General features: G+C 60.4%; 205 protein-coding genes and 4 tRNA genes (2 of these 209 running past the window's edge). 91 read left to right on the top strand and 118 right to left on the bottom strand.

Annotated features, from left to right (window positions below):
• Positions 1-982 carry the 5' portion of an MFS transporter gene (locus SM766_RS01310; protein WP_368946639.1) on the bottom strand. Its footprint begins 239 nt before the window's first position, so 982 of the gene's 1,221 nt are visible here — the first part of the coding sequence; it begins with the start codon at positions 980-982; its stop codon lies beyond the left edge, outside the window.
• Positions 983-1,087: 105 nt separating this feature from the next.
• Between SM766_RS01310 and SM766_RS01305 the strand changes: the two genes are divergently transcribed.
• Entirely contained in the window at positions 1,088-1,762 is a 675-nt protein-coding gene (locus SM766_RS01305) for a DNA-3-methyladenine glycosylase family protein (RefSeq protein WP_368946638.1), read from the top strand.
• Entirely contained in the window at positions 1,759-2,424 is a 666-nt protein-coding gene (locus SM766_RS01300) for an alpha/beta hydrolase (protein WP_065270179.1), read from the top strand. Before SM766_RS01305 ends, SM766_RS01300 begins: the two co-directional genes overlap by 4 nt.
• 27 nt (positions 2,425-2,451) lie before the next feature.
• Here the strand turns inward: SM766_RS01300 and SM766_RS01295 are convergent, their stop codons facing one another.
• The gene (locus tag SM766_RS01295) at positions 2,452-3,141 is read right to left on the bottom strand and encodes an rRNA large subunit pseudouridine synthase E (protein ID WP_368946808.1); all 690 of its coding nucleotides are present in this window, start codon (positions 3,139-3,141) and stop codon (positions 2,452-2,454) included.
• 216 nt (positions 3,142-3,357) lie between these two features.
• Between SM766_RS01295 and SM766_RS01290 the strand changes: the two genes are divergently transcribed.
• Positions 3,358-3,942 (top strand): HNH endonuclease, encoded by a 585-nt coding sequence (locus SM766_RS01290; RefSeq protein ID WP_274832184.1) that lies wholly within the window; start codon positions 3,358-3,360, stop codon positions 3,940-3,942.
• A gap of 8 nt (positions 3,943-3,950) precedes the next feature.
• Here SM766_RS01290 and ocd read toward each other — a convergent pair whose 3' ends face one another.
• Together ocd and rocF are read right to left on the bottom strand one after the other, a co-directional pair.
• Entirely contained in the window at positions 3,951-5,015 is a 1,065-nt protein-coding gene (gene ocd / locus SM766_RS01285) for an ornithine cyclodeaminase (RefSeq protein WP_368946637.1), read from the bottom strand.
• Positions 5,012-5,938, bottom strand: coding sequence for an arginase (gene rocF, locus SM766_RS01280; RefSeq protein WP_368946636.1), 927 nt, complete (start codon positions 5,936-5,938; stop codon positions 5,012-5,014). The genes ocd and rocF overlap by 4 nt, the downstream gene beginning before the upstream one ends.
• 116 nt (positions 5,939-6,054) lie before the next feature.
• Between rocF and SM766_RS01275 the strand changes: the two genes are divergently transcribed.
• Positions 6,055-6,480, top strand: coding sequence for an Lrp/AsnC family transcriptional regulator (locus tag SM766_RS01275; RefSeq protein WP_065273447.1), 426 nt, complete (start codon positions 6,055-6,057; stop codon positions 6,478-6,480).
• A 43-nt stretch (positions 6,481-6,523) separates the two neighbouring features.
• On the opposite strand, the gene SM766_RS01270 is transcribed toward SM766_RS01275, so the two are convergent.
• Both SM766_RS01270 and SM766_RS01265 read right to left on the bottom strand, forming a co-directional pair.
• Positions 6,524-6,988: a disulfide bond formation protein B gene (locus tag SM766_RS01270; RefSeq protein WP_368946635.1), complete on the bottom strand. Its 465-nt coding sequence runs from the start codon at positions 6,986-6,988 to the stop codon at positions 6,524-6,526.
• Positions 6,985-7,563 carry a YqaA family protein gene (locus tag SM766_RS01265; protein WP_274828051.1) on the bottom strand — a complete coding sequence of 193 codons (579 nt, stop codon included), beginning with the start codon at positions 7,561-7,563 and terminating at the stop codon, positions 6,985-6,987. The genes SM766_RS01270 and SM766_RS01265 overlap by 4 nt, the downstream gene beginning before the upstream one ends.
• A 159-nt stretch (positions 7,564-7,722) precedes the next feature.
• On the opposite strand from SM766_RS01265, the gene SM766_RS01260 reads away from it, so the two are divergent.
• Positions 7,723-7,808 (top strand) — tRNA-Leu (locus SM766_RS01260).
• A gap of 186 nt (positions 7,809-7,994) precedes the next feature.
• Here the strand turns inward: SM766_RS01260 and tkt are convergent.
• Positions 7,995-10,016, bottom strand: a complete 2,022-nt coding sequence (tkt, locus tag SM766_RS01255) for a transketolase (RefSeq protein WP_368946634.1) — start codon at positions 10,014-10,016, stop codon at positions 7,995-7,997.
• Positions 10,017-10,295: 279 nt separating this feature from the next.
• Here tkt and SM766_RS01250 point away from each other — a divergent pair, with 279 nt between their 5' ends.
• Together SM766_RS01250 and SM766_RS01245 are read left to right on the top strand one after the other, a co-directional pair.
• Complete coding sequence (locus SM766_RS01250) at positions 10,296-11,093, top strand: coiled-coil domain-containing protein (RefSeq protein WP_368946633.1); 798 nt, start codon at positions 10,296-10,298, stop codon at positions 11,091-11,093.
• On the top strand, positions 11,093-11,494 hold the full coding sequence (locus SM766_RS01245) for a cell division protein ZapA (protein WP_065270187.1): 402 nt from the start codon (positions 11,093-11,095) through the stop codon (positions 11,492-11,494). The genes SM766_RS01250 and SM766_RS01245 overlap by 1 nt, the downstream gene beginning before the upstream one ends.
• A 132-nt stretch (positions 11,495-11,626) precedes the next feature.
• On the opposite strand, the gene grxD is transcribed toward SM766_RS01245, so the two are convergent.
• The 5 genes from grxD to SM766_RS01220 all read right to left on the bottom strand — a co-directional run bounded on the left by grxD (position 11,627) and on the right by SM766_RS01220 (position 16,389).
• On the bottom strand, positions 11,627-11,989 hold the full coding sequence (gene grxD, locus SM766_RS01240) for a Grx4 family monothiol glutaredoxin (protein WP_274828054.1): 363 nt from the start codon (positions 11,987-11,989) through the stop codon (positions 11,627-11,629).
• Positions 11,990-12,099: 110 nt separating this feature from the next.
• The gene (locus SM766_RS01235; protein WP_065270189.1) at positions 12,100-12,330 is read right to left on the bottom strand and encodes a hypothetical protein; all 231 of its coding nucleotides are present in this window, start codon (positions 12,328-12,330) and stop codon (positions 12,100-12,102) included.
• 5 nt (positions 12,331-12,335) lie between these two features.
• Positions 12,336-12,572: a BolA/IbaG family iron-sulfur metabolism protein gene (locus SM766_RS01230; protein WP_065270190.1), complete on the bottom strand. Its 237-nt coding sequence runs from the start codon at positions 12,570-12,572 to the stop codon at positions 12,336-12,338.
• Positions 12,573-12,796: 224 nt separating this feature from the next.
• The gene (gene purL / locus SM766_RS01225; RefSeq protein WP_274828055.1) at positions 12,797-14,962 is read right to left on the bottom strand and encodes a phosphoribosylformylglycinamidine synthase subunit PurL; all 2,166 of its coding nucleotides are present in this window, start codon (positions 14,960-14,962) and stop codon (positions 12,797-12,799) included.
• A 521-nt stretch (positions 14,963-15,483) separates the two neighbouring features.
• Complete coding sequence (locus SM766_RS01220) at positions 15,484-16,389, bottom strand: LysR family transcriptional regulator (protein ID WP_065273448.1); 906 nt, start codon at positions 16,387-16,389, stop codon at positions 15,484-15,486.
• Positions 16,390-16,567: 178 nt separating this feature from the next.
• Between SM766_RS01220 and SM766_RS01215 the strand changes: the two genes are divergently transcribed.
• The 5 genes from SM766_RS01215 (at position 16,568) to ccmE (ending at position 23,621) form a co-directional block, all read left to right on the top strand.
• Positions 16,568-19,993: an indolepyruvate ferredoxin oxidoreductase family protein gene (locus SM766_RS01215; protein ID WP_368946632.1), complete on the top strand. Its 3,426-nt coding sequence runs from the start codon at positions 16,568-16,570 to the stop codon at positions 19,991-19,993.
• Between the two features lie 221 nt (positions 19,994-20,214).
• A complete protein-coding gene (locus SM766_RS01210; protein WP_368946807.1) occupies positions 20,215-21,147 on the top strand; it encodes a lysophospholipid acyltransferase family protein in 933 nt (310 codons plus the stop codon).
• Between the two features lie 24 nt (positions 21,148-21,171).
• Positions 21,172-21,981, top strand: coding sequence for a glutamate racemase (gene murI / locus SM766_RS01205; protein ID WP_274828057.1), 810 nt, complete (start codon positions 21,172-21,174; stop codon positions 21,979-21,981).
• 131 nt (positions 21,982-22,112) lie between these two features.
• A complete protein-coding gene (argC, locus tag SM766_RS01200; RefSeq protein WP_368946631.1) occupies positions 22,113-23,141 on the top strand; it encodes an N-acetyl-gamma-glutamyl-phosphate reductase in 1,029 nt (342 codons plus the stop codon).
• 36 nt (positions 23,142-23,177) lie between these two features.
• On the top strand, positions 23,178-23,621 hold the full coding sequence (ccmE, locus tag SM766_RS01195) for a cytochrome c maturation protein CcmE (protein WP_065270195.1): 444 nt from the start codon (positions 23,178-23,180) through the stop codon (positions 23,619-23,621).
• 87 nt (positions 23,622-23,708) lie between these two features.
• On the opposite strand, the gene speE is transcribed toward ccmE, so the two are convergent.
• The 3 genes from speE to SM766_RS01180 form a co-directional block, all read right to left on the bottom strand.
• Positions 23,709-24,560 carry a polyamine aminopropyltransferase gene (speE, locus tag SM766_RS01190; protein WP_065270196.1) on the bottom strand — a complete coding sequence of 284 codons (852 nt, stop codon included), beginning with the start codon at positions 24,558-24,560 and terminating at the stop codon, positions 23,709-23,711.
• Positions 24,557-25,063 (bottom strand): adenosylmethionine decarboxylase, encoded by a 507-nt coding sequence (gene speD / locus SM766_RS01185; RefSeq protein WP_368946630.1) that lies wholly within the window; start codon positions 25,061-25,063, stop codon positions 24,557-24,559. Before speD ends, speE begins: the two co-directional genes overlap by 4 nt.
• Before the next feature lie 216 nt (positions 25,064-25,279).
• Positions 25,280-25,513: a DUF1127 domain-containing protein gene (locus tag SM766_RS01180; protein ID WP_274828059.1), complete on the bottom strand. Its 234-nt coding sequence runs from the start codon at positions 25,511-25,513 to the stop codon at positions 25,280-25,282.
• Positions 25,514-25,606: 93 nt separating this feature from the next.
• Between SM766_RS01180 and SM766_RS01175 the strand changes: the two genes are divergently transcribed.
• The 3 genes from SM766_RS01175 (at position 25,607) to rpsI (ending at position 28,122) form a co-directional block, all read left to right on the top strand.
• Positions 25,607-27,010 carry an aminotransferase-like domain-containing protein gene (locus SM766_RS01175; RefSeq protein ID WP_368946629.1) on the top strand — a complete coding sequence of 468 codons (1,404 nt, stop codon included), beginning with the start codon at positions 25,607-25,609 and terminating at the stop codon, positions 27,008-27,010.
• Positions 27,011-27,172: 162 nt separating this feature from the next.
• Entirely contained in the window at positions 27,173-27,631 is a 459-nt protein-coding gene (gene rplM / locus SM766_RS01170; RefSeq protein WP_065270200.1) for a 50S ribosomal protein L13, read from the top strand.
• 5 nt (positions 27,632-27,636) lie between these two features.
• Entirely contained in the window at positions 27,637-28,122 is a 486-nt protein-coding gene (rpsI, locus tag SM766_RS01165; protein ID WP_065270201.1) for a 30S ribosomal protein S9, read from the top strand.
• 127 nt (positions 28,123-28,249) lie between these two features.
• Here the strand turns inward: rpsI and SM766_RS01160 are convergent, their stop codons facing one another.
• The 11 genes from SM766_RS01160 to guaA all read right to left on the bottom strand — a co-directional run bounded on the left by SM766_RS01160 (position 28,250) and on the right by guaA (position 39,193).
• Complete coding sequence (locus SM766_RS01160; RefSeq protein ID WP_368946628.1) at positions 28,250-28,867, bottom strand: TetR/AcrR family transcriptional regulator; 618 nt, start codon at positions 28,865-28,867, stop codon at positions 28,250-28,252.
• A complete protein-coding gene (gene ppk2, locus SM766_RS01155; protein WP_368946627.1) occupies positions 28,860-29,729 on the bottom strand; it encodes a polyphosphate kinase 2 in 870 nt (289 codons plus the stop codon). The genes SM766_RS01160 and ppk2 overlap by 8 nt, the downstream gene beginning before the upstream one ends.
• Positions 29,730-29,795: 66 nt before the next feature.
• Positions 29,796-30,743, bottom strand: coding sequence for an alpha/beta fold hydrolase (locus SM766_RS01150; protein ID WP_368946626.1), 948 nt, complete (start codon positions 30,741-30,743; stop codon positions 29,796-29,798).
• Between the two features lie 4 nt (positions 30,744-30,747).
• Entirely contained in the window at positions 30,748-31,665 is a 918-nt protein-coding gene (metA, locus tag SM766_RS01145) for a homoserine O-acetyltransferase MetA (RefSeq protein WP_065270205.1), read from the bottom strand.
• Between the two features lie 50 nt (positions 31,666-31,715).
• Positions 31,716-32,579 carry an ATPase gene (locus SM766_RS01140; RefSeq protein ID WP_368946625.1) on the bottom strand — a complete coding sequence of 288 codons (864 nt, stop codon included), beginning with the start codon at positions 32,577-32,579 and terminating at the stop codon, positions 31,716-31,718.
• Positions 32,580-32,635: 56 nt separating this feature from the next.
• Positions 32,636-33,550, bottom strand: coding sequence for a DMT family transporter (locus SM766_RS01135; protein WP_274828064.1), 915 nt, complete (start codon positions 33,548-33,550; stop codon positions 32,636-32,638).
• Between the two features lie 76 nt (positions 33,551-33,626).
• The gene (locus SM766_RS01130; RefSeq protein WP_274828065.1) at positions 33,627-34,523 is read right to left on the bottom strand and encodes a DMT family transporter; all 897 of its coding nucleotides are present in this window, start codon (positions 34,521-34,523) and stop codon (positions 33,627-33,629) included.
• Positions 34,524-34,577: 54 nt separating this feature from the next.
• Positions 34,578-35,393: a hypothetical protein gene (locus SM766_RS01125; RefSeq protein WP_368946624.1), complete on the bottom strand. Its 816-nt coding sequence runs from the start codon at positions 35,391-35,393 to the stop codon at positions 34,578-34,580.
• Positions 35,386-36,117: a hypothetical protein gene (locus SM766_RS01120; RefSeq protein ID WP_368946623.1), complete on the bottom strand. Its 732-nt coding sequence runs from the start codon at positions 36,115-36,117 to the stop codon at positions 35,386-35,388. The genes SM766_RS01125 and SM766_RS01120 overlap by 8 nt, the downstream gene beginning before the upstream one ends.
• A 400-nt stretch (positions 36,118-36,517) precedes the next feature.
• Positions 36,518-37,069 (bottom strand): dTDP-4-dehydrorhamnose 3,5-epimerase family protein, encoded by a 552-nt coding sequence (locus SM766_RS01115; protein WP_368946622.1) that lies wholly within the window; start codon positions 37,067-37,069, stop codon positions 36,518-36,520.
• A 555-nt stretch (positions 37,070-37,624) separates the two neighbouring features.
• Positions 37,625-39,193: a glutamine-hydrolyzing GMP synthase gene (gene guaA, locus SM766_RS01110; protein ID WP_368946621.1), complete on the bottom strand. Its 1,569-nt coding sequence runs from the start codon at positions 39,191-39,193 to the stop codon at positions 37,625-37,627.
• Between the two features lie 288 nt (positions 39,194-39,481).
• Here guaA and SM766_RS01105 point away from each other — a divergent pair, with 288 nt between their 5' ends.
• Complete coding sequence (locus tag SM766_RS01105; protein WP_065270212.1) at positions 39,482-41,026, top strand: trimethylamine methyltransferase family protein; 1,545 nt, start codon at positions 39,482-39,484, stop codon at positions 41,024-41,026.
• Positions 41,027-41,131: 105 nt separating this feature from the next.
• On the opposite strand, the gene SM766_RS01100 is transcribed toward SM766_RS01105, so the two are convergent.
• The gene (locus tag SM766_RS01100; RefSeq protein ID WP_368946620.1) at positions 41,132-41,422 is read right to left on the bottom strand and encodes a DUF6477 family protein; all 291 of its coding nucleotides are present in this window, start codon (positions 41,420-41,422) and stop codon (positions 41,132-41,134) included.
• Between the two features lie 240 nt (positions 41,423-41,662).
• On the opposite strand from SM766_RS01100, the gene SM766_RS01095 reads away from it, so the two are divergent.
• Complete coding sequence (locus SM766_RS01095; RefSeq protein WP_368946619.1) at positions 41,663-42,721, top strand: DUF6456 domain-containing protein; 1,059 nt, start codon at positions 41,663-41,665, stop codon at positions 42,719-42,721.
• A gap of 44 nt (positions 42,722-42,765) precedes the next feature.
• Positions 42,766-43,734 carry a LysR substrate-binding domain-containing protein gene (locus tag SM766_RS01090; RefSeq protein WP_274828070.1) on the top strand — a complete coding sequence of 323 codons (969 nt, stop codon included), beginning with the start codon at positions 42,766-42,768 and terminating at the stop codon, positions 43,732-43,734.
• Between the two features lie 3 nt (positions 43,735-43,737).
• Here the strand turns inward: SM766_RS01090 and SM766_RS01085 are convergent, their stop codons facing one another.
• Positions 43,738-44,286: a peroxiredoxin gene (locus SM766_RS01085; RefSeq protein ID WP_368946618.1), complete on the bottom strand. Its 549-nt coding sequence runs from the start codon at positions 44,284-44,286 to the stop codon at positions 43,738-43,740.
• 260 nt (positions 44,287-44,546) lie between these two features.
• Here SM766_RS01085 and lipA point away from each other — a divergent pair, with 260 nt between their 5' ends.
• Both lipA and SM766_RS01075 read left to right on the top strand, forming a co-directional pair.
• The gene (gene lipA, locus SM766_RS01080) at positions 44,547-45,500 is read left to right on the top strand and encodes a lipoyl synthase (RefSeq protein WP_274832208.1); all 954 of its coding nucleotides are present in this window, start codon (positions 44,547-44,549) and stop codon (positions 45,498-45,500) included.
• Positions 45,497-46,660: an amidohydrolase gene (locus SM766_RS01075; RefSeq protein WP_368946617.1), complete on the top strand. Its 1,164-nt coding sequence runs from the start codon at positions 45,497-45,499 to the stop codon at positions 46,658-46,660. Before lipA ends, SM766_RS01075 begins: the two co-directional genes overlap by 4 nt.
• Positions 46,661-46,696: 36 nt before the next feature.
• On the opposite strand, the gene hpt is transcribed toward SM766_RS01075, so the two are convergent.
• On the bottom strand, positions 46,697-47,245 hold the full coding sequence (hpt, locus tag SM766_RS01070) for a hypoxanthine phosphoribosyltransferase (protein ID WP_065270218.1): 549 nt from the start codon (positions 47,243-47,245) through the stop codon (positions 46,697-46,699).
• 75 nt (positions 47,246-47,320) lie between these two features.
• On the opposite strand from hpt, the gene SM766_RS01065 reads away from it, so the two are divergent.
• Entirely contained in the window at positions 47,321-47,767 is a 447-nt protein-coding gene (locus tag SM766_RS01065; protein WP_274828154.1) for a type II toxin-antitoxin system RatA family toxin, read from the top strand.
• A 122-nt stretch (positions 47,768-47,889) separates the two neighbouring features.
• On the opposite strand, the gene SM766_RS01060 is transcribed toward SM766_RS01065, so the two are convergent.
• The 4 genes from SM766_RS01060 to SM766_RS01045 all read right to left on the bottom strand — a co-directional run bounded on the left by SM766_RS01060 (position 47,890) and on the right by SM766_RS01045 (position 51,363).
• Positions 47,890-49,071, bottom strand: a complete 1,182-nt coding sequence (locus SM766_RS01060) for an ammonium transporter (protein WP_368946616.1) — start codon at positions 49,069-49,071, stop codon at positions 47,890-47,892.
• A 161-nt stretch (positions 49,072-49,232) separates the two neighbouring features.
• A complete protein-coding gene (locus SM766_RS01055) occupies positions 49,233-49,709 on the bottom strand; it encodes a CinA family protein (RefSeq protein WP_368946615.1) in 477 nt (158 codons plus the stop codon).
• Entirely contained in the window at positions 49,706-50,203 is a 498-nt protein-coding gene (locus tag SM766_RS01050; RefSeq protein ID WP_368946614.1) for a phosphatidylglycerophosphatase A family protein, read from the bottom strand. The genes SM766_RS01055 and SM766_RS01050 overlap by 4 nt, the downstream gene beginning before the upstream one ends.
• Positions 50,200-51,363 carry a bifunctional 2-C-methyl-D-erythritol 4-phosphate cytidylyltransferase/2-C-methyl-D-erythritol 2,4-cyclodiphosphate synthase gene (locus tag SM766_RS01045; protein WP_368946613.1) on the bottom strand — a complete coding sequence of 388 codons (1,164 nt, stop codon included), beginning with the start codon at positions 51,361-51,363 and terminating at the stop codon, positions 50,200-50,202. Before SM766_RS01045 ends, SM766_RS01050 begins: the two co-directional genes overlap by 4 nt.
• Before the next feature lie 181 nt (positions 51,364-51,544).
• Between SM766_RS01045 and dusB the strand changes: the two genes are divergently transcribed.
• From dusB to ntrX, 5 genes are all read left to right on the top strand, one after another.
• Positions 51,545-52,531 carry a tRNA dihydrouridine synthase DusB gene (gene dusB / locus SM766_RS01040; protein ID WP_368946612.1) on the top strand — a complete coding sequence of 329 codons (987 nt, stop codon included), beginning with the start codon at positions 51,545-51,547 and terminating at the stop codon, positions 52,529-52,531.
• On the top strand, positions 52,528-53,607 hold the full coding sequence (locus SM766_RS01035; RefSeq protein ID WP_116560293.1) for a two-component system sensor histidine kinase NtrB: 1,080 nt from the start codon (positions 52,528-52,530) through the stop codon (positions 53,605-53,607). The genes dusB and SM766_RS01035 overlap by 4 nt, the downstream gene beginning before the upstream one ends.
• A 3-nt stretch (positions 53,608-53,610) precedes the next feature.
• Positions 53,611-54,981 (top strand): response regulator, encoded by a 1,371-nt coding sequence (locus SM766_RS01030; RefSeq protein WP_065270223.1) that lies wholly within the window; start codon positions 53,611-53,613, stop codon positions 54,979-54,981.
• A 98-nt stretch (positions 54,982-55,079) separates the two neighbouring features.
• Positions 55,080-57,362: a sensor histidine kinase NtrY-like gene (locus SM766_RS01025; RefSeq protein WP_368946611.1), complete on the top strand. Its 2,283-nt coding sequence runs from the start codon at positions 55,080-55,082 to the stop codon at positions 57,360-57,362.
• Positions 57,359-58,768: a nitrogen assimilation response regulator NtrX gene (ntrX, locus tag SM766_RS01020; RefSeq protein ID WP_274837020.1), complete on the top strand. Its 1,410-nt coding sequence runs from the start codon at positions 57,359-57,361 to the stop codon at positions 58,766-58,768. Before SM766_RS01025 ends, ntrX begins: the two co-directional genes overlap by 4 nt.
• A 106-nt stretch (positions 58,769-58,874) precedes the next feature.
• Here the strand turns inward: ntrX and SM766_RS01015 are convergent, their stop codons facing one another.
• Complete coding sequence (locus SM766_RS01015) at positions 58,875-59,360, bottom strand: hypothetical protein (RefSeq protein WP_368946610.1); 486 nt, start codon at positions 59,358-59,360, stop codon at positions 58,875-58,877.
• 102 nt (positions 59,361-59,462) lie between these two features.
• On the opposite strand from SM766_RS01015, the gene trkA reads away from it, so the two are divergent.
• The 4 genes from trkA to hflX all read left to right on the top strand — a co-directional run bounded on the left by trkA (position 59,463) and on the right by hflX (position 64,019).
• Complete coding sequence (gene trkA, locus SM766_RS01010) at positions 59,463-60,839, top strand: Trk system potassium transporter TrkA (RefSeq protein ID WP_065270227.1); 1,377 nt, start codon at positions 59,463-59,465, stop codon at positions 60,837-60,839.
• A 1-nt stretch (position 60,840) separates the two neighbouring features.
• The gene (locus SM766_RS01005) at positions 60,841-62,376 is read left to right on the top strand and encodes a TrkH family potassium uptake protein (protein WP_274837026.1); all 1,536 of its coding nucleotides are present in this window, start codon (positions 60,841-60,843) and stop codon (positions 62,374-62,376) included.
• A gap of 132 nt (positions 62,377-62,508) precedes the next feature.
• Positions 62,509-62,748, top strand: a complete 240-nt coding sequence (hfq, locus tag SM766_RS01000) for an RNA chaperone Hfq (protein ID WP_008204623.1) — start codon at positions 62,509-62,511, stop codon at positions 62,746-62,748.
• Complete coding sequence (gene hflX, locus SM766_RS00995) at positions 62,748-64,019, top strand: GTPase HflX (protein WP_368946609.1); 1,272 nt, start codon at positions 62,748-62,750, stop codon at positions 64,017-64,019. Before hfq ends, hflX begins: the two co-directional genes overlap by 1 nt.
• A gap of 39 nt (positions 64,020-64,058) precedes the next feature.
• Here the strand turns inward: hflX and SM766_RS00990 are convergent, their stop codons facing one another.
• Together SM766_RS00990 and SM766_RS00985 are read right to left on the bottom strand one after the other, a co-directional pair.
• Complete coding sequence (locus tag SM766_RS00990) at positions 64,059-65,255, bottom strand: cation:proton antiporter (protein WP_368946608.1); 1,197 nt, start codon at positions 65,253-65,255, stop codon at positions 64,059-64,061.
• A gap of 15 nt (positions 65,256-65,270) precedes the next feature.
• Positions 65,271-67,745, bottom strand: coding sequence for a penicillin acylase family protein (locus tag SM766_RS00985; protein ID WP_368946607.1), 2,475 nt, complete (start codon positions 67,743-67,745; stop codon positions 65,271-65,273).
• An 83-nt stretch (positions 67,746-67,828) separates the two neighbouring features.
• Between SM766_RS00985 and SM766_RS00980 the strand changes: the two genes are divergently transcribed.
• Positions 67,829-68,731: an NAD(P)-dependent oxidoreductase gene (locus tag SM766_RS00980; protein ID WP_274832266.1), complete on the top strand. Its 903-nt coding sequence runs from the start codon at positions 67,829-67,831 to the stop codon at positions 68,729-68,731.
• Positions 68,732-68,831: 100 nt separating this feature from the next.
• Here the strand turns inward: SM766_RS00980 and SM766_RS00975 are convergent, their stop codons facing one another.
• Both SM766_RS00975 and hemB read right to left on the bottom strand, forming a co-directional pair.
• Positions 68,832-69,407 (bottom strand): lipid-binding SYLF domain-containing protein, encoded by a 576-nt coding sequence (locus SM766_RS00975; RefSeq protein WP_065270233.1) that lies wholly within the window; start codon positions 69,405-69,407, stop codon positions 68,832-68,834.
• A 186-nt stretch (positions 69,408-69,593) separates the two neighbouring features.
• Positions 69,594-70,592 (bottom strand): porphobilinogen synthase, encoded by a 999-nt coding sequence (gene hemB / locus SM766_RS00970; RefSeq protein ID WP_274839188.1) that lies wholly within the window; start codon positions 70,590-70,592, stop codon positions 69,594-69,596.
• A gap of 169 nt (positions 70,593-70,761) precedes the next feature.
• On the opposite strand from hemB, the gene SM766_RS00965 reads away from it, so the two are divergent.
• The gene (locus SM766_RS00965; RefSeq protein WP_274828083.1) at positions 70,762-71,286 is read left to right on the top strand and encodes a component of SufBCD complex; all 525 of its coding nucleotides are present in this window, start codon (positions 70,762-70,764) and stop codon (positions 71,284-71,286) included.
• 54 nt (positions 71,287-71,340) lie between these two features.
• Positions 71,341-74,802 carry a transcription-repair coupling factor gene (gene mfd, locus SM766_RS00960; protein WP_368946806.1) on the top strand — a complete coding sequence of 1,154 codons (3,462 nt, stop codon included), beginning with the start codon at positions 71,341-71,343 and terminating at the stop codon, positions 74,800-74,802.
• A 27-nt stretch (positions 74,803-74,829) separates the two neighbouring features.
• Here the strand turns inward: mfd and SM766_RS00955 are convergent, their stop codons facing one another.
• The 5 genes from SM766_RS00955 to SM766_RS00935 form a co-directional block, all read right to left on the bottom strand.
• The gene (locus SM766_RS00955; RefSeq protein WP_368946606.1) at positions 74,830-76,500 is read right to left on the bottom strand and encodes a tetratricopeptide repeat protein; all 1,671 of its coding nucleotides are present in this window, start codon (positions 76,498-76,500) and stop codon (positions 74,830-74,832) included.
• A gap of 124 nt (positions 76,501-76,624) precedes the next feature.
• Positions 76,625-77,848 carry an MFS transporter gene (locus tag SM766_RS00950; RefSeq protein ID WP_368946605.1) on the bottom strand — a complete coding sequence of 408 codons (1,224 nt, stop codon included), beginning with the start codon at positions 77,846-77,848 and terminating at the stop codon, positions 76,625-76,627.
• A gap of 155 nt (positions 77,849-78,003) precedes the next feature.
• Complete coding sequence (locus SM766_RS00945; RefSeq protein ID WP_368946604.1) at positions 78,004-78,381, bottom strand: potassium channel family protein; 378 nt, start codon at positions 78,379-78,381, stop codon at positions 78,004-78,006.
• Complete coding sequence (locus SM766_RS00940; protein ID WP_274867471.1) at positions 78,381-79,049, bottom strand: DsbA family oxidoreductase; 669 nt, start codon at positions 79,047-79,049, stop codon at positions 78,381-78,383. Before SM766_RS00940 ends, SM766_RS00945 begins: the two co-directional genes overlap by 1 nt.
• 3 nt (positions 79,050-79,052) lie before the next feature.
• Positions 79,053-80,561 (bottom strand): class I adenylate-forming enzyme family protein, encoded by a 1,509-nt coding sequence (locus SM766_RS00935; protein ID WP_368946603.1) that lies wholly within the window; start codon positions 80,559-80,561, stop codon positions 79,053-79,055.
• A 64-nt stretch (positions 80,562-80,625) separates the two neighbouring features.
• Here SM766_RS00935 and SM766_RS00930 point away from each other — a divergent pair, with 64 nt between their 5' ends.
• Complete coding sequence (locus SM766_RS00930; protein WP_065270242.1) at positions 80,626-81,249, top strand: helix-turn-helix domain-containing protein; 624 nt, start codon at positions 80,626-80,628, stop codon at positions 81,247-81,249.
• 178 nt (positions 81,250-81,427) lie between these two features.
• Here SM766_RS00930 and SM766_RS00925 read toward each other — a convergent pair whose 3' ends face one another.
• Entirely contained in the window at positions 81,428-81,658 is a 231-nt protein-coding gene (locus SM766_RS00925; RefSeq protein ID WP_274828089.1) for a hypothetical protein, read from the bottom strand.
• Positions 81,659-81,800: 142 nt separating this feature from the next.
• Entirely contained in the window at positions 81,801-83,516 is a 1,716-nt protein-coding gene (locus SM766_RS00920; RefSeq protein WP_490363339.1) for an extracellular solute-binding protein, read from the bottom strand.
• Between the two features lie 462 nt (positions 83,517-83,978).
• Here SM766_RS00920 and SM766_RS00915 point away from each other — a divergent pair, with 462 nt between their 5' ends.
• A complete protein-coding gene (locus SM766_RS00915) occupies positions 83,979-84,752 on the top strand; it encodes a 3-hydroxybutyrate dehydrogenase (RefSeq protein WP_368946601.1) in 774 nt (257 codons plus the stop codon).
• A 90-nt stretch (positions 84,753-84,842) separates the two neighbouring features.
• On the opposite strand, the gene SM766_RS00910 is transcribed toward SM766_RS00915, so the two are convergent.
• The 4 genes from SM766_RS00910 to SM766_RS00895 form a co-directional block, all read right to left on the bottom strand.
• Positions 84,843-85,535 (bottom strand): DUF502 domain-containing protein, encoded by a 693-nt coding sequence (locus SM766_RS00910; protein ID WP_065270246.1) that lies wholly within the window; start codon positions 85,533-85,535, stop codon positions 84,843-84,845.
• Positions 85,536-85,616: 81 nt separating this feature from the next.
• Positions 85,617-86,531, bottom strand: a complete 915-nt coding sequence (locus tag SM766_RS00905) for a pseudouridine-5'-phosphate glycosidase (RefSeq protein ID WP_368946600.1) — start codon at positions 86,529-86,531, stop codon at positions 85,617-85,619.
• Positions 86,528-87,454, bottom strand: coding sequence for a PfkB family carbohydrate kinase (locus tag SM766_RS00900; RefSeq protein WP_368946599.1), 927 nt, complete (start codon positions 87,452-87,454; stop codon positions 86,528-86,530). The genes SM766_RS00905 and SM766_RS00900 overlap by 4 nt, the downstream gene beginning before the upstream one ends.
• Positions 87,455-87,502: 48 nt before the next feature.
• On the bottom strand, positions 87,503-88,303 hold the full coding sequence (locus tag SM766_RS00895; protein WP_368946598.1) for a DUF4198 domain-containing protein: 801 nt from the start codon (positions 88,301-88,303) through the stop codon (positions 87,503-87,505).
• On the opposite strand from SM766_RS00895, the gene SM766_RS00890 reads away from it, so the two are divergent.
• Positions 88,302-89,444 (top strand): HupE/UreJ family protein, encoded by a 1,143-nt coding sequence (locus SM766_RS00890; protein ID WP_368946597.1) that lies wholly within the window; start codon positions 88,302-88,304, stop codon positions 89,442-89,444. The two genes, SM766_RS00895 and SM766_RS00890, sit on opposite strands and share 2 nt — an antisense overlap.
• Positions 89,445-89,510: 66 nt before the next feature.
• On the opposite strand, the gene SM766_RS00885 is transcribed toward SM766_RS00890, so the two are convergent.
• Positions 89,511-90,143: a thiamine phosphate synthase gene (locus SM766_RS00885; RefSeq protein WP_368946596.1), complete on the bottom strand. Its 633-nt coding sequence runs from the start codon at positions 90,141-90,143 to the stop codon at positions 89,511-89,513.
• A gap of 167 nt (positions 90,144-90,310) precedes the next feature.
• Between SM766_RS00885 and SM766_RS00880 the strand changes: the two genes are divergently transcribed.
• From SM766_RS00880 to SM766_RS00870, 3 genes are all read left to right on the top strand, one after another.
• On the top strand, positions 90,311-91,063 hold the full coding sequence (locus tag SM766_RS00880; protein WP_065273454.1) for an RNA methyltransferase: 753 nt from the start codon (positions 90,311-90,313) through the stop codon (positions 91,061-91,063).
• 65 nt (positions 91,064-91,128) lie between these two features.
• Positions 91,129-92,277: a heme A synthase gene (gene ctaA, locus SM766_RS00875; RefSeq protein ID WP_274828097.1), complete on the top strand. Its 1,149-nt coding sequence runs from the start codon at positions 91,129-91,131 to the stop codon at positions 92,275-92,277.
• A gap of 4 nt (positions 92,278-92,281) precedes the next feature.
• Positions 92,282-93,751, top strand: a complete 1,470-nt coding sequence (locus tag SM766_RS00870; RefSeq protein WP_368946595.1) for a carboxypeptidase M32 — start codon at positions 92,282-92,284, stop codon at positions 93,749-93,751.
• A gap of 69 nt (positions 93,752-93,820) precedes the next feature.
• On the opposite strand, the gene SM766_RS00865 is transcribed toward SM766_RS00870, so the two are convergent.
• Both SM766_RS00865 and gyrA read right to left on the bottom strand, forming a co-directional pair.
• The gene (locus SM766_RS00865; protein WP_065270254.1) at positions 93,821-94,171 is read right to left on the bottom strand and encodes a DUF6614 family protein; all 351 of its coding nucleotides are present in this window, start codon (positions 94,169-94,171) and stop codon (positions 93,821-93,823) included.
• A gap of 126 nt (positions 94,172-94,297) precedes the next feature.
• Positions 94,298-97,051, bottom strand: coding sequence for a DNA gyrase subunit A (gene gyrA / locus SM766_RS00860; protein ID WP_490363338.1), 2,754 nt, complete (start codon positions 97,049-97,051; stop codon positions 94,298-94,300).
• Between the two features lie 196 nt (positions 97,052-97,247).
• On the opposite strand from gyrA, the gene SM766_RS00855 reads away from it, so the two are divergent.
• Positions 97,248-97,517, top strand: a complete 270-nt coding sequence (locus SM766_RS00855) for an usg protein (protein ID WP_065270255.1) — start codon at positions 97,248-97,250, stop codon at positions 97,515-97,517.
• A gap of 28 nt (positions 97,518-97,545) precedes the next feature.
• Here the strand turns inward: SM766_RS00855 and SM766_RS00850 are convergent, their stop codons facing one another.
• Complete coding sequence (locus tag SM766_RS00850; protein WP_368946594.1) at positions 97,546-98,499, bottom strand: radical SAM protein; 954 nt, start codon at positions 98,497-98,499, stop codon at positions 97,546-97,548.
• A 145-nt stretch (positions 98,500-98,644) separates the two neighbouring features.
• Here SM766_RS00850 and zwf point away from each other — a divergent pair, with 145 nt between their 5' ends.
• Together zwf and pgl are read left to right on the top strand one after the other, a co-directional pair.
• Positions 98,645-100,120, top strand: a complete 1,476-nt coding sequence (zwf, locus tag SM766_RS00845) for a glucose-6-phosphate dehydrogenase (RefSeq protein WP_368946593.1) — start codon at positions 98,645-98,647, stop codon at positions 100,118-100,120.
• Positions 100,117-100,788 (top strand): 6-phosphogluconolactonase, encoded by a 672-nt coding sequence (pgl, locus tag SM766_RS00840; RefSeq protein WP_065270258.1) that lies wholly within the window; start codon positions 100,117-100,119, stop codon positions 100,786-100,788. The genes zwf and pgl overlap by 4 nt, the downstream gene beginning before the upstream one ends.
• Before the next feature lie 9 nt (positions 100,789-100,797).
• Here pgl and SM766_RS00835 read toward each other — a convergent pair whose 3' ends face one another.
• A complete protein-coding gene (locus SM766_RS00835) occupies positions 100,798-101,277 on the bottom strand; it encodes an acyl-CoA thioesterase (protein ID WP_368946592.1) in 480 nt (159 codons plus the stop codon).
• 131 nt (positions 101,278-101,408) lie between these two features.
• Positions 101,409-101,482 (bottom strand) — tRNA-Gly (locus SM766_RS00830).
• A gap of 193 nt (positions 101,483-101,675) precedes the next feature.
• Here SM766_RS00830 and SM766_RS00825 point away from each other — a divergent pair.
• Positions 101,676-101,752, top strand: a tRNA-Arg gene (locus SM766_RS00825).
• 239 nt (positions 101,753-101,991) lie between these two features.
• Here SM766_RS00825 and mepK read toward each other — a convergent pair.
• Entirely contained in the window at positions 101,992-102,561 is a 570-nt protein-coding gene (gene mepK, locus SM766_RS00820; RefSeq protein ID WP_065270260.1) for a peptidoglycan L,D-endopeptidase MepK, read from the bottom strand.
• A 362-nt stretch (positions 102,562-102,923) separates the two neighbouring features.
• On the opposite strand from mepK, the gene SM766_RS00815 reads away from it, so the two are divergent.
• The 4 genes from SM766_RS00815 to SM766_RS00800 are packed head-to-tail and all read left to right on the top strand — an operon-like array spanning position 102,924 to position 107,209.
• Positions 102,924-104,549 carry a L,D-transpeptidase family protein gene (locus SM766_RS00815; RefSeq protein WP_368946591.1) on the top strand — a complete coding sequence of 542 codons (1,626 nt, stop codon included), beginning with the start codon at positions 102,924-102,926 and terminating at the stop codon, positions 104,547-104,549.
• Positions 104,550-104,591: 42 nt separating this feature from the next.
• The gene (lpxD, locus tag SM766_RS00810; protein ID WP_368946590.1) at positions 104,592-105,665 is read left to right on the top strand and encodes a UDP-3-O-(3-hydroxymyristoyl)glucosamine N-acyltransferase; all 1,074 of its coding nucleotides are present in this window, start codon (positions 104,592-104,594) and stop codon (positions 105,663-105,665) included.
• Between the two features lie 48 nt (positions 105,666-105,713).
• Positions 105,714-105,971: an acyl carrier protein gene (locus tag SM766_RS00805; protein ID WP_065270263.1), complete on the top strand. Its 258-nt coding sequence runs from the start codon at positions 105,714-105,716 to the stop codon at positions 105,969-105,971.
• Positions 105,972-106,000: 29 nt separating this feature from the next.
• Complete coding sequence (locus SM766_RS00800; RefSeq protein WP_368946589.1) at positions 106,001-107,209, top strand: beta-ketoacyl-[acyl-carrier-protein] synthase family protein; 1,209 nt, start codon at positions 106,001-106,003, stop codon at positions 107,207-107,209.
• Between the two features lie 104 nt (positions 107,210-107,313).
• Here SM766_RS00800 and SM766_RS00795 read toward each other — a convergent pair whose 3' ends face one another.
• The gene (locus tag SM766_RS00795; protein ID WP_274828105.1) at positions 107,314-107,928 is read right to left on the bottom strand and encodes an invasion associated locus B family protein; all 615 of its coding nucleotides are present in this window, start codon (positions 107,926-107,928) and stop codon (positions 107,314-107,316) included.
• Between the two features lie 544 nt (positions 107,929-108,472).
• On the opposite strand from SM766_RS00795, the gene SM766_RS00790 reads away from it, so the two are divergent.
• Positions 108,473-110,020, top strand: a complete 1,548-nt coding sequence (locus SM766_RS00790; protein WP_368946588.1) for a helicase HerA-like domain-containing protein — start codon at positions 108,473-108,475, stop codon at positions 110,018-110,020.
• Between the two features lie 70 nt (positions 110,021-110,090).
• On the opposite strand, the gene SM766_RS00785 is transcribed toward SM766_RS00790, so the two are convergent.
• The 6 genes from SM766_RS00785 to SM766_RS00760 all read right to left on the bottom strand — a co-directional run bounded on the left by SM766_RS00785 (position 110,091) and on the right by SM766_RS00760 (position 116,637).
• Positions 110,091-111,416 (bottom strand): branched-chain amino acid ABC transporter permease, encoded by a 1,326-nt coding sequence (locus SM766_RS00785; protein ID WP_368946587.1) that lies wholly within the window; start codon positions 111,414-111,416, stop codon positions 110,091-110,093.
• Entirely contained in the window at positions 111,413-112,423 is a 1,011-nt protein-coding gene (locus SM766_RS00780) for a branched-chain amino acid ABC transporter permease (RefSeq protein ID WP_065270268.1), read from the bottom strand. Before SM766_RS00780 ends, SM766_RS00785 begins: the two co-directional genes overlap by 4 nt.
• A 3-nt stretch (positions 112,424-112,426) precedes the next feature.
• A complete protein-coding gene (locus SM766_RS00775) occupies positions 112,427-113,260 on the bottom strand; it encodes an ABC transporter ATP-binding protein (protein ID WP_274834128.1) in 834 nt (277 codons plus the stop codon).
• A complete protein-coding gene (locus SM766_RS00770) occupies positions 113,257-114,045 on the bottom strand; it encodes an ABC transporter ATP-binding protein (protein ID WP_065270269.1) in 789 nt (262 codons plus the stop codon). Before SM766_RS00770 ends, SM766_RS00775 begins: the two co-directional genes overlap by 4 nt.
• 100 nt (positions 114,046-114,145) lie before the next feature.
• Entirely contained in the window at positions 114,146-115,339 is a 1,194-nt protein-coding gene (locus SM766_RS00765; protein ID WP_065270270.1) for an ABC transporter substrate-binding protein, read from the bottom strand.
• A 290-nt stretch (positions 115,340-115,629) separates the two neighbouring features.
• Complete coding sequence (locus SM766_RS00760; RefSeq protein WP_065270271.1) at positions 115,630-116,637, bottom strand: GlxA family transcriptional regulator; 1,008 nt, start codon at positions 116,635-116,637, stop codon at positions 115,630-115,632.
• A 184-nt stretch (positions 116,638-116,821) separates the two neighbouring features.
• Here SM766_RS00760 and SM766_RS00755 point away from each other — a divergent pair, with 184 nt between their 5' ends.
• The gene (locus SM766_RS00755; RefSeq protein ID WP_368946586.1) at positions 116,822-118,204 is read left to right on the top strand and encodes a class II 3-deoxy-7-phosphoheptulonate synthase; all 1,383 of its coding nucleotides are present in this window, start codon (positions 116,822-116,824) and stop codon (positions 118,202-118,204) included.
• Positions 118,205-118,426: 222 nt separating this feature from the next.
• Here SM766_RS00755 and SM766_RS00750 read toward each other — a convergent pair whose 3' ends face one another.
• The gene (locus tag SM766_RS00750; protein WP_368946585.1) at positions 118,427-119,254 is read right to left on the bottom strand and encodes a PAS domain-containing protein; all 828 of its coding nucleotides are present in this window, start codon (positions 119,252-119,254) and stop codon (positions 118,427-118,429) included.
• A 266-nt stretch (positions 119,255-119,520) separates the two neighbouring features.
• Between SM766_RS00750 and SM766_RS00745 the strand changes: the two genes are divergently transcribed.
• The 11 genes from SM766_RS00745 to phoB all read left to right on the top strand — a co-directional run bounded on the left by SM766_RS00745 (position 119,521) and on the right by phoB (position 130,379).
• Positions 119,521-120,417: a YicC/YloC family endoribonuclease gene (locus tag SM766_RS00745; RefSeq protein WP_065270274.1), complete on the top strand. Its 897-nt coding sequence runs from the start codon at positions 119,521-119,523 to the stop codon at positions 120,415-120,417.
• A 31-nt stretch (positions 120,418-120,448) separates the two neighbouring features.
• On the top strand, positions 120,449-121,090 hold the full coding sequence (gene gmk, locus SM766_RS00740; RefSeq protein WP_274828111.1) for a guanylate kinase: 642 nt from the start codon (positions 120,449-120,451) through the stop codon (positions 121,088-121,090).
• A complete protein-coding gene (locus tag SM766_RS00735) occupies positions 121,087-121,611 on the top strand; it encodes a gamma carbonic anhydrase family protein (RefSeq protein ID WP_274828112.1) in 525 nt (174 codons plus the stop codon). Before gmk ends, SM766_RS00735 begins: the two co-directional genes overlap by 4 nt.
• Positions 121,612-122,796, top strand: coding sequence for a trans-sulfuration enzyme family protein (locus SM766_RS00730; protein ID WP_368946584.1), 1,185 nt, complete (start codon positions 121,612-121,614; stop codon positions 122,794-122,796).
• 61 nt (positions 122,797-122,857) lie between these two features.
• The gene (locus SM766_RS00725) at positions 122,858-123,898 is read left to right on the top strand and encodes an ATP-binding protein (protein WP_274832244.1); all 1,041 of its coding nucleotides are present in this window, start codon (positions 122,858-122,860) and stop codon (positions 123,896-123,898) included.
• A 246-nt stretch (positions 123,899-124,144) separates the two neighbouring features.
• Positions 124,145-125,200 carry a substrate-binding domain-containing protein gene (locus tag SM766_RS00720; protein ID WP_274832245.1) on the top strand — a complete coding sequence of 352 codons (1,056 nt, stop codon included), beginning with the start codon at positions 124,145-124,147 and terminating at the stop codon, positions 125,198-125,200.
• 103 nt (positions 125,201-125,303) lie between these two features.
• Complete coding sequence (gene pstC, locus SM766_RS00715; protein ID WP_065270279.1) at positions 125,304-126,782, top strand: phosphate ABC transporter permease subunit PstC; 1,479 nt, start codon at positions 125,304-125,306, stop codon at positions 126,780-126,782.
• The gene (pstA, locus tag SM766_RS00710) at positions 126,782-128,146 is read left to right on the top strand and encodes a phosphate ABC transporter permease PstA (RefSeq protein ID WP_274834132.1); all 1,365 of its coding nucleotides are present in this window, start codon (positions 126,782-126,784) and stop codon (positions 128,144-128,146) included. Before pstC ends, pstA begins: the two co-directional genes overlap by 1 nt.
• A gap of 11 nt (positions 128,147-128,157) precedes the next feature.
• Positions 128,158-128,952 (top strand): phosphate ABC transporter ATP-binding protein PstB, encoded by a 795-nt coding sequence (gene pstB / locus SM766_RS00705; protein WP_065270281.1) that lies wholly within the window; start codon positions 128,158-128,160, stop codon positions 128,950-128,952.
• Between the two features lie 23 nt (positions 128,953-128,975).
• Positions 128,976-129,686: a phosphate signaling complex protein PhoU gene (phoU, locus tag SM766_RS00700; RefSeq protein WP_065270282.1), complete on the top strand. Its 711-nt coding sequence runs from the start codon at positions 128,976-128,978 to the stop codon at positions 129,684-129,686.
• Between the two features lie 3 nt (positions 129,687-129,689).
• Complete coding sequence (gene phoB, locus SM766_RS00695; RefSeq protein ID WP_065270283.1) at positions 129,690-130,379, top strand: phosphate regulon transcriptional regulator PhoB; 690 nt, start codon at positions 129,690-129,692, stop codon at positions 130,377-130,379.
• 131 nt (positions 130,380-130,510) lie between these two features.
• On the opposite strand, the gene SM766_RS00690 is transcribed toward phoB, so the two are convergent.
• A complete protein-coding gene (locus tag SM766_RS00690) occupies positions 130,511-131,422 on the bottom strand; it encodes a LysR family transcriptional regulator (protein ID WP_368946583.1) in 912 nt (303 codons plus the stop codon).
• Positions 131,423-131,527: 105 nt separating this feature from the next.
• Here SM766_RS00690 and SM766_RS00685 point away from each other — a divergent pair, with 105 nt between their 5' ends.
• The 3 genes from SM766_RS00685 to SM766_RS00675 all read left to right on the top strand — a co-directional run bounded on the left by SM766_RS00685 (position 131,528) and on the right by SM766_RS00675 (position 136,233).
• The gene (locus SM766_RS00685) at positions 131,528-132,748 is read left to right on the top strand and encodes an acyl-CoA dehydrogenase (RefSeq protein ID WP_368946582.1); all 1,221 of its coding nucleotides are present in this window, start codon (positions 131,528-131,530) and stop codon (positions 132,746-132,748) included.
• Between the two features lie 766 nt (positions 132,749-133,514).
• Positions 133,515-135,275, top strand: a complete 1,761-nt coding sequence (locus tag SM766_RS00680; protein ID WP_368946581.1) for a SulP family inorganic anion transporter — start codon at positions 133,515-133,517, stop codon at positions 135,273-135,275.
• Between the two features lie 190 nt (positions 135,276-135,465).
• A complete protein-coding gene (locus tag SM766_RS00675) occupies positions 135,466-136,233 on the top strand; it encodes an SDR family oxidoreductase (RefSeq protein WP_368946580.1) in 768 nt (255 codons plus the stop codon).
• Positions 136,234-136,248: 15 nt separating this feature from the next.
• Here the strand turns inward: SM766_RS00675 and SM766_RS00670 are convergent, their stop codons facing one another.
• The 10 genes from SM766_RS00670 to SM766_RS00625 all read right to left on the bottom strand — a co-directional run bounded on the left by SM766_RS00670 (position 136,249) and on the right by SM766_RS00625 (position 147,226).
• Positions 136,249-137,112, bottom strand: coding sequence for an acyl-CoA thioesterase (locus tag SM766_RS00670; protein WP_368946579.1), 864 nt, complete (start codon positions 137,110-137,112; stop codon positions 136,249-136,251).
• 14 nt (positions 137,113-137,126) lie between these two features.
• Entirely contained in the window at positions 137,127-139,097 is a 1,971-nt protein-coding gene (locus SM766_RS00665; protein ID WP_368946578.1) for an acetoacetate--CoA ligase, read from the bottom strand.
• Entirely contained in the window at positions 139,097-140,308 is a 1,212-nt protein-coding gene (locus SM766_RS00660) for a serine hydrolase domain-containing protein (protein ID WP_490363337.1), read from the bottom strand. The genes SM766_RS00665 and SM766_RS00660 overlap by 1 nt, the downstream gene beginning before the upstream one ends.
• Positions 140,309-140,347: 39 nt before the next feature.
• Entirely contained in the window at positions 140,348-141,118 is a 771-nt protein-coding gene (locus tag SM766_RS00655) for an enoyl-CoA hydratase/isomerase family protein (protein WP_274828122.1), read from the bottom strand.
• A 244-nt stretch (positions 141,119-141,362) separates the two neighbouring features.
• Positions 141,363-142,397 carry a phosphotransferase family protein gene (locus SM766_RS00650; RefSeq protein ID WP_368946577.1) on the bottom strand — a complete coding sequence of 345 codons (1,035 nt, stop codon included), beginning with the start codon at positions 142,395-142,397 and terminating at the stop codon, positions 141,363-141,365.
• A gap of 11 nt (positions 142,398-142,408) precedes the next feature.
• On the bottom strand, positions 142,409-143,059 hold the full coding sequence (locus SM766_RS00645) for a histidine phosphatase family protein (RefSeq protein WP_368946576.1): 651 nt from the start codon (positions 143,057-143,059) through the stop codon (positions 142,409-142,411).
• A 3-nt stretch (positions 143,060-143,062) separates the two neighbouring features.
• On the bottom strand, positions 143,063-144,073 hold the full coding sequence (locus SM766_RS00640) for an NAD(P)H-dependent flavin oxidoreductase (protein ID WP_274839172.1): 1,011 nt from the start codon (positions 144,071-144,073) through the stop codon (positions 143,063-143,065).
• A 30-nt stretch (positions 144,074-144,103) separates the two neighbouring features.
• Positions 144,104-144,919 carry an SDR family NAD(P)-dependent oxidoreductase gene (locus SM766_RS00635; protein WP_368946575.1) on the bottom strand — a complete coding sequence of 272 codons (816 nt, stop codon included), beginning with the start codon at positions 144,917-144,919 and terminating at the stop codon, positions 144,104-144,106.
• Between the two features lie 10 nt (positions 144,920-144,929).
• Positions 144,930-146,045: an acyl-CoA dehydrogenase family protein gene (locus tag SM766_RS00630; RefSeq protein WP_368946574.1), complete on the bottom strand. Its 1,116-nt coding sequence runs from the start codon at positions 146,043-146,045 to the stop codon at positions 144,930-144,932.
• A gap of 5 nt (positions 146,046-146,050) precedes the next feature.
• Positions 146,051-147,226 carry an acyl-CoA dehydrogenase family protein gene (locus SM766_RS00625; protein WP_368946573.1) on the bottom strand — a complete coding sequence of 392 codons (1,176 nt, stop codon included), beginning with the start codon at positions 147,224-147,226 and terminating at the stop codon, positions 146,051-146,053.
• 140 nt (positions 147,227-147,366) lie between these two features.
• Between SM766_RS00625 and SM766_RS00620 the strand changes: the two genes are divergently transcribed.
• The 3 genes from SM766_RS00620 to SM766_RS00610 all read left to right on the top strand — a co-directional run bounded on the left by SM766_RS00620 (position 147,367) and on the right by SM766_RS00610 (position 149,734).
• The gene (locus SM766_RS00620) at positions 147,367-148,362 is read left to right on the top strand and encodes an NADPH:quinone oxidoreductase family protein (protein WP_368946572.1); all 996 of its coding nucleotides are present in this window, start codon (positions 147,367-147,369) and stop codon (positions 148,360-148,362) included.
• A 167-nt stretch (positions 148,363-148,529) separates the two neighbouring features.
• The gene (gene aroQ, locus SM766_RS00615) at positions 148,530-148,982 is read left to right on the top strand and encodes a type II 3-dehydroquinate dehydratase (protein ID WP_274834151.1); all 453 of its coding nucleotides are present in this window, start codon (positions 148,530-148,532) and stop codon (positions 148,980-148,982) included.
• Positions 148,979-149,734: an autoinducer binding domain-containing protein gene (locus SM766_RS00610; RefSeq protein WP_274828131.1), complete on the top strand. Its 756-nt coding sequence runs from the start codon at positions 148,979-148,981 to the stop codon at positions 149,732-149,734. Before aroQ ends, SM766_RS00610 begins: the two co-directional genes overlap by 4 nt.
• Before the next feature lie 445 nt (positions 149,735-150,179).
• On the opposite strand, the gene tsf is transcribed toward SM766_RS00610, so the two are convergent.
• The 5 genes from tsf to SM766_RS00585 form a co-directional block, all read right to left on the bottom strand.
• Positions 150,180-151,055 carry a translation elongation factor Ts gene (gene tsf / locus SM766_RS00605; RefSeq protein WP_274828132.1) on the bottom strand — a complete coding sequence of 292 codons (876 nt, stop codon included), beginning with the start codon at positions 151,053-151,055 and terminating at the stop codon, positions 150,180-150,182.
• Positions 151,056-151,133: 78 nt separating this feature from the next.
• A complete protein-coding gene (gene rpsB, locus SM766_RS00600; protein ID WP_065270300.1) occupies positions 151,134-151,901 on the bottom strand; it encodes a 30S ribosomal protein S2 in 768 nt (255 codons plus the stop codon).
• Positions 151,902-152,057: 156 nt separating this feature from the next.
• The gene (gene olsA / locus SM766_RS00595) at positions 152,058-152,897 is read right to left on the bottom strand and encodes a lyso-ornithine lipid O-acyltransferase (protein WP_368946571.1); all 840 of its coding nucleotides are present in this window, start codon (positions 152,895-152,897) and stop codon (positions 152,058-152,060) included.
• A 7-nt stretch (positions 152,898-152,904) separates the two neighbouring features.
• Positions 152,905-153,663 (bottom strand): L-ornithine N(alpha)-acyltransferase, encoded by a 759-nt coding sequence (olsB, locus tag SM766_RS00590; RefSeq protein ID WP_368946570.1) that lies wholly within the window; start codon positions 153,661-153,663, stop codon positions 152,905-152,907.
• 104 nt (positions 153,664-153,767) lie between these two features.
• Positions 153,768-153,950: a DUF3553 domain-containing protein gene (locus SM766_RS00585; RefSeq protein WP_065270303.1), complete on the bottom strand. Its 183-nt coding sequence runs from the start codon at positions 153,948-153,950 to the stop codon at positions 153,768-153,770.
• 29 nt (positions 153,951-153,979) lie between these two features.
• On the opposite strand from SM766_RS00585, the gene SM766_RS00580 reads away from it, so the two are divergent.
• Positions 153,980-154,576 (top strand): histidine phosphotransferase family protein, encoded by a 597-nt coding sequence (locus tag SM766_RS00580; protein WP_065270304.1) that lies wholly within the window; start codon positions 153,980-153,982, stop codon positions 154,574-154,576.
• A gap of 65 nt (positions 154,577-154,641) precedes the next feature.
• Here the strand turns inward: SM766_RS00580 and SM766_RS00575 are convergent, their stop codons facing one another.
• The 7 genes from SM766_RS00575 to SM766_RS00545 form a co-directional block, all read right to left on the bottom strand.
• Complete coding sequence (locus SM766_RS00575; RefSeq protein WP_274837249.1) at positions 154,642-155,907, bottom strand: glutamate-5-semialdehyde dehydrogenase; 1,266 nt, start codon at positions 155,905-155,907, stop codon at positions 154,642-154,644.
• Between the two features lie 73 nt (positions 155,908-155,980).
• Positions 155,981-157,087 (bottom strand): glutamate 5-kinase, encoded by a 1,107-nt coding sequence (proB, locus tag SM766_RS00570; RefSeq protein ID WP_368946569.1) that lies wholly within the window; start codon positions 157,085-157,087, stop codon positions 155,981-155,983.
• Positions 157,075-158,109, bottom strand: coding sequence for a GTPase ObgE (obgE, locus tag SM766_RS00565; protein WP_065270307.1), 1,035 nt, complete (start codon positions 158,107-158,109; stop codon positions 157,075-157,077). The genes proB and obgE overlap by 13 nt, the downstream gene beginning before the upstream one ends.
• Before the next feature lie 122 nt (positions 158,110-158,231).
• The gene (locus SM766_RS00560) at positions 158,232-158,768 is read right to left on the bottom strand and encodes a GNAT family N-acetyltransferase (RefSeq protein WP_065270308.1); all 537 of its coding nucleotides are present in this window, start codon (positions 158,766-158,768) and stop codon (positions 158,232-158,234) included.
• Positions 158,769-159,024: 256 nt separating this feature from the next.
• A complete protein-coding gene (gene rpmA / locus SM766_RS00555) occupies positions 159,025-159,294 on the bottom strand; it encodes a 50S ribosomal protein L27 (protein ID WP_065270309.1) in 270 nt (89 codons plus the stop codon).
• A gap of 11 nt (positions 159,295-159,305) precedes the next feature.
• The gene (locus SM766_RS00550; RefSeq protein ID WP_065270310.1) at positions 159,306-159,902 is read right to left on the bottom strand and encodes a 50S ribosomal protein L21; all 597 of its coding nucleotides are present in this window, start codon (positions 159,900-159,902) and stop codon (positions 159,306-159,308) included.
• A 263-nt stretch (positions 159,903-160,165) separates the two neighbouring features.
• Complete coding sequence (locus SM766_RS00545) at positions 160,166-161,017, bottom strand: DUF2059 domain-containing protein (protein ID WP_368946568.1); 852 nt, start codon at positions 161,015-161,017, stop codon at positions 160,166-160,168.
• 120 nt (positions 161,018-161,137) lie between these two features.
• Here SM766_RS00545 and SM766_RS00540 point away from each other — a divergent pair.
• The 6 genes from SM766_RS00540 to SM766_RS00515 all read left to right on the top strand — a co-directional run bounded on the left by SM766_RS00540 (position 161,138) and on the right by SM766_RS00515 (position 169,677).
• A tRNA-Ser gene (locus SM766_RS00540) sits at positions 161,138-161,227 on the top strand.
• Between the two features lie 343 nt (positions 161,228-161,570).
• Positions 161,571-163,838: a choice-of-anchor F family protein gene (locus SM766_RS00535; protein ID WP_368946567.1), complete on the top strand. Its 2,268-nt coding sequence runs from the start codon at positions 161,571-161,573 to the stop codon at positions 163,836-163,838.
• 616 nt (positions 163,839-164,454) lie between these two features.
• Positions 164,455-166,014: an ABC transporter substrate-binding protein gene (locus tag SM766_RS00530; RefSeq protein WP_274833622.1), complete on the top strand. Its 1,560-nt coding sequence runs from the start codon at positions 164,455-164,457 to the stop codon at positions 166,012-166,014.
• Positions 166,015-166,064: 50 nt separating this feature from the next.
• Positions 166,065-167,033 (top strand): ABC transporter permease, encoded by a 969-nt coding sequence (locus SM766_RS00525; RefSeq protein ID WP_368946566.1) that lies wholly within the window; start codon positions 166,065-166,067, stop codon positions 167,031-167,033.
• A complete protein-coding gene (locus tag SM766_RS00520) occupies positions 167,033-167,968 on the top strand; it encodes an ABC transporter permease (RefSeq protein WP_065270315.1) in 936 nt (311 codons plus the stop codon). Before SM766_RS00525 ends, SM766_RS00520 begins: the two co-directional genes overlap by 1 nt.
• Positions 167,965-169,677 carry a dipeptide ABC transporter ATP-binding protein gene (locus SM766_RS00515; protein WP_368946565.1) on the top strand — a complete coding sequence of 571 codons (1,713 nt, stop codon included), beginning with the start codon at positions 167,965-167,967 and terminating at the stop codon, positions 169,675-169,677. The genes SM766_RS00520 and SM766_RS00515 overlap by 4 nt, the downstream gene beginning before the upstream one ends.
• Positions 169,678-169,726: 49 nt before the next feature.
• Here SM766_RS00515 and SM766_RS00510 read toward each other — a convergent pair whose 3' ends face one another.
• The 9 genes from SM766_RS00510 to iscR form a co-directional block, all read right to left on the bottom strand.
• Positions 169,727-170,947: a cysteine desulfurase gene (locus SM766_RS00510; RefSeq protein ID WP_368946564.1), complete on the bottom strand. Its 1,221-nt coding sequence runs from the start codon at positions 170,945-170,947 to the stop codon at positions 169,727-169,729.
• Positions 170,940-171,524 (bottom strand): YIP1 family protein, encoded by a 585-nt coding sequence (locus SM766_RS00505; RefSeq protein ID WP_368946563.1) that lies wholly within the window; start codon positions 171,522-171,524, stop codon positions 170,940-170,942. The genes SM766_RS00510 and SM766_RS00505 overlap by 8 nt, the downstream gene beginning before the upstream one ends.
• Positions 171,521-172,006 (bottom strand): YIP1 family protein, encoded by a 486-nt coding sequence (locus SM766_RS00500; RefSeq protein ID WP_274866524.1) that lies wholly within the window; start codon positions 172,004-172,006, stop codon positions 171,521-171,523. The genes SM766_RS00505 and SM766_RS00500 overlap by 4 nt, the downstream gene beginning before the upstream one ends.
• Positions 172,006-173,286, bottom strand: coding sequence for a SufB/SufD family protein (locus SM766_RS00495; protein WP_368946562.1), 1,281 nt, complete (start codon positions 173,284-173,286; stop codon positions 172,006-172,008). The genes SM766_RS00500 and SM766_RS00495 overlap by 1 nt, the downstream gene beginning before the upstream one ends.
• The gene (gene sufC, locus SM766_RS00490; RefSeq protein ID WP_065270321.1) at positions 173,287-174,042 is read right to left on the bottom strand and encodes a Fe-S cluster assembly ATPase SufC; all 756 of its coding nucleotides are present in this window, start codon (positions 174,040-174,042) and stop codon (positions 173,287-173,289) included.
• Between the two features lie 14 nt (positions 174,043-174,056).
• Positions 174,057-174,935 carry a polysaccharide pyruvyl transferase family protein gene (locus SM766_RS00485; RefSeq protein WP_368946561.1) on the bottom strand — a complete coding sequence of 293 codons (879 nt, stop codon included), beginning with the start codon at positions 174,933-174,935 and terminating at the stop codon, positions 174,057-174,059.
• 253 nt (positions 174,936-175,188) lie between these two features.
• Positions 175,189-176,709, bottom strand: a complete 1,521-nt coding sequence (gene sufB, locus SM766_RS00480; RefSeq protein ID WP_368946560.1) for a Fe-S cluster assembly protein SufB — start codon at positions 176,707-176,709, stop codon at positions 175,189-175,191.
• A gap of 15 nt (positions 176,710-176,724) precedes the next feature.
• Positions 176,725-177,768 (bottom strand): cysteine desulfurase family protein, encoded by a 1,044-nt coding sequence (locus SM766_RS00475; RefSeq protein WP_368946559.1) that lies wholly within the window; start codon positions 177,766-177,768, stop codon positions 176,725-176,727.
• 61 nt (positions 177,769-177,829) lie between these two features.
• Complete coding sequence (gene iscR, locus SM766_RS00470) at positions 177,830-178,297, bottom strand: Fe-S cluster assembly transcriptional regulator IscR (protein WP_065270325.1); 468 nt, start codon at positions 178,295-178,297, stop codon at positions 177,830-177,832.
• A 193-nt stretch (positions 178,298-178,490) separates the two neighbouring features.
• Between iscR and SM766_RS00465 the strand changes: the two genes are divergently transcribed.
• From SM766_RS00465 to SM766_RS00455, 3 genes are read left to right on the top strand one after another with little or no spacing between them, the layout of a single operon-like run.
• Positions 178,491-179,144 carry an alpha/beta hydrolase gene (locus SM766_RS00465; RefSeq protein ID WP_065270326.1) on the top strand — a complete coding sequence of 218 codons (654 nt, stop codon included), beginning with the start codon at positions 178,491-178,493 and terminating at the stop codon, positions 179,142-179,144.
• Positions 179,144-179,401 (top strand): hypothetical protein, encoded by a 258-nt coding sequence (locus SM766_RS00460; protein ID WP_274829296.1) that lies wholly within the window; start codon positions 179,144-179,146, stop codon positions 179,399-179,401. Before SM766_RS00465 ends, SM766_RS00460 begins: the two co-directional genes overlap by 1 nt.
• The gene (locus SM766_RS00455; RefSeq protein WP_368946558.1) at positions 179,398-180,567 is read left to right on the top strand and encodes an HD domain-containing protein; all 1,170 of its coding nucleotides are present in this window, start codon (positions 179,398-179,400) and stop codon (positions 180,565-180,567) included. The genes SM766_RS00460 and SM766_RS00455 overlap by 4 nt, the downstream gene beginning before the upstream one ends.
• 150 nt (positions 180,568-180,717) lie before the next feature.
• On the opposite strand, the gene SM766_RS00450 is transcribed toward SM766_RS00455, so the two are convergent.
• Both SM766_RS00450 and SM766_RS00445 read right to left on the bottom strand, forming a co-directional pair.
• Positions 180,718-182,304 carry a methyl-accepting chemotaxis protein gene (locus tag SM766_RS00450; protein ID WP_368946557.1) on the bottom strand — a complete coding sequence of 529 codons (1,587 nt, stop codon included), beginning with the start codon at positions 182,302-182,304 and terminating at the stop codon, positions 180,718-180,720.
• A 19-nt stretch (positions 182,305-182,323) separates the two neighbouring features.
• Complete coding sequence (locus tag SM766_RS00445) at positions 182,324-182,623, bottom strand: hypothetical protein (protein ID WP_274833643.1); 300 nt, start codon at positions 182,621-182,623, stop codon at positions 182,324-182,326.
• A gap of 251 nt (positions 182,624-182,874) precedes the next feature.
• On the opposite strand from SM766_RS00445, the gene SM766_RS00440 reads away from it, so the two are divergent.
• The 3 genes from SM766_RS00440 (at position 182,875) to SM766_RS00430 (ending at position 185,824) form a co-directional block, all read left to right on the top strand.
• Positions 182,875-183,210: a DMT family transporter gene (locus SM766_RS00440; RefSeq protein ID WP_274833646.1), complete on the top strand. Its 336-nt coding sequence runs from the start codon at positions 182,875-182,877 to the stop codon at positions 183,208-183,210.
• A gap of 126 nt (positions 183,211-183,336) precedes the next feature.
• A complete protein-coding gene (gene typA, locus SM766_RS00435) occupies positions 183,337-185,157 on the top strand; it encodes a translational GTPase TypA (RefSeq protein WP_065270331.1) in 1,821 nt (606 codons plus the stop codon).
• 85 nt (positions 185,158-185,242) lie between these two features.
• A complete protein-coding gene (locus tag SM766_RS00430; RefSeq protein WP_065270332.1) occupies positions 185,243-185,824 on the top strand; it encodes a VOC family protein in 582 nt (193 codons plus the stop codon).
• Positions 185,825-185,924: 100 nt separating this feature from the next.
• Here SM766_RS00430 and SM766_RS00425 read toward each other — a convergent pair whose 3' ends face one another.
• The 8 genes from SM766_RS00425 to SM766_RS00390 form a co-directional block, all read right to left on the bottom strand.
• Positions 185,925-186,212: a DUF1330 domain-containing protein gene (locus SM766_RS00425; protein ID WP_368946556.1), complete on the bottom strand. Its 288-nt coding sequence runs from the start codon at positions 186,210-186,212 to the stop codon at positions 185,925-185,927.
• Positions 186,213-186,214: 2 nt separating this feature from the next.
• Positions 186,215-188,866, bottom strand: a complete 2,652-nt coding sequence (alaS, locus tag SM766_RS00420) for an alanine--tRNA ligase (protein WP_368946555.1) — start codon at positions 188,864-188,866, stop codon at positions 186,215-186,217.
• A 146-nt stretch (positions 188,867-189,012) separates the two neighbouring features.
• The gene (gene recA, locus SM766_RS00415; RefSeq protein WP_065270335.1) at positions 189,013-190,080 is read right to left on the bottom strand and encodes a recombinase RecA; all 1,068 of its coding nucleotides are present in this window, start codon (positions 190,078-190,080) and stop codon (positions 189,013-189,015) included.
• Positions 190,081-190,425: 345 nt separating this feature from the next.
• Complete coding sequence (locus SM766_RS00410) at positions 190,426-192,525, bottom strand: NAD-dependent epimerase/dehydratase family protein (RefSeq protein WP_368946803.1); 2,100 nt, start codon at positions 192,523-192,525, stop codon at positions 190,426-190,428.
• Between the two features lie 11 nt (positions 192,526-192,536).
• Positions 192,537-193,496: a glycosyltransferase family 2 protein gene (locus SM766_RS00405; protein ID WP_368946554.1), complete on the bottom strand. Its 960-nt coding sequence runs from the start codon at positions 193,494-193,496 to the stop codon at positions 192,537-192,539.
• On the bottom strand, positions 193,493-194,707 hold the full coding sequence (locus SM766_RS00400) for a glycosyltransferase family 4 protein (RefSeq protein WP_368946553.1): 1,215 nt from the start codon (positions 194,705-194,707) through the stop codon (positions 193,493-193,495). The genes SM766_RS00405 and SM766_RS00400 overlap by 4 nt, the downstream gene beginning before the upstream one ends.
• On the bottom strand, positions 194,704-195,675 hold the full coding sequence (locus tag SM766_RS00395; protein WP_368946552.1) for an NAD-dependent epimerase/dehydratase family protein: 972 nt from the start codon (positions 195,673-195,675) through the stop codon (positions 194,704-194,706). The genes SM766_RS00400 and SM766_RS00395 overlap by 4 nt, the downstream gene beginning before the upstream one ends.
• Positions 195,663-196,787, bottom strand: a complete 1,125-nt coding sequence (locus SM766_RS00390; RefSeq protein WP_368946551.1) for a Gfo/Idh/MocA family protein — start codon at positions 196,785-196,787, stop codon at positions 195,663-195,665. The genes SM766_RS00395 and SM766_RS00390 overlap by 13 nt, the downstream gene beginning before the upstream one ends.
• A gap of 431 nt (positions 196,788-197,218) precedes the next feature.
• Between SM766_RS00390 and SM766_RS00385 the strand changes: the two genes are divergently transcribed.
• Positions 197,219-197,815, top strand: coding sequence for a gamma-glutamyl kinase (locus tag SM766_RS00385; RefSeq protein ID WP_368946550.1), 597 nt, complete (start codon positions 197,219-197,221; stop codon positions 197,813-197,815).
• A gap of 60 nt (positions 197,816-197,875) precedes the next feature.
• Here the strand turns inward: SM766_RS00385 and SM766_RS00380 are convergent, their stop codons facing one another.
• From SM766_RS00380 to guaB, 3 genes are all read right to left on the bottom strand, one after another.
• Positions 197,876-200,188, bottom strand: a complete 2,313-nt coding sequence (locus tag SM766_RS00380; RefSeq protein ID WP_274829284.1) for a hybrid sensor histidine kinase/response regulator — start codon at positions 200,186-200,188, stop codon at positions 197,876-197,878.
• Positions 200,189-200,282: 94 nt separating this feature from the next.
• Positions 200,283-201,458, bottom strand: coding sequence for an RsmB/NOP family class I SAM-dependent RNA methyltransferase (locus tag SM766_RS00375; protein ID WP_368946549.1), 1,176 nt, complete (start codon positions 201,456-201,458; stop codon positions 200,283-200,285).
• A gap of 49 nt (positions 201,459-201,507) precedes the next feature.
• The gene (gene guaB / locus SM766_RS00370; RefSeq protein ID WP_065270343.1) at positions 201,508-202,956 is read right to left on the bottom strand and encodes an IMP dehydrogenase; all 1,449 of its coding nucleotides are present in this window, start codon (positions 202,954-202,956) and stop codon (positions 201,508-201,510) included.
• A gap of 268 nt (positions 202,957-203,224) precedes the next feature.
• Between guaB and SM766_RS00365 the strand changes: the two genes are divergently transcribed.
• Complete coding sequence (locus tag SM766_RS00365; protein WP_368946548.1) at positions 203,225-205,273, top strand: ASKHA domain-containing protein; 2,049 nt, start codon at positions 203,225-203,227, stop codon at positions 205,271-205,273.
• 233 nt (positions 205,274-205,506) lie between these two features.
• Here SM766_RS00365 and SM766_RS00360 read toward each other — a convergent pair whose 3' ends face one another.
• From SM766_RS00360 to SM766_RS00345, 4 genes are all read right to left on the bottom strand, one after another.
• A complete protein-coding gene (locus SM766_RS00360) occupies positions 205,507-207,114 on the bottom strand; it encodes a PAS domain-containing sensor histidine kinase (protein WP_368946547.1) in 1,608 nt (535 codons plus the stop codon).
• Between the two features lie 280 nt (positions 207,115-207,394).
• A complete protein-coding gene (locus tag SM766_RS00355) occupies positions 207,395-208,456 on the bottom strand; it encodes a methyltetrahydrofolate cobalamin methyltransferase (protein ID WP_065270345.1) in 1,062 nt (353 codons plus the stop codon).
• Between the two features lie 3 nt (positions 208,457-208,459).
• Positions 208,460-209,392: a methylenetetrahydrofolate reductase gene (locus tag SM766_RS00350; RefSeq protein ID WP_065273465.1), complete on the bottom strand. Its 933-nt coding sequence runs from the start codon at positions 209,390-209,392 to the stop codon at positions 208,460-208,462.
• 26 nt (positions 209,393-209,418) lie between these two features.
• Positions 209,419-209,715, bottom strand: a complete 297-nt coding sequence (locus SM766_RS00345) for a virulence factor (RefSeq protein ID WP_274829279.1) — start codon at positions 209,713-209,715, stop codon at positions 209,419-209,421.
• A 355-nt stretch (positions 209,716-210,070) separates the two neighbouring features.
• Here SM766_RS00345 and SM766_RS00340 point away from each other — a divergent pair, with 355 nt between their 5' ends.
• Together SM766_RS00340 and SM766_RS00335 are read left to right on the top strand one after the other, a co-directional pair.
• Entirely contained in the window at positions 210,071-211,183 is a 1,113-nt protein-coding gene (locus SM766_RS00340) for a Ppx/GppA phosphatase family protein (RefSeq protein WP_274833666.1), read from the top strand.
• 111 nt (positions 211,184-211,294) lie between these two features.
• Positions 211,295-212,026: an RlmE family RNA methyltransferase gene (locus SM766_RS00335; RefSeq protein ID WP_274829278.1), complete on the top strand. Its 732-nt coding sequence runs from the start codon at positions 211,295-211,297 to the stop codon at positions 212,024-212,026.
• Between the two features lie 29 nt (positions 212,027-212,055).
• On the opposite strand, the gene SM766_RS00330 is transcribed toward SM766_RS00335, so the two are convergent.
• Together SM766_RS00330 and SM766_RS00325 are read right to left on the bottom strand one after the other, a co-directional pair.
• On the bottom strand, positions 212,056-212,223 hold the full coding sequence (locus tag SM766_RS00330) for a hypothetical protein (protein WP_274839152.1): 168 nt from the start codon (positions 212,221-212,223) through the stop codon (positions 212,056-212,058).
• Between the two features lie 153 nt (positions 212,224-212,376).
• Positions 212,377-213,273: a YihY/virulence factor BrkB family protein gene (locus SM766_RS00325; RefSeq protein ID WP_368946546.1), complete on the bottom strand. Its 897-nt coding sequence runs from the start codon at positions 213,271-213,273 to the stop codon at positions 212,377-212,379.
• Positions 213,274-213,461: 188 nt separating this feature from the next.
• On the opposite strand from SM766_RS00325, the gene cls reads away from it, so the two are divergent.
• From cls to SM766_RS00305, 4 genes are all read left to right on the top strand, one after another.
• Positions 213,462-214,883 (top strand): cardiolipin synthase, encoded by a 1,422-nt coding sequence (gene cls, locus SM766_RS00320; protein ID WP_368946545.1) that lies wholly within the window; start codon positions 213,462-213,464, stop codon positions 214,881-214,883.
• A 135-nt stretch (positions 214,884-215,018) separates the two neighbouring features.
• Entirely contained in the window at positions 215,019-215,675 is a 657-nt protein-coding gene (locus SM766_RS00315; RefSeq protein ID WP_368946544.1) for an ABC transporter ATP-binding protein, read from the top strand.
• Positions 215,672-218,098, top strand: a complete 2,427-nt coding sequence (locus SM766_RS00310; RefSeq protein WP_368946543.1) for an ABC transporter permease — start codon at positions 215,672-215,674, stop codon at positions 218,096-218,098. The genes SM766_RS00315 and SM766_RS00310 overlap by 4 nt, the downstream gene beginning before the upstream one ends.
• A complete protein-coding gene (locus SM766_RS00305; RefSeq protein WP_368946542.1) occupies positions 218,088-219,167 on the top strand; it encodes a lipocalin-like domain-containing protein in 1,080 nt (359 codons plus the stop codon). The genes SM766_RS00310 and SM766_RS00305 overlap by 11 nt, the downstream gene beginning before the upstream one ends.
• Positions 219,168-219,240: 73 nt before the next feature.
• On the opposite strand, the gene SM766_RS00300 is transcribed toward SM766_RS00305, so the two are convergent.
• From SM766_RS00300 to SM766_RS00290, 3 genes are all read right to left on the bottom strand, one after another.
• A complete protein-coding gene (locus SM766_RS00300; RefSeq protein WP_368946541.1) occupies positions 219,241-219,672 on the bottom strand; it encodes a universal stress protein in 432 nt (143 codons plus the stop codon).
• Entirely contained in the window at positions 219,669-222,656 is a 2,988-nt protein-coding gene (locus tag SM766_RS00295; RefSeq protein ID WP_368946540.1) for a TRAP transporter permease, read from the bottom strand. Before SM766_RS00295 ends, SM766_RS00300 begins: the two co-directional genes overlap by 4 nt.
• A gap of 128 nt (positions 222,657-222,784) precedes the next feature.
• A complete protein-coding gene (locus tag SM766_RS00290) occupies positions 222,785-223,750 on the bottom strand; it encodes a TAXI family TRAP transporter solute-binding subunit (RefSeq protein WP_368946539.1) in 966 nt (321 codons plus the stop codon).
• 450 nt (positions 223,751-224,200) lie between these two features.
• On the opposite strand from SM766_RS00290, the gene mtnA reads away from it, so the two are divergent.
• From mtnA to SM766_RS00270, 4 genes are all read left to right on the top strand, one after another.
• Complete coding sequence (mtnA, locus tag SM766_RS00285) at positions 224,201-225,310, top strand: S-methyl-5-thioribose-1-phosphate isomerase (protein WP_368946538.1); 1,110 nt, start codon at positions 224,201-224,203, stop codon at positions 225,308-225,310.
• Positions 225,307-225,972: a class II aldolase/adducin family protein gene (locus SM766_RS00280; protein WP_368946537.1), complete on the top strand. Its 666-nt coding sequence runs from the start codon at positions 225,307-225,309 to the stop codon at positions 225,970-225,972. The genes mtnA and SM766_RS00280 overlap by 4 nt, the downstream gene beginning before the upstream one ends.
• Before the next feature lie 109 nt (positions 225,973-226,081).
• Entirely contained in the window at positions 226,082-227,143 is a 1,062-nt protein-coding gene (locus SM766_RS00275) for a dipeptidase (protein ID WP_368946536.1), read from the top strand.
• A gap of 53 nt (positions 227,144-227,196) precedes the next feature.
• On the top strand, positions 227,197-227,631 hold the 5' end (the start) of the coding sequence (locus SM766_RS00270; RefSeq protein WP_368946535.1) for an ABC transporter substrate-binding protein. Its footprint extends 1,161 nt past the window's final position; 435 of the gene's 1,596 nt are visible here — the first part of the coding sequence; the start codon lies at positions 227,197-227,199; the stop codon falls past the right edge of the window.

Genomic DNA, 227,631 nt, shown 5'->3' with positions numbered 1-227,631 from the left:
CGCCGATAAAGCCGAAGTTCCAGCCAACACCAAGCAGGACAAGCGCGATGAAGAAGTTGCCGAGGTCGACGCCTTGCAGCGCCACGGCGCCCGCGCCGGCCAGAATGACCAGACCCGCAGCAACGATCTTTTCCACGCCGAACCGCGCGATCAGGTGACCGGTAAAGAAGGAGGGCACATACATCGCCAGGACGTGAGAGGTCACCACATCGGCGGCGTTGCCTTCGGTATAGCCGCAGCCGACCACGGCCAGCGGGGTCGAGGTCATCACGAGGTTCATCAGCGCGTAGGAAACCATGGCGCAGATCACCGCCACCGCGATCACCGGGGTTTTCAGCAGCTCGATACGGCGGCGGCCCTTGGGGGCGTCATGGCTGGGGACCGGCGGTTTCGGGATGTTCAGGAACAGAAACAGTGCCGCGCCCACAACGTTGACCGCTATCACCGCCATATAGGTGCCGAAGAAGGGGATGACGAAGGCCTGGCTGGTCGCCTTGACCAGCTGTGGGCCGATGATGGCCGACAAAAGCCCGCCCGCCATCACGTAGGAAATCGCCTTGGGACGGAACTCTTCGGACGCGGTATCGGCGGCGGCAAAGCGGTAGAAACCATGCGCGCTCATGTAGACGCCGGTCAGAAGGCTGCCGAGCAGGAACACAGGGAATGAGCCGAGATAGAGACCATAGGCGCCAACGATGCCGCCGAGCGCTCCGAACAGCGCCCCGGTAAAGAAACCCGCGCGGCGGCCCCAGCGCTGCATGATCGCCGAAATCGGCGTGGCTGCCATCATCGAACCGGCGACGATCAGTGAGATCGGCAAGGTGGCGAAACAGGGGTTGGCGGCCAGCGACTGCCCCGCGAGGCCGCCAATGGTAAAGATCATCGGCATTTGAGCGCCGAGGAAGGCCTGCGCCATCACGAGAATGGCAACATTCTTCTTGGCGACTCTGTCGTCGGTGGGGGTGGTCATGGTCTGTGTCATGTGGGATGCGTAACCCTGAATGTGAGCGGGAACAAGACGCCAGGCGCGCCTCATCGGGCGTCCGTCGGCAGTTTTGTGAAAATTAACAGATGAAGGAAACGTGACGTGGCGTCACACACAGATACAGAGAGCCGTGTAGTCACGGATAACGGGGTTGGACGGATCATTCACAGCGATGCATGCGTTACCGAGGGCGCGGAATGGCTGGCGGCGCGGCACCCACGCTTTGCCGATGCGTTGGCCCAGATCGAAACTTTGCCACTGCGGCGCCATCCTGATGGTTTTGCCGAGTTGTTGAATGCGATCGTGGGGCAGCAGCTCAGCATTGCTTCGGCGGCCTCGATCTGGACCCGGATGTCCAATGCCGGGCTGACCGAACCGGATGCGATCATCGCGGCCAGCGACGAGGAAATGCGCGCAGCCGGGCTTAGCCGTCAAAAGGTCCGCTATGCGCGGGCTTTGGCGGAGGCCTCTATCGATTTCAATGCCTTGCGGAGTAAACCGAATGCGGAAGTTGTGGCGATCCTGACCGAAGTTTCCGGCATCGGGGTCTGGACTGCGGAAATCTATGCAATGTTTGCGCTGGGGCGGGCGGATGTCTTCGCGCCCGGCGATCTGGCCTTGCAGGAGGGCGCGCGGCTGTTGTTCGATCTGCCGGAACGCCCCAAGGAACGCGCCTTGCGCAAAATGGCCGAAGACTGGTCGCCCTGGCGCGCGGTTGCGGCACGGGTGCTCTGGGCCTATTACCATGTGAAGAAGGACAGGGAAGGGATCCGATGACTCGTGTATTGACTGCTGGCCGCAAAGAGCCGCTTTCCGGCTCAACCCGCTCGGTTGTGGTGTTTCTGCATGGCTATGGCGCCAATGGAGCCGACCTGCTGGGGCTGGCTGATCCGCTGGCCGAGCACCTGCCGGATACGCTGTTCGTGGCGCCTGATGCGCCCGAAAACTGCGCCGGGGCGCCGATGGGCTATCAGTGGTTCCCGATCCCCTGGATCGATGGGTCCTCCGAAGAAGAAAGCATGCGCGGCATGCAGGCCGCCGTCGAGGATCTGAATGCCTTCCTCGACGCGCTGATGGTGGATGAGGACGTACTGCCCGAGCAGGTGGTGCTGTTCGGCTTCTCGCAAGGCACCATGATGAGCCTGCACGTAGCACCGCGCCGCGAGGATCCGGTGGCCGGGATCGTTGCCTTCTCTGGCCGCCTGTTGAGCCCGGACACCTTCAAGGACGAGGTGGTCAGCCGGATGCCAGTGCTGCTGGTGCATGGCGATGCGGATGACGTGGTGCCGGTTCAATCCCTGCCCGAAGCCGCCGAGGCCCTGCAAGAAGCCGGATTTCAGGACGTCTTTGCCCATATTCAGAAGGGCACCGGCCATGGCATTGCCCCCGACGGGCTGAGCGTCGCGCTCGCCTTCATGCGGGACAAGCTGAGCCTCTGACCGGCGCGGACGCCGAACAGGAAGAATTCAGGACGGGCGGCGAGGCTTTCGGGCCTTGCCGCCCGTTTTCTTTTGCTCGGTGTCTTTGGCTTTTTCCTTGGCCCGTCTCGCCTGCGCCCGGCGGTTTGGCAGCTGCGCCGGTTTTGGTCGTCCCGGGACCTTTGGCGGTTCCAGATCTTCCCATTTTGCCTGCGCCAGCCCATCCAGGGTCCAGGCGCCAATGGCATAACGGATTAGCCGCAATGTGGGGTGGCCGACCGCAGCGGTCATCCGGCGGACCTGCCGATTGCGCCCCTCGGTAATGGTGAGCTCGATCCATGTATCGGGCACCGATTTGCGGACCCGGATCGGGGGAGTGCGCGCCCATAGACCGGCAGGTTCATCAATCCGCCGCGCCTTGGCGGGGTTGGTCAACCCGTCTTTCAACTCCACGCCCTGCCGCAGGGCCTGCAGCGCGGCCTCATCCGGCGTGCCTTCGACCTGCACCCAATAGGTCTTTGCCATCTTGTTGCGCGGATCGCTGATCCGGGCCTGAAGGCGGCCATTGTCGGTCAGCAGAATCAATCCCTCGCTGTCGCGATCCAGACGGCCAGCGGGGTAAACGCCGGGGCAATCTATGAAATCGCTCAGCGTCTTGCGTGGGTCGCCTTCTGTGCTGCGGTCGGTGAACTGGGGCAGAACGTCAAAGGGTTTGTTAAAGCGGATAAGCCGGGTCATGGCGCCGCAATAGGCCTCGCGTTTGAAAGGCGCAAGTTTCTTGAGCAGGCCCGTCACCTGCCTGTCACGGAATCGGCCTATGCCTGCCTTCGAGATGTTGTAGCGCGCAAGGGGCTTGCCAGCTTTCTACCGCGATATATAGTTAATCCCAGACTGGGGCGGGTTCCCCGCTCTGGTGTCAGGTAACGGGCAGGCAGGGCGAGGAAGACGTTTAGAATGGACGGCGATTTCAGAACAGACTTTGTACGGGACCCCGGGGCGCTGAAACAGCACCCGGCCTTGGTACTGAATGCGGACTATAGGCCACTTTCCTATTATCCGCTGTCATTGTGGCCGTGGCAGGATGCGGTCAAGGCAGCCTGGCTGGACCGGGTGGCGATCGTTGCGGAATATGACACCGTCGTGCATAGCCCCAGCACCGAGATCCGAATACCGTCGGTTGTCGTCCTCAAAGATTATGTCAAACCTCAAAAGCGCGTGGCCTTCACGCGCTTTAATTTATTTCTGCGGGACGAATTCTGCTGTCAGTACTGCGGCGCAAGGGGCGATCTGACATTCGATCACGTGGTGCCCCGCGCTGCTGGCGGCGTGACCAGCTGGGAAAACGTCGTCGCGGCCTGTTCCAGGTGCAACCTGCGCAAGGGGTCAAAATCGCTGCACCGGGCCGGGATGCACTTGCGCAAGGCGCCCAAACGCCCCGGCGCCGAGGAGCTGCGCAATATCGGGCGCAAGTTCCCACCCAACCATCTGCACGACAGCTGGATGGACTTCCTATATTGGGATTCCGAACTCGAAGCCTGAGCTGCCGTTTATGCGGGGTGCGCGGTTCCGGCCCGTTGCAGCATGCCGAACAGATCGCGCGGATCGTCCGGGTCCGCCAGCATGTCGAGTTCGATGAAGAATTCGCTGCCTTTGATCTGGTCGCGGATATACCGCAGGGCACTGAAATCCTCGATTGCGAAACCGACGCTGTCGAACAGGGTAATCTGCCGGTCGTCTCGGCGTCCTTTCTTCTGGCCGGTGATCACCTGCCACATTTCGGTGACTTCGAAATCCACCGGCATCTGCTGGATCTCGCCTTCGATGCGGGTTTGCGGTGGGAATTCCACAAAGACATCCGACCGGGACAGGATACCAGCCGCCAGTTCCGTCTTGCCGGGGCAGTCACCGCCGATGGCGTTGATGTGTACGCCGGGGCCGACCATATTGTCGCTGAGGATGGTAGCGTATTGTTTGTCCGCGGTGCAGGTGGTGAGGATCTGCGCGCCTTCGATGGCCTCTTCGGGGGTTTTGCATTTCACCACTTCAAGACCGCAGCCCGCCAGATTACGGGCGCATTTTTCGGTGGCATTGGGATCCTGATCATAAAGGCGCACGGATTTCAGACCGCAAATCGCCTTCATCGCCAGGGTCTGGAATTCCGACTGGGCGCCATTGCCGATCATCGCCATGGTGTGAGCGTCCTTTGGTGCCAGGTATTTCGCCACCATGGCCGAGGTCGCCGCCGTGCGCAGTGCCGTCAGCATCGTCATTTCCGTCAGCAGCACCGGATAGCCGGTGTAGACATCCGCCAAGAGGCCAAAGGCGGTCACGGTCTGCAGCCCCTCCGAGGTGTTCTTGGGGTGGCCATTGACGTATTTGAACCCGTATGCCTCCCCATCCGAGGTGGGCATCAGTTCGATCACGCCGACATCAGAATGGCTTGCCACGCGCGGGGTCTTGTCGAACAGCTCCCAGCGGCGGAAGTCCTCTTCGACATAGGCAGCAAGGTCGCGCAGCATGGTTTCCACGCCGGTGTGATGGATCAGGCGCATCATGTTGTCGACGCTGACAAATGGCACCATGGCCTTAGCTGAGGGATTGAGGTTGGTCATTGGTAGCTCCGTGTGGGGCGGTCAAAGACGCGACGGCCCAGGGCCGAGGCGCAGAGATCGACCATCAGATGCGCGGTGCGGCCGCGTTCATCGAGGAAGGGGTTGAGTTCGACAAGGTCGAGCGAGGTCATCAACCCGGAATCATGCAGCATTTCGCAGATGAGATGCGCTTCGCGCACCGTGGCGCCGCCGGGCACCGTGGTGCCCACCGCCGGGGCGACAGAGGGGTCGAGGAAATCCACATCCAGCGACACGTGCAGCATGCCGTTCTGGGCTGCCACATGGTCCAGAAACGCGGCCAAGGGGCCAGTGATACCGTTTTCGTCAATGTCGCGCATATCGTGGCGACGGATCCGGCTGCCCTCCAAAGCCTGCCGCTCCGGCGTATCAACAGACCGCAGGCCGAACATGCAGACGTTCTCCTCAGGCACCGGATCCGTCACGGCGGGAAACCCGTCAAAGCCTTCGCGACCGGTGAAATAGCCAACCGGCGTGCCGTGCAGATTGCCACTGTCGGTGGTTTGCGGCGTGTGGAAGTCGGTATGTGCATCCAGCCACAGCACGAATTGGGGCCGGTTCTGCCGGGCGGCGTAATTGGCCACACCGATGACCGAGCCAAGGGACAGCGCGTGATCACCGCCAAGGAAAATTGGCAAGCCTTGCTCCATTGCGGATGCAGCAGCATCGCGGACCGCGCTGGTCCAACCGATGGTCTGGTTCAGCGAGAACAGCCGCGAGTTCGCCTCGTCCGGCGGGTGCGCTGCGGGTGTCACCGTGCCAAGGTCCGTCACCTGATGGCCCAGATCGGTCAAAGCCTTGGACAATCCGGCAGTGCGGTAGGCATCGGGTCCCATCAGGCAGCCGGCGCGACGTTTTCCACTGTCGACCGGCGCGCCGATCAGAATGCAGTTCTGTGTGCTCACGGGGGAAGGATCTCCATCACGATTGTGTCGAGCCTTCAGGGAAGCTCCAATTCGGGGTGGATTAAAGTCAATATTTTGGTCATAATGCGCAGCAATTTCACGTAATGGAGGTGGATTTGGACAAAACGGATGAAAGGCTGATCGCGGCACTGCGCCACAATGCACGGGCGTCCCTGTCCGATCTGGCGCTGGAGCTGAACCTGTCACGCACCACGGTGCGGGCGCGCATCGAACGGCTCCAGGCGCGGGGTGACATCCTGGGATTTACGGTGGTCCTGAAGGAGGACGTTCTCCGGGATCCTGTGCGCGGCTTGATGATGATCGGGATCGAGGGACGCGGTGCCAGCCGGATCACGCGGCAATTACATGGTCTGCCAGAGGTGCGTGCAATCCACACCACAAACGGCCGCTGGGACCTGATCGTGGAACTCGGCACGGAAACGCTGGAGACGCTCGATTCTGCGCTTGCGAAGATCCGTAACTTTGATGGGGTGTCGACCAGCGAAACCAATCTGTTGCTGGCCACCAAGAAAGAGACCTGAGCGGGGCAGGGCGGGGGCACCGCCCGTTGCCGTTTCGTCGTGTTCAGCGACGCTGCCGCGCGGCCGCAATCCAGATCAGCATCAGTCCGGCAGAAATCACCGCGTTCCAGCCCGCCATCGACAGGCCAAACATTTCCCACGGGATTTCATCGCAGCGTACCATCGGCGCGGCCATGATCTGCTCCATCAACTGATCAGGTGTCAGCCCGGTAATCGATCCCGAGGTGCAGGCGCTCGGTCCTTCCCACCAGCCCTGTTCGACACCGGCGTGATAGGCCCCGATGGTTGAGGTCGCCAGCGCTGCCAACGCGCCGAGGTAGGGAAACACCGCGACCGGTATCAGGATCGCCAGCGCCCCGATGCCAACGGCGGCGGCGTGGGGATAGCGTTGCCAGTAGCACATTTTACACGGCGGCATCTCGCCGATGTACTGAAAGCCAAAGGCCCCCAGCAAAAGGGCAGCGGATCCGCCTGCTGCAATCAGGATCAGGAAGGTTCTGAACGTCATAGGTATCTCACCACAAGAAAGCCGCCGAAAAGAAGCACGACAAAGGCCGTGAAAACAAGACCGAGCCGCCGCTCGATAAAGGCGCGTACCGGCGCGCCGAACAGGCGCAGCAGCGCCGCAACCGCGAAAAACCGCAGCGATCGCGCGAGGATAGAGGTTGCAACGAAGGTCACCAGCGGCATGCCGGTCCAGCCGGACATGATGGTGATCACCTTGAACGGGAATGGCGTGATGCCGGCGCCCAGAACCGCCCAGAAGCCAAAGTCGTTGAAGCGGGTGTTAAAGGCCTCCATGGCATCCGCCTTACCCATCGCCTGAAGAATGGGCTGACCGATGCCTTCATAGAAGAAGGCGCCGATGGCATAGCCCAGAAGCCCGCCCAGAACTGAAGAGACCAGCGCCACCAGGGCAATCAGCCAGGCCCGCGAGGGGCGCGCCAGAATCATCGGGATCATCAGCACGTCGGGCGGGATCGGAAAGACCGAGCTTTCGGCGAAGGAGACGATGGCCAGCCACCACAGCGCGCGGGGATGGTCCGCCAGCGCCATCGTGCGATCGTATAGCCTGCGTAACATCAACTACCCGCCCTTAACCTCAGCTGCGCCGAGGTTGCACGCAGGCGCGGCGAGGTCAACATCCGGGCGGGAACTGAGAGGTGTTTGCACAGATTTATGCCATGGGGCCACGTTTGGCTCTGGACCTCATCTGCGGCCTTGGGTAACAACAGCTCCGAGGCCCAAGTGGCGGAATGGTAGACGCAGGGGATTCAAAATCCCCCGCCTTAACGGGCGTGCCGGTTCGAGTCCGGCCTTGGGTACCAGCCTCAACCCCATCCAAATTTATGAATTCCCAAGTGTTGCCACATCGGGGCCATCCGGTGCTTTTGATATTGTGACGTGGCCTCAACAGCTTGACGTCTGTTCTTGCTTCACACTTCACGGGTCGGAAATGAAAAGAGGCGCCCGGTTGGGGCGCCTCTGGTCTCATTGATCGGATGGTCCGCAGATCACCCAAGCAGCTCTTTTGCCTTTGCAACGGTGGCCTCTGCGGTGATGCCGAATTTCTCGAACAGCTCACCTGCAGGTGCGGAGGCTCCGAAGCGGTCCATGCCCACGAATGCGGCTTTCTTCTCCTGGCCGCGCTCGCCAAGCAGCCAGCGGTCCCAGCCGCCGTCGCGGACGGCGGCCTCGATACCGACACGCACCGGGCCTGCGGGCAGGACCTTGCGGCGGTAGGCTTCGTCCTGCGCTGCGAACAGCTCCATGCAGGGCATGGAGACGACGCGGGTGCCGATACCTTCGGCTTCCAGCTTGGCCTTGGCTTCCATCGCCAGCGAAACCTCAGAACCGGTGGCGATCAGGATCACCTGACGCTTGCCTTCGGCCTCGGCCAGGACATAGGCGCCCTTTTCGGTGAGGTTGCTCAGCTTGTGCTCGGTGCGCACGGTGGGCAGGTTCTGACGGGTCAGCACCATGACCGAGGGCGTTTCCTTGGCGGTAACGGCGATTTCCCAGGCTTCTGCAGCCTCCACCGTATCGGCGGGACGGAACACATAGGTGTTCGGGGTTGCGCGGCAGATCGCCAGATGTTCGACCGGCTGGTGGGTCGGGCCATCTTCGCCAACACCGATGGAATCATGGGTCATGACAAAGACGGTCGGGGTCTTCATCAGCGCCGCCAGACGCATCGATGGACGCGCGTAATCGGTGAAGCAGAAGAAGGTGCCGCCATAGGGGCGCATGCCGCCGTGCAGCGTCATGCCGTTCATCGCAGCGGCCATGCCGTGCTCACGGATGCCCCAATAGACGTAGCGGCCCTTGCGGTTGTCGGCGTCAAAGACACCGAGGTCGCCGGTCTTGGTGTTGTTGGAGCCGGTGAGGTCGGCCGAGCCGCCCACGGTTTCCGGCATCAAGGGGTTGATCACCGCCAGAGCCATTTCGCTGGCTTTACGCGTCGCGACCTTGGGCTGCTCTTCGCTAATCTGCTTTTTCAGGGCTTTGATTGCAGCAGAGAGCTTTTTCGGCGCTTCCAGCGCGTAGGCGCGGTTGAAACGCTCCTGTTTCTGCTTGGACAGCTCGGCAAAGCGCGCCTCCCAGGCCGCGCGGTCAGCGGCGCCACGGGTGCCGATGGCTTCCCACTGGGCTTTGACGTCGGCGGGGACCTCAAAGGCGCCGAGCGGAGCGCCATAGGCCTCTTTGGCGGCTTTCAGCTGCTCGGCATCGGTCAGCGCGCCGTGACCCTTGGAGGTGTCCTGCGCGGCGTGGCCAAGGGCAATATGCGTCTTGCAGGCGATCATCGAGGGTTTCTGTGCCTTCTTCGCGGCGGTGATGGCCGCGTCGATGGCTTCGGGATCGTGACCATCGATTTCCTGCACGTGCCAGCCGGAGGCCTTGAAGCGCTGGATCTGGTTGGTGCGGTCAGAGAGTTCAACCGAGCCGTCGATGGTGATGTTGTTGTTGTCCCACAGCACGATCAGCTTGCCCAGTTTCTGACGACCGGCAATGCCGATGGCCTCCTGGCTGATGCCTTCCATCAGGCAGCCGTCGCCTGCGATTACATAGGTGTTGTGATCGACGACCTTCTTGCCGTAATGGGCGCGCTGCATTTCTTCGGCCATGGCAAAGCCGACGGCGTTGGCGATGCCCTGACCCAGCGGACCAGTGGTGGTTTCCACCGCATCGATCAGGAAGTTTTCCGGATGGCCCGCGGTCAGCGCGCCCATCTGACGGAAGTTCTTGATCTGATCCAGCGTTACCTGCTCATCGCCCATGAGATAGAGAAGCGAATAGATCAGCATGGAGCCGTGGCCTGCCGACAGGATGAACCGGTCACGGTCGGCCCATTTTGGGGCCTTTACGTCGAATTTTAGATGCTTTTCAAACAGGACGGTGGCCACATCGGCCATGCCGATCGGCATGCCGGAGTGGCCGGAGTTTGCGGCAGCGACGGCATCAAGGGTCAGGGCGCGAATGGCGGCGGCCTTGTTCCAATGCTCGGGATTTGCGGTGCGCAGGGCTGTCAGATCCACTGAACTGTTCCTTTAGGTTGGCAGGCTGATGAGCCGCTGAATACCAGTGATGGGGCAAAGATCAAGCGTTGGCAGGCGTTTCTGTGTTTCGAACGCGAAGGACCGCTTGCAAGTGCTTGAAAGCAAAGAGGCGGTGTTTTACTCCTGCAAGGGTGAAGCTGCGCGTATGATCGGCAGGCATGTGCGATTCGCACAGCGGTGCAAAGCAGAGGTGCAAACCGGCACGGCAGGAGGCAGCGCGAAGATCGCGCCAGCGAGATGGACGGGTGAGGGACAGGCATGAAGCAGATTGAAGACTTGCAGGGCCGGATCCTGGCCGCAATGGACCGGATCGGGACGGGTGTCGGCGCACTTGAACAAGCGCGCAGCTCAGCCGAGGCCAAGGCCGTTGCGGCGGCCGATACCAGCGCGCTGGAACAGGCGCTGGACGAAGAACGGGTCGCCAATGCCCAGTTGACCGAACGGGTCAAGGTCCTGCGCGGGCGGTTGAAAGAGCTGGAAGAGCAGGCACCGGCGGCGTCCGCGGCAGATGCCTCGGGTGATATCGCTGCAATGCAGGCCGAGCTTGAGCTTTTGCGGAATGAGGCTGCAAATGCCCCGCAGGCCGAAGCCTTGAAACAGGAAGTGGCGCGGCTGAAGGCGCAGATGGAAGGCGCAGCCAATTCGGCGGCCACCGAGAAAGAAAGCCTTGAGGACCGGATTGAACAGCTCGAGGCCGCCAATGCGGAACTCACAGCTCAGCTGTCTGAAGCCGGATCCGTTCAGGAAACGTCCGCTTCCGAAACTGCGGATGGTGAAAACGGCGGCACTGACGAGGAGGTGCTGCAGCGATTGGACACGGAATTGCAGCAATTGCGCCTGGCCAACGAACAGCTCCGCACATCCAACGCTGCCCTGCGCGAAGCCAATGCCGAAGGGCTGGGTGATGCCGGGCTGATCAATGCGGCGATGGCCGCCGAGATCGACGGTCTGCGCGCGGCGCAGGCGAGTGACAAGGCGCAGGTGAACGCGGTTCTGGCCCGGCTTGAACCGCTGCTGGCGGCAGCGCCCAACCTGCCCGAAGGAGAGGAAATTTGATGCCCGAAGTGACCATTCATATTGGCGGCCGCGGTTTCGAGGTCTCCTGCCAGGAAGGCGAGGAGAGTTATCTGCATTCTGCCGCCAAGATGCTGGATGATGAGGCGCAGGTGCTGTCCGACCAGATTGGCCGTATGCCCGAAGCGCGCATGCTGCTGATGGCGGGGCTGATGCTGGCGGACAAGACTGCAGCCGTAGAGGACCGGATCAAGGAAGTCGAGGCGGTCCTGGCTGAGCGCGAGGCGGAACTGGCCGCGCTGAAGGCACAGCCCGCGCCGGAGCCGGAGCGGATTGAAGTACCTGTCGTGCCCCCTCAGGTGGCTGAAACCCTGGCCGAACTGGCCGCCCGCGCCGAAGCCATGGCGCAGGAGATCGAAGAAAAAGCCTCTGCCGCGCAATAGGCGGCGGGGCGCTGCGCTGTCGGGGGCGATCGGTTTTCGATGTCGCTCGCCGAATGTGCGAATCCGAAACGTAAATAAGGCCTGTCACGCGTGCTGCGGACAGGCCTTTTTCATGTTGTCTGGTCGTGCGGCTTAACCGTTGGCTTCGCGGATCTTATCTGCTGCGGCCTTGTCAAAGCTGACGCCGTTCTGTTCGAACATGCCGTCGAGTTCACCGGACAGGGTCATTTCGGTGATGATGTCGCAGCCGCCGACGAATTCACCTTTGACATAAAGCTGCGGAATGGTAGGCCAGTCCGAGTAATCCTTGATCCCGGCGCGGATCTCTTCGTCGGCCAGCACGTTGACGTCGGTGTAGTCAACGCCGATGTAGTTCAGAACACCGGCCACGCGGGAAGAGAAGCCGCACTGCGGCATGTCCTTGGTGCCTTTCATGTAAAGCACCACGTCGTTGGATTTGACGGTTTCGTCGATGCGGGTTTTTGCGTCGCTCATGTTGCGTTTCCTTCTGGCGGATGTGCCGTTGTTCTGCTGCCCGAGATATAGGGAATAATGTGGAGAATTCCAATCCGGGCCGGGGAACGGATGTGTGAGGCTCTGCGCGCTCAGCTCTTGTCTTTGGGAACAAAGAGGCGGGCATATTCCTGCGGGTCCTTGGGGACCTTCCAGGTCCTGACAGATCCGCCGCCCATGCCGGACTGATAGTCCGAGCGCAGCGTGTGATAGTCCGGGTCGCTGTCGTCCTCTTCCGTTGGTGCGCGTCGTTGACCGATGACGGCAACAACTGCCGTCATCACAATAACGCCGACCACCAGAAAGGACATGAACAGCGACATGTGTGCTACTCGGGCGCTTTGGTGGTCAGGGCAAGGGCGTGCAACTCACCATTGGCGCCGTCCATTTTGCCTTTGAGGGCCGCGTAAACGGCGCGCTGCTGCTGCACACGGTTCTTGCCGCGAAAGCTTTCATCGACGACCATCGCGGACATATGCACGCCGTCGGTGCCACCGACCTGGATTTGGGCATCGGGAAAGGATGCGCGCAGAAGCTCTTCGATTTCATGGGCCTGCATGGGCATTGCGTGGGATCCTCGTGGTTCTGTTCGCTGAAAATGTAGGCCCGACGGAGAGGCAGTTCAAGCAGGGAGATGCTCCCGCCGCGCAAGACCTGATTGAAAATCAGACCGTGCGAGTTGGGCCCGGCAGCGCGCGATGCGCGCTGCCGGGCCCAAGGCCGTAAAGGGGGGCTTGCCATAGGCAAGGGCACCTGCGGGCGCGGGAGGGCTCCCGTTTGTGTTTGATATCAGGCGACGGCCTCGGCAAAGCTGCTGCGGAAAATCTGCGAAAGCTCTTCCAGCGGCGCTTCGCTGCCACCGATTTTTACCGTGTCACCGGTGAAACGGCCCACGGTGGTGACGCTGACACCGGCCTGACCGGCTGCCAGCATCAGACCTTCGGCCTGATCAAAGTTGCAGGCGACCAGATAACGGGCCTGATCTTCGCCAAACAGGGTCGGGGTGTCACCGGCATCGATCTGCACGCCAACGCCAGCGCCCTCGGCCAGTTCAAAGGCCGCCAGCGCCAGACCGCCATCCGCCAGATCGGTGCAGGCCTTGATCAGCTCGCGGTTGGCGCGGATGAATTCGCCGTTACGCTTTTCCGCCTCCAGATCCACCGTCGGCGCATCTCCGTCCTCGCGGTTGAAGACTTCCGCCAGAAGGGCCGACTGGCCCAGGTGGCCAGTGGTTTCACCGATCAGCAGGGCGATATGGCCTTCGCGCACTTCACCGGTGATCGCCTCTTCGCCCTCGGCGATCAGACCCACGGCACCGATGGTCGGGGTGGGCAGGATGCCCTGTCCGTCGGTCTCGTTATAAAGCGAGACGTTGCCCGAAACGATCGGCATGTTGAGCGCTGCAACAGCTTCGCCGATGCCTTTGATGGCGCCGACGAATTGGCCCATGATCTCGGGCTTTTCCGGGTTGCCGAAGTTGAGGTTATCGGTCGTCGCCAGAGGCAGGGCGCCCACGGCAGAGAGGTTACGATAGGCCTCGGCTACTGCCTGTTTGCCACCCTCAAAGGGGTTCGCTTTGACGTAGCGCGGCGTCACATCGCTGGTAAAGGCCAACTGTTTGCCGGTGCCATGCACCCGGACGATGCCGGAGCCCGCGCCGGGGCGGCGGGCGGTGTCGCCCATCACGGTGGTGTCGTACTGTTCATAGACCCACTGTTTCCCGGCGTAGTTCGGTGAGGCGATCAGCGCCTTCAGGCCGTCGATCGGATCGATAGTGGGCACATCCGCGTCGGTCAGCGGTTCTGCGGCGGGCGTTTCGACCCAGGGACGGTCGTATTCAGGCGCAGAGGACGCCAGTTTCGACAGCGGCAGGTCGGCCATCACCACGTTGTTGTGCTGGATAAGGAAACGGTCCTCGGCGATTGTTTCGCCGACGATGGCGAAATCGAGGTCCCATTTTTCGAACACTGCCTTGGCTTCGGCCTCTTTCTCGGGCTTCAGCACCATCAGCATCCGCTCCTGGGATTCCGACAGCATCATTTCATAGGCGGTCATGCCTTCTTCGCGTTGGGGCACGTCTTCGAGGTTCAGCTTGATGCCAAGCTCACCCTTGTCGCCCATTTCCACCGCCGAACAAGTGAGGCCGGCCGCGCCCATGTCCTGGATCGAGATCACCGCGCCGGTCTGCATTAGCTCCAGCGTTGCTTCCATCAGGCGTTTTTCGGTGAAGGGGTCGCCAACCTGAACGGTGGGGCGCTTTTCCTCGATGGTGTCGTCGAATTCGGCCGAGGCCATGGTGGCGCCGCCGACGCCGTCACGTCCGGTCTTGGCGCCCAGATACACCACCGGCATGCCGACACCGGATGCGGCGGAGTAGAAGATGCTGTCGGTTTTTGCGAGACCCGCAGCGAATGCATTCACTAGGCAGTTGCCGTTGTAGGCAGAGTGGAAGCGGACCTCGCCGCCTGCGCAGGGCACACCGAAACAGTTGCCGTAGCCGCCGATGCCTTCGACCACACCGTTGACCAGTTGCCGGGTCTTGGGGTGGGACGGCTCACCAAAGGACAGCGAGTTCATCGAGGCGATTGGCCGCGCTCCCATGGTAAAGACGTCCCGCAGGATGCCGCCAACCCCGGTTGCCGCGCCCTGATAGGGTTCGATGTAAGAGGGGTGGTTGTGGCTTTCCATCTTGAAGACCACCGCATCGCCATCGCCGATATCGACGATACCGGCATTTTCACCCGGGCCGCAGATGACCTGGGGCCCCTCGGTGGGCAGGGTGCGGAGCCATTTCTTGGACGACTTGTAAGAGCAGTGCTCGTTCCACATCGCCGAGAAGATGCCCAGCTCGGTAAAGGTGGGTTCCCGTCCGATGATTTCGAGGATCAGTTGATATTCCTCGGAGTTCAGTCCGTGGTTTTCAATCAGTTCGGGCGTGATTGCTGGTTCCTGCATCCGTGTCGTATCCCCAGTGGCTGCGGTTGCGCGCCTTTTAGGGCAAGGAAGCGCACGGGGGAAGGGCAAAGCGTATGTATCATTGAAGGCAGGGCGTTTCGTCGCTGCGAGAAGGTCCGGCTTGAGGAGGGGTGTCATGCTCGAATTGCCTGAAAAATGTGCAGACCGTCATTGGGGGCCGGAAAATGCCGTCATTATCCGTGCACGTGAGAAAACTGGGCAATGATCACCGGGGAAAGGGTTGCAGCTGGCGGTGTGGATGCGAGACGTTGAATGTGTCCGGCGCTTCCGAGTGGCTTGAGACCTGATTGAAAGCCTCAGGAGCCGGACCAAATGGCCAAAAAAAAGGCCGAGCACTAAGCTCGGCCGAAGTCCAACAGGGAGGTATGAAGTGCGCCTTGGCGCCGTCTTCATGAGGGTCATTTAGGGATAGAGCTTCTCTGCTTCAAGAATTTTCCGTCTCAAATTGCGTCATTTCTGGTATGCATGTTATGCATAGCTTAACGCCTGCTGACCTAAGGTCAGAGTTTCCCCATCTCTTTCATATGTTTGCGGTGCGCCATGATCTCGGTTTGCACGAAATCACGGAAAGCTGACACCCGCTGCGAGTGACGCAATTCTTCCGGATAGGCCAGGTAGACAGGCACACCACTGGTGTCCTCATGCGGCAGAACCTGTACCAGATCGGGGAAATCCTCGGTGACATAGTCAGGCAGGATGCCGATTCCCAGATCGTGAAGCACGCCCTGCAGGACCCCGAAGTAGTTGTTGACCGACAGCATCGAGCCGGGACCGTGGGTGATCAGCTTCTGGACCAGCACAGCTGCAGAACCGACTTGGGCCGAATTTTGGTTCTGGCAGATCAGACGGTGGTTCTTGATATCTTCGGCGGTCTGCGGCGTGCCGTTGCGGTCCAGATATGCGCGAGACGCATAAAGTCGCATCTGAACCGTCATCAGTCGCTTGCGCACCAGGTCCGCCTGGCTCGGCTCTTTCATTCGGATCGCAACGTCGGCTTCGCGCATGGGCAAGTCCAGAACCCGCTCTTCCAGCATCAGGTCGATTTTCAGATTGGGATATTGCTCAAAGAGTTTCGTCAGCCTGGGTGCCAGCCACAGGGTGCCAAATCCGAATGTCGTGGTGACGCGCAATTCGCCGAACACTTCGTCTTCGCTGTCGCGGATCCGGGCCGAAGCCGCTTCGAGCCGTTTGGACATGGATTTGGTCGCGTCAAACAGCAGCTCGCCCTGTTCGGTCAGGATCAGCCCGCGCGCGTGACGGTGAAACAACGTCGCGTTCAGGCTTTCCTCAAGCGCACGAATCTGGCGGCTGACCGCGGATTGCGACAGGTTAAGCTTGTCCCCGGCGTGGGTCAGGCTGCCGACATCTGCCACGGCGTGAAAAATTCTAAGCTTGTCCCAGTCCATATCCGTTACTTTCGTTGTGCCCATATCAGCCTATATGAAACCTGACACTTGGATCAATTTCCGAATGCAGAAGCGCGCTTCCGGAGGGGGATATTGACAACAGTGGGTATACAGGTCAGTATTTGTGACCTAATATCGATGGAAATTATTGCAAGCCAGTTGTGGTTGGGAGGACCGGATGAGCACGCAAAAGATCTCGTTGAATGACAAATATGATCTGAGCAAATCGCCTGTCATGCTGAACGGCACGCAGGCGCTTGTGCGCCTGATGCTGATGCAGAAGGCGCGGGACACGGCAGCCGGTCTCAACACTGCTGGGCTTGTCACCGGCTATCGCGGATCGCCGCTTGGCGCTGTCGACATGCAGATGAGCCGGGCCGAAAAGCAGCTGAAAGAGGCCGATGTCACCTTTCAGTACGGTTTGAACGAGGATCTGGCCGTCACCGCCCTATGGGGCGCGCAACAGGCCGAAATCCGTGGTGAAGGCAAATTCGACGGCGTATTCGGCCTTTGGTATGGCAAGGGGCCGGGCGTTGACCGCGCCGGCGATGCCTTCCGCCACGCCAATATGGCCGGCAGCTCCAAAAATGGCGGCGTGCTGGTGGCGATGGGCGACGACCACACCGGCGAAAGCTCCACCGTGCTGCACCAGTCCGAATGGGCGCTGATGGATGCCTACCTCCCGATCCTCAGCCCCGCTGGTGTGCAAGAAATCCTGGATTTCGGGCTTTATGGCTACGCGCTCAGCCGGTTTTCCGGTCTCTGGGTCGGCCTCAAGACGATGAAGGACACCATCGAGGTAACCTCGGTCGTGGATGCGAGCCCGGATCGGGTGAAACTGGTTACCCCCGATTTCGCCATGCCGCAGGATGGGCTGAATATCCGCTTGGTGGATGATCGTTTCCAGCAGGAAGACCGGATCATCGACCAGAAACGCTTTGCTGCCGAGGCATTCAGCCACGCCAACAAGATGGACAAACGCATCTGGGGCAAACCCGGTGCCAAGATCGGTTTCGTGGCCGCGGGCAAGAACTGGCTGGATCTGGTCCATGCCATGTCTCTGTTGAATATCGACGAGGCCATGGCCGAACGTCTGGGCATCACCACATACAAGGTCGGTCAGGTCTGGCCGCTGGACATGAAGGGCTTCCACGACTGGGCCGAAGGTCTGGATCTGATCGTCGTGGTTGAGGAAAAGCGCAAGCTGATCGAGGTGCAGATCAAGGAGGCGATCTTTGACGACCGACGTGGTCGCCGGGTTTACGGCTGGCACAAGGGCGGCGGAGCTGGCTCCATGCACGGGCCGGAACTCTTCCCGACGCGCTATGCGCTCGACCCCATCATGATCGCCGAGAAGCTGGGCGAGATTCTGATCGAAGAGGGCCGCGACACCGAAGCAATCCGCGCCGGGCTGGCCAGCCTGGACGAGGCGCGCCGCGCCGACAACGCCGAAGAAATCGCCGCGCGCCTGCCTTACTTCTGCTCGGGTTGTCCGCACAATTCTTCGACCAAGATCCCTGAGGGCAGCCGTGCCTATGCCGGGATCGGCTGTCACTTCATGGTGCAGTGGATGGACCGCGAGACCATGGGCTTCACCCATATGGGCGGCGAAGGCGCCAACTGGATCGGCGAGGCGCCGTTCTCCAAGCGCAAGCATGTGTTCCAGAACCTTGGCGATGGCACCTATAACCACTCCGGCGTGCAGGCGATCCGTGCCGCACTGGCCGAAGGCACCAATATTACCTACAAGATCCTCTATAACGATGCGGTGGCCATGACTGGCGGTCAGGGTAACGAAGGTGGTCTCAGCGCTTATCGCATCGCGCATGAGCTGAAGGCCATGGGGGTGGAGCATCTCGCCATCGTTTATGACGAGAAAGAAGAGATCGATTTCAAGCAGTTCCCAGCCGGGGTTCCCACCCATGAACGGGCCGAGCTGATGAACGTGCAAAAGCAGATGGAAGAGGTCGAAGGCGTTTCTGCCATCATCTATGTCCAGACCTGCGCCGCCGAGAAACGCCGCCGTCGCAAGCGGGGCCTGTTCCCCGATCCTGATCAGCGCGTGTTCATCAACTCGGACGTCTGCGAAGGATGCGGCGATTGCGGGGTGCAATCCAACTGCGTCTCTATCGTTCCCAAGGAAACCGAACTGGGACGCAAGCGGGCGATTGATCAGTCCTCCTGTAACAAGGATTTCTCCTGTCTCAACGGATTCTGTCCGTCCTTCCTGACCATCGAAGGCGCCAAAATCCGGAAGGAGGCCACGGCCGAGTTGAAGCTGCCCGATCTGCCGATGCCCGACCTGCCCAAGATCGAAGGCACCCATAACGTGGTGATCACTGGCGTTGGTGGCACTGGCGTTGTGACCATCGGCGCGGTTCTGGCGCAGGCCGCGCAGATCGACGGCAAAGGTGCCGGCATGATGGAGATGGCCGGTCTCGCGCAAAAGGGCGGCGCGGTGCATATCCACTGCCGCATTGCCGAAAGCCCTGATGACATCAGCGCCATCCGCGTCGCCACCGGCGAAGCGCACGCGCTGATCGGCGGTGATCTGGTGGTGAGTGCAGGCGCCAAGACCATTGGGTTGATGCGCACAGGTCAGACCGGCGGTGTGGTGAATAGCCACGAGATCATCACCGGCGATTTCACTCGCGACACTAATTTCCAGCTGCCCACTGACCGGCTTGAGGTGGCGCTGGAGGCACGCCTGCGCGAGCGGCTCGATATGTTCGACGCATCGCAGCTGGCGCAGGCCACCATGGGAGATTCGATCTTCTCCAACATGATGGTCTTTGGCGGGGCTTTCCAACGCGGTCTGATCCCAGTCGGCCTTGAGGCAATCACCCAGGCGATCGAGCTGAACGGCGCTGCGGTGGAAAAGAACCTGCGTGCCTTTGAAATCGGTCGCTGGGCGGTGCTGCACCCCGAAGAGGTGGCCAAGCTGATCAAGCCTGCCAATGTGGTGGAACTGCCCAAGACGCTGGATGAAAAGATCGCCTACCGGCAGGATCATCTGACGGCCTATCAGGGCAAGGGGCTGGCCAAACGCTATATGAAGCTGCTGGATGGCATCGACGATGCGCGCCTGAAGGAAGCCGTCGCCAAGGGCTATCACAAGCTGCTGGCCTATAAGGACGAATACGAGGTGGCGCGTCTGTTGTTGAGCAGTCGCGAAAAGGCCGAGGCGCAGTTTGAGGGCGATCTGAAGATCTCTTACAATCTGGCGCCGCCGATCCTGGGCGGGGTCGACGCCAACGGACGCCCGAAAAAGCGCCGTTTCGGCCCAAGCATGGAGCGCGGTCTGAAGCTGCTGGCGAAGTTCAAAGGTCTGCGCGGCACGCCGCTCGATATCTTTGGCTATACCGCCGAGCGCAAGATGGAACGGGCGCTGATCAAGCAATACGAGCGCGACATGAAGGAATGGCTGGCTAAAGCCTCGCCTGAGATCATGGACCCGCTGGTCGCTCTGGCCGAATTGCCGCTGCAGATCCGTGGCTTTGGTCCGGTGAAGATGGAAAGCGAGCAGAAGGCGGCGAAACGACGCGAAGAACTGCTGGCGGTTCTGCGTCAGGGCGGTGCTCCGATGAAGAAAGCGGCCGAATAAGCCGCAGGGGTGTTCTCCCGCCCGGCAGGTGACAGCCGGACGGCTGCCTCTTGCCCGTTGGGCCCGGCGCCGCGCATTTGCGCGGCGCTGCTGCGTTCTGGGTCAGGGCGCGGGATCCTGCCGTAGACCGGTCATGAGTCTGTTACGGGGATCTGAGATGCTGTTATGCCTAACCGGTCACCTTGGTGATTCCGTCCAGAAAGACCCAGCCCATGTCCGAGATGCAGCAACTGTCCGGCAATACCCAATCAAGAAAATCCCGGCCTGGAAAAATCCGGTCCAGCGCGCGCCAGATCGCGCGGGAGATCTCTTATGCGCATTCGGCGCAGACCCGTTCGGGGCGTCTGGTGATCCGAATGATGGAGAATACCACGGGCCGTCTGAAGCTGATCCGACGCGCACGGGGGTATGAACAGGAGGTCGCGGGCGGCCGCAGTTTCTGGAGCGTCATCGCCGACCGCTATGGTCTGTCGCTGGAGGTGATCGGCGGCGCGCTGTCCAATATCCCGCGCGACAAGCCGGTCGTTCTGATCGCCAATCATCCCTATGGGATCCTTGATGGGCTGATGATGGGGCACATCCTTGCCGAAACGCGCGGGGATTTTCGTATTCTGGCGCATCAGGTGTTCGGCAAGTCGGAAGACCTGAACCGTATCATCTTGCCGATCGATTTTGCCGAAACCAAGGAGGCGCTGCGGACCAACCTTGAGACCCGCAAAACGGCGCTCAGCTATCTGGGGCAGGGCGGCGCCATCGGGATCTTTCCGGGCGGCACGGTTTCCACGGGAGCAACGCCCTTTGCCCGGCCGATGGATCCGGGCTGGCGCAGCTTTACCGCGCGGATGATTGCCAAATCCGATGCGGTTGTGGTGCCGGTCTATTTTGACGGCCACACTTCGCGCTTGTTTCAGATCGCCAGCCATCTGCACGCTACGTTGCGCATGGGGCTCTTGATCAAGGAGTTTCACAAGCGGGTCGATACGCCGGTGCGGGTGGTGATCGGCGAGGCGATCGGGCGCGACAAACTTGACCCTTTGACCGGGGATGCCAAAGGAATGATGGATTTCCTGCGCAAAGCGACGTATGAGCTGTCTCCGACTCCTCTCGATCCGGGCTTGCGCGGGTTCGAGTTTGAAGAGAAACATCGCGCCTGAACGTGGCATCCGCGAAAGAAGAACATGGCAGTAGGCATTTTTGATTCTGGTCTGGGCGGTCTGACCGTGCTCGACGCTGTGCAGCGGCGTCTGCCGGAGGTTGACCTTATCTATTACGGCGACAGTGCTCACGCCCCCTATGGCGTGCGCGATGCCGAGGATGTCTATCAGCTGACCAAGGCCGCTGTGGAAGACATGTGGGACAAGGGCTGCGATCTGGTGATCCTGGCCTGTAACACTGCCTCGGCGGCGGCGCTGCGGCGCATGCAGGAGGGCGGGCTGCCCAAGGGCAAGCGCGTGCTTGGCGTCTTTGTGCCGCTGATCGAAGCACTGACCGAGCGCCAGTGGGGCGATAATTCGCCGCCGCGCGAGGTTGCGGTGAAGCATGTGGCGCTGTTCGCAACGCCTGCAACAGTATCCAGTCGGGCGTTCCAGCGGGAACTGGCCTTTCGCGCCATCGGTGTCGATGTGGAAGCGCAGGCCTGTGGCGGTGTTGTCGACGCCATCGAAGAAGGCGACATGATCCTGGCTGAGGCGCTGGTGCGCAGCCATGTGGATGCGCTCTTGCGCAAGATGCCGCATCCCGAGGCGGCCATTCTGGGCTGCACCCATTATCCCCTGATGGAAAAGACCTTTCAGGAGGCGCTTGGCCCCAATGTAAAGGTGTTCAGCCAGGGCGATCTGGTCGCCGACAGTCTGGCCGACTACCTTGAGCGGCACCCGGATATGTACGGTACCGGCAAGGCGGGGTTCTACACCACTGGCGATCCGGCGCGGGTCAGCACCCATGCGACCCAGTTCTTGCGACGACAAATCACCTTTGAAGCGGCCTGATCCGGCGCTTCCACGGGGACGGCTTTCTGTCGTCCCCCGGGCGGATCGCCTGTCGGCTGCGGCAGTTTTCCCTATTCCCACCGCCTGTTGCTGCGGTACAAATCACGTAAATTCAAAAGACGAGGTCTGACATGGCCCACAAAGTGGCTATCCTTGGCGCCAGCGGTTACACCGGCGCGGAACTGGTGCGGCTGATTTCCCAGCACCCGAGCATTGAAATCGCGGCGCTCGCAGCAGAGCGCAAGGCGGGGCTGTCCATGGCCGAGGTGTTTCCGCACCTGCGGCATCTGGACCTGCCGACCCTGTGCAAGATCAGCGAGATCGACTTTTCCAAGATCGACCTGTGTTTCTGCGCCCTGCCGCATAAAACCAGCCAGGAAGTGATCGCAGCCCTGCCGAAGGATCTGAAGATCGTCGATCTGTCGGCGGATTTCCGGCTGCGCGATCCGGCGGAATACGAGAAATGGTACGGCAACCCCCATGCTGCGCTGGAGCAGCAGAAAGAGGCTGTTTACGGCCTTACCGAATTCTACCGGGATGAGATCCGGGGCGCGCGGCTGGTGGCGGGTACCGGCTGCAACGCGGCCACCGGGCAGTTCGCGCTGCGGCCGCTGATCACCTCGGGCCTGATTGATCTAGATGAAATCATCCTCGATCTGAAATGCGCCGTCTCTGGTGCGGGTCGGGCCCTGAAGGAAAACCTGCTGCATGCGGAGCTGAGCGAGGGTTACAATGCCTATGCCATCGGTGGCACGCACCGGCATTTGGGTGAATTCGATCAGGAATTCTCGAAACTGGCCGGGCGTCCGGTCAAGGTACAGTTCACCCCGCATCTGGTTCCCGCCAACCGGGGTATTCTGGCGACGACCTATGTCAAAGGCGACGCCGAGGCGATCCACGCGGCATTCGTTTCTGCCTATGCCGATGAACCCTTTATCGAGGTTCTGCCCTTTGGCACCGCGCCAAGCACCCACCACGTGCGCGGCTCCAACTTCTGTCATATCGGCGTGACCGCTGACCGGATCGAAGGGCGGGCCATTGTCATTGCGGCGCTGGATAACCTGACAAAAGGTAGCAGCGGACAGGCCTTGCAGAACGCCAATCTGATGTTAGGTGAAGACGAAACTGCGGGTCTGATGATGGCGCCGCTGTTCCCCTAGGGCGCCAGACCCTGACGAGCACAGGACGGTAACGATATGAAAAACCTCAAAAAGCAGCGCCGCATTCAGGTGATCGCATTGGCGACCGTTGCCTTGATCGTGTCGACGGCTTTGATCGGTTACGCGATGCGGGACGGGATCAACTACTTCCGTTCGCCTAGTCAGGTGATGGCCGAGCCGCCGGTGCCGACAGAGGTTTTCCGTATTGGTGGTCTGGTCGAAGATGGCAGTCTGGTGCGCGGTCAGGGCGAAACCGTGCGGTTCTCTGTGACCGATGGCGGCGCAACCGTGCCGGTGACTTACGCGGGTGTGCTGCCGGACCTGTTCGAGGAAAATCAAGGCATGGTCGGCACAGGCCGTTACGTCAACGGTGTGTTCGAAGCCTCTGAAATTCTGGCGAAACATGACGAGACCTACATGCCCAAGGAAGTCGTGGACGCGCTGAAAGAACAGGGCGTCTACCAGGAGCCGGACGCCTGAGGTTCGGAACATTCCAAAACAGTACCAAATGAAAACGGGGGCCCTTGGCCCCCGTTTTGTTTCAGCAGATCCTGCGCGGTGCAGGTCTTATGGGAAGAGTTTCTTCACATAGCCGGGCAGGGCGAAAGCCGCCTTGTGCACCTCGGGCGTGTAGTAATCGGTTTCAATCCCGGCAGCGGCAAAGCGTTTTTCCAGATCGGCCAGCGACACGGTACGCGCGGATTTGGAGTGGCTGCCCCAGCCAAAGGCCATCGGACCACCCGCATAGGTCGGGATTGTCGCCAGATAGCAGCTGTGATCGGCAAACAGCGTCTTGAAGGCGCGCATGGTGCCGGTCAGCTCGTCCCCTTGCATGAAGGGCACGCCGTTCTGGGTGACGATGATACCGTCATCGGTCAGCGCGCGGGCGGCGTGGCCGTAGAAGGTATTGGTGAACAGCACCTCGCCCGGGCCGATCGGATCGGTGGAATCGACCACGATCACGTCGAATTTCTGATCTGTTTCACGCATGAAGGCCGCGCCATCGTTGATCACCAGATTGAGCCGCGGATCGTCAAAGGCGCCCTGGCTCAGCATCGGCAGGTATTCCTTTGAGAAATCCACCACACCGGCGTCGATCTCGACCATGGTGACATGTTCGACCGAGGCGTGGCGCAGCGCCTCGCGGGCCATGCCGCCGTCGCCGCCGCCGATGATCAGCACACGTTTTGCGGCCCCATGCGCCAGGATCGGCACATGGGTCAGCATCTCGTGGTAGATGAAATTGTCGCCTTCGGTGGTCTGCACCACGTCATCCAGCGTCAGGATGCGGCCGAACGTACCGTTCTGAAAGACCTTCAGGCGCTGATGCTCGGTCTTGCTGTCATAAAGCATCTCATCCACGCGCAGGCTCTGCGCGTAGTGATCGTGCAGGCGTTCGGTGATCCAGGTCTCGCTCATGCCGCGACCTCCTTGGCGATCAGCTCCTCCCCGCGCAGAAGTTCCCGGACCTCCACGTGATCGGTGGAAAAGGCCTCTTTCAGCACGCCGACAGCGCGCCAGGGTTCGGCATCGCCGCACATGAAGACGTCAAAGGCGCCATAGCCGATTTCCGGCCAGGTGTGCACCGAGATGTGGCTTTCGGCCAGCACGGCCACGCCCGACACGCCCTGGGGCGAGAATTTATGGGTGTGGATGTGCAGCAGCGTGGCGCCGCAGACCTCGACACATTTGCGGAATGCGTTCTGAATGCGGGTCTCGCAATCCAGACCGGTGCCGTTCATGACTTCGATGATCAGGTGGGTGCCGGCGAACACTTTTCCATCCCGGCGGATGAAGTGATCTTCGCGGTCGCTGTCCACAACGGTTTCAATCATCGCAGCGGGTACACTGCGGGTGGTATCTTCCTCTTGGGCGCCTGTCTCCAGACCGATCCCCAGTTGGAAGAGGTTGGCGTCTTTCATGACACTCCCCTTCGTTCCAGTAGATGACAATCCAGCCGGCCCTTAGCGCCCCCCCGGATAAGGGTCCGGGGTTGGGATCGGTGCCGAAAGTGAGGCGCGTCTAGGCCCCATGGCAGATTCGATCAAGGAAAAATTTACCAGGGGCTTTGAAATGATTGAAAAGAAAAAAGGCCGGGGAACTGGCCCCGGCCGTCAGGTGGTTCCGGTACCCGGGGATCAGGGGCGCCAGAACGGAAGAGTGGCTTCATAATGGGCGTCCTCGCGGGAGAGCCCGATGTCTTGCAATTGTTCCGGGGTCAGGTGGCGGAGCTGTTTACGGCTGCGCTGTCGGACGGACCATTTCGTCATCAGAACCGCGAACGTCACCGCGACCTGAGCCAGCACCGGCAGGGTGGGCTGATTGGTCAGAAAGGTGATGCTGGAATGTGCAGGGGTCGCGTGCTGTGTCATGGTCAGATCCTTTATTGTATTGATACAATCCTGTGTTGTTGGTACGGTTATTTGATACAAAGTTCCGACTCAGCTGTCTAAGGAAGCATTGTAATGGGTACAATTTGGGCGCCGAGCCTTGGTGATAAGCCTGGACCGAAGTATCAACGGGTGGCCGATACAATCCGCGCGGCGGTGGAAAACGATACATTGCGTGTTGGTACAAAGTTGCCGCCGGTGCGCGATCTGGCCTATCAACTGGGCATCACCCCCGGCACGGTGGCGCGGGCCTATTCCACCCTCACGGACGAAGGACTTCTGCAGGCGGAGGTCGGGCGCGGCACATTTGTCGCTGAGCGGCAGACCATGGTCATGGATGATGTCTGGTCCCGCGAATTGCACCTTCGGGAGGAAAGCGATCCCAACCATGTCAGCCTGTTCAGCCCGCGTCTTGCCGATGTGGGGCAGGTGGCTGCGATCCGGGAGGCGATGAAGAAGGTCGCGGGCGCCGATCCGCTGATGTTCCTGAACTACCCGACCCGTGACGCCTACCGCCCGGTGCGCGAAGCGGTGGTGGAGTGGCTGTCAGATCAGCCGCTGGGGCCGCTGGATGAAAGCCAGGTGGTCCTGACCCATGGCGGTCAGAACGGCATCCTCACGGTGCTGCAGGCCGTCCTGAAGGACGCGCAGCCCACGCTGTTGGTCGAGGATCTTTCTTATGCCGGCTTTCGTCGTGCGTCTGAACTGCTCCGGGCCAAGGTTGTCGGGGTGGGGATGGACGAACACGGGATTCGTCCGGATTCGCTGGAGCTTGCCATCCGCAAGACGGGCGCGACGGTTCTCTGTACCAGCCCCGAGGTGCACAATCCGACCGGTCTGTTTACGCCGCAAAAACGGCGCGAGGAGATCATCAAGGTCGCGCGGCGGCATGAGCTGCAGATCGTCGAGGATGATTGCTATCGCATGGGAGAGGCCGGTGCGCCCAGCTATCGCGCTCTGGCGCCCGATATCACCTGGCACGTCTGTTCGATCTCCAAGGTTTTGACGCCGGCGCTGCGCGTCGGTTTTGCCCTCGCGCCCAAAGGCCACGAACAGGATCTGCGCCGGTCGGCGGAATACAGCTTTTTTGGCCTGTCGCAGCCGCTGGCCGAGCTGATCCGCGTCTTGCTTTCGGACCCGCGCAGCAAGGAGCTGGCCAAAGAGGTGCGCAAGGAAATGGCCAAATATGTGCGTGTGGCGGTGAATGCCCTTGGTGCGTTTGAGTTGACATGGAAAGACGAGGTCCCGTTCCTCTGGCTGAAACTGCCTGCAGGCTGGCGCTCCGCTGCCTTTACTCGCGCGGCAGAAGCTGCAGGTGTGCAGATCAGGTCAGCCGATGAATTCGCCCTGAGGGATGGCCGCGCGCCCAATGCCGTGCGCATCACCATCAACGGGCAGGTTTCTTTGGCTAAGTTCGAAGACGCGATGCTGCGTTTGCGCAGCCTTTTGGACAACCCGCCCGAGCAAATCAGCGTCTAGGGGTGGGGTATTTTGATACCTATTTTTTAACACGCTGATTTTGCGTAATAAATTGTTGTTTTGCTGTGTTGACGCAGTGCGGAGATCCCCGTAAACCCCGTCCATCGAATTCAGGTGAGTTGTATTCCGGCTCATCTTCACGACAAACAGGATAGACCTGCCATGAAAACCTTCTCTGCTACTCCGGCAGATATCGAGAAGAACTGGATCCTGATCGACGCCGAAGGCGTTGTTCTGGGCCGTCTTGCCTCGATCGTTGCCATGCGCCTGCGCGGTAAGCACAAAGCGTCGTTCACGCCGAACATGGACATGGGCGACAACGTCATCATCATCAACGCCGACAAGGTACAGATGACCGGCAAGAAGCGCGACGAGCACTTCTACTGGCACACTGGCCACCCGGGCGGCATCAAGTCCCGCACCAAGCAACAGATCCTGGAAGGCGCGCACCCCGAGCGTGTTGTCTATCAGGCTGTGAAGCGCATGCTGCCGGGCAACCGTCTGGCGCGCCAGCAGATGAGCAACCTGCGTATCTATGCTGGTGCCGCGCACCCGCATGAGGCCCAGGCCCCCGAGGTTCTGGATGTCAAATCCATGAACAAGAAAAACACGCGGAGCTGAGACCGATGGCTGATCAGATCAACACTCTCGAAGAGCTGGGCGCCGTTGCAGGCGTTGAAGCTGTCGCTGAAGAAACCATTTCCCGTGAGCCCGTCCGTGACGAGCTGGGTCGTGCCTATGCAACCGGTAAGCGGAAAGACGCAGTCGCACGCGTCTGGATCAAGCCGGGTTCCGGCAAGGTCGAAGTGAACGGCAAAGAGCTGAACAAATACTTCGCCCGTCCGGTGCTGCAGATGATCCTGCGCCAGCCGTTCACCGTTGCCGGTGTCGAAGACCAGTTTGACGTCTACGCAACCGTTAAAGGCGGTGGCCTTTCCGGTCAGGCCGGTGCGGTCAAGCACGGCATCTCCAAAGCTCTGCAGCTTTATGATCCCGCCCTGCGCGGCGCTCTGAAAGCTGCTGGCTTCCTGACCCGTGACAGCCGTGTTGTTGAACGTAAGAAATTCGGCCGCCGCAAAGCGCGTCGTTCGTTCCAGTTCTCCAAGCGTTAATCGCTGGACAGCAGAACAGAGAAAGGCCGCAGAGAAATCTGCGGCCTTTTTTCGTAGTTTGTCTGTGTGGCTGAAACGGGGGATTGGACCGCCCTGGAACCTGCGTACAAAGGCGCAGCCGCGGTGCCTATTTGTCGGGTTCAATCAGGCCCAGACCGCGCAGATAGATCATGATCCCGCTTTCGAGCAGATCCTCGGGCGAGAAGGGCGAGGTGGCACCGGGCGTGTTGCGGGCATAAAGCTCGACGACCCCGTGGCTCAGCGCCATGATATGGGCGGAAAACATCGCTGCGGGCGGGCGTTTTTCGGCCGGGATGTGCTGGCTCAGATCCGCAGCAGCCTTTTCCAGGATGCCCCGTGCGCGGGCAGCGGCATCTGCCAGTTCGGGCGTACGGTTGACGGAAATACCGCTTTCGAACATCGCGATGTAATGGCCGGGATGTTTGCGGGCAAAGGCGAGATAGGCCCGTCCCGTTGCCTCAAATGCCGCTAGGGCCGAGGGCTGATATTTTTCAAAGGCGTGCTGCATCAGATCGGCGAACATCGCAAAACCCTGTTTTGCGGCCTCTGCGATCAGATCCTCGCGGCCTTCGAAATGGCGATAGACTGCCGCCGGGGTGACGCCCGCCTGTTTTGCCGCCTCGGACAGGGTAAAGCCGGTCGGGCCTTTTGCCTCGATCAGACCCAGCGCAGATTCCACAAGGGCCTGACGCAGGTTGCCGTGATGATAGCCGCGTTTACGCATTCCAGATGTCCGGTCCGCCACAGATGAGGGGATCTACGTCCCCGAGTGCCTCGGCGTTTTTGTTGTCATAATCCAGTCCATGTAGGACCGAACGGATGGCAGCCAGCCGCGCGCGACGCTTGTCGTCCGAGCGGACGACGGTCCAGGGGGCCACCTTGGTGTGGCTGCGGCGGAAGGTTTCGCCGATGGCATCGGTATAGGCGTCCCAGCGTTCCAGCCCTTTTACGTCGATGGTGCTGAGCTTCCAATGCTTCAGCGGATCAGATTCGCGCGCTAGAAACCGATCGAGCTGCTCGGCGCGGCCAACATTCAGCCAGATCTTGAACAGGTGAATGCCGTCCTCGACCAGAGCCTCCTCGAACCCTGTAACCTGATGGAAGAAGCGCTCGCGCTGCGTGTCGGTGCAAAAGCCAAAGACCTTTTCGACGACGCCGCGATTGTACCAGCTGCGGTCGAAAAATACGATTTCACCGCCCGAGGGCAAATGGTCGATATAGCGCTGGAAATACCATTGGGTCTGCTCAGCCTCGGTTGGTTTCTGCAGTGCCACAACCCGCGCGCCGCGGGGGTTAAGGTTTTCGCGGAAGCGTTTGATTGTGCCACCTTTTCCTGCGGTATCTCGACCTTCGAACACCACGGCGACACGGGCGCCAGAGGCTTTGACCCAGGATTGCAGTTTCACCAACTCGATCTGCAACGCGTCCATGGATTGCTCATAGGACTTTTTCTTCATCCGCGTGGCATGCGGATAGTCCGAATCCAATATCGCTTTCTTTCCCCCATCGGCGATAGCCTTGCGGATGTCAGAAGGCGCGCCGGTCTCGAAATAGCGGCTGATGGCGCCGTCAAATGGCAATGTCATGGGCAAAACCTTCCTGTCCTCAACTCTTTATAGGGCATTGCGCAGTGCAATGTGACTCCGATTTACCTAAAGCCCGGCGCGGGCGGCGGCGCGGTCCACGGCGTCTGTCACATTCCCGGTGGCCACATGGTGTGGCATGTGGCCAATCCCGTCGAGTAGTGTCAGCCGGGCCTGCGGCACGTCCTTGACCAGTCTTGCGGCGTGCAGATGAACCCCAACGGTGGTGTCGGCGTCGCCATGCACAAGCTCGACCGGTACCTTGATGCGGTCATACTGCGGTGCCTGCGCTTTGATATCGCGCAGAAGGTTGGCCCGGTGCAGGGCATTGGCCCGGAGCGATCTGCGCCTGAGGGTCAGTCCGGGACCAAAATGCTCGGCGTATCCTTCTGGCACTGGTTGGGGGGCAAAGACATCCTCCAGCGCGCGGGTCACGGTCCGTTCCGGCACATAGGAGGTGATCAGCGGCACCACCAGACGGCTACCCAGCGGCGAGGCTGTCACTTTGTAGAATGGATCGAGCGAGCCATCCCAAGGGTGCGATACGCCAGAGACCGAGACCAGCGCCGAGAGATCATCCGGATGGTAGACAGCCCAGGCGAGCGCCACGGCCCCGCCATAGCTTTGCCCCAGCACGATGGGACGTTCGGCGCCAAGGCTGGCCGCGGCCTGTTGCAGCAGGGCCGCCTGATCCCGCAGCGTTGCATTGCCAGCCTTTGGGGCTGCGGTATAGCCGAGACCGGGGCGATCGAACATCAGTACGCGGAAACGGTCGGCCAACGCAGGGGCGAGGCGAAAGCTCATATCGCGGGTGCTGCCGTTGGAGCCGTGGATCAGCACCAGATCTGGCGCCGAGCCCTGCGGCTGGCCCATCTCGACCGCGTGCACACGGGCATCACCCACCTCAATGAACCGGCCTTCAGGCGGGTGGCTGGCCCTGGCGCGGGCCTCCCTTCGGGATCCTTGCAGGGCGGTGATGCCGACGCCTGCAGCCATGGCAAAGGCAAGCGATAACAATGCGCTATTGACCGATGTTGTTCAGATCGAAGGGCGTGCTTTGGTAGATTTGGTTGATCCAGTTGCCATAAAGCAGATGCGCATGGCTGCGCCAGCGGTTCTGCGGCGTGCGGCTGGGGTCATCATCCGGGTAGTAGTTGATCGGCACGTTGATCTCGGTGCCATTGGCAACGTCGCGGTCGTATTCTTGCTTCAGCGTATCACTGTCATATTCGAAGTGATTGAAGATATAGAGCGCGCGATGGTTCGGATCCTCGACCAGACAGGGGCCAACCTCATCACTTCCCAGAAGGGTGATGAGCTCTGGGTGGCTGTCGATTTCATCCTGTTTCATCTCGGTCCAGCGCGAGACGGGAATGACGCAATCGTCTGAAAACCCGCGTAGGTAGGGCGAGGCAGGCGCGAGGTTCTTATGTCGGAAGCAGCCGAAGGCCTTGTGATCCAGCATGTGTTTCTTGACGCCGTGGAAATAGTTGATCATCGCCATGCCGCCCCAACAGACGCCAAAGGTGGAGTGCACATTGGTCTGCGTCCATTCAAACACCTCGCGCAGCTCATCCCAATAGGTGACGTTGTCGAAATTCAGATGTTCGATTGGGGCGCCGGTGATGATCAACCCGTCAAAGCGCTCGTCCTTCACCTCCTGAAAGGGGCGATAGAATTCGGCCATATGCTCGGCCGCGGTGTTGCGGGTCTGGTGCTCGGTCATCCGGATCAGAGACAGTTCGATCTGGAGCGGCGTCGCGCCGATCAGCCTGGCGAACTGGTTCTCCGTCTGGATCTTCTTCGGCATCAGATTGAGCAGACCGATGCGCAGCGGGCGAATATCCTGACGCGCCGCCTGATCCGGCGACATGACCATCACGCCTTCGTTCGTCAGAACGTCATAGGCGGGCAGGTCAGAAGGGATCTTGATAGGCATGTCAGGTCCTTGCGGTTCATGTGTTAGGCTGAGGGCAAGAGATAAGCTGCCTAGGCGGCACTCTCAAGTGCGCTGGCGATCAAGTCCTCGAAACCAGCCTCGTCGCGCACGGCGCTGATCTGGTCAGCGGTGACGGTCACACCCCAGTTCTGCGCCATCGCCTCATAGCGCGGCTGACGGTGCGCCAGCGCCTGCGCATAGGTCCAGCGAATGAAGGCATCGGGGTCAACATCCGCCTCTGATACATTGTTTTTGCTAAGATAGTCTTCCCAGACCCTGCTCAGGAACTCCGGCTGATAGGACATCGGTTTGGGCGCGCGATCAAAGCGGCGAATCAACTCTTCGGTATGGGCCTCGTCACCTTTGATCCAGACCATCAGCGTGTGTTTGGACAGTTCGGTCAGGACCGGATCGTTCGGATCCTCGGCATCCACCCATTCACAGATCGATCCACCAGTGTCGCAGATGAAATGCGGATAGCCATAAAGCCGCTCGGCCCGGTCGATGAAATATTCGGTATCCAGCAGGGCGTGGATTTCGGCCAGGCGGAACTGTTCCTGACGGCGACGGTATTCGCACATCGGGAGGCCGCCCTTGGCCGTGCTGCCCGGTTTGCCGAGGTAGGAGGAGACCGGTGTCAGGTTGTCGAAGGTAATATTCGATCCGATGTAGATCGAATCTGACAGCAGCAGATCACGCAGGAAGGGGACCTTCATCGCCTCGGCCTTGGCGTTGTCGGCGATGTATTCGCCCATGTAGCGAGTGCCGATGCGGTAATCGATCGAGTAGTGGAACCAGCCCCCCGCGCCGCGCAGGATGTTGCTGATGTAGGTCTTGCCGAGTCCCGACATGCCAAAGAACAGCACGCGTTTGCTGGGGGCGTCGCGCCACGCCTGAGCGGAAGAATAAAGCATTGGCATTCCAGATCCTTGATCACCTAGCGCCTTGCTAGCCAGTGTCTGCGGTCGGGTCAATTCCGCCGAAGGCGTCGGGGCAGGGGAATGCGGCCCTGAATGATCAGCAGGCCAAGCGCCAGAAGCGCAAATCCGGGGTAGGCATGGGGCGGCAGGGCCTCGCCCAGCACCACGGCGCCCAGAAGGATGGCAACGGGCGGGATCATCAGCGTCACCAGCATCAGGTTGCCGCTGCCGGCCATCGCCAGCACCCGGTAATACAGAAGATATGCCCCCGCCGTAGCAAAGACCGCATAGTAGAAAATCGCGAGCCAGGTGACTGGCATCAGATCAATGTGCGGCACCCCATCCACAACCAGCGTGAGGGGCAGCAGGATCAGGGCGGAGCCTGTCAACATTCCCGCAGCGGCCACCTGCGGCTTCAGGCCCGCGAGGTTCTGTTTTGCCCAGACCGCTGCAAACGCGTAGGAGAGCGTGCCGGTCAAAACTGCCAGCTGCGCCGCGCTGCGCGGATCGAAATCTGCAAAACTGCTGAGGCCAATGGCCGTCGATACCCCCAGAAACCCCAAGGCGACTCCGACGGCCCGCCGCGCCGTGATCCTTTCATCGGCAAAGAACAGCGCCGCCACCAGAACTCCGAATATTGCCGTTGTGGCATTCAGGATCGAGGTCAGCCCGGTTTCGATATGGAGCTGTCCCCAGGCCATCAGCACGAAGGGGATCACGTTGTTGAGCAGCCCCATCACCAGAAAACTCCCCCAAACCCGGGGCGCGCGCGGCAGCGGCAGACGCAGGAGGAGTACCGCGGCCCAAAGGACCACGGCGCCGCCCGCGCAACGGTAGAATACCGAGGTCAGTACCGGCACTTCGTTGAGTGTGATGCGGATCGACAGAAAGGAAGCGCCCCAGAGGCAGGCCAATAGGCTCAGCTCGACCCAAGCGCGGGGGGATATGGAATGCTGTGTTGTCATGCCGCTTTTCTGCGCCGAAAGGGATGCTGCCGCGACCCGTTTCCTGCGGCTTCATCTGCCGTTTGGGCAGAAAGCCCTAGCCGATGCGCGCACCGCGCGGGCGCAGCCTGCCGGACGCATCCAGAATGTTGATGTAGTTCGCAGCGAAAATCACCACAGCGCCGAGCAGGGTCCAGATCACCACCTCTTCGCCGTAAAGGATCATCGCCAGAATCGCGATGGCGGGCAGACGGGTGAAATCGATCGGCATCACCACGGTGGCCGGGGCCAGCGACAGGGCGTTGGTCAGGCAAAAATGCGCGGTAAGGCCAGCAAGGCCAATCAGTACCAGCCAGGGCAGGGTGGCAGCATCCGGCACCGCTACATCGCCATCCCAGCCTGCCATGGCAAAGCCGAACACAAGTTGCATGGAGGTGAGCCAGAACAGGATAGAGGCGATGCTTTCGTGGCGGGTCAGGCGCTTGGTGAAAATCGCCGTCAGGGCAAAGAAAATCGCGCAGCCAGCCGCCGCCAGAACACCGGCGTTTATCGTTTCCGGCGTGGGGCGCGCGACGATCAGAATGCCGATGAAGCCCAGCATTGCCGCGCCCGCCCGGACCCGCGTCATGCGCTCGCCCAGCATCAGGGGTGACAGGATGATCACCCAGATGGGGGAGGTGAATTCAAGAGAGAAGACCTGAGCCAGCGGAATGACCGTTACGGCGAAGAACCATAGGTTCTGGCCGGTAAAATGCGCCAGATTGCGCACCAGGTGCAGCCCCATGCGCTCGCGGCTGACCTGATGCCATTTGCCGGTCAGTGTCAGGATCGCCACCACCACGATCACGCCCACCACGCTGCGGTAGGCCATGATCTCAAAGGTATCGAGCGTCAGCCCCGCCTCGCGCCCGGCGATGGCCATGGAGGAGAACGAGACGATCGAGCCGGTCATCCACAGTGCCGCCTTCGCGATCTGTATTGGCTGCTCTTGCATTGTGTCGTCCCCCGCATGGCTTGGGCAGCAACAAGGCCCAATTGCATGGAAGGGTCAAGAGGAGGCAGCGACCTGTGGCTGTTTCTTGTGTGACTGATCCAGGCTAAACCCCGCATCCAGGTACTGGGCCACCAGCGCTTGGGCGTCGAAACCGGTTTTCGACAGAAAAGTGTCGATCTCATCGATCAGCCCAACGTCATGAGGCGCCACATTCGCATTGGCCTTTGGAGGAAGCGTTGCGGCCTGGTCTCGGCCAAGATCCGCAAGCAGCTTGCGGGCGCCCTCAGGCGTGATGACGTCTTCCAGCTGAGCATGCACAAATCTGACGCGGTCGCCGTAAACTTGTTCATAATACTGCTGACGGCATTCCATTTCGAGCGTGTACCAAAGCGCGGTCCCGACGACGCCCATTTTCAGGAAGGACTCGGGTTTCAGGATGACATTGCGATAATTGGGGGCCAGGTACCATTGCCACAATAGCGTCATGTTCCCGCAATCATTGCGCTGGATGTAGCTGGCGCATTGTTTGGCTAGGTTCCGACGCAGGATGATGACTGTCGTATCGTCGCAGCGCGGATGATCGATCAGAGTTTCGATCAGACCACATTTGCCGAGCGTGTGGTTGGTTTCCGCATAGGGCTTGTCTTTTGGCAGGCTTGCCATCTTTCGGCCCCAGAACCCGCGGGCCACGTCATCCATCCCGCGCATATTGAAGGAGCGCATGGTGCGAATATCCGGCATGGTATTGCCAAAATCGTCAATGCCGAACGGTTCGTGCACGGTTGGAAAGCCTAGGTTCGCTTCCAAAAACTTGGCAAGCCAGGCGCTGCCAGACCGGCCTGCTGCGAGGGAGAATATGAGCTCAGACATGGATTTTGTCCTTTGTTTGTGCTGCTTGGGGGGGCGAATGTGACAATGGATTCTGATAGCCAAAAAAGGCGATTTCTTCCTTGCACTCTTCTGCGATGATCTCTGCCGCGGCAGGGAACATGGAATATGTCTCCGCGACAGATGTGCCCCATTTGGGGCGGATATTGCTCTTGGCGTTCAACGCCTGGAACAGCTCTTTCAGGCCGGGCACCTGAAGCGACTCCATGTCATCCGCAAGGCATTCATACCGCAGATAGCTGTCGAGAGCGGCTTCTCCTGTAAGCGGTGCGATCCGGGCATTGTCGTGCAGAAAGCTCCGGTGACGGTCGATAAACTCGTCAAAATGCATCCCGGTTGCGGTGCCGCCCACCCAGAAATAGCGCGAAATGGCCACATCGAAGGGATCACGCCAGATGGTAATCTTGCGATATCCGTCCCAGACGTCGGGTGGAATAAGGGCCTTAGCCCTTGGGGCCGGGATGTGGTTGACGAAATCTCCTGAACTTCTCCAGTATTCTTCGCCATCAGCGTTGCGCCAGATCGGAGCGATATAATTCTGCGGGCCGGGAATCCCCAGCCTGCGGCGCAAAGCCTCGTCATCCAGAGCAATGGGGGTGATGACGCTGTCGCCATCGCACAGACTCGACAGGGCGATCTCGAACGACGTTCCCCCGACCTTCATCGTCTTGATGAAAATGAGCCTGAGAGGGTGGCAAATGATCACGGGTCAGCCTTTGCGTACTGGAGCAACGCCGAGCAAACTAGGAAGGATGTGTTAAAAATATGTATTCTTAAGTTGAAAAAAAGGGAGGTTCGAACCCGGTCGGAAATCTTCGTAAGTGTCAGACCAAAAATTATCCGGTCGTTAAAGTACTCAAGGCGGACGGGATAGCTATCGAAAATCGGCAACGCCGTATTGCTAGATTGTATTGCCTCAGCGCATCACTGTTGCGTACAGGAGTGAATTTAAAATGTATCCCGTCGCCGTTTGTTAAATGAATAATGCGGTGTGGAGCGGATGTTTAAGGAGCCGTTTGAATTATTTTCATAGCAACCATCAATACTCCGTTTTTAACCATATTTTGATCCAAAAAGGTCTCAGGTCGAATAATCTTTTGAGTGCATCAAAGAACCTCGTTCAACCCCGGAAGCGCTGCGTCTTTTTCGCTGATAATAGGGCTTTGTGCCGGCCATTGAAATCCAAATGAATCAAAATGAATTCCGGTGTCAGAAGCCGCGTCAAAATGATTTGTCTGATGATAAACAACTACGGCCTCTTCGCTAAGAACCAGAAAGCCGTGCGCGTATCCATCCGGAATAAATAGGCTTTTCCGGTTTCTGTCGGATAGGTTAACGGAGAAAAATTTGCCTTTGTTTCGTTCGTTTGACGCTCCGCCGACTCCAACAATAACGTCAATGATCTCGCCTTTGACAACGCTTACAATTTTTGCGCAGCCATACGGGGCGGTCTGGTAATGCATTCCGCGTATAACGTTCTTTTTCGAAATACTGCATAGAGATTCTCGGATTTCAATGGATTCCCCTAGGTTTAACTCATCGAACATCTTGGAGTTATATGTTTTGGTAAATATCCCGCGTTCGTCGGCGTGTGTGAAACGTTTTAGGACAAAGACATCATCCAGCGTAGTGGGGATTTTTTCGAACTGATTAGCCATTGTTTTTGTCTCGTTTCGAATTTTCATAATGCCATAGGTTTTGTAGTCGGGGGGTGGGGCGTAGTCAAGATTTGGTGCGGTGTTTGCGCGGAACTCTCTCTTTTCTGGGAAAGAAACGAGTGCCGGTGTGTGCAGGAAATGTACGAGGTTTTAGTCACCGAAATTGGTGACGTTTTTCCCGTGCAGAAGAGACAGTCCGTAGGTGCGCCTGCTGGGGCAGTGCCTATTTGTTTCTACGGGAGAGCGCAAACCACAGCATGGTTTGGCGCGGTCAGGGCTTCGTTGCCGAGATGGTGAGGGGGGCGTTGATTGGCCAGTTGTTACGGCAGAGTTGCACGCCATCCGTACCAGCCGAGGCACGCGTTTCAAAAAGACGTCGCAAGACAATGGGATGCGGGACGTCATCACTCGAAATCCGCGCCGCACTCGCCACTCTCTGGGGCGAAGGTATGAACCTCGGAAAAACAATGTTTGGTCTAAGCGCCGAGAGAATAAGCGCCCAGAGAAAATGTGTAAGTCGCCAATCTATAGTATCAACGACTTACACGCGAGGGATCACTCCCACTCGATCGTGCCCGGAGGCTTCGAGGTGATGTCATAGGTACAGCGGTTGATGCCCTTGACCTCGTTGATAATTCGGGTCGCCGTCTCGCCGAGGAACTCGTGGGTGAAGGGGTAGTAATCCGCAGTCATACCATCGACCGAAGTCACAGCGCGCAGGGCGCAGGCATAGTCATAGGTGCGGCCATCTCCCATTACGCCGACGGTACGCACCGGCAGAATCGCGACAAATGCCTGCCAGATCTCGTCGTAAAGGCCATGCTTGCGGATCTGGTCGATATAGACCGCGTCGGCCTCGCGCAGGATGTCCAGCTTTTCGCGGGTAATTTCGCCGGGGCAACGGATGGCAAGACCCGGTCCGGGGAAGGGGTGACGACCGATAAAGCTCTGCGGCAGGCCCAGCTCGCGGCCCAGCGCTCGGACCTCGTCCTTGAACAACTCGCGCAGGGGTTCGACCAGTTTCAGACCCATCTTCTCAGGCAGGCCGCCCACGTTGTGGTGGGATTTGATCGTGACCGAAGGTCCGCCCGAGAAGGACACGGACTCAATTACATCAGGGTAGAGCGTACCCTGAGCGAGGAATTCGGCGCCTTCGATGGTGTCGGCGTGTTTCTGGAACACGTCGATGAACAGCTTGCCGATGATCTTGCGCTTGGTTTCCGGGTCGGACTGGCCTTCCAGTTCCCCCAGAAACAGGTCCTGCTCGTCCGCGTGGATCAGGCGCATGTTGTAATTGTCGCGGAACATGGTGACGACCTCTTCGGCCTCACCTTTGCGCAGTAGACCGTGGTCAACAAAGACGCAGGTCAGCTGATCGCCGATCGCCTCGTGGATCAGCACGGCCGCAACCGAGCTGTCGACGCCGCCGGACAGACCGCAGATCACCTGCTTGTCGCCGACCTGATCGCGGATCGCCTGGATTGCCTGTTCGCGGTATGCGCCCATGGTCCAGTCGCCGCTGAACCCGGCCAGCTTGACGAAGTTCTCATAGAGTTTGGCGCCGTTCGGCGTGTGATGCACTTCGGGGTGGAATTGCACCGCGTAGAAATTGCGCGAGACATCTGCGGTGATTGCAAAGGGGGCGTTGGGCGATGTTCCGTAGACCTTGAATCCCGGTGCGATTTCACTGACGTGGTCGCCGTGAGACATCCAGACCTGCTCGCGGTCGCTGTCGTCCTGGAACCACCCGTTTAGTAGAGGCAGGGAGTCGACGGTCGGGGTCACATAGGCGCGGCCGAATTCGGCGGTGCCGTGGCCCGACAGCACCTTGCCGCCTAGCTGGTGCATCATCACCTGCTGGCCGTAGCAGATGCCAAGGATCGGCACGCCATAGTCAAAAATCTCTTGCGGCACGCGGGGGGATCCCTCGCGGGTCACACTGTCCGGCCCCCCGGAGAAGATCACGGCCCTGGGCGCCATTTCGCGCACAAAGTCCATCGTGACATTCTGATAGGGGTGGATTTCGCAATAGACGTTCAGCTCGCGCAGGCGACGCGCAATAAGCTGCGTGACCTGGCTGCCAAAGTCGATAATCAGGAGGCGGTCATGGGATGTCTGGCTCATGTCTGGCTCATAGGGGCAGACAGGGCGGCTGGCAAGAGGGCAGATGGCCTGAAACCTGTCTCTGCAAGGATTTGCGCCTCTAAGGTGCGGCTTTGATGGCTAATCAGAGATGCAAGGCCCAGCTGAACGACATCGTCATCGCAGACGGCGCAATACTGTACAGAAGTGCCCAGAAATTTTGCCGCGAATATGTCGGTTTTCAACCTGATTGGCCGTTATCCTTCGGCGCCGCGCCGGGGCAAGGGCGTAGACACGAGGTCAATGACACGGCTTTGGTGAGGAAAAACAATGACTGAAGCAGCACCGCGTCGGCGCAGCCGGGGGGGCGGAGGCGCCGCCCGTCGCGCCGAACGTTCGAGCATCAAGATCGAAACCGCCAAGTACATTGAGCGGAACATTCCGAACTTTGAAGTTCTGACTGAGGAAGCCATAGAGATTATCGAGACCAACGCCGAGACCATCCTCGAAGAGGTCGGCGTCAACTTCGTCGATAATCCTGCAGCACTGGAGCGCTGGAAGGCCGCTGGTGCGGATGTTCAGGGCGAACGGGTCCGTATTCCCCGTGGTCTGGCCCGCAAACTATGCGAAACCGCGCCCAGCACCTTCACCCAGCACGCGCGCAACCCGGAGAAAAGCGTCGAAATCGGCGGCAAGAATCTGGTGCTGGCGCCGATCTACGGCCCGCCCTTCGTGCGCGATGCCAAAGGTGGCCGTCGTTATGCGACGCTGGAGGATTTCCAGAAGTTCGTGAAGTTGGGCTATATGTCCAAATGGTTGCACCATTCCGGTGGCACCGTGTGTGAACCGACCGATGTGCCGGTCAACAAGCGTCACCTCGACATGCTGCTGGCGCATATGACGCTGAGCGACAAACCCTTCATGGGATCGGTCACTGAACCGAGCCGCGCGCAGGATTCGGTTGATATGTGCGGCGTCTTGTTCGGCAAGGAGTTCGTGCAGGACAACACCGTGATGACCTCGCTCATCAACATCAACTCGCCGATGACATTCGATGATGTGATGATGGGTGCGCTGGAAGTCTATGCCAAGAACAACCAGGCCTGCATTATTTCGCCCTTTATCGTTGGCGGTGCCATGGCGCCGGTGTCGGTGGCGGGCACCTTGACGCAGGTTCTGGCCGAGGTTCTGGCTGGTGTGGCGTATAGTCAGTTGATCCGTCCGGGCGCTCCGGTCATTTTCGGCGCCTTCGTGTCTTCCATCGATATGAACTCCGGCGCACCGACCTTTGGCACGCCCGAAGCCTCGCTGGTGACCTATGGTGCGGGCCAACTGGCGCGCCGTCTGGGGCTGCCGTTCCGTTCGGCCGGGTCGTTCTGCGGCTCGAAACTGCCCGATGCGCAAGCCGCCTATGAAACGGCAAACTCGCTCAATATGGGGCTGATGTCTGGCGTCAACTTCATGCTGCACTCCTGTGGCTGGCTCGAAGGTGGTCTGGTGGCCGATTTCGAAAAATTCGTGATGGATGCAGATCAGCTGGGCGTGCTGCATGGGTTGGCCAAGGGCGTCACCGTCAGCGAAGACGATCAGGCGATGGATGCCATCCGCGAAGTAGGTCCCGGCGGCCATTATCTGGGCTGCGCCCATACGCAGGCGAACTTTAAAACGGCGTTCTGGAAATCCGATCTACTGGATTACAAGCCCTTTGAAACCTGGGAAGAGGAAGGCGCACGCGACACCTATGCGCTTGCCTCTGCGCGGGTTGATCACCTGCTGGCGACCTATCAGCCGCCTGCGCTGGACCCGGCGATCAAGGATGCATTGGAAGCCTACGTGGCCGAGAAAAAAGCATCGATGCCGGATTCCTTCCTGTAAGCCTCGAAAAACTGTGGGCTGTCCGGCATGGGCGGCCCTGTAAGGCGGTGGCCATGCGGCTGCCGCCTTTTTCTGTTCTGTCGAATGAGTAACGCCCCAAGAGGATCATGTTTCCTTACTGCTCCGCAGGAGATTTGCCTCTCCCATCAGCGCGATCAGCACTTCGATATGGCGGCGCAGGTCATACCCCGCATCGCGCAGCACGCGGCATGCGTTGAGCTCATACTCCATGTCCAACAGTCTCAGGATCGCTGCCGACGGGCTGGGCCGGGCGCCATATCCCAGCAATCGGTTCAGGCTCTTCTCCCGCAGGTAGCTGCTGGCGCCAATTCTGGCGGTGCGGACAAGAAGGCGGGGTCGGTGCAACGCCGCTAGGCGGCTAAGAGCATCTTGCATCGCGCGGGTCCTTTCTGTGACGACGGGCGGCGATGTCATAGCACAACCAAAACGGGTGTTGCGGCGCGGGGAATACTAGCGCGCGCTGTATTGTCGGTTGATTGATGTAAATTTGAAATGAATGATGGTCGGACGCGAAGTTTTGTTTAAAAACAGGTGAGTAGGACGCGATCCCCTTGTGGGTAACCATGGGGGTGCCCCGTGGATTATTCCCTGAACAACAGTCGGGGATCTGATATCATGGGTACACTATCTGTTTCGAAGCTGCCGGACTGGCTTCCCGAGGATGCGCAAAGGTATCTGCAGCATACGGAAACAGGGCAATCGATCCGGCAACTGGCCCGTCAGGCGGGCTGTCACCCGTCTACGGTGCTGCGGCAGGTGCGCCGGATTGAGACCCGGCGCGACGACCCGTTAATCGATAGCATTCTGACTGCGCTGGCGTGTTGCCATTCTGGGGCTGAGGAAAGCGGGGCGCTGCCGCCTTCGCAAACTGCCCTGCTTGAAGCCCGTTCTGTTGAAATCCTCACGCGTCTTGCGCAACCCGGCGCTGTTCTGGCGGTGGCCGAGGGTATGGAAACCGCTGTGGTGGTCCGGCAGGGCGATCCGGTCGAGGCGAAGCTGTCGGTGAGCCGCGGGCTGGCCGGGGCGATGGCGCTTTTGACCTGGATTGATTGCACCCGGTCCGGACGGCTCAGCCGCTACCAGATCACCAGTAACGGTCGTAACCTTCTGACCCGGCTGGTCGCCGAGCGTGAGAACAAGGCACGCAACCGTGCCGAAAACGGAATCGCGGCCCTTGCCGGGGGCCCCAGCAGCCACAAAGGACAATCGCCACGCCCCAGGCGCACGCGTTATGGCGGCGGGGAGACACCGATGGACATGTTGGCGCGGCTTATCGACAAGAACGGTGAGCCCTTCCTGCCGCCCGACCTGGTTCAGGTCGGCAAACGTCTGCGCGAGGATTTCGAAGTGGCCCAGATCGGCAATCACCTGATGCAGGAGGCGGCTTATTTCGGCGGTGAGTCCTGTGCCAGACCTGAACCAACCCCGATGCCAAGCGCAACAGCCCGGGCGGCCCGGAACCGGGCGCGGCGGGCGCTGGCGGCCCTTGGCGCCGGGCTCAGCGATATCGCCCTGCGCTGTTGTTGCTACCTTGAAGGGCTTGAGGCGGCAGAGCGGCAGCTTGGCTGGTCGGCGCGATCTGGAAAGATCGTGCTGCGCATCGCCCTGCAGCAGCTGCAATCCCACTACGAATCCTGCGGACAGGAGGGAGAGAAGGAAAGACTGATCAGCTGATAACTATGGCTTGTGGTTTTGATTGGCCGGGATAAATAGAGGCTATGAACTTTACACTGCGACAACTGACCTATTTTCAGGCGCTATGCGCCCACAGGAACTTTGGCCGTGCGGCCGAGGCCTGCCATGTCTCCCAACCGGCGCTGTCGGTTCAGATCCGCGCGCTTGAGGACGTGATGGGTGGCCCGCTGGTGGAACGCCGTGCGCGCGATGTGGTTCTGACCCCGCTGGGGCGGCAGGTCCTGGCGCAGGCCGACGCGGTGCTTCAGGCGGCCGAGACCCTGGCGCGCACGGCCCGGGATCAAAGCAGTGGACGACGTAGTCTTGTCCTTGGGGTGATTCCCACCGTTGCGCCCTATCTACTACCCGGAACGCTGGCGCAGCTGCGCGCGGTTGATTTGCAGTTGGCGATTCAAGTGCGCGAGGCCACGACAGAGCGGCTGCTGGCACTGTTACAGGCCGGGGAGCTGGATGCAGCGGTGCTGGCCTTGCCCAGTGGCGGTAATGGTCTGGTCGAGGTTGAATTGTTTCGCGACCGGTTCCTGCTGGCGGGCTCCTGCAACCGTCTGGAGCAGATCAATGCCCATGGTCCCGGCATTCGCCCGCAGGATCTGCGATCGGAGCAGCTGATGCTGCTAGAGGATGGCCATTGCCTGACCGATCAGGCGCTCGATATCTGCGGGATGCAACGTACCGCGCCGGAAATCAATATGGGGGCGGGATCGCTGGCCACCCTGTCACGACTGGTTGCGGCAGGATTCGGCCTGACCCTGATGCCGGAAATTGCCGCGCAGGCAGAATGCGGCGGTGCAGAAGGATTGCGTGTTCAGAGGTTCCCCGAGCCACAGCCATATAGGCGTATCGGGCTGGTGCGGCGCGATTCAACCGACGGCGAAGGCTGGTTCGAACAACTGGCCGAGGTCGTCAGATCGGTGGGGGAAGGGATTGTCAGCCAGTGCAGGCAGGACAGCGGGCACGCGCCGGGCGCGCCCGCTGAAGATCATGAGACCTGAAGATCAGGCTGCAACTTCCGCCTTGGCGGTTTTCAGGTAGTTCAGCACGGTTTCGGGCGAGGAGACGCCATAGGGATCTTCGGCGTGGTTGTCCGACAGGCCGGGCTCTTCGAACCAGGCTTCGACGACACCGTCCTTGACGATGGCGGCATAACGCCAGCTGCGCGCGCCAAAGCCGAGGTTGTCCTTGGCCACCAGCATGCCCATCTTGCGGGTGAACTCGCCGGAACCGTCCGGGATAACCTGAACGTTTTCAAGGTTCTGCGATTCCGCCCATTTGTTCATCACAAAGCTGTCGTTGACCGACATGCAGTAGATCGCATCGATACCTTCGGCTTTGAAATCGGCAAAGCCGTTTTCGAAACCGGGCAGCTGGTAGGTGGAGCATGTCGGGGTGAAGGCGCCCGGCAGCGAGAACAGCACAACGCGCTTGCCCGCGAAATAGTCGGCGGTGGTTTTGTCTTCCCAGCGGAACGGGTTCGGGCCTTCGATCGCTTCGTCGCGAATGCGGGTGTGGAAGGTTACCTCGGGCAGTTTGACGCCAGCTTTCATGTCGGTCTCCATATGGTGAAAATCGGTTCTGGGCGCTGGCTTAATAAACTTGCGCAAACGCTGCAATGGGGAATGCTGCACAAGCAATGTTCAGCGCCGCATTGCAGAGATGGATGATCACAAGACTGGCACGATGCCGCTGAAGGCGCGGTTCGGCGGCGGTTGCGAAAGGGTGAAACCAGGGTTGCAGAAATGGCCGTGTCATTGCTCTGCGGCTGTGATACATCAGCGGATGAACAGTTGCCGCAAGGGAAAAACCCGTGAGAGACCTGAAAATCCCCGCGCAGCGCCACCCGGAAAAGGCGCACCGCCCCGATAACGAACAGCCGAAGAAACCCAGCTGGATTCGCGTGAAGGCGCCCGGTGGAAAAGGCTATGCCGACACCCACAAGATCATGCGGGAAAACAATCTTGTGACCGTCTGTGAAGAGGCCGGCTGCCCCAATGTGGGCGAATGCTGGAGCCAGGGCCACGCCACCATGATGATCATGGGCGAGGTCTGCACCCGGGCCTGCACCTTCTGCAACATTGCCACCGGCAAGCCGCCCGAGGAACTGGACGCCTTTGAGCCGGGCCGGGTCGCCCATGCGGTGGAAAAACTGGGTCTCAACCACGTTGTGATCACATCCGTTGACCGCGACGACATTGAGGACGGCGGCGCCGAGCATTTTGCCCAGACGATCCGGGCCGTCCGCCACCGCAGCCCGAAGACCACGATCGAAATCCTGACCCCGGATTTCATCAAATGCGCGCCGGAAGTGCTGGAAACCGTGGTCGAGGCTCGTCCGGATGTGTTCAACCACAATCTGGAAACGGTGCCGGGTCTGTACCCCGAGGTACGTCCGGGCGCGCGGTATTTCCATTCGCTGCGCCTTTTGCAGCGGGTGAAGGAGCTGGATCCGTCGATGTTTACCAAATCGGGTATCATGGTTGGCCTCGGCGAGGACGCGCAGGCGGTGAAGCAGGTGATGGACGATATGCGCGCTGCGGATATCGATTTCCTGACCATCGGCCAGTATCTGCAGCCGACCCCGAAACACCACGCAGTGGATCGTTTTGTGACACCCGAGGAATTCGCCTCTTACGAAAAGGCGGCCTACGGCAAGGGCTTCCTGATGGTCTCGGCCACGCCGCTGACCCGGTCGTCCTATCACGCAGGAGATGACTTTGCCCGGCTGCGCGAGGCCCGGAATGCAAGGCTGGGGCGGGCATGACGCCTGAGCGTCTGGCGCAGCTGACCGCGCTGCGCCACAGGCTTCACAAAATCCCGGAAGTCTCTGGCAATGAAGAAAAAACTGCCGATGTGGTTGCGGGGTATCTACGCCAACACGCGCCGGATGAATTGTTGACCGGGCTGGGCGGACACGGCGTTGCGGCCGTCTATCGTGGCGCTGCCGAGGGGCCGACGGTGCTGATCCGCTGTGAGCTGGATGGGCTGCCGATCGAGGAAGTGTCGGGGGCCGACTATCGCTCGACCCATGCGGGGCGCGGGCATCTTTGCGGTCATGACGGCCATATGGTGATGGTTGCCGCCCTAGCGGAGGATCTGGCGCGCACCCGTCCGCAAACGGGCCGGGTGGTGCTGCTGTTCCAACCCGCCGAGGAAACCGGTAAGGGCGCTGCGGCTGTTATTGCAGATCCGCAATTTGAACGCATCCAACCGGACTATGCCTTTGCACTTCACAACTATCCGGGTCTCGCCGCCGGTGCGGTGGCCCTGTGTCAAGGACCCGCAAATTGCGCGTCGCGCGGCATGCGGATCCGGCTCATGGGCAAGACCTCCCATGCAGCGGCGCCGCAGGACGGGGTATCCCCAGCCGGGGCATTGACCAAGCTGATGCCGGGACTGGTGGCACTGGGGCCGGGCGGAGAGATGTCCGCCGATTTCGCCCGCGTAACCCTGACCCACGCCTGGCTGGGGGAGCCGACATTCGGCATCGCGCCGGGAGAGGCGGAAATCTGGGTCACCCTGCGGACCGTGACCGATTCCCGGATGGAGCAGTTGACGGAGGAGGCCAACGCGGTTCTTGCAGAGGTCTGCGCGGCAGAGGGGCTGGAATACACCGTTTCCTATGACGATGTCTTTGATGCGTGCGCCAACCACCCTGAGGCAACCGAGATCTTGTCTTTTGTCGCAGAAACAGCGGGTTACCCAGCGCAGTTGTGGCAGGTGCCACAGCCGTGGTCAGAGGATTTTGGTCAATTCTCCAAGGTGGCCAAATCCGCTATGTTCTGGCTCGGCGCAGGCGAGACCATGCCGCAGCTTCACAATCCGGATTATGATTTCCCGGATGAGCTTATTCCCATTGGGTCCGCGATCTTTGCCGCTGCAATCGACGCTGTTCTGAACCGGGCGCCAGGTGGCAACCACTGAACGAGGTTACCGCCGACGCCAGACTATGGCGGGGGATCAGGCGCCGTCGTCAGTAAAGCGGACTTTGCCGATATGGGGCAGGTTGCGGTTGCGCTGCGCAAAATCGATGCCGTAGCCGACGACGAATTCATCGGGGATTTCAAAGCCGATCCAGTCGGCGCGGAAATCCACCTCTCGCCGGGAGGGTTTGTCGAGCAGCGCGATGGATTTGAGCCGGGCGGGCTTGCGGCTGTTCAAAAGGCCGATCACGTGGTTCAGCGTGTGACCGGTGTCGACGATATCCTCCACGACCAGCACGTCGCGACCTTCAATGGCGCCGCGCAAGTCCTTGAGAATGCGCACTTCCCGGCTGCTCTCCATACCGTCACCGTAGGAGGACGCCTCAAGGAAATCGACCTCGATAGGCAGGTCCAGCTCGCGGACAAGATCGGCGATAAAGACGAAACTGCCGCGCAACAGGCCGACGACGACCAGCTTGTCGGTGTCCCCGAACTCGGCGTGGATGTCGCCGCAAAGCTCTTCGATCCGTGCGGCGATGGCCTTGGCTGAAATCATCACATCGATGACATATGGACGCTGTGACATGGCTGACCCCTTGAAATTCCCGCGCGTTCATAGGACATGACGCGGCACGATCATAGCAGGAAATTCGACGAAACCATGCCCACCCATTCGGAAACCCGCCAGCTGCCTTATTCAGCACAGCAGATGTACGATCTGGTGGCGGATGTGGCGCAATATCCCAAATTCCTGCCGTGGTGCGCCGCAGCCCGGATCCGCAGCGTGACGCCACAGGGCGATGCTGAGGTTATGGAGGCCGATCTGGTGATCTCCTTCAAAGTGTTCCGCGAGCGCTTTGGCAGCCGGGTGACCCTGTTTCCTGTGGCGCGCAAGATCGATACCGAATACCTCGACGGTCCGTTCCGCTACATGAAATCCAACTGGTCTTTTGAAGATCGTCCCGATGGCGGCTGCAATGTCGATTTCTTTGTCGATTTCGAGTTCAAGAACGCGGTGCTTCAGGGCATCATCGGTGTGGTATTCAACGAGGCAATGCAGCGCATCGTGCGCGCATTCGAACGGCGGGCGGCGGAACTTTACGGCTAGTCTCCTGCCTTGGTGGCCGGGGCAACCTTGCCACTCGCGGCGCAGTGACACCGGCTGACACAAAACAGGCCCCTTCAAAAAAGGGGCCTGTCTCAGGAATTTCAATTCTCTAAGTTGTTGTCTTAACTGGACAGATCGTAGGCCCGTTCACCATGGGCCGAGATATCCAGACCGTTGGTTTCGGCTTCTGCATCGACGCGCAGGTCGGTGACAGCAGCCACCACTTTGACCAGAACCACAGTGACAACCGTTGTGAAGATCCCGACGACCGCCAGACCACCCAGTTGCGCAGCCCAGCTGCCTGCACCAAAGACGGCAATCATGATGGTACCGAAGATGCCGCCAACGCCGTGCACGGCAAAGACATCCAGCGTGTCGTCGATCTTCAGCACATTGCGCACCAGATTGACCGCTTCCTGGCACAGGATACCCGCGATGGCGCCGATGATCAGGGCCTCAACCGGGCCGACAAACCCGCTGGCCGGCGTGATCGAGGCAAGGCCTGCGATGGTGCCGGTGACGATGCCGACAACCGAGGCTTTGCCGTATTTGATCTTTTCCCACAGCGCCCAGGTCAGCGATGCGGTGGCGGCGGAAATATGCGTTACGGTCAGCGCCATGGCTGCGCCGCCGTCTGCTGCCAGTTGCGAGCCGCCGTTGAAGCCGAACCAACCAACCCAGAGCATGGCTGCACCGATGACCACGAAGCCGGGATTGTGCGGCGGGGTGGTGCTGTTTTTGCGCGGCCCAAGGAAGACGGCAATGATGATCGCGGCAAGGCCTGCGGTTTCATGCACCACGATACCGCCGGCAAAATCACGCACGCCAATGTCGCCAAAGATACCGCCATCGGACAGCATGCCGCCGCCCCAGATCCAATGCACCACAGGCGCATAGCAGAGGAGCATCCACAGCCCGGAGAAGGTCAGCACAAAGCCAAACCCAACCCGCTCCACGTAGGCGCCGACGATCAGCGCTGGTGTGATGATGGCAAATGTCATCTGGAAGGCAAAGAACAGCACTTCGGGCAGGGTGCCTGCCAGGCTGTCTGCATCAACGCCGCTCAGGAACAGCTTGTCCAGCCCGCCCCAGTAACCGCTGGTGCCGCCGCCGAATGCGATGGAGTATCCCGCGACCAGCCACAGAACGCTCATCAAGCAGGCAATTGCGTAGCAATGCATGAAGACGCTGAGCACATTTCGGGCACGTACCAGCCCGCCGTAAAACAACGCGAGACCGGGGAGCGTCATAAAGAGCACCAAAGCCGTCGCCACAATGATCCAGGCTGTATCAGCTCCGTTCATTTTGGGTTCCTTCCATCAAGATTGAGTGGTTGGAGGCCGACAAAACGCAAGAGCGATGCTAAAAGAAGCACCATACGGCGCCTGGGTGCTGTTTTTTGCAGCTTTTAGCGAAGCGATTAAATATTGGGCAAGAAATGCGCTCGTTTGCCCGCTTTGTGGACTTAATGTGAAGTGGCCCGTTCCAGCAGGGAAAGGGCATGATCCCGGCTGGCGGCGCGAACCTGCGGGCGGCCTAGGGCGCCAAATTCGATGGTCTCCACATGAGTTTCCCGCCCTTCGGCAGAGAGGCCAAAGCAGACCCGGCCTTCGGGCTTGAACTCGGACCCGCCCGGTCCGGCAATCCCGGTGATCGACACGGCCAGGGTGGTTCCGGCGCGGGCGCGGGCACCTTCGGCCATTTCCCGCGCGACTTCCTCGCTCACCGCGCCGAATGCGTCCAACGTTTCCGGGCGCACGCCGATCATCTGGGTTTTGGCGGTGTTGGAATAGGTCACATAGCCACGATCCAGCACCGCCGATGAGCCCGGAATATCGGTCAGGGCCGCTGCGACCATACCGCCGGTGCAGCTTTCGGCGGTGGCGATGGTCACGCCTGCCTTGGCTGCGCGGGCGATCAGATCCGCGACATCAACACTCACAGCCCCAGCACCCCATGCGACAGGCCAGCCAGCAGAGCAACGCCGATGGCGGCAAAGATCCCGGCGATCACATCGTCCATCATCACTCCGAGCGCGCCTTTCTTGCGGTCGGCCCAGCCGACGGGGCCGGGTTTCAGGATATCGAACAGGCGGAACAGCACAAAGGCCGTGACCCAGCCCGGCCATAGGGCGGTGATGTCGATGCCATGCGCCCAGGATGGATAGGAAATCGCCCAGAGCGCCAGGAACTGACCGGCCAGTTCATCCATAACGAATTCTGACGGGTCGAGGTCTTCCTTGCCGCGCGTCATCTCGGCTGCAGCCCAGAGACCCGCGGCGGTGCAGAGGAGGGTCATCGCAGCAAGCAGGGGAAAGCCGCCAACCAGATGCAAGCCATAGGCCAGCGGTAGCGCCACCAAGGATCCCCAGGTGCCGGGGGCCGGGCGCAGATAACCGACGCCCAGAACGGTTCCGATTGCTGTTGCGATATTCATGATTTCACCAATGCCGCGGTGGCCAGCGCCGCGATCCCTTCGCTGCGCCCGGTAAAGCCGAGCCGTTCGGATGTTGTCGCCTTGACCGAGACCCGATCTGCATCAATGCCAAGGATCGATGCCATTTGTGCCTGCATCTTTGCGGAATGCGGGGTGATCTTGGGGTATTCACAAACCAGCGTGCAGTCGACGTTGGAGATTTGGAAGCCTTTGTTGCGCGTCAGCTCGACGGCGTGACGCAGGAAGATGTCGCTCGCCGCGCCTTTCCACTGCGGATCAGACGGCGGGAAGTGGCGGCCGATATCGCCCTCGGCCAGCGCGCCATAAATCGCATCAGTGACCGCATGCATGCCGACATCTGCATCAGAATGACCCTGCAACCCCTTGTCATGCGGGATTTTCACGCCGCACAGAACGACATGGTCGCCCGCGCCAAATCTGTGAACGTCGTAGCCATTGCCCAGTCTGATATCCATCCTGTCCTCTTTTGACCTGTCGCTGTCTGCTCTGCCCAAAATTAACTCGGCCCGGGCAAAATCCGCAGGGCCGGTTATTTTGATATTGTCTGGATTTCCCGGAACGATGGCAACGTCAAGCCCGGCCGCGCGGGCCACGGCGACATCGTCTGCTGCCTCGCCCGGATGGGCGCGATGCGCGGCAAGGATCTCGGCATAGCGAAAGCCCTGCGGTGTCTGCGCCGCAAATAGCCCGTCGCGGTCGCGGGTGCCGGTGACCTTGTCGTCCTGCCCGGTCCACAGCGCATCGGTGACTGCCAGCGCCGGGGCCGCCGCTACGCTTGTGCTCAACGCCTCCTCAACCGCATGAATCAAATCGGGCGAAATGCAGGGGCGGGCCGCGTCGTGGATCAGCACTTGGGCGATGTCCTGCGCCTCGATCGCCTCCAGCCCGTTCAGCACCGAGCGGGAGCGTGTATCGCCCCCAGGGGCCAGAACAATCCCCGGCTGCCCCTGAAATTCGGCCCATGCTTTGCTGTCGTCGGGCGAAAGGACCAGGGCGATCTTCTCGATCCCCGCCTGCCGAAAGGCGGCAAGGGTCCAGTCGATGACGCGGCGCCCTTTCAGGGGGCGCCATTGCTTGGGAAGACCGCCGCCTGCGCGGGTTCCGCGACCGGCGGCAACGATAAGTGCGGCAGTGGTCAAAAGGCAGCCTCCGGCTTTTGCTTGGCTGTTTAGGACCTGCCGGTTACAGAGGCAATCACCCATGGGTTCGCGCTTAAAAAATAGGCAGTCGATCTGGAATATTGGATCATTCGGGGCCATTTCATTGTCTCTCCCCGGCGCTCCCGGTTAGAAAAGTCTCAGTTGCACAAGGATTAGGCAGTTGCCCTTCAGCCTCGGAACCACCTCTATGACACCGCCGATCGCACTCGCGCCGATGGCCGGAATCACGGACCGCCCGTTTCGGGATCTGGTCCGCTCCTTTGGCGTTGGGCTGACGGTCAGCGAAATGGTGGCCAGCCAGGAAATGGTGCAGGCCAAGCCCGGTGTGCGTGAGCGGGCTGAGCTGAGCGCGGATGTGGAGAATACGGCGGTTCAGCTGGCCGGACGCGAAGCCCATTGGATGGCAGAGGCCGCCCGGCAGGTTGCGGACCGGGGCGCGCGGGTTATCGATATCAACATGGGCTGCCCGGCCAAGAAGGTGACCAATGGCTATTCCGGCTCGGCGCTGTTGAAGACGCCCGATCACGCCCTGTCGCTGATCGAGGCCGTCGTGGCGGCGGTCGATATCCCGGTGACGCTGAAAACGCGCCTTGGTTGGGATGAGGGGAGTCTCAACGCCGCCTCGGTGGCGCGGCGGGCCGAAGATGCGGGCATTAAGATGGTGACCATCCATGGTCGCACCCGCTGCCAGTTCTACAAGGGGTCCGCCGATTGGGCAGCGATCCGAGCCATCAAAGACGCGGTGGATATACCGGTTCTGGCCAATGGCGACATTACTGGCACGGGCGCGGCCCATCAGGCGCTGGACCAATCCGGCGCTGATGGGGTGATGATCGGCCGCGGCGCCCAGGGCAGGCCCTGGCTATTGGCCGAAGTGGCGCATGATTTGTGGCAGACGCCCAAGCCGGATGTCCCCGAAGGGAAACAGCTTTTTGACATGGTTTCAGAACATTATCAGGCAATGCTCTCTTTCTACGGCATCGATCTGGGCACCCGCGTCGCACGCAAACATCTGGGCTGGTACATGGATGCCGCAGGTAGTGGCCCCGTTCTGCGCCGCGCAGTTCTGACTGAGCGCGATCCGGATCAGGTTCTGGTTCTTCTTGAGGCAGCTTTGAGTGAGCAAACAGACGAGGTAGCAGCGTGATTGACGATGGTGCGCTATGGGCTTCGCTTCCGGTCCCGGCTTTTCTGATTGATGCGGAAGACTTGATCGCGGATGCAAATTCTGCGGCGGAGGGTTTCCTCAACACCTCGCGCAAGGCGTTGATGGGGAAACCGGTCTGGAGCCAGATCTATATCGATGCGCCGATCACGGATGCCTTTGCGCGCAGCCGCAGTTCGGGCACGCCCCTGTTCGTGAATGACATTGACGTCGGCGCCAGCAGCCGTGCGCCACTGCAATGCGGGGTGCAGATTTCCCCGGTGAGCGGCCACGAGGGGATGATGCTGCTGATGCTGTCCCCGCGTGAACTCGCCGGGCGGATGACGCAGAACCATTCTGCTAAATCGGCGGCGCAATCTGCCATCGGGATGGCGGAAATGCTGGCCCATGAAATCAAGAACCCGCTGGCCGGGATCACCGGCGCGGCGCAGCTGCTGAGCATGAACCTGTCGGCCGAAGATCTGGAGCTGACCGATCTGATCGTCAGCGAAAGCCGCCGGATCGTGAAACTGCTGGAGCAGGTGGAGCAATTCGGCAACCTCTCGGAGCCGGATTTCAAACCGGTGAACCTGCACGATGTTCTGGACCGGGCCCGGCGCTCTGCGCTGTTGGGGTTCGGCGCCAATATGACGATCACAGAAGAATACGATCCGTCCTTGCCCTCGGCCTGGGGCGATGCAGATCAGCTGCTCCAGGTGATCCTGAACCTGTTGAAGAACGCCTCCGAAGCTGCTGGCAAAAAAGGCGGAAAAATTCGGATCCGTACCTTTTACGAGCATTCCTTCCGGCTGCGCCGCAGCGATGGAACCGGGAAACTGTTACCGCTTCAGATCGAGATCATCGACGATGGACCGGGGCTGCCGGACACCATCAGGGAGGACATTTTTGATCCCTTTGTCTCGGGGCGCGAAAACGGCACCGGGTTGGGGCTCGCATTGGTCAGCAAGATCATTGCTGACCATGACGGCTGGATTTCTGTCAGCTCCGAACCGGGGCACACAGTTTTCAGGCTTTCTTTGTCGCGCGTTCCGCGCGACGTCCAATCGCAGGAGAGTTGATCGATGGATGGCACCGTTCTGGTCGCAGACGACGACCGCACCATTCGCACGGTTCTGACACAGGCGCTGACGCGGGCCGGATGCAAGGTTCATGCGACCTCATCCCTGACCACGCTGATGCGTTGGGTGGCCGAGGGTAAGGGTGATGTGGTGATTTCCGACGTGATGATGCCGGACGGAAACGGGTTGGAAATGCTGCCCAAGATTGCCGAGGACCGTCCCGGACTGCCGGTGATCGTCATTTCGGCCCAAAACACCATCATGACCGCGATCAAGGCGGCCGAGGCGGATGCCTATGACTACCTGCCGAAACCCTTTGACTTGCCGGAGCTGATGAAGCGCACGGCCAAGGCGTTGTCGGAGAAACGGACCACCGCGACCACGGCCCGTTCGGAAGAAGAAGGCGACCGCCCCGAGGAACTGCCTCTCGTTGGTCGTACCGAGGTGATGCAGGGCCTGTACCGCCTGATCGCGCGGGTGATGAATACCGATATGCCGCTTTTGGTTACGGGTGAAAGTGGTACGGGCAAGTCATTGATTGCGCGTGCTATTCACGATTTCTCCGACCGGCGTACCTTGCCCTATGTTACCGCCACTGCCGCCGAGCTGATCGAGCTCGAAGGTCCTGCACGGCTTTTGTCGCAGGTCAAGGGCGGCACGCTGCTGATTGATGAGCTTCTGGATCTGCCGGATGAGGCGCAGGCCCGGCTGGTGCGCATGATGGATGCGACCAGTGATCATTCTCCGCGTTTCATGGCGACGAGCCAGAAAGACCTGGCTCCGGCGATGGAGGCCGGGGAGCTGCGCGCCGATCTGTATTACCGGCTCTGCGGGACGGAACTGCACGTGCCCGCGCTACGCGAACGGGTCGAGGATATAGCGCTCTTGGCGGAGCACTTCCTGATCCGGGCGGAGAACGAAGGCGCGCCGCACCGCACGCTAAGCGAGGAAGGACGCGAGCTGTTGCGCCATTTCGCCTGGCCCGGGAACGTGCGCCAGCTGGAAAACGTGGTTCGCCGACTGGCGCTGACCGCGCGGAGCGAGGAAATCGGTAAATCCGATGTTGCGGCGGCGCTGGGGCCGCAGACCGGGGCCGAACCCATGGTCAGTGGCGCAGTCAACGAAAAGCTATCCGAATCCGTGGCGCGCCACCTGCAACGCTATTTTGATCTGCATGGCGACATGTTGCCGCCGCCGGGGCTTTACGGACGGCTGCTGCGCGAAGTAGAGACGCCCCTGATCGAGATTGCGCTGGCTGCAACCGGCGGAAATCAGGCGAAATGCGCCGAATTGCTGGGCATCAACCGCAATACCCTGAGAAAGAAAATTACGGACCTTGATATTGAGGTGACACGGCGGCGCAAACTGATGTAATATCGCCACAGAAACGTGGCCGACCGGCACAGCCGTCGGTGAGGTCACGACATGTGGCGGTTGGCCTAGAAGGCCATACATCAGAATGAGGGCAGCCAGTGGCGCAGAAGTCACATCTTCGCGGGGGATTCAGAACGCTCGCGGCGTTTGACCGGTGGCGGAAAACCCGGAAGGCGCGCAATATCGGCACCCTTGGCCTTGTCCTGCTGGGGCCGATTCTGGCTCTGGTGACGTTTCTGATCTTTGGTCCTTTGGGGCACGGCGCATCCTCTATGTCGTTGCGCCTGATTCTGCTGGCGGACATGGTCTACATCATGGCGATTGCCGCCTTGGTGCTGACCCAGATTGTGCGTCTGTTCGCGGCGCGCCGTTCCAAATCGGCTGGCTCCAGACTGCACCTGCGGCTAATCGGAGCCTTTGGGTTTTTGGCGCTGGTGCCCACGGTTATCGTCGCGATCTTTGCAGTATTGACGGTGAATGTTGGGCTTGAGGGCTGGTTTTCCCAGCGTGTCCGTCAGGTCATCGGCTCGTCGCTTGCGGCTGCCGAGGCCTATCAGGTGGAACAACGGCGCGACCTTTCCGAAGATGGCGAGGCGCTTGCGCGTTACCTAGATACCAGCCGCTCGCGTAGTTTTTTCATGAACGATGCAGAGCTGCGGCAGGTTCTGTCGCAGGGACAGCTGCAGATCCAGCGTGGCCTGCGCGAGGCCTATGTCATCGATGGCGTTGGCGATATCCGGGCGCGGGGTGAACGTTCCTACGAATTTGATTTCGAACATCCCGATCCCGAACAGATCACCGAGGCGGCTGAGCAGGGGATGAGCATCATCCAGGACTGGGACAATAACGAGTTCAGGGCCATTGTGCGCCTGAACGCCTTTGTCGACCGGTTCCTGTACATCAGCCGCGATGTGGATGGTGAATTGCTGAACCTTCTGGATGAAACCCAGCAGACCGCGAACCTCTATCAACAGCTTGAGAAAGAGCGCGGTCGGGTGCTGTTCGAATTCGGCCTTTTGTACATCGGGTTTGCATTGATCCTGATCCTGGCGGCCATGTGGTTGGGCATGTGGTTTGCGGAACGTTTGTCCGGTCCTGTCGGTCGCCTGACCGTGGCCGCGCGCCGGGTCGGTGGCGGTGACCTTGACGTGCAGGTGCCCGAAGAGAACGGCGGTGACGAGATTTCCCAACTTGGCCAGTATTTCAACAGGATGACGCGGGAACTGAAACAACAGCGCAAGACCTTGCTGGAAAACACCGACCAGATTGAGCGCCGTCGCAGGCTGTTCGATTCGGTTCTCTCCTCGGTTACCTCGGGTGTCGTGGGGCTGGATGCCGAAGGCCGGGTCGCCTTTGTGAATCGGTCCGGGGAACGTCTGCTGGATTGGCACGGGGACCGGCAATCGCTGGCGCTCGCCGTTGCGGTGCCGGAATTCGGCCCGCTGTTCGAAACCCTGACCAAGGATGGCGCGGAAACCGCGCAGGATGAGATCAAGGTGACGCGGCATGGCCGGTTGGAAAACCTGCTGGTGCGGATGTCGCAGCGCCGGTCCGATGATGGCAACCTCGAAGGCTATGTGGTGGCTTTTGACGATGTGACTGACCTTGTCAGCGCCCAGCGGATGGCCGCCTGGGGCGATGTCGCCCGCCGGATCGCTCATGAGATCAAGAACCCGCTGACCCCGATCCAGCTGAGCGCGGAGCGGATCAAGCGTAAGTTCGCGCCCAAGCTAGGCGAGGAAAACAGCGATCAACTGCAAGCCATGACCGATGTGATCGTGCGCCAGACCAACGATCTGCGCCGGATTGTCGATGAGTTTTCAAAATTCGCGCGCATGCCGGAACCGGAACGCCATGAAGAAGATCTGGCCAAGCTGGTGCAGGACGCGGTGGTGCTGCAACGCACCGGCCAGCCGGATGTGACGATTACGGCGGATTTGCCCAATACCGTGTGCTGTGCAGATCTGGATGCGACGATGATCGGACAGGCGCTGACCAACCTGATCAAAAATGCCGGTGAAGCGATTGAAAGCCTGAAGAAAAAAGGTGCGCCCGAGGATCTGGATCCGCAAATTCGCGTGGCGCTGCGCCGGGCCGATAAAGGGGGGTATGAGGTAACGATTGCCGATAATGGCATCGGCTTGCCAGAGGACCGCGCGCGGTTGTTTGAACCCTATGTAACCACCCGGAACGAAGGCACCGGGCTGGGATTGCCAATTGTGAAGAAGATTATCGAAGAACACGGCGGCACCCTGACGCTTGAGGATGCGCCGGTGTTCGAAGGACAGAACCATTTTGGAGCCATGGCGGTGATCCGCCTGCCAGACGCCGTACGTACGGCTGAGGCTAACAGAAATACAGTGAAGGTAGGTCTGACATGAGTGACATTCTGATCGTTGACGATGAGCGCGACATTCGCGAATTGATTTCCGATATCCTGGAAGATGAGGGGTTTGCCACGCGCAAGGCGGCGAACTCCGAGGAATGCATGGCCGAGATCGGGCAGGAGCCTCCGGCGCTGCTGATCCTCGATATCTGGCTCAAGGACAGCCAGATGGACGGCATCGACATCCTGAAAACCGTGAAGCGGGACAATCCCGAAGTACCGGTGGTGATCATCTCAGGCCACGGGAATATCGAGATTGCGGTCGCGGCGATCAAACAGGGCGCCTATGACTTCATCGAAAAGCCCTTCAATATCGATCAGCTGATGGTGGTGATCCGGCGTGCGATGGAGACTTCACGCTTGCGCCGTGAGAACACCGATCTGCGCCGCAAGGAAACCGGAGCTGCCGAGATGATCGGCAATTCCGCAGCCTTCCGGGCGCTGGTGGCACAGCTCGACAAGGTCACCAAATCCAATGGCCGGGTGATGCTGACGGGACCTGCCGGCGTGGGCAAGGATATCGCCGCGCGCTATATCCATTCCAATTCCGCCCGTGCCTCGGCTCCCTTCGTGACGGTGAACTGCGCCAGCATCGAGCCGGAACGGATGGAAGAGGTGCTGTTTGGCCGTGAAACCACGGACCGCGGGGTTGAGCCGGGATTGCTGGAACAGGCACATGGCGGCGTGGTGTTCTTTGACGAGGTCGCGGACATGCCGCTCGGCACCCAGTCAAAGATCCTGCGGGTGCTGGTTGATCAGCAGTTCCAGCGGGTTGGTGGATCCGAGAACGTGCGGGTCGATCTGCGGGTGATTTCTTCCACAAACAAGGCCTTGGAGGCAGAAATTGAAGCGGATCGTTTCCGGCAGGAGCTCTATCATCGGCTGAACGTGGTGCCGATTGCGGTGCCGACGCTCGCAGATCGGCGCGAGGATATTCCTGTTCTGGCCGAACACTTCATCCGTAGCTTTAATGAGGCGCAGGGCCTGCCACTGCGTGAACTGACGGATGAGGCGGTTGCACTGATGCAGACCATGATGTGGCCCGGCAACGTCCGCCAGCTGAAAAACCTAGTGGAGCGGATCCTGATCCTTGGCGATGGCAATGGCCCGATCGAGGCGCGCGACCTGCCGCGTGAAGAGGAAAAGGTCGAAGACGAGGGTCGCGTCGTCCTGTCCGGGGCCTTGGCGACGCTGCCGCTCCGCGAGGCCCGCGAGGCCTTTGAACGCGAATATCTGCTGACCCAGATCAACCGGTTCGGTGGCAATATCAGCCGCACGGCTTCGTTTGTGGGCATGGAACGCTCGGCCTTGCACCGCAAACTGAAATCGCTTGGCGTTGTCACCTCGAACAAGGCTGGCGCGCGCGTCGCCCATGTGGAGCAGGAAGAAGATATGGTCTGACCGCTGCGGGCGGATGACGGGGCGCGTAGGCACGGTCTGCGCGCCTGCTGCCATTGTGTTTGCGAAACCTGAAGAAACCCGGTGTTCTGGGCGGCAGTGTAGCCGACTACGGCGTCAGGACATGCAGGGTGTTGTCAGGGCCTTTCCAGACGCAGGCATCGCCAGTCAGCGGCGGCAGGCGGCTCGATTGTCCGGCCAGACGCTGCCCGACTTCGGCGGTGGTGCAGCGCCTCAGGGGTACCTCTTGATACCCTTTCTTGGCCATACAGCTTTGCTCTAACCGCCTGCGCAAACCTTGGTTCACATCAACCGTATAGATGCCACCATCAACCCAGTATCCGGGGCGGCTCCAGCAGTTGCCGTCCCTGCAATATTGCCCGCCGGGATAATAGACGGGCGGGCGCTGACGAATTTCATTGGCCACGGGCGCCTTTTCCAGCGCGCTGACCTGACAGGAAAGCGTATCTGCCTGAAGCCTCTGCACATCAGCGCCTTCGCGGTAATAGACCGGCACTGGGCCACATCCGGCAAGGACGGCGCCCAAAACGGGCACGGCGAACAGGGATCGGAAGCGGCGGTGAGCACGGGTCATGCTGCCAGAATGCCCCGCGATGACGGTCAGTACAATTGATTTGACCCCTCTGGCGGCTTCTGTCATTCAAAACTGGCAAGATCGCGCCCAAGGGAAAAGATCATGAAGGTTATCATCTGTGGCGCCGGCCAGGTTGGCTGGCAGATCGCGCGGCACCTGTCCGGCGAGCACAACGATGTGACAGTTGTCGACAACAACCCGGATCTGGTGCGCCGCGCGACAGATACGCTGGATGTTCAGGGGATTGCTGGCTTTGCCTCATACCCGGATGTTCTGGAGCGGGCAGGGGCGCGGGATGCGGATATGATCATCGCCGCAACCCACTCGGATGAGGTCAACATGGTGACCTGTCAGGTTGCCCATTCGGTATTCTCGATCCAGCGCAAGATTGCCCGGCTGCGGGCGCGCAGCTACCTGAATGCGATCTATTCCGACCTGTACCGGCGTGACCATCTGCCCATCGATGTGGTGATCAGCCCCGAACGCGAGGTCGCCGCCGCCGCCATTCAGCGGCTTCTGGCACCGGCCGCGTTTGACACGGAAACCTTCATGGGTGGCAAGGCGCAGCTCCTCGGCATTCAGATCGACGAGGATTGCCCGGTGGTCAACACGCCGCTGCGGCAGCTGACGGATCTGTTTTCCACCCTGCGGGCTATCGTTGTGGGTGTGCGGCGTGATGGCAGCCTGTTTGCACCGGAACCGGGCGATCAGCTGTTCGTCGGCGACAGCGCCTATGTGTTTTGCCACACGGACGACGTGAGCAGAACCATCGAAGTCTTTGGCAAGAAAGAAAAACGCCAGGATCGGGTGGTGATCGTGGGCGGCGGTAATGTGGGCCTTGAAGTGGCAAAGGCGCTTGAGAACCGCACCGGACGGATCCGCGCTAAGATCATTGAGAAAAGCCGCAAATGCGCCGAGCGGGCGGCTGAAACACTCGAGAGGACCATCGTTCTGAACGGTGACGGGCTGGACCGGTCTCTGATGATTGAAGGCGGTATTGATCGCGCCGATGCCATGCTTGCTGTCACCGACGATGACAAGACCAACATGCTGGCGGCCGTGCGCGCCAAATCCGAAGGCTGCCCTTTCGTGGTGGCCCTGATCAATGATCCGACCTTGCTGCCGCTGATGGCGCCTCTCGGGATCGACGCCTTTATCAACCCGCGCTCCACCACGGTGAGTTCGATCCTGCAGCACATCCGCTATGGCCGCGTTCGACAGGTCTATTCCATTGGCGATGCCGAAGCCGAGGTGATCGAGGCTGAGGTTCTGGGAACCTCTCCGATGGCGGGACAAGCGGTTCGCGATATTCCCTTCCCCGAAGGCGTACTGATCGGCGCCGTGCGCAAGGGAGGCGAGGTCCTGCGACCCAGCGGCGAAATGCGCATCGAAGAGGGTGATGTCATCGCGATCTTTGCGATGGCCGCCGATGTTCCAGAGGTCGAGCGCCTGATGCAGGTTTCGATCGACTACTTCTAGGATGGCGGCACGCAATCATACCGCGGGCGGGCTGTTGCGTCTGCCCTTGTTCCTGCTGATCTGGGGTGTGGCTTGCCTGGCCATGTGGGTGCCGGCTACCCATGCGGTGATCCTGAACGACCACCCGACATCGCAAAGTTTCTTTTTCTCCGGCCTCTTGGGGCTTTTTGTGATCGCTGTGATTGCCTTGTCGCTAGGCAATAAGGTGCCCCGCTATGGCATGCCGGGGCAGTTGCTGTCGCTGCTGGCAACCTTTGCAGTATTGCCGCTGTTTCTCGCGCTTCCCGTGCAGGATGCGTTGAAAAACACAAGCTTCCTCAACGCATATTTCGACATGGTCAGCGCCGTCACCACAACGGGCGCCGATATCTTTGCCGATCCGGGGCGGCTGCCGCCCAGCGTGCATCTGTGGCGGGCGATTGTTGGCTGGCTTGGCGGCCTTTTGATGTGGATCGCCGCCTCGGCGGTTCTGGCGCCGATGTTCCTGGGCGGCTTCGAAGTCACCGCCAAGGGGGAGCCGGGCGGCGGTGGCGCGACACCTGTTCTGATGCAAAAGGCGGATCCTCGGCGCCAATTGATCACGGTCGCACGCACCCTGACGCCGGTCTATTTCGCGCTGACGCTGGTTCTCTGGACGCTTTTGATGATGACTGGCAGCAAATCGTTGGCCGGGCTGACCCATGCGATGTCGGTGATGGCGACCTCGGGGATTTCATCGGTCGGGGGCACCGAGGCGGCAAACAGCGGTATGGCTGGGGAAATGGTCATGTTCCTGTTCATGTTCTTTGCCCTGTCGCGGCTGACATTTTCCTCCGATACGGTTAGCACCGGTGATGGGCGGCTGGATCGTGACCCGGAGTTCCGTTCCGGCCTGCTGATTGTGCTGGGAGTTCCGACGCTCTTGTTCCTGCGCCACTGGCTGGCAACGTTTGAGGTCAACAGCGCCGAGGATGGCATGCAGGCGCTGCGCGCCTTCTGGGGGGCGCTGTTCACGGTTATGTCCTTCCTGTCCACCACCGGATTTGAAAGCGCCGACTGGGAGGCCGCCGGGCAATGGTCGGGGTTGGAAACCCCGGGTATGATTCTTCTGGGCCTGTCGCTGATTGGCGGCGGGGTGGCCACCACAGCGGGCGGCGTCAAATTGCTGCGGGTCTATGCGCTTTATCTAAACGGGCTTGGCGAAATGGAACGGCTGGTGCATCCGTCATCGGTCAGCGGTGAGGGGGCTGGCAACCGGCGGCTGCAAAAGAACGGTGCCTTTGTGGCCTGGATCTTTTTCATGCTCTTTGCCTTGTCTCTGGCGTTGATCAGCACGGTGCTTGCCGCACTTGGTACGGATTTTGAAACCTCGCTGATCCTGGCGGTATCGGCCCTGTCGACAACTGGCCCGTTGACCGAAGTCGCGGCGAGCGAGCCGATCATGCTGTGGCAGCTTGTGCCCTCGGCCAAACTGGTGCTGTGCTTTGCGATGGTGCTCGGGCGGCTGGAAACTCTGGCGATCATCGCGCTTTTGTCGCCTAATCTCTGGCGCAGTTAAGAAAACCTCGTTACGCTGCTCTGGCATTTGATGTTTTTCGGGTGGAAACCCAATCGGTCTCCGTCCATAGTTGGTTGTAACGAGGCGCGTTGGTCCGCAGCGCGTAGCAAGAAAAAAGGCGAGATAATAATAATGGCTTCGGACAGACAGAATCTTCAGGATGCCTTCCTGAATCACGTTCGCAAAACCAAGGTTCCCGTTACAATTTTTCTGATCAACGGGGTCAAATTGCAGGGGGTTATTACCTGGTTTGATAATTTCTGTGTCCTGCTGCGCCGCGACGGACAGTCGCAGCTGGTCTACAAACACGCAATTTCCACGATCATGCCCGCACAGCCGATCAGCCTTTATGAAGGTGAAGACGCCTCTTGATGGAGCATGACCGGAAGCGCACCCGGGCCTGGGTGCTGCATCCCGAGATCAAGTCGGATCAACACCGGCGCGATCCCGAACCCGCCCTTGCAGAGGCTGTGGCGCTGGCGCAGGCGCTGCCCGATCTCGACGTTGTCGGATCGGATGTGGTACGTTTGCCGAAGGCTCATGCGGGGATGTTGTTCGGCTCGGGTAAGATCGAAGAACTGGCGCAGAAGCTGAAATCCGAAGAGGTGGAACTGGTCCTTATTGACGGTCCGGTCTCTCCGGTGCAGCAGCGAAATCTGGAAAAGGCCTGGAAGGTCAAGATCCTCGACCGCACCGGGCTGATCCTCGAGATCTTCTCGGATCGGGCGCGCACCCGAGAAGGTGTGCTGCAGGTGGAGATGGCCGCGCTCAGCTATCAGCGGACCCGGCTGGTGCGGGCCTGGACCCACCTGGAACGGCAGCGGGGCGGATTGGGTTTCGTTGGTGGTCCCGGTGAAACCCAGATCGAGGCGGACCGTCGTGCAATTGACGATCAGCTGGTGCGCCTACGCCGCCAGCTCGACAAGGTGGTGAAAACCCGCACGCTGCATCGCGCCGCGCGGGCCAAGGTGCCTTATCCGATTGTCGCGCTTGTCGGCTATACCAACGCCGGTAAATCGACCCTGTTCAATCGCCTGACCGGGGCTGAGGTGATGGCCGAGGATATGCTGTTCGCCACTCTGGACCCAACCATGCGCCGGGTGCTGTTGCCTGATGGTCCGGAGGTGATCCTGTCGGACACGGTGGGCTTTATCTCGGATCTGCCGACCGAGTTGGTCGCGGCCTTCCGCGCGACGCTGGAAGAGGTGCTGGCCGCCGATGTGATCCTGCACGTGCGTGACATCAGCCACGATGAAACCGAGCATCAGGCCCGCGATGTGGCCGCGATCCTGACGTCGCTTGGGGTGGATGAAAACCGCACCCAGATCGAGGTCTGGAACAAGCTCGACAATCTCAGCGAGGAAGAAGCCGACGCCCGCCGCCAGCGCGCCGCCCGCGAGGAAGGAATCCACGCGATTTCAGCCCTGACCGGCGAAGGCATCGACGGGCTCTTGGCGGATATCGCGGAAAAACTGCAAGGCACAAAGCATCAAGAGATGCTCAGCCTTGATTTTTCGCAAGGCAAGCAACGTGCCTGGCTGTTCGCGCAGGATGTTGTCGTCTCCGAAGAGCAGACCGAGAGCGGTTTTGATATCACCGTGCTTTGGACTGCGAAACAACGGGCGCAGTACGACGGGCTATGATCCGTCGTGCTGTACGTCCTTGAAACTCCGAAGTACCTGCTAGTGAGAATCCGGCGGCGTTGCACCGCTACGCGGTCGTGATTGCAGTGTGAGCGTGGCTGTAGCGACGATTGGTCCGATCAGCTCAAACCCCACCGTGGTTCCAATTGCCAGCGCCATGATCGACGGGGCGAATTCGGGGAACCGCTCGGCTGCGACCAGCGCCATGCCGATTGCCACCCCGGCTTGCGGCAGCATCGCGGCGCCGTAATAGGGCCGTTCGGTCGCCGGGGCGTGGGCCAGCATACCGCCGATCCACCCCCCAAAGATGCGCCCCAACACCCGGAGAACTGAGTAGCCAAGGCCCGCCATACCCAGCGTCGCCAGCGCCTCGGGGTCCAACGTTGCGCCGGCGAGTACGAAAAAGATGATCATGAAGGGCCATTCGAAATTGTGGATCTCGTGAAAGGCCCGAGTGTGGTGGCGGGCCAGATTTACGATCACTGCGCCGGCGGTCATGCCTGCAATCAGATAGGACAGCTCCAGCATCAGCGACAGTCCGGCGGTCAGGAAGATCAGGCCAAGCGCCTCGATCCGCAGCGGCTCCCCATCTGACAGCCGTCCGGTCAGCAGCGCACCAGGAATGCCGATGGCGATCCCCAGTCCTATCGATCCGACAACCTCCTGCGTGGCGATGATCAGCGTATCAACACCGTCACCAATACCGCTGATGAGATCAATCATCAGCAATGCGAGGCTGAAGGCGAACAGCCCCCAAGCATCATCAATGGCGACCAAGCCTTTGAGAGTTTGGGTAAATCCGGTATTCAGCCCGGATTGATCGATCACGTCATAGGTGGCTGCGGGATCGGTCGCCGTGGCCAGCGCGCCCAGCAGGATGGCCAGCGTCAGCGGCAGGCCCATGGCCCAAAGCCCGGTTGTGACGGCGACCTGACTGACGATAACGATGGACAGTGACACGACGACAACCACGCGGCCATGCTGGCGCAGGTTGGACATGGACAAGGCGCTGCCCAAGAGAACCGCAACCGCGCTGAGCGCCACCACAGCAATCACTGGGTACAGTTCCGTGATGCTGTCCGGCAGCAAACCAAACCCGGAGTGACCGATCAGCAAGCCGCAGCCCAGAAGCAGGGTTACACGGGGCAGGCGCAACCGTCGCCCGATCCGGTCGGCCGCCAACCCGGCAAAGAACAGAAGACCAAAGATGATCAGAGTGACGGCTTGATCTTCCATCCAGGGGCTCTCTGTCTAGTTCCGGGGCAGGATACGGGTCACCCCGACTGCCGCCGCGCGGGCAAGATCCTCGTCCAGAGACATCGGGATATATTCACCCCGGCGCCACAACTGGGCCATGTCGTCATAGTGGCGCGAGAGGAAATGTCCCGACTGGCCGGTGGAGGTAACAAAGACCGAACTGTCCGGATCGGCGAAATCATAGACGCCGCGGAACCCGGCGGCATGGACATTCTGAAACGGCATCGGGCCTTCGCCAGAGGTGCGCCCGCGCTGCAGGGTGTTGTCGCCGCCGCTGGTGGACTGGCGGATGTTCACAAAGAACCGCAGCACTGGCACCTCGCCCAGAACCTCGTGGTCGTGGGTGGCTTGGTGGGCATCGCCCCAACGCAGCGATTCCAGCGCGGTGCCATAGCGTTCCTCGATCCAGATCAGCGCATCGTCCAGCGCCAGCCGTGCCATGTCGGTACAGGTTTCCTGCGGCGCGCTTTGCCGGACATCGCACCAGGCGGCAGCACCATCGATGTCGCGGTAGACCCGTTCGATGAACAGCGGATCCACGTGTTTGTACTCTTCGGTCAGCGGTCCCAGATCATCGGTGATCAGCCGCGCTTGCAGCGCCCGGAGCCAGGCCGCATAGATCAGCGGCTCCGGCAGGTGCTCATTCATTTCGCCGTTCCATTCAGACAGCAGGGTCAGCGCGGTGTGACGCTGGCGTTCGCGGCTACCTTCGGGGGCGGCCTCGCCGGTGAACCACAGGTCTGCCCCGATCAGCGGCAGCAGGGCCCGGGCAGAGTAGGATACCGTATCAAGCTGCGCCTCAATGAAGCTGTCGCGCGTATGCACTTCGCGGTTCTGCATCAAGCGGCGCCAGCGGTTGATCCGCTGGGTGTCGCCCCAGTCGAAGGAGACATGGTTTGGAAAGGGGCGGTCCAGCAGCTTGTTATTGGTATTGCCCAGGATCCCGCCACGGGGACTGATGAATTCCGGGTTGGCAGCATAGGGCGCGCGGCCTTTCCAAATGTTTTCCCGGCGCCAGCCCTGGCTTGGCAGGCGGCCCTTGCTTTGATGGCGTGCATCGCGCTGGGGAATGGCGCCGATGGTCTTGAGGGCAATCGTTTCCTTATCCGCCAGCGTCAGGTTCTGCGAAGGTGCAATATAATCTTCGGCGACGCGGATCGCTTCCCGGGCCGAGGCGCTTCGCATCAAAGCGATGGCGGCGCTGACCGAGGTATCTTCGCCCGATAGAGCTGTCCAGCCAAGGCTGACCACGTGACCCGGCGGGGTGATGGTGGCCAGAGAGAACATGGACCCCGGAAGAACCGGCCCGTTCTCGGTCCAGCGCAGGGTCAAGGTGACTGGCGGCGCGTCCTTGATGTTGATGATGGACCGGCGGGTAACGAAAGGCGTGTAACCCGTTGGACTTAAATATTCTTCGGGATTTTCGGCATTGATCTTTTCGATGAAGAGATCCTGATCATCCATGTAGGAAGAGGTGATCCCCCAGCCCAAGTCGTTTGAGCGTCCGGTGAGCACGGCAGGCAGCCCTGGTATGGTTCCGCCAATCACGCCGCCGGTCGCCAACTCCATCCGCGCCAGATACCAGATCCCGGGCGCGCTGAGGCCCAGATGTGGATCATTGGCCAGTAGGGTGCCGCCCGTGGCGGATCGACTGGGATCGGCAGCCCAGGCATTGGACGCCCCGCCAAGGCCGCGCGGCGCGAGCGGAAACAGGCGACTTTCCGGTTCGGGCGAAGAGGCGGCGATGCGCGGTGCATCTGGGAACAGGCTCGCATATTCCGGCAGCGCGGCCGTGCCGGATCCCGGCGCATCGGGCAGGATATCAAACAGGCGTTCCGGATCGGCGAGCGCCAGAGAGGTGCGTGCCCGCAGGATTTCCTCGCGCATATGGCCGGACAGTTTCAGCGCCATCAGTTTCATGATCGCGATACTGTCGGCAGGCTGCCATGGGGCCAGCGGCATATTAAACAGGAACATCTCCGGCGCGCCGCGCCCCAGCGCCTCTTCGTTGATCTCCTGCAGGCGGGCATTCACACCAGCGGAATAGGCGGTCAACGCGGCCATGGCTTCGGGTGTCTGAACCGCGACCGATTGTTGTGCCAGCCGGTAAAGATCAAGCCGCCGCACGAAAGTATCGACCTCAATGGTGCGGGTACCAAAGATCTCAGACAGACGTCCCTGCGCGGTGCGCCGCATTACAGCCATCTGCCACAAGCGGTCCTGCGCATGGGCATAGCCGAGGCCAAAAAACACGTCCTCGTCACTGGCGCCGATGCTGCTGAAGATATGCGGCACATTGGCGTTGTCGCGGACAATCTCGACCGGGGCCGTGGGGCCGGGCAGGGCAATCGTCTTGTCATAGTCGGGCAGAGACTGTGAGGCGAAATAGTAGGCCAGGACAACCGCAGCGAGCGACAGCAGAATCAAGGTGGCGGTCAGTCGCATCAGCCAGCGGAACAGGAGTGCCATATAAAGGTTTTTCCCTTTGTTTTCTGTGTTCAGCGGCCTGGCACGATTGCACCCCGCGCCGCCAGTGCTAGGGTAGCGTCAACATATGCCAAGAAAGCACAGGGGAAAAGCACATGGCAAAAGCTGCATTTCTGGGGTTGGGAGTTATGGGCTATCCGATGGCCGGGCACCTGCAATCGGCGGGTCACGAGGTGACGGTCTACAACCGCACCGCCGCCAAGGCCGAGGCCTGGGTCAAGGAGCACGGCGGTGCCAGCGCGCCAACTCCGCGCGAGGCGGCTGCGGGCGCGGAATTCGTGATGTCCTGTGTGGGCAACGATGATGACCTGCGCTCGGTCTGCCTGGGGCCGGATGGCGCCTTTGCCGGGATGGCCAAGGGCGGCGTTTTTGTCGATCACACCACGGTTTCTGCCAGCGTCACGCGGGAGTTGTTCGAGGCGGCTGCCGAGCTGGGCATTTCCTTCGTCGATGCGCCGATTTCTGGCGGTCAGGCGGGCGCCGAGAATGGGGTTCTATCGGTGATGTGCGGCGGTGAAGCGGAGGCCTATGCCCGCGCGGAGCCAATCATTGACGCTTATGCTCGCATCTGCCGCCGGATTGGCGACAGCGGCGCCGGTCAGATGACCAAGATGTGCAACCAGATCGCAATCGCCGGTTTGGTGCAGGGCTTGGCGGAATCGCTGCATTTTGCAGAAAAGGCGGGGCTGGATGGCCGCGCCGTGGTCGAGGTGATCAGCCAGGGAGCGGCAGGCAGCTGGCAGATGGCGAACCGTTATGAGACCATGCTGGACGATCATTTCGAACATGGCTTTGCGGTGGACTGGATGCGCAAGGATCTGGGGATCTGTCTGGATGCCGCAGACGAAACCGGAGCCAGCCTGCCGGTGACCGCGTTGGTCGATCAGTTCTACAAGGATGTGCAGAAGATGGGCGGCGGGCGCTGGGATACCTCGTCGCTGTTCAAACGCCTGAAGTCAGCAGGTTAAACAGAGCCCGCAACCATCTGAAATAAAAGGCGCGCCCGGAATGTGGCGCGCCTTTTTTCGTCTGCTGCTTCAGCGGAAAATTCTGCTGAGCCGTGTCCGATCAGGGAATGATGCGGGTGTATTTGGTGCCTTCCAGGGTGGCGCCAACACGCAGACCGGCCTGCGCGAAAACGGCCGCCAGGATCGGAGAGGTCAGGGTATTGGTATCGGCCGCGACAGAGTTGCCATCGTCTTTGATCACATATTCAAGATCAGCGCCGGCTGCCCAACCCGAAGAGCGTCGGAACCCGGCCAGGGCATCGTCGGTCATGAAGAACAGCACATGGGCGTATTGCTGGGCGCCGATTTGCAACCCGGCGTTGCCCTTGACCGTGGAATAGTAATCGACCGTTACGCCATTGATGCGCAGTGCGCCGCGCCCATAAGCGCCGCCAATCAGGAAACCAGCTTCGGTGACCAGCGGCATCACCAGCATGCCAGTCGATTTCTCGGCCAGCGTGATGGTGTTGGGGTATCGGCTGTACATCTGGTTGAGGGTGGCATCGACTCGGGCGTCGATGGTGGCGGCATTGTTGTTGCCAACGCCATTGCCACAGGCCGCAACCGCTCCGGTCCCGGCAAGAATGCCAAGAGTGAAGCCGCGGCGCGTCAAGCGGGGGGAAATATGTCTGCTCATGTGAAGTATTGCCTGTCACGTTATGGATAAAGGCCGGTTGTTCGGCTCTGAGCAGGATCATAGGCGGAAAAAAGCCCGCTGTCATCTACGACAACAGCGCCGCAGCCCGCCTGAGCGGCTTCCCGCAGGGCGTTGCTGTGGGGCTGGTAGTGTCCGTCGCCGGAATTGATCCCGGACAGCGGTGGGTCAGCCGTTCAGGATCCGTGCGGTTTCAGGCGCGAAATAGGTCAGAATACCGTCACAGCCTGCGCGTTTGAACGCAAGAAGGCTTTCCAGCATGACCTGCTCGCCATTGATCCAGCCATTCTGGGCGGCAGCCTGGATCATCGCGTATTCGCCTGAAACCTGATAGGCGAAGGTGGGCGTGCCAAAGGTGGTTTTCACACGGTGGCAGATGTCCAGATAGGCAATGCCGGGTTTGACCATGACCATATCTGCGCCTTCCTGCAGGTCACGTTCGACCAGCCGCAGCGCCTCGTCCGAGTTGCCGGGGTCCATCTGATAGGTCTTCTTATCGCCTTTGAGCGCGCCAGAGGCACCGACCGCATCGCGGAACGGGCCGTAAAAGCCAGAGGCGTATTTGGCCGAATAGGACAGGATCGATACGTTGCGATGGCCGCCCTGTTCCAGGCCGCTGCGCATGGCGGCGATCCGACCGTCCATCATGTCCGATGGACCGATGATGTCCGCACCGGCCTCGGCTTGCGCGAGGGTCATCTTCACCAGCGCCTCGACAGTTTCATCGTTGAGGATCTCACCATCGACGACAAAACCATCGTGACCGTTGATATTATAGGGATCGAGCGCCACATCTGTCATTACCGCGATGTCCGGCGCGACGGCCTTGATCGCGCGGATGGCGCGGTTGCACAGGTTGTCGGGGTTCCAGGCCTCGGCGCAGTCTTCGGTCTTGAGCGCCGGATCGGTATAGGGAAAGAGGCAAATCGCCGGAATGCCAAGGGCCTGTGCCTCGACCGCCGCCTCGGCGATCTTGTCGACCGACCGGCGCACCACCCCGGGCATGGAGACGACAGGCTCCACGATCCCTTCACCATCGCGCACGAAAACCGGCCAGATCAGATCATCCGTGGTCAGCGTGTTCTCGCGGACCAACCCGCGAATGGCGGGGCTGACACGGGTGCGGCGCAGACGGGCAGCGGGAAAGGGGGCGACGGTCGGCTTCATCGTGGTCTCTCATCTCTCTGTGGCACGCCTGTGGGTCGCATGGAACCGCGCTGTCATGCAAGTGGCACAATCGCCGCGCTTGTGCGCCCTTTGTCTGCGGGGCTTGTGCCGGGGGCTTTGGCGGTGGATATAAGGCGGCGAATGCGAACAGACGGAAGAGGGCACGGGATTGGATCTGTTTCAGACACTGACCGAAATGATCGACCTGCGGTCCTTTTCCAACCTGTGGTACTGGATCGCGCTGGCAGTGATGTGGTCCACGGCCAGCCACTGGATCCTTGGGGTGCCCTTTGACATGGTGCACCGGGCGCGCAAGAACGGCGGCCAGAGCGCCGAGGATCTGGAGGATCTGGTGCGGATCAACGTAAACCGCATGCTCTATGTGGTTCAAATGGCGGGACTTTGGATCCTTGCGATCGCTTGCTTCGTGCTGTCGTCCTTGGCGACCTTGGGCTTTGGCCTTGACGTGGAATTCGCACAGGCGGTGTTCCTGCTGCTGTTCCCGATGGCTACGGTGAGTTTGGTCAATCTGGCGACGGCGCGGTCGATCCGGATGAATGAGCCGCAGGGCGATGCGCTCTACCGCAGACTTGCCACCTGCCGCTTTGCGATCCAGATCATCGGCATGATCTCCATTTTTGTCACGGCGATGTGGGGCATGTACCAGAATCTGCGGTTGGGCGTCTTTGGCTGAGCATCACCAGGAACCCAGAGCTGAAGAAACACAATGAAGAGGGAGACGCGCAGCATGGCGCAGCCTGCGATAACCATGGGCGGCGCGCCGGAAGGGTTCGATGCCCGGCTGGTGCTGAAAGAGGTCGAAACGTCCGGCGGTCCGGTTCTTCATGTGGCCCGCGATGACAAGCGGATGGAGGCTATGCGCGCCGCGCTGGCCTTCTTTGCGCCGGACATGCCGGTCATTGTCTTCCCCGGCTGGGACTGTCTGCCCTATGACCGCGTTTCGCCCAACGCCGATATCTCCGCCGCGCGGATGGCGACGCTGGCGGCGCTGGTCCACCAGATGCCATCGCAGTTCGTCCTGCTGACCACGCTCAACGCCGCCAGTCAGCGGGTGCCTGCGCGCGAGGTCCTGCGCGAGGCGGCCTTTAGCGCTCGGGTCGATCACCGGATCGACGAAACGGCGCTGCGTCAGTTCCTGGTCCGCATGGGGTTCACGCAAAGCCCAACGGTCATGGAGCCGGGCGACTACGCAATCCGGGGCGGGATCATCGATATCTTCCCGCCGGGCGACACCGGGCCGGTGCGGCTCGATCTGTTCGGTGACGTGCTGGATGGCGCGCGCCGGTTTGACCCGGTGACCCAGCGGACCACCGAAAAACTGGACCTGATTGAGCTGGCGCCGGTGTCCGAGGTGATCCTGGACGAGGCTGCCGTCACCCGGTTCCGGCAGAACTACCGGATTGAATTCGGCGCGGCGGGCACTGACGATCCGCTGTACGAGGCGGTCAGCGCGGGCCGCAAGCATCAAGGGATCGAACACTGGCTACCGTTCTTTCACGAGAAGCTGGAAACCCTGTTTGACTACCTGCCGCAGGCCTCGGTCACGCTGGACGATCAGGTCACCGCATCCCGGCTGGCGCGCTGGGACAGTATCGTGGACCAGTATGAAACCCGCAAACTGGCGATGGCGCAAAAGGGACGGCTGGACACGGTTTACAAACCCACGCCGCCAGGGCTGCTCTATCTCGACGACAGCGCCTGGGAGGACGCAACCAGTGCACATCGTACCATCCAGCTGCATCCGCTGGCGCAGGCCTCTGGCCCCGGTGTGGTGGATGCAGGCGGGCGGATCGGGCGGGATTTCGCGCCCGAGCGTCAGTTGGAAAACGTCAGTCTTTTTGGTGCCTTGGCCGCCCATATTCAGGAGCGGATGCAAAAAGGTCCGGTCGTGGTTGCCTCATACTCCGAAGGTGCGCGGGAACGTCTGACCGGGCTGATCGAAGACGAAGGTCTGGCCGAGGCAATCCCGGTCATGGATGGCACACGGATTGGAAAATCCGGGCTGCATCTCGCGGTCTGGGCGCTGGAACACGGGTTCGAAGCGCCGGACATGACGGTAATCTCGGAGCAGGACGTTCTGGGCGACAGGCTGATCCGCTCACCCAAGAAACGCCGCAAGGCTGAGAATTTCCTGACCGAGGCGCAATCGCTGTCGCCGGGGGATCTGGTGGTGCATGTGGACCACGGCATTGGCCGCTATCAGGGCATGGAGGTCATTACTGCTGCCGGTGCGGCCCACGAATGCCTGCTGCTGGAATATGCCGAAGAGGCCAAGCTGTACCTGCCTGTCGAGAATATCGAACTGCTGAGCAAATATGGCCATGATGAGGGGCTTCTGGACCGGCTGGGCGGCGGTGCTTGGCAGGCGAAGAAGGCCAAGCTGAAAGAGCGCATTCGGGAGATGGCCGACCGGCTGATCCGGATTGCGGCCGAACGGGCGCTGCGCAAGGCACCGATCATGGATCCGCCGCCGCACGCCTGGGAGGAATTCTCGGCACGTTTTCCCTATCAGGAAACCGACGATCAGCTGCGCGCCATCGAGGACGTGATGGCGGATATGACCTCGGGCCAGCCGATGGACCGGTTGATTTGCGGCGATGTCGGCTTTGGCAAGACGGAGGTCGCGATGCGCGCGGCCTTTGTCGCGGCAATGTCCGGCGTGCAGGTGGCTGTCATCGCGCCGACAACCCTGCTGGCGCGACAGCACGCGGCCTCGTTCGCAGAACGGTTCCGGGGTTTCCCCTTGGAAGTCAGGCAGTTGTCGCGTTTTGTTACAGCAAAGGACGCTGCCAAAACGCGCGAAGGTATGGCCAAGGGAACGGTCGATATCGTGATCGGCACCCATGCGCTTTTGGCCAAGGGGATCAAGTTCCAGAACCTTGGCCTGCTGATCATCGACGAAGAGCAGCATTTCGGCGTCGGCCACAAGGAACGCCTGAAGCAGCTCCGCAGTGACATTCACGTGCTGACCCTGACCGCAACGCCGATCCCGCGGACCCTGCAGCTGAGCCTGACGGGCGTGCGGGATCTGTCGATTATCGGCACCCCGCCGGTGGACCGGCTTGCGATCCGCACCTATGTCAGCGAATTCGACGCTGTCACCATCCGCGAAGGGTTGCTGCGGGAACATTATCGCGGCGGGCAAAGCTTTTACGTGGTGCCGCGGATTTCAGACCTCGCCGAGGTCGAGGAATTCCTCAAGGAGCAACTGCCCGAGCTGACCTATGTGGTTGCGCATGGTCAGATGGCGGCCGGTGAGCTTGATGACCGGATGAATGCCTTCTACGACGGCAAATTCGACATCCTTCTGGCGACAACCATCGTGGAATCCGGGCTCGATATTCCGACGGCAAACACCATGGTGGTGCACCGGGCCGATATGTTCGGTCTGGCGCAGCTCTACCAGATCCGGGGCCGGGTGGGCCGCTCGAAAACCCGTGCCTATGCTTACCTTACCACCAAGCCGCGCGTGCGCCTGACCGCGACGGCTGAAAAACGGCTCAAGGTGCTCGGTTCGCTCGACACTCTGGGCGCCGGATTTACCCTTGCCAGTCAGGATCTTGATATCCGCGGCGCTGGGAACCTGCTGGGCGAGGAACAATCGGGCCAGATGCGCGATGTGGGCTATGAGCTGTACCAATCCATGCTGGAAGAGGCGATTGCCAAGATCAAGGCCGGGGAGTTGGAGGGCCTTTCCGAGGGCGACGATCAATGGGCGCCGCAGATCAATCTGGGCGTGCCGGTGCTGATCCCGGAGGATTACGTGCCCGATCTGGATGTGCGCCTTGGCCTCTATCGCCGCCTCTCGGGCCTCACGACCAAGGTAGAGCTGGAAGGGTTCGCGGCAGAACTGATCGACCGGTTTGGTAAACTGCCGAAAGAGGTCAATACGCTGATGCTGGTGGTGCGGATCAAGGCGATGTGCAAACGCGCAGGCATCGCCAAGCTGGACGCCGGTCCCAAGGGCGCAACCCTGCAGTTCCACAATGACAAATTCGCCTCCCCTCAGGGGCTGGTCGAATTCATCGAGGATCAGAAGGGCCTGGCCAAGGTCAAGGACAACAAGATCGTCGTGCGGCGCGACTGGAAGAAGGACAGCGACAAGATCAAGGGCGCCTTTGCCATCGCCCGCGACCTGGCCGAAAAGGTGGTCGCGGAGAAGAAAAAAGCCAAGGCAAAGCAGGGCTAGGCCTTCAGCGCGCAGGGATGGTGCGGGTCAGGCGCAACAGTCCTGCGGCGCCATCGCCACCTGCGCGCAGCCGCAGGAGGCCATGATCCCGTCCGAACGCGCCTGCGCCAGATCCAGCTTCTGGCGAATGTGGTGGATTTCCACGGTTTCCTCACGCGCCGCGAGGCAATCGTGCAGCCCTTTGAGGCTCCAGACGTTGTCGGGATGGATCGACGCCCGCGACAGGGTGCCATCCAGCCCCAGATCGGCGCGATAGACGGCCTCGGCCTCGGTCACATGGCCTTGCTCCAGCAGCAGTGCCCCCAGCGCGTGGCGGGTCGGCTGCATCCAACCCCAGGGTTCGTCGTAAGGCAGGTTATCATCAAGATCGACCGAGCGGCGTAGATGGCCATAGGCGATATCAAAGTTGCCCTTGCGATACTCAATCTCGCCGCGCAGCATTTCCCGCGCGATTTCAAGAAGATCCACAACGCGGTTGTTGTGCATCAGACGGGTCTCCGGCACCCGGTCCTTGGCCGCAATGAACAGCGCTTCCTCGGCCTCTGCCTCAGCCACGCGGCCCGTCGCAGCATAGCCAAGGGCGCGGGCATAATGGGTAGTGGCTGTCAGAGTGCGGAACAACTCCTGGTCCTCTGGCAGTTCCAGCGCAATCGCCTCGTCCCAGCGGCCAAACCGGATCAGGATATGGGGATGCATGGCCATGTAGCTTTCGAAGTAATCTGCCATCGGCGGGCTTTCGATCCGTAGCATTTCAATAGGTGTGGTGTCCCACAGCCCCTGATTGGCGCGTAGGGCTGGCTCGATTTGTCCAAGGAAAAGAGCACCATAGATCACGAAGTGATAGTCGTGCTGCCGATAGCCGGTGTAGATATTATAGGCGCCTTCGCGCTCGTAGTATTTCAGGTCTGCTTCGATCGCCTTCTGGTTCCAATAGACCACATCCTGATAATTGCCACAGAGGACGTCGATATGGGTGGGCATATGCACCAGATGCCCGGCATCCGGCACCAGATCGCGCAGCACATCACCCGCCTTCAGCGCCTTTTCCGGGGTCGGCGACATTTCCATCAGGTGCACATAAAGATGCAGCAGGCCGGGATGGGTCATGGCGCCGGGCAGGCTGTCAAAGGCGTCTTCCAGAACCTGTTGCGCTTCTGTCGTCGCCGCGCCTTCTGCCGGAAGGCCGGTTTTCAGATCCCACATGTTCCAGGGTGTGAGGTTCAAGAGGCTTTCGACATAGACGCAGCGCAGGTCCAGATTGTCGGGCACCTTGGCAAAGGCCGCACGCATGCTGTCGGCAAAATCATGGTCCCAGGCGTGCATGTCGTCGGCGGGCGTGCGCTGCGGATAGCGGGCGGTCAGCGCTGCGATCAGGGCGCGCTCGGCCGGGGTGCAGCCCTCTGCATGGGCCAGAGCGGACTGCGTCGCATCATAGGCTGTCGCCAGCACCTCGGCCCGGGTCGCGGGGTCGTGCAATTCCCACGGCATGTTATAGTTGGGGCCGGATGCATAGGCGAGACCCCAATGCGCCATGGCGCAACCCGGATCCTCGGACAGCGCGCGGCGAAAACAGGTGGCTGCCTCCTGATGGTTATAGCCATAGGTCCAGATCAAACCGCGATCAAACCACAGCTGCGCCTTGGCGCTGCCGGTGGTCACGGGACAGGAATAGGTCCCGAGATCATAATAGAAATCCATGAAAACACCCCTTCAAGCTTATGAAGAGGTTAGGGTTTTCAGGCTTGCCGGGCAAGCGGCGTGTCCCCGGCGCGACGCGGCAGCAGTGCAGTTGCGCAATCTGATGGCAGGCGGCGGTGCGGGGTTAAACCGCAGGCAGGCGTGCTTCTACTCGCGCCATATGCAGCATGACGAGAAACCCGAGGAAAGCCATGATCAGAATGCCTGCGGTCAGCGGCAGCAGCGATCCGTCGAACAACAGCCCGACCGGTGCGGCGATGGCTGCGGCAACTACTGTGGAGATTGCCCCCATGACCGAGGCAGCCATACCCGCGATATGGCCCATCGGCTCCATCCCCATGGCGTTGAGATTACCAAGAGTAACGCCGGCCATGAAGAACACGCTGGTCTGCCAGGTCACAAACAGGCCAAAGGCAACGGAGTTGTCCAGCGGCATGCTTTCCAGAACCAGCATGGCCGATGCCAGACCGATCTGGGAGGCCAGCGCCCAGGTCACCATGCGGCGCATCCCCAGACGCACCACCAGTACGGCATTCAGGAGGCTGCCCGTCCCGGCAACCAGCGCAACGCCGAAGAACCAGTAAGGGAAGCTTTCGGCGCGGTCAAAGACCACATCATAGGCCGGTTGAACCAGGGTGATCATGGTGAACAGCATGCCAAGGCACAGGCATTGGGCGATGATCGACAGGCGGACGGTGGGGTGGGTCACCATCTCCTTCAGTGCTGCAGCCATCAGCGCCGGGCGCACCGGGCGGCGGTCTTGCCGCTCCAGCGTCTCGGGCAGGCGCACGCCCATCCAAAGTGCGATGATGAGAGCAAAGGCCGCAAAGGCAGCAAAGATGCCGCGCCAGCTGGAAAAGGCGATGATGACCGAGCCCAGCATCGGCGCAACGGCCGGAACAAGCGTGAAGATCATCATGGCGATGGAGACCACCCGCGCCATTTCACGGCCCGAGTAGAGATCCCGGACGACAGCCATGGCGACAACGCGCGGCCCGGCAGCGCCAAGCCCCATGGTGACCCGCGCCAAAAGGGCGAGTTCCAGCGATTGCGCGGCCCAGGCCGCAGCGGCCGAGATGATATAAAGGATAACGCCGCCAAAGATCACCGGCTTGCGGCCAAAGGCATCCGAGATCGGACCGGTAAAGAAGGTGCCGATGCCCATGCCCAGAACAAACGAGGTGATAATCAGCTGCGCCCGGTTCACGTTGTCGGGGCTCAGCGTTTCACCAATTTCCGGCAGGGCCGGCAGCATGGCGTCGATGGAAAAGGCGATGGTGGCAAACATCATCGCGATCAAGGCGATAAATTCACCTTTCGACATCGGGTTTGAAACGGATTTTGACATAGATAACCTCATGCGGTGCTTCAGAAGGAACCGGAAATCGGATCCAATCCGGGCGCCGCTGCAAGGCCGCTACCATGATTTTAAAAAAGGCACCAGTAGATCGCCTGCACAGGACTCTGTGCATCAATGCGATGGTCTGAATTGCGGTAGGGTCGTCACTGGCGCGCAGGTGACTTGGGCGGGTCGGGACACTCATCCTCGTTGGCCGCAGTGGTCGGATCTTCGCGATGGTGGCGGCCGAAATGGGCAATTAGCCACTCGCTGTGTTCTTCGCGTTTTTGGATCTGGTAGAGCGCGAATTCCCGGATCGCCAGGGCAAAGACCCCAAGGCCGCTGAAGATCAGGATGATCGTGCCGATCTTCCCGGCCGCCGTCACGGGAACAAAGTTCCCGTAACCCACGGTGGAAATGGTCACGACCGTAAAGAACAGGCTGTCCAGCCAGTTCCACCCCTCGGCGTAATGAAAAAACACTGTACTGAAAACGACGATACCGATGAGGGTGGCAAAGATACTGGACCGCTTAATCTGCATTATTCATCCTTTGGTCCGGCTTCCAACTGGGACATGATGTCGGCGATCACCTGCTTCCACAGTTCGGGCGGCTGGGCACCGGGTACGGCGTGCTGGTTGGCTACCACGAAGGTCGGGACCGAGTTCACGCCCATCTTGCGCGAATGCGCATCGCGGGACTGGATCGCCTCGATGTCGTTCTCGGTCTCCAGCAGTTTCAGCATGACATCGCGTTCCATGCCAATCTCTTGGGCAATGTCAGCGAGGATTTCGGGATCACCAATATCGAGGCCTTTGACGAAATAGGCCTCGAACAGGGCATCCACGGCCGCGGTCTGTTTACCTTCGGTGCCGGCCCAATGGATCAGCCGATGCGCGTTGAGCGTATTGGGCGTGCGTTTCATGCCTTCGAAATCGATCGACAGTCCGGCCTGTTCAGCATGTTCCACGATGGGGGCATAGGCCCGCACCGCGCCTTCCTTGCCGCCAAACTTCGCCTCAAGATAGGCGCGCCGGTCCATACCTTCGCGGGGCATGTCGGGGTTCAGCTGGAAGGGGTGCCATTCGATCACAAAAGGATGGTCGGGAATCTCGGCCAAGGCTTTGTCCAGATGCGTCTTACCGATATAGCACCAGGGGCAGATCGGGTCCGAAAGAATGTCGAGCTTGACCGAAGGAAGGCTGGTCATGGGTTATCCTTTGAAATAGGCCGGCAGGGCGCGCCTCAGTAGTTTTCCGTTTGCGCCAGTCGGCAGGGCCTCAAGATACACATAGGCGCGCGGTTGTTTGTAACGCGCCAGGCGGTCCGTGGCAAAATCCCGAAGGTCGGCTTCGGGGATCTCTTGCGGGCCGGTGTAGAAGGCCACGATAATATGTGTGTCTTCCTTGACTTCAACCGATGTCACCCCGACTTGCACAATCCCGTGATGAGCGGCAAGCGTGGTCTCGACCTCGATGGGCGAGACGCGGAAACCACCAGCGTTCATCATGTCATCGGCGCGCCCCAGATAGGTGATCTGGCCGTCGGCCGCCATGGCGCCCTGATCGCCGGTCAGGAACCAGTCTCCCTGTATGCGCGCCTCGGTTTCATCGGGGGCGTTCAGATAGCCCAGCATCAGACCGGGGTCCGACCGGTGCACGGCGATGGTACCTTCGGCGCCGCGCGGTACTGGCCCGTCTGGACCAAGGATCGCAACCCGGCGTCCTTCCTGCGGCTGGCCAAGCGCATCGCCGCGCGCCGGGTGTGCCGGGCTGGAAGAAATGAAGGTCGAACATTCGGACATGCCGTAGGCCTCAAAAAGGGCCCGGCCGGTTCGATCGCTCCAAAGCTCGGAGAGGTGGCGCGAGAGCTTTTCACCGGCACAAAGGCCGTGGCGCAGATCCGGCAGGTCAAGAGTGCGATTTGAGTTGAGGATTTTTCGATAAACACCTGGTGCAGCAGCAAAAATGCTGGCGTGATGGTCGCGCAGCAGTGCCGGGATTGCCTCGGGCGGTGTGTCGGGATCAGGGATCAGCGCGGTTGCGCCAATGCTCCACGGATCCATCAATCCGGTGCCCAAGGTGAAGGTCCAGTTGAAGGCGCCGGCGTGCAGCAGGCGGTCGTGTTCTGAAAGGTCGTACCAGTCCCGCACCATCATTTGCCGCGCCCATATCGCGCGGTGGGCATGAGCGACGGCGCGGGGTGATCCGCTGGTGCCGGAGGTATAGACCACATAGGCCAGACGGTCGGGATCCCCCATGTCATACTCGCAGGGAGGAAGGTCGCGCATCGCGGTCAGTTCAGGCAGGATGATTTCGCGCGGGTGATCGGCGCAGGCGACCGACGGATCGCGCAGAACTGCGGCCACGTCGAGTTCCGCAATCATCTTGGCGGTTTCCGGTGCGGTCAGCTGCGAGGAGGTCGGGACGGGTACCAGACCAGCCGCAATCGCGCCAAGATAGGCAAGCGGGAAATCGACCGTATTGCCAAGCCGCATCATCACAATGTCGCCAGGGCGCAGACCCGCCGCCAACAGCCCCGTGCCGGTCCCGCGCACCGCGGCCTCCAGCTGGGCATAGGTCCATTTCTGGCTTTGATCGCGGCCAAGGACCTCCAGCGCAGGTTTTTCAGGGCGGTCGGGTGCGAAACGCAGAACATGGGCGGCCATGTTGAACGGCGCCGGGCAGGGGGCAAAGGGCCCATTGTCGAAAACTGATATCATGGATCTTCGCTAGCGTGACACGTGCCGCGTTGCAAGCTGCCGTGCTGCGGCCTATAGAAACAGCATGACTGGCCGCGACCCCAAAACCCTTATCACCATTGCCCGCTCTGGCGGCGAAGACACGCAGGCAGAACCGCTGGACCTTGGCGCCCGCGTGCGGGAATTGCGCAAGGCGCGGGACTGGACGCTGGAACACGCGGCCAATCAAGCGGGGCTGGCCCGTTCGACCCTTTCGAAGATCGAAAACGGCCAGATGTCCCCGACATATGACGCCCTGAAAAAGCTGGCCGTCGGGCTGGAAATTTCAGTACCGCAGCTGTTCACCCCGCCGCAGCGCGATCAGGTGAACGGGCGGATGACGGTGACAAAATCCGGTGAAGGATCGCATCAGGCGACGGCCACCTATGAGCACGAACTGCTCGCCGATGGTTTGACCCGCAAGCAGATGCTGCCGTACCGGGCCCGGGTCCGGGCGCGCTCGATGGATGAGTTTGACGGCTGGGTACGGCACGACGGCGAGGAATTCCTCTATGTGCTGACCGGGGTGATCATGCTTTATACCGAGTTTTACGAGCCGGTTGAAATGCGCCGGGGCGACAGCGCCTATTACGATGGTGCCATGGGGCACAACGTGATCTCGCTCAGCCCGGATGATGCGACCATTCTGTGGGTCACGTCCCTGGTCTGAAGGCCGCAGTGAAGTACTGCTGACAACTCCCTGAATTTTTATGATTTTGTTTTTTGAGGGATGGCGCCCAGGAATTCTCGCGCATCACCGTATGACCCGCGCTACGGGCATTTCAGCCCACAGCGGTCACAGCGGCTGTAGTCCGCACCCCAATGCGATGACCAAAGGAACACGGCGCTCAGATCGCATCGCGTTCCAGCTCTTCATGCAGCCTTTCCCAAAACAGGAAGTCGTCGGCCTCTTCCTGCGCCTCGGTGAGCGTCAGGTGGTGCGACTGGGCCAGGTAAGCAACGAACCCGTCCTTGTCGCCGATCGGACAGGGAGCATACCGGCGTTGAAGATACGGAAACCGCTGTTTGGCGCGGGGAAAGCGGACCGCCCAGCTGGCCGAAGCAGAGAAACATGACATTTCGAGTACCCCGTGAAAACAACAACAATACGGTATGATGGTAGCAAATATGTCAAAAAAGAAAACAATTGGATCATGAAGATCTTCACGATCACGCGAAACCGCTGTGATCAACGCCTAGTGGTTGCGGCGCCGTGCCCAGTTACTCTGGTTGATGCCACCAAACGTCGGGGAAGAAGCCGGTGCGATCACCATATATTGGAAGGCTCTCGGGATGGGCCAGTTGCCGCTTATGGGCAATGCGCCCTTTGTCGTATTGCCAGATCGGGATCACATAGCGCCCCGCCGTCAGCACACGGTCCAGTGCCCGTACCGCAGCGGTGAAGTCATCCGTGCTCTTTGAGGTCAGGAGCTGGTCAATCATCGCTTCGGCGGCGGGGCTGTCGATGCCCATCAGGTTGCGGCTGCCGGGTTGGTTGACCCCGGCGCGCCCCCAATAGAGTTTCTGTTCGTTGCCGGGACTGAGCGACAGATCGCGGCGGAACCGGGTCAGGTCGAAATCGAACTCGGACTGGCGCGCCACATATTGCGCATTATCAACAAGCTCTGGCGTGATAGTGATGCCCAGACGATCCAGTGCGCGGGCGTAGATTTCGACGATGGTTTTCATCTCTGCATCGCCCTGGCGTAAGAGAACCGACAGCGTCAGCACCTGTCCGTCAGGATTCTTCAGCACGCCGTCCTGCACGGTCCATCCTGCCTCGGCCAGCAGGGCGACTGCACGGCGCAGATTCCTGCGGTTGCGTTTGGTGCCATCGCTGGTGGGCAGGGCATAGCCTTCCAACGTGCCGGGCAGCAGGCTGTCGGCATAGGGCTGGAGCAGTGCGCGCACCTCATCAGGCGCGGGACCGTCCCGCATGCCAAGGGTGGAGTTGGAGAAATAAGAGGTGATCCGCGGCTGGATACCGCCGGTGACGGTGCCGTTGATATATTCGAAATTGAAGGCAAGGATCAGCGCCTCTCGCACGCGCCAGTCACCCAGCGGTGCGCGGCGTGTGTTCATCGCCAGTCCGGTCATGCCGGATGGGCGCTGATGCGGGATCTCGCTTTTGACCACGTCGCCGTCGGTCACAGCCGGGAAGTCATAGGCGCTTTTCCATTTGTCGGCGTTGAATTCGCGATAGGCGCTCAGCTCTCCGGCCTTGAAGGCCTCGAACAGCACCGTCTGATCGCCAAAGAAATCTATGCGGAGCTCGTCAAAGTTATGCATGCCCCGGCGCAGCGGTAGATCCGCGCCCCAGTAGTCGGGATTGCGGCTGAGGGTTACAAACCGGCCCGGCTCGAAATCGGACACCACATAGGCGCCGGTGCCGATGGGCGCCTCGCTGAGGCCAGAGGCCGCGAAATCCTTGCCTTCCCATTGCGCCTTTTTAAGGATCGGGCGCATACCGGCGATCAGCGCCAGCTCCCGGTCTTCGGTATTGAAGGTAATCTTCAGGCTGCGTGGACCGGTCTGTTCAATCCCGGCGACCTTGGACCAGAACCCGCGATAGCGCAGGTGACCTTCGGTGCCGAGCGTTTCATAGGACCAAAGCACATCCTCGACCGTGACAGAGCTGCCATCGGAAAACCGCGCCTCGGGGCGCAACGTGAACTCGACCCAGGAGCGGTCCTCGGGCACGTTGATCGATTCGGCCAGCAAGCCATAAAGGGTAAAGGGTTCATCCCAGGAGCGGCCCATCAGGCTTTCGTATCCCCAGAAGCGGAGCTGCCAGGGCGGGGTGCCTTTCTGGGCAAATGGGTTCAGCGTATCAAAGCCGCCGGTGTTGCCGACAACCAGCCTGCCGCCCTTTGGCGCCTCGGGGTTGGCATAGGGAAGCGCGGTGAAGCCAGGGTCGAGCGCCGGTTCGCCATACATTGCAATACCATGGGCTGATTCTGCGGCTGCAAAACTGGCGTTGAGACAAAGCCCGATTCCCATCACAAGCGATCTGGCGGCGGAGAAATATTCTGACCTCACTTTGGCAACAATCCCATTCTGCCCTTATTTACTTGAGCCTTCACGGTAGAGGCGCGTCTTTGTCTTTTCAAACTTTTAGCTTGGATGAAAGCACGAAATTGCGTATAAAGGGGTCACTGCTCGATAGGTTTCTTGCCTGTATGAAACCTGCCTCAATAACTTAACGCCCGCTTCGTGCGGGCGTTTTTTTTGGTGAAATCGTGTGGTTTTCGATGGCAAATAGCTTGGGAGAGTACGGCGGAAGCGCTGTGTATTTCGGCTATCCTGGATGAACAAGTCAGTAGTCCTACGCGTTTTCTTTGCCCCGGTCACGTGGCAGAATGCCGCGCAACTCAACTCAGCTCAAAGGACACCTGAGATATGACACTGAAGGGCAAAACGGCGGTGATTACCGGATCGAATTCGGGCATCGGCCTTGGCGTTGCGCGCGAGATGGCGCGCGCCGGTGCGGATGTGGTTCTGAACTCGCTCACCGACAGGGACGAAGACCACGCGCTGGCCGAAGAAATCGCCAAGGAGTTCTCGGTCAATGCCCGCTACATTCAAGCGGATATGTCCAAAGGTGAAGACTGCCGCGGCCTGATCGACAAGGCGGGTAGCTGCGATATTCTGATCAACAATGCCGGGATCCAGCACGTCGCCCCGATTGATGAGTTCCCGCTGGACAAATGGGATGCGATCATCGCGATCAATCTCAACTCGGCTTTTCACACCACCGCAGCGGCGCTGCCCAAAATGCGCGCAGCGGGCTGGGGCCGGGTGGTCAATATCGCCTCTGCCCATGGTCTGACCGCATCGCCCTATAAATCGGCTTATGTGGCGGCCAAGCACGGCGTGGTCGGTATGACCAAGACCGTGGCGCTGGAAACCGCTGAAGAGCCGATCACCGCCAATGCGATCTGCCCGGGGTACGTGCTGACACCGCTGGTCGAGGCGCAGATCCCGGACACCATGGAGAAATACAACATGGGCCGCGAGGAGGTGATCAAGAAGGTCATGCTGGAGCGTCAGCCCTCGCGCGAATTCGCCACGGTTGAGCAACTTGGCGGTACGGCTGTCTTCCTTTGCTCGGATGCGGCTGCGCAGATCACCGGGACCACGATCAGCGTCGATGGTGGCTGGACCGCTCTGTAAGCGGTATGGGAAAAGGAATGGAGTGGCAGCGAGATAGCTGCCGCTCTTAATGCCGACATTGCAGGCTAAAGGACGAAAAAGCCTAAGTCGTCAGCCTTTGGCCCCGTCGGCGGGCGGCTGCGTCGGATCCTTGGGGTTCGGGTAGACCAGTCCGGCGGAAATCACCAGTTTCGCTGCATCCTCGACCGACATGTCGAGAACGGTCACATCCTCTTCTGGCACAAACAACAGGAACCCGGAGGTCGGGTTGGGTGTTGTCGGGATGAAGACGCTCATCAACCCGCCGGATGTTTCGGCCCGCTGGGCAATTTCACCCTTTGCCTTGGTCGAGACAAAAGCGATCGCCCAAACGCCCTTGCGCGGATACTGGATCAGGCAGGCGGTATCAAAGCTGCTTTCCGACTGAGCGAATACGGTTTCCGAGATCTGCTTGATTCCGGAATAAACCGAGCGGATCACAGGCATCCGGTCCACCAGGTTCTCTGCGAACCCGATCAGCGAACGGCCGATGATGCCTTTTGCAATCCAGCCGACGATGATGGTGAACAACAGGAAGATGATCAGCCCGACGCCGCGCAGGTTGATGCCGATATATTGCTCGGGCCGCATGGTATGCGGCACCAGGGGCAGAACCACACCGTCAATCCAACCCATCACGGTCCAGAGCAGCCAGAGTGTCAGCCCCACCGGCGCGATCACGACGATCCCGGTTAGAAAGGAAGAGCGCAGCCGCGCGAACAGGCCGGGACGGCGGTGGGGTTCTTGATCAAATGGAGTGGTCATGGGCGCATTCACGATGACAGATGCGGGGAACCTAGGCACTGTTCAGCAGAACGGCAATGGCCGCGCTGCCGAATTACCATATCAGCCCGCGATTGCGTTCAATTCCTGAGCAATAGCCGCGGCAAGACGGGCGTTGTTGCGCACAAGCGCGATATTGGCCACCAGCGAGCGTCCTTCGGTCAGATCAAAGATGCGCTGCAGCAGGAAGGGTGTCACTCCTTTGCCGGAGATACCCTGTGCATCGGCCTCGGATTGGGCCAGTGCGATGATCGGAGCCAGTTCCTCGGCCGGGATCTGTGCCTCGGTCGGGATCGGGTTCGCGACCAACTGCCCGCCGGTGAGCCCCATGGCCTGGCGCATGGCATGGGCGCTGGCGATCTCCTTGGCCGTGTCCATACGGAGCGGGGCATTGAGATCGGATTGCCCCGACCAGAAGGCGGGGAAGCTGTCCTGACCATAAGAAATCACCGGAACCCCTTGGGTTTCCAGAACTTCCAGCGTTTTCGGAATGTCCAGAATCGCCTTGGCGCCAGCCGCAACGACAGTCACCGGGGTTTGCGCCAGCTCCATCAGGTCGGCGGAGATGTCAAAACTGGTTTCGGCGCCCTTGTGCACACCACCGATGCCGCCGGTGGCAAAGACGGAAATCCCCGCCAGCCGGGCAGCGATCATGGTGGCGGCCACGGTGGTCGCTCCGGTGCCGCCACTGGCGATGCAGGCAGCGATATCCGCGCGCGACACCTTGGCGACGTTCTTGGCCTGACCGAGTGCCTGCAGCTCATCCGCTTCTAGGCCTACGTACAGCTTGCCGTTCATCACCGCCATGGTGGCCGGAACCGCGCCCGCATCGCGAATGTCCTGTTCGACCTGCGCGGCGGTTTCCACGTTTTGCGGATAAGGCATGCCGTGGGTGATGATGGTGCTTTCAAGCGCGACAATGGCGCGACCGGCAGCGCGGGCCTCGGCCACTTCTTGGGAATATTTGATGGGGATCACAGCGGAGGCTCTCCTGAAACATATGTGGCTGCGGCGGCCAAGGCCGATGTCAGCGCCTTTTTGGGCGGCTCGCCGCGGGTCTCGGCGGCGATATGCGCCGCCATGAAAGTGTCGCCAGCGCCGGTGACGCGGGCCACGGTGACCTGCGGCGGCTCCAGCGTAAAGGTATTGTGCGCGTCCGCCTTGGTGGCCGACCGGCTGCCGTCGGTGACAAGAACCCGTGCGGCGCCGCGCTCCAGCAGGGCGGTTGCGGCGGTTTCGCTATCGGCAAAGGTGTCCTGGCAAAGCAAACCGGCCTCTTCGAGGTTGACGTAAAGCGTGCCACGGCTGCGCATCAGGAAAGGCCGCAACCGTTCTGCCTTGCCCGGAGAGGCAGGCGCCACCCGCAGGTCGGCATTGGCAAAGGCGGGGCTGGCGGCGATGTCGTCCAGCAGGGACAGGGTCAGGTTGCCATCAAGCGCAATCGGCCCGGCATAGGGCGCGGTTTCCGAGCCAAGGGTGCCATCCAGCAACGGGCGCAGGATTTTCGCCCCTGCGGCCTCAAGCGAATGAGCATCGGCAATCGCTGCGATCAGCCCGTTGGCGCCTTCGACCGCCATATACTGGTCAGTCGGTAGATCTTCGGAGCGGTAGACGTGCGCTGTATCAAGCCCGAGGTGACCACAGGCGGCGATCAGCTCATCCCCTTCGGCATCCTGACCAATCGCGCTCAGCAGCGCGGGTTTCAGGCCAAAGCGGGCGAGGGTCATGGCGATGTTCATGGCAACGCCGCCGGGCAGGCGGGTGATCCGCCCCGGCATGTCAGATCCGCGCTGCATGTCAGAGGAGCAGCGGCCAATCACGTCCCACAGCACCGATCCGATGCAGAGAATCTGGGCGGGAGCAGGTTGGGCCATGGGAGTATCGGAACGGGGCGATGTCATGGCTCTCTCTTGCCGCCTTTCACGCGCCCCCGCAAGCGGCTTTGCAACCTATGGCACCGCAAAGGTCAGCGCAGCCCAAAGCGTTTCCCATACCGCGCCGGTTTCCGGATCGGACGGGCGCAGCACAACAGCGTCCAGAAGATAGGTATGGCCGGGCTTCACCGGGATCTCGGCGCGTCCCTCTGTATCTGTCTGGGTCAGGGTGATGGTCACGCTGTCATCGGGCGCGCGTTCGAAGATTTCGACCTGTGCCGCCGAGCGCGGTTTTTGCCGGTAGAACAGCTGAACCGGTAGCGTGTCACCCTTGAACGTATAGGGGTTTTCCAGTGCAACAAACTCTGTCTCCATGCCGCTTTCCCGGTCCGACCCGGCGCCGCTGCCGACGGAAATCAGGGATTTCGCGTGCCTGCTGTAGCGTTCGGTGAATCCATCCACGGGCAGGCCGCGCCCCTCGTGCCGGGCACGGATATCGGCAAATCCCTTATGCTCGGCGAAGGCGTCAAATTTTTCCCAAGTCTCATAGATCAGCGTTTCCGGCATGGTTTCATGGACCAGAGTCAGTAACCCGTCCTGTTCGGCGGTCACGGTCAGGGCCGGCAGATCGCCCATGCGCCCCGCGTAAGCTGTGCTGGTGTCGCCGCTGATCACTTCGAACCGTTTGGTGCGGGTTTCAAAGTATGGCAGCCGAAACCCCTTGAACTCTTGCCCATTCAGCAGTTGCGCAGAGAGGTCTTCTCCGGATTCAACTTGATAATTCTGCGGTTCGATCCAAAACTCATGAGACAGGGCCGGGTCCGCCAGCCTGAAAGAGAATGCAAAAACGAGTAGACAGGCCAGGTGATTTTTCATGACGAATTCTTTGTTGCTGCGTGGGATGAAGGTGGCATGCCTCTGCCTGCTGTCAAGTCTGGGCTTTTGGGGCGCCGAGCGCGCCCTAGCCCATGAGGTGACACCAGCCATTGGCGATTTCACGATTGAGGACAACACGTTACATCTATCTCTTCGCCTGAATGCAGAAGCATTTGTCGCCGGTATTGATCTGGACACACATCAGGACACCGAAACGGCGGACCAGGCGGGCGACTACGATCTGTTGCGCGCCATGCCACCTGGGGAACTGGGGCCGATGCTGCGGCTGTTTGCAGAGGACTGGCTGAAAACCCTTGAAGTCGAGGCAGGTCGCCCGGTACCGCTGCTGGTGGATGAGGTACGCGTTGCACCGGCTGGTGACGTCGAACTGCCCCGCGAGAGTGTTCTGTCCCTTTCGGGGGAGTTGCCGCCGCTGGCCACGGCGCTGACGATCCGTTGGCCGGAAGGGGCAGGCGCCGTGGTGCTGCGCCAGAACGGGGTCGAGGAGCCGTTTACCGGATATATTCAGGGCGGTGAGAGCACCGGACCCATCGCGATCGGGGGCGGATCGGCCTTGTCCCCGGCAAAGGCTTTTACCAGCTATATCCCGGTAGGTTTTGACCACATCCTGCCAAAAGGTTTGGATCACATCCTGTTTGTCCTGGGGCTTTTCTTCCTCAGCACTCGTATAAAGCCGCTTTTGTGGCAGGTCAGCGCCTTTACTGTCGCCCACACCATCACGCTGGCCTGTGGTGCGCTGGGGCTGGTGACTGTGAACCCGGCGGTGGTGGAGCCGCTGATTGCGGCCTCGATTGTCTTTGTCGCGGTTGAGAACATCTTTGCCCGGCGGCTGCACAGCTGGCGGACGGTGGTGATCTTTGGTTTTGGCCTGTTGCACGGGCTGGGCTTTGCCAGCGTATTGGGGGAATTTGGCCTGCCGCAGGCGCAATTCATTCCGGCGCTGATTGGGTTCAATGTCGGGGTTGAACTGGGGCAGCTGACGGTGATCGCACTGGCCTATCTGCTGGTCGGCTACTGGTTTGGCGGCCATCCGAAATACCGCGGCCGCGTCGCCATTCCAGCCTCCGTCACGATTGCGCTGATCGGCAGCTACTGGTTCGTGGAACGCGTCTGGCTCTGATCGTGTTTCCATCGCCCCGCAGCTATAACACCGGGGCGATGGCGTACCTTCTGGGAGAGCTGAGGCTCAGCCCATCGCCTTGATAAATGTCTGAAGCGCCGCAACGGGATCTTCGCTGCGCCAGATTTCCTCGCCAATGCCAAAGAAATCCGTGTAAGGAGAAAGGCTTCTGACCAATTCCTCAGTCAGCCCGCCTTCGGCCACAACCGGCACTTCGACCACTTCGGACCACCACTGGAACAGCTCCTGCTCGGCCACGGCTCCGTCACCCAGACCGGAAGTGCCGACGGGGCCAAAGCTGATGTAATCGGCGCCGGCTTCGCCTGCGGTCAGCCCGTCGTGGCGCGAAGCACCGCAAAAGCTGCCGACAATGGCATCGGCGCTAAGCGCCTTGCGGGCGCTGCGCACGGATTTGGAGGCATCCGTCAGGTGCACACCATCAAGGCCCAGCCGCTCGGCCAGGATCTGATGATCGGAAATCACGATGGCCACATCGCGGGCGAGGCAGACCTCGCGCAGAGCGTCACCGGCCCGGCTCAGCGTGTCTTCATCGCGGCTTGCCAGATCCAGGCGCACGCAGGCAATCTCGGTGCTGTCGAGCACCTTGGCCAGTTGATCGGGAAACCGGCCCAGTTCGAAACTGGGCGGCGAAATCAGATAGATCTGGGGCTTTTCCACTGTATCCGCGGCGGTATCCATCAAGGGCGCTCCTGTTGCTTGCTGGCAGGTGTTTAACGCATCTGCCACAGGACGCAAGGATCCTGCGCCGCCCTGCGACGCCGGGACCAGCAGTGGATGCCCTTGCCGTTCGCAGCCCCTGCGATTACAGCAGGGGAAAATGCCCTTTGGGCGCTATGGAGACAGACATGCCCAGCGATATGCCACAGCCCGCCTTTGTTCTGGTGCGCCCCCAGATGGGCGAAAACATTGGCGCTGCCGCCCGTGCGATGTGGAACTTCGGGCTGGACCGGATGCGCATCGTCGCGCCGCGCGACGGCTGGCCGAACCCAAAATCGGTTGCCATGGCCTCGGGCGCGGGGCGGCTGCTGGACGAGGCACTCCTGGCACCCGATGTGCCTGGTGCGCTGGAGGACTGTTCCTTTGTCTTTGCCACCACTGCGCGTCCGCGTGAGCTGACCAAACCGGTCTACAGCCCCGAAGCTGCAATGAAGCTGGCGATTGAGAAAATCCGTGGCGGCGAGAAGGTCGCGGTGATGTTCGGCCCGGAACGCGCTGGCCTTGAGAATGACGATATCGCCCGTGCCAATGCCATCATCACGGTGCCGGTCAATCCGGAGTTTGCTTCACTCAACCTTGGTCAATGCGTGCTGCTGGCTGCCTATGAATGGCGCCGTCAGGCGGCGGAGGTCGAGCATGAGGTTTTCGAAATCGGCAAATCCGACTGGGCAACCGGCGTTGAGGTGGAGGCGCTGGTGACCCATTACGAGGACCGGCTTGAGGAAGCCGGCTATTTCTTCCCGCCGGAAAAGGCGCCGGGGATGAAAGTAGTCTTCCGCAACCTGTTCAGCCGCATGCGCCTGACGCGGGCCGATGTGCAGATGCTGCATGGGGTGATGCGGCAGATGGTCCGCTGGAAGAAAATGTCGGACGATAGCTGAGCGTTAGCACTGGACGATCCGGACCGCCAACCCTAGCTTCACCGCGAAACCGAAGAGGGACGAGCATGAGCAGCAAGCGCAGTATCTTCCAAGAGGTCAGTGAACCCGAGGCCAAGCCGCAGACCGCCGCAACCGGCATGATCGACCGGGGCCGGGGCGGCGCCCGCAAGGCGATCCGGGCCTGGCTCTTTGTGCTGTTTGCGCTGGTGGTGGCGATGATCGTGGTCGGCGGGTTGACCCGTCTGACCGATTCCGGCCTGTCGATCACCGAATGGCGCCCCGTCACCGGGGCCATTCCGCCGATGAACGAGGCAGAATGGCAGCAGGAGTTCGACAAATACAAGCAGATCGACCAGTGGCAGATCCATAACCAGTGGATGGAGCTTGCTGATTTCAAATCGATCTACTGGTGGGAATGGGGCCATCGCCAACTGGGCCGTGTCATCGGGCTGGTCTGGGCGGTTGGCTTTTTTGGCTTTCTGCTGGCCCGCAAGATCCCGACCGGCTGGACCGGGCGGCTGATCCTGCCGGGGGCTTTGGGCGGGGCTCAGGGTGCAATCGGCTGGTGGATGGTCTCCTCGGGCGTAACCCAGGGCGAGGGCATGACCTCGGTTGCCTCCTATCGGCTGGCGACGCACCTTGGCCTGGCCTTTGTCATCCTCGGGCTGATCGCCTGGTATGGCTTCCTTCTGGGGCGGCAGGAACGGGACCTGATGCAGGCGCGCCGGGCCAAGGAAGCAAAGATCTTCGGCCTCTCGACCGGGCTCTTGCACTTTGCGTTCCTGCAAATCCTGCTGGGCGCACTGGTGGCAGGCATTGACGCTGGGCGGTCCTATACCGATTGGCCGCTGATGGGCGGACAGGTGATCCCGCCCAATCCGTTGATGATCGAGCCGATGTGGAAGAACTTCTTTGAAAACCCAGGCTTGGTGCAGTTTGTTCACCGGATCTGTGGCTATCTTCTGTTTGCCTTTGGGGTGGTTGTCTGGCTGCGCGGCCGCGCCAGTGCCCATGGCGCGACCCGGTTCGCCTTCAACGCCGTCTTTGCAGGTTTGATCGTACAGATTGCCCTTGGTGTGATCACCGTTCTTTACGCTGCGCCCTGGCAGGCAGCGATCCTGCACCAGCTGATGGCTGTGGTTCTGTGGGTCCTGATCCTGCGCGCCCGCTTCCTGGCAGGCTATCCGATTGCAACTTCCATCAAGGACCATTGAGAATATGACCGCATTTGAACAGCTGATGGCCTATGAGCGTGACACGCAGGCTTTGGGGCAGATCGCTGGCCGTCTGGGCTGGGATCAGGAAACCATGATGCCGCGCGGGGCCACCGGGCAGCGCGGCGCGGAGATGGCCGCGATCGAATCCGTGCTGCACGCCCGCCGCAGCGCGCCGCAGGTGGCGGAATGGCTGGAGCAGGCCGAAGCCCCGGATGAGGTGGGCGCTGCGCATCTGCGCGAAATCCGCCGCAGCTACGACCGTACCATCAAGGTGCCCGCGGATCTGGCCAAGAAACTGGCACAGGTCACCTCAGAAGCGCAGGGAAAATGGGCCGAGGCCCGCGCCAATGAAGACGTGGCGGCCTTCCTGCCTGTGCTGGAGGAAGTGGTCGCACTGAAGCGTGAGGAAGGTCAGGCACTGGCGGCGGGTGGTGATCTGTATGATGCGCTGGTCGCGGATTACGAACACGGCACAACCTCTTCTGAAATCGCAAAAATCTTTGATGCGATGCGTCCCGGTCTGGTGGACCTGCGCGCCCGGGTTCTGGATAAGCCAGCGCCGCAGGGCCTGTCGGGGCGGTTTGATGAAAAAGCCCAGATGCAGCTGGCGCGCACGTTGGCGCGCACCTTTGGATATGACATGGCGCATGGCCGGGTCGATAAGGCGGTGCACCCGTTCAGCTCTGGCTCAGGGCTGGATGTGCGGATTACCACCCGGACCAGCGAAACAGATCCGTTCAACTGCTTCTATTCGACCATTCACGAGGTTGGCCACGGCGCCTATGAGCAGAACATCAGCCGCGATTACCTGCTGACGCCGCTGGGGCGCGGTGTGTCGATGGGCGTGCACGAAAGCCAGAGCCGGATTTATGAAAACCAGATCGGCCGCAGCCGCGCCTTTACTGGATGGTTGTTCGAACAGATGCGGGACAGCTTTGACGACATTGGCGTGTCCGATGCCGATGCCTTCTACGCGGCGGTCAACAAGGTTCATAACGGTTATATCCGGACCGAAGCAGATGAGCTGCAATATAACCTGCACATCATGCTCCGTTTCGATCTCGAACGGGCATTGATGCAAGGCGATCTGGAGGTTGCGGACCTAGAGGCGGCCTGGAATGACCGGTTTGAGGCCGATTTTGGCTATGCCGTCGACAAGCCTTCAAACGGTTGTCTGCAGGACGTGCATTGGTCGGTTGGTCTCTTTGGTTATTTCCCGACTTATTCGCTGGGCAATGTCTACGCCGGCTGCCTGCACGAGGCGCTGCGCCGGGATGTGCCGCAGCTGGATACGGATCTGGCGCAAGGCGATACTTCGGCCGCAACCGGCTGGCTGGGCGAGAAGTTGCAGCAGCACGGTGGCTTGCGCAGCCCGCGGGATACCATCGCCCATGCGGCGGGAATGGAGCCGGACCACGCGCCGCTCATGAACTATCTCGAACAGAAATTCGGCGCGCTCTACGATCTGTAAGCCGCCTGGCGGGAACAACAGAAAAGGCCGGGCGCTGTGCCCGGCCTTTTTGTATAAACTACAGCGGAATCAGACCAGAGCCATGCGCTCCGCCCGTTCCGGATCCGGAAATGGCCGGTAGAGCCCAAAGTCGGAATTTGCGATCAACGCAGAGACATTCGCGTAGAGTTTTTCAATCTCTTCGTCTTTTTCACCCAACACCCGAAAGGCCTGGTCCAGCTGGGTCATGTTCTCGAATTCGATCTCAAGCAGGAAATCACGGCAGGAATCGCTGGCAAGGTTCAGCTTGCGACGCAGCAGGCGCCAGCCGTTGATCACCTTGCGTTCTTGCAGGTAGGACATCCATTGATCGACGGCGCTGGAAAACGCGAGCGCTTTGGCTTCGTGATGAAGGTCGATGTAGCAGTGGTACATGTTCATCGGGTGGCTCCTCCCACGCAAATGTTTCCCATCAGCATGGCAGAAATTGTTTACCCATCGGTAAAAACGAAACGCCGCCCCGGGCCGGGACGGCGTCTTTTGTTGCTTTGGTTTGGGGAGTGGGCGTCAGGCTTCGCCGCCCTCAACCTCAGCCTCATCATCGTCACCGCTGTCGGCAATCCAGGCGACCGAAACCACCTCTTCACCCTTGCCAGTGTTGAAGACACGGACGCCGCCGGCCGAGCGGGACCGGAAGGAAATTCCATCCACCGGCACCCGGATCGATTGACCCTTAGAGGTCGCCAGCATGATCTGGTCTTCAACCTCAACCGGGAAAGACGCCACAAGTTCGCCGCCGCGCATCGCCTTGTCCATGGCGGTAACGCCCATACCGCCACGGCCCCGAACCGGGTAATCGTGGCTGGAGCTCAGCTTACCCTGACCGCCCTTGGTAATGGTGAGGATCAGGTTTTCGGCCGCTGACATTTCTGCATAAAGCTCGGTCGAGAAGTTGGGATCTGCCACGCTATCCTCATCCGAGGGTTCCGCGTCATCTGCGATCCCGGCCATGGCCCGGCGCATCTTAAGATACGCCGTCCGCTGTTCGGGCGTGTATTTCGAATGGCGGATCACCGACATCGATACGACCTCGTCGCCTTCATTCAGCTTGATCCCGCGTACACCAACGGAATTGCGGCTGTTGAACACCCGGACCTCGGTCGAGGGGAAGCGGATCGCGCGGCCGGTGTTGGTGACCAGCATGATGTCGTCATCTTCGGAGCAGATCCGAGCATTGATCAGTTTGGTGTCCGCGTGATCGTCCTCGAACTTCATCGCAATCTTACCGTTGCGCATGACATTTGTGAAATCTGACAAACGGTTACGCCGCACAGTTCCAGCAGATGTCGCGAACATGATCTGCAGATCGTCCCATTCGTCCTCGGCCCGGTCGACCGGCATGATGGCCGCGATGGAGACGCCTGTCGGGATCGGCAGGATGTTGACGATCGCCTTGCCTTTCGAGGTGCGTCCGCCCTGCGGCAAGCGCCAGGTCTTCAGCTTGTAGACCATGCCATCCGTGGTGAAGAACAACAGCTGTGTATGGGTATTCGCAACAAAGAGGGTGGTGACAACATCCTCTTCCTTGGTCTGCATCCCCGACAACCCCTTGCCGCCGCGTTTCTGAGCGCGGAAATCGACCAGCGGGGTGCGTTTGATGTAGCCGCCAGAGGTCACGGTGACCACCATGTCCTCGCGCTCGATCAGGTCCTCATCGTCCATATCACCGGACCAATCAACGATTTCGGTGCGGCGCGGCACGGCGAAATTCTCGCGAACCTCGCGCAGCTCGTCAGCGATGATGCCCATGATCCGGTCACGCGAGCCCAGAATCTCAAGGTATTCCTTGATCTTGGAGGCCAGTTCTTCCAACTCGTCGGTGACTTCCTTGACCCCGATCTGGGTCAGGCGCTGCAGGCGCAGTTCCAGAATGGCGCGGGCCTGGGTTTCTGACAGGTTGTAGGTCCCGTCTTCGTTCGCGGTATGGGTCGGATCATCGATCAGCGCGATATATTCCAGGATCGGCTGCGCCGGCCAGCGGCGGGTCATCAGCTTTTCACGCGCTTCGGCCGCATCCGCGGATTGGCGGATCGTCGTGACGATCTCGTCGATATTGGTAACGGCAACCGCCAGACCACAAAGGATATGGCTGCGTTCCCGCGCCTTGCGCAGCAGATAAGCGGTCCGACGTGCGACCACATCTTCGCGGAAATCGATAAAGGAGGTCAGGAACCGGCGCAGGGTCAGCTGCTCGGGTCTGCCACCGTTAAGCGCCAGCATGTTGCAGCCGAAATGCGTCTGCATCGGCGTGAACCGATAAAGCTGGTTGAGCACCACCTCGGCAGTGGCGTCACGCTTCAGCTCAACCACCACGCGCACACCGTTGCGGTCGGATTCATCCTGAACGTGGGAAACGCCTTCGATCTTTTTGTCGCGCACCTGTTCGGCGATCTTTTCGATCATCGAGGCCTTGTTCACCTGATAGGGAATTTCATCCACGATAATGGCGTAGCGATCCTTGCGGATCTCCTCGACCCGGGTCTTGGCGCGGATGATGACGCTTCCGCGTCCCTCAAGATAGGCCTTGCGCGCGCCGGAGCGGCCCAGCAACACGCCGCCAGTCGGGAAGTCGGGGCCGGGCACATAATCGATCAGCTGCTCGCTGGTCAGATCCGGCTCGTCGATCAGGGCCAGGGTCGCATCAACAACTTCGCCCAGATTGTGCGGCGGGATATTGGTGGCCATGCCGACCGCGATACCGCCAGCGCCGTTGACCAGCATGTTGGGGAAACGCGCGGGCAGAACCGTCGGTTCCTGGTCCTTGCCATCGTAGTTGTCCTGGAAATCGACGGTATCCTTGTCGATATCCGCCAGCATAAAGGCCGAAGGCTTGTCCATGCGCACTTCGGTGTAACGCATGGCGGCGGGGTTATCGCCGTCCATCGAGCCAAAGTTGCCCTGACCATCCAAAAGCGGCAGCGACATCGAGAAGTCCTGCGCCATGCGCACCAAGGCGTCATAGATCGCGCTGTCGCCGTGCGGGTGGTATTTACCCATCACGTCGCCGACCGGACGGGCCGATTTGCGATAGGATTTGTCGTGGGTATTACCGGTCTCATGCATCGCATAAAGAATCCGGCGGTGAACGGGTTTCAGCCCGTCGCGCAGGTCGGGAATGGCCCGGCTGACGATGACCGACATGGCATAGTCCAGATAGGACGTGCGCATCTCGGATTCAATTGAGACCGTCGGCCCCTCGTATACCGGCCCTTGGGGCGGTGTTTCGTCCATGTTTTCAGGAGTATCCGGCGTATCGCTCACGTTTGCTGCCCGTTCTGTATTATGGGTCTCTATTGTGTCAGGACACCCTATCAGACACCCCATATGGGGCGCAAGCTGGCTGATGGGCAGACCGGCACGCCGCCCGACCGCGCGCGGAGCAGGCAGCGTGGTTTCAAAACTGTTAACCAATCCGTGGCTAGGATTTCACGGGGGGCTTCGTTGCAGGAGACCACAAATGGAGATCAGCGAAACGGAACTGATGCTCAAGGGCTATGGGCTGACCACGGCCGAATTCATTTATCACATGCCGGACCATCCTCATGTTCTGAATACATTTCTGTGGCAGGAGTACGATCTGGCTCCAGACCATGATCGGATGTTTCAGTTCATCGAATTCTGGCAGCGCGAGATCGAGGGACCGCTGCATTCGGTCCGCTTTACCCACCGCAAGATGATTGGCGCCGGGGAATGGCGGCACGTGAAGGGCGAATTCAAGATCCACTAAACAGCAGGTGCCGGGCCATGAATGGAGGTCAGGCCGAACAGCTGGCCCCGCCCAAGACGCAGAACTTGGCGCAATGGGGGTGGTTCAGGGATACCGGCTTCTCTGCCTCGGCCAAGGTGGTGCCAAGCTCGAATTCCGGTGCATAGGGCAGCAGGGTACAGGCCAGAACTGCCGGTTTTTCGGCACCCTTGCGTTTGACCACCATACGAGAAGAGGCGCACATCACATCCTCTGGCGCCTTGTTTAAGATGCCCCAGCAAGCGGTTGTAATTTCGGGTACTTCCACCGCCTCGTCCATCTCAGGGAACAGCACCGTCTGACCGGGGTTGGCGGAATCGATATCAAACCCCTGCGCGGCAAACAGATCGGCAAAACCTTGGCGCGCTTCCGACTCGCTTTCGGCAAAGGTGATGCGGCCGGCAACCGCCATCTGGAACCCGTTGTCCCGCAGCCAGGCCATACCTTCCAGCGTTTTGGCATAGCTGCCTTCGCCGCGCTCGGTGTCGTGAATATCTGCGGAGTGGTGGTCCAGCGAGATGCGCAGCGTCATCTTGCCCGGGTGTTTTTCATTCAGCACCAGCAGATCCTGCCGCACGGTCTTGCGCATCATTGGCCGCATGGCGTTGGTGAGGATCAGCACTTCATACCCCCGCTCCAGCGCGGCGCCTGCCATGGCGCACATCTCGGGGTTCATGAAGGGCTCGCCGCCGGTAAAGGCGATTTCACGTACCCGCCAGTTCCGCTCTTCGAGTTGATCCAGATAAACCTCGACCTCGGCTGCGGTGAGGTAGACAAGGGCATCATTGCGGGGCGAGCTGAGGATATAGCAGTTCGCGCATTCAATATTGCAAAGCGTTCCGGTGTTGAACCATAGGGTTTCCGGGTTCGACAAGGCCACGGACGCCCGGGTGCTGCCGTCGGCTGTCACCAGGCTGTCTTGAAATTTACCTAGGTTTGCGTTGGGGTTAGGCAGATCTTTCACGGGGATGTCCTCATGGGCCGTTCCTTTCCGACAAGGCTACCCTATACTGCCCCCAAAGTGAAAGCCGCCGGAGGCCGCCTGACAGGGATGTGAAGTTGTTTCGCCTCTGCCTTGGGCATCCGGTCACAGCGAAATGGAATGAACAATGGCTCCACGCGTGATTCCGGTCGATCCCTTCGACCTGGTGATCTTTGGCGGTACTGGCGATCTGGCGCAGCGCAAAATCCTGCCGGCGCTTTACCGGCGGTTTTGTGGTGGCCATTTTCCCGAGGAAGTCCGCATCATCGGTGCCGCCCGGGCCGATATCAGCACCGAAGACTACCGGCGGCTGGTGGCGGAGGGGATTAAGGCAACGCTGAATGAACACGGGCCAGGCACTGCGGGAATCCCGGAGTTTCTGCGCCGTGTCACTTATGTGTCGCTGGATGCCCGCGAGGATCGCGGTTGGGAGCCGCTGGCCGCGCAACTGGCCGAAGTTGAGCCACGGCCGATCCGAGTCTTCTACTTCTCGGTGGGGCCGGGCCTGTTCGGACCGTTGGCCGAACGTCTGCACCGGCACGGATTGTCGGATGAAGACAGCCGGATCGTGGTGGAAAAACCCTTTGGACACGATCTGCAGTCTGCCAAAGCGCTGAACGCGACACTGGCCGCGCATTTCACCGAGAACCAGATTTACCGGATCGATCATTATCTGGGCAAGGAAACGGTGCAGAACCTGATGGCGATCCGGTTCGGCAATATGCTGTTCGAACCCCTATGGAACAGCCAATACGTCGATCATATCCAGATCACCGTGGCGGAAACCGTCGGGGTTGCCGGGCGCGAGGAGTATTACGACCGCGCCGGCGCAATGCGCGACATGATGCAGAACCACCTGATGCAGCTTCTGTGCCTGATCGCGATGGAACCACCTGCAAAATTTGACCCCGACGCGGTGCGCGATGAAAAAGTGAAGGTGATCCGGGCGCTGGATCCGGTGGAGCCTTACCACATCGTCCGGGGGCAGTATAACGCGGCTGCCGGGGGTGAAGGACCCGACCTAACCTACCGGGAAACCGTCGGAAATCCGCGCTCCAGCACCGAAAGCTATATCGCGCTCAAGACCCATATCAGCAATTGGCGATGGGCGGGCACACCGTTTTACCTGCGCACCGGGAAACGGCTGGTGGCACGGTCTTCGGTGATCAACGTGCTGTTCAAGGACGCGCCGCACTCGATATTCGGCGAGGAGGCCGGCCGTCACGCCAACCATCTGAAGATCCGCCTGCAACCCAACGAAGGCATCACACTGAGCGTGACCATCAAGGAGCCGGGTCCGGGCGGCATGCGGCTGGTTGACGTTCCGCTGGATATGAGCTTTGCCACGGCCCTCGGGGCGGATGGCAAAAATCCCCCGGACGCTTACGAGCGTCTGATCACCGATATGATCCGGGGTAACCAGACGTTGTTCATGCGCGGGGACGAGGTGACCGCCGCCTGGGCTTGGACCGACCCGATCATCGCGGGCTGGCAGGCGCGCGGGGATGTGCCAAAACCCTATGACATGGGCAGCACTGGGCCCGGCGATGCGGACTTGCTGATGCGCCGTGATGGACGTGAATGGAGAGGAATAAATCCATGAAATTCAATGAATATCCAGATCAGGAAATGCTGGCGATAGAGGTTGCGCAGCGCATTGCCGGGGATCTGGAAACACATCTGCTACATCACGACACCGCCTCGCTTGCGGTGGCAGGCGGCAGCACGCCCGCGCCTATCTTTGATGATCTCTGCGCAGCGTCAATCGACTGGGAGCGGGTCCGGGTGATGGCGACGGATGAACGCTGGGTGCCCTCCGACAGTGACCGCTCCAATGCGCGAATGATCCGCGAGCGGCTGATGACAGGCCCCGCTGCCGCCGCGCGTTTTTTGCCATTCTACGTTCCCGACCGCGCCCCCGAAGATGTGTTGGCCGAGGTCGAATCCCTAGTTTCCCCGGAATTACCGATTTCAGTGGCGCTTCTGGGGATGGGCGAAGACATGCACACGGCCTCCTTGTTTCCGGGGGTGAAGGGGCTTGAGGCGGCGCTGGCCGGCTCGGCGCCGACTTTGGCAGTGATGCGCCCGGACAGCCAACCTGAAGGCCGCATCAGTCTGACAGCGCCGGTGTTAAACGGAGCGATGGCGAAACATCTGGTGATCTTTGGTGAGGCCAAACGCAAGGCGCTGGATCGGGCGATATCGCTGCCGCCCGAAGAAGCCCCGGTTCAGGCCATTTTGTCAGGCACTCAAGTGCATTGGGCACCTTAAGCCTCAGCCTTATTGGCTGAGGTCGGTGGCGCCATCGAGATCCAGAAATTGCTGTTTCAAACTGTCCGGAATCGGCTGTCCCGCGCTGCCATCGGCGGTACGCAGAACCATCACGGCTTCAAGCCGGGTGCGCAGGTCGCCAGACCAGATCTGCTGCTCCATCACATATGACGTGTTGCGGAAGGACAGCACCCGTGCGGTGGAGATGTAGCTTTCGCCAAGCAGCATTTCCTTGAGGTAGTGCACGTTGGAATTGCGCATCACCGTGCGCGGCATCGGCCCGCCGGAGAAATGTCTGGCGCAATGTGTATCGAAATAGGTGACGCGGGTGGCTTCGAACCAGCCCAGGTAGGCCTTGTTGTTCACATGGTTCAAAAGGTCGAGTTCGGAAAAGCGAACCTTATCGGCAATGGCAACGGGGCAGGGGCGGTCGATCCCCTGAGCCAACTGAGTCTCTGCATCGAGCGGGGTAAGGTAAAGGAGTGTCATCCCGTTGGACTAAGGCGCGGTATTTGAAGTTTCAACAAAAACCCTCCGGCACATCGTCTTGACCGCGACAGCCGCGAAAACATCAGTCCAAGCGTCGCGAGGTTGTGTCATTCAAAATGGGAAGGGAGATTTGGAGCGGGTGAAGGGAATCGAACCCTCGTCACTTGCTTGGGAAGCAAATGCTCTACCATTGAGCTACACCCGCAGTGGGATTTGGGTAGCACCGCGCCGTGGGCGCTTCAAGTTGATTTCGCTGTGGATGGCGGATTTTGCAAATCCAGCGCCGAGCGGGACCGCAGTACTCCCGGCACAGGGCTGGCGGTCCGCAAACAAAAGAATCCAGAGGCAATTTTGCCATTGCAGCGTCATGGAACGGAAGGTATACGGCTCCACATCAGGCACCTGTAGCTCAGCTGGATAGAGCGCTGCCCTCCGAAGGCAGAGGCCATAGGTTCGAATCCTATCAGGTGCGCCACTTCTCCCCGAACTAATCTCTCGAACCAGTGTCCGGACCAATTCGGATTTGGGCTGTATTGTTATTTCGACGCCAATTCCAGCTGCAGCAGAAGCAAATTCCAGCTGCAGCAGAAGCAAAAATCCGGCGCACCCATCGGGGCACACCGGACATTAGTGGTTCGTATTGGTGTAATGCAGAACGCCTGAATGACGACATGCGGACCGGGCTTCTATAGAACGCCTGGTCGGGTTTCCGTATCAGCCGCGCCAGTCACGGACGACGCCGCAGTCCATGTGAACAAAGTTGGAGCGATAATAGGTGCCAACACCGCCGGCACGGCAAGCCTTGGCCGCTTTCGCCATCTGCGTAACCGAGCGAGACGCAAGGCGCAGGTCTGCGGCCTGTCCGCGCATGTGAAGAGAGTTCTTGGCAACGCCACGCGAACGGCTGCGCAGCATGGCGTTGGTCTTCGGGCTGCGATATCCCGAAAGCATCATATACGGTTCGTTTACTTCCAGCAGGTTATGAGAGGCGGCCATGATATCGATTGTGCGCAGGTCGATCTCTTTTACGTCGTCGGTGCGCCAGTCGCGCATGAAGTGATTGATCTCGCGCACTGCGTCTTTGATGTACTTGCCTTCGATCCAGTAGACCATGTCCAGCCGTTCACCGGTGCGGCCCGAGTACATGCGGATGCGGCGGATATCGCCGCCACCACGCAAAAAGCCTGCTGCATTGGAGAATGTTGGGGCTGCGGTTACTGCTGTTGCCGCAAATGCACCCAGAAGGGCCCGACGGGTGAGCCCCGAGTTCGATGTTTCTGCCATGTTTACCGCACCATCCCGAACGATTTGTGTGTCCTGCCGATGCCCGATGTTACGGGCCTGCCGTATTTCCCGGCACGTGACTTCTATGACACAGGGAGAATCACGATCCAAGTTTCGATTGGTCTCATCCCTGTTTTCTTCGGATTTTCGGCAATTTTTTGCGCAAAAGGGGACGTTCCGTTAAGATTTCCCCATCAAAAAGCACCAAAATCACTGGTCACAAGTTCGAGAACCGCCGAAAATAGGCTCTCAACTATTGGTTTACGATGTGTAAATGGGGGCTGCGTCTTGCTTCTTTTTACTAAAGATTCATGTAGTAGAGGGAAGATTTAATGGCATCGTCATCAGGGGGTCGCGCGTCAATGAAAACAGCACTTTATAGCAGCGTTCTGCCGCAGGTCCGGTCCGGCGTTTTCGCTCTGGCCCTACTCGGTGCCACAGTCGCCTTTGCGCCTAGTGGTGCCTCGGCGCAGGTCACGGCCTTCAAGCAATCGGTTGCTGAGTTCGCAGCGGGCGAAGCCGCAGTTGCCAAATTCTACCGCGAATCCGCTTACACTCCGATCTGGACGGCGCCGGGCGAAGAATCGATGCAGCGCCGGGCCGCGCTACTGCGTGCGCTGGAAGAGGCCTCGGCCCACGGGTTGCCGGACCAGTCTGCCCTGGCGGCGTCGCTGAAGGAGCAGATGCGCAATGCACGGTCGGCCCGCGATCTGGGGCAGATCGAAGCGGCGCTGAGCACGGCTTACGTGAATTATGCCACTGACCTGCAGACCGGCCTTCTCGATCCCGGCTCGATCGACGACGGGATCGTTCGCAAGAAACATACCACCGATCCGGTGACCTATCTGGAAGGCATCCGGGACAATCAGCCGATGGCCTATATGCGCTCGCTGGTGCCCGCTTCGCCGCAATACCGCGCCTTGCTGCGGGAGAAATTCCGTCTTGAGCAGCTGGTCGCCAAAGGCGGCTGGGGCACCACGGTTCCGAAGGGCAAGCTTGAGCCGGGTGACACCGGACCTGCTGTGATCGCGCTGCGCGACCGGCTGGTAGCCATGGGATATCTGCCCCGCAGCGCCACCGCCGCGTTTGATATGGATGTGGAACAGGCGGTACAGAAGTTCCAGTCGGACCATGGGCTAGAGGTCGACGGCGTTGCCGGGGACGGCACCATTGCCGAGCTCAACAAACCGGTTACCGAACGGCTGAAATCCGTGGTGGTGGCGATGGAGCGGGAGCGCTGGCTGTCACCCGAACGCGGTGAGCGTCATATCCTGGTGAACCAGACCGATTTCACCGCCAAGATCGTCGACCGTGGCGACGTGACCTTTGAAACCCGGTCCGTGATCGGCAAGAACCAGCACGACCGCAGGTCGCCGGAATTCTCGGATGTCATGGAACACATGATCATCAACCCGAGCTGGCACGTGCCGCGCTCGATCATTACCAAGGAATACCTGCCGAAACTGCGCAACAACCCGAATGCAGTCCGTCACATTCTGATTACCGACCGTCAGGGCCGTGTCGTCGACCGCAACTCAGCGGACTTCTCTCAGTACACCAGAAGCAACTTTCCATACTCGATGCGCCAGCCGCCGAGCCGCAGCAATGCGCTGGGGCTGGTGAAGTTCATGTTCCCAAACAAATACAACATCTACCTGCACGACACGCCGCAAAAGAGCCTGTTCAGCCGCGAAGTCCGGGCCTTCTCTCACGGCTGTATCCGCCTGGCGCAGCCCTTTGAGTTTGCTTATGCGCTGCTGGCGCGGCAGACCGAAGATCCCAAGGCATTCTTTCAGCGGATCCTAAGCTCCGGAAAAGAAACCAAAGTGGAGCTGGAACAGAAGGTGCCTGTTCACATTATCTACCGGACGGCTTATGTCTCGGGCAAAGGACGGGCCGAGTTCCGGCGGGATGTCTATGGACGCGACGCCAAGGTATGGGACGCCTTGCAGCGGGCAGGGGTCGCCTTGCCGGGCGTGCAGGGCTGATCTCCGGGGCCCGTCTTCAACAGACGTGAGGAAGGGCCCCATATGTATACTGTCCGTCAGATTGCTGATGCATTAGGTGCTGCCTGCGAAGGCGATGTTTCTATCGAAGTGGCGCGTACGGCCGAACCGCAAGACGCAGGTCCCGGCGATCTGGCGCTTGCAACCTCCCCGAAATATGCCGAGGCGCTGGCCGAGGGCGCAGCCCAGGTTGCCATGCTCTGGGAAGGCGCCGACTGGCAGTCCATGGGCTTGAAGGCGGCTATTTTCGCAGCCCGGCCGCGTATGGCCATGGCCGGTCTCACCAGTATGATGGATCCGGGCCAGGGCTTTGGCTCCGGCATTCACCCCTCAGCCGTCATTGATCCCAGCGCGGAGCTGGGAGAGGGTGTCAGCGTCGGCCCCTTCTGTGTGATTGGTGCGAGGGCTAAAATCGGAGACAATTCCATCATCGGTCCGCAGTGCCATATCGGCGTAGATGTCACGATGGGGAACGGAGCACAGCTGCGCGAGATGGTCTCCATCGGCGCCCGCGTCACAATTGGGGAGCGGTTCCGGGCCCAGCCCGGCGCGCGCATCGGTGGCGATGGGTTTTCCTATGTAACGCCCGAGGTGTCAGGCGCGGAAACCGTGCGCAAGACGCTGGGTGATCAGGGCGATGCCAAACCCCAAAGCTGGCTGCGCATTCACTCCCTTGGCTCGGTCACCATCGGCGACGATGTAGAAGTGGGCGCCAATTGCACCGTCGACAACGGCACCATCCGCGACACGGTGATCGGCGACGGCACAAAGCTCGACAACCTTGTACACGTTGGCCACAACACCCGGGTTGGGCGCGATTGCCTCCTGTGCGGACAGACCGGCACCTCCGGCTCGGTTGATATCGGCAACAACGTGGTTCTTGGTGGGCAATGCGGCGTGGTCGATAATATCTTTATCGGCGACGGAGTGATTGCCGGCGGCGGGACAAAGATCCTTTCGAACGTGCCCGCAGGCCGTGTGATGATGGGCTATCCCGCTGTCAAAATGGAGACACATACCGAGGTCTATAAGGCACAACGCAGGCTGCCCCGACTGATGCGCGATATCGAAGTGCTGAAAAAGGCAGTTTTAAAATAACGGCACAGAGATTACATCTGCGCCAGCCTTAAGGATCAAGGACCCGGTATGAGCATCAAGGACAAGGTAATCGAAATCATCGCAGAGCAGGCAGTCCTGGAACCGTCTGATGTGACACTCGACAGCACGCTTGAGGATCTGGGCATTGATAGTCTCGGCCTCGTTGAAAGCATCTTTGCTATCGAGGAAGAGTTCGACATCACCATTCCGTTCAATGCCAATGCGCCGGAAGAGAGTGATTTCGATATCACCAATGTTGCGGCCATCATCGCGGGTATCGAAAAGCTGACGGCTGCAAAGCAGTGAGGCCTGCCTCGGGATCAAGGATGATCTGAATGAGACGCGTAGTAATCACCGGCGCCGGCACCATCAACGCTCTTGGCCATTCTGTATCCGCCACCATGGAGGCGATGCGCGAGGGGCGTTGTGGCATCGGCGCGCTGGAGTTTCGCGATGTGGAGCGTCTGTCGATTCAGATCGGTGGCCAAGTCAGGGGCTTTGAGGCCGAAGGCCGCTTTAACCGGCAACAGATGAGCCTTTATGACCGGTTCACCCAGTTCACTCTGACCGCCGCCAAAGAGGCGATTGCCCAGTCCGGAATCGAATTCCACGGCGATCTCTCCGCGAAATCCGGTGTGGTTCTGGGCACCGCCGGCGGCGGCGTATCAACGTGGGATGACAATTACCGCTCGGTCTATGAGGACGGTAAGAACCGCGTCCATCCCTTCGTGGTGCCGAAGCTGATGAACAACGCAGCCGCCAGCCATGTGTCGATGGAATTCAACCTCAAAGGGCCGAGTTTCACCGTTTCCACCGCCTGCGCCTCCTCCAATCATGCGATGGCCCAGGCGTTTCAGATGGTGCGCAGCGGCATGGCGCCTGCGATGGTCACAGGCGGATCGGAATCGATGCTGTGCTTTGGCGGGGTCAAGGCCTGGGAAGGGTTGCGGGTCATGTCCCGGGATGCCTGCCGCCCATTCAGCGCCAACCGCAACGGCATGGTGCAGGGTGAAGGCGCCGGCGTGTTTGTCTTTGAAGACTACGAACACGCCCGCGCTCGCGGTGCGGAGATCCTCTGCGAGGTGGTGGGCTACGCCATGTCCTCGGACGCGGCGGATATCGTCATGCCGAGCAAACAGGGCGCGGCCCGCGCAATCGCTGGCGCCCTGCAGGATGCCGGAGTGGTGCCTGAAAGCGTTGGCTATATCAATGCCCATGGGACCGGCACTGCAGCGAATGACAAAACCGAATGCGCCGCGGTGGCGGATGTCTTTGGTCCGCACGCGGACCGGCTGATGATCTCCTCGACAAAATCCATGCATGGTCACCTGATCGGCGGCACCGGTGCGGTCGAACTTCTGGCCTGTATCATGGCCGTGCGCGATGGGGTGATTGCCCCCACCATCGGCTATGAGGAACCAGACCCGGAATGCGCTCTGGATGTGGTGCCCAATGAGGCGCGCGAGGCAAAGGTGGATGTGGCGCTGAGCAACGCCTTTGCCTTTGGTGGATTGAACGCGGTTCTGGCGCTGAAAAAGATCTGAACGGAGCGCTGCTCGAAAAGAAAAGCCACCGTCAGCAGTCGCTGCGGTGGCTTTTATCGTTGTCTGATCACGCCCACCGGATGGCGGGAGCGTGAAATTTCAGCTTATTGGGAGACCACGTCGACGACATTATAGCCGGCGGTGAACCCTTTCAGCGACATTTTCAGTTCGATCAGCTGGTCCGGCGCCGGGGCAGGGCGCAGGGACAGGGTGGCCTCGGTACCCTTTTTGAAGGCGTCGATATCGCCTTGGGTAAAGCCGATCTGCGCCACGCAGCCCAGTGGGTTGCAGAACGAATAGTTGTAGCGCTTGCTCGGGGCGCCATCGACCGAAATGGTCAGGGCCGCAGGCAGCAGCGTTTCCAGCGGTACGATTACGGTTGCCCCAGCAACAGCCTGTCCGCCGGTCTGATCGATGCGGAACAGCGAAACCTCGGCCATCGGGTTGCCATCAGGCGCAGTCAGGATCTGTAGCAGCGAACAGGGGTCGGTTTCTGTTTCGGTCTTGATGCAAGCCAGATCCCAGTCGCCGTGGGTTTCTTTTGCATAGCGATCCCCAATCGCCGGAGTGCCGTCATCGACGGGCTGCCCCAGGTCCAGCATTTGATCCGCAGAGGGCGCAGCCGTCTCGCCGCCGGAGTTCTGCGTTTCCTGCGCATGCAAAGGCGCAGTTGTTGCGATCATCGCAGCCAGGGCGATCGGTGTCAGGGACTTGATCATGAGTGCCTCTTTTATGTCAGGACGTCCGATACGGGATCTAGCACGATGCACATGTGGTGTCAGGTCATTATCGGCCTATCGGCGGGGAAATGCACGGCAGGATGATCAGAGCGAAGATTTTGGAAACAAAGAAAAAAGGGAACCTAACGGGTTCCCTTTTGTTTTTTTCTCCCCGTCGGACTGGCCGACTTAGTTATTGGTAGGGACGTTACGAAAGCCCCGGCCTGTGGTCAACATGGAATGACAAAAAAATTACAGCAAGGCACCCCTGAAAGGGGTTTGACCGATTTGCGAACTTTTAACCATGATTTTGAGGGTATCCATCACCTGTCGGTGCACAAAAAAAGGCCGTGCTCGGTGGCACGGCCAGTCTGACAGGGAGGAAATGACCGCCCTCACATCCGTATTTGCGTGGGCGGGCAGTTCTAAGTATTCAGTATAAAGGTTAATTAACTGTGTGGGCGTTCGGATGACGATCAGCGGGGCCGGAACATCGGGGTTCGCAGCCACCGCATCCTCGAACGCAGGCGAGTAGGAAACAGGCATGAGCGACAAGATCTTCCTGGGCGGCGGCGGCGAGGGTTATGGCATCCCGCAGGAGATGGCCCTGAAATACGCCAACCGACATGGGCTGATCGCGGGCGCCACTGGCACTGGCAAGACCGTGACGCTGCAGATCCTGGCCGAGAGTTTTTCCAACGCAGGCGTTCCCGTCATCCTTGCCGATGTCAAAGGCGACCTTTCGGGCCTCGCCAAAAGCGGAACGGTGAGCCACAAGCTGCACGAGGCCTTTACCAGCCGGGCGCAGACCATCGGATTTGACACCTATCACTATCACGCCTGCCCGGTGACCTTCTGGGACCTTTACGGCCAGCAGGGCCACCCGGTGCGAACCACCGTGGCCGAAATGGGGCCGTTGCTACTGTCGAGGCTTTTGGAGCTCAGCGAAGCACAGGAAGGCATACTGAACATCGCCTTCCGCCTTGCGGATGAAGAAGGTCTGCCGCTGCTGGATCTGAAGGACCTTCAGGCGCTGTTGGTCTGGACGGGGGAGAACCGGGCCGATCTGTCCTTGCGCTATGGCAATGTCTCGACCGCCTCGATCGGGGCCATTCAGCGGCGATTGCTGGTGCTGGAAAATCAGGGCGGCGGGCAGTTCTTTGGCGAACCGGCGCTGGAACTGTCGGACCTGATGCGCTGCGATGCAGAGGGGCGCGGCGTGATCAACATTCTGGCCGCGGACAAGCTGATGGCCGCACCAGGGCTTTATGCCACTTTCCTGTTGTGGCTGCTGAGCGAATTGTTTGAAGAGCTGCCCGAGGTGGGCGATCCCGACAAACCCCGGCTGGTGTTCTTCTTTGATGAGGCGCATCTACTGTTCGACGACGCCCCCAAGGCGCTGATCGACAAGGTAGAGCAGGTGGCGCGCCTTATCCGGTCCAAGGGCGTGGGGATCTATTTCATTACCCAGAACCCCGCCGATGTGCCTGAGGATATCCTTGGTCAGCTCGGCAACCGGATCCAGCACGCCCTGCGCGCCTTTACCGCGCGGGATCGCAAAAACCTGAAACTGGCGGCTGAAACCTACCGGGAAAACCCGCGCTTTTCGACCGAGGACGCAATTCGCGAGGTTGGCGTCGGGGAGGCGGTGACATCCATGCTACAAAAGAAGGGCGTGCCCGGCGTGGTGGAACGCACCCTGATCCGGCCGCCCTCGTCCCAACTGGGACCAATAACGGATGAGGAGCGCAAGGCCGCCCTGCAAGCGTCGGGAATGGCCGGGAAATACGACCAGACGCTGGATCGTCATTCAGCCTATGAAATCCTGGCACAGCGGGCAGCAGAGGCCGCCACCGAAGCCGAGGTGGCCGAGGAGCAGGCCGAAGCGGCGCCAGAGCCGATGGCGCGAGAGTTCAACGCCGCGCGGCGCTATTCGGGCAGCCGCGTCAGCCGATCGACCTCGCGTAGCTATGGCAGGCCCAAGGAAACCTTTGGTTCGGCCCTCTCCGAAGCAGTGATCAAAGAGTTGAAAGGCACCACCGGCCGCCGCATCGTGCGCGGGATCCTGGGCGGGTTGTTCAAAGGGCGCTGACCCGGCTAGCTCCTTTACCAATAGAAAACGCCGCCCCGGATCTTCGGGGCGGCGCTTTTTGTCTTCAGGCTTATTTCTCAGGTATCAATCCGCGTGGACTGAACCTCAGCACCAGCAGCAGAATCAGGCCCATGGTGAAGAGCCGCATGTGCGATGCGCTTTCCATCAGGTGATCCTTCAGCCAGTTGCCATCGGCCATCCCGGCGGTGATCAGCTTGATCAGCTCGATACCCATCGGCTCCACCTTGATCCAGAAGAACCAGATCAGCATGCCGCCCAGAACCGCGCCAAAGTTGTTGCCGGAGCCACCAACGATCACCATCACCCAGATCAGGAAGGTAAAGCGCAGCGGGTTATAGGTGCCCGGCGTCAACTGACTGTCGAGCGTGGTCATCATCGCGCCGGCAATGCCGCAGATGGCCGAGCCCAGTACGAAGATCTGCAAGTGACGGCGGGTGACGTCCTTACCCATGGCTTCGGCTGCGACCTCATTGTCGCGGATCGCGCGCATCATCCGGCCCCAGGGGCTTTTGAGCGCCATCTGAGCCATCCACAAAAGCGCCAGCAGCACCACGGTGAAGAGCACGGAATAGCCCAGCTTCACAAAGATGGTGGAGCCTTCGACCGCATCCAGACCCCAGCTCGCCGCGCGCTCCACAAAGGCGGGATCGTTCTGCAAATCCACCTCGTAAGGCACCGGGCGGGGCAGGCCGACGACGTTCTTGACGCCGCGGGACAGCCAGTCTTCGTTCTTCAGGACCGCGATGATGATTTCCGCAATGCCAAGCGTGGCAATCGCCAGATAGTCAGAACGCAGACCCAGGGCCGTCTTACCAATCAGCCAGGCCGCCCCGGCGGCCAGCAGGCCACCGGCAGGCCAGGCCAGCAGCACCGGCAGGCCAAGACCACCGATATTGCCTTCCAGCGCGGGGTTGATCGCCTCGACCGCCTCGACCGAGGGGTCAAACAGCGCGCGGTAGACGAAGAAGCCGACGATCAGCACTGCCAGCAGGGTCAGGGTGCGGGCGATGCCCGGCGCCATGAACCGGTAGACGGCAACCGCGCCGACGACTGTCAGCGCGCCCATCACCAGCGCCATCAGGATACCCATACCACCAGCGGTGAAGGCCCCCGGTGTGGGCGCGGTAGAGACCAGCACCACAGCCAGACCGCCAAGCGCGGTAAAACCCATGATGCCGACGTTGAACAGACCGGCAAAACCCCATTGCAGGTTCACCCCCAGCGCCATGATGGCCGAGATCAGCCCCATGTTGAGGATCACAAGGGCCGAGTTCCACGAGCCGGAGAAGACGTTGAGGAAGGTGGTAGAGCCTTCCAGCAGGATCAGAACGCCGACAAAGACGAACAGCAGCGTGTGTTTCACTGTATCGCTCATACCGATTTTCCTTTGAAGATGCCCGTGGGTTTGAACAACAGGACGATGATCAGGATCGCGAAGGAAACCGCGAATTTGTAATCCGTGCTGAGAAGCTGCATCAGCCCGTCAGGCGCCATGCTTTCCGGCAGCACGTAGGTTGCGACCTTTTTCCAGGCATAGGTGATCGTCACCTCGGAGAAGGCGATGATGAAGCCACCCGCGATGGCACCGATCGGGCTGCCAAGACCACCGACGATGGCAGAGGCAAAGATCGGCAGCAGCAGCTGGAAATAAGTGAAGGGTTTGAATGACTTATCAAGGCCATAAAGAACCCCTGCAATGGTCGCGAGCGTGGCCACGATGAGCCAAGTGTACATCACCACCCGCTCCGGGTTGATGCCGGACAGAAGCGCCAGATCCTCGTTATCGGAATAGGCGCGCATGCTTTTGCCGGTGCGCGTCTTGTTGAGGAACCAGAACAGCAGCGCCACGACGATCACGGCGGTGATCACGGTGATGCCTTGGCTGGTCTTGATGGCGAGGCCCTCGTCCAGACCGGTCATCTTCTTGAAGGCACGTGCCTTGATGATGAAACGCTCCCCATCGGCGAACCGCTGGTCGCCGGGGCCGATGATGAAGCGGACGATGCCGTTCATCATGAACATGACACCAAGCGAGACCATGACGAAGACAACCGGTTTCGCCTTCTGCTCGCGGTAGAAGCGGTAGACGGTGCGGTCGGTGACCAGCATCAGGCCCATGGTCAGCACGATACCAAAGGGCAGCGCGAGCAGGGCGGTGGGCAGCGGGCCAAAACTGATGCCCATCGACTGGAACCACCAGGTGAACAGGATCGTCACCATGGTCCCGAATGCCATGGTGTCGCCATGTGCAAAGTTCGAGAACCGCAGGACGGAGTAAACCAGCGTCACCCCCAGCGCGCCAATGGCGAGCTGACTGCCATAGGCGATGGCGGGTACGCCAACGAAGTTCGTGAATGCCACAAGGGCGTTGAGAAGTTCCATGCCTCAGCCCCCCAGGAAAGATTTGCGCACTTCGGGATCGGCCAGCAGTTCCTGACCGGTGCCCGTATATGCGTTGCGGCCCTGGACCAGGACATAACCTTTGTCCGCGATCTCAAGGGCTTGTTTGGCGTTCTGTTCCACCATCAGGATCGGCAACCCGGTGCGGGCAACCTCGATGATGCGGTCGAACAGCTCGTCCATGACGATGGGCGACACGCCAGCGGTGGGCTCGTCCAGCATGAGAACCTTGGGCTGAGTCATCAGCGCGCGGCCCACGGCCACCTGCTGACGCTGACCACCCGAGAGCTCGCCTGCCGGTTGGTTGCGCTTTTCCTTCAGGATCGGGAACAGGTGATAGACCTGCTCCATCGTGTCGCTGAAATCATCGGTACGGATGAAGGCGCCCATTTCCAGGTTTTCCTCCACCGTCATCGAGGTGAAGATATTGCTGGTCTGGGGCACAAAGCCCATCCCCTTGACCACGCGGTCCTGCGGCGAAAGCTGGGTGATATCCTCACCATCCAGACGCACCGCGCCGGAGCGCACGTTCAGCATGCCGAAAACCGCCTTCATCGCGGTGGATTTGCCGGCGCCATTGGGGCCAACGATCACGGCGATCTCGCCCGGGTTCACGGCGATGGTGCAGTCATGCAGGATGTCCGGTCCCTTGCCGTATCCGCCGGTCATGCTATCGCCGATCAGGAAGGGGCTGTCGCCCTCAACCTTGGTGGTGGGGCCGCTCTTGCGGTGGGCAGGCTGCATCGTGCCCGCGCCATGGGTGTTGGTGATCGTGGAATCCTTGTTGCCACGATCGTCCTGATACGGGTTGCCGCTCATGCGTCTGCCCCTATTTTGTCTTTGTTTTTCAGACCGGTGCCCAGGTAAGCTTCGATCACCTGTTCGTTGGCCTTGATCTCGTCCAACGTACCTTCGGCAAGCTTCTTGCCCTCGGCCATGCAGATCACCGGATCGCAGAGGCGGCCGATGAACTCCATGTCGTGTTCGATCACGACGAAGGTATACCCGCGTTCCTCATTAAGGCGCTTGATCGCATCGGCGATGGTGTAAAGCAGGGTCCGGTTCACGCCGGCGCCGACCTCGTCGAGGAAGACGATCTTGGCGTCCACCATCATGGTGCGGCCCAGTTCCAGCAGCTTCTTCTGCCCGCCGGAGACCTCGCCCGCCTTTAGATCGGCGATATGGCTGATCGTCAGGAACTCCAGCACCTCGTCCGCCTTTGCACGCAGGGCGCGTTCCTCGTTGGCGATGCGCTTGCGGCCAAACCAGGTGTTCCACAGGCTCTCACCCGACTGGCTGCCCGGAACCATCATCAGGTTCTCGCGGCAGGTCATCGAGGAAAACTCATGCGCGATCTGGAAGGTGCGCAGCAATCCCTTGTGGAACAGCTCATGTGGGGGCAGGCCGGTGATATCCTCACCATCCATGGTGACCCGCCCGGATGTGGGTTCAAGAACACCCGCAATCACGTTGAAAAGAGTGGTTTTTCCCGCGCCATTTGGCCCGATCAAACCGGTTATGGAGCCCTTTGCGATTTCAAGCGAAGCGCCATCAACCGCGTGGAACCCGCCGAAGTGCTTGTGCAAGTCCTCGACGACGATCATGTCATTTCATCCCCTAACTGCTTGTTTTTTGCAGTCTTTAAATTTGGAACAGCCCGGACGATGCCGGGCTGATCTCTCGTTTGCGTTATCCTGTTCAGGATTAACGGAATTTCACGGTGGTGTTTGCACCGTCCTTGACTTCGATCTCACGGTAGGAGCCTGCGCTCTCACCGGGGCCGATCAGCTCAACGCCGGTCGCACCCTGGAAGTCGACGTCGCCGCCAGCGGCCAGGATTTCCAGCGCCTTGCCAAGTTCACCGGGGTTGATCGGCTCACCCGGAGCGTTAGCAACTTCCATGATCTTGGGACCGTATTCCGCCGGATCGGTGGAGCCTGCAGCCTGCATGGCCAGCAGGAACAGCGCCGCTGCGTCATAGGATTCCGGTGCATAGGCCGATGTGCCGTCAAAGCCTTCCGCCTTGGCCATCTCGGCAAAGACTTCCGCGCCTTTGGAGTCGGAACCGGCGATCTGGCCAAAGGAGCCATCAAGGTCGGAACCCACGTTCTTGGGCAGGCTGTCACCGATCATGCCACCGGGCAGACCGAAGGTGTCATAGGCGCCGCTGTCCAGCGCGGACTGGATGATGCCCAGGCCGCCTTGGTCCAGATACCCGGCAACCACCAGGATGTCGCCGCCGGCAGAAGCCAGCGAGGCAACCTCGGCGGAATAGTCGCCTTTGCCGTCTTCGTGCGCTGCCACGATGGTGACTTCACCGCCGACCTTTTCAAAAGAGGTCTTGATCGCGTCCGCCAGACCCTTGCCGTAGTCGTTGTTGGTGTAGGTCAGGGCGATCGAGCTGATGTCACGCTCCTGCAGGATCTCGGCCATCACTTCGCCTTCACGGGCGTCGGAGGGCGAGGTGCGGAAGAACAGGTCGTTGTCTTCCATGGTGGTCAGGCCGGGCGAGGTCGCCGAAGGGGAGATCATCACCATGCCGTTCGGAATCGCAACGTTCTGCAGGATCGCGCCGGTCACGCCCGAGCAGTCACCGCCGATGATGCCGTTGACGCCTTCAGCGACCAGTTTTTCACCGTTGGCAACAGCCAGACCGTTGTCGATGCAGCCGGTATCTGCGCGTACAGAGGTCACCGAAGCGCCGTCCAGCAGTTTGCCGGATGCGGTGGCTTCTGCCATTGCCATTTCGGCGCCGGCACCCATGGCTGCGGTTAGCGATTCAATCGGGCCGGTAAAGCCAAGCAGAACGCCCAGTTTCACTTCCTTGGCGTGGCCACCAGCAAATGCGGTGCCCGCGGTCAGTGCAACGGCCGTTGTGGCCAGCAGTAGTTTTTTCATTTGAAAACTCCCTTGTTGGAACAAATCTGTTCACATTGGACCCTAGGCAAGGCGTTTGAAAAAAGAAAGTCCATTTGGACCTCGCTTCGCACTCGGCTTGCTTTGGGGCCGATTCCTCCATCATCAGGCATGGTTTTTATCTATAAACCCGACTGGGACGTGCCTTTACAGCGTTCCTCCGCAAAGGAAAAGAACACAATCACGCGACTGCGTTGCCAAAATTGGCCGCCAAATGCTCTCCGTGAGAGTAATCCGGGATCGGCCGATCAGGGCCGCGTGCAACGACGCACTCAGCGCGGGGCGGCCTGTGTCGATTTACTGCCGCGTTCACGATAAGGTGTGGTGTCATAATGCGCTCGGTAGCATTTCGAAAAATGCGAAGGTGAGGCAAAGCCACAGGCCAGCGCCACGTTGATGACACTCATGTCGGTCTGCATCAGCAGATTGCGCGCCTTCTGCAGACGGAGCTCCATATAATACCGCTTGGGGCTGCGGTTCAGGTAGCGGCGAAACAGTCGCTCCAGCTGGCGCGTCGACATGCCGACATCCTGGGCCAGGATCGATGGGCTGATCGGCTCTTCGATATTGCTTTCCATCATCTGGATGACCATCGACAGTTTCGGATGGCGCACGCCGATCCGGGTCGGGATCGAAAGGCGCTGGGTGTCCTGATCGGTCCGGATCGACGAATAGATCAGCTGATCGGCCACCGCATTGGCCAGCTCTTCACCGTGGTCATTGGCAATGAGTTTCAGCATCAAATCAATCGAAGAGGTCCCGCCAGCCGTAGACAGCCGGTTCCCATCGATGACGAACACCGACTTTGTCAGCTCAACCTCTTCAAACTCCTCGGAAAAACTATCCGCATTTTCCCAGTGAATGGTTGCGCGTTTTCCGTCCAGAAGCCCGGCCTTGGCCAGTGCGTAGGATGCTGTACACAGCCCGCCCACCTTCAATCCCTTGCGGGCCTCGCGCCGCAGCCAGGACAGCAGCTTCTTGCTTGTGGCACCCTGAACATCGATCCCAGCGCACAAAAGGATGGTGTCATCGCGCTGCAGTTCGCTGAGGTCACCATCAAGCTGAAAGGTGGTTCCGGCTGAGCAGGTAACCGTCTCTCCGCCTTCTGCGAGCAGCGACCATGAATAAAGCTCGCGCCCACTCATCCGATTGGCAATGCGCAAACATTCAACGGCTGAGGCAAAGGAAAGCATGGAGAACCGTTCGAGCAATACAAAAACGAACCGTTTGGTCGGACCGACGGATTCGGAAAGTTCAACTCGTTTACGTTGGTTCTGCATGGTGCGGGCCCCTGACTGTTGTGGATAATGCGCAGAGAGTCGGGCTCGTTCTGGCTGTCTTTGACCGTGCTCACAGGAATGCCGCCGGGTCAAGATGTTCAAATTCTGAACTGGCCAGTGGCCACGGGGTTTTGTATACGTGGGGCCCGAAAATACCCAAAGACCTCTTGAGCGGAGAAAAGCTATGAGTGAGTGGCAAAAATCGACCTGGCGCCAGAAACCGCGGGTTCAGATGCCCGACTATACCGACGCGGCGGCCCTTGCGGCCGTCGAGGCGCAGCTTTCCAAGTATCCGCCGCTGGTTTTTGCGGGCGAAGCACGGCGTCTGAAACAGCACCTGGCAGCCGCCGGGCGCGGCGAGGCCTTCCTGCTTCAGGGGGGCGATTGCGCCGAAAGCTTTGAACAGTTCAGCGCCGATGCAATCCGCGACACCTTCAAGGTGATGCTGCAAATGGCGATGGTTCTGACCTACGGCGCCAAAGTGCCGGTGGTGAAGGTGGGCCGGATGGCCGGGCAATTCGCCAAACCGCGCAGTGCCCCGACCGAAGTGGTGGATGGTGTTGAGCTGCCCAGCTACCGCGGCGATATCATCAACGATCTGGCCTTCAACGAGGCCTCGCGGGTGCCGGATCCGAACCGGATGCTGCAGGCCTATACTCAGGCGGCTGCAACGCTGAACCTGCTGCGCGCGTTTTCGACCGGCGGTTACGCGGATGTGAATCAGGTGCACGCCTGGACGCTCGGTTTCACCGAAAGCGAGAAGGCAGAGACCTATCGCGAGATGGCGAACCGGATCACCGACACGCTGGATTTCATGAAAGCAGCCGGGGTCAACAACGACACCGCGCATACGCTGCAGACGGTTGAGTTCTACACTAGCCACGAAGGTCTGCTGCTGGAATATGAAGAGGCGCTGACCCGTCTTGATTCGACCTCCGGCAAATGGCTGGCCGGTTCCGGCCACATGATCTGGATCGGTGACCGCACCCGCCAGCCCGACGGCGCGCATGTGGAGTTCTGCCGCGGTGTTCTGAACCCGATCGGATTGAAGTGCGGCCCGACCACCACCGCCGAGGACCTCAAGGAGTTGATGGCCAAGCTGAATCCCGAGAACGAAGAGGGCCGTCTGACGCTGATCGCCCGCTTCGGCGCCGGGAAGGCCGCGGATCATCTGCCGCGCCTTATCAAGGCGGTGAAGGAAGAGGGCGCCAATGTCACCTGGGTCTGCGACCCGATGCATGGCAATACCATCAAGTCCACCAGCGGTTACAAGACCCGGCCCTTTGACAGCGTTCTGCGCGAGGTGCGCGATTTCTTCGCAGTTCACACCAGCGAGGGCACCATTCCCGGCGGCGTGCATTTCGAGATGACCGGTCAGGATGTCACCGAATGCACCGGCGGCGTACGGGCTGTCACCGATGAGAACCTCAGAGACCGCTACCATACGGCCTGTGATCCGCGCCTTAACGCCAGCCAATCTCTGGAACTGGCGTTCCTGGTAGCGGAAGAGCTGTCCACCCTGCGCGGTCAACGCGGTGGCGCCGCTGCGACAGCCGAGGCTGGCTGAAGCGAGGGGTGTTTGCCTTAGGGGCTGCTCCTAGGGGGCTGATAACAAAAGAAAAGCCGCTCCATTCGGGGCGGCTTTTTGCTGTGAGCGGCATAGCGGACTTGAAAACGGTGAAGCCTGGCAGAAAAGGGAACGCCCCGGGAGTTCTTCCGCGGGGCGTATTTTCCGGTGCTATGACCTTGGACCGGAATCTCGGCCGGATTGTTCCGGCTATGTCTGTGTTTAGTCGCGACTGACCACCAGGCGCAGATGTGATCCACGTTTGGGCGCCTTCTGGCTGGCACCGCCGTCTGCGGTTTCACCCGGTTTTTCTGCATCCGGCGTGGCCTTCAGGGTGCCGCGATCGGCAAGGGCGCGCGCCTCGTCCAGAATGGACTTTTCGGTCGTGAACCGCTCCTGTGTTTCTGCAAAGCCGGGGTTCGGCGTATTAACATCTTGCTTTTCGTCGCGCGGCTTGGCCTTGAATTCGCCATCGGTGCTGCCCTGCGAGATGGTCCGCATCTCGATCGAGGACACCGTGAAGCGCTGCGATGTTCCCGTCGGGTTGCCTTCCGAGACGAAAACGCCCAGCGCCCGGCTGACATCGCCAAGATCACTGCGCAGCGGCAGCAACAACATCCGTGCCTCACGTCGGCCCCGCAGGCGCGAGGGTTCGGTTTGCAGCTCCAGCTCAACGATAGCGGGGGCTTCGAACATATGCTCCAATGCGGCGCTCAGCTGTTTGCGGGCATCGGGGGTGAAGAACGCCGTGATCGGCATTCCACGCACTTCCATGCCTGCCATCTCGTTGACCTTCTGGCCCGCAAGGCGGAACCGGGCGATGCCAGGGGCCACGCGTTCGAGAATGAAGGTCTGGGACAGGATGTTCTCCAGGCCACGCGGGTCAATCTGCGAGCGGCTGGGAATATCGTCGCCCCGACGCAGGGCTGTCCAGTAGGCTTCTGCCTGGCGCATCGCCGACACGGGGGTGTGGCTGCGGAAGTTGTCCATCGGAACCACCTTGTCGTGACCCTTGTTCTGTCCAGAGCTTTTGCGACCGCCGAAAAACATGTCCGTGTCCTTTTGCTTGCCGGGAGAATCCCGACTGTCTGCGGCGGCAGGTTAAGCTTTCTTAAGACTGCTTAACAATATCCGCCCAAATCCTTACTGCTTCATTAATATGGCACAATATGATTCAAATTATGACTATTTCTTCAAGCAATGGTTAACGGGATCCGGATAGGCCTTCTATACCAAAGAATAAGGCCTGCATCCGTTGTGCTTATCGGCGCCTTTGTGGCAATGTCGCGCGCAGAAAACGACAAAGGGCTGAGTGTATGACTGTGAACAGCATGACAGGATTCGCATCCGCGCAAGGGGGCCTTGATGCGCATAGCTGGGGTTGGGAAATCCGGTCGGTCAACGCCAAGGGGCTGGACCTGCGCCTGCGCATTCCCGATTGGCTGGAAGGTCTGGAACCCTTTGTCAGATCAACACTTTCCAAATCTCTATCGCGCGGGAATATCTCGCTGACCCTGCGTTTGACGCGCCGGGAAGAGGGGGGCGGGCCACTGCAACTGAACCCGGCGGCACTCACGTCGGTGTTGGAGGCACTGGCGCAGACCGAAGCAGCCGCGCAGGCGGCGGGAGTGGACCTGAAACCATCGTCGGCATCGGACATTCTAGCCCTGCGCGGGGTGATGGAACACGCGGTGACAGAGGACGACCCGGCGCCGCTGGTGGCCGCGCTGAAGGACGAATTCTTAACCCTTTTGGCGGGCCTCACCGAAATGCGGCGGACCGAAGGCGCCCAATTGCTTAATGTATTGAAGCGTCAACTGGACCAAGTGGAGGCCCTCAGCGCTTCAGCGGCGGCTCTGGCAGAAGAGCGCAAGCCCAGAATCGCGGAAACTCTTAAGACCAATCTTGAACGGGTTCTGGCGAATTCCGATGGCATGGACCCCGACCGTCTGGCGCAGGAACTGGCCCTGATCGCGGTCAAGGCAGACGTGACCGAGGAAATCGACCGTCTTGCCGCCCATGTGCGTGCGGCGCGTGAGCTGTTAGAGGCCGGTGGCCCGATCGGTCGCAAGCTGGATTTCCTGATGCAGGAGTTCAACCGCGAGGCCAATACCCTGTGCTCCAAGGCGCAAAGCAGCGATCTGACCGCTGTCGGGCTTGAGCTGAAGGCGATAATAGATCAGATGCGCGAGCAAGTGCAGAACATCGAATGACCCAGACCATAGAATTTGAGGAGAGCAGCTGATGGCTGATCGGCGAGGCCTATTGATCATCCTGTCGTCGCCGTCCGGCGCAGGCAAATCCACACTGGCGAAACGGCTGCGGAGCTGGGACGACAGCATCCGGTTCTCGGTCTCTGCCACCACCCGTGCCCCGCGCGAGGGTGAGGTCGACGGTCAGGATTACCACTTCAGCACGGTGGATGAATTCAAAGCTGCCGTCACCGAAGGCGAGATGCTGGAACACGCGCATGTCTTCGGCAACTTCTACGGCTCTCCCAAGGGGCCGGTGCGGGCGGCGATCAACGCGGGTCAGGATGTGCTGTTTGACATCGACTGGCAGGGTGCGCAGCAGATCCGCAATTCGGACCTTGGCCAGCACACACTGTCGATCTTCCTCTTGCCGCCCTCGATCCACGAGCTGCGCCGCCGACTGGAAAGCCGCGGTCAGGACGATGCCGACACCATCAAGAGGCGGATGGAGAAAAGCTGGGACGAAATCAGCCACTGGGGCAGCTATGACCATGTGCTGATCAACGACGATCTGGACACCACCGAGGAAGCCCTGCGCACCATCATCACCGCGACCCGCCTGCGCCGGATTCAGCAACCGCACCTGGTGGATCACGTGCGCGGTCTGCAAGCAGAGTTTGAGGAAATGTCATGACCCTTTACGCCCTTGGAACAGACAAGCCCGAGATCCACGAAGATACCTGGGTTGCCCCCGATGCCAACCTGGTCGGCAAGGTGGTGATGGAGGCCGGATCTTCGGTCTGGTTCGGCTGCACCATCCGCGCCGACCACGAAGAGATCCGCATCGGCGAAGGATCAAATGTGCAGGAGAACGTCGTCATGCATATTGACGCTGGGTTCCCATTGAGCATCGGCAAGAATTGCACCATCGGTCACAAGGTAATGCTGCATGGCTGCACCATCGGCGAAAACTCCCTGATCGGGATGGGCGCGACCGTGTTGAACGGCGCCAAGATCGGCAAGAACTGCCTGATCGGGGCAGGCGCGCTGATCACCGAGAACAAGGAAATTCCCGATGGCTCCCTGGTCATGGGCGCTCCGGGCAAGGTTGTGCGTCAGGTAGATGAAGCAACAATCGAAAAGCTGAAGTGGAGCGCGCTCCATTACCAGGACAACATGCGCCGCTTTCGTGAAGAACTGCAAAAGGTCGACTAAATGAGAAATTCCAAAGGCTCGCTGATGCGGCCCGATCCGCTTCCCCATAGTGCAAGCCACCCGGTCGTGACGCCGCTCAGCCCCTCGGTGGTTTACGCCAGCGAAACCCCTGATGCGCTGGATGACCAATATGAAGGCCGCGTGCACGGCTATACCTACTCCCGCGAGGGACATCCGAACGCGGATGTGGTGGCCAAACGTCTGGATGCGATGGAAGGCATGTCGGGCGGGGTTGTCACCGGTTCGGGCATGGCAGCGGTTTCTGCGGTTCTGCTGGGGCTGACAAAGACCGGCGATCACGTGATCGGCGGCAACCAGCTTTATGGCCGCTCGCTGCGCCTGATGAAGGAAGACCTGCCGCGTCTGGGGATCGAAACCAGCCTTGCCGATCCGGCGGATATTGCGGCCGTGCGGGCTGCGATCCGTCCCGAGACCAAGATGATCCTGGTCGAAACCGTGTCGAACCCGACACTGGCGGTGGCGGATATCGACGGGTTGTCGGCGCTGTGCAAGGAGACCGGCATTCTGCTGGTGGTGGACAATACCTTTACCACTCCGCGCGGGTTTCAGCCGTTCGACCACGGCGCCGATATCGTCATCCATTCGATCACCAAACTGCTGGCCGGCCACTCCGATGTGATGCTGGGTTATGTGGTGGCACGCGATCCGGCGCTGAATGAGCGGCTGAGCGTGTTTTCCGTCACCACCGGCATGACGCCCAGCCCGTTTGATTGCTGGCTGGCCGAGCGCGGCATGCTGTCCTTTGAGCTGCGGTTCGAGCGCAGCCAGGCCACGGCAGCGGCGCTGGCCGATCATCTGGCCGGGATGCCGGGTGTCAAGCGCGTGATCTACCCGACGCGCAAAGATCACCCGGATCATGACCGCGCCATGGATCTGCTCAAGGGGCAGGGCTGCAATATGGTCAGCTTTGAACTCGAAGGCGGCCGGGCCGCGGCCAACGCATTTACCCGCGCGGCGGACGGGCTGAACTTTGCCCCGACGCTGGGTGATGTGGGCACCACCCTGTCGCATCCGGCCTCCTCGTCGCACCGGGCGCTGACGCCAGAAGAACGCGCGGGCCTCGGCCTCAGCGAAGGGTTCTTCCGGGTGTCGGTTGGTCTGGAGGACCCGGCGGCGCTACTGGCGGTGTTCTCCGACGCGGTCGCGGCGGCCGCAGCGTCATAATAAAACCGTTACATTGGAAAGGTACACGGGCCGAACCGCCATCCAAAGGGGCCAAAGTGCCATGACGCAAGAGCTGATCGAAGGGTTTCTCGAAGCCATCCCGCTGCCTGCGGTGCTGGTGGATCAGACCGAACGCTTCATCGGTGCCAATGCGGCCGGCACCACCCTTTTGGGGCAGCAACTGAAGGGGCGGCACTTCGCCACCATTCTGCGCCAGCCCGGCGTCACCGCTGCAATCGAAGCCTGTCTGCAGGACAAATCTGCGCGCACCGCCCGACATCTGTCCAATGACGGCGCGCAGGACACCACATTCGAGGTGAGCCTGCGCTACGTCCCCGGCATCGGCGCCGTCAATGGCGGCGCCGTACTGTTGTGTTTCACCGACGTGACCGAGCGCGAACAGGCTGGCCAGATGCGCCGCGATTTCGTCGCCAACGTCAGCCATGAATTGCGCACGCCGTTGACCGCGCTGATGGGGTTTATCGAAACCCTGCGCGGCGCCGCCCGCGACGATCCGGCAGCCCGTGATCGCTTCCTGGCGATCATGGAAGGGGAAGCCAGCCGGATGAACCGTCTGGTCGGCGATCTTCTGTCCCTTAACCGCGTCGAGAGCGCGGAGCGGGTGCGGCCAAAAGAAAAACTGGACCTTACGGCGCATCTGACATCCACCCTAAAATCCATGCAGCCGCTGGCTGAGGCCGGCAATGTCGCCCTGTCGCTTGAGGCGCCCGACGAGCCGGTGCATGTCACCGGCGATTCCGATCAGCTGCAACAGGTCTTCACCAACCTGATCGAAAACGCCATCAAATACGGTGGCGATGAGGTGCGCGTGGTGCTGACGCCGATGGAGCGGGATCCGGCCCTGCGCGCTCCGGCGGCCCGCATCCAGGTGATCGACAATGGTCCGGGCATTGATCCGGTACATCTGCCACGCCTGACCGAGCGTTTCTACCGCGCCGACAGCCATCGCTCGCGCGAGCTGGGCGGTACCGGTCTGGGTCTGGCAATCGTCAAACACATCATCAACCGGCACCGGGGCCGACTGAGGGTTGAAAGCGATCTTGGGGCAGGGGCATCCTTCACCGTGATCCTGCCGCAGTAACCTTCCTGCGCCACCATCCGCTTCCGAAAAACGAAGGGTATGAACGCCTCCTTGCGGATTGCACAGGGGCGTATGGGCGCCGTGAACCAGTAGGATAAGGTTTTTGTCACAATTTCCGTCACAATCCGGCGATTGTCATATGCCTGTTACATACCTGTCACAAAAGCCACATGACCGCCCTTTAGCAGGAGGCCAAGATCATCGTGGGGGTGATCGTGAACCTTCTAACACCTCATGGAGACTGAAATGTCCTTTGTGAAACTTTCCGCATCCGCCCTGGCAATCGCTGCCGTTTCGGCCACCGCTGCCGCCGCACGTGATCAGGTGCAGGTTGCCGGCTCCTCGACCGTGCTGCCCTATGCCTCGATCGTTGCCGAAGCCTTTGGCGAAAACTTCGACTTCCCGACACCGGTTGTTGAATCCGGCGGTTCTTCGGCCGGTCTCAAGCGTTTCTGCGAAGGTGTTGGCGAAAACACCATCGACGTTGCGAACGCATCGCGCAAAATCAAAGACAAAGAAATCAAAGCCTGTGCCGAAGCTGGTGTCACCGACATCATCGAAGTCCGTATCGGTTATGACGGCATTGTCTTTGCCTCCGACATCAACGGCAACGGTTTCGAATTCACCCCGACCGACTGGTACCTGGCTCTGTCCGACGAAATCATGGTCGACGGCAAAATGGTCGCCAACCCGAACAAAACCTGGGCCGACGTGAACCCGGCCTTCCCGGCGCAGCCGATCCAGGCCTTCATCCCCGGCACCAAGCACGGCACCCGCGAAGTCTTCGAAGACAAGGTGATCCTGGCAGGCTGCGAAGCCACCGGCGCATTCGAGCACATCCTGGCCGGCGCCGAAGGTGACAGCGACAAAGCCAAGAAGAAAGCAGCCGAGAAAGCCTGTATCTCCCTGCGCACCGACGGCGTCTCCGTGGACATCGACGGTGACTACACCGAGACTCTGGCCCGCATCGAGAGCAACAAAGACGGCATCGGCGTCTTTGGTCTGGCCTTCTACGAGAACAACACCGACAAACTGCAGGTCGCAACCATGTCCGGTATCGTTCCCTCCACCGAAAGCATCGCAACCGGCGAATACCCGGTCTCGCGCCCGCTGTTCTTCTACGTGAAGAAAGCCCACATCGGCGTGATCCCCGGCCTGAAAGAATATGCTGAATTCTTCATCGCCGACGAAGTTGCAGGCCCCGATGGCCCGCTGGCCGAATACGGTCTGGTTGCAGACCCGGAACTGGCGAAAACCCAGGAAGCGGTTGCAAACGAAGACGTAATGGGTGGAAACTCCTAATCATTCCCCCGCTGATCTGATTTGGCCGGGGGACGTTCCCCCGGCCATTTCTCTGTCCAATCGGACACTCTGAATTTTAATCCGCCACCAAACGGAGCCTTTGATGCCGACGTTCTGGCTTGTTGTTCTACTCTGTGTCATCGCGGCCGCCGGATATGTTCTGGGCCGTCGCCGCGCGCTTGCTTCGGCCGGTGGTGACCCCCGCCTGCTGCATTCCCTGCCGAGCTACTACGGCTCTCATGTGGGGTTGAGCGCACTGATCCCGTCTTTGGCGGCTCTGGTGATCTGGCTATTGGCCCAGCCCATGCTGATCGAAAACCGGGTGTCCTCCATGATCCCCGCGGATCTGGTGCCGGAAAACGCCTCGCTCAGCCTCGTGATGAGCGATGTGCGCCGGGTGGCCGAAGGGCTGGATCTGGCGGTTGAGCAGGGCGCGCTGAGCGCCCGTGAAGTGCGCGAATTTGACAGCGAGACCGGCGACCTGCGGGGCATTCTGGGGGAGGTTGGCGTCGCGCTTGGCGCTGATGTGCGTCCCGAAGTTCTGGACGCCGCGCGCGCCTACCGGGGGCTGTCGCACACAGGCCGCACGGCAATGACCGTCGCGGTCCTCTTGCTGGCGCTTGGCGGCTTTGGGTTGGCATATCGCAAGTCGGACAAGGATTTCCGCGCCCGCAACGTGGTGGAGCGGGTTGTCATGGCGCTGCTGATCCTAGCGGCCTCTCTGGCGATCCTGACCACGATCGGCATCGTTCTGTCGATGCTGTTTGAAACCAAGAATTTCTTTGGGCTGCATTCCTGGACCGACTTCTTCTTTGGCACCACCTGGGCGCCGAATTTTCGCGGTGACAGCGAATTGTCGATCCTGCCGCTGCTCTGGGGCACGCTCTATATTTCCTTCATCGCGCTGCTGGTGGCAGTGCCCGTGGGGTTGTTCGCAGCGATCTACCTCTCCGAATACGCCGGCCCGGCGGTGCGCGCCTTCGCCAAGCCTCTGCTGGAGATCCTCGCAGGTATCCCGACCATCGTTTATGGTCTCTTTGCCCTGTTGACTGTCGGCCCCTTGCTGGTGCGCTTCTTCGGTCAGGGCGAAAACGGCGTTCTTGGCGTCGAATGGATGAGCGGCGCCACCTCGGTTCTGACGGCTGGGTTGGTCATGGGCATCATGCTGATCCCCTTTGTCTCGTCCCTGTCCGATGACATCATCAACGCGGTGCCGCAGTCGATGCGCGATGGCTCACTTGGCCTTGGCGCCACCAAATCCGAAACCGTGCGCCAGGTGGTTCTGCCGGCCGCGTTGCCGGGCATCGTCGGTGCCGTGCTGCTGGCGGCTTCGCGCGCCATCGGCGAAACCATGATCGTGGTCATGGGGGCAGGGGCGATTGCCAAATTCTCGCTCAACCCGCTTGAATCGATGACCACCATCACTACCCGCATCGTCAGCCAGCTGACCGGCGACACCGATTTCGCAAGCCCGGAAACGCTGGTCGCCTTCGCTCTGGGCCTGACCCTCTTTGTTCTGACGCTGGGGCTCAATGTTCTGGCCCTTTATATCGTGCGCAAATACCGGGAGCAGTACGACTAATGACCGATATCAGTCACACCTCCGGCGGCTCTGGCGGGCCACAGACGACCAAGGGCGGATCGCTCCTGTCGCAAAGCCCCCGCACCCGCAAACGCAACGCCGCTGAGACCCGGTTCAAGGCCTATGGCATTGCGGCCATCCTTGTGGGCCTGATGATGCTGGCCGTCCTGGTCACCACCATCGTGGGCCGCGGCGCGGGCGCCTTTCAGCAGACCTTTGTCACGCTGAACGTGGAACTGTTGGAAAGCAAACTCGACAAGAAAGGCAACCGCGACATCGAGGACATCAAGAAGGTCACCACCTTCGGCTATGCCCCGCTGGTCAAGGGCGCGATGCAGGACATGATCGACGCGCGCGGCATCGAAACCGGGCTCAAGTCCAAGGACATGGCCGGCCTTCTGTCCAAGAACGCCGTCGCCCAGCTGCGGGCCTTTGTCATCGAAAACCCCGATCAGATCGGACAGACGGTCGAGTTCCGCTTTCTCGCGCAAAGCCGCGTTGATGGTTACCTGAAAGGGCGCGTCAGCCGCGACAGCATCGAGAATGACAAGAACATCTCGGCCGCGCAGCTGGATCTGGTCGATGCGCTGGTCGCCGAAGGCGTGATCGAGAAGACTTTCAACATCGATTTCATCATCGGCGCGGATGCCTCTGACCAACGCCCCGAGGCCGCCGGCATCGGTGTGTCGATGATGGGTTCCCTGTTCATGATGCTGGTGGTGCTGGCGCTGGCGCTGCCCATTGGGGTTGCAGCGTCGATCTACCTTGAGGAATTCGCACCCAAGAACTGGCTCACCGACGTGATCGAGGTTAATATTTCGAACCTCGCCGCTGTGCCGTCCATCGTCTTTGGTATCCTGGGCCTTGCGGTGTTCATCAACTACATGCACCTGCCGATGTCGGCGCCGCTGGTGGGTGGTCTGGTACTGACGTTGATGACCCTGCCGACCATCATCATCTCGACCCGCGCGGCGTTGAAGGCGGTGCCGCCGTCGATCCGTGATGCGGCGCTGGGTGTCGGTGCTTCGAAAATGCAGGCGGTGTTCCACCACGTGCTGCCCCTGGCCGCGCCCGGCATCCTGACCGGCACCATCATCGGCCTGGCGCAGGCGCTTGGCGAAACCGCGCCGCTCTTGCTGATCGGCATGGTGGGTTTCATTGCCTCCAACGCACCGGAAACCCTGGCCGATGGTCTGCTGGCGCCGAACTCGGCAATGCCCGCGCAGATCTATGAATGGGCCAAACGCGCCGATCCGGCCTTTTACGAACGGGCCTGGGGCGGCATCATTATCCTTTTGGTTTTCCTCGTAACCATGAATACGGTGGCCGTGATCCTGCGCCGCCGCTTTGAACGCCGCTGGTAGGGGGCACCGATATGAACGACATGAGTAGACTGGATAAGACTGTGACCAACACGATCAAAATCTCGGCCAGCGACGTCAACGTCTATTACGGCGACACCCACGCGATCAAAGACGTCAATGTCGAGATCGAAGACAATACCGTGACCGCCTTCATCGGTCCTTCGGGCTGTGGCAAGTCGACCTTCCTGCGTTGTCTGAACCGGATGAATGACACCATCGACATCTGCCGCGTCACTGGCAAGATCCTGCTGGACGGCGAAGACATCTATGACAAGCGGGTCGATCCGGTGCAGCTGCGCGCCAAGGTTGGCATGGTGTTCCAGAAACCGAACCCCTTCCCGAAATCGATCTATGACAACGTGGCCTATGGCCCGCGCATTCACGGGCTGGCCCGGAGCAAGGCCGAACTGGATGAGATCGTCGAAAAATCCCTGCGCCGCGGCGCCATATGGGATGAGGTAAAGGACCGCCTGCACGCGCCGGGCACCGGCCTGTCCGGTGGTCAGCAGCAGCGTCTGTGCATCGCCCGTGCCGTGGCGACCGAACCCGAAGTCCTGCTGATGGACGAGCCCTGTTCTGCGCTGGACCCGATCGCCACCGCCCAGGTCGAAGAGCTGATCGACGAGCTGCGCGCGAGCTATTCGGTGGTGATCGTCACCCACTCGATGCAGCAAGCTGCCCGCGTCAGCCAGAAAACCGCCTTCTTCCACCTCGGCAACCTGGTTGAGTTCGGCAACACCGGTCAGATCTTCACCAACCCCGAAGATCCGCGGACCGAAAGCTACATTACCGGCCGTATCGGCTGATCCCTCATTGCAAGGACTGAGACATGGAAGAGCAACATATCGCATCCGCATTTGACCGGGATCTGGAGGCGATCCAGGCCCGGATCATGAAAATGGGCGGGCTCGTCGAAGCCGCCATCATGGAATCTGCGCGCGCGCTGGAAACCCGCGACGAGGAACTGGCCCAGAAGGTGCGCGCCGACGACAAGGCCATCGATGGGCTTGAAGAGCTGATCAACGAGGAAGCTGCTCGGGTGATCGCCATCCGCGCCCCGGCTGCGGTGGATCTGCGCGTGGTGCTGTCGGTGATGAAAATCGCCGGCAATCTGGAACGCATCGGTGATTACGCCAAGAATATCGCCAAACGCACCGGGGTCCTGATCCAGGGCCATGATGCGCTGGACAGCGCCGCCGCCCTGCGCCGGATGGCGCGTGAGGTTGAACTGATGCTGAAGGATGCGCTGGACGCCTATATCCAGCGCGATGTCGAACTGGCGGGCGATGTGATCACCCGCGACCGCGACGTCGACCAGATGTATAATGCGCTATTCCGCGAATTCCTGACCCATATGATGGAAGATCCGCGCAACATCACGCCCTGTATGCATCTGCATTTCATCGCCAAGAACATCGAACGCATGGGCGATCACGTGACATCGATCTGCGAAGAGCTGATCTACTTGGTTACCGGCAGCCGTCCCGAGGACGACCGGCCCAAGGCCGATACCACCTCAACCACTCCGCAGGAGGTCTAAGACATGGCTGCCGATCAGCCCACTGTTCTGGTCGTCGAGGACGAATTGGCCCAACGTGAAGTGCTGGCCTACAACCTCGAAGCAGACGGGTTCCGTGTGATCCGCGCCGAAAACGGCGAAGAGGCGCTGCTTTTGGTCGAGGAGGACACGCCGGACATCATCGTTCTGGACTGGATGATGCCGAACCTCAGCGGAATCGAAGTCTGCCGCCGCCTGAAGACGCGGCCCGAGACCCGCGGCATTCCGATCATCATGCTCTCGGCCCGCTCCGAAGAGGTGGACAAGGTGCGCGGTCTGGAAACCGGCGCTGACGATTACGTGGTGAAACCCTATTCGGTGATCGAGCTGATGGCGCGGGTGCGGACCCAGTTGCGCCGCGTGCGCCCGTCCACCGTTGGTGTGCGGCTGGAGTTTGACGACATCATTCTGGATGCGGAAACCCATAAGGTCAGCCGCTCGGATCAGCCGCTGAAGCTCGGTCCGACCGAATTCCGCCTGCTGTCGACCTTCATGGAAAAACCGGGCCGGGTCTGGAGTCGGGAACAGCTGCTGGACCGGGTCTGGGGCCGGGACATCTACGTCGACACCCGCACCGTGGATGTCCACATCGGGCGGCTGCGCAAGGCACTGACCCAGCATGGCGGCGACGATCCTGTGCGCACGGTGCGCGGCGCGGGCTACGCGCTCGGCTAAGTTTTTCCAGGATTGCGTGTTCCGCTTTGCCCCATGGATGGGGCCACAGCGGTGCACGCAGGGTGCACAACAGGTGCACAGGGGGTGTACGGATGGCACCCCCTTTGTTTTGTCTGGTGGTTAGGCGTGGTTCAGCGCGGCAACGGATCTTCGGGCTGCGCCTTGGTGGCCAGCCAGTCGCGGAATTTGCGCAGCGCAGGCGCGTTCGATTTGCTGGTCGGCCAGACCAGATAATAGGCGCCGCGCGTCTCTGTCGGGGCAGGGTGCAAGGCCACCAACCGCCCTGTCGCAAGGTCCTGCTCCACCAGGTAATCCGGCATCAGGGCTACCCCCAACCCGTGCATTGCCGCCTGGGTAATGGTTGCAAATTGATCATACATTGTGCCGCTGACGGTTTCGGGCGGCTCCACGCCTTGTGCGGCGAACCAATCCGACCAGGCCTCAGGCCGGGTCTGAATATGCAGGAGCGGCAGGTTTAGAATGTCCTTGGGCCCGCGCAAGGCCGTGCCCGCCACCAGATCCGGCGCGCAGACCGGCAAGAGCTGTTCATGTTTCAAGAGTAGTGAACTGGTACCCGGCCACTCAGCGCGGCCAAAATGGATTGCCGCATCAAAGGGTTCGCTGGCAAAGCTGAAAGGCTCCAGCCGCGTCGTCATATTGATGGTAACATCCGGATGCAGCCGGGCAAATTCCGGCAGGCGCGGCATCAGCCAGCGCATGCCAAAGGCCGGAAGGATCGCGAGATTCAGCGTTCCAGCCAAGGGCGCGGTCTGAAGGCGCAGCGTCGACTGGGCGATCTGGTTTAGCGCGGCACGGATTTCTCCGGCGTATTCCTGCGCTTCGGCCGACAGGGTTAGTTTTTTCTTATCCCGGTGTACCAGATCCAGCCCCAGTTGCCGTTCGAGCGCCTGCAGTTGGCGGCTCACCGCGCCTTGGGTCAGCGACAATTCGGCCGCCGCCGCCGATGCACTGCCCAAACGATCCAGTGCCTCGAGCGCGCGCAGGGCAGAAATGGACGGGAGAAAACGACGTGGTGCACTCATGTATGCTGTTTACTCATATATGCTTGCAAAAGTCTCGCTGTTTTTTTTCTTAACCCACCGTTAGGGTCGCGGCAGGTTTCAACATCAACGACAAAGGGGCAAGACATGACCGATGCACCTAAACTGCGGGCCAAGGATGCGCCCGATCTGAGCGGCTTCAACTGGGAAGATCCGCTGCGTCTGGACGATCAGCTGAACGAAGATGAGCGCATGATCGCTGCTTCGGCCCGTGCCTATGCGCAGGAAAAGCTGCAGCCGCGTGTTACCGAAGCATATGAAAACGAACACACCGATCCCGCCATCTTCCGCGAGATGGGCGAGATGGGTCTGCTGGGCACCACCATCCCCGAGGAATACGGCGGGCTGGGCGCAGGCTATGTGTCTTACGGCCTGGTTGCGCGCGAAGTTGAGCGCGTCGACAGCGGTTATCGCTCAATGATGTCGGTGCAAAGCTCGCTGGTGATGTACCCGATCTACGCCTATGGCAGCGAAGAGCAGCGCAAGAAGTACCTGCCGAAACTGGCATCTGGTGAATGGATCGGCTGCTTTGGCCTGACCGAGCCCGATGCCGGCTCTGATCCCGCAGGCATGAAAACCCGCGCCGAGAAGACCGCGACTGGCTACAAGCTGACCGGCTCCAAGATGTGGATTTCGAACGCGCCGATCGCCGATGTCTTTGTCGTATGGGCAAAATCCGAAGAGCACGGCGGCAAGATCCGTGGCTTCGTGCTGGAAAAAGGCATGAAGGGCCTCTCCGCGCCGAAAATCCAAAACAAGGCGTCGCTGCGTGCCTCCATCACCGGTGAAATCGTCATGGATGGCGTCGAAGTCGGTGAAAACGCGCTGCTGCCGCACGTGCAAGGACTCAAAGGTCCGTTCGGCTGTCTGAACCGCGCACGTTACGGCATCAGCTGGGGTGCGATGGGCGCCGCCGAAGCCTGCTGGCACGCCGCACGTCAGTATGGTCTGGACCGCACCCAGTTCGGACGTCCGCTGGCCAACACCCAGCTGTTCCAGCTGAAACTGGCCAATATGCAGACCGAAATCACCCTTGGCCTGCAGGCCTCGCTGCGTGTTGGTCGCCTGATGGACGCCGCCAATGCCGCGCCCGAGATGATCTCGATCGTCAAGCGGAACAACTGTGGCAAGGCGCTGGATATCGCCCGTATGGCCCGCGACATGCACGGCGGCAACGGTATCAGCCTGGAATTCCAGGTCATCCGCCACATGGTGAACCTGGAAACGGTCAACACCTATGAGGGCACACACGACGTTCACGCGCTGATCCTGGGCCGCGCTCAGACCGGTCTGCAGGCGTTCTTTTAACGAATAGCGCCAAAATCCGGGGCCAGATCATTAATTTCCGCGGTCTGGCCCCGATTGACTGACATCAGTCTCGAAACCGCAAGTGCCCACCGGCCTTGCGGTTTTGCATTTCAAGCCTGCAATAATGCAGACAGCCCTCGTCCTCACATCACCGCAAAGACAAAGGCACAGGATTTTCGCTCGTCTCCCTTCGAAATGGATCCAAAACGGTAAAGGCGGAGGTTAACGCAGCAGCAGCAGCAAGAGATGCTTCAAATTGCCCGTGCTTATTCTTAGCAACCTCCTGCGCGGTCAGCCGCCGTCCATCCACCATTTACCGAGGTTAACTGCCAGGGGACGCCATCAGCACCTGAGCATGGCGTTGAGGCCAATTTGTCAAGCAATGGCGTAAATACGCAAATGGCCCTGAAGTCCGAAGGTTCGATGTGAATCCATAGAAAATCGCAAAGGGTAGGGAGGGGCGCATTCCCCTTCTTGTGCGGCTAAGCGCCGGACCTGCGTTTCTGCAAGTCGCAACATGCAAAATTGCCCCGGTGTTTTTGCAATAACACCGGCAGAATTTGAAGGGCTGCTTTGCAGTATCCTTCGTACTTAATTCTTTTTTAACAGTGTTTTACGAGGGCGTACAGGGGCGTGCGGTAACAATTTTAACGAAAGGGCTTTCCTCCCTCTCATCGAATATATATATGCTTTTACGAATATGTATTGAGCGCGTTGACACCTGATCGGGTGCGCGGCGCGATCCATTCTCAGGAAAGCCTCCGCAATGTCTTCGCCACTGTCCCGCATCGACTTGAAATCCCTGTTTCCAATTTTGGACTGGGGACGACGGTATGACCGCCCTGATTTCACCGGGGATATGACAGCGGCAGTGATCGTCACGATCATGCTTATCCCGCAGTCACTGGCCTATGCCTTGCTCGCCGGGCTACCTGCCGAGGTCGGGCTTTACGCGTCGATCCTGCCTTTGGTGGCCTATGCGATCTTCGGCACCTCGCGTGCCCTGGCCGTGGGGCCGGTCGCCGTGGTGTCGTTGATGAGCGCATCTGCGCTGGCGCCGCTGGGTCTGGACACTGTTGCAGAGTTCACTGCCGCCGCCGCCGTGCTGGCACTGCTGTCCGGGTTGATGCTGGCAGCGATGGGGGCCTTGCGTCTGGGTGTGGTGGCCAACCTGCTGTCGCATCCCGTGATCGCTGGGTTCATTACGGCCTCGGGGTTGCTGATCGCAGTTAGCCAGATGAAGCATTTGTTGGGCATTCCGGCGCATGGTCACAATCTGCCGGAAATTCTGCTGTCGCTGGGGCAGGGGCTTGGTCAGGTCAACTTCTGGACCCTCGGGGTCGGCGCGCTGGCGCTTGGCTTTTTGGTCTGGGTCCGTCGACATATGGCAAATGTGCTGCACAGCAAGCTGGGCCTGTCGAAAAGCGCCGCTGGCACCGCGGCACGGGTTGGCCCGGTCTTTGCCGTCATCGGAACAATCGTGCTGTCCTGGGGGTTGAACCTGCCTGAAATGGGCGTGGCCGTTGTGGGCGAGGTGCCGACCGGACTGCCGCCGATTGGTCTGCCGATGATCGACTGGGCGTTGGTTCCGGCTCTGATTGGGCCGGCCGCGCTGATCACCGTTATCGGCTATGTTGAAAGTGTTTCGGTCGCGCAAACGCTGGCTGCCAAGCGCCGTCAGAAAATTGATCCAAACCAAGAACTTAAAGCCCTTGGCGCTGCGAACTTGGCCTCTGCCTTGTCGGGTGGCTATTCGGTGACAGGCGGTTTTGCACGATCGGTCGTCAACTTTGACGCCGGTGCGCGCACCCCGGCTGCGGGCGCCTTTACCGCCGTTGGGCTGACCTTTGCCGCCATGTTCCTGACGCCGCTGCTGTATTTCCTTCCCAAGGCAACGCTTGCAGCGACCATCATCATTGCGGTCCTTTCACTGGTTGATTTGAAGATTCTCAAAACTGCCTGGACCTATTCCAAAGCCGATTTCGCCGCGGTTCTGACCACGATCCTGCTGACGCTGTTGGTTGGTGTGGAAACCGGTGTCGCTGCTGGTGTGCTGGTCTCGCTTTTGTTGTTCGTGTGGAAGACCTCGCGCCCGCACGTGGCCGAGGTGGGGCAGGTGCCGGGAACCGAGCATTTCCGTAACATTCACCGCCATAACGTGGTGACCGATCCTTCGCTCGTCACGCTCCGGATCGACGAAAGCCTGTACTTCGCCAACGCGCGGCGTATGGAGGACCTGATCCTGGCGCGCGTGCACGAAGGCCGTGATGAGATCAAACACGTCGTGCTGATGTGCTCCGCAGTGAACGAAATCGATCTGAGTGCGCTTGAATCGCTTGAGGAAATGAACCAACGGCTGTCTGACATGGGGATCCAGCTGCATATGTCCGAGGTTAAAGGGCCAGTCATGGATCGTCTGAAACGCAGCCATTTCCTGGATGCGCTGAGCGGCCAGATCTTCCTGTCCCAGAATGAAGCCTTTGAAACGCTGAGCGCTGCACAGCCGCGTGACAAGATCAGCGCATAGGCGCGCAATACAGCAACCTGATTGAGTGTCGACAGGGCGCATCATAGTGGCGCCCTGTCGCTACCACCCAATAATCGCATAATTGGTATTATGTTATACAACTGGAGTTCCGTTCCGTCACACGGGATTGGCAGCTCCTCTTGCTCCGGCTAGCGTGAATTCGGGTCAAATATGGAGCGCAAGATCAATCATGCAAATCAAAAACAGCTGTGTTGTCGTCACCGGCGCTGCCCATGGGATCGGCAAAGGGCTAGCCGAGAAATTTGCGCAGATGGGCGCCGCGCATGTGATCTGCGCCGATATCGATCTTGCCGGAGCCGAGGCAACGGCGATCGAGATCGGCGGCACTGCCAAGCATGTGGACGTCGCATCCGAGGACAGCATCGCTGCGTTGGTCGATTGTGTGGAAACCGAGATCGCGCCGATCTCCCTGTTCTGCGCCAACGCTGGTATCCTAACCCGCGGCGGTTTTGAGGTCAGCAATGACGACTGGCAGAGGATCTGGGACATCAACGTAATGTCCCACGTCTGGACCGCGCGGCATCTGGTGCCACGCATGCTGGAACGCGGCGGCGGATACATCCTGAACACGGCCTCGGCCGCAGGTCTGCTCAACCAGATCGGCGCCGCGCCCTACGGCGTAACCAAACACGCGGCGGTTGGCTTTTCTGAATGGCTGGCAATCACTTATGGCGATCAGGGCATCGGAGTTTCGGTCCTGTGTCCGCAGGCCGTCCGGTCAGAAATGACCCGTGGATTAGAAAACAGCGTCGCCAGTGTCGACGGGCTTCTGGAGCCCGAAGATGTGGCCACCGCCTGCGCCGAAGCGATTGAGGCTGGCAAGTTCCTGGTGCTGCCACACCCCAAGGTCGAAAGCTACATGCAGGCAAAGACGGCCGATTATGACCGCTGGATCACCGGCATGCAGAAACTGCGCGATCGCTTTGATAACACGTGATTTTTGAAGACGCGCTCAGCTGCTAATCGGTCGCATCAGCCCTTCCTGTGCAACGCTGGCCACCAGTTGGCCATCCTGCGTGTAGATCGAGCCGCGGTTAAAGCCGCGGCCATTCCCGGCAAAGGGTGAATCCATCGTATAAAGGTGCCAGTTTTCAAACCGCACCGGCGCATGGAACCACATGGCATGGTCCAGGCTCGCGGTCATCGCTTCGGGCTTGTACCAGGTCAGCCCATGCGGACGCAGCGCTGACCCCAAGAGACCAAAGTCCGATGCATAGGCCATCAGCACATGCTGCAGCTCTGGCCCAGCGTCCTTGGCAGATTCCATTCTGATCCACATGTGATTGATATCGCTGCAAACCTGGGGGTCCAGCGGATCGCGCGGCTCAATATCGCGGATTTCAAACGGGCGCTGACGGGTGAATTCCTCGCGCATGTCCTTGGAAATCCGGTGGGCGTGCAGCTCGTGCAGCTCATCACGGCTCTGCAACCCATCCGGCGGTGGGACATCCGGCATTGTATGCTGATGGCTCCAGCCGGGTTCTTCCTTGTGGAACGATGCGGCAAGGTTGAGGATCTGCTTGCCGTTTTGAATGGCTATGACGCGCCGGGTGGTGAAACTCCCACCATCACGGGCCGGATCGACCTCATAGATGACCGGGCGTGCCGGGTCGCCCGGCCTAATGAAATAGGCATGCAAGGAGTGGCACAACCGCCCGGACACGGTGGCATAGGCCGCCGTCAGTGCCTGGGCGATAACCTGCCCGCCATAAATCCGCATGGGGGTTTCACCACCGGAGCCAATGCCACGATACAGGTTCGTATCCAGCCGCTCCAGATCCAGAAGATTGAGCAAAACCTTCCCAACATCATTCATTTGTGGCGCCTTCCTCAACCAGCCTCCCGCGTCTTTGCATAGGCGATGAACAAATCGAAACTGTCAGGGTTGGCCATCGAGTCACGGTTCACGACTTTTGCGGGGTCCCCTCCAAGTAGCAGCTTTTTCACGGGCACTTCCAGCTTCTTTCCCGAAAGCGTGCGCGGGACTTCGGGGACGCTGATTATTTCATCGGGCACGAACCGCGCCGACACGCCGCTGCGGATCGCACTTCGGATCTTGTCGCGCATGGCGTCATCCAGCTCTTGCCCCTCGGCCAGTACCACGAACAGCGGCATGAAACTGTCGCGCCCGAGGAATTCCAAATCAACGACAAGGCTGTCCAGCACGTCCTCAAGACCTTCCACGGCCTGATAGATTTCCGAAGAGCCAAGCCGCAGCCCGCGCCGGTTGATCGTCGCGTCCGAGCGGCCATAGATCACCGATCCGCCCTCGGGGGTGATTTCGATCCAGTCGCCATGGCGCCAGATGCCGGGATAGGTATCGAAATAGCTGTCATGCAGGCGCGATCCGTCCTCATCTCCCCAGAAAAACAAGGGCATAGAGGGTAAAGGTTCGGTGCAGACCAGCTCTCCGACGCTGCCGATCACTTCCTGACCGGTCTCATCAAAGGCACGTACCGCATTGCCAAGCGCGCGGCACTGCATTTCGCCCGCGCTCACCGGCAGCATGACATTGCCGCAGACGAAGGCGCCGCACAGATCGGTACCGCCGGAGATCGGCGCCAGCCAGATGTCGGCCTTTACCTCGGAATACACCCAATCATAGCCATCCGAGGTCAGCGGCGATCCAGTGGTACCCAGCGAGACCAGCGCCGACAGATCGAGATCACGTCCGGGTCTGATGCCGGATTTCACGCAGGCGGTGATATAAGCGGCGCCGACGCCCAGGTAGGTGATCCGCTCATCCGCGCAACACCGCCACAGGTCCAGCATATCGGGGTGGTTCGGCGCCCGGTCATAAAGCAGTGTCGTTGCGCCCTGCCCCAAGGCCACGAATTGCGCGTTCCACATCACCCAGCCCGACGACGTCAGCCAGCAAAACCGGCTGTCGGAACTCAGATCCTGATGCAGCGATTGCTTGACGCCTTCGAACAGAATGCCACCGTGCCCGTGCACGATGGGTTTCGGATTTCCGGTGGTGCCAGAGGAATAGACCACCCACAGCGGATGATCGAAAGGAACCGGCGTAAACTCCAGCGGGGCGTCACCATCCCCGATCATATCATGCCAATGGGTTGCGCCATCGGGCAGATCACCGACCACCGGCAGTACCACGCGGTGGGTCACGCTTGGCAGGCCGTCGGCAATGGTGGTCAGCACTTCGCGCCGGTCCATGGTCTTGCCCGCATGCACATATCCGTCCTGATAGATAAGGACCTTGGGCTCGATCTGGCGGAACCGGTCCAGAATGGCGACATGGCCCATGTCCGGCGCGCAAAGCGACCAGATGCCGCCAAGGCTGGCGGTGGCCAGACAGGCGATAATCGCGGCCTCGGTATTGGGCAAAACGGCGGTGACCCTGTCGCCCTGCCCGACGCCCATGGCCCGCAGGTTTGCAGCTACGCTGGCCACCTGAGCTGCGAGTTCGGCCCAGGTCAGCTCGGAACGGCCAAAGGTTTCAGAATGAACGACAAGCGCCTGTTCCTGCGGGGTTTTGTCGACCTGCCGCAGAATGTGCCTGGCCCAGTTCAACTCTCCGCCCGGGCACCATTCTGCGCCAGGCATGCTGCGATTGCCCAAGATACAGCTTGGCGGCGTGGTGAATTCCAGATCAAAGAACTCGGCCAATGCGCCCCAGAACCCTTCAAGGTCGGAAACGCTCCACTCCCACAGGCCATTGTAATCGTCGAAGGTTTTTCCCTTCTCCGCAGCCAGCCAGCGCTCGAATGCCGCCATGCGGCTCGCCTTGGCGCGCTCCGCGCTTGGGGTCCACAGGATCTTACGGTCAGGAATATCGCTCATCAGATCACTGCCCCATGTACCAGCGCCTTCAGCTCAGCCCGCGAGGGATAGGAACTGCTGGGAGACAGCTGGGTAAAGAACACCACGGACAGGTCCAGCACCGGGTCCATCCAGAAGAAGGTCGAAGCCATGCCGCCCCAGCTAAAGTCACCTACGGACCCGGGGCAGCGCGCCCGACCGGGATCCATCACCACGGCGCCGCCTAGGCCAAAACCCATGCCTTCCATCGGCTGTTCGGCAAAACTTTGCGGCCCCATGGAGGCAATATCCCCGGGCAGATGGTTCCGCATCATGAAATCAGCGGTTTTCGGGCTGATCAGATAGCCATCCTTATGGGCGCCGCGGCGCCGCAGCATTTCGGAAAACTTCATGTAGTCATCGATGGTTCCGACCAACCCGCCGCCACCAGACATCATCTCAGTCGTTTCAAACGGAGAGCCCCCGTGCAGATCCGTCAGGCGCAGGGTTTCGCCGCCGGTTTGTGCCGAATTCAGCGCCATCGCATCCCCGGCGAGCGGAGTATAGAGCGAGGCAAAGCGATCACCGGTGCCCCGCGGAACCCGGAACGCTGTCTCGGTCATGCCGAGCGGAGAAAAGATTTCGGTTTCAAAAAAATCGCCAAGTGTCTTGCCCGAAACAACTTCGACGACGCGGCCCAGAACATCGATACTGACCGAGTATTCCCAGCGTGTGCCGGGTTGAAAGGCGAGCGGATAGGCAGCCAGTTCCGCCGCCATCTTTTCCAATTTACCCTGCCCCGGTTTGAACATCAGCTGCTGCTCTTCCATGGCTGCGGGCAAAACGCCGGGGTTGAAAGGATAGCTGAGACCGCTGGTATGGGTCAGCAGTTCATGCAGCGTCGGCGCCCGGCTGGGTTCAACCTGATCAATTGCCGTTGCCCCTGGGACCAGTGCCTGCATGTCGGTGAATTCGGGAATGAAATCCGACACCGGCGCATCCAGGTGAAACAGCCCCTTTTCCAGCAGCATCATGATGGCAAGGGAGGTCACCGGTTTGGTCATCGAATAGATCCGTACCAGCGTATCGCGGGTAAAAGGCAGGCCTTCCTCGATATTTCTCAGACCCGTTGCGTGAAAGAACGCTTCTTTCCCACATTCGTTGATCAAGACCGAACTGCCGGCATATTTCCTTTGATCCACATAGCGTTGCTGCCATGCCTTCACGCGGTCCAGCCGGTCGTGGTCCAGCATTGATTTCCTCCCTGTCTGTCTTGGTGCGGGCCGGTGTGCCTACTCGCCCCGGCCGCTGATCATCTTTTCCATCGCGGCCTTGGTTTCGGAATTGAACCAGCCACCCTCTGGTGCGTTACCACCTGCGGCGATCCCTGCCTTGATGCGGTCGATTACCTCGCCGCGCAGCTGCATCTTGACCGAGGCAAAGGTCTGCGGCGGCAATTCCGCCAGCTTCCGGGCCTCGCGCAGCGCGTAGATCTCAAGATCCTCCATATCCTCGGCGATGATATCAACGAGGCCATAATTGCGCGCTGCAATCGGACCGATAGATTGCCCGGTCAGCATCAGGCGCCGCTGCGTGTTGCTGTCGAGCGTAGCTTTGGCGATTTCCAGCGGCCCGATCGGGAAGTCCGCGCCGACGCGCACCTCGGCCAGTCCATAGGCGGATCTGGAGTGGCCGATCCGCACGTCGCTGGCCAGAACGAAAAACAACCCACCGGCAATTGCAGCGCCACCAACAGCAGCCACTACGGGTTTCGGGCAGCTGTAAAGCGCCAGGAAGCCTTCGTTCAGGCCGCGCACAATGGCGTGCTGCTGCTCAAGATCGAACTCCTGCGCTTCTTTCAGATCCAGCCCGGCGGAAAAGACTTTGAACGGGCTTTTCAACACGATGGCGCTGACCGCCGGATCCTGTCCCATCTCGTCAATCTTGGCTGCGAACTCCATCAGGAAATCCGCGCTCAGCGCGTTGACCGGCGCCCGGCCCAGTTGCAGTTCTACGATTCCGTCACCAAGGTCCCTGGTGTTCAGCCAGCCAGCCTCTGTCATTGACGTGTTCCTCCCAATTGGCCGCGGCGAACCACAAGCCATGTTTCAGTCCATAATGCGCAGCCTTTGGCTACGGGTCGAGTGTTAAGAGATACGTAAAACCACGCAAGTCGTTGGCCCGCCGCGTGTAAAAATCCGATATTCTTGAAAAACGGCCGACAAAGCTGACGACCGTTATAAGACCGCAAAGCGGCGAGCAGCCATGCGGCAGCGGCGAGTGACCCGCCCTGCCCGGCGTGTCGCCTTACTTGGTGCTTCTCAGTGCGTTGAGTCCACTTTGCGCGAAGATGGGAACAAAATCTCCCAACTTGCGGGCGCGTTCCGGATTCGATGCGTTGCCATCCAGCGCGCGTTTCAGGACCCCCTGAAGAATGCCGGCCATCCGGAAAAAGCTGAACGAGAGGTAGAAGCCGAAGTTGTCGATCTCCAGCAGGCCACGACGGCGGCAATAGGCTTCGATGAACTCCTGATCCGACGGCAGGCCAAGCGCCTTGCGATCCAGCCCGGCCAATCCGCGCCCTTCCTGACCCGGCGGCATCTGCCACTGCATGATCACACCCGCCAGATCGGCATAGGGATGTCCGATGGTCGAAAGCTCCCAATCCAGCACCGCAAGGCAGCGCGGCTCATCGGCGCTGAAGATCATATTGTCGATGCGGTAATCGCCATGGACCAGACCGCGCTGACCGTCATCGGCGGGCATCTGTTCCTCAAGGGACTTCATCAGTTCGTCCATCTCTGGGATGGTCCGGGTTTCCGAGGCTTTGTATTGCTTGGTCCAACGGCCCAGCTGACGTTCGAAATAGTTGCCGGGCGGCCCATAGTCCGAAAGCCCCACCGCGTCGACATCGACGTCATGCAGCGCCGCGAGCACCCGGTTCATATCGTCGATCACCGCGCCGCGGGTTGCGGGATCGGTATCGCCCATCACCGGATCGGTGAAATTGCGCCCCGCAACGTGGTCCATGATGTAAAAGGCCGAGCCAATCACGCTGTCGTCCTCGCACAGAAGATGCATCCGGGCCACCGGTACCTTGGTATCCGCGAGCGCCTTTTGCACCCGGAATTCACGGTCCACCGCATGAGCAGATTTCAGCAGCACCCCCGGCGGCTTGCGCCGCAGCACGTATTGCCCTGCTGGCGTTTTAATCAGGAAGGTCGGGTTCGACTGTCCGGTTGCGAATTTTTGCACCTCGACCGCGCCGTCAAAGCCGGGAAGACGTCCATCAAGAAAAGTCCGGATTGCATCAATGTCCAGGGTCTGGGTATCGCTGCTCATCTCTTGCTCCTTCAGCTATAGCTCATCAGCTTTGCGCGCTCTGCATCATGAAAGTGCGGTACTGAGTTGAATTCATGCAGGAAAAACTTTCCCCTTCCGGAAATGAACCGGGTCAGGGAGGTGTTCTTGACCTGTAGGTTCAGGGCAATCATCTGGCTGTCCGGAACCTGCAACGTGGCGGCGACAAGCCGGGCAATCACCCCGCCGGAACTCACCACCAAGACACGTTCGGCCTCTGTTTCTGCCGCATGTTGGCGCGCGGCCTCGATGCGGGCGATGAACTGTGCCCAGCTTTCCGACGCGCCGGTCACATCGCCCTGCTGCCATTCAGCCAGGGTTTCTCGCAGGGCGCGGAAATGCGTCTTGCGGTCTTTGATTACCTCGGATGGGGCCTGCCCGCCGAACCGGCTGTGCAGAAGGTCGTGGAAATCATATTCGTTCCAGCCTGCATGCTCTTCCGGGGCGACGTCAAATCCCATTTCCTGCAACGTCTGTTTCTGTCGTGCCAGAGAGCCGGTGATGGCGCGATCCGGGGTCCAGCCCATCGCCCGCAAGGTATCGCCCAAAAGGCGCCCCTGATCGCGGCCCTTTTCGCTCAACTCATCGTAGTTGTCCGCACCGAAAGAGGCCTGCCCGTGCCGGACCACAAGAATTTCTGCCATAGGTCAGCCTGTAAACTCTGCCGCCAGCCGCGCCCCTGCGGCGCGGTATTCGCGGTCGAAACGGTCCACCAGATCCGCAGTCGAGCAAACCTCGGTCACCGCGCCGATGCCCTGCCCGGACCCCCAGATCTCTTTCCATGCCTTTGGTTTGGACGACCCGCTGCCAAAGTTCATCGAGGAGGCATCCGCCGTCGGCAGGTTGTCCGGGTCCATACCTGCACGGGACACGGATTTCTTTAGATAGTTCCCCCAAACGCCTGTAAACAATGAGGAATAGACAATATCCTCGGCGCCGGATTCGACGATCATGTCCTTGTATTCGCTTTGGGCGTTTGCCTCATGCGTAGCGATAAAGGGCGAGCCGGCATAGCCGAAGTCGGCGCCCATGGCACGCGCGGCCAGCAGGGATTCGCCGGTTGCAATGGCGCCCGACAAGGCCAGCGGACCATCGAACCAGCTGCGGATCTCGCGGATCAGGGCGAAGGGCGATTGCTGCCCGGCGTGCCCGCCGGCACCGGCGGCCACGGCCACCAGACCGTCGGCGCCTTTTTCGATCGCCTTCTTGGCAAAGCGGTTGTTGATCACATCGTGCAGCACCACGCCGCCGCAGGAATGCGCTGCCTCGTTCACCTCGGGGCGCGCGCCAAGCGAAGTGATCCAGACCGGCACTTTCCAGCGGGTGCAGATCTCCAGATCCCGTTCCAACCGGGTGTTGGACCGGTGCACGATCTGATTGACGGCAAAGGGCGCTGCCGGGCGGTCCGGGTTCTCCTGATTATGCCGGTCCAGCTCTTCGGTGATCTGCTTCAGCCAGGCCTCCAGCAATGGCGGCTCACCCTCTGCTTCGCGCGCATTCAGCGCGGGAAAGGCCCCGATGATCCCCGCCTTGCACTGGGCAATGACCAGCTCCGGCACCGAAATGATAAACAGCGGCGATGCGATCAACGGGATTCGCAATCCACGCAGGGCAGCTGGCAGGTGATCCTCATTCCGGGACCAGGTGGCGTCAGTCATCTTCTAACCTCAAGTCTTTGTTTTCATGCGTTAATCGAGCGCACTTTGGAACAGGTTGTGCCCCGACATCACATTGATACCGCCGGATACGGGGATCACTGCGCCGGTGACGTAGGACCCACCGCGCCCGGCTAGAAACAGCACGCAGCCGGCGATGTCATCGTCCCGCCCGACGCGGCCCAGCGGCACATCATTGCCGACCTTTTCACGCTTCTCCTCATCGCCAGTGGCAAAGGCGGTCATCCGCGACACAAACGGCCCCGGTGCCAGCGCATTGACGGTGACGTGCTGATGGGCAAGCTCCTTGGCCAGGATTTTGGACATATGGATCACCGCGGCCTTTGACGCGGCATAGCTGTAGGCGCCATCACCCATCGGGATTTCCCCCATGACCGAACCGACGTTGATCACCCGTGCCGGATCATCCGCATCCGAGGAGGTAATCAGCAGCGGCAGCAGTTTTTGTGTCAGATCGAAGACCCCAGCGACGTTGACCGACATCACCTTTTCCCAGGCCTGATGGGGAAACTGCCCCAGCGGCGCGCCCCAGGTGACCCCGGAATTGTTCATCAGGATATGCAGAGCGGGGGTGCGGGTCTTGATTTCCTCGACCAGCGCATCGATCCCTTCGACCGTGCCGATATCGGCGGCAAAACCTTCAGCCGATCCCGGCGCATCCATCGCGTTCAACTCTTCTGCGACCGCGACGCAGGCGTCGCCTTTACGCGATGCGATCAGCACCCGCGCCCCGGCCCGCACCATCGCTTCGGCTGCCATCCGGCCAATACCTGTGGCGCCGCCGGTGATCAGGGCGGTTTTGCCCTCCAGTGAAAACAGATCCATCATATCCTGTCCTTTAAAATCCGCGCAGCCGCGCCACCTGCGCAGCGTGGTAGCCGTAATCACCCAGCCATTCTGCCGCGACGCGGGCGCGTTTCATATAGAATCCCATGTCGTAGGCATCGGTCATCCCGATCCCGCCATGCATCTGCACGCCTTCGCGCGCGGCGAGTAGCGCCGTATCCGTCGCCCGCGCCTTGGCCACTGAAACCGCCAACGTGGCGGTATCCGGATCAGCGTCCAGAATCCGGCCTGCCTGCAGCACGGCTGAGGTTGTCATCTCGATCTCGCACCACAGATGCGCGGCGCGGTGTTGCAAGGCCTGAAAACTGGCGATGGTGACACCAAACTGCTTCCGTTCCTTTAGATACTCGGTGGTCATGGCAAAGGCCGCTTGCGCCAGACCGGTGCTTTCGGCGGCAAGGGCAGCCTGCCCGGCCTCCAGCCCATAACGCAACAGCGCCCTGCAATCCCCGGCAGCGCCGAGCAATTCGTCGCCCGAGACGGCAACATCATCAAACTCGAGCCGCGCCGCGTCGCGGCTGTCGATCATCGCAGATACGTTGCGCCTCAGCCCCGCGCGGTCAGCAGGCAGATCAAACAGGCACGGGCCGTCCTCACTTTGCGCCAGAACCAGCACGTGATCGGCATTTCCTCCATCCACGACAAAGCGCTTTTCACCCTTCAGGACGTAGCCGTTGCCGCGCTTTTCTGCTGTGAGTTCAATGCGCTCCGGATTGAACTTGGAGCCTTCATCAACGGCAATGGCATAGGTCCGCGCGCCGCTGGCAATCTGCGCCAGTGCCGCCTGACATCGAGGATCATCAAGCCGCCGCAAAACCGTCGCAGCCATGACGGCTGTGCTCAGGAACGGGCTGACGGCAAGCGTCCGGCCCATTTCACCTGCCAGCACATGGGCGGCGGCGTGCCCCATGTCAGCGCCGCCTGCGCTTTCCGGGACCAGGATCCCGGCCCAGCCCGCATCGACCATTTCCTGCCATAGGGCATCGTCGCGGGTCTGGTTGGCGTCGCGCAACTCCCGCAGGCGCGAGACTGGAGCGGATCTGTCCAAAAGCCCCCGGGCGGCTTCCTGCAGCATGATTTCTTCTTCAGTTTGAATGAGTTTCAGCATCAGTCTTACCCCGGAAGCCCCAGAATGCGGCGGGAAATGATCGACAGCATCACCTCGGAGGTGCCGCCTTCGATCGAGTTCGCCTTGGTGCGCAGCCAGGAGGGCGCGCGCCCGTCATCCCAGTCCAGCGCATCGCTGCCGCCTGCGGCCATCACCAGTTCCAGTCGGCGTTTGTTGAGCTCGGTTCCGGCATATTTCAGCATCGCAGAGGCATCACCGACGCCCTGCCCACCTTCGGCCTGATCCTTGTAGCGTTCCAGCGTCATCTCCATCGCCAATGCGTCGACTTCCGTGCGCATCGCGTCGGCGCGCAGCACCGGATCGCTTTGGCCGGTTTCCGCATCGGCCAGAACCGCTCCCAGCGCCCGGCCCGCGCCCATGGTCTGCCCGCCGGCGCTGATCATCTCGCGTTCGTGGGTCAGCAGGTATTTGGCCACGTCCCAGCCCCGATTCACGTCCCCGACCACCTGAGATTTCGGCACCTCAACGTCATCAAAGAAGGTTTCGCAAAATGGCGAGGCGCCGGAAATCAGCCGGATTGGGCAGGTTGAAACCCCTTTTGAACTCATATCCATCAGGATAAAGGAAATTCCCTTATGCTTGGGCGCGTCGCGGTCGGTGCGCAGGAGCGCAAAGATCCAATCGGCCTTGTCCGCATAAGAGGTCCAGATCTTCTGCCCATTGACCAGCCAGTGATCGCCTCGATCCTCGGCCCGGGACTGAACCCCAGCCAGATCAGAACCCGCGCCCGGCTCAGAATAACCCTGACACCAACGGATTTCACCGCGGGCAATGGGCGGCAGGTAGGTTTGCTTCTGCTCTTCGCTGCCGAACTTCAAAAGGGCCGGACCAAGCATCCAGATACCAAAACTATCAAGGGGTGAGCGCGCACCTAGCTCGGCCATTTCCTCTTTCAGGATCTTGTCCTGCGCTCGGGACAGGCCTGCGCCGCCATAGGTACGCGGCCAGGTTGGAACCGTCAGTCCGGCAGCAGCGCAGCGATCCAGCCAGAGTTTCTGGGCGGGAGAAGAAAACTCCCAAGTCTTGCCGCCCCAGCAGATGGCACCTTCGCCACTGGCGCCATCGCGCATTTCGTCGGGGCAATTCTCCTCCAGCCATGCCCGGATTTGCTTGCGAAACTCAGGTGTATCCGCAAACTCCAGCTGTGTACTCGTGGTCATGATCTCCCCCCATGGTTCCACTCGGCTCGTGATGTTTCACATAGCAGAATTGCATTTCGCTATTCCATTGACAACGCTCCAGACAGCCCCAAGACTTTACGTAATTTTGGCATCTGACACTGGTGGGAAGAGGAAAAAACATGAAAGCAATGCTCAGCATCGAGCCCGGCGGACCCGAGAGTCTGACATGGACAGAGCTACCGGACCCGGCGCCCGCCAAGGGAGAATTGTTGGTAGAAATCCGTGCCGCCGGTGTCAATTTTCCCGACACGCTGATCATTCAGGACCTCTATCAGATGAAGCCCCCGCGCCCCTTTGCGCCCGGCGGTGAAATCGCCGGAGTGGTCGCCGCCATTGGTGAGAGTGTCGAAGGCTACGCCATTGGGGATAGGGTTCTGGCACTGACAGGCCATGGTGGATTTGCGACCCATCGCTGCATCGACGCAGCGCAGGCGATCCGTATTCCCGACGCGATGCCGTTTGAGGACGCCGCCTGTTTCGTTTTTACCTATGGCACATCCTATCACGCGCTGAAGGACCGAGCGCATATGAAACCGGGCGAAAGCCTTTTGATCCTGGGGGCTGCCGGCGGTGTCGGCGTGGCTGCCATCGAACTGGGCAAAGCGATGGGCGCCAAGGTGATCGCGGCGGTGTCTTCGGACGACAAGGCTGCCTTCTCCCGCGAGGTTGGAGCGGATGAAACGCTGGTCTATGGCCGCAGCCTCGACAAGGGCCAGCAGAAAGAGCTTTCGTCTCAGATCAAAGCCTTGTCGGGAAAAGATGGTGTTGATGTAGTCTATGACTCCGTGGGCGGCGCCTATTCTGAACCAGCCCTGCGGGCGATGGCCTGGGAAGGCCGGTTTCTGGTCGTGGGCTTCCCGGCCGGCATCGCGCAAATCCCGATGAATCTGCCGCTTCTCAAAGGTTGTGATATCGTAGGCGTGTTCTGGGGGGCCTCTGTCTATCGTGACCCCAAGGGCCATGCAGAAAACATGGCTGAATTGTTCGCCCTTTACGAGCAGGGCAAGATCAAACCACGTATCAGCGAAACCCTGAAGATGCAGGATGCTGCCACTGCGCTGAACCTTGTTCAGGACCGCAAGGCGCTGGGCAAAATCGTCCTGACCAACGATTAACATTTGGGGTGCAGCACCACAGGAGGCCGGATGATGGCGCTGCACCTTCCCCCAAGTAAACTCTCTGTAACAAAGTAGGAACACGTTCAAAAAGGCGCATATACGCCGTCGCTTTTAATAAAGTTCTCCTGTAGTTTCCGGGACATGAACTGCACAAGGATGATGCGATGCGCAGTATTCTGATCCTCAATGGTCCGAATCTTAATCTTCTGGGGACGCGCCAGCCGGAAGTCTACGGACGGGAAACTCTGGAAATGGCCGAAGCAGCCTGCGTTGCCCATGCCAGATCGCAGGGCCTTGAGGCTGTCTGCCTGCAATCCAATCACGAAGGTGTGTTGCTGGATGCCATTCATGCGGCGCGCGGCACCCATTCCGGGATCATCCTGAACGCTGGCGCGTACACGCATACGTCAATTGCGCTAATGGATGCTCTCTTTTCGGTTGAAATTCCGGCCGTGGAGGTCCACCTATCCAATATCCACGCCCGCGAAGAGTTTCGCCACAGATCATTTATCTCGCGTGCCGTCATCGGCCAGATTTGCGGTTTTGGAACACAGGGATATTTGTTTGCCATCGATGCCCTGGCCAAGCATTTTGAACGAGAGGCGGAGCCTGAATGAACCTTTCTGACTATCTGCATTTCGTGTGCGGGGCCAAGACGCTCGAAGAGCTGTGGCATGGGCACGTGGATCAGATGGCAAAGTTCGAATTTGACAGGCTGATTTACGGATACACTCGCTACAAGACAGAAACCTCTCTGGGGGATCCGGAAGATTTTGTCGTGCTGTCCAACCATTCGCCGGAGTATCTGAACGGGTTCCTGCACCGGGGCCTTTATTCCAGCGCGCCGATGCTGCGCTGGGCACTGGAAAACGAAGGCGCCGGCAGCTGGCATCTGATTCAGAAAATGATCGAGAATGGTGAGCTTGGCCCGGATGGCGAACGGGTGCTGGAGTTCAACAGAAAGATGAAGATGAACGCGGGCTATACGGTCAGCTTTCATTCCAATTCGGCGCGTTTCAAAGGTGCGATCTCGCTGGCTGCGCGCAGTGAGCTGTCGCAGGACGAGGTCGATGCGATCTGGGTTGAACACGGCAGCGATATCATCCTTATGAACAACGTGGCGCATCTGAAAATCCTCACCCTGCCCTATAGCCCTCCGAACCGGGCCCTCACCAAACGGCAACGGGAAGCGCTGCAATGGGTCGGAGATGGCAAGACGACGCAGGACATCGCGATCCTCATGGGCCTGACCCCGGCCACGGTCGAAAAGCACCTGCGCCTGGCCCGGGACGCGCTGGCGGTGGAAACAACGGCCCAGGCCGTCCTCAAGGCAGCCTTGCACAACCAGATGTATGTGATGGAATCCTGACGGCATCCCCTTACCCGGCCTGCCTATTGTGAGTTTCCGCTAGGGAGGTTTAAGCCTGCCAGACGCTAAAGAGCGTCAAATAGGTAAGGAATACACTACTACCGATTTCGTACAAAAAAACGCAGTCTGTAAATGTTCCGTGAGTGGTGGCTTTAGCCTAGGAACTTTGGGAAACGACCCTTGTAATACCAAGGCTCTCCGACCTGTGTGGTTGCCGACGCTTATACTCAGCGTCGGTGATCATGTTTTTGGGGTCCCATCCATCCCTATCAGTGGGGCCCCATATTCCTCCGATCATATCCCCTATTCGCCCTGCCTGTTCGCCCTGGGCTGGCTCAGACGTTCCTCGAACCGAGACACGATCCTCTACCATCAAAGTGCTCCAGAAACGCAAAAAAGGCCGGTAGGCTTCCCCACCGGCCCCTTAATAGTCTGTCTAGGCAGATTAGCCCTGAGCCGCTTTTGCGACTTCAGCTGCGAAATCTTCTTTTTCGACTTCGATGCCTTCACCAACCTCAACACGGATAAAACCGGTCACGGTGGCGCCAGCTTCCTTGGCAGCGGCTTCGACGGTCAGGTCGGGGTTCACGACGAACTGCTGGTTCAGCAGTGTCGATTCCGCAACGAATTTCTTCATGCGGCCAACGATCATCTTCTCGATAACCTGCTCCGGCTTGCCGGATTCACGGGCGATGTCCATCTGAACCTGCTTCTCTTTCTCGACAACCGCCGGGTCCATATCTGCTTCGCTCAGGGCGGCGGGGTTAACCGCGGCGATGTGCATTGCAACCTGCTTGCCAAAGGCTTCGTCGCCACCGGTCATTGCAACCAGAACACCGATTTTGCCCATGCCGTCAGCGGCAGCGTTGTGCACGTAGGACACAACAGTTTCGCCTTCGATCTTGGCCATCCGGCGCAGGGTCATGTTTTCGCCGATGGTGGCGATCTTGTCGGTCAGGGTGTCAGCAACGGATTTACCACCCAGATCGGCAGCGTTCAGACCGTCGACGTCATCAACGCTCAGAGCTGCCTTGGCGATGCCGGCAACCATTTCCTGGAATTCGCCGTTCTTCGCAACGAAGTCGGTTTCCGAGTTCACTTCAACGGCGACGCCCTTGCCACCTTCGACGACGACAGCGACCAGGCCTTCGGCTGCGGTACGGCCGGATTTCTTGGCGGCTTTGGCGAGACCTTTGGTGCGCAGCCAGTCGACGGCTGCTTCCATGTCGCCATTGGTTTCAGTCAGCGCTTTTTTGGCGTCCATCATGCCGGCGCCGGTCGAGTCGCGCAGTTCTTTCACGAGTGCTGCTGTGATTGCCATGTTAGGCTCTCCTCAAATCGAAACGGAATTGGGGCAGGAAATACCCTGCCCCTGATGTCAAATCTGTGACAGGCAGGATCAGGCCTGAGCTTCCTCGGAAACAGCTTCCTCTTCGGGAGCTTCTTCCAGGGCGCCAAGGTCAACACCAGCTGCACCCAGCTGTGCGGACATGCCGTCCAGCGCAGCGCGGGCAACCAGATCGCAGTACAGAGCGATGGCGCGGGACGCATCGTCGTTGCCGGGGATGATGTAGTCAACGCCATCGGGCGAGCAGTTGGTGTCGACGATTGCCACAACCGGGATACCCAGTTTCTTGGCTTCGGCGATGGCCAGCGCTTCTTTTTTCACGTCGATGACGAACAGCAGGTCCGGCACGCCGCCCATTTCGCGGATCCCGCCGAGCGAGGCCTGCAGTTTGGTCTGGTCACGTTCCATGCCCAGGCGCTCTTTCTTGGTGAGGCCTTCAGCACCGGTTTCCATCTTCTCGTCGATTTCCTTCAGACGGTTGATCGACTGGGAAACGGTTTTCCAGTTGGTGAGCGTGCCGCCCAGCCAACGGTGGTTCATGTAGTACTGAGCCGACTTCTCTGCCGCGTCTGCAATCGGCTGAGCCGCCTGACGCTTGGTGCCGACGAACAGGATACGGCCGCCTTTTGCAACGGTGTCACGAACAACCTGCAGAGCCTGGTCCAGCATCGGAACGGTCTGGGTGAGGTCCATGATGTGGATGCCGTTGCGCGCGCCATAGATGAAGGGCGACATGCGCGGGTTCCAGCGCTGAGTCTGGTGGCCGAAGTGAACGCCAGCTTCGAGCAGCTGACGCATGGTGAACTCGGGAAGAGCCATGCTATCTTTTCCTTTTCCGGTTTAATCCTCGGCGGGGGTCTCAGAGCGTATGCTCCAACCGGCGGGCCGTTGGGGATGTCTCCCCCAAAACGGCCCAAACCCCGCCTGCGGGTTCGATGGCGCGCGTATAAGTCACCTTTGACAGGGGCGCAAGGCTTATTTCGCTGCCTTTGCCCGCAACTGCTCATGGCCTGCGCGCACTTGGGCCTCGCAGGCCGCCGCCAGATCTTTGCGATTTGAAAAATCAGCAACGCGTAGCGGCGGGTGGTACATCAGCTCAACTCGGCCTTGTCGGATTGCGGCGAGGGTCTTCAGCAGATGCGGCCCAAACTCCATATCACCCCACCAGCCATAGAACCGGTCCGGCGCACCTCTGGGGGCGAAGAACACCACCGATACCGGCTGGACATGCATGAAATCGCGCAGGTGGTCACTAAAGAACGCGGCGAAGAGTGTTGTTTTGAATGGCAAAACCCTGAGGCCATCGGTCGAGGTGCCTTCAGGAAAGAACAACAGCTTGTGCCCGGCCTTCAGGCGCTCTTCGAACAGCAGGGTTTGCTCTTTGGCTTTCTTGGGGTTCCGGTCGATGAACACGGTTCCGGTCGCCCGCGCCAGCCAACCGATGCCGGGCCACCCTGCGACCTCGGCCTTGGAGACGAAATAAATCCGCTTGCGCGCGTTGAGGGCGAAAATATCCAGCCAGGACGTATGGTTGGCCACGACGGCCCCGCGCTGCTGCATAAGGGCGCCGGTGGTGGAAAACCCCATACCCAGCACCCGGAAGGCATTGCGGCAGACGAATTGGGTAATGAAAGGCGTCACGGGTCGGTGCAGCCCACACAGCGGATATTCGATTAGCCGTACCAGAAGCAGAACAAGCAGCCCGCCGAATACCAGAGTCCCAAGCACCAAGACCCTGGCGCAGACAAGCATCCACCCGAGCGGACCGATCCGCACCGGATCAGGCGCCTCATCACTGTGCCAGACCGGGCTCATCGCAGGCTCACGCGCCCCCGCCGCCGGTATAGATCCGTTTCTGACGCGCGTTCATCCGCTCGGTATCCAGAACCAGACAGACGTCCGTGGTGTTGAATGTGTGGTCAACAAATGCGCCGTCGCCGACAAAACCGCCCAGACGCAGGTATGCCTTGATCAGCGCTGGCATATCCACCATCGCCTTGCGCCGGTCCAGTTGCTGCGGATCAATTAGATCCATTGGCTGGTAAACGCGCGAACGCACCCGCAGATCCGGCGGCGCAAGATGGTTGTGATGCAGCATCGTCAAAGGCGCAGCCAGGTCCTGCGCGTCGGTACCGGGGAAGCTGGCGACGCCAAACAGAACCTCTATCTCATGCTCGGCAACGTATTGCGCCAGACCGTTCCACAGGTGGAACATCCCCGCGCCGCCGCGATACTCCGGGTGCAGGCAGGACCGGCCCAGTTCCAGCAACCTGCGGCCCGAGGATTTGAGCGGTGTCAGATCATACTCATCCTCGGAATAGAACTGCCCAACCTCAGCTGCGCGATCACTGGTCAGCAGGCGGTAAACGCCCACCACCTGACCACTGTTGGTATCAGTTAGCAGCATATGATCGAAAAACGGATCGAACCGGTCGCGTTCAAGCCCGGCCGCGTGATCGACAAGCTCCCCATCTCCGCCCAGTTCGGTCACAAAAACCTGATACCTCAGTGCCTGCGCCGCGCGCAGATCTTCTTCGGTCCGGGCCAGGCGCACAGAGAAGTCGGAAGGGGTGTCAGGCATCGGAATTCTCGGTGGTCGAAGCTGCTCTGCAGATAGCGTATCTGCTTTGAAACAGGCAAGAGTTTAACAAAACCGAAATGGGTTTATTAACTGGCCGTAAACCATTATGGCTCAAACACTGGAACAAGGGCCACTTGGCGTCCATCGAACACGAGCTTGCCCTGGTCCCGAAAATTGACGGTGATTTTGCCTGCGGCATTGGACTGTACCTGCCCGAGCCCCCATTCCGGGTGTTCCGGGTGTTTCACGTACATGCCCGGCGAAAGGATTGCATTGAGGTCAGTCATTTGAATTGGCCCAATTCGGAGGATATTACATGGCTGTAGATAATGAAGATCTGCCTGCATTGATAGGGTCGCGGATCTGCCACGATCTTATCAGCCCTATCGGCGCCATCAACAACGGCCTTGAACTGCTTGGAATGTCTGGCGAAGTTTCCGGTCCCGAGATGGAGCTGATTTCCGACAGCGTGACCAATGCCAATGCCCGCATCCGGTTTTTCCGCATTGCCTTTGGCGCCGCAGGTGATCAGCAGATGGGCCGCGCCGAGGTTGTTTCGGTTCTGGATGACGTCAGCAAGGGCGGGCGGCTCAGCTACCAATGGGCTCCTCTCGAAGGATCCAGCCGCAGTGAGGTCCGCATGGCCTTCCTTGCCGCGCTCTGCCTGGAAAGCGCCCTGCCCTATGGCGGTACCATCACCGTGCTTTGCGCGGATGGGCACTGGACCGTCATCGGCGAAGGTCCGAAACTGAATGTGGATGATGCGCTCTGGGCGCGCCTCAGCGATGACAACGCAGAGGTGAAGATCTCCCCCGCGCAGGTCCAGTTCGCGATGCTGCCCTACGCCGCAAAGCAGGCAGAGCGGGACTTGAAGGTCGAGCAGGCGCTGGAAAAGATCTCGATCTTCTTCTGATTTAAACGATTTTTAGAATAGAAAACGCCACCCCAGCGGGTGGCGTTTTGCGTTTCATTTGGACCTCAGGCGCGCGTGGTTCCGTCGCCGCGCACCAGATATTTGAAACTGGTCAGCTGCGCCGCGCCCACCGGGCCACGGGCGTGCATCTTGCCGGTTGCGATACCGATTTCCGCGCCCATGCCGAACTCACCACCATCGGCAAACTGGGTCGAGGCATTGTGCATCAGGATGGCACTGTCGAGTTCGGCAAAGAACTGATCCACAGCCGCCTCATCCTCGGTCAGGATGCAATCGGTATGCTGGGAATGATGCGTCCGGATATAGGCGATTGCCTCGTCGATATCGGCGACCTGACGGGCCGAGATGATGGCGTCAAGATGCTCTTTACCCCAATCCTCGGCTGTGGCGACAACCATGTTCCCGGGGCCAGGCAGACCTTCCTCAGCGTGGATTTCGACGCCAGCTGTAGCCAAGGCAGTCAGGACATCCTTGCCGATGGTTTCGGCGATGTCCTGATGGATCAGCAGACATTCGGCGGCGCCGCAGATCCCGGTGCGCCGGGTTTTCGCGTTCAGCACCACGTCCAGCGCCTTTTGCGGGTCGGCGGATTTGTCGAGATAGATATGCACGATGCCTTCGAGATGGGCAAAGACCGGCACCCGCGCTTCGCGCTGCACCAGCCCAACCAGCCCTTTGCCGCCGCGGGGCACGATCACGTCGACATAATCGGTCATGGTCAGCAATTCCTGCACCGCAGCACGGTCACGGGTCGGTACCAACTGCACCGCGGTTTCCGGCAGATCCGCCGCCTTCAGCCCTTCGGCAAGGCAGGCATGGATGGCACGCGCCGAATGGAAGCTTTCGGAGCCGCCGCGCAGGATCACCGCGTTGCCGGATTTCAGGCACAGCGCGCCGGCATCCGCGGTCACATTGGGACGGCTTTCATAGATCACTCCGATCACGCCCAGAGGCGTCCGGACCCGCTGAATCCGAAGGCCCGAGGGCTGCGTCCATTCCTCCAGCACCTCACCCACCGGATCACTCTGACCTGCCACGGCGCGCAGACCGTCGACGATGCCCTGAATACGCGCCTCATCCAGCATCAGCCGGTCCATCATGGCCGGCGAAAGCCCTTTGGAGCGCCCGAACTCCATATCCTTTTCATTGGCGGCAATGATCTGGTCACGCTGCTGCCAGACCGCATCTGCTGCGGCCAGAAGCGCCTTTTCCTTGCGTTCGGCACTGGCTGTGGCCAGTTTTTCTGCAGCTTTCCTTGCATTTTTGCCAAGCTCAGCCATCAGAGCCTGAATATCATCGGTGTCTTTCATCGGTATCATGCCTTTGACGTCCTCGGGTCACAGACTACTGCGAACCGCGAGGGAAATTCCATATAGAAGAAGATCAGAAGGCGATGTCGTCCCGGTGGATCAATGCGGCCCGGCCCGGATAGCCAAGCGTCGCTTCGATCTCGGCCGACTGGCGCCCCTGAATGGCGCGGGCCTCGTCACCGGTATAGCGCGACAAGCCCTGCCCCAGTTTGCGCCCGTCTGGGCCGAGGATGGCCAGCGGTTCCCCGCGGCCAAAGTCCCCCTCTACATAGCGCACCCCGGCAGGCAGCAGGCTGTTGCCGTTCATCAGGGCGTTGGCGGCCCCTTCGTCGATCGTGATCACGCCGCGCGTCTTCATCGCTGCGATCCAGCGTTTGCGCGCGGCTTGCGGATCGCCCTGCGCCACGAACCAGGTGCAGGGAACACCGTCTTCCAGCGCTTTCAGGGGGTTAAGGGCTGAACCTTCAGTGATCACCATGGCGCAACCGGCCGCCGTGGCCATCTTGGCCGCCATCAATTTGGTTATCATGCCACCTTTGGACAGGCCCGACACCCCGTCGCCGGCCATGGCTTCGATCTCAGGTGTGATCTCTTCGATCCGGGCGAACCGGCGAGCCTCGGGATCGATCGCGGGGTTGGCGCTGTAGAAACCATCGACATCCGACAACAGGACCAGCGTATCTGCCCCGACGGTTACAGCGACCTGCGCCGCCAGCCTGTCGTTGTCGCCATAACGGATCTCGTCGGTGGCGATGGTGTCATTCTCGTTGACGATGGGCACCGCGCCCAGACCAATCAGGGTTTCCAGCGTCGCCCGGGAATTCAGGTACCTGCGCCGGTCCGAACTGTCCTCCAGCGTGACCAGCACCTGCGCGGTGGTGATCCCATGCGGTGCCAACGCTTCCTCATAGGCACGAGCAAGGCGGATCTGGCCCACCGCAGCAGCGGCCTGAGATTGCTCCAGCGGCAATTCGCGGCGCGGCAGATCGAGCACCCCGCGCCCCAGCGCGATCGAGCCGGAGGAGACGATCACCACATCCTTGCCCAGCGATTTCAGCCAGGCCACGTCATTGGCAAGGGAATGCAGCCAGCCAGAGCGCAGCTGACCGCTGGCTCGGTCTACCAACAGCGCCGAGCCGATCTTGATGACGATGCGCCGGGCGTCGCTCAGGGCTGCCACGTCTCTTCCTCTTCCTCGGGTTTCAGACGCAGGCGATCCTCTTTGATCTGGCTGCGAAGGGTGCGCAGCACGTCGGTCAACCCGTGGCGGCTGACGCCAGACATCAGATGCACCGGCCCGCCGACGGCCGCCTCGAGGGCGGCATGCGCCTCGGCGCGCTCCTCGTCATCCAGCGCGTCCACCTTGTTCAGCGCAGTAATCCGGGGCTTTTCCGCCAACTCGCCGCCATAGGCTTCGAGCTCTCCAACGATGGTATGGTAATCCTCAACCAGCGTTTCCGAGGTGCCATCCACCAGATGCAGCAGCACCGCGCAGCGTTCCACATGGCCCAGGAACCGGTCACCGATCCCGCGTCCCTCATGGGCGCCTTCGATCAGGCCCGGAATATCGGCAACCACGAATTCAGCGTTATCAACGCCAACCACGCCAAGGTTCGGATGCAGGGTGGTAAAGGGATAATCGGCAATCTTGGGCCGTGCGTTGGAAGTCGCCGACAGGAAGGTCGATTTTCCCGCATTCGGCAAACCCAGCAGGCCGGCATCCGCGATCAGTTTCAGTCGCAGCCAGATGGTGCGCTCGACGCCTTCCTGACCGGGATTTGCACGGCGCGGCGCCTGGTTCACCGAGGTTTTGAAATGCAGGTTGCCAAAGCCGCCATTACCGCCCTTGGCCAGCAGCACACGTTGACCGAGTTCGGTCATATCCGCCAGTACGGTCTCTTCATCCTCATCCAGAATTTCGGTGCCGACCGGCACCCGCAGGATGATATCATCGCCATCCTTGCCGGTGCGCTGACGCCCCATACCGGACTGGCCGTTCTTGGCAAAGAAGTGTTGCTGATAGCGAAAATCGATCAGGGTGTTGAGCCCGTCCACGGCCTCAACCCAGACCGAACCGCCCTTGCCACCGTCGCCGCCATCGGGACCACCGTGTTCGATGTATTTCTCACGCCGGAAGCTGATACACCCGTTCCCGCCTGCGCCGGAGCGAATATAGACCTTTGCCAGATCGAGGAATTTCATGTCAGCTCCTTCGTGCAGATCGCCAGGCGGCGGCTCCGCAGCTTTCGATTGTGGACAGGGGCATTGAGCACCCCATGCCATGGTTTTGCGATTGGCTTATCCCATTGGGGAAGAGCCGCCAATCACTGTTTTCGGCTGTAGGTCCAGGTCGGCACGGTCGAGTCCCGGGCCACGCAGAAAGTTTCTGCATCACCAAGATATTCGAACCCGCAATGGATCAGGACCCGGGCCGAGGCCGGATTGTCCTGAAACACCGAGGCAAACATCGCAGCATTGCCCAAGGGGTTGGCCTGCACGAGCGCCTCAAGGGCTTCGGAGGCCAAGCCGGTGTTCCAGAACGCCGGTGCGATCCAGAAGCCAACTTCGGACTGGTTGCGGTCCATCCGCTTCAGCCCGATCACGCCCTTCAGCTCATCTCCGCCCGACGGCGTGCCGTCGATGGCCCAGATGTCCTCCTCGCGGTCCGGCGCCATGGCGCGGGCCACATAGGCCTCAACCGCGCCGGGGGGCAACGGATGCGGGATCGAGGTGGTCATCCGCGCCACCCGTTCATCCCCCGCGTAATGCGCGATCAGACCCGCGTCCGATTTGCGCAGCGGACGCAGCAAAAACCGCTCTGTCTCGATGACCGGTTGCTGGTCTGTCTGATCCAAACTCATTGCCTTGCTCCTCCTCAAAAGACCAATCGTCGATCGGCGACCGGTACGGCCTTTCCGGGAAAGCACCAAGATAGGTGCTGATCTGCCTGACGCCAGCCCCGGGCTGCAAATTCGTCCGGTTGGGAGCGTTTCCTTCCGGGACCACCCCGGAACACCCTGCCCGTCGGACATCATTTGCGGATTACTGGTTAAAACGAAAAAGGGGACCGGCTCTATCACCGATCCCCTCAATATTTTTTGCCACTTCGGGTTCGGCTTACTCAGCGGCCTCCGCCACTGGGAGAACCGAAATAAAGGTACGGCCTTTAAGGCCCTTGTGGAAGGTCACAGCACCGTCGGTGGTTGCAAAGATGGTGTGATCTTTGCCCAGACCAACGCCTTCGCCCGGCCAAAACTTGGTGCCGCGCTGACGTACGATGATGTTACCTGCGATGGCCGCCTGGCCACCATACAGTTTCACGCCAAGGCGGCGACCGGCTGAGTCGCGGCCGTTACGGGAGGAACCGCCAGCTTTCTTATGTGCCATTGTCTATCTCCTTAGCCTTTAGCCAGATCTTTGGCTTGCTCAACCCATTCGGGCTTCACTTTGATGGCGTCGATAGCAGCAATATCGTCTGCCGACAAGGCCGCGATCTGTGCGAAGCTGGTCAGGCCAGCGTCGTTCAGCTTGGTTGCGGCGGCAGGGCCGACACCGGTCAGCTTGGTCAGATCGTCGGAACCGGCAGCAGCGGGTGCTGCGGCTTTCTTGGCGGCCGGAGCAGCAGCGGCAGGTGCGGTTGCGCCTTTGCCGGTTGCAGCTTTTACGCCGGATTTGTCCGCGCCCGACGCCAGGATGTCGGTGATCTTGACCAGAGTCAGCTTCTGACGGTGGCCTTTGGTGCGCTTGGACGAGTGCTTACGACGACGTTTGACGAAATGGATCAGCTTTTCGCCTTTGATCTGATCGATTACTTCGGCCTGAACCGCAGCACCGTCAACAAAGGGAGCGCCGACCACGGGGGCGTCGCCACCGAGCATCAGAACATCGTTGAACTGGATTTTTTCGCCAGCATCTGCAGCAAGTTTCTCAACGCGGAGCACGTCGCCCGCCTGAACCTTGTACTGCTTGCCGCCAGTCTTGAGGACCGCAAACATGTGCGTTTTTCCTTTTTCAACCGCGTCCTTCGGCCCCTGAACTTCAGGTGTTTCGGCATTTGGTGTTTAAACCTTTGCCGCCTCGAACAGCGCGACCCTTGTATGGGCCGTATTACAAATAGACCCGGCACAGAGATTCCGGGCCGGGATGGGCGCTTTTTATCCAGAAAGTGGCTCATGTCAACCACTGATTGCCGCCCCGATACATGTCGTGCGCCGGGCCGGAGGGAAAAGGGTGACAGGGCCGCCCGGAACTGGCGCGCCTAGATGTCTTCGCCCTGCCCCAACCCCTTCATCTGATAGGCCAGCGCCTCGAACCGGTTGGCGGTGATCTCATACTGTACTGCATTCAGCAACTCATAGACCTCTTGCATCAGCGGCGTCTCCAGCGCCCGTACATAAGAACGGACCTCTTCATCGGAAAAATCCTGATAGGCATAGGCGGATGAAGCCATGCTGGAGGCCCTAAGCGCCATCCGCATGCCCGGCGCCTGCTCCTGCTGCCAGGCCCGCAAACCGTCGGCATCCAATTGCAGATCAATCACCCCGGCGGCACTGGCCGCCATCAGGAACCGGAACTGTATCTGCTGGATTGCTTTGACACCGGTATCTGCGGCATCAACCGCCTTGGTCATGCGCTGAAGGAGCGCCAGCCTGTCAGCCCCGTCCTGAACCAGATCAGCTATGATACGCTGCCCGGCGATTTGCTTGGTCTCGTCATCCTCAACCATATGGGCGGCATTTTCGGCTGCGACCAACCGTTGCCCCAGATCGCTGGCGTAAAAGGCTGCCGCGTGATCCAGCGCCGCGTCGTCCAGCGTTTCAACAAGAATATCCAGCGCCAGCGCCCGCATCCGGTCTGTATCAAAGACACGGGCGGCCAGACGGGTCCACTCCTGCCCAAAATCCCCGGCCTCAAGCCCGAGCATCTCAGGCGCGCTTTCGGCGGAGAGTGCAATACTGTCCAGCGCCACGTCGAATCCAGTGACCTCAAGAAAAGCGGTCACTTCAGCACGGTCAGCGGCCCTGGCCGGAGACAGAAGCCCGGATGCAAAGACGCCAATGAACAGCGCAGAACAAAGCGACGCCAGCGGTTTTAGAAGAGAATGTGTCATACCCACGAATCTATGGGAAATTGTCTGACAGACAATGAAAAATCGACTTTCCCTCAAGAAGTTGAAAATCCCCCCTTGCGCCCATCAGAATTCAACATTAAACCGCCGCTCACCCCCCGCGGAGAGGTGCCGGAGTGGTCGAACGGGGCGGTCTCGAAAACCGTTGTTCCTTCACGGGAACCCAGGGTTCGAATCCCTGTCTCTCCGCCATTAATTCCCTGATTTGCGACTGTAACACGAAATAGTCAGGGATTGATGATGACCCAGGCAATATGTTTCCATTTCCAAAAGCTGTCATACGCTGACGGTATCCGCGCATACCAGACAGGCTATTGGCTGTTCTGCAACACTTCAGTGGCGAAGTAGTGCCACAGAACCCCGGGCCAGAGTATATCCATTTGGGGGCATCACCATTGTTGTGATGTAGCAACGTTCGCGCGGTCTTACTGGCTGCCCGGTTGACACATATCAATATTCGAATTCATTGTCCGTGCCAGTTGTTACACTGAAGTTTGCATACTTCAAAATTGAGAATCGACGGGGCATGCTCAAAATGAGATCCATCAATAATTTCTGGAAGCTGGGGACGGTTGCTCCTGCGGCGTTGCTGATACTGACTGCAGGTGCGGCGTCCGCCGATATACTGCCTGATGATCCTCTCATCGCAACCAGCGGCGACGGCCTGATCTTCGCGGATCCGGATGAGGGTATCGACCCTCCCGGGGTGAAGGCGGTGACCTTTACCCGCACGCGGGTGCCGGATGGATCTGGCGGGTTCACCTACGTGGACCCATTCGAGCAAATCATCACGGACTTCTCCAACTTGACCTCTCGGGGAGATGTGACCAACTGTCTGATGGCCAGCCAGGACGGCGTCTATTGCGACTCCGCAGGCGGTTCGGGCAAACGTGTCAAAACGCAGCTGACCGGTCCTTCGCCTTTCGACATGCGCATCCGGACCGTTGCCAGCGCAACGTACCCGACCGTCGATTACTTCACTTTCGGTAAGACCTCCAACTTCACCGGCGCCCGGATGACCGGCTTCTCTCTTCAGCTCTTGGATGCCAATGGCAATGCGATGGGCACCCTTGCCCCGTCGGACGCTGTTCTGTTCAATCTCAACGCGACGGATATCGGCATTGGCGCACGGCTGCCAGACGGGCTGTTCGGGGCCGGCGGGCAAGAAGGCGAAATCGGCTTTTTCTCAAGCAGCCGGGCATCACTGGCCTCGACCACTAGCGTTGACGCACTGACCTTCGGCGCCTTGAGCAACACAGAATATTTGGCCAATTTCGGCGACTCCTTCATCGACAACACGATGACGCCGGACGGGCTATTCTGGGACGATAACAATGATCCGACCGACGAGTCGGCTCTGGTGGCATGGAACGATCTCTCCAACGGCGGCTGGACGTATGGCACGCTGGATACCGCTGCCAACATCGACGCGCGCCTGACTGAACTGGCGACAGCACTGGGCGTCAGCGTGGCAGACCTCGGCTATGTTGACGGTGGTCTGGTGCCCGCGGACATCGTCGCCGCGGCGCAGGCCAATGGTCTGTTTGCGGTGGACGAGATCGAAGATCTGCGCAATGCAAACCTGAATTTCACGGTAACGGTGGGCAGCATCGATGACGGTGAGTTCACATTGCGCATTGCACCTCAATTCGCGCCGATCGTTGCCAATGCCACCTCGGCCTACGAGTTCAAGCTTGCCGGATATCTGGATGGGGCCGCCAATGTGCCCTACCTGGATCTGGGCAATGCTGCGACCTATCAGACGGCGATTGCCGACATGCTGGCCATGACCGCCGCTCAGCGCAGCATTGCACTGACCAGCACCGGCTACAGCTTTGCGCCGGCTTTCGCCAACCTTGGCTTTGAAGTATCCCGCGGGCAGGTCGATGCGATCTTTGCCATTCCGTCGCAAAGCGTGACCGGCACCGAGGGTAGCGTCACCCGCAACAGCAGCTTTGACACCTGGCACATGGGAGAAGGCTGGACCGGGTTGTTCTCGCTGAACGGCAGTCAGGCCACTTATGATCCCACAGCAACCTCGGTCGGCTATGATGTGGATATTGCATCGCTGTCGATCGGCCTTGAGAAACAGCTGAACGCAAACACCGCCTGGGGTGCCGTCCTGGGGGTCGCCGACGGCAGCGCAGACGCGCAGAACGGCCTGGGCGGGGTGGACTCCAGCAGTGTTTCGTTGACGGCCTATGGCCGCTTCGGGTTCGGCAATGGCGGCATGATCAAGGCCTTGGTCGGCTATCAGGACAGCTCATACGACTCGAGCCGCAATGTGCTTGGGCAGACAGCAACGGGCAGCACCGATGGCACGCAGGTCTTTGGCGCCTTGCAAGCCGAGTACATGCAGGAGGTTGGTGCGTTGCGTTGGGGGCCGCTGGCCTCGGTCGAATACTATGACATGTCCGTTGACGCCTTTAACGAAACCGGCGCCGGCGCCTGGAACCTGAACGTCGATGGCCTGTCCAGCGACATCGTTCTCGGGTCGGTCGGTTTCCGCGGTGAATACGATGTTGCCGGGTCCCAGGGGCTCACCACTCTTACCGGTGGCCTGGAATACACCTTTGCATCGGGCAGTGACTTCGCCGTACGCAGCGGGTTTATCGGTCTTCCGGGCGCCACACTGCCGGTCCAGGGGCTTGATGACGACTGGGTTGACGTCAAGCTGGGCTTTGAAACGCAGCTGGCGTCCAGCGCATCCAGCGGGTCTGTTTTCTATGGCGGATACACTGGATCGATTGGTAGTGACTACGAGAGCCACAGACTGCAAGTCGGCCTGAACTACGAATTCTAAACGTCGCCCTTTCGGCAAAGCGCGGGCCTGACGCCTTTCCGGTGTCAGGCCCGTTTTCATTGATGTTTCTGGCCTGAAGGCATGCTGTTGCACCCCGGGCGGCGTGGGCTGCAGTAGCTCCCCCAAATTAGGCAGTCAGGTCCGCTGTCACATCACCGCCAGTGACCACGCTACGACACCCCCTGGAGTGAAGCAGACAGACTGGCGCGGTCAGCCGCCATGTCGATCCCCAGTCGAATCCCCCGGGTTACTGCCCCCTTTTCTCCACCTCAGGAAAGGGTGAGCAGCCATTTCTGCGGCCACTGCCGCGGGACACACCTCCCTGTTTCCGGGCGTCGACCACGCACGAATGCTGCGCCTCAAAACCTTGCAACCTCAACTTAAGTATGGACAGCATACCTCTGTATTCATTTAATAATAAACTGCTCAATGTTTGAGCTCTCCCGCCTCAACCTAGCCGCGTTGGGCCCAAAACACGCAACAGGCTTGATCGGTGAAGCATTAGCCGCCAACATGATCCGAAATGCATTCCAAAAGGAGAATACCGCTACGTATGACAGTTTGAGCTCACCGCCGGGACAGGTCGGGAGTTCGGTAATGCAACAGGGAGATCAAAATGAAATTCACAAGACTATTTACCGTCTCGCTTCTGGCGATGACGGCGGCAAGCCCCGCGCTGGCCGAGAATGTCCTGCGTTGGACAAGCCAGGGCGACGCTCTGACCATGGACCCCCATTCGCAAAACGAAGGCCCCACAATCGCGATGAACGGGCAGATCTATGAATCGCTCGTTACCCGCGATGCAGACCTTACCCTGCAACCTGAACTCGCCGAAAGCTGGGAAGCCGGATCAGATGGCTGGACCTTCAAGCTGCGCGAGGGAGTGAAATTCCATGATGGCGCGGATTTCACCGCCGAAGACGTGGTGTTTTCCTTCGAACGCGCCAACCACGAAGCCTCCGACTACAAAGAGCAGGCCAAGAACGTGACCTCGGTTGAGGTCATTGACGATTACACCGTCAAGCTGATGACCGATGGCCCGAACCCGATCCTGCCGAACCAGTTGACCTCGATCTATATGATGGACAAGGGCTGGTCAGAGGCGAACAACGTCACCGCCCCGCAGGACTTCAAGGCCAAGGAAGAGACCTATGCGGTGCGCAATGCCAATGGCACCGGCCCGTTTTCGCTGGTCAGCCGCGCCCCGGATGAGTTGACGGTGCTGGAGCGCAACGCCGCCTGGTGGGGCAATGATATGTTCCCCGGCAATATCGACAAGATCGAATATCGGCCGATTTCCAATGCCGCGACTCGCGTTGCTGCGCTGCTGTCGGGTGAGGTCGACTTCGTGCTGGATCCGCCCTTGCAGGATCTCAAACGTATCGAGGCCGCCGATGGGCTCGGCGTCAAAACCGTGGCCCAGATCCGCTCGATCTTCTTCGGCATGGATCAGGGTGTCGACAAGCTGCGCAGCTCGGATGTGGATGGAAATCCGTTCAAGGACAAGCGGGTACGCGAAGCCTTTAATCTGGCCATCGACAAGGCCGCGATCCAGCGCGTCGTCATGGAAGGCCTGTCCTTCCCGACCGGTATGATCACCCCGCCGGGTGTTCTGGGCAATACGCCGGACAACGACGCTTCCTACGGCTTTGATCCGGAAAAAGCGAAATCCCTGCTAACCGAGGCTGGCTATCCCGATGGCTTCTCGATCCAGCTGGACTGCCCCAACAACCGCTACAACAACGATGAGAAGATCTGTCAGGCGGCCGTGGCGATGCTGGCCAAGATTGGCGTGAAGGTGAACCTCGACGCGATTCCGAAGGCGCAGCACTTCCCCAAGATCCAGAAGCGTGAATCGGATTTCTACATGCTGGGCTGGGGTGTTCCGACGCTCGACAGCCACTATGTCTTCTCCTACCTGCTGGATGGCGAAGGGTCCTGGAACGCGACCGGCTATGACAACGCTCGCGTGAACGAGATCACAGACGCAATCACCACCGAGATCGACATCGACAAGCGCACCGCGCTGATTGATGAGGCCTGGGATCTGGTGAAGGCCGACATTCCCTATGTGCCGATCCACCACCAGGTTCTGGCATGGGGCATCTCGGACAAGGTCGATATCGCGATCGCGGCGGATGATGCCTTCCGTCCCCGTTTCGCGGTCATGAAGTAAATTGAGTCACGGGGCGGGCCTGGCGTCCGCCCCTATGCTCCGGGGGCTCAATGACATTCTTTATCCTCAAACGGCTGGCGCAGTCCTTGCTTGTCATGGCTGTCGTCTCGGCCATCAGTTTTTCCCTGTTCAACTTCGTCGGCGATCCGGTCAACAATATGGTCGGACAGGATGCCACGCGCGAACAGCGGATCGAAATCCGTCAGCAGCTGGGGCTCGATGACCCCATCCTGACGCAGTACACCCGCTTCATGGGGAATATCCTCAGCGGCGATTTCGGCCTCAGCTACCGGATCAAGCGCCCCGTGGATGAGTTGATCCTGGAGCGGTTACCCGCGACGCTAGAGCTGGTTTTTATAAGTGCAATCATAGCCTTGGCGGCTGGAATTACACTGGGTGTCTATACCGGTATCCGGCGCAAATCCTGGGTCAGCCGGGTCATCCTGTCGACATCGCTGATCGGGGTCAGTCTGCCAACCTTCATCATTGGCATCGCGCTGATCTATGTCTTTGCCGTGCATCTGCGCTGGCTGCCGTCCTCGGGGCGCAGCGGTACAGTGGACCTTGGCTGGTGGAAGACATCACTGCTGACCAGCGATGGCTGGCGCGCCATCGTCCTGCCCGCGATTACCCTGTCGCTGTTTCAGCTGACGTTGATCCTGCGTCTGGTGCGGGCCGAGATGATGGAGGTCATGCGCACCGATTTCATCAAGTTCGCCCGCGCCCGTGGCCTGTCTGAACGGGCGGTGAACTTTCGTCACGCGCTGCGCAACACGCTGGTTCCGGTGATCACCATCATCGGCCTAAATATCGGCGGGCTGATCGCCTTTTCGGTGATCACCGAGACCGTGTTTCAATGGCCCGGCACCGGCCTGATGTTCATCCAGGCCGTCGATTTCGTCGATGTGCCGATCATGGCCGCTTACCTTGTCTTCGTGGCGCTGCTGTTCGTCCTGATTAATCTGATCGTCGACATTCTTTATTTCGTCGTCGATCCACGTATCCGTCTGGGGTCCTGATGAGCCTTCCAACCGATCGCCCGGCCACCCGCTGGGAGCGTTTCAAGGACAATGACATCGTCTGGTCCTTTTTCCATTCACCGGGGGCGGTGATTGCCGCCGTGATCACGGTTCTGATGATCCTGGCCTGCGTTTTTGCCCCTGTTCTCGCGCCATTTGATCCCTTTGATCCGGCGCAAATCTCGCTTTGGGATGGCAAGCTGCCCCCCGCCTGGGCCGAAGGCGGGCAACCGCAATACCTGCTGGGCACCGACAACCAAGGCCGCGACATGCTGTCGACGATCCTTTACGGTGGGCGCCTGTCGATCATCGTGGGGCTGGCTGCGGTCTGCCTTGGCATGGTGTTGGGCGTCACGCTGGGGGTGATTTCCGGCTATGTCGGCGGCGTCACCGATGCGGTAATCATGCGTATCGCCGATGTACAGCTGACCATTCCCGGCATTCTGCTGGCGATCCTGATCAACGGCATCGGCCGCGCCGTACTGCCACTGGAGCTGCGCGACGAATTCGCCATCTACGTTGTGATTATCGCCATTGGCCTGACCGACTGGCCGCAATTCGCCCGCGTCGCCCGCGGCGCCACATTGGTCGAGGCGAACAAGGAATACGTTCAGGCGGCGCGCATCATCGGCCTGCCCCGCTGGCTGATCATGATCCGTCACATCTTTCCCAACACCCTGCGCCCGGTTCTGGTGATCGCGACCATTGGCCTTGCCCTCGCGATCATTTCCGAGGCGACCCTGTCTTTCCTTGGACAGGGCATCCCGCCCACCACGCCGTCGCTTGGCACCCTGATCCGGGTTGGCAACGAATACCTCTTCTCCGGTCTGTGGTGGATCACCTTCTTTCCCGCAATCGCACTGGTCGTTCTGGTCTTTGCAGTGAACCTGCTTGGCGACTGGATGCGTGATGCCCTCAATCCGAAACTGAGATGACAGAACTTTTGAAAATCGAAGGGCTCGATGTCGAGTTCCCCACCCGCCGCGGCACGGTCAAGGCGGCGCGCAATGTGTCGCTGACCGTGAAGCCGGGCGAAGTCGTCGGTCTGGTCGGGGAATCCGGCGCCGGTAAATCCACCATTGGCAATGCCATCATCGACCTCTTGGAGGCGCCTGGGCGCGTTGCGGGCGGCTCGATCCTGTTTCAGGGCGAAGAGCTGCGTGGGCGCGACGAGGACGAGATGCGCCGGATCCGGGGCGACCGGATCGGGATGATCTTCCAGGATCCACAAACCTCGCTCAATCCCCTGATGACCATCGGCGCGCAGCTGGTTGAAACGATTGAAAAAACCACAGGGTTGAAGGATGCCAAGGCCGAAGCCCGTGCGGTGGAACTACTGGAACAGGTCGGCATTACCGAGGCCAAGGCACGGCTGCGCGCCTATCCGCACCAGTTTTCGGGCGGCATGCGTCAGCGGGTGGTCATTGCCCTTGCCCTTGCCGGCTATCCCGATCTGATCATCGCGGATGAGCCGACAACCGCGCTTGATGTCTCGATCCAGGCTCAGATCCTTGATCTGCTGAAACGGCTTTGCCGGGAGCGCAATCTGGGCGTCATCATCGTAACCCATGACATTGGTGTCATTGCCAATATCGCCGATCGGGTCGTGGTGATGTACCGCGGCGAAGTGGTGGAGACCGGTGATGTCGCGCAGATCCTTTGCGCCCCCAATCACGAATACACCCGATCCCTGATCGCCGCTGTTCCGCGCGCCGACCGCAAGCTGGAGCGGTTCACCTCGGTCGATTACATCGAAGGCGACAACAAACCCTTTAGCCGGATCGACATTCAGAACCATTGGCTGGGACAGGCCCGCAGTGACCGTCAGGAAAGCGCCGCCGTGGAGGTGCAAAACCTCAACCTGTCCTTCGTGCTGCAAAAATCGCTGTTCAAAGGGAACCGGCGCATGCTGAGGGCCGTGAATGAGGCGACATTCTCGGTCGCCGAAGGGGAAACCTTTGGCATCGTTGGGGAATCCGGCTCAGGAAAGTCCACCATTGCGCGGCTGATCGCGGGGCTTTATCGCCCGGATTCCGGTTCCATCCGGGTGCTGGGCCAAGATGTCAGCTCGCGCCCCAACAGCGCCCCGGCGCAGCAGGCCCGCCGGGCGCTGCAAATGATATTCCAAGACCCCTATTCCTCGCTCAATGCGCGGATGCGGGTGTTCGATATCGTGGCCGAGCCAATCCGTTATCACCGGATGACCGACAGCGACAGGGAAACCCGCAGGGTGGTTGGCGATCTTCTGGATCATGTCGGGTTGGGCGCCGCCGCCGGGCTGCGCTATCCGCATGAGTTTTCAGGCGGTCAGCGGCAGCGTATCTCAATCGCCCGGGCGCTGGCGTCGCGCCCGCGGATCCTGATCTGTGATGAGCCGACATCGGCGCTGGACGTCTCGGTTCAGGCGACAATCCTGAACCTTCTCAGGGACTTGCAAGAGGAGTTAGGGCTGACGATGATCTTCATCAGCCACGATCTGCCCGTTATCCGTCAGATGTGCGACAGGATTGCGGTAATGCGGAACGGCCAGATCTGCGAAATCGCGGAGGCAGAAACTCTTTTCGAGGCCCCCGCGCATGAGTATTCGCGACACCTGCTGGATCTGATGCCCCGCATGGATCTGCTGGGCGGCGCGACGGCATAAGTCGGCTCCGTTCCCGGTCCCGATCACCCGGGGCCGGGAACGCGATGTTTTATGAGAACAACTCGTGCGCCAGTTCCAGCGCATCGACCAGCGTGTCGACCTCTTCCCTTGTGTTATACATCCCAAAGGAGGCACGGCAGGTCGCCGCCACACCAAGGTGATCCATCAGCGGCGCCGCGCAATGCTGCCCGGCGCGGACTGCCACACCTTTCTTGTCGAGAATGGTCGAAATATCATGAGGATGCGCGGCATTGTTCATAGTCAAGCTGAAGATCGCCGCCTTGCCCGGTGCCTGCCCCTGAACACTGATCCAGTTGAGGCCGTTCAGCCGCTCTGACGCGTAATTGCACAGATCGCGTTCATGGGCGGCGATGTTCTCCATGCCGATACCCATCATGTATTCCAGCGCAACACCCAACCCGATGGTCTGCACGATACCCGGCGTGCCGGCTTCGAACTTCATCGGCGGATCGTTGTAGGTGACCGTATCGCGCGTGACTTCGCGGATCATGTCGCCCCCGCCGATGAAGGGACGCATTTCCGCCATCCGTTCGGGGCGGATATAGATCGCCCCAGACCCCGACGGACCATAAAGCTTGTGTCCGGTGATGGCATAGAAATCGCAGCCGATATCCTGCACATCGACTGGCATGTGCACGGCGCCTTGCGACCCGTCCACCAAAACCGGAACGCCTTTGGCGCGGGCGCCTTCGGTCACCGCCTTTACATCCACCACGGTCCCCAACACGTTCGAACATTGGGTGATGGCAACCAGTTTGGTTTTCGGACCGATGGCATCGATCACCGCCTGCGGATCAAGGCTGCCGTCGGGCGCGGTATCCACCCATTTCAGAACGGCGCCTTGCCGTTCGCGCAGGAAATGCCAAGGCACGATATTGGCGTGATGCTCCATCACCGACAGAACGATCTCATCTCCCGGTTCAAACCGCGGCATCGCCCAGCTGTATGCCACCAGATTGATCCCCTCGGTGGTGCCAGAGTTCAGCACGATTGTGTTCTCATCACCTGCGTTCAGGAACCGGGAAATGACACCCCGCACGGATTCATACTTCTCGGTCGCCAGGTTAGACAGGAAGTGCAAGCCTCTGTGAACATTGGCGTATTCTTCCGAGTACGCCCGTGTGATCGCATCAATCACCACCTGCGGCTTCTGCGCCGAGGCGCCGTTGTCCAGATAGGTCAACGGCTTGCCGTTCACCTGCCGGGACAGGATCGGGAAATCGGATCGGATCGTGTTGACGTCATACATAAGCGGGCAGTCCCAGTTTGGCTGGGCCAAGAAGACCCAAAACGAATGTCAGAGTAAAGAGGGCCAGAAGGCTCGCCATCACCAGCACGCCAAAGGCGCGCCACAGGGAATTGAACCTATGCGCCTCATTCACGAAATGCAGGAGCACGTAAATCAAAAACACGTTAACCAGCAGGCTCAGCAACGCGCCGATACCGGCCGAGAGCAGCGTCACCACGATCACCACGGCCTGAATGCCGATACGGACCAGTTGCAGCCAGACCATCACCGGAAGAACTTGGGCAAAGCCACCCTGCCCACCGATCAGCCGACCGCAAAAGGTCACCGCAACGGAAAAGACCACGAGAAGCCCGGCAGAAAGCCCCACCAAAGCTGTCGGTGACATGTTGAGAAACGCCAGTTCCTGCGCCACCGGAAACAACCACAGCATCAGCGCATGGGTCAGCGCATTCAGCACGGCCACCAGCAAGAGACCGGTCCAGACCGCCTCGCCCCGCCACTGCTGGGCAAGAACGATCTCGGCCGCTTTGGCGGGGCTGCGCAGGGTCAGCAGTGCAAGGTTCAAGAACGGGGTCATGTGCGGGTCCAATAGGCTTCGATCATGCCGGACAGCCAGAACCACAGCACAACCGCCAGCCAGAGCAATCCAACACTGTTGAGCGCCGGACCAGGTCCGATGAACCCGGCAACCAATCCGTTCAGCAGCAAAAGCGGGCTGGAGGCCAGAAGCGTCCAGAACAGGACCAGACGAGAGCGATAAGCCTCACCCTGCCCGCCCAGCACACGCGCCAGAAGATGCAGCACGAAAGACATGGCATAAAGCGCCAGTGGCGCCATGAAGACCAGTCCCAGAAGTGCGCCGCCCAGCAGCATGTTCAACTCTTGCCCCGTCAGATGCGCCTCACGCGCAAGGCGCGGCATCTGCGCCACAAATGCCATGGCGCAGCCGAACATCACAAAGGCTAGCAACCGGTCTTCGCGGTGGCCCATAGACAGGAGCCGCGCAATTACACGGCGCGGCCCCCGGTATGTGGCGACAATGTCAGTTGTCACAGCCATCAGCGGCGCCGCGACAACCAGCCTTCGAGACGCGCGACGATTGCCTCGGCAATCGTGTCGTCCTCGATTTCCTCGACAGCTTCGGCCAGGAATGCAAGCGTCAACAGGTCGGTCGCATCACCTTCCGGCACCCCACGCGAACGCAGATAGAACAGCGCATCCTCGTCAATCGCGCCAGACGTGGAACCGTGCGAGCAGGCCACGTCATCGGCGTAGATCTCCAGCTCGGGCTTGGCGAGGAACTGGCTGTCGTCATCCAGCAGCAGCGATTGGCTGATCTGGTAGCCATCGGTTTTCTGCGCACCTTCCTTGACCAGGATCTTGCCCTGGAAAACACCGGTTGCCCCGTTGCGCAGCACCTTCTTGAAGACCTGACGACTTTCGCAATTCACCGCGTCGTGGGTGATGAACACGGTGTCATCGTGATGGAAGTCGCCATCACCGGCGCAGGCGCCCGCGATATGCGCAATGGCATCGTCGCCGGTCAGCTCGATCACCGCCTCGTTACGGGTCAGCACGCCGTTGACGGTCAGGGTAAAGGCCTTGAGCTGCGATTCCGTGCCGAGCCGCGCAAACAGATGCGTGGCCGCGCGGCGTTCGTGATCACGGCCCTGCGAACGCACCAGATGCAGCTTGCCGGTGTCGGCAATGTCAATCTCCATGCATTTGTTGAACCGCGCCGCCGCCGGACCGTTTTCCAGGATCGTGGCTTCGGCGCCCGCGTCCACAAGAATGACGTGGTGCAGGATTGCATCCGAACCGGTCTCGGTGTGGCGATAGACCATGTTGATCGGCTTGGAAGGGGTGCCGGTCACGTGGATCGCCAGACCATCCTGGGCAAAGGCCGTATTCAGCGCCGCAAGCGGACGGGCAACCGGGGATTGGCCGTGTGCCTCAAGAACACCGTACAAGTCCTTGGCCCAATGGATATCTTTTCCACAGATATCGGCGATCCGGTCAATTTGTACGCCTTCGAGCGCCAGATCATCCGAGGCCTCGGCGTCAAAGACGCCATCGACAAAGACCACCTTCAGGCTGTCGAATTCATCGAACATCGGCGGCTCGCCCGCGTCAAAGACGGCGGCAGGCGTGACCTCGGCCGAGGTCAGCGTCTCAGGCCGGGTGTATTTCCAGTACTCATCGCGGCGACCGGGCAGACCCAGCGTTTGCACGCGGGACAGCGCAGCGCGGCGTGCCGGTTCCAGGCAGCCGCCCTCGGGCAGCGTCAGCGCGGCGAGCCGCGCGTCCGTAGCTGTTTGTTTTACCTCGGGAAGCGCCATTTACGCCACCTCTGCCAGGATGTCGGCATAACCGTTGTTTTCCACCTCAAGCGCCAGCTCGGGGCCGCCGGTTTTGATGATGCGGCCATTGGCCATGATGTGCACCACATCCGGTTTGATGTGATCCAGCAGGCGCTGGTAGTGGGTGATCACCAGGAAGCCACGGCCTTCGTCACGCAGCGCGTTGACGCCATCGGCTACCAGCTTCATCGCGTCGACGTCCAGACCGGAGTCGGTTTCATCGAGAATGCACATCTTGGGGCCCAGCATTGCCATCTGCAGAATCTCGTTGCGCTTCTTCTCACCGCCGGAGAAACCGACGTTGACCGGACGTTTCAGCATGTCGGCGTCGATCTTCAGATCCTTGGCCTTGGCGCGGACTTCTTTCAGGAAATCAGCAGCGGAGAGTTCGTCCTCGCCGCGCGCCTTGCGCTGCGCGTTCACTGCGGTGCGCAGGAAGGTCATGTTGCCGACGCCGGGGATTTCGACCGGATACTGAAACGCCAGGAACAGGCCAGCTGCCGCGCGCTCTTCCGGCTCCAGATCCAGCAGATCTTCACCTTCCAGCGTCGCCGTGCCGCCCGTTACCTCATAGCCGTCCTTACCGGACAGAACATAAGACAGGGTCGATTTACCCGACCCGTTCGGTCCCATGATCGCGTGTACCTTGCCAGCCTCGACCGTCAGGTCCACACCTTTGAGGATCTGCTTATCCTCTTCTTCAAGTTTGACTTGCAGGTTTTTGATTTCCAGCATGATTTCCTCGTTTCTTATCCTGAATGCACGGCGGTGGCCGCGCCTGTATTCGTTTTCTTTGTCGGATCCACCGCCAGAGCCTGCTGGCTCCGCAACGCGGCGGGAAATGTGTCATAAAGCGCGGCCTGAGCCGCAGCGATGCCATCGGCATGGGGCAGCGACCCGTCGTCGTGGTGCAGGCCCCGCGCAAGACCGGGAATATCTTCCCATGCCTCTGGCGCGATCATCGCCCGCCCGATCGAGGCAGCGTAGTCGTGGTATTTCAGATATCCCTGATCACCGGGCCAAACCCATGTGGAGGGCACGCCATAGGAGTCCGCCGTGATCAGCCCATGCAGCGACGACGCAAAAACATGGCGGCAGGCGCCGATCTGTTGGCACACAACCTGGGGCGCCCCGCGCGGATCGATCAGATCGAAAGCAGGATCGGAGGCCGCAACGGCCAGGACCATCGGATCGTCGATCTGGCTGTGATGCGGTACCAATCCGATACGGTCGCCCCGCGTCGGCTTGTCGCCAAGCGCATCCGCGATCAGAAGCCCCGGATCCCCGAACCGGTTTGCCTGCAATCCCAGCAAGGCCGCGGTTACCGGGCCGCGCAGCAGGGCCACCTGAACATTTTCAAGGAACCCATTGGGAATATGGTGCAAAACACCGCTCCCCCAGATCCACGGTGCGTTGTCTTTCGGTGTGGATTTATCCGAAAAATTCCGGCGTACGATCTGCAGGATCGACCCCACCGCAAACAGATCCGCCTGCGCCGGGCGGCTGTGCTCCACCGCACGTCCCGAGACATGCGCCGTCACGATGCGCGACAGGGCATCACCGAAGTTCGGCGTGCCTTTCCACCAGAACAGCCGCAACGGCCCGTTATGCAGGCTTACGGAAGTCATTTCAAACCATCCCGCGAAGCTTGCCGACGGCGGGACAGCCAGAAGCCAATACACCAGAATCCCACTGCGCCGACCGCACCGACTGCATAAACGCCAAACCCATCCGTGACCCAGCCGCCCACAACGGCGCCCGTGCAAAACCCGGCCAGCAGCACTGCCGCGCTGCCGGTTCCCTGACGATGGAGGCGGTGGTGATCCCACGCGCCCCGAGCCGGTCTGGAAAAGTTTTGATCAGGCGTCCGCCGCATCAGTATCAGCCCACCGAACCTTCAAGGCTGATCGCAACCAGCTGCTGCGCTTCCATGGCGAATTCCATCGGCAGGGCCTGCAGCACGTCCTTGCAGAAGCCATTCACCACCAGAGCGATCGCTTCTTCTTCGTCCATGCCACGCTGACGGCAGTAGAACAGCTGTTCATCGTCCACCTTGGATGTGGTCGCCTCATGCTCCACCCGCGAGGAGTTGTTCTTCACTTCAATGTAGGGAACCGTGTGGGCGCCGCATTTGTCGCCGATCAACAAGCTGTCACACTGGGTGTAGTTGCGGCTTTCCTTGGCTTTAGGGTGCATAGAGACCAGACCACGATAGGTGTTCTGCGCCTTGCCGGCCGAAATCCCCTTGGACACGATGCGTGATTTTGTGCGCTTGCCCAGGTGCACCATCTTGGTGCCGGTGTCGGCCTGCTGCATGTTGTTGGCGATGGCGATCGAGTAGAACTCACCTTGGCTGTCGTCGCCGCGCAGGATGCAGGACGGGTATTTCCAGGTCACGGCAGAGCCGGTTTCCACCTGGGTCCACATCACCTTGGCTCGGTCACCGCGGCAATCAGCGCGTTTGGTGACAAAGTTGTAGATGCCGCCCTTGCCGTTTTCGTCACCGGGGTACCAGTTCTGAACGGTGGAGTATTTCACCTCGGCGTCTTCTTCGATGATGATCTCGACCACGGCTGCGTGCAGCTGGGCCACGTCACGCTGCGGCGCGGTGCAGCCTTCGAGGTAAGAAACGTAAGAACCCTTGTCCGCGATGATCAGAGTCCGCTCGAACTGGCCGGTGTTTTCCGCGTTGATGCGGAAATAGGTGGAGAGCTCCATCGGGCAGCGCACGCCCGGCGGCACGTAAACAAAGGAGCCATCCGAGAACACGGCCGAGTTCAGCGTGGCGTAGAAGTTGTCGGACACCGGCACGACCGAGCCGAGGTATTTCTTCACCAACTCTGGGTGGTTCTTGATCGCTTCGGAGATCGAGCAGAAGATGACACCGGCTTCTTCAAGCTCCTTCTGGAAGGTGGTGCCGACGGAAACGGAATCGAACACCGCGTCCACAGCGACCTTGCGGCCTTCGGCAGGCGCATCCTCAGCACCTTCGACGCCTGCCAGAATCATCTGTTCTTTCAGGGGAATACCCAGCTTTTCGTAGGTAGCAAGAAGCTTGGGGTCGACCTCGTCCAGTGACTTTGGCTTCACTTCCATCGATTTCGGACGGGCGTAGTAATACTGATCCTGGAAATCGATTTCCGGGTAGCTGACCATCGCCCAGTCCGGCTCATCCATCTGCTTCCAGCGTTCAAAGGCGGACAGACGCCATTCGGTCATCCATTCCGGTTCTTCGTTCTTTTCAGAGATCAGGCGCACGATATCGGGGTTCACGCCCTTGGGGGCGTATTCCATCTCGATATCGGTCTCCCAGCCGTATTTATACGTGCTGACCTCGGCCACCGCATCCACGGTTTCCTGGTCTACACCTTCCTTGACTTGCGTCTGGTCCAAAGCGGCCATGATCATCTCCTGCACTCACGCCGCGCGGGCGCGATGTTTCTTTTGTTTCTTCAGCCACGCTTCGGCAAAGCGCAGCACATCTTCTTCTGTTGTCTCCAGCCCGAGCGAAACCCGAACGGCGCCCTGGGCGGTAATCTCATCGTATCCCATCGCAGTCAGAACCGCGCTTGCCCGGACCTTGCCGCTGGAGCAGGCACTGCCCGCGCTAATGGCGAAACCAGCGAGGTCCATTTGCATGACCTGCGTTTCGCCTTTCCAGCCCGGTGTCGCGAAACAAGTGGTGTTGGGCAGGCGGGGCGACTCTTTCCCGACAAAAATAGTTTCCGGGGCGTCGACCGCAAGGGCATTTTCTAGAATATTTCTAAGTTCGGCGACGCGATCCCAACACCCATCGGCCAGATCCCGGGCCGCCGCCGTGGCAGCAGCCGCAAAACCGGCGATCCCGATCACGTTCTCGGTGCCCGAGCGGCGGCCCATTTCCTGTCCGCCGCCCTTGATCTGCGCCGCCAGATCGGTGCCGCGCTTCAGCACCAGCGCGCCGCAGCCCTTGGGGCCGCCCAGCTTATGCGCCGAAATCAGCGCCATCTCGGTGCCGAGCCAGTTAAAGGCCACCGGCAGCTTGCCAAAGGCCTGAGTGGCATCCGTCACCGCAAGCCCCTGCGGCAGGTTCTGCACCACGCCGGTTTCCGAATTGGCCGACTGCAACGTCGAGCCAGCCGGGTCGGGCACCTCGACGATACCCTGCTGGGACACCGAAAGATCCTCGTTAGTCCAGGCCCTTACGGCATCGTGTTCAACCGGGGCGCCGTGCAGACCCCGCCCAGACAAAGCCAGCGCTGCGCTCTCGGTGGCGCTGGAGGTAAAGACAATATCGGCCCCGTCTGCGCCAAAGGCCTCCGCGATTTGCGCGCGGCTGCGTTCGATCAGGGATTTTGCGGCACGCCCTTCGGCATGCACTGACGAAGGGTTGCCGCACAGGTCCATCGCCGCAATCATCGCATCGCGCGCCTCTGCCCGCACGGGCGTGGTGGCATTGTGATCCAGATAAACGCGTTTCATAGACTCATGTTTTCCAATCTGAGGGCACTTGGACCGTCCCTGCCTCTAGCGGGAACCGGGGTCAATCGGCCTCGGCGTCGACCACCGCAAAAAGGTTCGGAACCGCCGGGCACGGCGCCAGCTCGTTTTCGATCACATCCGACAGGCGCGTCTGGTGCAGGAACACATAGACCTGCGCGCTAAGACTTTGCCACAGACGGTTGGTCAGCGACTGCGCCCGCGATCCGGAGGCCGCGCCGGAGGCACCTGCCCCCTTGTGCATCGCATCAACGGTTTCATCGACGGCCGACAGCACATCCACCACACGGATTTCCGACGCCGGTTTCGCCAGACGATAGCCGCCGCCCGGCCCACGTACCGAAGCCACCAGATCCGCCCGGCGGAGTTTCACAAACAGCTGCTCCAGATAGGGCAGCGAAATATCCTGACGTTTGGAGATATCGCCAAGCACGACAAGGGTGCCTTCCGGTTGCAGGGCAATATCAGCAAGGGCAACCATGGCATAGCGCCCCTTGGTGGATAGTTTCATCGTCCAGACACTCCAAACAGCCGCGTAAATGCCGAAAACATTGACCTTAACCGCATCAACGCATATCTGATCTTGACAGCGCAGGTCCAAGACCCCCGCAGCAATTAGAACAGTTCTAAGGTGCCTTACCGAATTCGTCAAGTTTTCCCGGTCCGGCATTCAAGGAAATACCAAGAGTAGGAACGTACTGCCCATGCCTGAGGTCATTTTCCCCGGACCCGAAGGCCGCCTGGAAGGCCGCTATCACCCTCAAAAAGAAAAAGACGCACCCATCGCGATCATCCTGCATCCGCACCCTCAGTTTGGCGGCACGATGAACAACAAGGTTGTCTATAACCTGCACTATGCCTTCTACAACATGGGCTTCACCGTGCTGCGCTTCAATTTCCGGGGTGTTGGCCGGTCGCAGGGTGAATACGACCAAGGCGTCGGTGAGTTGTCCGATGCGGCATCGGCGCTGGATTACCTGCAGTCGATGAACAACAACTCCAAGCATTGCTGGGTTGCCGGCTTCTCCTTCGGGGCCTGGATCGGCATGCAGTTGCTGATGCGCCGCCCGGAGATCACTGGCTTCATCTCGGTAGCTCCGCCTGCCAATATGTATGACTTCTCCTTCCTGGCGCCATGCCCGTCCTCGGGTCTGATCATCAACGGCACCGCCGACCGCGTGGCGCCGCCCGCAGACACGGTGAACCTCGTGAACAAGCTGCACGAGCAGAAAGGTATCACCATTACCCATACCGAGGTCGAAGGCGCGGATCACTTCTTCCAGGATCAGCACATGGACACGCTGATGACCAACGTGAACGACTACGTCAAACGCCGCCTGACAGAGAACACGCGCTGATGAGCACGATCGAGACGCTGGCCCAAAAGCTGGCCATCGATACGCTGAAGATACAGGACGCCATCGGCCAGGACCGGCTTTATGTCGAAGTCGGACAGGTTCTGGGCGCGGCGTCCCAATCTCTGGAAGAGGCATTTCTAACCGAGATCCGCGTGCGCCTTGCCGAGCGCAAAGCCCGCGATTTCCTGAACCAGAAAATCGCAGCCCTGCAGGCCGAAGCTGAAGCGCAACTGAACAAGACGGACGGCGCGTCGTGACGATGCGCCTCCAACGGCAGTTCGACTTTCTCCTCGAAGCAGAAAAACTGCGCCAGATCGAACGGCAAAACCTCATTCTTGACGGGTCGCGCGCGGAAAACTCGGCCGAACACAGCTGGCACCTGGCACTTTATGCGTTGGCGCTCGCCCCGTTGGCCGACCCGGATGTGAACATCGACCGGGTCATCCGGATGCTGTTGCTGCATGATCTGGTGGAAATCGACGCGGGCGATCATCCGATCACCGATGACGTCGACTGGGAGGCCGTGGCGGTTTCTGAACTGGCAGCAGCCCAGCGACTGTTTGGCTTGCTCCCAGAGGATCAGGGCGCAGAGCTGTTCGACCTTTGGCGCGAATTTGAGGCAGGCGAAAGTCTTGATGCACGGTTCGCCAAGCATCTGGACCATTGTCAGCCGATCTTTCAGACCCTGTACTGCGCGGATGCGCCGGAGTTCCATTTTGATGTGGTCCGGGAAAACCTGTCCACTGGACGCGCCGCAGCGCTGGAGACGCAATTCCCCAAGGCCTACCATCACGCGATGAACCTTTTGGGTCAGGGCAGCGTAGCGAGTTGCGCGACACTGACCCAGAGGCTGGAATTCCTCAACCAGGCCGACGCGCTGAAACTGGTTCTGCGCGCCTCCAAACTCGGAGATGGATCGCGCCGGGAAAACTCTGCCGAACACAGCTGGCACATCATGCTCTATGGCTGGATCCTGGCCGAGCACAGTGCCCACGACGTGGATGTGGGCCGCATCGTGCAGATGCTGTTGCTACATGATCTTGTGGAAATCGACGCCGGGGACACTCCAATACACGGCACCCAGGACCCTGCGGCGCTGGCCGCGCTTGAGGCCAAGGAAGCCGCCGCCGCAGAGCGCCTGTTCCACCTTCTGCCGCATCCGCAAGGCAGCGCCTTTCACGGGCTCTGGACCGAGTTTGAAGCCGCTGAGAGTCCGGATGCTATCTACGCCAAATCCATCGACCGGGTTCAGCCGATCTTTCTGAACCTATTGAACGGTGGCGGAAGCTGGGTGGAATACGATGTCAGCCTCAGCCAGCTGGAAGAACGCGTCGGGGTGAAAGTGGCCAGGGGGGCGCCAGAGGTCTGGACCCATGTGCGCGCTCAGTTATTGCCCTGGTTTGAAGCCGCCGGCCGGGTCTAAACACCTCCCCTCCGGACGGGTCCCACAGACATAATCAGACCAAACGGAAACGGGGGCAGTGATCACCACGGCCCCCGTTTCAATTCATTTACTAAATTCCGCCCAGCCAATGCGATGGACGGAATACCCAGATTGCTGGGCAGAGTTGCGTCAGCTCACCAGACGCAGCCCCCCTGCTCCACCCATACCTGACTGCTGATCATCAAGCTCAAAACGCGACAGCGTTCCGGCCAGCTCACGCGCCTTGCTGTCCATGCTCATGCTCATGGCGGTCATTTCCTCAACCATGGCAGCATTGGTTTGGGTCGCCCCGTCCAGCGTGCTAAGCGCCGAAGCCATTTCGGACAGGGCCGAAGCCTGATCGGTTGATGTGCCGGAGATTGCCTCGATCAGCTTATTGGTTTCGGAAACCCGCGCGACGATATCCTGAAGGGCGTCGCCAGCCTTGTTGACCAGTTCCGAACCTTCCTTGACCTGCTTGGCGCTGGTTCCAATCAGCGACTTCACCTCGTTTGCAGCGTCGGCGGTGCGCTGCGCTAGTGCCCGGACTTCGGCCGCCACAACAGCGAAGCCTCGGCCACTTTCTCCGGCGCGGGCGGCCTCGACGCCCGCATTCAACGCCAAAAGGTTGGTCTGGAAGGAAATATCCTCGATCACGTTGATGATCGTCGAAATCTCGTTGGAGGACTGTTCGATGTTTCCCATGGCATCCACGGCTGCCGACATCAGATCGCCGTTTTCCACCGCGCCGCGATAGGCCGTGCGCGCATTCTCGGCGGCCTTGCCGGAATCAGCCGCGCTTTTCTTCACTGACTCGCTGAGCTCCTGAAGGGCTGCCGTGGTTTCGGTCAGGGTTGCCGCCTGCGATTCCGTCCGGGCCGACAGGCTTTGCACCGCCTCAGAAACGGAATGCGCATCGTTGCGGAAATCGCCGGAGATCGTCATTGCGGTGCCAATGCCCGAGTTCAGGCTTTCCGCCAGTTCATTGAAGGCGTCGCGCATGGATTCGTACTCATGCGGGAAATCACCGGTGATACGACCGCTGAGGTTTCCCGCCGCCATAGTTTTCAGGCTCTCGTCGAAAATCATCACAACGTTTTCTGAATCCCGCTTGCTACGCAGGGCTTCCTCTTCTGCCTCCTCAGCCTTGGCTGCCTCTTCCTGCAGCGCCTGTTGCTGCTCTTCGAGCGCCCTACGGGCCGCCTGACGCTGATAGATGCTCATCAGCAGAATACCGGCCTCCAGCAGCAGGATCACGGCGTGCATCACCGTGCGTTCGATGCTGGCAAGGACGGAGCCGCCCGGGAACACCAAGGAGGGCAGCATCAGGCTGAAGGCAAGGTGATGAACCGCCACAAGCACGGTGGCAAAGATAACCGCGCCGGGACTGTAAAGGGTCGACACCACGGCGAGCGAGGCGAAGAACAGCATATGACTGTCGATCTGCCAAGCATGACCCGTAAAGGAGGTCGTGAACAGGATGCTGTGACCGATATAGCAGAAGGCGATGACATAATCGCGAAAACTATCGGAGAATCCTTTTGATAGCCAGGTCAACAGGCCCAACGCACCGCTCAAGCTGGCCATCAGCCACCACGGCACCGCGCCATCAACGAAATAGGCCACCAGGGCCGGAGCAGGCAGCAGGACCAGAGTGGCCACACGCTGAAACTGTTTGTCAGATGAGTTTGTGACGGTGGACATATCCAGCCCATCGCCTTGTGTAACCTTGCCCATACTCGAGCAGCCCCTTTACTCACTCTGCGCAGATCTGGGCGATCACCGTTCCATCGACCACAAACCAAGCGCCGTTCTCTTTTAACCGTCTGGCGTCCGCCAGATCCTCAAGCACTGTTAGCGCACCAAACGGCGCCCGTTCGGGGGAAATCTCCTGCAGACCGGATCCGGCGATCACGTCGGGTGCATCCGGCCCCCATGGCGCCGACACCACAAGGATTGGCGTGCCCGGGCTCAGGTCTTTGTTCGAAGCCAGAACCAGCAACGGCGACAATGCAACAACGATACAAGCCGCCATGCCGGCCAGAAAATGCTTCATCAGATTTCCTTCCGGACTTCTCTCTATCCAAAACTCGTTGCCATTTGGTTAGAAAATTGAAAGCTGTTTTAACGATCATCCACAATCGCACGCCCCATAGAAACGGGCTCTTCCCACAGCCCTTCAAATAAATTTTTAGCAAGGCCAGGATCCGAAATTTTCGCGCGGCACGGTTTTCGGGACTGTTCCAACGCAGCGGCTTGCGATACCCGGAAGACACCACATCTCTCCCGGAAACTTCGGAGGCCGCGATGCCCGTTCACTACATCTACCTGATCGTCGCAGTTGCCGCCGAAACCATTGGCACCACCGCCCTGCAGGCCAGCCAGCAGTTCAGCCGCCTGGTGCCCTCCCTGATCGTTCTGGTCGCCTACGGGTTTTCCTTCTACATGCTGGGCCTGACCCTAAAGGTGATGCCGGTGGGGATCGTCTATGCCATCTGGTCCGGGCTCGGCATCGTGTTGATCGCGGTGATCGGTCTTGTGGTCTTTGGCCAGAAACTGGACCTGCCGGCCGTGCTTGGCATGGCGATGATCTTGGCGGGAATCCTTGTCATTCATCTGTTTTCAGGGTCTTCTGGCCACTGACACAGGCGCCCCGGCGCCCAAATCGCTGCGTCGCAGCGGCCTTTGCGCCGTGTTTGCGGATTTTCTCTGGCCTTCGGGCCGGTATCGGGCTATGCGCGGCGCAACTTCCTTACAAAGGCTGACGTCATGGACCTGCGCAACATTGCGATCATTGCACACGTGGACCACGGGAAAACCACCCTGGTCGACGAGCTGCTGAAACAATCCGGCGCCTTTCGCGAAAACCAGGCTGTGGCGGAACGCGCCATGGACAGCAACGATCTGGAGCGCGAGCGGGGCATTACCATTTTTGCCAAACCGACTTCGGTCGAATGGAAAGGCACACGGATCAACATCGTGGACACCCCCGGTCACGCCGACTTTGGCGGTGAGGTAGAGCGGATCCTGTCCATGGTGGACGGTGTTGTGCTGCTGGTCGATGCCGCCGAAGGCCCGATGCCGCAGACCAAGTTTGTGACCTCCAAGGCGCTTGCGCTTGGCCTGCGTCCGATCGTTGTGCTGAACAAGGTGGACAAGCCCGACGCCGAGCCGGACCGCGCACTGGACGAATGTTTTGATCTCTTCGCCTCGCTTGACGCGAATGAGGACCAGCTCGACTTCCCGCATATGTACGCCTCGGGCCGCAATGGCTGGGCCGATGCAGAGCTGGACGGTCCCCGCAAGGACCTGCACGCGCTGTTCAACCTGATCGTCAACCACGTGCCCGAGCCTGCACAGATCAAGCGTCAGGATGAAGATTTCCGCATGCTGGCCACCACGCTGGGCAGCGACCCCTTTGTGGGCCGCCTTCTGACAGGCCGTGTCGAATCCGGCACTCTGAAAGTGGGGGCGACGGTTCAGGCGCTGACCCGCATGGGCCAGAAGATCGAACAGTTCCGCGTGACCCGTATCCAGGCGTTCCGTGGTCTGGCTCAACAGGACATCGAAGAAGCCCAGGCGGGCGACATCGTCTCCATCGCCGGCATGGCCAAGGCGACCGTGGCCGATACAATCTGCGCCCTGGCCGTGGACGAACCCCTGGATGCCCAGCCCATCGACCCGCCCACCATCACCGTGACCTTCGGCATCAACGACAGCCCGCTGGCGGGTCGTGATGGCAAGAAGGTCCAATCGCGCGTTATCCGTGACCGCCTGATGAAAGAGGCCGAATCCAACGTCGCGATCAAGATCGCTGACACCCCCGGCGGCGAGGCTTTCGAAGTTTCGGGCCGCGGAGAACTGCAGATGGGCGTTCTGATCGAAAACATGCGCCGTGAAGGGTTCGAACTGTCGATCTCCCGCCCGCAGGTGATCATGCGCGAAGAGAACGGCGTCAAGATGGAGCCCGTCGAAGAGGCTACCATCGACGTTGATGACGAATACTCCGGCGCGGTGATCGAAAAACTGACTGGCGCCCGCAAGGGTGAGCTCGTCGAGATGAAGCCCGCAGGCGCTGGCAAGACCCGGATTATCGCTCATGTACCTTCGCGTGGTCTGATCGGCTATCACGGTGAATTCCTGACCGACACCCGCGGCACCGGTGTTCTGAACCGCGTGTTCCACGGCTGGACCCCTCACAAAGGCCCCATTCCTGGCCGTCGTGCAGGTGTGCTGATCTCCATGGAGAACGGCCAGTCCGTTGCCTACGCCCTGTGGAACCTCGAAGAGCGCGGCAAGATGATGATCGGCGCCCAGGCCGACGTCTATACTGGCATGATCATCGGCGAACACTCCCGTGACAACGATCTGGAAGTGAACCCGCTGAAAGGCAAGAAACTGACCAACGTGCGCGCCTCTGGCACGGATGAGGCAGTGCGCCTTACCACCCCGATGACGCTGTCGCTGGAAGAGGCAATTGCCTATATCAATGACGACGAGCTGGTCGAAGTCACGCCAAACAACGTACGCCTGCGCAAGCGCTACCTGGATCCGCATGAACGCAAGCGGATGGCCAAGTCTAACGGCTGATCACATTTACGAGGCCGCCCCCCGGGGCGGCCTTTTTCTATGCCACATTCATGATAGGGTCCGCCAAAATTACAGGAGGACCCGAATGCAGAAAATTCAGGTACAGGGCGTCCATCACATCACGCTGACTGGCGCCGACAGGCAGACATCGATCGATTTCTGGGAAGGCCTCTTGGGCATGCCCTTCGTCTTTGATCAGCCCAATCTGGACAATCCGGACGAAGGCCACCTCTATTTCGATCCCGGTGACGGGCGGCTGATTACCGTCTTCACCAATGAAACCCGCACGCCCGACCGCCGCCGCACCCCAACGGAACCCGGCTGTGTGCATCACATCGCGTTCAACGTCAGCAGGGCCATGTTCTCGCAAGTTGAAAAACGGCTGAAGGACCGCGGCATTGGCCATTCCGGCGCGAAGGACCGCGGCTTCATGGATTCGATCTATTTCAAGGATCCGCTGGGGCTGATGATCGAGCTGGCTTGCTACAGGTTTGAACCGCCCACCGGCTGCACCCATGCGGATGTAATGATCGAAGCCCACAAGATCCGCGTCGCCCGCGGAGATTACAACATTCAGGAAGAGCACCTGGCCGATGCGATCGAGCTTCTGGTGACCTGCCATACCTCCAGCCTGACGGACGATAGACGACCCCGCGATCCCTATTGATCACTGGTGGCATTCCGGCAAAAGAAAAGGAGCGCAGGAAGGCCTGCGCTCCTTTTTTGTCTCACCCTGCCCTTTTTGGGCAGGTCGCGGAAAACCGCAGTTATTCAGAGGTTTCCACCACCATCAGTTCACGCTCAGAGGCGGCGCGCGCGTGGCTCAGCGCCTCCTGGTATTCGGGGCTGTTGTAGCAGTCGACGGCGGCCTCGACGCTTGGGAATTTCGCCACCACGTTCCGCGGGCGTTCCTTGCCTTCCAGCTGTACGAACTTACCGCCGCGGGCGATGAAGCTGCCGCCGTGTTTCGCAATCGCCGGGCCGACCAGCTCAGCGTATTTGCCATAGGCCTCCGCATCGGTGACCGTGACGTGAGCAATCCAGAGTGCGCCCATGATTATCCCTCCAAAAGTTGTTCTGCAGCCGCGATGGCCGCTTCGGCCCCGGCAAAATCCTTGCCGCCGCCCTGCGCCATATCGGGACGGCCACCGCCGCCCTTACCGCCAACAGCAGGCACAGCAGCCTTCAGCACATCTACCGCGGACACCTGACCAGTCAGATCATCGGTAACCCCGGCCGCGACTGCGACCTTACCGTCGTCGTTGGCGATCAGCAGGATCACACCAGAACCGAGTTTCTGTTTATGTGCATCAATGAGCCCGCGCAGATCCTTGCCGGAGACGCCTTCCAGCGCCTGACCGAGGAAGGTCTTACCCCCGATCTCTTTGGTCTCGACGCCACCGGACGCACCGCCACCCATAGCGACTTGCTGTTTCAGCTGCGATACCTCGTTCTGCAGCGCCTTGCGCTCGTCCATCAGCGCCTTGATGCGGTCGATGACATCGGAAGGCTGTGCCTTGAGCATCGCTGCCACATCCGCCATCCGGCCCGCCTCGGCCTCCAGATATTCAGAGGCTGCAGCGCCGGTCAGCGCCTCGATGCGCCGCACGCCAGCCGAGGATGCGCTGTCGCCAAGGATGACGAAGGAACCGATATCTCCGGTCTGCTTCACATGTGTCCCGCCGCAGAGTTCGATGGAATAGGTCTGTTTGTCGTGACCCTTGCCGGTTGCTGCGCGCCCCATGGAGACGACACGAACCTCGTCGCCGTATTTCTCACCGAACAGCGCCTGCGCACCCAGGGCACGGGCATCATCCGGCGTCATGATCCGGGTCTCCACCGGGGTGTTCTGGCGAATATAGGTGTTCACGTCTTTTGAAACCTGGGTCAGCTCCTCGGCGCTCAGCGCCTTCCCGTGGCTGAAGTCAAAGCGCAGACGATCCTCAGCGTTGAGCGAGCCGCGCTGTGCCACGTGATCGCCAAGCGCCTCCCGCAGGGCCTCGTGCAGCAGGTGCGTGGCGGAGTGATTGGCACGAATGGCGCTGCGGCGGGTGTAATCCACCACCAGCTGCGCGGGTGCATTGACCGTCACGATCCCATCGGTCACTTCGCAGAAGTGGATAAAGACATCGGCAGCTTTCTTGGTGTCCGTGACGCGCAGGGCGCCACCTTCGAGACGGATTTCACCGCTGTCTCCGACCTGACCACCGGATTCGGCATAGAACGGCGTCTGGTTCAGGATAAGCTGAACGCTATCGCCCTTACCCGCCTCACGCACGATCTCGCCATCCTTGACGATGGCCTGGATCTGGCCTTCGGCGCTTTCGGTTTCATAGCCGAGGAAATCGGTGGCGCCATGTTCATCGGCAATATCGAACCATAGCGTGCTGTCGGCACTTTCGCCCGAGCCGGACCATGCGGCACGCGCCTTGGCCTTTTGCGCCGCCATGGCGGTATCGAAGCCGTCGGTGTCGACTTCACGGCCCTTTTCGCGCAGGGCGTCCTGCGTCAGGTCCAGTGGGAAGCCATAGGTATCATAAAGCTTGAACGCAGCCTCACCCGGCAGGGGTGCGCCCTGGTCCAGTCCGGACAGTTCGTCGTCCAGCAGCTTCAGACCGCGGTCCAGCGTCTGTTTGAAACGGTTTTCCTCCAGGTGCAGCGTTTCCTGGATCAGCGCCTGCGCGCGGCCCAGTTCCGGATAGGCGGCGCCCATCTGCTGCACCAGGGCCGGGACCAGCTGGTGCATCACCGGATCCTTGGCGCCCAGCAGGTGCGCGTGGCGCATGGCGCGGCGCATGATGCGGCGCAGCACATAGCCGCGCCCATCGTTGGAAGGCATCACGCCATCAGCAATCAGGAAAGAGGTAGAGCGCAGATGGTCCGCGATCACCCGGTGGTGCACGTTCTGATCGCCATAAGGATCAACGTTGGTGACATCGGCCGAGGCTTCGATCAGCGCCTTGAACAGGTCGGTGTCATAGTTGTCGTGACTGCCCTGCAGCAGCGCACCGATACGCTCAAGCCCCATGCCGGTGTCGATGGACTGCATGTCCAGCGCCTTCATCGAGCCATCTTCGAACTGTTCGTTCTGCATGAAAACGACGTTCCAGATCTCGATGAAACGGTCGCCATCTTCATCAGCGCTGCCCGGAGGGCCGCCCCAGATGTGATCGCCGTGATCGTAGAAGATTTCAGTACACGGACCGCAGGGCCCGGTCGGCCCCATTTGCCAGAAGTTGTCCGAGGTATCGATGCGGATGATCCGGTCCTCGGGCACGCCGACCTTTTTCCAGATTTCAAAGGCTTCGTCGTCGGTATGATAGACGGTGGTCAGCAGACGGCTTTTGTCAATGCCGAATTCCTTGGTAATCAGCTCCCAGGCAAAGGGGATCGCCTCTTTCTTGAAGTAGTCCCCAAAGGAGAAGTTGCCCAGCATTTCAAAGAACGTGTGGTGGCGCGCGGTATAGCCGACGTTGTCGAGATCGTTGTGCTTGCCGCCCGCCCGCACACATTTCTGCGCGGTGGTGGCACGTTTGTAATCACGATGCTCGACCCCGGTAAAAAGGTTCTTGAACTGGACCATGCCCGAGTTGGTGAACATCAGGGTGGGATCGTTGCGGGGCACAAGCGGACCGGATTCCACGATTTCGTGGCCTTGCTTGGCAAAGTAGTTCAGGAAGGTGGAGCGGATGTCGTTCAGCGTCGCCATATGCGGGATCCCTTTTCGGGCTTTGTCAGGGTTTCAGGCAGGTTTAGCCCCAGAGCGCAGCCCTGTCCACTGCCCGCCGAAACGAAAAAGGGCGCAACCCGCGTTGCGCCCCATTTCATATTGGATCGGATCACATCCGGGCGGCCTCAGGCCTCCAGAATGTCATCGTCCCCGCCGCCGTCGGGGCGGTCAAAGTCGAGCCCATGCGCCGCGCGGATCTTGTCTTCGATATCATAGGCGATTTCCGCATGTTCCCGCAGGAACTGTTTCGCGTTTTCACGGCCCTGCCCGATCCGTTCGTCTCCGTAAGAGAACCATGCGCCGGATTTGTTGACCACACCGGCGGCCACACCCAGATCGAGCAATTCACCCATCTTGGAGATGCCTTCGCCATACATGATGTCGAATTCCACCTGTTTGAAAGGCGGCGCCACCTTGTTCTTGACGACCTTGACGCGGGTTGCGTTGCCGACAACCTCATCCCGATCCTTGATCGAGCCGATGCGGCGGATATCAAGGCGGACCGAAGAGTAGAATTTCAGCGCGTTACCGCCAGTTGTCGTTTCGGGCGACCCGAACATCACGCCAATCTTCATGCGGATCTGGTTGATGAAGATCACCATGCATTTGGAACGGCTGATGGACCCGGTCAGCTTGCGCATGGCCTGGCTCATCAGACGGGCCTGCACGCCAACACTGGAATCACCCATGTCGCCTTCAAGTTCGGATTTGGGTGTCAGTGCCGCCACCGAATCCACGATCACCATGTTGACTGCACCAGACCGCACCAGCGTATCAGTGATCTCCAGCGCCTGTTCGCCGGTATCGGGTTGCGAAATCAGCAGCTCGTCCAGATCGACGCCCAGCTTGGCCGCGTATTGCGGATCCAGCGCGTGTTCCGCATCGACAAAGGCGCAGACGCCGCCCTTTTTCTGCTGTTCGGCCACGCAATGCAGCGTCAGTGTCGTTTTACCGGAGCTTTCCGGGCCGTAAATCTCAACAATTCGGCCCATCGGCAGGCCGCCGATCCCCAGCGCGATATCCAGCCCCAGAGACCCGGTCGAACTGGCTTCGATCTCCTGGATCGCCTTGCCGTCGCCCAGCTTCATGATCGAGCCCTTGCCGAACTGCCGCTCAATCTGGGCAAGCGCGCTGTCCAGCGCCTTTTGCTTGTCTCCGCTCTCTTTGTTTTTCATGGTCAACAGATCCGCCATAATCCCTAATCCCCTTCTATGTGTCATACCCGTGGGGTTGCGGCAATCACTTGCTTTGTTCGCCTCTTGTTCCTTATGAGATCAAAACGGGAACATTGCAAGTAAAACTTCCGAGAAGGCGTAGAGGACCGGCACAGGAACCGCTGTGTCTAACGCTGAGGCTGTCCCTGGCCAGACGAAGTTGGCAAAGGGAAGCGCCCGCCACGCGCACCAGAACCGCCCCCCCCTCAGGCATGGACAAATGATCGAATGCAGTCTTTTAGACGATGCGGACAGACTGGAGGGAGCTTCTGAATAATTCTGACTTCAGGCAAGGGGGGCAAACTGAGACCCCTTCCCCTGGGATCAAAACCCAAACAAGTTCGCATTGGCTATGGCTTTCTCAACGAACACCGCACGGTCGGTTTCCGGTTTCCAGCCGAGTACCTGTTTTGGCTTTTCATTGCTGAATGGCGAATAATGTGCTCGGCTTTTCCAATCTGCGAGGCTGGGTCGGATTACGCCGGACCGGCGCAGGGCATATTTCTTGAGCGCATATTTGACCGCATCCGACGCGTAGAAAGCATACAGGTTGCCGGAGTTCACGCGGATTCTGGCGCCGAGTGCGGTCTCGATGGCGGCAAAATAGTCACGCGCGGAAAGCATCGGCTCACCGATGAGATTGAAACTTTGCCCTTCGACCGGGGCATCCATCATCCGGACAAGTCCATCTGCAATATCTTCGTTCAGGACGAAGGGCAGGATATTGCGCCCGTGCCCCCAAATGCGAACCGCCCCGGCACCGTGCCACCGACCGATCCCCCAGTGTTGCAGCGGTCCGCCGGGCCCGACGACGATTCCGGGACGGGCAATTGTAACAGGCAGCCCGCGCTCGCGGTGGAGCTTCATCAGCTGCTTTTCGCATTCTGCCTTGGACCGCGCATAGAGATTGCGGTCGGTCAGATCCTCTGCAAATCCCGTCTCTTCGGTGATGGTCAGTGCAGGGTTCGACATGTCATAGCTTGCGATGGTGCCAGTGTAGATCAACCGTTTTACACCTGCCATTTGGCAGGCTTCGGCGATGCGTGTCGCAACCCCCACGTCGTTGATCAGGCAATCCTCCCATGTGGTTTCGAGCGCCTTTGCTAAATTGAACACCACCTCGATCCCCTGCATTGCTGCAGTCAATGCCTCCAGATCTTGTAGCGAGGCACTCACGGTTTCCACCTGGTCGGGAAGATCAGGAAACGGGCCAGAGCGGCTGCGTGACAGGACCCGCACATCGCGGCCGTCGGCGACAAGGCGCCGTGTCAGTGCCCGGCCGATGAAACCGGTTCCGCCGATCACCATGACGCTTGGCTTTGGTTTTCTGGTTTGAACGGCAGGTGCGGCGGCACGCAAAACCTTTTCGGGCAATAGAGCGATAGCATCGTCGATCGCCTGCATGACCTCAACCGCGGTTTCGCCAGCATAAGGCTTTGCATGCGCCGCGCCGGGACCCGCTGCATAAAGGGCCGCATTCATGCCACGAAAGCTGCGCCCGTATGGGTTTTTGGTGTTGAGTGACGCAGTCTGAACCGCCGCGTTCCCTATCCCCTGCCACAGGTGCTGGCGGGACAGGTCCAGCTGTCTACGCAGCGGATTGGCCACCAAGTCTGATGTGTTTTCCCGCTCAACAACAAGCACGTCCTGCGCATAGTCCAGCCGCGCCCGCGCGCTGGATCCGCGTAGCGTCACGCTTCGGTTGTCGGTGGTTTCGACCATGGCAAGGGTAAAGGTGATCTGCACCGCGCCAGCCCGCGCAAGGATCCGGAATCCCTGCGGGCGCATATCCCCTCCAGGCAGTGCGACGGGCCATTCCGCCTGGGCATGGAGCACCTCGACAGGACCAAAAAGATCATGCGCAAAGGCAAAAATATGCGGCCCTAGTTCAAGCAGGAGGTTCTTTGGCTCGCGCAAAAGCCAAAGATTATAGGGGCCAGAGCGGAGCGGTGCGAGCGGCAACGCCCAGCTGATGTCACAGCCAGACACCCGTCCGTAGGCCCCAGCGCGCATGTCCTTTTTCATCTTTTGATAGGAGGGAAGACCCAGAAAGTTGTGCCCGGCGCAAAACCGCTTGCCTGCTTTGGTGGCTGCCTCCTCGATCTCGCGGGTCTCGGCCGCTGATTCAGCAACCGGTTTTTCAACCAACACATCGAGCCCGCCTTCAAGGCACTTGATGGCCAGCGCCCGGTGCAGATGCGGCGGGGTCAGGATATGCACGGCGTCGCAGCTACCAGAAGCGATCAGATCATCGACAGAGGTAAAGACCTGCGCACCATATCGTCCTGCGAACCCTTTGGCCGCGGTTTCATTGACATCGCAGACCGCCCCGATCCGCACATTCGGCGTCGCCTTGAGGGCGTCCGCATGCCAGGTGGCAATATATCCGGCGCCAATCAGGCCTATGCGGGTTTCGCTCGCCATGGAATGTTCCTTTACTTGTACTCGATGATGCGCATGTCGCGCCCGGTTAGGCGGCGCAGGTGAAATTGCACCATGCCGATCAGGTTCGGAAATTTTGATAGGGTCAGCAGAAAGCCAAGGTATCTTGCCTTGGTGAGCGGAATGCCATCCCGGCGCAATCCCGCCGTTGAGCGTGCCCAATTGAGCGCATAGACCCCCAGAATGGGCAGGCTGAACGGCCACCACGCCGCAGCCGCAGTGATTGCGAAGAGCGGTAGCGCAAGGGCGTAAACATAGGCGCGCCTGCATTCTGTGGTGAAATAGTCAGGATGAAGATGATGCACCTGCGCAAAGCCGTGGCCGGTGCGCACCGCTCGCGTCCACCACTGACCAAACCGCAGCATGTCCGCATCATGACGTGTCATGCCACTGGGTATGCGCCAGAGAGTATGGCCGGATTTGCGAAAACGGCAGCAGATCTCGTCGTCTTCGGCAGCGATCACCTGCGGGTTCATACCGCCCACGGCCTGCCATAGCGCAGCACGAACCATCATATCGCCGCCGCAGGCCATGATTTCGCCCGGCGGACGATGCCATTCCCAATCACAGAGAAGGTTATAGGGGCTGGCCTCCGGATGGATCTCGGAGCGCCAGCCGGTTACCATGCCGACCTCTGGATGATCGTTCAGATAATCGCGCGCGACCTCTACGAATCCGGATGCCAGAACACAGTCGCCATCGATGAACAGGACAAGCTCGGGATCCTCTAGCGCGTCAAACCCCGCGTTTCGCGCACGCGCCGCGGTGAACGGGATCGACATATCCAGCTCCACCACTTTGGCGTTGCGCTTGCGGGCCTCGTGAAGGCTGTCATCGTCTGAGCCGCTGTCCACATAGACAATGTGCCGAGCCTGCCCCTGGACCGAGTCGAGACATGCAATCAGACGCGCGCCCTCGTTGCGCCCAATGAGAACGATATCGACCGGCGTCATGGACGCTTCTCCAGAACGGGGCTGCCGCCTGCATAGCTGGCAAACAGGCGGGATAGGCGGGCGGCTTCGGTATGAATGTTGAAATCGTCGGACACCTTTGCACGGCCCGCCAGCCCCATGTCCTGCCGGGCCTTGCTGTCCGCCAACATATGGTCCAGGGCCGCGCGCAGTTCTTGCGGATCGCCGGGCGGTACCAGCAGCCCGCTGGTGGCGTGATCCACCAGTTCCGGTATTCCTGCAATCCTTGTTGCAACAACCGGCACCGCCGAGGCCATTGCCTCCATCAAAACCACGGGCACTCCTTCGGCAAAGCTGGGCAGGATAAAAACGTCGGTGTTCGAGAGCGCTTCTGCGACTTCGGATTGCGAGCGGTAGCCAAGAAAATCGACATTTAGCCCCTGTGCCTGCGCCTCAAGCGCGGCGCGATCCGGACCGTCTCCGATCACCGTCAGTTTCCAGTCGCCAGAGAGGTCCCGCAACGCATCAAGCAGAATTGGCAGTCCCTTGACCGCGGCGAGCCGCCCGACGAAGAGCAGGTTTGCCCCCTTGTGAGGCGCAGAAGTGTAGCGGCCCGGGTCAATGCCGCAATGGATGATATGAAAGCGCGCCCAATGGGATTGATCGGCAAAACACATCAGCTGTGATCGGCAGAATTCGCTGATGCAGGCAACAAACCGCGCCCGCGCCGCCTTTTCACCGATCCGCCAATGGTTCGGATTGAAAAAGATGTCCGGCCCGTGGATCGTGAAACTGTAGGGGATGCCCGATAGTTCCGAGGCCAGCATTGCCACAGTGCAAGCGGCAGTGGCGATGTGATTGTGCAGGTGATCAACCTCCTGTTGGCGCAGCTCATCCGCCAAGACGCCCGCCTCAATGAAGTAGATCAGGTTATAGAGGCGGCCCTTTACCCCTCGGGGCGCCGTTTTCCAGGCCAGTCGCAAGGCAGCGAGATAACGGCCGGGATTTCGCATCCAGCGCAGATGCGCGCGCAGCAGGCGCAGGGGCTTTTTACAGGCGCCAAGTACCTTGAAGGTCAAGGCATGCTCCTGGCGCTGCTCTGGACCCACTAGGTGCTCGGCCCCCGTGGTGCGGATCGAGCAGGTCAGGACATCATGACCCAGCGCCCGCAACGCCGCGACTTCACGCTGGATAAAGGTATCCGAAGCGCGCGGGTATTCTCCGGTCAGATAGGCAAGCTTCGGCAATGTCATGGCTCACCTGCGATGCTCTGTGCCATCATCTCTTCGAATGGGGCGTGATCCTTGCCACCCAATGTGGCCCGCAAGGCCGCGTTGGGATAGCGCAGCGGCATCAGCCGTGCGCGAATAATCGGTTCCTGAAACAACCCCGGCAGCCCCGCTGATATCGGCCGCAACAGGCGCGCCAGCTTCAGCCAAACGTCATAGGTGATGGGAAGGACGAACTTGGGCCAGCCAGTCAGAGTTTTGTGCACCGACACAAACCGCCTCCGGTCAGGTAGATCATCGTCCACCACATTGATCGACACCGTTCCCTTTGGTTCCTTTTGCGCTGCCCGGATCAGGGTGTCGCCAAGGTGATCAACATGAACCAAAGGCAAGGCGCCGTCCTTGCCGATCTGCACGAAAACCTTGGATGCCCAGAACCCCAGCAGAGCGTTCCACGTTCGTCCGGCCCCCCAAACCGCACCGGGCCGGATCAGCCAGGCATCGGGCATAGCCTCTTGGACCAGCGCTTCCTGTGTGTGCTTTGCCTTAGAATAGGCATCGCGGGATTTCTGGGCGGTTGCGAGAGCGCAGGTTTCGTCCAGAGCGTCACCGGGGGCAAGCGCCGCCGTATCGTAGACCGCAATGGAGGAGATGAGCACGAACGTGCCGCGCCAGTTTTCCAACGCAGAAAGCAGCGCTTGCGTCCCCCCCAGGGTCACACGGTCGTGCGCCGCCGCATCATCACCCAGATGCGCTGCAGCATGGATGATTGCACCGACTTCGCTGACAAGTGGGCTCAGCCGTTCGGTGGCGTCTGCTGCGGTTAGATCCAGCTTTACTGCAGTGATGCCGAGATCATCCTCCCACGCGGCGTGCGGCAGGCCGCGGTATAGCGCGATCACCTCGATCCCCTGATCGCGGGCCGCGCGCAGGGCAGCGGAGCCGACAAAGCCGCTCGCGCCGGTGATCAGGATACGGTTCACTGCGCCCATGGCATCGGCTCCATCGCATCGCAGCGGGTTGTCATGGTCTGGGCTCCGCTGAACTCGCCTGCGTTCTGGATGGCCAGCGTGACTTCGGTCAGGTGCAAGGCAAAATCACCGGACAGCCGCCCCGGGCGTCCTTCGGCAAGCGCGGATAGCATTTCGTCGGGGCCAAGCATGAAATTCATCGCCGCAGCCCCCCATTTCCTAACCTTGGGATGGGTTGGCTGCTTGAGCCGGATCCGTTTCTTCAACGGCGATTCCATCAGGCGCCGCCTTAGTTTGATACGCCGTGCGAACCGGATTTTCGCATCATTGTCCCAGGCTTCATCGCAGCTCAGCACGCCTGCGTCGCCGACGATCTGGATCTGGTGGTTGTGCGGCGCAACAAAGGAACAGGTCAGTCGCGTGACAGGGCCGTTCTCGAAAAACAGGGTCGCCACCGACAGATCCGGCGCATGCGGTCCGTGCCCCTCCTTGCCCGGAACAGCCTCGGCGCTGGCGGCAACTACCGTGCGGACCGCTCCGAACCAGCTGATCAGCCAGGCCAGGTAATAACCTGCGTGTTCGAGCGTGCAGCCAACCCGGAATTCATCCTCATAGGGCCAAGGCGCGCCGCTCTCCGTCTGCCATTTGTGGTATTCGGCCTGGGTGATGAAACCGTCATCCAGCTCGGCATAGATAGCGCGCGGAGTGCCTGCGGTGTTGTTGCGGAGAGCCTGACCAAGAGTTTGCGCCGCTTCCCCCAGGACCGAGCAAGGGGCCGAAGCGATCTGCAAGCCGCGGTTAATGGCAAGATCAACCAGTTCTTTGGCCTCAGGAAAGGTCGTCGCCAGGGGCTTTTCGGAATATACCGGGTGGCCCGCACCCAGACAGGCGCGGCTGGTTTCAAAGTGGGATCCTGGATTTGTCAGGTTGAGAACGAGCGCGCCCGGCGCGCTTTGCAACAATGCTTCAAACGTTGGTGCAAGCGGCAGGTTCCAGTAGCTGCAGAAGTGTTTGAGCCGTTGTTTGTCGGTATCAAACACGCCCGCGATCTCGATCCCCGGCATAACCGCCAAAGACCGCATATAAAGGTCGGCCACAAAGCCGCAGCCAAGTACCAGAAGCCGCTGTTTCACGCCCCTGCCCCCGATAAGAAAAACCCGCAAGAACGGGACACACCTGCCAAACTTTCAAGGAGCACTAATAAGACCTGCCTTTTCCCACGACATCTGCCTATTTTACAAAAATGGCCAGAATTCGGCGAGATTTCGAATTCTGAATGATGGGCAAAAATGCCGCGTTTCCGCAACGTTCGATGTCGCTTTGCCGTATGTCAGGGTGGAGATTTTACCTTCTCGCCTGCTTTCCAGACCGAAAATCAGGTGCTTTGCAGCACTGCCTCAATAGCGAAGGCCTCCACGAGGTATTAAGCTGACCACGCGAAATGCACTGCACTCTACCGCATCAAAGCCCTCGCGGCGCTTTTGTTTTCCTTTGAATGGAAGAATTGTGACACGTGCAATCTGATAGTATGTCTTAGATTGATTTCCTTTCGGAGCCCCGTGCAATGCTTGTATTTTATGACGAACGGCTGGTTCTTCTTTCGGTTCCGAAAACCGGCACCACGGCCTATCAGGCTGCGCTGCGGGATCGTGCTGATTTCGTGGTCTCCGATCCGCCGCAGCTGAAACATGCCCCTGTGTTCCGCTATAACCGCTGGTTCCGGCCGATGTTCGAACGGGTCTGCGGTGTAGAGCTGGAGCTGGCCGCCGTGATGCGTGAGCCAATCAGCTGGCTGGGCAGCTGGTACCGGTTTCGTCAACGGCCGTTTCTGGATGGGTCCCCGAATTCGACCAAAGGGATCAGTTTCGACGATTTCGTACGAGCCTATTGCAAAGGCGATGTGCCGAAATTTGCCGATGTGGGAAGTCAGGCTAAGTTCCTGGAGACACAGCGTAATGGCTGCGCAGTGACGCATCTGTTCCGATATGAAGACCAACCCGCGCTCACAGCCTTTCTGGAGGAACGGCTTGATATGAAGATCGCAACCGACCGCCAGAACGTCAGCCCCGCCATGGAGCTGACACTGGATCCCAAGGTCGAAGCCATCCTGCGGCGTAAGCGTGCGGCGGATTTCGAACTCTACGACAGCATCGGCGACTAACGCCGACGCCTTTCGTCAGAAAAATACTGACCGCCGAAAGCAGGCAGCGCCTGCGCAGCGTCAGTGAAGTTGGGCGTGTACCGTTTCGGTCAGCTGGCTCAGCGAGAAGGGTTTGGGCAGGAACACCGAGTTCGGCACATCCGGGTCCGTTTCGCCAAAGGCGCCTTCTGCATAGCCGGAAACGAAGACAACACGGGTATCGGGGCGTTCTTTCAGTGCCTCCCGTACCCAGCTGGGGCCATCCATGCCCGGCATCACAACGTCCGTGACAAAGACATCGACGCTCAGTCCCGGATCCTCCAGCGTGCGCAGCGCGTCTTCGGCGGATTCTGCCTCCAGCACCGTATAGCCGCGCATCCGCAGCGCGCGCGATGCAAAGGCGCGCACCGGCGCCTCATCCTCGACCAGCAACACTACACCCTCGCCATGCTGCGGCGCGGCGGTTTCCTCGACGGGTGCCTCGACTGGGGCATGCTCTACGGCGTCTTGCTTGTGCACCGGGAAAAACAGGGTGAAGCGGGTGCCATGATCCTTGACCGAGTCGATGAAGATATAGCCACCGGTCTGTTTGATAATGCCATAGGCGGTCGACAGGCCCAGACCGGTGCCCTCACCCGTGCGTTTGGTGGTGTAGAAGGGCTCGAACACCTTCTGCATCTTGTCCGGATCGATCCCGACACCTTCGTCTGACACCCGAATGGTGACCCAATCGCCCGCAGGCACCTTGGCCCGGTCGCGTTCCAGCGGTGCCGTCAGGGTAACCGCTTCGGTCTCGACGCGGATTTCACCGCCATTGGGCATCGCATCGCGGGCGTTCACCACAAGGTTCATCAGCACCTGTTCCAGCTGGCGTTTGTCCGCCCGGATCGAGCGCATCACCGGATCATGGCTGAGCGTCAGAGTCACCTTTTCCCCGACCAGACGATTCAGCAGATGCGTCAGGTCCGACAGCGTGTCGCGCACGTCCAGGATTTCGGGCTGCAGGGTCTGCTTGCGCGAAAACGCCAGAAGCTGGCTGACAAGGGAGGCCGCCCGGTTGGCGTTTTCATGAATCTGGATCAGATCACCATAGTCCTGATCGCCCTGATCGTGGCGCAGCAGCAGCAGGTCACAATGGCCAGAAATGGCGGTCAGCAGGTTATTAAAGTCATGCGCAACGCCGCCGGCAAGCTGGCCGATGGCCTGCATTTTCTGACTTTGCACGAATTGCGCCTCAAGCGTCTTCAGTTCGGTCGCATCGTTCAGCACCGCGATCAACACCGGCGCGCCCTCTTCGAAGGTGCGCGTCAGGGTCACCTGTACGAAAACCTCGCGGTCACGGCGCGATAGGCGCAGGAATTCGGACTTGTTAGAGGCCAGCCCTGCGGCCGTATCGCGCAGCCAATCGGACATCGGGCGCCCCAGTCCCTCCATCAGCTGACCGAGTTTCAGATCGTCGCGCGGCTCCACCGCCAGCAGACGCTGGGCCATCTTGTTGAGAGACAGGATATCGCCGCTGGGCGCCACTTTCAGGAAGGGCACGGGCAGGCTTTCGAACCCAGAGCTGGAAGCGCTGAGCCCGGAGGTATCCACCTCCATCAGGTAAAGCTCGCTGCGGCCCTGGGTGCGGTTCAGCTCGGTCACCAAGACGTCCACCGGCCCGGATTGGGTCATGATGGTATTGAGCTGACCGGGATTGACCGGCAACGCCGTAAACAGGCGCTCGGTGGATTTGACCCGTTCGCCGATCAGTTTGCGGGCGGCCTCGTTCATGAACAAAACCGCGCCGGACCGGCCCACGGTGATCATCGGGATCGGCACCGCCTCGGCACCGCGCCCGCTGCCGCCGCTGCGTTCGGCAATATCCTCAACCCGCCACAAAAAGCTGCCGCCCTGCATCTGGTGCACCGCGAGACGGACATGACCGCGCCGGGTGACGATATCCTCACGCGCAGCACCGCTTTTTGCCGCCTGGCTTTGCAGGCGGAACAGTACTGCCGTCGGATTGGCCAGAACCGAGCGCAATGTGCCGGCAAGGGTTTCCTGTTTGCCTTCGGAAAACCGCTTCACGGCGGCCTCGTTGCAGGCGTGAATGCTGCCGTCCACATCGGTAACGAAGGTGGGCGTGGCGTCCTTTTCGATGAAACCGGTCAGAAGATCCGTCGCCATCGCCCGGGCATTCAGTCGCACCCTGGATTGCAGAACCATCAGAAGCGCCACCGCCACCAGAGTCAGCGAAACGGCGAGCATTCCGCGCGCGACCCGGTCAGGCCACTCAAGCGCCCAAGGCGCCACCAGCATTGCGCCTGCCAGCAGCAGAACGATCAAAAGGCGTTTATTCTCTGGGGTATTCACCCGCAATGAAGGAACGGAGGAAGTGGGGCGACCTGTCATTACGGCTCCGAAAAAAGACAAGATGCCGCCAATACGCCGCCATCAAGGTTAAGGCCACGTTAATGGTGCAGCGGCTTTTGTTGACAGATACTTATCAATCAGCCTTCGACCGCGTCAACATCGCTGCGAAGAAGCCATCAGTGCCATCCTGCACCCCCCAGGCTTTTTCGCCGATCAGTTGCCATTCCGGGCTGCGGGACAGGAAGGCACGGATCTGATCGTCGTTCTCCGTCTCCAGCATGGAGCAGGTGGCATACGCCAGCACACCGTCTGGCGCTGTAAGTTCGGCCGCCTCATCCAGAATTTTGGCCTGAATGGCCCGGATCTCGTCCAGCCGCTCCGGCGTCAGGCGCCATTTGCCTTCGGGTGCGCGCCGCCAGGAGCCGGAGCCGGAACAGGGCGCATCGCAAAGCACCAGATCAAAGGGCGCAGCAGAGCGGACCGCCTCGGTCGGCTGGCAGCTGATCTGAACCCCGGCGCGCGATGCCCGCTCCGGCAGATCCTTCATCCGGCGGGGATCGATGTCATGGGCTGTCAGGCGGATTTGGGCACGCGCCGCCATGGCGAGGCACTTGCCACCGCCTCCGGCGCAGTAGTCCAGCACGGACAGGCCATCACGCAGCGGCAGCATATCCACCACCGCTTGGCTCGCGGCATCCTGCAGCTCAACCAAACCATTGTTATAGGCCGCCCCGTTACGCAGTTTGCGGGCGCCTTCGGTGACCTCCAGCGCGGTGGGTGAAGCAGCATGGGGCTCGGTTGAGATCCCCTCCTCCTCCAGCGCGGCGCGGGCCTCCGCGACGCTGCCCTTGCGAAGATTCACCCGCAGATGCACCGGCGCGCGCTGGCGGAGCGCCTGCGCTGCGGCCTCGGCATTATCCCCAAGGCTGCTGGAAAAAGAGGACCAGAGCCAGTCCGGAATATCGAGTTCCTCTGCAGAGCTTGCGAACTCCGCTGCTGGTGCCTGTTCTTCTGCATTCAGCGGCGGGGGCGCGTAGCCTTCACCTGTGAACATATCGGCCGGATCGACGCCCGCCTCGCGCAGACCGCCAAGGATCAGGCCCCGGCCCGTCAGGCTGCCACCCAGAACCGCATGGGAGCGAAAGCGGCGCAGCGCCGTGAAGACGTGATCGCGCACTGCCGCGCGATCCTTGGAGCCCGCAAAGCGACTGCGCCGGGCCCAGCCGGTCAAAGCCTTCTCCGCCGCCTCGCCTGCGATCACCTGATCCAGGACCTCGATCGCCGCCTGCAGGCGGGCCGCCGGGGTCACGCCCCGGCCCCGATCTTCGCTGACGCTGTCACAGTACTGCGCATCAAGATCATCCGATCCGGTAGTTCGGGCTTTCGCGTGTGATCTGAACGTCGTGCACGTGGCTTTCCTTGAGGCCGGCGCCAGTGATCTTCACGAAATTGCAGTTACGGCGCATCTCTTCGACGGTCGCACAGCCGGTATAGCCCATGGCCGCGCGAAGACCGCCGACCAACTGGTGAATGACCGCGCCTGCGGAACCTTTGTAGGGCACCTGACCTTCGATCCCTTCGGGCACCAGCTTGTCGCTGGCCGCGTCCTTCTGGAAATACCGGTCGGCCGAGCCGCGCGCCATGGCGCCAAGGCTACCCATGCCGCGATAGCTCTTGAACGAGCGGCCCTGATACAGGATCACCTCGCCCGGGCTTTCATCGGTGCCGGCGATCATCGAGCCAACCATGGCGCAGGAGGCGCCGGCGGCAATCGCCTTGGCAAAATCGCCGGAGAACTTAATGCCGCCATCGGCGATCACCGGAGTGTCGCCTGCCGCGCTGGCACAATCCATCACAGCGGTCAGCTGCGGCACGCCAACACCGGCCACCATGCGGGTCGTGCAGATCGAGCCCGGGCCGATCCCGACCTTGATGGCATCCGCGCCCGCATCAATCAGCGCGCGGGTCGCTTCGGCGGTGGCGACGTTACCAGCAATCACCTGCACTTCGTTCGAAAGCGCCTTGATCCGTTTGACAGCTTCGATCACGCCTGCCGAATGGCCGTGGGCGGTATCAACCACAACAATGTCGACACCGGCATCGATCAGCGCCTCGGAGCGCTCAAAGCCAGAATCGCCAACCGAGCTGGCCGCTGCGACGCGCAGACGGCCCAAATCGTCCTTGCAAGCGGTGGGGTTCAGAACCGCCTGCTCGGTGTCTTTCAGGGTCAGAAGACCGGTCAGCTTGCCCGATTTGTCGGTGATCAGCAGCTTTTCGATCCGGCGCGCCTTCATCAGCGATTTCGCCTCTTCGCGGTCGGCAGGCTCTTGCAGGATCGCCAGTTTGTCCGATGTCATCATCACCGAAACCGGCGTGTTGTCATCGCTCGCAAAGCGCATGTCGCGATTGGTCACAATGCCGACCACACGGCCATCGCTGTCAACCACCGGAAAGCCGGTCACGCGATAGCGTTCCTGCAGCGCCTTGGCATCGGCAAGGGTCTGATCCGCCGTCAGGGTGATGGGATTATAGACGATACCGCTTTCGAAACGCTTGACCCGGCGTACCTGCCGGGCCTGCTCTTCGGTATCGAGGTTCTTGTGAATGACGCCCATGCCACCGGCCTGCGCCATGGCAATCGCCATGCGGGCCTCGGTCACCGTGTCCATGGCCGAGCTGAGCAGCGGAATGTTGAGCGAAATCGAGCGTGTCACGCGGGTGCGTGTGTCCGCCGTGCTGGGCAGCACTTCGGATGCCCCCGGAACCAGAAGAACATCATCAAATGTGAGAGCCTCACGAATCTGCATTTGTCATCCCCATGCAAAACCCCGTTTGGCGGTGACCCTATGGCACAGAAGCCCGGGAGGGAAAAGAGGCCACGACAAGAAATAGATCAAATCCCGTTGCAAGGGCCTCCGGGTCAGGCAAACGGGGCGTACGGCAGGCTCAAGACGCATCTCAGATGCTCATTTTTGAAAAATGCCGGAACCAGGCCCAAAAATGACGCGGGCCGCCTTTCCCTTGGGCAAAAAGAACTTATGCTCCGCCACAGAATTCTAGTGAAAAGGCACAGGCATGGCTGACGATCCTCTCGTTGTGTTTACCCCCTCCGGCAAACGCGGCCGGTTCCCCGCCGGAACCCCGGTTCTGACAGCTGCGCGGCAGCTTGGGGTCGATCTGGATTCCGTCTGCGGTGGCCGGGGCATCTGCTCGAAATGTCAGATCACCCCCTCCTATGGCGAATTCTCGAAACTCGGCGTCTCCGTGCAGGACGACGCGCTGAGCCCATGGAACAAGGTTGAACAGCGCTACAAGGACAAGCGTGGCCTGATCGATGGCCGTCGCCTTGGCTGCCAGGCCCTGATCGAAGGCGACGTGGTGATTGACGTTCCTCCCGAAAGCCAGGTCCACCGGCAGGTGGTCCGCAAACGGGCCGAGGCGCGCGACATCGTGATGAACCCGTCGACCCGCCTGTTCTACGTCGAGGTCGAAGAGCCCGACATGCATAAACCCTCGGGCGATCTGGAGCGGCTGGCCGAGGCCCTGCGGGTCCAGTGGGAGATCGAGAACGTCCAGTGCGATCTGCAAATCCTGCAAACCATGCAGCCCGTCCTGCGCAAGGGCGGCTGGAAGGTCACCGTCGCGGTGCATCTGGGCGACAGCAACACACCGCCGCGCATCATGCATATCTGGCCTGGCCTCTACGAAGGCTCGCTTTATGGGCTGGCGGTTGACCTGGGCTCCACCACCATCGCGGCCCATCTGTGCGATCTGAAAACCGGCGAGGTCGTCGCCTCCTCCGGCATCATGAACCCGCAGATCCGCTTTGGTGAGGATCTGATGAGCCGGGTCAGCTATGCAATGATGAACAAGGGCGGCGATCAGGAGATGACCCGCGCGGTCCGCGACGGCATGGCGCAGCTGTTCACCCAGATTTCGGCAGAGGCCGGGATTGATCAGACGCTGATCGTCGATGCGGTCTTTGTCTGCAACCCGGTGATGCACCACCTGTTCCTTGGCATCGATCCGTTCGAACTGGGTCAGGCGCCCTTTGCCCTGGCGACCTCGAACGCCTTGTCCCTGCGGGCCAGCGAGCTGGATCTCAACATCCACCCCGCAGCGCGTGTCTACCTGCTACCCTGCATCGCCGGCCACGTGGGCGCCGATGCTGCCGCCGTGGCCCTGTCCGAAGCACCGGATAAATCAAAGGATCTGGTGCTGGTGGTCGATGTGGGCACCAATGCGGAGATCCTGCTGGGCAACACGGAAAAGGTCCTCGCCTGCTCGTCCCCCACAGGTCCAGCCTTCGAGGGCGCGCAGATCTCAAGCGGTCAGCGCGCCGCCCCCGGCGCCATCGAGCGTGTCGAGATCAATCCCGAAACCAAGGAACCCCGGTTCCGCGTCATAGGATCGGAACTCTGGTCGGATGAGGACGGGTTTGCCGGGGCGATTGCCACCACCGGCATCACCGGCATCTGTGGTTCAGGCATTATCGAAGCGATTGCCGAAATGCGCCTTGCTGGCGTTCTCGATGCTTCGGGCCTCATCGGTTCGGCAGAACAGACCGGCTCCAGCCGCTGTATTCAGGACGGGCGCACCAACGCCTATGTGCTCTGGGATGGATCTGCCGATGGCGGTCCGACGATTACTGTCACCAACCCGGACATCCGGGCGATCCAGATGGCCAAGGCGGCGCTCTACTCTGGCGCGCGGTTGCTGATGGACAAATTCGGCGTCGACACCGTGGACCGCGTGGTGCTGGCCGGCGCCTTTGGCGCCCATATCTCGGCCAAACACGCAATGGTTCTGGGCATGATCCCCGATTGCCCGCTGGAAAAGGTCACCAGCGCCGGCAACGCCGCAGGCACCGGTGCGCGCATTGCGCTTCTGAACACCGAGGCCCGCCGCGAAATCGAAGAAACCGTGCGCCAGATCGAAAAGGTGGAAACCGCAGTCGAGCCCCGGTTCCAGGAGCATTTCGTCAATGCCTCGGCCATTCCGAACTCGGTCGAGCCCTTCCCGATCCTGGAAACGGTGGTCACCCTGCCAGAGGTCAACTTCAACACCGGCGGGGGCGATGGCGCGGCAGACGGCGGGCGCAGACGCAGGCGTCGGCGCGGCTAAGTCTCTCAGCCAAGACTGTGCCCCACTGAGGCTTGACGCCAGGCGTCCCGGTAATGGTCACCGGGACGTTTTTTTATGTCGCGCCCCTTTGCCCCAAAACCGCTAACCGGGGCCCGGTTGATGATCGGCTTGGAACACATCAGGTAGCCAAGTTGAGGCCGACCCAAAAACGCGATCGCTTTGACCAAAATTCGGAACGTGTCCCAACCGACACCACAGGCCCCGACCAGACCTCAGTCGAGTGAAGCGAGACAGGCCAGAAGTTCGGCCCTGCGAAACGGCTTGGTCAGGAATCCATTCATGCCAACCTCGAAACAGGCCCTTGTGTCGCTTTTCTGGGCATTCGCCGTCAGCGCAACGATCCGGCATTCGGCGCGGCCGGTTTCTGTCTCGTGCTGCCTGATCCTGCGCGCCGCCTCAAGCCCGCCCATGACCGGCATGGAAAGATCCATGAGGATCAGGTCGTAGTCCGCGCCCAGATAGTTTTCGACGGCGGCAGCACCGTTTTCCGCAAGACGGACCTCCGCCCCCAGTTTCTGGAGCATCTTGTCCACGACCATCTGGTTGGTCTTGTTGTCCTCGGCTACAAGGATTTTCATCCCATGCAGCCGGTCCGATGCGATACCGGTGTCGGTCCCAACATCCCGTTCCAGACCACCGTTGATCTGATTAGGGACTGCCTTCCCCGCAGTCTCTGCCCCCCGCGGATCAGCAGTATCTGGCGCAAGGTTCAACCAAAGAGAGAAACGCGCGCCCTGTCCTGGCGCCGAGTCGACGGTGATGTCGCCCCCCATCCGTTCGATCAGCGCCCGCGAGATTGCAAGGCCCAGCCCCGTGCCCTCTGCCTGCGCCTGCGGCGAGCTGGCGGCTTGCTCGTAGGCCGAAAAGATCGAACCTAGCTTACTTTCATCGATCCCGCAGCCGGTATCCGAAACCACGAATTGCAATGGCCCCCTTGCGGAAGCCGGATCATAGGAAACCGCCAGCGAGACATGACCTTCGTCGGTGAATTTGATCGCATTTCCGATCACGTTCAAAAGGATCTGACGGGTCTTGCTGGCATCCCCCACGAAAACGGATGGCACGGCATCAGGGTAATCCAAGCGAAACTCAAGCCCCTTGAACGAGGTCTTGGCCGAGAAAAGCGTAACGATTTCATCAACAAGATCGCGCAATGAAAAGGGCTCATAGTGCAGTGAAATCTTGTCCGCGATAATCTGCGAGAAATCCAGAACTTCGTTGACGATCTTCAGCAATGCATTGGTAGAACTCAGTATCGTATTGGCAAGCAGGGACTGCTCTTCGTCCAGACTGGTGTCTTGCAGCAACTCGCAGATGCCAAGGATGCCATTCATCGGCGTCCGGATCTCATGGCTCATCTCAGCCAAGAACCTTTCCTTGGCCTGGCTGGCCGCCTCCGCCTCCTGCTTTGCGATCTTGGCCAGCTCCAAAGCCGCGTCGCGTTCACGTTCCGAAGTGACATCTGCTGACGAGCCGACAAGGTGCGTCAGCTTGCCTGTCTCGTCGAAGACCGGGCTCATAGTCGTGCGGATGTATCGTTCCTTGTGGACCGCAGGGAGATTGATCTCATAGGTTACCTCTTCGGCAGCGCGCGCCACTTCGATATGCTTGGCAAGAGCCCGCTCGCCGGTGGAACCGCCAAATACTTCCATCGCAGTCTTGCCAAACCAACCCTCTGCCGGAAGTTTCGAAATAGCCCGGGCGCGCGAATTCATCGCGACATATCGGGGGATCCCATCGTCGCCGACCTCCAAAACGATCACCGCCATGCCAATCGCATCCAGCATGGAATAGAAATCGGTCACCTGAAGTCGTTTCACCCGTTGCTTCCCTTGCAGCTCAGACACGTCACCCACATGACCATGGGCAACCATTCCTCTGTTGTAATCTGTAAATGGATCACCGCTAACGAAGTCTAAAGATAACCTTTTGCCAAAGGTTTGCGCGCAATCCGACCGCACCCGCAACGTTTGGCTCAGGAAGCACACGCACAGGACACTGTCGCCCCTGCTCCGTTTGTCAAAATACGGTGCCCCCAGACCGCACACAAGAAAAGGCCGGGACAAATCCCGGCCTCCCCTCACGATACTGTTATCAAGTTCAGGCGCGGCGGCGACGGCCACCGGTGCGGCCACCGCGGCCACGGCCTTCTTCGCCAGCCTTTGCGGGCGCCTTGTTGGCGGCAATCCAGGCACCGCCGTGCGGATCATTGTTGGTCAAGAGGTTGGCAGCGCGGATCGCTTCCATCTCCTTGCCCGCGCGCGGCTTGGTCGAGCCGAGACCGAACAGGGTGACAAAGGTCTCATCGTCCATGCCTTCGGGCAGGATGATACCAGCGGCGGTTACCTGTTCCTTCTTCTCGGCAATCGCCTTTTGCGTCACCGGCAGCGCCACCGGGTTCATGATCGCAGAGGTCATGCCCGCGCCCATTGCCATCGGCAGGAAGGCGTTGTTGATGCCGTGACGGTTCGGCAGACCAAAGGAGATGTTCGAAGCACCACAGGTGGTGTTCACACCCAGTTCTTCGCGCAGGCGACGCACCAGGGTAAAGACCTGATGCCCGGCGGTCGCCATGGCGCCGATCGGCATTACCAGCGGGTCGACCACGATGTCATGCGCGGGGATACCGAAATCGGCAGCGCGTTCGACGATCTTCTTGGCCACGGCGAAACGCACGTCGGGATCTTCAGAGATCCCGGTGTCGTCGTTCGAGATCGCAACCACCGGCACGTTGTATTTCTTGACCAGCGGCAGAACCAGCTCCAGGCGCTCTTCCTCACCGGTGACCGAGTTCAGAAGCGGGCGACCCTGCGCGGCTGCCAGACCGGCCTCAAGCGCCTCGGGGACCGAGCTGTCGATGCACAGCGGCACATCGACCAGACCCTGCACCAACTCGATGATCTTGGTCATCAGCGGCGGCTCGGTCTCGTTCGGGTTGGGGTTGGAATTATAGACTACGCCCGCGTTGATATCGAGGATATTGGCCCCGGCTGCCACCTGTGCCAGTGCGTCTTTCTCAACGGTGGAGAAATCGCCCGCTTCCAGCTCTGCTGCCAGTTTCTTACGGCCTGTCGGGTTGATCCGTTCGCCGATCACGCAGAACGGCTCATCAAAGCCCAGGACAGCGGTTTTTGTTTTTGATTCTACGACAGTACGGGTCATGTCTTATCCTTGGGAGTTGACTGGCTGCGCCGAGGCGCCGCCGTTGTTGATGGCCCAGGTGGCGTTGGTCTTGATGCCGCCCAGCGGGAAGAAGTGTACATTGGTAATGTTGAAATCCGGGTTCGCGGCCTTGTGGGCTGCAAGCTCGGCAACGACGTCGGTCGGCTCATAGGGCAGCAGCAGCTTGGACACGTCCATGGCACGTTTCTGCAGCACCTTCAGGGACGGACCCACACCACATGCGATGGCGAATTTGATCAGCGTCTGCAGCTTGGCCGGACCGGCGATACCGATGTGGATCGGCAGGTCGACACCGGCTTCTTTCAGACCGTCAGCCCATTCGATGATCGGCTTTGCCTCAAAGGCGAACTGAGTCGCCAGCGCCATCTTGGCATCGGTGCGCTCCGAGAATTTCTGTTTCCAAAGAACCGCTTCCATCACATTCTTCGAGGAACCGTCCGGATCGATGTCCTTGTTGCCTTCGGGGTGGCCCGCGACGTGCAGGTTGGAGAAACCCGCCTTGTCGAACAGTCCGGTTTCCAGGAGCTGCATCGAGCTGTCGAAGGCACCGTGCGGCTGCGCCACACCACCGGCCAGAAGCAGCGCCTGCTTGACGTCAGCCTCGCCCTGATAGCGCGCGATCCAGTCCGCCAGGGTCGCCTCGTCTTTGATGATCCGCGCCGGGAAGTGCGGCATGACGGGAAAGCCTTCGGCATTCAGGCGCTTGGCGGTCTCGACCATGTCTTCGATGGGCGTGCCTTCGATATGGGCGATATAGACGCGGGTGCCTGCGGGCAGCAGGTCGCGGAAATCCTCGACCTTGGTAGCGGTGCGCGGCATCACCTCGATCGAATATCCGTCAAGGAAGGCTTCGACCTGCGGGTTGACGGGCTGCGGGCTGGTGGCCTCGCGTTTCTTGAAGTTCAACAAAGCCATCACGGCCTCCCATAGTGGTGTCAGGCTCACGCCCATCCGTCATTCGCGATCAGGGCTTTCAGACGCTCCTGATCGAACTCTCCTTCCAGACGTACCGCTTCGGCTTCGGCGATCTCTGCCGGATCGCCCTCCGCCGCAAAGGGAGCCGCCTTGCGCCATTCCGCGAGATAGGCGTCCGCATCCTTGGCGTTCACCTTCATCGCTGCGCGGTCAATGGCCTGCTCGAACCGTTCTTCGAGCTGGCGTTTGGCGCCGCGGCGGCCCTTGCCCACGATGACCTGAGCCGGGATATCGCGCCAGTATACGATGGTGACGTCAGGCATGTCGGGTCCTTTGCTTTGCGTCTGTTCTGCTGCGTTTCTAGAATGCGATCCTGAAACGCGGGTGCCGGTTTTCGACAACACTTGGGGTTTGAGCGACCTTTTGCTCTGGCTCTGAATACATTCTCCGGGCCCGCATGGCCACAGAGGGGCATCCTCATAATTCTCATCAAGCTTATGAGGTTGTCGCCAAGACCCTGCACAAGCCCCTGGCAACACAGGCTGAACGCCGAAACAAGGGCCGGAGCAGCGCCGTTAACCGGTACAAGGAAAGCGTCGATCCGGGCGCCGCCGCCCTTGCACAAACGTCTTTGTGAACATATCCTAAAACCAACACGATAATCGGAGGGCGTGAATCATGGCGCCCAGGCGTTCCAAAGGTGCGGGCGCGTTTCCCAAGGCGGTTGAAACCCCTGTACCAGCCCGTCCGGATCCGGATGCGCTTTATGCTGCATTGGATCTAGGCACAAACAGTTGTCGCATGCTGATCGCCCAGCCCAATGGCAGTGGCTTTCACGTAGTGGACAGCTTTTCCAAGTCGGTCCAGCTGGGGACCGGCCTTGAACGGACTGGGCGTCTGTCCCGTTCGTCGATGTCGCGCACCATTCAGGCGCTGCGTATTTGTCAGCAAAAACTCAAGCGCAACAAGGTACGCCGCATGCGGCTCGTCACCACCGAGGCTTGTCGCCGTGCCAAGAACGCGCGCGATTTCATCCGGCAGGTCAAACGGGAAACCGGTCTGACGCTTGAAATCATCCAGCCCGAGGAAGAAGCACGTCTGGCGGTCATCTCCTGCGCACCGCTGGTGTCGACCAAGACGGAACAGCTGCTGGTAGTGGATATCGGCGGCGGTTCGACCGAATTGGTCTGGATCGACATATCATCGGTGCCACGCCGCGACCGGCCGTCTGCCATCATGCGCCTGCACGCCGGGTTCCACCCCGCCGAAAGCCCCTTCCCCGCTGCCAAGGTGGTGGATTGGATTTCCGTGCCGTTGGGTGTGGCGACGCTGCGCGATCAGTTCAACGACGTCGATGACGATGCCGCCCGTTTTGCCTTGATGAGCTGGTTCTTCGAAGAACACCTCGCCGATTTTGCCCCCTATAAGGATGAGCAGGCCCGCGAAGGTTTCCAGATCGTCGGCACCTCGGGTACCGTGACCACCGTCGCCGCCTCCCATTTGGGGCTGAAGCGCTATGACCGCACCAAGGTCGATGGGCTCCGCATGACCAGTGATCAGATCGACAAGGTGATCCGCGGTTATCTGGATCTCGGCCCGCAGGGGCGCCGCAGTGACCCACGCATCGGCGAGGACCGTCAGGCGCTGATCATGTCTGGTGCCGCGATCCTGCAGGCTCTCCTTCGCTGCTGGCCCACCGACCGGTTGTCGGTCGCGGACCGGGGCCTGCGCGAAGGGTTGCTATATGCACAGATGAGCGCGGACGGTGTTCTGGAAGACGGACCCTTTTAATAACGCAGACCGAACCCTCGGCATTTGAGTTTTCGCGTCCGATCTGTCATGGACCGCGGAAAGCGAGCCTATACTGGCAAAGACCGACATCGGCAAAGATGGTACAAAGAGATGGCAAAGACCCCTTCCGGCAAGAGCCCGACCGGCAAGAACACTTCCGGCCGCGGCCAGCGTGACCTCAAGGTCAAGGTAAAGACCGCTCGCGGGCGCAAGCTGTCTTCGACCCGCTGGTTGCAGCGTCAACTGAACGACCCCTATGTGCGCCGCGCCCAGGCCGAAGGTTACCGTGGCCGGGCCGCCTACAAGATCATGGAGCTGGACGACAAGTTCCGCTTCCTCGTGCCGGGGGCCCGGGTCGTTGACCTTGGCTGCGCGCCGGGGGGCTGGGCGCAGGTCGCGGTCAAACGCATCAATGCGCTGGGCGAAAAGCAAGGCAAATCCATCGGCCGCATCATCGGCGTCGACCTGCAGGAGGTCGAGCCGCTGGCAGGGGCCGAGTTCCACCAACTGGATTTCATGGATGAGGGCGCCGACGATCAGGTCAAGGAATGGCTGGGCGGCATGGCCGATGTGGTGATGTCGGATATGGCCGCTGCCAGTTCCGGCCACAAGCAGACCGACCACCTGAAGATCATGGCCCTTTGCGAGGCAGCTGCCTATTTCTCATTCGATGTGCTGGAACAGGGCGGCACCTTCGTGGCCAAGGTTCTGGCCGGCGGTGCCGAGGGCGACCTGCAGAAACTTTTGAAACAGAAGTTCACCAAGGTCGCCAATGTGAAACCGCCCGCATCGCGGTCGGACAGTTCCGAAAAGTTCGTGATTGCCACCGGCTTCCGGGGTTAAGCGCCCCGGCGGGCAGATCAGGCCGCTTTTTAATGCAACGGCTGCTGCGTTGTCTGCAGGGACAGGGTGGCCAGCTCACGCAGCAAACGCGCATCTGGGCCTTCGTCTTCGCACTGGCGGAAAATCATCTGGGCACGCGGCGTCGGTGCCATGTCGGGCATCGGGCTCTTGAACAGATCTTGAAGGCGTTTCAGCATCGCGGCGGTCCTTATTCTTGCGTCGGCTGAATCTTGCCTACCCGCGCATTTCGCCCAGCCGATGGCCAAATTGTGGCAAACCTGCCTTTTTGTTGCAAAACCGGAAACAATAAGGCTTCCTCCTCCGAATTTTCCAAGAACCGCTGGTGCATACTATTCGACGTAGCTGTCGCCGGACGCCTCTGCTGCCTCGGCGCCGGGCTGGTCCAGCCGCATCAACGCACCGTTGAACTCGGCGCCAAAAATCAGGATCGCGGCATTCACATAAAGAAAGATCATCGCCGCCATGGCTCCCGCTAGCCCCGCATAGGTGGCCGAATACTGCGCGAAAGATCCGACATAGATCGCAAAACCGATCCCCGCGGCCCACCACAGCACCACCGTCAACACCGCCCCCGGCAGGATCTGCGATACCCGGTGCCGCTGCCCGGGCAGCAGTATATGGCACAGCAGCACCGCGACCAGTGGCAACAGAAACAACAACACGCCACTGAATCCCCGCTCCCATCCCGGCCCGACCAGCTGATAGGGCAGCAGATCGGCGATATAGCGGACATAAAGCGGCAAAACGACCTCGAAGAGAGCCGCCACAAGGATGCCAGCGCCGCCCAGCACCACCAGCCCGGCGCAGATCAGACGCGCCTTCCAGAAAGGCCGGGGATCGTTGTCGCCATAGGCATTGACCATGGCCACCCGCACCGCGTTGACACCGTTAGAGGCGAAATAGAGCGCCAGAACCCCGCCCAGCGTCGCCAGTTGCGTGCTGGAGGTCTCCAAAACCGCAAAGAGTTCGTTCAGGATCGGCTTTGAAACCTCCTCGGGCCAGCCGCCAAAGACGAGGTCCACCAGATCCTCTATCGCGACATCCTGTGACAAAAGGCTCGCGGCGGCCCCCGAAAGGGCGACGGTGAACAGGACAAAGGGGAACAGCGCCAGCATCATCGACATGGCGATATGACTGCTCATCACCCATCCGTTCTTGCGGTTGAATGCGGCGGCAGCGCGGGCCAATGCGCGCAGCCAAGGGGAAAGGACAGCAAACAGGTTCATGCTGCAAACCGTTCCACAGCCTCGGCAGAATCGCCAGCCTGACACGATTGGTTTTCACCTCTGGTGTGACCTGTGGCCTCCCGGTCACCCAAGAGCCTGCGGTCCTCGCCCCGCGACTGCCCACTGGCAATCAGAGAAGGCCCCGGCCATACTCCATTGGAAAGGAACCGAATAATGGGACAGGCCAGATGACGTTCTGGGTCGCGATCAGCACGGGTGGCGTCCTCCTGATGTGGGGACTTGCGGTTCTGGGTGCGCTGAACGCGGCCCGCACCGCCCGCACGCCGCAGGGCGCCATCGGCTGGGTCGTGTTCCTGCTGGCCTCGCCCCTGATCGCCCTGCCCGCCTATATGATCCTTGGCCATCACCGGTTCGAACGCTACCGCGCCGCCCGCCAGGACGCCCATCGCGCCGTGCAGGACATGCAGCCAATGGCCGAGGTGCGTGGCGCACATAGCCCTGCGAAGATGGCCGTGGACCCTGCGCCGTTCGAAGCGGTCTCTGGCCTGCAGGTCTGCACCGGCAACGGCTTCCGCCTGCTGATTGATGGAAAAGCCGGGTTCGCCAGTATGTTCCGCGCCATAGATGAGGCGCGCGACTACCTCTTGATCCAGTTCTACATCGTGCGCGACGATGATCTGGGACGCCGCCTAAAGAGGCACATCATCGCCGCCAGACAGCGCGGCGTTGCTGTCTGGTTCATGGCAGACCGGATCGGCAGCCACGGCCTGCCCACCTCCTATCTTGCCGAGCTGCAACAGGCTGGCGTCAATCTGGTGGATCGCGGCACCCAAAGGGGCCCCAAGCACCGCTTCATGCTGAACTTTCGCAACCACCGCAAAACCGTGGTGGCCGATGGCCGTGTCGGCTTTACCGGCGGGCTGAACGTCGGCGATGAATATATCAGCCACACCAAGGCGTTTGGCGACTGGCGCGACACCCATGTGGAACTGACTGGTCCGGTGGTGCAACAGCTGCAGCTGACCTATGCGCAGGACTGGCACTGGCTGACGGATGAGCCGATCCTGGACCTGCTGAACTGGGAGCCGGAGGCTTCGCCGGAAAACCGATCCGCCCTGATCGTGCCGACAGGGCCCGGGGACACCACCGAAAACGGATCGATGATGTTCTTTTCGGCCATCTCTGCCGCCCGCAGGCGGGTCTGGATCGCTTCGCCCTATTTCGTTCCCGACCTTGATGTGGTGGCCGCCCTCAAACACGCAGCGCTGCGCGGCGTGGATGTGCGCATACTGTTGCCAGGCATTGTCGACCACTACCTGCCATGGTTGGCCTCATTCGCCTATTTCGATGACCTGCAAAAGGTCGGTGTTCAGGTCCTGCAGTATTCCGGCGGCTTCATGCATCAAAAGACCTTTGTCGTGGATGATACCGTCGCCGCCGTCGGTACCACCAATATGGACAACCGCTCTTTCCGGCTGAATTTCGAAACCATGGCGCTGTTCTTTGATACTGGCGCGGCGGAATCTGTCGCCGCAATGCTGGAGGATGATTTCACCCGCGCGCGCAGTTTGGATCGGCCACTCGCGGCGCAACACTGGTCCGTCCGCCTTTTCGCCCCCGTAGCCCGGTTGCTGGCGCCGGTGCTGTGAGAGCCCGACACCGTTTCCAAAGTCACGAACTGACGCCGCGATCCCAGCAGGGCCGCCCTGTTCCGCACGCAAAACGCCCCTAAATGTTTCCCAGTCTCAACCAACGCCCCAGCGCCGACAGGATGACAAACCCATATGGTTCTCAAGATTACCGACGTGAGCAAGAGTTATACCTCAGGCCAAGCTGTGACGCCCGTATTGCAGGGGGTCTCGCTGACGCTTGAGGCCGGATCCAGCCTGGCCCTGACCGGGGACAGCGGATCGGGGAAAAGCACCCTGCTCCATCTGGCTGCGGCTCTGGACAGTTTCGACAGCGGAGAGATCACAATCGAGGGCGCGCCCCTGTCCGCGCTGAACGAGGCCGGGCGCGCCGCCCTGCGCCAGCGGAAGGTCTCTATCGTGTTCCAGCAATTCAACCTGATCCCATCCCTCAGCGTTGGCAGCAACCTTAGCCTGCACGCACGGCTGGGCCGCCGAAGGGACCGCATCTGGGAAGATCGGCTGATCGACCGGCTGGGCCTATCGAACTTACTGGACCGCTATCCTGACCAGCTATCCGGCGGACAACAGCAACGGGTCGCCATCGGCCGCGCCATGGCCTTGCGCCCGGCGCTGCTGCTGGCCGATGAGCCGACCGGAAACCTTGATGAAACCGCGAGCGAAGCCGTGATGAGCCTGATGCTACAGCTGCTGCGCGACAGCGGCGCGGCGCTGTTTCTGGTGACCCATTCGGACAGTATCGCCAACCAGCTGGACCGGCGGCTGCACCTGAAACAGGGCCAGATCGCATGATCACTGCCTCCTTTCTGACGTTGCTGTCCCATTGGCGGCGCCATCCGTTCCAACTGCTCGCCATCGTCGCCGGGCTGGCGCTCTCCACGGGGCTCTGGTCCGCAGTGCAGGCCATCAACGCCGAGGCCCGCGCCAGCTATGCCCGCGCCGCCAGCCAGCTGGGACAGGCGCAGGCCGATCAGCTGGTGGCCGGTGATGGGGTAATCCCGCTTGATACCTATGTAGCTCTGCGCCGCGCCGGGTGGCGGCTGGCTCCGGTTCTGGAGGGACGCATCAAGCTGGGCCCGCAATCCATTGATCTTATGGGGATTGATCTCCTGAATCCGCCGCCTGTCGCGCTGTTGTCCAGAGAAACAGGCGAAGAGAATGAGGCATCCGATATCTCACTGTCGCTGCTGCCCCCCGGCCAGTTGTTCCTGCACCCGGATACCGCCGCGTCCGTTACACAGGACGAGGGCGCGCCCCGCATTGTGACGTCACCGAATGTCCCCCGCGGCACTGCCATTACCGATATCAGCCTGGCGAGTCGGCTTCTCCAGCGCCCGGACACGCTTGACCGGCTGGTGATCCTTCCAGAACAATCCAGTGACCTGCCGCCGCTGGAGCAGCTGGCGCCGGATCTCACCCGGATCAGCGCACAGACGGCAGGTTCAGCTACGGCCCGGCTGACCGACAGTTTTCACCTCAACCTCACTGCCTTTGGTCTGTTGTCTTTCGCCGTCGGGCTGTTCATCGTGCAGGGCAGCATTGGGCTGGGGCTGGAGCATCGCCGCGGCCTGTTCCGCACCCTGCGCAGCCTCGGGGTGCCGCTGCGCACCCTTGCTGGACTACTGGTGGCAGAGCTGGCGCTCATTGCACTGGGCGCTGGTGGGCTTGGCCTGATCATAGGTTATGGCGTTGCGGCAGCGCTGCTGCCAGATGTCAGCGCGACGCTATCCGGACTATACGGTGCCTCGGTCGAAGGCAGCCTGACCCTGCGCCCGGTATGGGTTCTGTCCGGCCTTGGCATGGCCCTCGCGGGGACCGCACTGGCAGGCGCGCGGGCGCTGTTCAGCCTCTGGACCATGCCGGTGCTGGCGGCTCCGGCGACCTCCGCCCGGGGACAACAGACCGCCCGGTCCTTCAGGATGACCGCTCTTGCTGGCGTGATACTGATCGCCGGGGGATGCGTCACGCTATGGATGTTTGACGGACTGGTGGCGGGCTTTGCCTTTCTGGGCGGGCTGATGCTGGGCGCGGCGCTGCTGCTGCCGCAGGCGCTGTGGCTGCTGCTGCGCCTTGGGGCCCGCAGCGCACGGGGTCCGCTCGCAGAATGGATCTGGGCCGACAGCCGTGCGCAACTGCCCGGCCTGTCGCTGGCGCTGATGGCGCTTCTGCTGGCGCTGGCGACGAATATCGGCGTTGGAACAATGACTTCCAGCTTTCGCCTCACCTTTACCGGTTGGCTGGATCAGCGGCTGGCGGCAGAGTTCTATATCACGCTGAACAGCGACCAGCAGGGCACTGATTTCGCGGCATGGGCTGAAACACAGCCCGATGTCCGCCCGCTGCCGATCCGCTGGCACGAGATCCGGCACCGAGAGGCACCGCTGCGGATCTATGGCGTTGTCGACGATCCGACTTACCGGGACAACTGGCCGATCCTGCGGGCGCTGCCCGGCGTCTGGGATCAGGTGGCCGCGGGTCAGGGCATTCTGATCAACGAACAGCTGGCCCGGCGCCACGAGTATTCGCCCGGCGACACGCTTACCCTTGCGCCGGACTGGAGCGCGCCAATCGCCGGGATCTATTCGGATTACGGCAATCCAAACGGCCAGGCCATCGTCGCCCTGCCGGATTTGCTGCACCGCGCGCCCGACATCCCGAACCGGCAATTTGGCGTCCGCATCCCCCCGGAACGCAGTACAAATTTTTTAAACTCCGTCCGGCAGAGGTTTAATATCAAAACGGAAAGCATAAGAGACCAAGCCACGATCAAGGCGCGATCATTGGCGATCTTTGACCGGACTTTCGTCGTCACAGAGGCGCTCAACCTGCTGACGCTGGGGGTCGCCAGCTTTGCCATGCTGACCAGCCTTCTAACCCTCTGGGGGCAGCGGCTGCCGCAACTGGCACCGGTCTGGGCTATGGGGGTGACGCGCGCACGGCTGGCCCGGATCGACATCTTGCGTAGCCTGCTGCTGGCGGGCCTCACTGCCTGTCTGGCACTGCCCCTGGGGCTGACGCTGGCCTGGGCGCTCCTGGATGTGATCAATGTCGCGGCCTTTGGCTGGCAATTGCCGATGTATCTGTTCCCACTCGACTGGCTGCGCCTGTTCCTGCTGGCGTTGCTGGCCGCCGCCCTGGCTGCCCTGATCCCCGCCCGCAAGCTGAGCCGCCTGTCACCATCCCACCTGTTGAAGGTCTTTGCCAATGAACGATAAGCCGCTGGCGATCCTTGCTGCCGTTCTCCTGACGCTCGGCCTGACCCTTGCGCCCATGTTGTTGCGGGCGCAGGGTTTCGCGGGCCTGGGCACAAAGGCTGAAGGATTTGCCATCCCCGAACCGGGCACCGTGCTCAGCTTTCCGCGCGACCATGGCCCGCACCCAGAATTTCGCATTGAATGGTGGTACTTGACCGCCAACCTTCAAGGCGCGGATGGACAAGAATATGGTATTCAGTGGACCCTGTTCCGCTCTGCGCTGGCCCCCGGAGAGCAACCGGGCTGGGACAGCCCGCAGATCTGGATGGGGCATGCTGGCCTCACCACCGAACGGCAGCATTACTTTGCCGAACGTCTGGCGCGCGGCGGTATCGGACAGGCCGGGGTCACCGCAGATCCGTTCAACGCCTTGATCGACGATTGGCAAATGGGCGGCACCGGGGCAGGCATCGACCAGTTGAGCCTCCGCGCCAGCGGAATGGAGTTTTCCTATGATCTACAGCTCTCGGCCGACACGCCGCTGGTCCTGCATGGCGCGGATGGATATTCGGTCAAATCCGCCAGCGGACAGGCCAGCTATTACTACTCGCAGCCCGGCTACCGCATCGAGGGGCAGTTGATGCTCCCCTCCGGCCCTGTTGCCGTCACCGGCCACGGTTGGCTCGACCGGGAATGGTCCAGTCAGCCGCTTGAAGAAGATCAGACCGGCTGGGATTGGTTCTCCCTGTCCTTTGACAGCGGTGAAAAACTGATGGGGTTCGTGCTGCGCAGCGCGGACGCTGATTTCACGTCCGGCACCTGGGTTGCGGCCGATGGCAGCGCCCGCGCCCTGCCAGATGGCGCCTTCTCGTCGCAACCGCTGAAGTACAGCAGCGTCGCGGGCCGCTCCGTTCCCACCCGCTGGCAGATCTCGCTGCCAGAGCAGGAGCTGTCAGCAACCGTGGAGGCGCTGAACCCGCAAAGCTGGATGGGCGCCGCCTTTCCCTATTGGGAGGGACCTGTTCGGGTCAGCGGCAGCCACAACGGTCGCGGGTATCTGGAGATGACCGGTTATGAGCCTGGTGAGTAGCTGTCAGCCGTGAAAAGAGGCGCCACAAGCGGGGGCGCCTCTGATCTGACGTACTCAGCATTGGACCGCTGACCTACCGAACCACGTAGATTGAACAGTCGCTGTGCCGGATTACCCGCGCGGCGTTGGGGCCAAGGAGGTAATCCTTGAGGTCGGGCTTATGCGCGCCGATCACGATCAGATCGGTTCCCGCCTTGGCCGCAACTTGCAGGATCTCCTGATAGGCGGTGCCGGTGGCCACCACATGGCGCACCTTGGCGTTTCGCTCCGCGCCCAGCACTTCCTCGCAGAGGTCCCGCAGATGCGCAGTAGTGTCCTTGACCGCCTTATCGTGGTGATGCTCTTCGAAAAAGCCGGAGACCCAGCTTTCGCCGAAATCCGGCAGGACATTCACCACATCCAGCTGGGCATCATCCAGCGCAGCGAGCCGCGCCGCCTGTTCCAGCACCTTGCGGTCCAGCGCCGCATCGCTCAGTTCAAGCGCACATAGAACGGATTTGCTCATGCCGGTACTCCTTCCTTGCTGGCGCGACCGCGCTGCATCATGGCCACCAAGGCCAGCAACAGCAATGCGGGGATAAAGATCAGCTCCTTGGGCAGTTGATCCTGCGGCGCCTTGATCTCAGTGACCTGAACCGGTTCGTCGCCATAGAAATCAAAGCTGCCAAGGACCTCTTCTGCCGGGGTGCCGAAACCAGGCGCGTCCAGTTTCATCAGCCCATCTTCAGGCAGCAGCACCAGACCGATTGCCTCGGCCATGGCCAGACCATCGCCGGAGCCATCCGACGGGATCACCAGCGTTGTGGAAGCCGCGCCGCCAGTGTCAAAATCGGGACCTTCGATGCGCAGGCGCAACTCCTGCCCTGCTTCAGAAGCCGAGAGCACCTCGACCAGTTCGCTCGGGGCCGCCTCGGCAAAGGGGGGCATGATCCGGTTCATGAAGAAATCCGGACGGAACAGGGCAAAGGCCACAAGAACCAGAAGCACGCTTTCGTAGATGCGGCTGCGGGTCAGGAAATACCCCATCGTCCCGGCGGTAAAGACCAGGATCGCGATGGTCGCCGATATGGCCACCAATATGCCTTGAGCCCATGTCACATCGATCAACAGCAGATCGGTATTGAAGATGAAGACAAAGGGCAGCGCCACGGTGCGCAGAGAGTAGAAGAAGGCAACGAAACCTGTGCGGATTGCATCGCCGCCGGAGACTGCCGCAGCAGCAAAGCTGGCAAGGCCCACAGGCGGTGTCACATCGGCCATAATACCGAAGTAGAAGACGAAAAGATGCACCGCGATCAGCGGCACGATCAGCCCCGACTGCGCGCCAAGCTCTACCACGACACCCGCCATCAGCGAGCTCACGACGATATAGTTCGCCGTGGTCGGCAGCCCCATGCCAAGGACAAGCGACAGAAGGCCGACCATGATCAGCATAAGGATCAGGTTTCCACCAGACAGGAACTCTACCAGTTCGGACATCACCTGCCCCACGCCCGTCAGCGTCACGGTGCCGACGATCACACCCGCTGTCGCGGTTGCCAAGGCGATGCCAATCATATTGCGGGCACCGTCGATCATGCCGTGCCAAAGGTCGCTCACCCCGCCGAAGAAGTTGTGAGCAAGATTAGACTGCCCGCGGAACAGGGCCTTGAGCGGTTTCTGCGTCAGCAGGATCACAAACAGCAGCGCCGTCGCCCAGAAGGCCGACAGGCCGGGCGATTTCTGTTCGATCATCAGGAAATAGACCAGCACTATGATCGGCAGCAGGTAATGCAGCCCTGCCTTGTAGATCTTGCCCACATCCGGCAGCTCCACATCCTCGGCATTGGGATCGTCAGGCACAAGATCCTCGACCCCGGCGGCGAGCTTCAGCAACGCCACATAGGCCGCAACCACCAGCAGCGACAAGACTGTGCCAGAGGCTTCGGGCATCAGCGAAATCACCCAACCGACGGGATATTGCACGCCGTAACACAGCGCCGCGAAACCCGCGAAAAACGCCGCCATACCTCCGATTGTGCGGCCCATGGAGACCACCCGGTTGCCCAGCGTCGGCATGTTCCGCTTCACCGCCTCCAGATGCACGATATAGACCAGCGCGACATAGGAAATTGCAGCCGGCAGGAAGGCATGGGTGATGACCTCGACGTAGGAAATCCCTACGTATTCCACCATAAGGAAGGCCGCAGCCCCCATCACCGGCGGCATGATCTGACCGTTGACCGATGAGGCGACCTCGACCGAGCCAGCCTGTTCATTGGTAAAGCCCACCCGTTTCATCAAGGGGATGGTGAAGGTGCCCGTGGTCACAACGTTGGCGATGGAAGAGCCTGAGATCAGACCTGTCGCTGCCGAGCCGACAACAGCCGCCTTGGCCGGGCCACCGCGCAGGTGGCCAAGGGCGCCAAAGGCCATTTTGATAAAGTAATTCCCGGCGCCCGCCTTATCCAGCAGCGCCCCGAACAGCACGAAGAGAAAGACGAATTTGGTGGAAACGCCAAGCGCGATGCCAAAGACCCCTTCGGAGGTGATCCACATATGGCTCATCGCCTTTTTCAGGCTGGCGCCTTTCCAGCGGATCACTTCGGGCACCACGTCAGAGGAACCGAAAAAAACATAGGCGAGGAAGATCGTGGCGATGATCGCCATCGCGGGCCCCAGGGCGCGACGCGCGGCTTCGAACAGGATGATCAACCCAGCCAGCGCAAAGAATTTGTCGACATCATCGGCCAGACCGCCACTGTCGACGATCTTCTGGTAGTTGAGGAAGCCATAGACCGCCACATAAACGCCCGCAGCGGCAAGAACCCAGTCCTGCACCGGCACGAAACCCGGCTCCGGGTTGGCCCATTCCCGCAGGTAGGCCAGAACCATCACGGCCGCTACAATCAGCGCGACCACGGTGGAAAAGAGCGCCAGAGAACCGCTCCAACCGTCAAAAAGATACTGCCCAAGGATCGCCACCGCGCAATAGGTCAGTAGTGCCACCGCCGCGAAAATCCCAAGCGCGCTGGCCATGCTCTCAAGCCGCGTCGCCATGCCCGATCCGTTCAGATAGGTCGGCAGCACCAGCACCAGCGCCACCAGCGCCGACACGACAACCGCCGCCGACACCGAAAGCCCCGGCGCGATGGCAAGCAGCACCGCCACGCCAAAGGCGCCGATACCCAATAGCGTTCCGATATGCCCCAGCCAGAAGCCGACCAAATTGCGGCTTTCCCGGCTCATGGCGGGATAAGCCATGAACCCCAGCATCAGGGCGAAGGCCAGGTGGATCAGCCGTGAATTGTTATTGACGGCGCCCGGAAGCAGATAGTTCGAAAGCGGTGAGGCCAGAATGACCTGAAACAGCGACCAGCTTACCGCGACAAGTGCAAGAGACAGGCCCACAGCCCCAATGGGGTTGCGCGCACCGGCGTCCGAGGACGCGACCAGTTCCTGCAGTTCTTCCTCGCTAAGCGGTCGATTTCCTTGAGCATCGGATGTCATGGATAATCTCCCCTGCGGACGCCCTGATATGGGATCCGGCTATTGTGATTGGCGCCATCACCGATGAGAGGCCCGGCAGGCGCAAAGCGGGGCGCCAATGCGCCCCGCCAGTTGGTCATTAGCCGATCTTACTCGATCCAGCCCATTTCCTTGTAGTATTTGGCAGCGCCATCATGCAGCGGCGCCGACAGGCCGTCCTTGATCATCTCTTCCGGCTTCAGGTTGGCAAAGGCCGGGTGCAGCTTCTTGAAGGCGTCGAAGTTTTCAAAGACCGATTTCACCACCGCATAGACCGCGTCTTCAGACACGTCGGTCGAGGTCACGAAGGTCGCGCCCACACCGAATGTCTTGGTGTCTTCGTCAGACCCACGGTACATGCCGCCCGGGATCGTCGCAGTACGATAGAAGGAGTTGTCGGCAACCAGTTTGTCGACGGCTTCCCCGTCCACGGTGACCAGAACCGAGTCACAAGCGGTGGTGGCTTCCTGGATCGAGCCAGAGGGGTGACCCACGGTGTAAACCATCGCGTCGATCTGGTTATCGCACAGGGCAGCGGATTGCTCGGCCGCCTTCAGTTCGGTCGCCAGGGCGAAATCTTCCATGCCCCAACCCTTGGCTTCCATCAGCACTTCCATGGTGCCGCGCTGACCGGAACCGGGGTTGCCGATGTTGACCCGCTTGCCTTTCAGATCGTCAAAGTTGCTGATGCCTGCATCGGCACGCGCCACAACGGTAAAGGGCTCGGGGTGGACCGAGAACACCGCGCGCAGACCTTCAAAGGCGCCCTGCTCTTCGAATTTGGAAGTGCCGTTATAGGCATGGTACTGCCAGTCGGACTGGGCAACGCCGAACTGCAGTTCACCTTCGCGGATGGTGTTGATGTTGTAGACCGAACCGCCGGTGGATTCGACGGCGCATTTGAAGCCGTGTTCCTTGCGGTTCTTGTTGACCAGACGGCAGATCGCGCCGCCCGTCGGGTAATAAACGCCGGTCACACCGCCGGTGCCGATGGTGATGAATTCCTGCGCCTGAGCAGCCGGAGCCATGAAGGCCGCGGTCACAAGCGCACCGATGGACAGTTTTGCGTGTTTCATCGTTTCTATACTCCCTTTTTCATTCTTGGTGACACTCTGCACCTCTGTGCGACTGTCAGCTCTCAATCAAAATCCGGAGACTGAACAGTCTGGCTCAGCAGGCAGGAACGCCCAACTCTTTTGCTAAAGTCTGCATATGCAATAGATAAAGCTCAGCTTCCGGCGCGCATCGGCGCCTGTCAACTCTGCCGTTTGGCGAAAGGGTTGAAAAACCGATCTTCCCGCATATGTGACGCCCTGCGTTGGATTTTCCCCGCTCTCAGCCAGACCCACCCGGATTCGCATAACTGTGGCAGAATGCCGCACCGAAATGCAAGACCTCTTCCTGCGTCAGGTTTCCACTTCCGGCACAGTTGAGCGGCTCCATAGGCGCGCTCTTGCACGGGTCAGAATTTTCCGCGAAAAAGTTCCAACACACCAATCCAGCCGTCCTGGCAGAAAGAGGCTCTCGTGAAGGTCAACGGAACCCCGTACCGGTCCCTGTGGTGGGAAGAGAATGCACAGGCTTTGCAGATCATCGACCAGCGCTGGCTGCCCTATGATTTCCGGATCGAACAGCTTGAGACTCTGGCAGAGTACTGCGAGGCGATCACCGGCATGCATGTACGCGGCGCGCCGCTGATCGGCGCCACCGCAGCCTACGGCATGGCGCTGGCTGCGCGTCTGGACCCTTCGGATGGCAATCTGGACGCCGCATGGGCGGCGCTGAACGCGACACGCCCGACGGCGATCAACCTGCGCTGGGCGCTGGACCGCTGCCTGAGCGCCCTGCGCCCGTTGGCCGAGGCAGAGCGCGCCACGGCGGCCCTGCAACTGGCCCATGACATTGCGGATGAGGATGTCGAGATCAACCGCAGAATCGGCCAACATGGCCTTGAAATCATTAAAGAGATTGCCGCGAAAAAACCGACGGGCGAGCCTGTCCGTCTGCTGACCCATTGCAATGCCGGGTGGATCGCAACCGTGGATTGGGGCACCGCCACCAGCCCGATGTATCAGGCCCATGATGCCGGTCTGGATATCCATGTCTGGGTCGATGAAACCCGTCCCCGAAATCAAGGTGCGCTCACCGCTTGGGAGCTCGGCAGCCACGGTATCTCCCACAGCTATATCACCGACAATGCCGGCGGCCATCTGATGCAGCACGGGCAGGTGGACATGGTGATCACCGGCACTGACCGAACCACCCGCAACGGCGATGTCTGCAACAAGATCGGTACCTATCTGAAGGCGCTGGCGGCACGGGACAACAACGTGCCCTTCTACGTGGCACTGCCCTCGCCGACCATCGACTGGACGGTTTCCGACGGCGTGCGTGAGATCCCGATCGAGGAACGCGCAGGCCGGGAGGTCAGCCATGTTCAGGGCGCCCTTCCGGATGGCATGATCGGCACGGTCGAGGTCACGCCGAAAGGCAGCGGCGTCGGCAACCCCGCCTTTGACGTGACCCCCAGCCGTCTGGTCACCGGGCTGATCACCGAACGCGGTGTCTGCGATGCCAGCGCCGAGGGGCTTGCCGGGCTATTCCCGGAGTTTGCAGCCTCTGGCGATCCGGCATGAGCGCGGCGCCCTACGCCGACACGCCCGAACTGCGGCAGGCAATCATCGACGCCTGCCTGTCGATGGAGCGCCAGCAGATCAATCAGGGCACCTCGGGCAATATCTCGGTGCGGATTGGGGACCAGATGCTGATCACCCCTTCGGGCGTGGATTACGCCCGGATGACGCCGGAGATGATCGTCGCGATGCCGCTGGACGACAGCGCCCCGGCGCCCGGACAAATGAAGCCTTCCTCGGAATGGCGGTTCCACCGCGATATTCTGCGCGACAAGCCTGCCGTTAACGCCGTGGTCCATGCGCATCCGGTCAATTGCACCGCGCTGGCGATGAACCGGACCGAGATTCCGGCCTGCCACTACATGATCGGCGCCTTTGGTGGTGATACGGTTCCGGTGGCAGATTACGCCCTGTTCGGCACTGCAGAGCTGTCTGATAATGTTCTGAATTCGCTGAAAAATCGGGCAGCCTGCCTAATGGCCAATCATGGTGCGGTTGTCATCGCAGACACGTTAAATCGGGCGCTATGGCGCATGGTGGAGCTGGAAACACTGGCCAAGGGCTATGTCACCAGCCTTTCGGTTGGACAGCCCCATATTCTGAACGGCGATGAAATGGCCAAGGTCATGGAGGCCTTTGCTGATTATGGTCTCAAAGATATCTGAGAGGTGATCCCAAAGCCGTCGCAGTCGGCTTTTCCTCTGGACATTTGCGACGCGTGGCGGAAGGCTGCCGGTTATTGAATCCAATATTCACCGACCCGAAGGACCCTTCATGACTGCCCCCCTCATCTTTGACGGCCACAACGATCTTCTGCTGCGCATTCATAGCGGAGCAGTCCCCGCCGGTCCTGATGGGTTTCTGGGCGGTGGCGGAAACCAGATCGATATGGAAAAGGCCCGGGCGGGCGGTTTCGGCGGCGGTTTCTTTGCCATCTATGTTCCAAACGAGAACACATCGCTAGATGAAACCGAGATGGACAAACCCGCCTATGATCTGCCCCTGCCAGAAATGGTCGATTGGCCCACGGCCAGCCGGGTTGCCTTGTCGCAGGCCTCAATCCTGATCAAGCTTGAACGTGCTGGCGCACTGGCCATCTGCCGCAGCACCGATGAGATCCGCGCCACCATGGCAGAAGGAAAACTGGCGGCCATCATGCACATGGAAGGCGCCGAGGCGATTGATCCCGATTTCCACATGCTGGACGTTCTTTATGCCTCGGGTCTCCGCTCGCTTGGGCCGGTGTGGAGCCGGGAAACCATCTTTGGCCACGGGGTGCCGTTCCGATACCCGTCAACCGGGGACACCGGGCCGGGACTGACGGCGGACGGCATCCGCTTGATCAAGAAATGCAATGACTTGCGGGTCCTTGTTGATCTTTCCCACCTGAACGAGGCGGGGTTCTGGGACGTCGCAAAACACAGCGATGCACCGCTGGTTGCCACCCATTCCAATGCCCATGCCATCAGCCCGCACAGCCGCAACCTGACCGACCGGCAGCTGCACGCGATCCGCGACAGCGATGGTATCGTGGGGCTCAATTTCGCCGTCGCCTTCCTGCGTGAAGACGGGCGGATGGATGAAAACACACCTATTGACCAGATGATCAAACAACTTGACTATCTGATGGAACAGCTGGGCGAAGATCGGGTCGGGCTTGGGTCTGACTTTGACGGCGCCACTGTTCCGGCCAAGATCAGCACGATCGCCGGTCTGCCGCATCTGCGCAGCGCCATGCAGGCGCGGGGCTATGATGCGGAGCTGATAACGAAACTCTGTCACGGCAACTGGATGCGGGTCCTCGACAAGACCTGGGGCCACACTAGCGCCGCCTGACTGGGCCGCCGCAAGGCAAAACAAAAAACCTAATAAAAACAGGGAGTTTACAAATGACAATTATGACACGTCTGATGGGCACGGCCGCGCTTGGCCTGGCTTTGGGTCTGACCACCCTGCCCGCCATGGCAGCAACACCCGACAATATGCTGGTGATCGCCAACCGGATCGACGACATCACCACGCTGGACCCGGCGCAAAGCTTTGAATTCGCGGGCTCCGATGTGCTGCGCAATGTCTATGGCAAGCTGGTGAACTTCGACCCCGAGAACCTGGATGCAGGATATCAGCCCGATCTGGCCGAAAGCTGGACCGTTTCCGAGGATGGCCGCACCATCACCTTCACCATGCGCGAAGGTGTGAAATTTCAGTCTGGCAACCCGGTCCGCGCCGAAGATGTTGCCTTTTCGCTGAAGCGCGTCGTCCTCTTGGACAAGACCCCGTCCTTCATCATCACCCAGTTCGGTTTCACCCCGGAGAATATCGAC

Source organism: Pseudophaeobacter sp. A-200-2 (assembly GCF_041008815.1).
Lineage (GTDB): Bacteria > Pseudomonadota > Alphaproteobacteria > Rhodobacterales > Rhodobacteraceae > Phycobacter > Phycobacter gallaeciensis_A.
This window is presented reverse-complemented; position numbering and strand designations above follow the sequence as displayed.

What these genes read in the sequence shown, in the direction of transcription:
- SM766_RS00395 (WP_368946552.1), bottom strand. Translation starts at nt 195,675, where the DNA reads ATGGGCGCAGTGAACCGTATCCTGATCACCGGCGCGAGCGGCTTTGTC.
- SM766_RS00515 (WP_368946565.1), top strand. Translation starts at nt 167,965, where the DNA reads ATGACAGAACTTTTGAAAATCGAAGGGCTCGATGTCGAGTTCCCCACC.
- SM766_RS01015 (WP_368946610.1), bottom strand. Translation starts at nt 59,360, where the DNA reads ATGACCCGTGCTCACCGCCGCTTCCGATCCCTGTTCGCCGTGCCCGTT.
- SM766_RS00865 (WP_065270254.1), bottom strand. Translation starts at nt 94,171, where the DNA reads ATGAACATGTACCACTGCTACATCGACCTTCATCACGAAGCCAAAGCG.
- SM766_RS00880 (WP_065273454.1), top strand. Translation starts at nt 90,311, where the DNA reads ATGCCCAGCGATATGCCACAGCCCGCCTTTGTTCTGGTGCGCCCCCAG.
- SM766_RS00855 (WP_065270255.1), top strand. Translation starts at nt 97,248, where the DNA reads ATGGAGATCAGCGAAACGGAACTGATGCTCAAGGGCTATGGGCTGACC.
- pstC (WP_065270279.1), top strand. Translation starts at nt 125,304, where the DNA reads ATGCCGACGTTCTGGCTTGTTGTTCTACTCTGTGTCATCGCGGCCGCC.
- SM766_RS00280 (WP_368946537.1), top strand. Translation starts at nt 225,307, where the DNA reads ATGAGCGCGGCGCCCTACGCCGACACGCCCGAACTGCGGCAGGCAATC.
- SM766_RS00640 (WP_274839172.1), bottom strand. Translation starts at nt 144,073, where the DNA reads ATGACTGACGCCACCTGGTCCCGGAATGAGGATCACCTGCCAGCTGCC.
- SM766_RS01300 (WP_065270179.1), top strand. Translation starts at nt 1,759, where the DNA reads ATGACTCGTGTATTGACTGCTGGCCGCAAAGAGCCGCTTTCCGGCTCA.
- SM766_RS00345 (WP_274829279.1), bottom strand. Translation starts at nt 209,715, where the DNA reads ATGCCTGACGTCACCATCGTATACTGGCGCGATATCCCGGCTCAGGTC.
- SM766_RS00755 (WP_368946586.1), top strand. Translation starts at nt 116,822, where the DNA reads ATGAGTGAGTGGCAAAAATCGACCTGGCGCCAGAAACCGCGGGTTCAG.
- SM766_RS00380 (WP_274829284.1), bottom strand. Translation starts at nt 200,188, where the DNA reads ATGACAGGTCGCCCCACTTCCTCCGTTCCTTCATTGCGGGTGAATACC.
- SM766_RS00675 (WP_368946580.1), top strand. Translation starts at nt 135,466, where the DNA reads ATGCAAATCAAAAACAGCTGTGTTGTCGTCACCGGCGCTGCCCATGGG.
- SM766_RS01295 (WP_368946808.1), bottom strand. Translation starts at nt 3,141, where the DNA reads ATGACCCGGCTTATCCGCTTTAACAAACCCTTTGACGTTCTGCCCCAG.
- SM766_RS00510 (WP_368946564.1), bottom strand. Translation starts at nt 170,947, where the DNA reads ATGTATGACGTCAACACGATCCGATCCGATTTCCCGATCCTGTCCCGG.
- SM766_RS01090 (WP_274828070.1), top strand. Translation starts at nt 42,766, where the DNA reads ATGAACTTTACACTGCGACAACTGACCTATTTTCAGGCGCTATGCGCC.
- SM766_RS01135 (WP_274828064.1), bottom strand. Translation starts at nt 33,550, where the DNA reads ATGACAACACAGCATTCCATATCCCCCCGCGCTTGGGTCGAGCTGAGC.
- SM766_RS00450 (WP_368946557.1), bottom strand. Translation starts at nt 182,304, where the DNA reads ATGGGCAAGGTTACACAAGGCGATGGGCTGGATATGTCCACCGTCACA.
- SM766_RS01180 (WP_274828059.1), bottom strand. Translation starts at nt 25,513, where the DNA reads ATGACACAGCACGCGACCCCTGCACATTCCAGCATCACCTTTCTGACC.
- ctaA (WP_274828097.1), top strand. Translation starts at nt 91,129, where the DNA reads ATGAGCAGCAAGCGCAGTATCTTCCAAGAGGTCAGTGAACCCGAGGCC.
- SM766_RS00685 (WP_368946582.1), top strand. Translation starts at nt 131,528, where the DNA reads ATGACCGATGCACCTAAACTGCGGGCCAAGGATGCGCCCGATCTGAGC.
- SM766_RS00500 (WP_274866524.1), bottom strand. Translation starts at nt 172,006, where the DNA reads ATGGCTGTGACAACTGACATTGTCGCCACATACCGGGGGCCGCGCCGT.
- speE (WP_065270196.1), bottom strand. Translation starts at nt 24,560, where the DNA reads ATGAGCGAGACCTGGATCACCGAACGCCTGCACGATCACTACGCGCAG.
- SM766_RS01115 (WP_368946622.1), bottom strand. Translation starts at nt 37,069, where the DNA reads ATGGCTAATCAGTTCGAAAAAATCCCCACTACGCTGGATGATGTCTTT.
- SM766_RS00985 (WP_368946607.1), bottom strand. Translation starts at nt 67,745, where the DNA reads ATGGCACTCCTGTTCCGCTGGCTGATGCGACTGACCGCCACCTTGATT.
- purL (WP_274828055.1), bottom strand. Translation starts at nt 14,962, where the DNA reads ATGCAGGAACCAGCAATCACGCCCGAACTGATTGAAAACCACGGACTG.
- SM766_RS00750 (WP_368946585.1), bottom strand. Translation starts at nt 119,254, where the DNA reads ATGTTTTTCGGCGGTCGCAAAAGCTCTGGACAGAACAAGGGTCACGAC.
- ccmE (WP_065270195.1), top strand. Translation starts at nt 23,178, where the DNA reads ATGAAAAACCTCAAAAAGCAGCGCCGCATTCAGGTGATCGCATTGGCG.
- SM766_RS01105 (WP_065270212.1), top strand. Translation starts at nt 39,482, where the DNA reads ATGACTGAAGCAGCACCGCGTCGGCGCAGCCGGGGGGGCGGAGGCGCC.
- olsA (WP_368946571.1), bottom strand. Translation starts at nt 152,897, where the DNA reads ATGAGCCCGGTCTGGCACAGTGATGAGGCGCCTGATCCGGTGCGGATC.
- SM766_RS00335 (WP_274829278.1), top strand. Translation starts at nt 211,295, where the DNA reads ATGGCAAAGACCCCTTCCGGCAAGAGCCCGACCGGCAAGAACACTTCC.
- phoB (WP_065270283.1), top strand. Translation starts at nt 129,690, where the DNA reads ATGGCTGCCGATCAGCCCACTGTTCTGGTCGTCGAGGACGAATTGGCC.
- SM766_RS00690 (WP_368946583.1), bottom strand. Translation starts at nt 131,422, where the DNA reads ATGAGTGCACCACGTCGTTTTCTCCCGTCCATTTCTGCCCTGCGCGCG.
- SM766_RS00635 (WP_368946575.1), bottom strand. Translation starts at nt 144,919, where the DNA reads ATGATGGATCTGTTTTCACTGGAGGGCAAAACCGCCCTGATCACCGGC.
- mfd (WP_368946806.1), top strand. Translation starts at nt 71,341, where the DNA reads ATGGCGCAGCCTGCGATAACCATGGGCGGCGCGCCGGAAGGGTTCGAT.
- SM766_RS00310 (WP_368946543.1), top strand. Translation starts at nt 215,672, where the DNA reads ATGATCACTGCCTCCTTTCTGACGTTGCTGTCCCATTGGCGGCGCCAT.
- SM766_RS00670 (WP_368946579.1), bottom strand. Translation starts at nt 137,112, where the DNA reads ATGAATGATGTTGGGAAGGTTTTGCTCAATCTTCTGGATCTGGAGCGG.
- SM766_RS00485 (WP_368946561.1), bottom strand. Translation starts at nt 174,935, where the DNA reads ATGACTTCCGTAAGCCTGCATAACGGGCCGTTGCGGCTGTTCTGGTGG.
- SM766_RS00805 (WP_065270263.1), top strand. Translation starts at nt 105,714, where the DNA reads ATGAGCATCAAGGACAAGGTAATCGAAATCATCGCAGAGCAGGCAGTC.
- hfq (WP_008204623.1), top strand. Translation starts at nt 62,509, where the DNA reads ATGGCTTCGGACAGACAGAATCTTCAGGATGCCTTCCTGAATCACGTT.
- SM766_RS00475 (WP_368946559.1), bottom strand. Translation starts at nt 177,768, where the DNA reads ATGAAACGCGTTTATCTGGATCACAATGCCACCACGCCCGTGCGGGCA.
- SM766_RS00405 (WP_368946554.1), bottom strand. Translation starts at nt 193,496, where the DNA reads ATGACGCCGGTCGATATCGTTCTCATTGGGCGCAACGAGGGCGCGCGT.
- SM766_RS00795 (WP_274828105.1), bottom strand. Translation starts at nt 107,928, where the DNA reads ATGATCAAGTCCCTGACACCGATCGCCCTGGCTGCGATGATCGCAACA.
- obgE (WP_065270307.1), bottom strand. Translation starts at nt 158,109, where the DNA reads ATGAAATTCCTCGATCTGGCAAAGGTCTATATTCGCTCCGGCGCAGGC.
- guaB (WP_065270343.1), bottom strand. Translation starts at nt 202,956, where the DNA reads ATGCAGATTCGTGAGGCTCTCACATTTGATGATGTTCTTCTGGTTCCG.
- SM766_RS00925 (WP_274828089.1), bottom strand. Translation starts at nt 81,658, where the DNA reads ATGTCATGTTTCTCTGCTTCGGCCAGCTGGGCGGTCCGCTTTCCCCGC.
- SM766_RS01290 (WP_274832184.1), top strand. Translation starts at nt 3,358, where the DNA reads ATGGACGGCGATTTCAGAACAGACTTTGTACGGGACCCCGGGGCGCTG.
- SM766_RS00505 (WP_368946563.1), bottom strand. Translation starts at nt 171,524, where the DNA reads ATGACCCCGTTCTTGAACCTTGCACTGCTGACCCTGCGCAGCCCCGCC.
- SM766_RS00885 (WP_368946596.1), bottom strand. Translation starts at nt 90,143, where the DNA reads ATGGATACCGCCGCGGATACAGTGGAAAAGCCCCAGATCTATCTGATT.
- SM766_RS00425 (WP_368946556.1), bottom strand. Translation starts at nt 186,212, where the DNA reads ATGGGCGCACTCTGGATTGCTCACGTCACGGTCACCGATGCGGAGGCC.
- SM766_RS00430 (WP_065270332.1), top strand. Translation starts at nt 185,243, where the DNA reads ATGCAGAAAATTCAGGTACAGGGCGTCCATCACATCACGCTGACTGGC.
- SM766_RS00560 (WP_065270308.1), bottom strand. Translation starts at nt 158,768, where the DNA reads ATGAGTTTGGATCAGACAGACCAGCAACCGGTCATCGAGACAGAGCGG.
- SM766_RS00530 (WP_274833622.1), top strand. Translation starts at nt 164,455, where the DNA reads ATGAAATTCACAAGACTATTTACCGTCTCGCTTCTGGCGATGACGGCG.
- SM766_RS00775 (WP_274834128.1), bottom strand. Translation starts at nt 113,260, where the DNA reads ATGAGCGGCAACCCGTATCAGGACGATCGTGGCAACAAGGATTCCACG.
- SM766_RS01215 (WP_368946632.1), top strand. Translation starts at nt 16,568, where the DNA reads ATGAGCACGCAAAAGATCTCGTTGAATGACAAATATGATCTGAGCAAA.
- speD (WP_368946630.1), bottom strand. Translation starts at nt 25,063, where the DNA reads ATGAAAGACGCCAACCTCTTCCAACTGGGGATCGGTCTGGAGACAGGC.
- SM766_RS00895 (WP_368946598.1), bottom strand. Translation starts at nt 88,303, where the DNA reads ATGAAAAATCACCTGGCCTGTCTACTCGTTTTTGCATTCTCTTTCAGG.
- SM766_RS01140 (WP_368946625.1), bottom strand. Translation starts at nt 32,579, where the DNA reads ATGCTTTATTCTTCCGCTCAGGCGTGGCGCGACGCCCCCAGCAAACGC.
- rpmA (WP_065270309.1), bottom strand. Translation starts at nt 159,294, where the DNA reads ATGGCACATAAGAAAGCTGGCGGTTCCTCCCGTAACGGCCGCGACTCA.
- phoU (WP_065270282.1), top strand. Translation starts at nt 128,976, where the DNA reads ATGGAAGAGCAACATATCGCATCCGCATTTGACCGGGATCTGGAGGCG.
- gmk (WP_274828111.1), top strand. Translation starts at nt 120,449, where the DNA reads ATGGCTGATCGGCGAGGCCTATTGATCATCCTGTCGTCGCCGTCCGGC.
- SM766_RS00955 (WP_368946606.1), bottom strand. Translation starts at nt 76,500, where the DNA reads ATGGATTTCTATTATGATCTCGGGACCTATTCCTGTCCCGTGACCACC.
- hemB (WP_274839188.1), bottom strand. Translation starts at nt 70,592, where the DNA reads ATGAAGCCGACCGTCGCCCCCTTTCCCGCTGCCCGTCTGCGCCGCACC.
- SM766_RS01065 (WP_274828154.1), top strand. Translation starts at nt 47,321, where the DNA reads ATGCCCACCCATTCGGAAACCCGCCAGCTGCCTTATTCAGCACAGCAG.
- SM766_RS01060 (WP_368946616.1), bottom strand. Translation starts at nt 49,071, where the DNA reads ATGAACGGAGCTGATACAGCCTGGATCATTGTGGCGACGGCTTTGGTG.
- tsf (WP_274828132.1), bottom strand. Translation starts at nt 151,055, where the DNA reads ATGGCAATCACAGCAGCACTCGTGAAAGAACTGCGCGACTCGACCGGC.
- SM766_RS00910 (WP_065270246.1), bottom strand. Translation starts at nt 85,535, where the DNA reads ATGACCACTCCATTTGATCAAGAACCCCACCGCCGTCCCGGCCTGTTC.
- SM766_RS01160 (WP_368946628.1), bottom strand. Translation starts at nt 28,867, where the DNA reads ATGCGTAAACGCGGCTATCATCACGGCAACCTGCGTCAGGCCCTTGTG.
- SM766_RS00920 (WP_490363339.1), bottom strand. Translation starts at nt 83,516, where the DNA reads ATGTATGGCGAACCGGCGCTCGACCCTGGCTTCACCGCGCTTCCCTAT.
- SM766_RS00440 (WP_274833646.1), top strand. Translation starts at nt 182,875, where the DNA reads ATGCCCGTTCACTACATCTACCTGATCGTCGCAGTTGCCGCCGAAACC.
- SM766_RS01125 (WP_368946624.1), bottom strand. Translation starts at nt 35,393, where the DNA reads ATGTCTGAGCTCATATTCTCCCTCGCAGCAGGCCGGTCTGGCAGCGCC.
- SM766_RS00765 (WP_065270270.1), bottom strand. Translation starts at nt 115,339, where the DNA reads ATGAAAAAACTACTGCTGGCCACAACGGCCGTTGCACTGACCGCGGGC.
- SM766_RS01175 (WP_368946629.1), top strand. Translation starts at nt 25,607, where the DNA reads ATGGGTACAATTTGGGCGCCGAGCCTTGGTGATAAGCCTGGACCGAAG.
- SM766_RS00870 (WP_368946595.1), top strand. Translation starts at nt 92,282, where the DNA reads ATGACCGCATTTGAACAGCTGATGGCCTATGAGCGTGACACGCAGGCT.
- SM766_RS00350 (WP_065273465.1), bottom strand. Translation starts at nt 209,392, where the DNA reads ATGGCTTTGTTGAACTTCAAGAAACGCGAGGCCACCAGCCCGCAGCCC.
- rpsB (WP_065270300.1), bottom strand. Translation starts at nt 151,901, where the DNA reads ATGGCTCTTCCCGAGTTCACCATGCGTCAGCTGCTCGAAGCTGGCGTT.
- SM766_RS00815 (WP_368946591.1), top strand. Translation starts at nt 102,924, where the DNA reads ATGAAAACAGCACTTTATAGCAGCGTTCTGCCGCAGGTCCGGTCCGGC.
- SM766_RS00720 (WP_274832245.1), top strand. Translation starts at nt 124,145, where the DNA reads ATGTCCTTTGTGAAACTTTCCGCATCCGCCCTGGCAATCGCTGCCGTT.
- SM766_RS01005 (WP_274837026.1), top strand. Translation starts at nt 60,841, where the DNA reads ATGGCGGCACGCAATCATACCGCGGGCGGGCTGTTGCGTCTGCCCTTG.
- trkA (WP_065270227.1), top strand. Translation starts at nt 59,463, where the DNA reads ATGAAGGTTATCATCTGTGGCGCCGGCCAGGTTGGCTGGCAGATCGCG.
- SM766_RS01075 (WP_368946617.1), top strand. Translation starts at nt 45,497, where the DNA reads ATGACGCCTGAGCGTCTGGCGCAGCTGACCGCGCTGCGCCACAGGCTT.
- olsB (WP_368946570.1), bottom strand. Translation starts at nt 153,663, where the DNA reads ATGCCTGACACCCCTTCCGACTTCTCTGTGCGCCTGGCCCGGACCGAA.
- SM766_RS00520 (WP_065270315.1), top strand. Translation starts at nt 167,033, where the DNA reads ATGAGCCTTCCAACCGATCGCCCGGCCACCCGCTGGGAGCGTTTCAAG.
- SM766_RS00890 (WP_368946597.1), top strand. Translation starts at nt 88,302, where the DNA reads ATGACGAATTCTTTGTTGCTGCGTGGGATGAAGGTGGCATGCCTCTGC.
- ocd (WP_368946637.1), bottom strand. Translation starts at nt 5,015, where the DNA reads ATGACCAACCTCAATCCCTCAGCTAAGGCCATGGTGCCATTTGTCAGC.
- SM766_RS01265 (WP_274828051.1), bottom strand. Translation starts at nt 7,563, where the DNA reads ATGTTACGCAGGCTATACGATCGCACGATGGCGCTGGCGGACCATCCC.
- SM766_RS00460 (WP_274829296.1), top strand. Translation starts at nt 179,144, where the DNA reads ATGAGCACGATCGAGACGCTGGCCCAAAAGCTGGCCATCGATACGCTG.
- SM766_RS00940 (WP_274867471.1), bottom strand. Translation starts at nt 79,049, where the DNA reads ATGACCAGCCTTCCTTCGGTCAAGCTCGACATTCTTTCGGACCCGATC.
- SM766_RS00355 (WP_065270345.1), bottom strand. Translation starts at nt 208,456, where the DNA reads ATGACCCGTACTGTCGTAGAATCAAAAACAAAAACCGCTGTCCTGGGC.
- SM766_RS00950 (WP_368946605.1), bottom strand. Translation starts at nt 77,848, where the DNA reads ATGTCAAAATCCGTTTCAAACCCGATGTCGAAAGGTGAATTTATCGCC.
- SM766_RS00295 (WP_368946540.1), bottom strand. Translation starts at nt 222,656, where the DNA reads ATGACATCCGATGCTCAAGGAAATCGACCGCTTAGCGAGGAAGAACTG.
- SM766_RS00990 (WP_368946608.1), bottom strand. Translation starts at nt 65,255, where the DNA reads ATGGAAGATCAAGCCGTCACTCTGATCATCTTTGGTCTTCTGTTCTTT.
- SM766_RS00290 (WP_368946539.1), bottom strand. Translation starts at nt 223,750, where the DNA reads ATGAAACACGCAAAACTGTCCATCGGTGCGCTTGTGACCGCGGCCTTC.
- murI (WP_274828057.1), top strand. Translation starts at nt 21,172, where the DNA reads ATGGCAGTAGGCATTTTTGATTCTGGTCTGGGCGGTCTGACCGTGCTC.
- SM766_RS00300 (WP_368946541.1), bottom strand. Translation starts at nt 219,672, where the DNA reads ATGAGCAAATCCGTTCTATGTGCGCTTGAACTGAGCGATGCGGCGCTG.
- ppk2 (WP_368946627.1), bottom strand. Translation starts at nt 29,729, where the DNA reads ATGACATTGCCATTTGACGGCGCCATCAGCCGCTATTTCGAGACCGGC.
- sufC (WP_065270321.1), bottom strand. Translation starts at nt 174,042, where the DNA reads ATGCTGGAAATCAAAAACCTGCAAGTCAAACTTGAAGAAGAGGATAAG.
- SM766_RS00305 (WP_368946542.1), top strand. Translation starts at nt 218,088, where the DNA reads ATGAACGATAAGCCGCTGGCGATCCTTGCTGCCGTTCTCCTGACGCTC.
- SM766_RS00610 (WP_274828131.1), top strand. Translation starts at nt 148,979, where the DNA reads ATGAACCTTTCTGACTATCTGCATTTCGTGTGCGGGGCCAAGACGCTC.
- SM766_RS00725 (WP_274832244.1), top strand. Translation starts at nt 122,858, where the DNA reads ATGACGCAAGAGCTGATCGAAGGGTTTCTCGAAGCCATCCCGCTGCCT.
- SM766_RS00410 (WP_368946803.1), bottom strand. Translation starts at nt 192,525, where the DNA reads ATGGCGAGCGAAACCCGCATAGGCCTGATTGGCGCCGGATATATTGCC.
- aroQ (WP_274834151.1), top strand. Translation starts at nt 148,530, where the DNA reads ATGCGCAGTATTCTGATCCTCAATGGTCCGAATCTTAATCTTCTGGGG.
- SM766_RS01235 (WP_065270189.1), bottom strand. Translation starts at nt 12,330, where the DNA reads ATGTCGCTGTTCATGTCCTTTCTGGTGGTCGGCGTTATTGTGATGACG.
- ntrX (WP_274837020.1), top strand. Translation starts at nt 57,359, where the DNA reads ATGAGTGACATTCTGATCGTTGACGATGAGCGCGACATTCGCGAATTG.
- SM766_RS01085 (WP_368946618.1), bottom strand. Translation starts at nt 44,286, where the DNA reads ATGAAAGCTGGCGTCAAACTGCCCGAGGTAACCTTCCACACCCGCATT.
- SM766_RS01230 (WP_065270190.1), bottom strand. Translation starts at nt 12,572, where the DNA reads ATGCCCATGCAGGCCCATGAAATCGAAGAGCTTCTGCGCGCATCCTTT.
- SM766_RS01050 (WP_368946614.1), bottom strand. Translation starts at nt 50,203, where the DNA reads ATGAATATCGCAACAGCAATCGGAACCGTTCTGGGCGTCGGTTATCTG.
- SM766_RS00575 (WP_274837249.1), bottom strand. Translation starts at nt 155,907, where the DNA reads ATGAAAGACACCGATGATATTCAGGCTCTGATGGCTGAGCTTGGCAAA.
- SM766_RS01095 (WP_368946619.1), top strand. Translation starts at nt 41,663, where the DNA reads ATGGGTACACTATCTGTTTCGAAGCTGCCGGACTGGCTTCCCGAGGAT.
- SM766_RS00790 (WP_368946588.1), top strand. Translation starts at nt 108,473, where the DNA reads ATGAGCGACAAGATCTTCCTGGGCGGCGGCGGCGAGGGTTATGGCATC.
- SM766_RS00935 (WP_368946603.1), bottom strand. Translation starts at nt 80,561, where the DNA reads ATGATATCAGTTTTCGACAATGGGCCCTTTGCCCCCTGCCCGGCGCCG.
- SM766_RS00275 (WP_368946536.1), top strand. Translation starts at nt 226,082, where the DNA reads ATGACTGCCCCCCTCATCTTTGACGGCCACAACGATCTTCTGCTGCGC.
- mepK (WP_065270260.1), bottom strand. Translation starts at nt 102,561, where the DNA reads ATGGCAGAAACATCGAACTCGGGGCTCACCCGTCGGGCCCTTCTGGGT.
- SM766_RS01270 (WP_368946635.1), bottom strand. Translation starts at nt 6,988, where the DNA reads ATGACGTTCAGAACCTTCCTGATCCTGATTGCAGCAGGCGGATCCGCT.
- SM766_RS00465 (WP_065270326.1), top strand. Translation starts at nt 178,491, where the DNA reads ATGCCTGAGGTCATTTTCCCCGGACCCGAAGGCCGCCTGGAAGGCCGC.
- SM766_RS01250 (WP_368946633.1), top strand. Translation starts at nt 10,296, where the DNA reads ATGAAGCAGATTGAAGACTTGCAGGGCCGGATCCTGGCCGCAATGGAC.
- SM766_RS00315 (WP_368946544.1), top strand. Translation starts at nt 215,019, where the DNA reads ATGGTTCTCAAGATTACCGACGTGAGCAAGAGTTATACCTCAGGCCAA.
- SM766_RS00545 (WP_368946568.1), bottom strand. Translation starts at nt 161,017, where the DNA reads ATGACACATTCTCTTCTAAAACCGCTGGCGTCGCTTTGTTCTGCGCTG.
- SM766_RS00770 (WP_065270269.1), bottom strand. Translation starts at nt 114,045, where the DNA reads ATGATCGTCGTCGAGGACTTGCACAAGCACTTCGGCGGGTTCCACGCG.
- SM766_RS00900 (WP_368946599.1), bottom strand. Translation starts at nt 87,454, where the DNA reads ATGACATCGCCCCGTTCCGATACTCCCATGGCCCAACCTGCTCCCGCC.
- SM766_RS00495 (WP_368946562.1), bottom strand. Translation starts at nt 173,286, where the DNA reads ATGGCGCTTCCCGAGGTAAAACAAACAGCTACGGACGCGCGGCTCGCC.
- grxD (WP_274828054.1), bottom strand. Translation starts at nt 11,989, where the DNA reads ATGAGCGACGCAAAAACCCGCATCGACGAAACCGTCAAATCCAACGAC.
- zwf (WP_368946593.1), top strand. Translation starts at nt 98,645, where the DNA reads ATGGCTCCACGCGTGATTCCGGTCGATCCCTTCGACCTGGTGATCTTT.
- SM766_RS00585 (WP_065270303.1), bottom strand. Translation starts at nt 153,950, where the DNA reads ATGACTGACCTCAATGCAATCCTTTCGCCGGGCATGTACGTGAAACAC.
- guaA (WP_368946621.1), bottom strand. Translation starts at nt 39,193, where the DNA reads ATGAGCCAGACATCCCATGACCGCCTCCTGATTATCGACTTTGGCAGC.
- SM766_RS00660 (WP_490363337.1), bottom strand. Translation starts at nt 140,308, where the DNA reads ATGCTGGACCACGACCGGCTGGACCGCGTGAAGGCATGGCAGCAACGC.
- SM766_RS01130 (WP_274828065.1), bottom strand. Translation starts at nt 34,523, where the DNA reads ATGCAAGAGCAGCCAATACAGATCGCGAAGGCGGCACTGTGGATGACC.
- hpt (WP_065270218.1), bottom strand. Translation starts at nt 47,245, where the DNA reads ATGTCACAGCGTCCATATGTCATCGATGTGATGATTTCAGCCAAGGCC.
- SM766_RS00550 (WP_065270310.1), bottom strand. Translation starts at nt 159,902, where the DNA reads ATGTTTGCGGTCCTCAAGACTGGCGGCAAGCAGTACAAGGTTCAGGCG.
- rpsI (WP_065270201.1), top strand. Translation starts at nt 27,637, where the DNA reads ATGGCTGATCAGATCAACACTCTCGAAGAGCTGGGCGCCGTTGCAGGC.
- argC (WP_368946631.1), top strand. Translation starts at nt 22,113, where the DNA reads ATGGCCCACAAAGTGGCTATCCTTGGCGCCAGCGGTTACACCGGCGCG.
- SM766_RS00630 (WP_368946574.1), bottom strand. Translation starts at nt 146,045, where the DNA reads ATGCTGAAACTCATTCAAACTGAAGAAGAAATCATGCTGCAGGAAGCC.
- alaS (WP_368946555.1), bottom strand. Translation starts at nt 188,866, where the DNA reads ATGGCGACGCTGAACGACATCCGCTCCACCTTCCTGAACTACTTTGCC.
- SM766_RS00580 (WP_065270304.1), top strand. Translation starts at nt 153,980, where the DNA reads ATGGCTGTAGATAATGAAGATCTGCCTGCATTGATAGGGTCGCGGATC.
- iscR (WP_065270325.1), bottom strand. Translation starts at nt 178,297, where the DNA reads ATGAAACTATCCACCAAGGGGCGCTATGCCATGGTTGCCCTTGCTGAT.
- SM766_RS00365 (WP_368946548.1), top strand. Translation starts at nt 203,225, where the DNA reads ATGGCTGACGATCCTCTCGTTGTGTTTACCCCCTCCGGCAAACGCGGC.
- pstA (WP_274834132.1), top strand. Translation starts at nt 126,782, where the DNA reads ATGACCGATATCAGTCACACCTCCGGCGGCTCTGGCGGGCCACAGACG.
- SM766_RS00665 (WP_368946578.1), bottom strand. Translation starts at nt 139,097, where the DNA reads ATGAGCGATATTCCTGACCGTAAGATCCTGTGGACCCCAAGCGCGGAG.
- SM766_RS00680 (WP_368946581.1), top strand. Translation starts at nt 133,515, where the DNA reads ATGTCTTCGCCACTGTCCCGCATCGACTTGAAATCCCTGTTTCCAATT.
- SM766_RS01245 (WP_065270187.1), top strand. Translation starts at nt 11,093, where the DNA reads ATGCCCGAAGTGACCATTCATATTGGCGGCCGCGGTTTCGAGGTCTCC.
- SM766_RS00535 (WP_368946567.1), top strand. Translation starts at nt 161,571, where the DNA reads ATGAGATCCATCAATAATTTCTGGAAGCTGGGGACGGTTGCTCCTGCG.
- SM766_RS00650 (WP_368946577.1), bottom strand. Translation starts at nt 142,397, where the DNA reads ATGAGCAGCGATACCCAGACCCTGGACATTGATGCAATCCGGACTTTT.
- SM766_RS00445 (WP_274833643.1), bottom strand. Translation starts at nt 182,623, where the DNA reads ATGAAGCATTTTCTGGCCGGCATGGCGGCTTGTATCGTTGTTGCATTG.
- SM766_RS00525 (WP_368946566.1), top strand. Translation starts at nt 166,065, where the DNA reads ATGACATTCTTTATCCTCAAACGGCTGGCGCAGTCCTTGCTTGTCATG.
- cls (WP_368946545.1), top strand. Translation starts at nt 213,462, where the DNA reads ATGACGTTCTGGGTCGCGATCAGCACGGGTGGCGTCCTCCTGATGTGG.
- SM766_RS00945 (WP_368946604.1), bottom strand. Translation starts at nt 78,381, where the DNA reads ATGCAGATTAAGCGGTCCAGTATCTTTGCCACCCTCATCGGTATCGTC.
- SM766_RS00385 (WP_368946550.1), top strand. Translation starts at nt 197,219, where the DNA reads ATGCTTGTATTTTATGACGAACGGCTGGTTCTTCTTTCGGTTCCGAAA.
- SM766_RS00800 (WP_368946589.1), top strand. Translation starts at nt 106,001, where the DNA reads ATGAGACGCGTAGTAATCACCGGCGCCGGCACCATCAACGCTCTTGGC.
- SM766_RS00930 (WP_065270242.1), top strand. Translation starts at nt 80,626, where the DNA reads ATGACTGGCCGCGACCCCAAAACCCTTATCACCATTGCCCGCTCTGGC.
- pstB (WP_065270281.1), top strand. Translation starts at nt 128,158, where the DNA reads ATGAACGACATGAGTAGACTGGATAAGACTGTGACCAACACGATCAAA.
- SM766_RS00340 (WP_274833666.1), top strand. Translation starts at nt 210,071, where the DNA reads ATGGCGCCCAGGCGTTCCAAAGGTGCGGGCGCGTTTCCCAAGGCGGTT.
- sufB (WP_368946560.1), bottom strand. Translation starts at nt 176,709, where the DNA reads ATGGCCGCTTTGGACCAGACGCAAGTCAAGGAAGGTGTAGACCAGGAA.
- SM766_RS00760 (WP_065270271.1), bottom strand. Translation starts at nt 116,637, where the DNA reads ATGCAGAACCAACGTAAACGAGTTGAACTTTCCGAATCCGTCGGTCCG.
- SM766_RS00780 (WP_065270268.1), bottom strand. Translation starts at nt 112,423, where the DNA reads ATGGAACTTCTCAACGCCCTTGTGGCATTCACGAACTTCGTTGGCGTA.
- SM766_RS00730 (WP_368946584.1), top strand. Translation starts at nt 121,612, where the DNA reads ATGAGAAATTCCAAAGGCTCGCTGATGCGGCCCGATCCGCTTCCCCAT.
- SM766_RS00745 (WP_065270274.1), top strand. Translation starts at nt 119,521, where the DNA reads ATGACTGTGAACAGCATGACAGGATTCGCATCCGCGCAAGGGGGCCTT.
- SM766_RS00325 (WP_368946546.1), bottom strand. Translation starts at nt 213,273, where the DNA reads ATGAACCTGTTTGCTGTCCTTTCCCCTTGGCTGCGCGCATTGGCCCGC.
- typA (WP_065270331.1), top strand. Translation starts at nt 183,337, where the DNA reads ATGGACCTGCGCAACATTGCGATCATTGCACACGTGGACCACGGGAAA.
- SM766_RS00400 (WP_368946553.1), bottom strand. Translation starts at nt 194,707, where the DNA reads ATGACATTGCCGAAGCTTGCCTATCTGACCGGAGAATACCCGCGCGCT.
- SM766_RS00735 (WP_274828112.1), top strand. Translation starts at nt 121,087, where the DNA reads ATGACCCTTTACGCCCTTGGAACAGACAAGCCCGAGATCCACGAAGAT.
- rplM (WP_065270200.1), top strand. Translation starts at nt 27,173, where the DNA reads ATGAAAACCTTCTCTGCTACTCCGGCAGATATCGAGAAGAACTGGATC.
- SM766_RS01210 (WP_368946807.1), top strand. Translation starts at nt 20,215, where the DNA reads ATGCAGCAACTGTCCGGCAATACCCAATCAAGAAAATCCCGGCCTGGA.
- SM766_RS01030 (WP_065270223.1), top strand. Translation starts at nt 53,611, where the DNA reads ATGGATGGCACCGTTCTGGTCGCAGACGACGACCGCACCATTCGCACG.
- SM766_RS01220 (WP_065273448.1), bottom strand. Translation starts at nt 16,389, where the DNA reads ATGGACTGGGACAAGCTTAGAATTTTTCACGCCGTGGCAGATGTCGGC.
- SM766_RS01100 (WP_368946620.1), bottom strand. Translation starts at nt 41,422, where the DNA reads ATGCAAGATGCTCTTAGCCGCCTAGCGGCGTTGCACCGACCCCGCCTT.
- SM766_RS00620 (WP_368946572.1), top strand. Translation starts at nt 147,367, where the DNA reads ATGAAAGCAATGCTCAGCATCGAGCCCGGCGGACCCGAGAGTCTGACA.
- recA (WP_065270335.1), bottom strand. Translation starts at nt 190,080, where the DNA reads ATGGCGGATCTGTTGACCATGAAAAACAAAGAGAGCGGAGACAAGCAA.
- SM766_RS00625 (WP_368946573.1), bottom strand. Translation starts at nt 147,226, where the DNA reads ATGACCACGAGTACACAGCTGGAGTTTGCGGATACACCTGAGTTTCGC.
- SM766_RS00915 (WP_368946601.1), top strand. Translation starts at nt 83,979, where the DNA reads ATGACACTGAAGGGCAAAACGGCGGTGATTACCGGATCGAATTCGGGC.
- SM766_RS00785 (WP_368946587.1), bottom strand. Translation starts at nt 111,416, where the DNA reads ATGAGCGATACAGTGAAACACACGCTGCTGTTCGTCTTTGTCGGCGTT.
- lpxD (WP_368946590.1), top strand. Translation starts at nt 104,592, where the DNA reads ATGTATACTGTCCGTCAGATTGCTGATGCATTAGGTGCTGCCTGCGAA.
- SM766_RS00975 (WP_065270233.1), bottom strand. Translation starts at nt 69,407, where the DNA reads ATGAGCAGACATATTTCCCCCCGCTTGACGCGCCGCGGCTTCACTCTT.
- SM766_RS00330 (WP_274839152.1), bottom strand. Translation starts at nt 212,223, where the DNA reads ATGCTGAAACGCCTTCAAGATCTGTTCAAGAGCCCGATGCCCGACATG.
- SM766_RS00655 (WP_274828122.1), bottom strand. Translation starts at nt 141,118, where the DNA reads ATGACAGAGGCTGGCTGGCTGAACACCAGGGACCTTGGTGACGGAATC.
- metA (WP_065270205.1), bottom strand. Translation starts at nt 31,665, where the DNA reads ATGCCTATCAAGATCCCTTCTGACCTGCCCGCCTATGACGTTCTGACG.
- SM766_RS00835 (WP_368946592.1), bottom strand. Translation starts at nt 101,277, where the DNA reads ATGACACTCCTTTACCTTACCCCGCTCGATGCAGAGACTCAGTTGGCT.
- SM766_RS00645 (WP_368946576.1), bottom strand. Translation starts at nt 143,059, where the DNA reads ATGGCAGAAATTCTTGTGGTCCGGCACGGGCAGGCCTCTTTCGGTGCG.
- pgl (WP_065270258.1), top strand. Translation starts at nt 100,117, where the DNA reads ATGAAATTCAATGAATATCCAGATCAGGAAATGCTGGCGATAGAGGTT.
- hflX (WP_368946609.1), top strand. Translation starts at nt 62,748, where the DNA reads ATGGAGCATGACCGGAAGCGCACCCGGGCCTGGGTGCTGCATCCCGAG.